The sequence below is a fragment of the Streptomyces sp. NPDC001351 genome, assembly GCF_042896045.1.
In the GTDB taxonomy this organism is placed as follows: Bacteria; Actinomycetota; Actinomycetes; order Streptomycetales; family Streptomycetaceae; genus Streptomyces.
The window spans coordinates 55,861-262,840 of sequence record NZ_JBIAWS010000001.1; the positions used below are offsets into that span (position 1 = coordinate 55,861).

Here is a 206,980-nt window from a genome sequence, read left to right on the forward strand (position 1 = left end):
GGCTCCACGACTCCGTGGAGGACGACGCACTCTCCGAGCAATGGCTGGAAGAGGCGCCCCTGAGCCCCCGCACAAAGAACATAGTCCTGGCGGTCACCAAGCGCCCGGGGGAGGCACCAGAGGAGTACGCGGCCCGGATCCTGGCCACGCCGGGCGCTCTCCTGGTGAAGGAAGCGGACCTGGCACACAACGGGGACCCGGCCCGCCTGGCCCGCCTCACCGACGAGGCAACCCGCACAAGACTGACCGAGAAGTACGCCCACATGCGTGCACTTCTCGGCCTGCCTCAGCAGTAGCGCCCCAAAGGGGCGCGGGGCTGCATCGATATGCGGCTCCGCCGCGTGGGCCCGATCAACCACGACGAACCCGCACACGCCAGACGACATACCGTGGCAAATCCTCAGGCGCCGGCCATCTCGCGCCCCCGCGCACCTTCCGCCGCATCCGGCCGGAAGGCCCACCTCATCTCGGGCTCCATCACCCCCTTGAACACCCGCCGCACCGGCGAGCTGCACAACAACGTGACCGCCCCGGCAAACACCACGGTCACCAAGATCTCCCCCAACGGCCGGTGCAACCACTTCGGCTCGAACCAGCCGTAGAACTCCCCGGCCTTCACCAGGAACCCGTGCAGCAGATAGCCGTAGAGCGTGCCCGCGCCGAGCGCCGTGAACCACATCTTCCGGCGCGGCACCCAGGCGAAGAAGCAGGCGGTCAGCAGCAGCGAACAGCCGAACATGGCGAGCACCATGACCGGCCCGGTCCACCACGGCGCGCCCAACTCCTGGGCGGAGTCCCGGTGGTAGAACCACGCGGTGTTCATCCGCGGCACCGCCCACCAGCCGACGGCCAGCGCGCTCGCGAAGACCGGCACCGCCAGGATCCGCATCGTCCGTGTGCGCACCCTCTGGAAGTGCTCGGGCTTCATGCACAGGCCCAGTACGAAGTACGGCAGGAACTGCAGGACACGCTGGAGGTCGAGGTCGTTGCCGATCTCCGGCGAGACCGACCCGAACATCGCGATGCCGAGCGCGACGGGCAGCGGCCACCGCAGGGTCTTCCACAGCGGGGTGGTGAGGCGCCAGATGAACAGCGCGACCAGGAACCAGGTGAGGTACCAGGGGTCGAGCAGACTGACCGTCATGCTCGGGTCGTGGTCGCCGTAGCGCTTGAAGAGGGTGTACGCGGTCTCGAAGACGACGTACGGCACGAGGACGCCGGTGATCAGTCGCCTGACGCGGTCGGGGCGCATGTCGAAACTGCGCGAGAAGTAGCCGGAGATGATGATGAACGCCGGCATGTGGAAGGCGTACACGACCGTGTACGCACCCTCCAGGATGCGGCTGTCACCCTTCAGCGGCTCCCAGGAGTGGCCCATCGCCACCAGCACGATCGCCAGGTACTTCGCGTTGTCGAAGAACGAGTCGCGCTGTTTGCCGGGTTTGGCGGGGTTGTTCTGCTGTTTGGGGTTGTTCTGCTGTTCCTGCGGGGAGCGTGGGCTCGGCACTGCCGACGCCGGCGACTGTGCCGGAGGGAGCGGCGCTCTGTTCTGGCCGTGCGGGTGCAACGAGTTCGTCACAGACCCTCCCCCCGGAAACGGGGGGAGACGATCCCGGACCTCGCTGCGCGTGCGGAAGACGATGCAGCGTGAAACATCTGAGGCACCCTAGCGTCGTCTGTGGGTTTTCGTAAAACTCCCCACGTGGTTCCTTCCAATTGGCTTCGAGTACCCGCGATTAAGGGGAGTTGACAACCTCATGGAGGTGCCGGTCAACACACCATTGCATGTCCAGGTTGTTACGACTCGTCCCGACTAAATGGGGCATATGACCCGGGGGCGACTCCAGTGGAATGTCTGCTTCATTGGCCTTTCACGGGGCCCGTGTTGGCGACTCCGCTGCACCCGTCACAACAATTCGAAATACCTGCGAACGTGTTGTGTGGGTATGGAAACGATCTCGCTGAATTCCCTGTGCGGATGCGCCGTCGAATCGCTGTGCGAGCAACGGGCGTTGAGCTCTCGCGTGTGCCGCGCCCCGCATGGCTGAGGCAAAGGTCCGGCACAGGTGTCACGGATGATGCCTCACCTGCCGCATACGGGGGCCCTGTTGGTGGCACGATGGTTCTGGCGGGGGTGCGCGGGGCTGGCACCCCCGGGCCGGGAGAGCGGACCGACCGAGGGTGTGATCAGTTGTGGCCATTTCACTGTCAGTGGTGCTGCTGTTGGCGATCATCCTGGTGGTGTTGATCAGGGGAGGCTCGATCAAGGCCGGCCCGGCGATCGTCGCGGTGCTCTTCGGCTTCTTCCTCGCATCGACCGGCATGGCCCCGTCGATCAACCGGTTCCTGAACTCGATAGCGGAGACCATCAACTCGATCAGCTTCTGATCCGGGCAGATGCCCCGCCCGCGCAGGACGCGGAGGCCGCCGAGCCGCGCCCATGGACGATCGCGCCTCACGCGCCGGACGTACCGGGACCCGAAACGATCAGGGCCGGGCCGGAGGAAGATCCTCCGGCCCGGCCCTGATACGTGGAGAGCGGGCGACGGGAATCGAACCCGCGTAGCTAGTTTGGAAGACTAGGGCTCTACCATTGAGCTACGCCCGCACAGCGCGCGCCGCAGGTCAGGTGACCGCGGCACAGAAGGCATCGTAGCGGGTCCGGCCCCCTCGGCGCACACTCCGTAAATGCGGCAGCCGCGCTGCCAGCGGGCATGTACCCTACGTGTCGCACCTGACGGGGTGTGGCGCAGCTTGGTAGCGCGTCCGCTTTGGGAGCGGAAGGCCGTGGGTTCAAATCCCGCCACCCCGACCACCGACCGGTCAACACCGGTCACCCCGGGCGATCACCTCGCATGATCGCCTTTGGGGCGTTCAGCCGCTGCGGTTACTATGCAAGCTGCGCGCCCGTGTGTCTCATCCACAGGAATCCACTGGACCACCACTGGAGATCCTTCGGACGTCCTCCGGGCGGCGAAATCCGCCGGACCAGTCTGGCTCCGGCAGAAACCAAGAAGTCAGCCACAAGGAGACCGAACCGTGAAGAGCGCCGTGGAGACCCTGAACCCGACCCGGGTTCGGCTCACTGTCGAGGTGCCCTTCGAGGAGCTCAAGGACAGCCTCGACGCGGCGTACAAGAAGATCAACCAGCAGGTCACGGTGAAGGGCTTCCGGAAGGGCAAGATCCCGGCGCGCGTCATCGACCAGCGGTTCGGCCGCGGTGCGGTCCTGGAGGAGGCGGTCAACGACGCGCTTCCGAAGTTCTACACCGAGGCGGTCAACGAGGCCGACCTGAACGTCCTCGGCCAGCCCGAGGTCGACATCACGGAGCTGAAGGACGGTGAGACGCTGAACTTCACCGCCGAGGTCGACGTCCGTCCCGCCCTCGAGATCCCGGACTACTCCGGCATCGAGGTCGAGGTCGACGCCGTCGAGGTCACCGACGAGGACGTCGACAAGTCGGTCGAGCAGCTCCGCGAGCGCTTCGCCTCGACCTCCCCGGTCGAGCGTGCCGCCGAGGACGGCGACGTCGTCACCATCGACCTGGAGGCCAAGGTCGAGGGCGAGGTCCTGGAGGACGGCGTCGCGAACGGCGTCTCCTACACCATCGGCTCCGGCGAGCTGCTCGACGGCATCGACGACGCCGTCAAGGGCCTGTCGGCGGGCGAGGAGGCCACCTTCACCTCCGAGCTCAAGGGCGGCTCCGCGGCCGGCAAGGAGGCCGAGGTCACCGTCAAGGTCACCCAGGTCGCCGCCCGCGAACTGCCTGAGCTGGACGACGAGTTCGCGCAGCTCGCCTCCGAGTTCGACACCCTGGAGGAGCTGAAGGCGGACAGCCGCAAGCGCCTCGAGAACATGAAGCAGTACGACCAGGCCACGCAGGCCCAGGAGCGCGTCCTGGAGAAGCTGCTCGAGCTGGTCGAGGTCCCCGTCCCCGAGAAGCTGCTCGAGGACGAGATCAACACCCGTAAGCACAACCTCGAGCACCACCAGCTCGGCCAGATGGGCCTCGACCTCGAGAAGTACCTCGAGATCCAGGGCAAGACGGCCGAGGAGTTCGAGGCCGAGACCAAGGAAGCCGCGGTCAAGGGCATCAAGACCCAGTTCGTCCTCGACGAGCTGGTCAAGCAGGAGAAGCTCAACGTCAACCAGGAGGAGCTCACCGAGCACCTCATGCGGCGCGCGGCCTCCTCCGGCATGTCCCCCGACCAGTTCGCCCAGGCCGTCGTCGAGGGCGGCCAGGTTCCGCTCCTGGTCGGCGAGGTCGCCCGCGGCAAGGCCCTCGCGGTCGTCGTCGAGGCCGCCACGGTCAAGGACACCAACGGCGAGGTCATCGACCTGGACGACGAGGACGAGGTCGAGACGGCCGCCGAGATCGCCGCCGAGGCCACCGAGGCCGACGCCACCGAGACGGCCGAGGAGAAGACCGAGGGCTGACGACCGCCCGCGGCGCTGCGAGACGTCGTATGAAGGGCCCTGGGGAGACGTTCCCCGGGGCCCTTCTGGCTTGGGGTGAGGGAGCGCCCTTAAGGGGCGCGGGGCTGTGCCGATGTGCGGCTCCGCCGCGGGGCGCGAACGGCCCCCACTACCCGCAGTGGCCGACGAACGGAAAGTACCCACGACGCTACGCCCCCGGCGAACACCCCCCTCCGCGGGATTCCCCGAAGGGACCCGCGCGTTAGGGTCCATGAATATGGGGGCAGGGAACTCGGCGATACCGCCGGAGGCCCCCGCAGGAAAACGTGAGACGGCCCGGCGCCGTCGTAAGACGAGCAGGTGGATACGTGACGAATCTGATGCCCTCCGCCGCCGGCGAGCCTTCCATCGGTGGTGGCCTCGGCGACCAGGTCTACAACCGGCTGCTCAACGAGCGGATCATCTTCCTCGGCCAGCCGGTCGACGACGACATCGCGAACAAGATCACCGCACAGCTGCTGCTCCTTGCCGCCGACCCGGACAAGGACATTTACCTGTACATCAACAGCCCGGGCGGCTCGATCACGGCCGGCATGGCGATCTACGACACCATGCAGTACATCAAGAACGACGTGGTGACCATCGCCATGGGCCTCGCGGCCTCCATGGGTCAGTTCCTGCTCAGCGCGGGCACCCCGGGCAAGCGCTTCGCGCTCCCGAACGCCGAGATCCTGATCCACCAGCCCTCCGCGGGCCTGGCCGGCTCCGCCTCGGACATCAAGATCCACGCGGAGCGGCTGCTGCACACCAAGAAGCGCATGGCCGAGCTCACGGCTCAGCACACCGGTCAGTCGTTCGAGGAGATCACCCGCGCCTCCGACCGCGACCGCTGGTTCGACGCCGACGAGGCCAAGGAGTACGGCCTCATCGACGACGTCATCACGACGGCCGCCAACATGCCGGGCGGCGGCGGTACCGGGGCCTGAGCCCCACAGCGGGGCCCTGTGGCCCCGCACAGCCCCCAGCCGACCGCCTCAGCTCCTAGGAGACAGACAGTGAACGACTTCCCCGGCAGCGGCCTGTACGACCGCTCACGCGCCGAGTACACGGGCCCCACGGCGGAGTCCCGTTACGTCATCCCGCGCTTCGTCGAGCGCACCTCGCAGGGCATCCGCGAGTACGACCCGTACGCGAAGCTCTTCGAGGAGCGCGTGATCTTCCTGGGCGTCCAGATCGACGACGCCTCGGCCAACGACGTCATGGCGCAGCTGCTGTGCCTGGAGTCGATGGACCCCGACCGGGACATCTCGGTCTACATCAACAGCCCCGGCGGCTCCTTCACCGCGCTGACCGCGATCTACGACACGATGCAGTTCGTGAAGCCGGACATCCAGACGGTCTGCATGGGCCAGGCGGCCTCCGCCGCGGCCATCCTGCTGGCCGCCGGTACGCCCGGCAAGCGCATGGCGCTGCCGAACGCCCGCGTGCTGATCCACCAGCCCTACAGCGAGACGGGCCGCGGCCAGGTGTCCGACCTGGAGATCGCCGCGAACGAGATCCTGCGGATGCGTTCGCAGCTGGAGGAGATGCTGGCCAAGCACTCCACCACGCCGATCGAGAAGATCCGCGAGGACATCGAGCGCGACAAGATCCTCACGGCCGAGGAGGCGCTCTCGTACGGCCTGATCGACCAGATCATCTCCACCCGGAAGATGAACAACGCGGCCGTCCGCTAGTCGGAGGCTGTATCGTCTGCCGCCCCTTGGCACGGTAAGTGTGCTTTGACACGCTGCACGTCAAAGTGAACCGCGCCAAGGGGGGCCCGAACGGGGGGCCCGGCAAGGTACCGTCGGATTAAGGCAGCACCAGGAGCCGCTGGATTCAGGCGTCTCCCAGGCGAAGGGGAAGCACACCGTGGCACGCATCGGTGACGGCGGCGATCTGCTCAAGTGCTCGTTCTGCGGCAAGAGCCAGAAGCAGGTCAAGAAGCTCATCGCAGGGCCTGGTGTGTACATCTGCGACGAGTGCATCGACCTCTGCAACGAGATCATCGAGGAAGAACTCGCGGAGACGAGCGAGGTGCGCTGGGAGGAACTTCCCAAGCCGCGCGAGATCTACGAGTTCCTCGAGGGCTACGTCGTCGGCCAGGAGCCGGCGAAGAAGGCCCTCTCGGTGGCGGTCTACAACCACTACAAGCGCGTCCAGGCCGGCGAGAACGGCGGCGCCAACGGTCGTGACGACGCGATCGAACTGGCGAAGTCCAACATCCTGCTGCTCGGCCCCACGGGCTCCGGCAAGACCCTCCTGGCCCAGACCCTGGCCCGCATGCTGAACGTGCCGTTCGCCATCGCCGACGCCACGGCGCTGACGGAGGCCGGCTATGTCGGCGAGGACGTCGAGAACATCCTGCTCAAGCTGATCCAGGCGGCCGACTACGACGTCAAGAAGGCCGAGACCGGGATCATCTACATCGACGAGATCGACAAGGTCGCGAGGAAGAGTGAAAACCCCTCCATCACGCGCGACGTGTCGGGCGAGGGCGTCCAGCAGGCCCTGCTGAAGATCCTGGAGGGCACGACCGCCTCCGTGCCTCCGCAGGGCGGCCGCAAGCACCCCCACCAGGAGTTCATCCAGATCGACACGACGAACGTCCTGTTCATCGTGGGTGGCGCCTTCGCGGGCCTGGAGAAGATCATCGAGTCGCGCGCGGGTGCCAAGGGCATCGGCTTCGGCGCGACGATCCGCTCCAAGCGCGAGCTGGAGGCCAAGGACCAGTTCGAGGACGTCATGCCCGAGGACCTGGTCAAGTTCGGCATGATCCCCGAGTTCATCGGCCGCCTCCCGGTCATCACCTCGGTCCACAACCTGGACAGGGAAGCCCTCCTCCAGATCCTGGTGGAACCCCGCAACGCGCTGGTGAAGCAGTACCAGCGCCTGTTCGAACTCGACGGTGTGGAACTGGACTTCGAGCGCGAGGCCCTGGAGGCCATCGCCGACCAGGCCATCCTCCGCCAGACCGGCGCGCGAGGCCTGCGCGCCATCATGGAGGAGGTCCTCATGTCGGTCATGTACGAGGTCCCGTCCCGCAAGGACGTGGCCCGCGTGGTCGTCACGGCGGACGTCGTCCACTCGAACGTGAACCCGACCCTGATCCCGCGGGACGCGCGCAACGGGCGGGGACCGGGGGAGCAGAAGACGGCGTAACCGCCACGAGCACCAAAGAGGTGCCCGGCGCTTTCCGCAGCGCCGGGCACCTCTTTCGTCATCCGGGACTCCCGCCCGCAGCAAGCGCCGTTGTCACGGCGGGAGTTGTCCGACTGAGACCGCGGTCAGGCCTTGACACGTACGTCGTTGCGGAGCTTTGCCGCGAGGGAGGCCGCGTCGTCGATCGAAGTCCCGCCGCCGGCGAGGTCGGCCAGGCTGAAGGACGAGACCACCGCGACGGTGCTGTGGTCACCCCAGATGCACATCGGCATCTTGATGGTCTTCGCGGAACCGGCGCCCGACGCGGCGCCGTCGAGCTCGATGATCTGACATTTCATGACGCCGTTCGAGAAACCGGAAGGCGTGACCGCCTGCGGGCTGCCGACCAGCTTCCCCTTGGTCCCGCTGCTGCCCTGGTCCTTCTGGGACTCCGACTTGACCTTGGCGAACATGGCGTCGACGACGGCCTCGGGATCGTCGATGGTGCCGTACACACCACTGAAGGACAGGTTCTTCGCGCTGAGGCCCGTGCCGCTCTTGTACCCGGCGCTGACGTCCTTGGCGTTCTGCACGCCCCACTTCTGGAAGTCGGCCTTGTCCTCGCTGGTCATCTGACCGGCGGAGTCGGCACTCTGGGACTTCGTGTACTCGCCGCCGATCACGGTCGCCGGCGCCGTCAGCTTGTGCGCACCGTCGTCCGAGACGCTGCCGCCGCCCCCGCCCGCATTGCCGAGCACGAGGTACGCCCCGACCCCGATGGCCGCCACGACCGCCACCGCGCCGATGATCAGGCCCGCCTTCTTGCCGCCGCCGCCGGGCTGGGGCGGCTGCGGGACGTTGTAGGGCTGCTGGCCGTACGGGTCCTGGCCGTAGGGGGGCTGCTGCGGATAGCCGTAGCCGGGCTGCGGCTGCGGCGGGGGAGCCTGCTGCGGGTAGCCGTAACCCGGCTGGGGCTGGGGCGGAGGGGCCTGCTGGGGGTAGCCGTAGCCGGGCTGGGCCGGAGGCGCCTGCGGCGGCTGCTGGCCGTAGGGGCCCGGCTGGCCGTACGGTCCGGGCTGCTGGGGCTGCCCGCCGTACGGGCCCGGCTGGTTGTAGCTCATTACTGGGTTCCCCTCCAGAATGTTTATGTGGTGCCGACATCCTGGCGCAGACACGGACAGCGCACCGCATCGGGGCCCCCACCGTTACAGAGCAAACACGTTTCGGGACACCCCCGAGACACCCCTAAACTGACCCCGTGACCGAGAACGCTCAGCAGCAGCCACCAGCGCCCAGCACCGAACTGCCGACCCAGTACGCGCCGGCCGATGTAGAGGGGCCGCTGTACGAGCGCTGGGTAGAGCGCGGTTACTTCGAGGCCGACGCGAAGAGCGACAAGCCGGCGTACACCATCGTCATCCCGCCGCCGAACGTCACGGGCTCGCTCCACCTGGGCCACGCCTTCCAGCACACACTCATGGACGCCCTCACCCGCCGCAAGCGCATGCAGGGTTACGAGTCGCTCTGGCTGCCCGGCATGGACCACGCCGGTATCGCCACCCAGAACAAGGTCGAGCAGCAGCTCGCCGAGGAGGGCAAGTCCCGTCACGACCTCGGCCGCGAGGAGTTCGTCGAACGTGTCTGGCAGTGGAAGGAGGAGTACGGCGGCAAGATCCTCGGCCAGATGCGTCGCCTCGGCGACGGTGTCGACTGGAGCCGCGAGCGCTTCACGATGGACGAGGGCCTCTCCAAGGCCGTCCTCACCATCTTCAAGCGGCTCTACGAGGACGAGCTGATCTACCGCGCCGAGCGCATCATCAACTGGTGCCCGCGCTGTCTGACGGCCATCTCGGACATCGAGGTGGAATACCAGGAGGACGCGGGCGAGTTGGTCTCCATCCGCTACGGCGAGGGCGAGGACAGCCTCGTCGTCGCGACCACGCGTGCGGAGACGATGCTCGGTGACACCGCGGTCGCCGTCCACCCCGACGACGAGCGCTACCGGCACCTGGTCGGCAAGCAGATCAAGCTGCCGCTCACCGACCGCACCATCCCGGTCGTCGCCGACACCCATGTCGACCCGGAGTTCGGCACCGGTGCGGTCAAGGTGACCCCGGCGCACGATCCGAACGACTTCGAGATCGGCCGGCGCCACGACCTGCCGTCCCTGACGATCATGGACGAGCACGGCGTCATCACCGTCCACGGCCCCTTCCTCGGCCTGGACCGCTTCGAGGCCCGCTCGGCCGTCGTCGGCGCCCTCAAGGAGCAGGGCCGCATCGTCGCCGAGAAGCGCCCGTACATGCACTCGGTCGGCCACTGCTCGCGCTGCAAGACCACGGTCGAGCCGCGGCTTTCCATGCAGTGGTGGGTCAAGGTCGGCCCGCTCGCCAAGGCCGCCGGTGACGCGGTCCGCGACGGCCGCGTCAAGATCCACCCCGAGGACATGTCGAAGCGCTACTTCGACTGGGTCGACAACATGCACGACTGGTGCATCTCGCGCCAGCTGTGGTGGGGCCACCGCATCCCGATCTGGTACGGCCCGGACGGCGAGGTCGTCTGCGTCGGCCCCGACGAGGAGCCGCCCACCGGCGAGGGCTGGACCCAGGACTCCGACGTCCTGGACACCTGGTTCTCCTCCGGCCTGTGGCCGTTCTCCACGCTCGGCTGGCCCGAACAGACCGAGGACCTGCGGAAGTTCTACCCGACCGACGTCCTGCTGACCGGCCACGACATCATCTTCTTCTGGGTCGCCCGGATGATGATGTTCGGCCTCTACGCCATGGACGGCGAGGTCCCCTTCCACACCATCGCCCTGACCGGCCTGGTCCGCGACGAGTTCGGCAAGAAGATGTCGAAGTCGAACCCGAACGCGGTCGACCCGCTGGTCTGGATGGACGCCTACGGCTCCGACGCCGTCCGCTTCACGCTCGCCAACGGCGCCAACCCGGGTGCGGACGTGCCGATCGGCGAGGACTGGGTCAAGGCCTCCCGGAACTTCACCAACAAGATCTGGAACGCCACCCGCTTCGCCCTCATGAACGGCGCCACGGTCGAGGGCCCGCTGCCGGACGCCTCCGAGATGTCGGCGACGGACCGCTGGATCCTCTCCCGACTGAACACGACCGTCGCCCAGGTCGACGCGTACTACGACGACTACCAGTTCGCCAAACTCGCCGACGCGCTCTACCACTTCGCGTGGGACGAGGTCTTCGACTGGTACGTCGAGCTGTCGAAGACGACGTTCTTCGCGGGCGGCGAGCAGGCCAGGGTCTCCGGACGGGTCCTCGGTGAGGTCCTCGACGTGACGCTGCGGCTGCTCCACCCGGTCATCCCGTTCGTCACCGACGCCCTGTGGACCACGCTCACGGGCGGCGAGTCGCTGGTCATCGGCGAATGGCCGCAGGACAGTGCTTTCCGCGACAAGGACGCCGAGCTGGAGATCGAGCTGGTCCAGCGGGTCGTCACCGAGGTGCGCCGGTTCCGCAAGGACCAGGGCCTCAAGGACGGGCAGAAGGTCCCGGCCCGTCTGACCCTCGACGGCACGGCGCTGGCTCCGCACGAGGCGGCCATCCGCCAGCTGCTGCGTCTGCAGCCGGAAGGCGAGGGCTTCACGGCCACGGCGACCCTGCCGGTCGGCGGCGCCGAGGTCGCCCTCGACCTCTCCGGCACGATCGACGTCGCGGCGGAGCGCAAGCGCCTCGCGAAGGACCTCGCGGCCGCCGAGAAGGAGAAGGCCCAGGCCACCGCCAAGCTCGGCAACGAGGCGTTCCTGGCGAAGGCCCCGGACAACGTGGTGGACAAGATCCGCGGGCGCCTTACGAAGGCGGACGAGGACATCGCACGGATCAAGGCCCAGCTGGACCGGCTGCCGGCCGCGTAGCACACGTATGGCGGGTACGGGCCCCGGGACTCTTTCGTTCCGGGGCCCGTTGCCGACCGAGGGGCTGCGCAACCCCGGCGGTGCGGGATGCCGCTTCCTTGGGACGGGCGCCCCCCGGGCGGCACGACTGCCCGCGGGCCGCGTACGTAGACTGGCCCCGTGAGTGAAAGCGACCCCTTCGACGACATCGTCGCCGCCGAGACCGACCGCGACCCCGACCTCGCGATCATCGAGGCCGGCAGCCGCACCCTGCGCACGCAGGGCGGCCCGCCGCAGGCCGATGTGCCCGCGCGGCCGGAAGACCCCGAGGTCGACAAGGCCCTGCGCGAGGTCGAGGCGGAGCTCGCCACCCGCTGGGGTGAGACCAAGCTCGAGCCCTCCGTCAGCCGTATCGCCGCGCTGATGGACGTCCTGGGCGAGCCGCAGCGCTCGTACCCCTCGATCCACATCACCGGCACCAACGGCAAGACCTCCACCGCCCGCATGATCGAGGCACTCCTCGGCGCCTTCGAACTGCGCACCGGCCGGTACACGTCCCCGCACGTCCAGTCGATCACCGAGCGCATCAGCCTGGACGGCGCCCCCATCTCCGCCGAGCGCTTCGTCGAGACGTACGAGGACATCAAGCCGTACATCGAGATGGTCGACGCGCAGCAGGAGTACCGGCTGTCCTTCTTCGAGGTGCTGACGGGCATGGCCTACGCGGCCTTCGCGGACGCGCCCGTCGATGTCGCCGTCGTGGAAGTGGGGATGGGAGGCTCCTGGGACGCCACCAACGTCATCGACGGGGACGTCGCCGTCGTCACCCCCATCGACCTCGACCACACCGACCGCCTCGGTGAGACGCCCGGCGCGATCGCCACCGAGAAGGCCGGCATCGTCAAGCAGGGCGCGACGGTCATCCTGGCCCAACAGCCGGTGGACGCGGCCCAGGTGCTGCTGAAGAAGTCCGTCGAGGTCGACGCCACCGTGGCCCGCGAAGGCCTGGAGTTCGGGGTCGTGGCGCGTCAGGTCGCGGTCGGCGGACAGCTGCTCACCCTGCGCGGCCTCGGCGGCGAGTACGACGAGGTCTACCTTCCGCTCCACGGCCCGTACCAGGCGCACAACGCCGCCGTCGCGCTCGCCGCCGTCGAGGCGTTCTTCGGGGTCGGCTCCCAGCGGCCCGAACCGCTCGACATCGACACCGTCCGCAAGGCCTTCGCTGCCGTCTCCTCGCCGGGGCGGCTCGAAGTCGTACGGCGCTCGCCCACCATCGTCCTGGACGCCGCCCACAATCCGGCCGGCGCCCGCGCCACCGCCGAGGCGATCGGTGAGGCCTTCGACTTCAGCCGGCTGATCGGCGTGGTCGGCGCGAGCGGCGACAAGAACGTACGAGGGCTGCTCGAGGCCTTCGAGCCGATCTTCGCCGAGGTCGTCGTCACGCAGAACTCCAGCCACCGCGCGATGGACGCCGACGAGCTCGCCGCGATCGCCGTGGAGGTGTTCGGCGACGAGCGCGTCCAGGTCGAACCAAGGCTGCCGGACGCCCTGGAGGCTGCGATCACGCTGGCCGAGGAGGAGGGCGAGTTCGCGGGCGGCGGCGTGCTCGTGACCGGCTCCGTCATCACCGTCGGCGAGGCCCGGCTGCTGCTGGGAAGGGGCTGACCACTCGTGCGTACGCTCTGTGCCTCGACCCTGATCGGCGAGTTCTTCGTGATCGGCTTCGCCGGACTCGTCGCCATGAAGGACCCCGGCCTCACCACGTCGACGGTGTGGACGGTCAGCGGCATCGCGATGTTCCTGTGCGTGGCGCTGTGCGGTGTCGTGACGCGTCCCGGCGGCATCGCGCTCGGCTGGGCCCTGCAGGCCGCCCTCGTCGCCTCCGGCTTCGTCGTCCCGACGATGTTCTTCCTCGGCGCGGTCTTCGCGGCCCTGTGGTGGGCCTCCGTGCACTACGGAAGGAAGATCGACGAGGCGAAGGCGCGGTTCGCCGCCGCGGAGACAGGCTCTACGGGTTCCTCCGCACCTGACGCTGTGTGACAGGGCCCCGGACACGCCCTGTAATCTTCGAACACCTCCCGCACCATCCTTGATCTTCCATAGGAGCCCGCAGTGACCCAGCGCACCCTCGTCCTGCTCAAGCCCGACGCGGTCCGCCGTGGCCTGACCGGCGAGATCATCAGCCGTATCGAGCGCAAGGCCGGCTGGCAGATCACCGCGCTGGAGCTGCGCACCCTGGACCAGGAGACCCTGGAGCAGCACTACGGCGAGCACAAGGGCAAGCCCTTCTACGAGCCGCTGGTGGAGTTCATGGCCTCCGGTCCGGTCGTCGCGCTGATCGTCGAGGGCGAGCGGGTCATCGAGGGGCTGCGCGCGCTCGCCGGCCCGACCGACCCGATCGCCGCCGCACCCGGCTCCATCCGCGGCGACTACGGCGTGATCGTCCGCGAGAACCTGATCCACGCCTCCGACTCCGAGGAGTCCGCCGAGCGTGAGGTGAAGATCTTTTTCCCCGGCCGCGGTTGAGCGACAAACCTATGAATTCTTGAGTGACCGTCAGGTCGCTCGCCCGTCTGACCTGGGGCGGCCGAGAGTTTCCGGCCGTCCTCCGGCATATGCGTGCCGATCGGGGGAACGAGTGCCCCCGATGGGCCGTCTCCACAAGCGAGGCGGCGCTTCATCTGCTGACAATGGCGAAGACCCTCGCGCAGTGTTCGTGCAGGCGCGTCTACGATGGAAGCCTTCACGTCACAGCACCCACTTCGCCGACCTGAAAAGCCCTCAAAAGCTCCCAGGAAGGCCAGACGAATCCTGATGGGGAACTCAATGTCGTTCATCGGCCGTGACATGGCTGTCGACCTCGGGACCGCCAACACGCTGGTGTACGTCAGGGGACGCGGGATCGTACTCAACGAACCGTCCGTCGTCGCGATCAACACCAATACCGGTGGCATCCTCGCGGTCGGCGCCGAGGCGAAGAAGATGATCGGTCGGACCCCTGGCAACATCGTTGCCGTACGACCGCTGAAGGACGGCGTCATCGCCGACTTCGAGATCACCGAGCGGATGCTCCGCTACTTCATCCTGAAGATCCACAAGCGGCGGTATCTCGCGCGGCCGCGCGTCGTCGTGTGTGTGCCCTCCGGCATCACGGGCGTCGAGCGCCGCGCCGTGATCGAGGCGTCCTCGCAGGCCGGTGCTCGTCAGGTGCACATCATCGAGGAGCCCATGGCGGCGGCCATCGGCTCCGGCCTGCCGGTCCACGAGGCCACGGGCAACATGGTGGTGGACATCGGCGGCGGCACCACCGAGGTCGCGGTCATCTCGCTCGGCGGCATCGTCACCGCCCAGTCCATCCGCGTCGCGGGCGACGAACTGGACAACGCGATCATCCAGCACATCAAGAAGGAGTACTCCCTCCTCCTCGGTGAGCGGACGGCCGAGCAGATCAAGATCACGATCGGTTCGGCCTACGACCTCGACGACGACCAGCACACCGAGATCCGCGGCCGGGACCTCGTCTCCGGACTGCCCAAGACCGTCGTCATCTCCGCAGCCGAAGTGCGCAAGGCGATCGAGGAGCCGGTCAACGCCATCGTCGACGCCGTCAAGACGACCCTCGACAAGTGCCCGCCGGAGCTGTCCGGCGACATCATGGACCGGGGGATCGTGCTGACGGGCGGCGGGGCGCTGCTGCGCGGCCTCGACGAGCGGCTGCGCCGGGAGACCGGGATGCCGATCCACATCGCCGAGGACCCGCTGGACAGCGTGGCGCTCGGATCGGGCAAGTGCGTCGAGGAGTTCGAGGCGCTCCAGCAGGTGCTGGACGCCCAGCCGCGCAGATGACGGCAACTCTTCGATTCCGCCGTACGGGACGATCTCCTCTCGTACGGCGGATCGTTGATATAGAGGCAGTTGATATAGAGGCATAAGCTCGCCCATAAGCCTCTGCCCGCTGGAACTGCCCAGCTGAACTGAACACCTGAACCTCTGCACATTCCTATGAGGAAGGCACGGCCGCCGCACGTGAGGGACACACGAGAGAGCCGGCTGCTCCTGGTGCTGCTGATCGCCATCGCGTTCGCGCTGATCACGGTGGACATCCGCGGCGGGCAGGACTCACCGGTCGACGGTGCCCGCCAGGTCGCGGCCACCGTGTTCGGCCCGATCGAGGACGGCGTGTCCTCGGCGGTCGACCCGGTCGGCAACGCCGTCTCAGCGGTCCGTGACTCGGGCACCCGGCACGACCGGCTCGCCCGTCTGGAGACGGAGAACGCGACCCTCAAGGCGAAACTCGGCAGCGACGACCGCAACCGCAGCCGCCTGGCGCAGCTCGACAAGATGCTGAAGGTCTCCGCGGAGGGCCAGTACGGCATCAAGGGCGCCCAGGTCATCGCCATAGGAGCGGCCCAGGGCTTCTCCTGGACGATCACCATCGACGTCGGCGCCAGCGACGGCATCAAACGGGACATGACGGTGCTGAACGGCGACGGCCTGGTCGGACGGGTCACCAACGTCGGCCCCGACGCCTCCACCGTCCTGCTCGCCAACGACCCGGACTTCACCGTCGGCACCCGCATGGAGGGCAGCGACGAGCTCGGCTTCGCCACCGGGCAGGGCGACCGCCCGCTGCGGGTGGAACTGCTCAACTCCAAGGCCGATGTGAAGAAGGGCGACCGCCTGGTCACCTTCGGCTCCGAGGCCGACAAGCCCTTCGTGCCGGGCGTCCCGGTCGGTGTGGTCTCCCGCGTCGACCCGTCCGGCGGCAACCTGACCCGCACCCTCTACGTCACTCCGTACGTCAGCTTCTCCAAGCTCGACATCGTCGGCGTCGTCGTGGAGGCCCCGAAGAAGGACCCGCGCGACACGGTGCTCCCCGCCAAGCCCCAGCCGACGCCCACGCCGACGGTCACCGTCACGGTCACCCCGTCCGCGGACGCGTCTGCGAACGCGACCGCATCGCCCGGCCAGACCCCGTAGCAGTAGGAGCTGAATCCCCATGCGCGTCAACCGGATCCTGCTCTCCTCGGCCCTGGTCGTCGTAGCCCTGGTGGTCCAGGTGAGCGTCCTCGCCCGGCTCCATCTGCCGGGCGCGGTCCCCGACTTGCTGCTGCTCACCGTGCTGGGCCTGGCCCTGGTCTACGGCCATGTCGGAGGCTCCCTCGTCGGCTTCGGCGCGGGCCTGCTCGCCGACCTGGCCCCGCCCGCCGACCACGCCGCCGGCCGCTACGCCCTGGTGCTGTGCGTCATCGGCTACCTCGCCGGGCTGGCCAGACCGGAGAACGGACGGCTGAAGTCGGCCACCGGCCCCATGCTCGTCGTGGTCGCCGCCGCCATCGGCTCGACCCTGCTGTACGCCGGTGTCGGCGCCCTCGTCGGCGACACCGCCGCCCGCCATGTCGGCCTCGTCGGCCTGATGTTCTCGGCGGCCCTGTACGACCTGCTGCTCGCCCCCTTCGTGGTGCCCGGGATCATGGCCCTGGCCCGGCGCGCGGACAACGACCCGCTCGCCGAGGCGAGCTCCCCGTCGAAGAAGGCCACCGACATCACCTCCGGCTGGATCTCCGCCGGCACGGGCCTCAAGCTCGGCGGCCAGCGCGGCGGCCTCGGCGCCCTGAAGACCAGGGCCCGCACCCGCACCGCCCGCGTGGGCCGCATCAAGGGGGTCAAGCGGCTGTGAGCAGGCGGAAGTTGGCGGCGGACGCCCTTCACAGCTCCGTCGTATATGACACGTACACACACTGAGAGGGGGAGGCAGCCGCAGTGACCAACATTCCCGAGACCGGACGGACCCCACGGGTCCAGATCCGGCTCGTCGTCATCCAGATCCTGGTCCTCTCCCTGCTCGGTACCCTCGGCGGCCGGCTGTGGTACCTGCAGATCCGCGAGGGCGCCCAGTACCAGAAGGAGGCGTCCGGCAACCACGTCCAGCAGGTCGTCGATCCCGCCGTACGCGGCTCGATCCTGGACGCCCGCGGTGTGGCGCTCGCCGACAACGAGACCCGCCTCGTGGTCTCCGCCTCCCGCACCGACCTGCTGAAGATGAAGGACGACGGCAAGGCGGTCCTCACCAAGCTGGCCGGAGTGCTGGGCATGAAGCCCAAGGAGGTCATGCAGCGGGTGAGGCTGTGCGACGCGAAGACGCCCCAGCCGTGCTGGAACGGCTCGCCCTTCCAGCCGATCCCCATCACCGACGAGGCCACGCCCCGCCAGGCCATGCAGATCCGCGAGCGCTCCGAGGACTTCCCCGGCATCACCGCCGAGCCCGAGGCGCTGCGCCGCTACCCCGGCCCCGCCAAGTCCAACACCGCGCAGGTCCTCGGCTATCTCTCGCCCGTCACCGACGAGGAGATCCAGAAGGCCAAGGACACCAACTCGCCGTATCTGCGCTCCGACCAGGTCGGCCGCTCCGGACTGGAACGCCAGTACGACAAGGAACTGCGCGGCAAGGCCGGCGTCACCCGCTACGAGGTCGACAACCTCGGCCGGGTCATCGGCAAGGCCAAGTCCGATCCCGCGCAGGCCGGTTCGAGCCTTGTCACCAGCATCGACTCCCGCGTCCAGCGGGTCGCCGAGTACGAGCTGGACAACGCCATGAAGATCGCCCGCACCCAGTACGACAAGGTCACGGGCGAGAAGTACAAGGCCGACTCGGGTGCCGTCGTCGTGATGGAGGCCAAGACCGGCCGTATCGTCGCCATGGCGTCCGCGCCGACGTACGACCCGAACGTCTGGGTCGGCGGCATCTCCGCCAAGGACTACAAGCAGCTCACCGGCAAGGACTCCGACTACCCGCTGCTCAATCGGGCCATACAGGGTCAGTCCGCGCCGGGTTCGACCTTCAAGGTGGTCTCCACGGCCGCCGCGGTCCAGGCCGGCTACGCCTGGGACGGCGGCTACCCCTGCACCAGCTCGTACTCGGTGGGCGGCCAGGTCTTCAAGAACTTCGAGGGCGAGAGCTTCGGCCCCATCTCGCTGGGCCGCGCCCTGGAGGTCTCCTGCGACACCGTCTTCTACGGCCTCGCCGACCGCGAGTGGAAGAAGGACGGCGGGATCAACCCGAAGAAGGGCCAGCCCAAGGACTACTTCTACAAGACGGCCCACCAGTTCGGCCTCGGCCAGCAGACGGGCATCGACCTCCCGAACGAGGTCACCGGCCGCGTCCCCGACCGCCAGTGGAAGCAGGACTACTGGAAGGCCAACAAGGACGCCTGGTGCAAGAGCGGCAAGAAGGGCGGCACCTACGTCCAGCGGATCGAGTACGAGGGCTGCCTCGAGGGCTACAAGATGCGCGAGGGCGACTCGATCAACTACTCCATCGGTCAGGGTGACACCCTCCTCACCCCGATCCAGGAGGCCATGATCTACGGGGCCATCGCCAACGGCGGCACCGAGCACGTCCCGACCATCGGCAAGGCGATCATCAGCGCCGACGGCAGGACGGTCAAGGAGATCAAGCCCAGGGTCCTGCGCAAGCTCCCGATCAGCGAGGCCACGCACAAGGGCATCGACAAGGCCCTCGCCGGCGTCATCACCGCCGGTACCGCCGCCTGGAAGTTCAAGGGCTGGCCGCAGGACAAGATCACACTGCACGCCAAGACCGGTACCGCGGAGGTCTACGGCAAGCAGACCACCTCGTGGCTCGCCACCTACTCCAAGGACTACTCGGTCGTCATGACGATCGCCCAGGCCGGTACGGGTTCCGGCGCCTCCGGTGAGGCCGTCCGCAGCATCTACAGCGCCCTCTACGGCGTCCAGCCCGACGGCTCGATCGACAACAAGAAGGCACTGCTGCCCAGCCCGCAGAAGGGCCTGCCCAAGGTCAAGACGGACGGCACCATCGCCGCGCCGAAGGTCCCCAAGGACCCGGCCAAGGAACTCCACGCCAACGACAACGCCAGCCCCTCCCCGGGCGCCAGTCAGCCCGCGGCGACCACGCCCTCGCCCACGTCCACCAGCCGGACCACCCGCAGGCGGCCGCGCAGGCGGGGAAGCCGGAGGATGCTCACATGACCGGTGCAGGCAGCTTCTCCGTCCCCGGGTACGGCCCCCGGCGCGCGGGCTGGACCCGGATCTTCGCCCGTGACTCGGTGTCCCGCCGGCTGGACTGGCCGATGCTGCTGGCGGCCCTCGCGCTCTCGGCGATCGGTTCGGTGCTCGTCTTCTCGGCGACCCGCAACCGCACCGAGATCAACCAGGGCGACCCGTACTACTTCCTCATCCGGCACATCATGAACACCGGCATCGGGTTCGCCCTGATGGCCGGCACGATCTGGCTCGGCCACCGCACCCTGCGCACCGCCGTCCCGATCCTGTACGGCGCCTCGGTGTTCCTGATCCTGCTGGTGCTCACCCCGCTCGGCGCCACGATCAACGGCAGCCGCAACTGGATCGTCTTCGGCGGCGGCTTCTCCCTGCAGCCCGCCGAGTTCGTGAAGATCACGATCATCCTCGGGATGGCGATGCTGCTGGCGGCGCGGGTCGACGCGGGCGACAAGAAGTACCCCGACCACCGCACGGTCCTGCAGGCGCTGGGCCTGGCCACCGTACCGATCCTGATCGTGCTGCTCATGCCCGACCTCGGTACGGTCCTGGTCCTGGTGACGATCATCCTGGGCGTGCTGCTCGCCTCGGGCGCCTCCAACCGCTGGGTCTTCGGCCTGATCACGGCCGGCGTCATCGGCTGCATCGCCATCTGGCAGCTGCACATCCTGGACGAGTACCAGATCAACCGCTTCGCGGCCTTCGCCAACCCCAGCCTCGACCCGGCGGGCGTCGGCTACAACACCAACCAGGCGCGCATCGCGATCGGTTCGGGCGGTCTGACCGGCGCGGGCCTCTTCCACGGCTCGCAGACCACCGGCCAGTTCGTGCCCGAGCAGCAGACGGACTTCGTCTTCACAGTCGCGGGGGAGGAGCTGGGCTTCGTCGGCGCGGGGCTGATCATCTTCCTCCTCGGCGTGGTGCTGTGGCGCGCCTGCCGGATCGCCCGCGACTCGACCGAGCTGTACGGCACGATCGTCGCCGCGGGGATCGTCGCCTGGTTCGCCTTCCAGACCTTCGAGAACATCGGCATGACCCTCGGCATCATGCCGGTCACCGGCCTGCCGCTGCCCTTTGTGTCGTACGGCGGCTCGTCGATGTTCGCGGTGTGGATGGCGGTGGGACTGCTGCAGTCGATCAGGGTGCAGCGGCCCATGTCGGCGTAGGCCTCGGGCTACTGAGAGGTGCGGACACTGTCGTCACGGCCCGGCAGCAACTAGATTCGGTTCATGGCGGACACAAAGCGGGAGATCGAGCGGAAGTACGAGTCCGACGACAGTGGCCTGCCCGACCTGACCGGCGTCGCCGGTGTCGACGCGGTCGTCGACAAGGGGGTCGCGCACCTGGACGCCACCTACTACGACACCTCCGACGAACGCCTCGCCGCGTCCGCGATCACCCTGCGCCGCCGCACCGGCGGCTCCGACGCGGGCTGGCACCTGAAGTTCCCGGTCGCCCCCGGTGTCCGCGACGAGATCCAGGCCCCGCTCTCCGACACCGTCCCGCGCAGCCTCGCCGGCCTGGTCCGCTCCCGGGTCCGTGACGCCGAACTGCTGCCCGTGGTCCGGCTGCGCTCCGACCGTGACCTGCGCGACCTCGTCGACGCAGGGGGCCGGGTGCTCGCCGAGGTCAGCGTCGATGCCGTACGCGCCGAACGGCTCACCGGCGACGGCGGCTCGGCCCAGTGGACCGAGATGGAGGTGGAGCTCGCCGACGGCGGCGACCCCGCCTTCCTGGACAAGGTCGACAAGCGGCTGCGCAAGGCGGGCGTACGACCCTCCGCATCCGCCTCCAAACTGGCCCGGGCCCTCGCGGAGACCGCTCCGAAGAAGAAGCGCGCGAAGAACGGGAAGAAGCGGCAGGCCAAGCAGCCGGTGACGGCCGGGGACCACGTCCTCGCCTACCTCCGCGAGCAGCGCGACGCCATCGTCGAACTCGACCCGGCCGTACGGCAGGACGTGTTCGACTCCGTGCACCGCATGCGCGTCGCGACCCGCCGGATGCGCAGCGCCTTCCGCTCGTACGGCAAGGTCCTGGACCGCGGCGTCACCGACCCCATCGGCGGGGAACTGAAGTGGCTGGCCGGCGAACTCGGCGTGGACCGGGACCGTGAGGTGCTGACCGAGCGCCTGACGGCGGCTCTGGACGAACTGCCCAGGACGCTGCTCTCCGGCCCCATCCGCACCCGGCTGCGCACCTGGATGAACGCCCGCCGCGGCGGATCGCGCCGCCGCCTGACCGGCGTCCTGGACTCCCAGCGCTATCTCGAGCTGCTCGACGGCCTGGACGCGCTGGTCGCCGACCCGCCGCTGCTGGAGGCGGCCGCCGGAAAGCCGGAGAAGGTGATCGCCAAGGCCGTACGGAAGGACTTCGGAAAGCTGTCCGAGCTGGTCGAGCAGGCCATCGCCCTGGAACCCGGCCACGAACGCGACCTCGCCCTGCACGAGGCCCGCAAGAAGGCCAAGCGGACGCGGTACGCGGCGGAGGCGGCCGCAACACCTCTCGGCAGCCCGGCCACCGCGCTGATCAAGTCGATGAAGTCCCTCCAGACCCTGCTGGGCGACCACCAGGACAGCTTCATGACCCGCCAGACCCTGCGCGAGCTGTCCGCCGTGGCCCATGCGGCGGGGGAGAGCTCGTTCACGTACGGAGTGCTCTACGGCCGCGAGGAGGCGCGCGCCACGGCAGTGGAGGTACAGCTGCCGGGGGCGTGGCAGGAGGTCAAGGACGGCATGCAGGTCTGAGCGGTGGGGCGGGCCGAGCGGTCGGGGCGGGTGCGCGGCCGCGTTAGGCTAGATGGTCACCCCTGTCAGTTCAGGTCGTCCCATCAGCCCATCCCACGAAGGTTCGCGAGATGTCTGCCGAAGTCGCTGCGGCCGCCGAGTCTGTGTTCCCGCAGCTCGAAGCTCTGCTCCCGCATGTGCAGAAGCCGATCCAGTACGTCGGCGGAGAGCTCAATTCCACGGTCAAGCCGTGGGAGTCCTGTGACGTCCGCTGGGCGCTCATGTACCCGGACGCCTACGAGGTCGGCCTGCCCAACCAGGGCGTCATGATCCTCTACGAGGTCCTGAACGAGCAGGAGGGCGTCCTCGCCGAGCGCACCTACAGCGTGTGGCCGGACCTGGAGGCGCTGATGCGGGAGCACGCCGTCCCGCAGTTCACGGTGGACAGCCACCGGCCGGTGAAGGCCTTCGACGTGTTCGGGCTCAGCTTCTCCACGGAGCTGGGCTACACCAACATGCTGACGGCCCTCGACCTGGCCGGGATCCCCCTGGAGTCCAAGGACCGGGGGCTGGACGACCCGATCGTGCTGGCCGGCGGCCACGCGGCCTTCAACCCCGAGCCGATCGCGGACTTCATCGACGCGGCGATCATCGGCGACGGCGAGCAGGCCGTGCTGGACATGACGAAGATCATCCGTGACTGGAAGGCGGAGGGCCGCCCCGGCGGCCGCGAGGAGGTCCTGTTCCGCCTCGCGAAGACGGGCTCGGTCTACATCCCCGCGTTCTACGACGTGGAGTACCTCCCCGACGGCCGTATCGCCCGTGTCGTACCGAACAAGTCGGGCGTCCCGTGGCGCGTCTCCAAGCACACGGTCATGGACCTCGACGAGTGGCCCTACCCCAAGCAGCCCCTGGTCCCGCTCGCCGAGACGGTCCACGAGCGCATGTCGGTGGAGATCTTCCGCGGCTGCACGCGCGGCTGCCGCTTCTGCCAGGCCGGCATGATCACGCGCCCGGTCCGCGAGCGTTCCATCACGGGCATCGGCGACATGGTGGAGAAGGGCCTGAAGGCGACCGGCTTCGAGGAGGTCGGCCTGCTCTCCCTGTCCTCCGCGGACCACAGCGAGATCGGCGACATCGCCAAGGGCCTCGCGGACCGGTACGAGGAGGACAAGATCGGCCTGTCGCTCCCGTCGACCCGGGTGGACGCCTTCAACGTCGACCTGGCGAACGAGCTGACGCGCAACGGCCGCCGTTCCGGCCTCACCTTCGCCCCCGAGGGCGGCTCGGAGCGCATGCGCAAGGTCATCAACAAGATGGTCTCGGAAGAGGACCTGATCAGGACGGTCGCCACCGCCTACGGCAACGGCTGGCGCCAGGTGAAGCTGTACTTCATGTGCGGCCTGCCGACCGAGACGGACGAGGACGTCCTGCAGATCGCCGACATGGCGACGAAGGTGATCGCGAAGGGCCGGGAGGTCTCCGGCTCCAACGACATCCGCTGCACGGTCTCGATCGGCGGCTTCGTCCCCAAGCCCCACACCCCCTTCCAGTGGGCCCCGCAGCTCTCGGCGGAGGAGACCGACGCCCGCCTCGAAAAGCTCCGGGACAAGATCCGCGGCGACAAGAAGTACGGCCGCTCGATCGGCTTCCGCTACCACGACGGCAAGCCCGGCATCGTGGAAGGCCTCCTCTCCCGCGGCGACCGCCGTATCGGCCCCGTCATCCGCGCCGTCTACGAGGACGGCGGCCGCTTCGACGGCTGGCGCGAACACTTCTCCTACGACCGCTGGATGAGCTGCGCCGACAAGGTGCTGCCCGCCTTCGGCGTGGACGTCGACTGGTACACGACCCGCGAGAAGACGTACGAGGAGGTCCTCCCCTGGGACCACCTGGACTCGGGCCTCGACAAGGACTGGCTCTGGGAGGACTGGCAGGACGCCCTCGACGAGACGGAGGTCGAGGACTGCCGGTGGACGCCGTGCTTCGACTGCGGGGTGTGCCCGCAGATGGACACCCACATCCAGATCGGCCCGACCGGTAAGAAGCTGCTGCCTCTGACGGTCAAGAACGCGGGTCCGGCACCGGCTTCGAGCGGTCACACCCACTGACGTGAGCGAGGCGCTCGATCGGGTGGTTGAGGCGCTGGCAGGGGTGAGTGAGAACGAGGTGGCGGCTGCACTGTCCGCGGTCGGCGTGGTCGGCGTCTCACTCCCTCGTCCGTCGGTGCCGGAGGCGCCCCTTCGGACGCCTCTGCCGGCCCCCGGGGCTTCGCTGGACATCGTCTCTGAGGTGGAGTGGGTCTGAGCTTCACAGGCGGGCCCACCCACGCGCAGGCCACTGGCGTCAACACGGTCATCTTCTGGCACAGGAAGGCTCGCTGATGAGCGCTGCCCTGCCCGTTTTCCGCTATCACCCTGATCCTGTTGCGAGCGGTTCCATCCGTGAGAGCGCCGAGACCTGCGCCTGTTGCGAGCGCAGTACCGGGTGGATCTACACCGCGACCTTCTTCACGGCCCAGGACGTCGACGGGGAGTTCTGTCCCTGGTGCATCGCCGACGGCAGCGCCGCTGAACGATTCGAGGGTGAATTCGCCGACTCGTACGGGCTTGCCGGGGTCAGCGAGGAGATCCTGGAGCACGTCACCCGCCGTACCCCCGGCTTCCACGCCTGGCAGGACCCGCACTGGCTCGTCCACTGCGACGACGCGGCCGCCTTCGTCGGCGAGGTCGGACACACCGAACTCGCCGCCCACCCGGAGGCACTCGACCAGCTTCGGACCGACCTGCGGATGGGCGGTTGGCACGACGCATCACAGCTGGAGAGCTTCCTGACCCACCTCGGGCAGGGCGCAAGCGCCATGCTCTTCCGCTGCACCGTCTGCGGCACCCACCTCGCTTATGCCGACGCCTCCTAGCCAGACCCAGCCCAGACGGGCCTTTCCCTCAACGCAACTGGATCCATTGTTGGCGGCTCCGTGCCCGCAGATGGATACATGGCCACAAGTAAGTACCAGCGGGAAGAAGCTGCTGCCGCTGACGGTGAAGAAGGACGCTCGGGCCGGTGGAGACAAGCACTGATGTGAGTGAGGCGTTGGGGCGGATCGCGGAGGTACTCGGGGACGGCGGCGAGAGAAGAGGCTGCCATCCTGCGGGTGCTCGGTGCACGGAGTGAGCGGCGGACGATTGGTCACTGCCGTCCAGCAGCGGCAGGTACATCCGGACGCCGCCGTGGGCCTGCGGCACCTCGACCACGTCGCCGCGCAGGAAGGCCCGGCCGGCGGGGGAGTCGATCACCGGCTCTGGCTGGGCCACGTGCAGCCCCCTGCCCGGCAGAGGCACCAGCAACTCCTGCGCGTAGTCCTGCAGCAGGAGGGAGACGTGACGACCGCCGATCCTGGCCACCCCCTCCGCGATCAGCGGGGCGACCATCTGGGGCGGCAGCTGCCGCGCCCTGTCCAGCAGCCGCTCGCCGAAACCCTCCGACCGGTCAATGCTCTCCTCGTCCATGGCCCGGTCTGCCACCTGCCTTCCCATATCCATGCTGGTCACCGCCTCCGCACAAGGTGACCCGGGAAGCCGCCGGAGCGCTTCATTGCGCCATGCGTGGCATGTCCGCCCCACGCAGCCCGCGCTCCAAGACTCCTTGTCTGAAGAGCGTCTGCCCCAGGGGATGAGCAAGCTGCTGAAACGTAAGAGGGCTGCGGCAGGCCACCGGTGTCGGATAGTGAATGAGTGGGTTGCAGGAGGGCGCGAGGTGGAGCTGAGAGGCGACGCGGGACGTTCTCGACCGACGGCAACGCCGTAGATGTGGTGCCGGAGCTCGCGATGTCGCGGAGATCTGAACCAAACGACTGGCAAGGACAGCGGAGGCGCCCTGTGGCGATGCCTTGTGGAGCCGGGGCGTCTGTGAGTGGAGGTCGGTTCGCAGATGGATACGTTCACACAAATCGGCCCGACCGGTAAGAAGCTGCTGCCTCCGGGGCGTCACCTCTGCTGCCCGGTTGTGTGACCGACGGCTTTCCTGCTGCTCTGCGCTGTTGCGGAGGGGAGTGGCCAGGCGTTGGAATCAAGTGTGAGGCACTTTGGCGGCACCGAGTCCGTCGGCCGCCCCGCCCCCGGGACGAGGGCCGGCCGGAAAGGGCTCAAGAACAACGCCTTGGGCATGTTTTCCTCGGTGGTCATGGGCCTGGCCTCCACCGGCCCGGCGTACAGCCTGGCCGCCACGCTGGGCATCATCGTGGCCGGGGCCGGACTGCAGGCCCCGATCATCACCATGCTTGCGTTCATCCCGATGCTGCTGGTCGCGTACGCCTTCCGCGAGCTCAACGCGAGCAACGCAGACTGCGGGACCACCTTCACCTGGGCCACCCGCGCCTTCGGACCGCGCACCGGCTGGATGGGCGGCTGGGGCCTCATCGTCGCCAACATCATCGTCATGGCGAACCTTGCCGAGATCGCCGCTGCCTACAGCTTCCGGCTGGTGGGCCTGAACGAACTGGGGGCGAACCGGCTGTGGATCACCGTGGCGGGCATCGTCTGGATCGCCCTGCTGACCGCCGTCTGCTATGTCGGCATCGAATTCTCGGCGGCAGTCCAGCGCTGTCTGCTGTGCCTGGAAGTGGTGATGCTGATCGTGTTCGCCGTCGCCGCGCTGGTCAGGGTCTACAACAGCCCTCCCCCGACGGCGATCCACGTGTCCGCCTCCTGGTTCAACCCCTTCCAGGTTCCCTCGGTAACGGCTCTGACCTCGGGCATCCTCGCGGGGGTCTTCATCTACTGGGGCTGGGACACCGCATTCTCGGTCAACGAGGAGACCAAGGACAGCACGCGGGTCCCAGGGCGCGCCGCGATCATGTCCACCGTGTTGCTCCTGATCATGTACGGGCTGGTGGCCACTTCGGCGCAGGCGTTCGCGGGAGTTGGCACCTCAGGCATCGGGCTCGGCAACGCGCACAACTCGGACGATGTGTTCTCCGGACTGGGCGAGGCCGTGTTCGGGAGCCAAGACACGGGTCTGCTCCTGTCGAGACTGCTGATCCTGATGGTGTTGACCTCCGCGTTGGCCTCCGCCCAGACCACCATCCTGCCCCTGGCCAGGACCGTCTTCTCCATGGCGGTCCACAAGGCCGTCCCCGCCCGGTTCGCCCGGGTTCACCGCAGGTTCCTCACCCCGACATGGGGGACCGTCGGCATGGGAGCGGCCTCGATCGCCCTGTTCGTCCTGCTGACGTTGCTCAGCCGAAACATCCTGGCCGACTCGATCGACTCGATCGGTCTCGCGATCGCATTCCAGTACGGACTGACCGGCTTCGCCTGCGTCTGGTACCACCGCAAGGTCCTAACCCGTAGCGTCAAAGACCTGGTCACGAAAGGCGTGCTGCCGGGGCTCGGCGCGCTGATCATGCTCTTGCTGTTCGTCTACGCCGCTTTCGTCGTCTACGCGAACCCCAGTTACGGCACGACCGCCGTCAACCTGCCACTGATCGGAAGGACGGGCGGGGTCACCGTCCTGGGCCTGGGCGCCCTGCTGATCGGTCTCCTGCTGATGCCGGTGGTCACCCGAGGCCACTCCGTGGCCCTCAAACTCCAGCGGGGCCTGCTTCCGCGCCGCCTGCCGTCTCACGCCGCCGTCGACTCGGCGAGCCGCTACCTGCCCGCCGACAACGGGTCCGGGGTGGGCGGCGACTGGTATGACGTCATCCCCCTGTCGGGCACCCGGGTGGGCCTGGTCGTCGGGGACGTGCTCGGACACGGCCTGCGCGCCGCGGCCACCATGGGACGCTTGAGCACGGGCGTGCGCGTCCTGGCCCGGCTGGACCTGAGCCCGGACGAGCTCCTGACCCGTCTGGACGACCTGGTCGAGCAGACCGCGCACGAGCGCGGGGCGGGCCACGATCGGGGTCGCTTGAGGCAGCGGCCCGACGAGGCCCTGGGCGTGACCTGCCTGTACGCGGTGTACGACCCCGTCTCGGGAAAGTGCAGCCTGGCGCGGGCCGGGGAGCCGGTGCTGGCGGTCGTCGAACCGCACACGGGCGTCGTCGGCTATCCGGAGCTGCCGACCGGACCGCCGCTGGGAATCGGTGGCCCGCCCTACCAGAGCTCGGAACTGGAGCTCACGCCGGGCAGTCTCGTCGCCCTCTTCACAGGCGGCCTCCTCCAGGCGGCCGACGGCCGTGACGCCGGGCTCGCGCAGTTGTCCCACGTCCTCGCCGGCGACCGAGAGTCGCTGGAAGAGCTGTGCGACCGGGCGGTGACCACCCTGCTGCCCGGGCCGGTGGACGTGGACGCGACGCTGCTCGTGGTCCGCACACGCCTGCTCGACCGGAACCAGTTCGCCCAATGGGAACTGCCCCCGGACCCGGCGGTGGTGGCCACCATCCGCACCGCCGTCGGCAAGCAGCTCCGCGACTGGGGACTGGACGACCTGACGTTCACCAGCGAGCTCATCGTCAGCGAACTGGTCACCAACGCCATCCGCTACGTCGGCGGCCCGATCCAGGTACGCCTGATCCGCGACCGGAACCTGATCTGCGAGGTGTCGGACACCGGCCACACCACGCCCAATCTGCGGCACGCGGCGAGCGACGACGAGGGAGGCCGCGGCCTGTTCATCATCGCCCAGATGACCCACCACTGGGGCACGCGCTACACACCGACCGGCAAGACCATCTGGACCGAGCAGGGCCTGCCGCCGGCGGACGGCCGGTAGTACCTCCCGAGGTCGCAGCGGCCGACACGGGCAGGATACTGACCTTCAAAGCGTGGGTCGGGGAACCTCGGCGATCAAGAGTCCATGGCGCCTCAGACCGCGGACTCCCGAAGAGGATCGACCGGGTCGATCGCGCATCCCTCGAAAGAAGGGTTCTTCAAGTGCATCCCACCTGTTCTCCCGCCGGAAGTCCTTCTCCGCCTCGTTGACCGTTCAGGCAGCTGGTCTCCACGCCCGCGACAGGGAAGCCGTAGGAGAAGGAGCGGCTCCAAGACGAGGGCAGGTGTGGCCAAAGGAACGCTCACAGTGTGCTGTGCACCCTGCCCGCAGATGGACACGCACATCCAGATCGGCCCGACGGGCAGGAAGCTGCTGCCTCTCACGGTCAAGAACGCAGGTCCGGCACCGGCTTCGAGCGGTCACACCCACTGACGAACCCCGTTGGGTCTGAGGCCGGCTCCAGGCCTACACGCGTTGGCGTGACGTGTTGAGCCCCTTCCCTGAACGGGAGGGGGCTCGCCTGTTTGGCATTCGTGATCGTCTTGCCGATGCTCCGGGGGGGCGACAAAGCTGACTGTAGGAAGAATTCGAACAACGTCACAACGGAGAGGGAGCCCGTAGGCCGGCCGATAGAAGATCAAAGGGAGAGGGAGTCATGGCGACGCAGAGTTCCAAGATGTCGGCGACTCCGAGGGATGCGGCGCCGACCGTGGCCAGGCAGCCAGACGGTCTCGGCAAGCGGGTCGGGGAGGTGGCGGAAATCACCGTTCTCCTCGATGCCAAGCCAGGCGGGGCGGAGAGGTTCCGCCGGAACGCCGCCAAGATCCAGGACGACGCCTTTCACTACGAGAAGCTCGTCGGCACTGTCCACGACTTCCGCGTCACGTTCATCAACAATGACACGCAGGTCGTAGGCGCGGTCACCTATGACGGTGACTTCAAGCCGTACATGGCCGACATCTTCGCCAACGCCGGGCCGTGGTTCGATGAAATGTTCGATGGTGTCATCGAGGGCTACCCCGGGGCCAGCGATCCTGGCATCGTCAACTGGTTGGCGCCGAAGATCGTCGAGGCGGACATGTGGTACGCCTCCAATCCGAGCATGACGGTCGAGGACACCGCCAAGGCACAGAAGGTCTCGGAGGCGTTCAACGCGTTGCTGGACGCAGTGGCCGACTAGGGGCAGCCCTCACAGTTGCAACATCAGCGAAGGCCGCACCGTCATGTCCGACCATCTTTCCGGCACCCGCGCCGAGGTCGATCCAGCCATCGACCTCGCCGACCTCTACGCCTTTCCCAGCCTCTCCCGGACGGGCTGGCTCGTCCTCATCATGGACGTCTTCCCCAATGCCCGCCCGGGGGCCTTGTTCTCCGACGCCGCCAGCTACCGGTTCCGTGTGCGTCCCGCAGCAATTGCGGCGGATCAACCCGGTGCGCTCTTCGAAGTAGGCGCCGATGAGTACGCGTTCACCTGCACGTTCGCAGGCCCTGCGGAGCCGGACGCCGACAGGGAGATGGTGCAGCGGGGAACGTGCGTGCTCCCGGACGGGGAGGCGGTCGCATTCCAGGTGAACGACGAACAAGGCGGTGAGGGCCAGGGCGCACGCGTCTACGCCGGGCTGCGGCTGGATCCCTTCTTCATGGATGTCGGCAAGGAGGTGGAGACGCGGGCGGAGCGGCGGCTCGCCTTCGTCCGGCAGGGCACCAACACGCTGGAAGACGTCGACGTTCTGACTATCGTCGTGGAGTTCGACGTCGCCGGGCTGCTCGGGCCGACCTCGGGCACCCTCTTCGCCGTCGCGGCGGAAACCGTCACAGCCGGCCCCTACCCCATCCGCCTCGAGCGGCTCGGTCGCCCGGAAGTGAAGAACGTTCTCATGTCGGAGAACGGGGTCGACACCGCGAACAAGGTCGTTGATCTGCGCGACCTCTACAACGAAGAAGACCCGTTCCGGCTGGGGCCGCACTACCTGGGCGCCTACCGCTCGCGGCTGAACGCCAACCTGGCCTTCTTCGACGGTCTGGACGGCAAGCTCGACTGGCGGACGGAACCGGACGGGACACATCCGCTGACCGACCTTCTGCTCGCCGACTTCCTGGTCGTGGACGTGGCAAAGCCATACGCCGAGGACAGCTACTTCGAGATCGAGCGCGCCCTGTTGGAGGGGCGGTCGCACGCAACATGCGGCGGCCGCTCGCTCAACGACGACGTCATCGACACGCTGTACACGCTGATCGTCAACGCCTTCCACGGCCCGCGGGTCGGCGACGGCGTCGACCGGGCGACCGTGCCGGCCTCTCGGGAGTTTCCGTATCTGGCGCCGCCCAATCTCAACCCGCCCACACCCGTTTCCGTCCCGACGGCCGCCACGAGCTGATGAGGAGCAACTCCGCAACGGCCGGCCGTGTGAGCGGCGGGGGCGACTCGGTCTCGCCGACGGCCCGGCGACGACGGCGGGCGTGATCGCGATGGGCAACCTCGACGCACGCATCGAGGGCCTTACAGGCCAGGCGGCACGGGGAAGCCTGACCGGTGACGGGTGGGGCGAGTTGGTGGAACTGACCGCCCTGCGCGGGCACGTACGGGGCCGTATCGACGAGGCTGAGCGCGCTGCGTCGCTGGCGGATGAGTTCATCGAACGGATGCCGGGCGATCCTCGGTCCCGTGTGGCCCGCGCCAGGCTGGCCGCGCACTTTCACCGCTTCTCGGCCGCGCTGGTCGATCTCGACGCGGCGGCAGTGATGGGACTCGATCGGCGAACCTTGGACGAGGAACGGGCTGCCGTCCATCAGGCGGTCGGGCGGTACGACGAGGCGCTCGCCCTGCATCGGCACACGCTGTCAGGACGGCATGACTTCCATGCCCTGGCTGCCCTGGCTCGCTGTCATGCCGAGCGTGCAGAGGTGGTCGAGGCCGAGAGGTGGTTCCTGGCGGCGAGGCGTGGCTACTGCGGAGTCAGTCCTTTCCCGCTCGCGGTCCTTGAATTCCAGTGCGGTCAGGCATGGCTGTCTCAGGGCGACCTGACACGTGCGCGCCTCTGGCTGGAGTCAGCGATACGCCGACTACCGTCCTACGTTCCGGCGCAGGGGCACCTCGCCGATATCGATGCCGCCCAGGGCGGTGCTGCCGTGGCGACCGCAAACCTGCGTCGACTTGCGCTCGACAGTGACGATCCGCAGTACGAGGCCCAGCTCGCCGGAATCCTGGGCGAGCGGCAAGCGTGGGGAGAAGCGCAGATCTGGCGGGCCCGGGCCGCCGCTCACTACGAGGCGTTGATGGCGCACCACCCTGAGGCCTACGCCGATCATGCGGCGGAGTTCTGGCTGACGGTCGGCGGCGATCCACAGCGGGCCCTCCAGCTGTCGCTGCAGAACCTCACGCTTCGGCCGACTCCACGTGCCCGCGCGCTCGTCGATCGCGCGAGATGCCGTGTCGGACAGCGTCGACAGAGTCTGTAATTGGTACAAATCGGCCGACGCTTCACCGAGAGGGCGAGATGACGACGGCTGAAGGCCCACTACTGCAACTCGACGACATCCAAGGCATCGTGCTGCGTACCCGGCCGTCACCGTACGTCGGCACCTACATCCTGCTGCGGGTGGACGACCCCGGCGCCGGCCGTGAGCTGATGGGGCGCCTCGCCGGACTGGTCGACTCCGCCGCCGACTGGTGGCAGCCGCCACTGCCGGCGCTTCTCAACGTCGCAGTGACGTACCGGGGCCTCGAAGCGCTCCAGGTGCCGCAGGCCTCCCTGAACAGTTTCCCGGAGGAGTTCCGGCAGGGCATGGCGGCACGGGCGGAGTTCCTGGGCGACACCGGCGAGAGCGCGCCCGCGCACTGGGAGCCGCCCTTCGGCACCGGTCAGGTGCACGTCGTGCTGTCCCTGATCGCCGCGGACCAGGAGTCGCTGGCTGTCGTCCTCGAACGGGCGAGGCAGGCACGCGCGGAGCTTCCCGGTGTTCAAGTGGTGTATCGGCAGGAGCTGTACCAACTGACCTCGGGGCGCACCAGCTTCGGCTACAAGGACGGCATCAGCAATCCTGCGGTGGAAGGCGGCGGCGCGGAGCATCCGCCGGGTGGCGGTCCCACTCTCAAGGCGGGCGAGTTCGTGCTGGGTTATCCCGACCAGACGGGAAACCTGCCGGCGTTGCCGGAGCCGGAGGTGTTGGGGCGCAACGGCACGTTCGTGGTCTGGCGGAAGCTGCACGCGCGCGTCGCCGCCTTCCGGCGGTATCTGCGCGACAACGCCGGCAGCCCGGAGGAGGAGTCCCTGCTCGCCGCAAAGATCGTGGGCCGCTGGCCGAGCGGTGCCCCGTTGATCCTGGCGCCCGAGCACGACGACCCGGACCTGGGGGCGGATGAGCAGCGCAACAACGACTTCGTCTACGCGTCCGATCCGCGCGGCACGGTCTGCCCGCACGGCGCCCACGCCAGGCGCGCCAATCCGCGTGACTCGGAGATCATCGGTGACGTCGACCTCCACCGGCTGATCCGGCGGAGCACCAGCTACGGGCCGCCGCTGCCGGCCGGCACCCTGGACGACGACGGCGCCGACCGCGGCATCGTGTTCATCGCCGTCAACACACACCTCGACCGTCAGTTCGAGTTCGTGAAGTCGCAGTGGTTCAACGACGGCAACTTCACCGGCCTCGACGTGGAGAAGGACCCGCTCACGGGGAACAACGATGGCTCGGGCGTCTTCACGATCCCGCAGCACCCGGTCCGGCGCCGCCTGCACGGCGTCGAGCGCTTCGTCACCACGCGCGGCGGCGAATACTGCTTCCTGCCGAGCCTCAGCGCCCTCCGCTGGCTGGCCGATCTCGGCTCCTGAACCGGGCCGGCTCGACGCGCGCCCCCGACTCGGGGTGCCTACGATTGAGTCGGCCCGCCGGATTCGCAGGGGGGAGGGACCCCGCGCTTGCCGGGTGGCGGTTCGGCTCCCCTCGGCACCGAAAGGCGATTCACCATGGCCACTGAGTCCCACACCCCCGTACTCGACACGATTGCCGCCATGACCCTCGACTCTGTCGAGCGCTGCCACATGGAGCCGCGATCGGTCATCCTCGCCCGCATTGCCGCACTCGTGGCCATGGACGCACCGGCGATCTCCTACCTTGCGCACATCGACCCCGCGGTCAAGGCCGAGTTCACGGTCGAACAGCTGCAGGACCTGCTCGTCGCCATCGCCCCCGTGGTGGGAACAGCGCGCGTCATGTCGGCCGCAGGCCACATCACCCAGGCGTTCGGCGTCGCGCTCGCGCTGGCCGACGCCGAAGCGGAGGCCATCGCCCAGCAGGAGGCGCGGAGCCGCCGTACCTCCTGACAACCGCTGATGGTCCAGTCCGTAGGGTGAGACTTCGTGAACGTCGTCTCCCTCGTCACCCCTGTACACAGCGGCGCCGTCGGTTTCCTCCCTGACGCCTACGCCTCCCTGCTCCACCAGGAACTTCCTGACGGATGGTCATGGGAGTGGTGCGTCCAGGAGGACGGCGGCGACGTCCGCGCACAGGAGTGTCTGCCGGCCGACGATCCGCGGATCCGGATCTCGGCGTCCCGCGCCGGTGGGCCTCACGTGGCGCGGACCATGGCGTTCGCACGCTCGACCGGTGCGTATGTGAAGACGCTGGACGCCGACGACCAGCTCACCGCCGGCACCCTTGCCAGGGACCTCGCCGTGCTGGAGACGGACGACTCGGTCGGCTGGACCACGTCGCGGGTCGTCGATCTCCTCGAGGACGGCAGCACCGTCTCGTTCGAATCGAGCGACCCGCGACCGGGCCGGCTCCCCAGGGGAAGCGCGTTCGGGTTCTGGAGCGAACACCACCGGCCGCAGGTCCACCCGGCCACCCTGTGCGTGAGGCGCTCCCTGCTGGCGCTGCTGGGCGGCTGGATGGCCCTGCCCGCCTCGGGCGACACCGGGCTGCTGCTCGGTCTGGACGCCCTGGCGGACGGATGGTTCATCGGCGAGACCGGACTTGCCTACCGCAAGCACGGCGGGCAGATCACCGCCCACCCCGACCATCGCAGCGGAGTGGAGTGGGAGGCCCGTATGTCCCTGATCCGTGAGCATGCGGAGGCGATCCGGGCGTGGGCCGGCGCCAGGGCTCAGCTGGCGCCGGAGCCCGGGCCGTAGAGCGCGGCGATGTCCTTGGACGTCGCCCACCGGCTGTAGGTGGGGGACTGGGGCCAGCCCTCGGGTGAGTCCTGCCATTCCTCCTGGCGGCCGTACGGGAGGAGGTCGATCAGCGCGAAGCTGTGACCGATCTGCTCGGTGCCGCGGCCGTTGGTGTGCCAGGTGCGATGGACGGTGTCGCCGTCGCGCAGGAAGACGTTGACCGCGAACCCGCCGCCGGGCGGTGCGCCGACGTCGGTCCCGAAGGAGCTGTTGGCGGTCGAGTACCAGGTCATGCGGTTGCCGACGCGGTGCTTGTAGGCGAGTGCCTCCTCGATCGGCCCCTGCGTGACGATGACGAATCGCGCGTCGTAGTTGTCCAGGAACTCCAGGCGCGTGTACTGCGAGGTGAAGCCCGTGCAGCCCGGGCACTGCCATTCCTGGCCGGGGGACCACATGTGGTTGTAGACGATCAGTTGCCTCCTGCCCTCGAAGACGTCCGCCAGCCGGACGGGGCCGTCCTCGCCCTCGAGGGTGTAGTCGGGCAGTTCGACCATCGGCAGCCGGCGACGCTCGGCGGCGATGGCGTCGAGTTCCCGCGTCGCGGCCTTCTCCCGGGCCCGCAGGGAGGCGAGCCTGCGCTCCCACGTTGCGGCGTCGACGACGGGTGGCAGGGCTTGGTTGGTCATGGTCCCCTCACAGAGCTCGCGCGTGACTTTCGCTGGTGCAGGGGTAGACCGCGCGGGGCTGCGGAACTAATCGGTGTTCCGGCGCGGGATCCGGACGGGCGGCCCCGGCGTCTGTGCGGGTATGGATCTGCAGAAGCCGCCCACCGGACACCCCGCACAGCAGCCCGCGCGGCAGTCGCCCGAAGGGTGCCTCGTCGTGGCGATCCGTCTTCCCGTGCGGATCGTCGTGCTCGTGCTGGTGGTGCCGGTGCGGATGGTGTGGGACGCGCTCGTCGTCGCCGGACGGTTTCTGAACGACACCCTCTTCCGGCCGGTGGGGCGGGCGCTGCTGTGGGTGGCGCGGGCGGTGTTCGTGTGGCCCCTCGTGGGACTGTGGCGGTATGTCGTCGTGCCGCTCGGCAGGGCGCTGGGGTGGCTCGGGCACGTGCTCCTCGTGGTGCCGCTGAAGTGGTTCCACCGGTATGTGCTGACCCCGCTCGGACAGGCGCTGGTGTGGGTGTACGCGCGCGTGCTGACGCCAGTCGGACAGGGCGTGATGTGGGCGCTCAGGGGGATCGGGGCGGTGCTGGCCCTGCTGGGGGCCGGTATGTACGCCGCTGTCGCGTGGCTGGTGCGGTATCTCGTCGTCGTCCCCGCGGTGTGGGGGTACGCGCGTGTGCTCGCGCCGGTCGGCCGGGCGGTCGCGTGGCTCGCGGGCATGGTCGCCACCGGGGTCGGGGTCGGGCTGTACTGGGTGGGCCGGGTGCTGTTCGTGCTGCCCGCGCTCGCCCTGTGGCGGTGGGTGCTGGTGCCCGTCGGGCGGTTCCTCGCCGTCGTCGGGCGCGAGGTGGGGCAGGCGATCGGGCATGCCTGGCGGGTGGCCGGGCGGATCTCGCTCGCCGTGGGGCGGGCTCTGGCAACCCTCTTCCGGTGGATCTTCGTGGAGCCGGTGAGCTGGGTCTACCGGACCGTGCTCACGCCGGTGGGACATGTCGTACGGGATGCCGTGCTGCGGCCCGTCGCCGAGGCGGCGCGCAGCGTGGGGAGGGCCACCCGGCTGGCGCTCGCCTCCGCCCGGGAGTCCGCGCGGCAGGCGCGCGCCGAGTTCCGGCGGATGCTCTTCGGGGAGCCCGAGCCGAGGGAGGCTGTGGACCGCCGGGAACCTCCGGCCCGCGAGACACGTACTCTTGGTAGCAGTACGACCGCTCTCACGAAGGACTGAACGACACTGGGCAAGCGACAGCCCGAAGGCCCGCCGCCCGCACCCGCGGTGCAGCGCATCCGACTGCGCTACACCAAGCGCGGCCGCCTCCGGTTCACCAGCCACCGTGACTTCCAGCGCGCCTTCGAGCGTGCGCTGCGCCGCGCCGAGGTGCCCATGGCTTACTCGGCGGGGTTCACACCGCATCCGAAGGTGTCGTACGCCAATGCCGCACCCACCGGCACGGGCAGTGAGGCGGAGTATCTGGAGATCGCCCTCAGCGAGGCGCGGGATCCGGAGAAGTTGAGGATCCTGCTCGACGAGTCGCTGCCCGCCGGGCTCGACGTCGTCGACGCGGTCGAGGCCCGGACCTCCGGCCTCGCCGACCGGCTCACGGCTTCCGTGTGGGAGCTGCGGCTGGACGGCGTGGACCCGGCCGAGGCGGAGCGGGCCGCCCAGGCCTTCAACACCGCCGAGGCCGTCGAGGTCCAGCGCATGACCAAGAACGGCGTGCGGACCTTCGACGCACGCCCCGCGGTCGTACATCTTGAAACGCATAGTGATCCGGCTGATAGGCCGACCGACCAGCCCTGTGCGATACTGCGGCTGGTTGTTCGGCACGTGACGCCTGCCGTACGACCCGACGACGTCCTGTCCGGTCTCCGCGCCGTGGCCGACCTGGCGCCGCCGGTCCCCGCAGCGGTGACCAGGCTGGCGCAGGGGCTGTTCGATGAAGAGACCGGCACGGTGACCGACCCGCTCGCGCCCGACCGCGAGGCAGCGACGGCCCTACCCACGGCCGATTCCGCTGCCGCCGCGAAGGCGTCGGCGTAAGGAAGGTCCCGCGAAGGACGGACGTCGAAGCGCCGCCCTCGTACTCGGGAGCCACCTGGGTCGGGCAGCGCACCGACACAGAAGACTTTCGCCAGGCCGTACGCATTCGGTGTACGGAACCGGCGAGACAGGACACAGAGAGCTTCCGTGCGGCGCCCGCGCCCCGGACGGCGGCACCGCGCATCGCGCGAGCCGCGGACGTCACCGGCGATCAACGCCGGACCAGGCGCGGCGCCCGGGAGCCTGACGGGAGAAAAGCCCGCATGCTCGAACCGACCGAACCCACCGAGGGTTCCGAACTGAACACACCGAGCGACACCCTGCCGCCGCGTCGTCGGCGCCGTGCCGCCTCACGCCCGGCGGGTCCCCCCGCCGGGGCCGCCTCCGAAACCCCGGAGGAGATCGTCGCGCCGGCCATACCGGCCGAGAGCGACAAGAAGCCCGACGAGGCCGAAGAGGCCGCCGAGGTCGAGGAGACCGAAGAGGCCGCCGAGGCGCCTGCGGTCGTCGAGGAGCCCGCGCCCGTCGCGCGTACGCGTCGTCGTGCGACCCGCCGGGTGTCCGCGCCTGCCGGGGCGCCCGCTGCCGCCGAGGCCGCCGAGACCGTGGTGCCCGCTGCCGCTCCGGTCGAGGAGCCGGCCGCCGCCGAGGTTCCTGCCGAAGCGGCCGCCGTGTCGGGCGAGGACGCCGCTCCGCCCCGGACCCGTCGTCGTGCCACGCGCCGTGTGTCGGCGCCCAGCGAGGCGCCCGAGAGCGTCGAGGCGACCGCCGCCGAGGACGCCGAGCCGGCCGCCGCCGAGGCCGTCGAGCCGGCCGAGGACGCCGCCCCGCGTCGTACGCGTCGTCGTGCCACGCGCCGCGTGTCCACGCCGGTCGAGGAGACCGCCGGTGCCGAAGAGGCGCCCGCCGTCGAGGAGCCCGTCGCCGCTCCGGCCGCCGAGCAGGCCGAGGAGGACGGCGCGCCGCGGCGTACGCGTCGCCGGACCGCCCGCAAGGCCGCCACCGGGTTCGCCGAGCCCGCGCAGGGCGCCGGTGCCGTCGAGGGCGCCGAGAGCGTCGAGGACGAGGGTCCGCGGCGGCCGGCCCGGCCCGCCGTCGCCGTGTTCCAGGCGCCCGTGTTCACCGAGCCGCAGTTCCAGACGCCGCAGCGGGCCGCCGCCGAAGCGGCCGCCGAGGCCGAGACCACCGAGCCGGAGGAGCTCGCCGAGGAGCAGGCCGGGGTGCGGCGCCGCCGTCGTCGCCGCGGTGCCGCGTTCGGTGAGGAGGCCGAGCCGCAGGCCGTCGAGACCGCCGTGGAGGACGAGGCGGAGGAGGCCGAGGATTCGGCCGAGGACGGCGCCGAGGGCGACGAGTCCGAGGACACCGGTTCGCGCCGTCGCCGTCGCCGTGGGGGCCGTCGCCGTCGTCGTGGCGAGTCCGCCGAGTCCGCAGGCGAGGACGAGTCGGAGGAGTCCGAGGACCTGGCCGCCGTACAGGCCGCGCAGGACGCCGAGGACACCGCCGAGCAGGTCGAGGACGACGAGGAGGAGGACGAGGCCGGCGAGAGCGGGGGCTCCAGCTCCAGCAGCCGCCGTCGCCGTCGCCGTCGTCGTCGTGCCGGTGACACCTCCGTGGACACCGAGCCCGGCGAGGGCGACCCCGAGCGCACCGTCGTCAAGGTCCGCGAGCCCCGTCCCGCGCGGGAAAAGGGTGCCGAGCCGTCCGACGAGGTGCAGTCCATCAAGGGCTCCACGCGTCTGGAGGCCAAGAAGCAGCGCCGCCGTGAAGGCCGTGAGCAGGGCCGCCGTCGCGTCCCGATCATCACCGAGGCCGAGTTCCTGGCGCGCCGCGAGGCCGTCGAGCGCGTGATGGTCGTCCGGCAGAGCGGTGAGCGCACGCAGATCGGCGTCCTGGAGGACGGCGTGCTCGTCGAGCACTACGTCAACAAGGAGCAGTCGACCTCGTACGTCGGCAACGTCTACCTGGGCAAGGTCCAGAACGTGCTGCCCTCGATGGAGGCCGCGTTCATCGACATCGGCAAGGGCCGCAACGCCGTCCTGTACGCCGGTGAGGTCAACTTCGAGGCGCTGGGCATGGCCAACGGGCCGCGCCGCATCGAGTCCGCCCTGAAGTCCGGCCAGTCGGTCCTCGTCCAGGTGACGAAGGACCCGATCGGGCACAAGGGCGCGCGTCTGACCAGCCAGGTCTCCCTCCCGGGCCGCTACCTCGTGTACGTCCCCGAGGGCTCGATGACCGGCATCAGCCGCAAGCTGCCCGACACCGAGCGGGCCCGGCTGAAGACCATCCTCAAGAAGATCGTCCCCGAGGACGCGGGCGTCATCGTCCGCACGGCCGCGGAGGGCGCTTCCGAGGACGAACTGCGCAGGGACGTCGAGCGGCTCCAGGCGCAGTGGGAGGACATCCAGAAGAAGTCGAAGAACGGCAACGCCCCGACGCTGCTGTACGGCGAGCCGGACATGACCGTCCGCGTCGTCCGCGACATCTTCAACGAGGACTTCACCAAGGTCGTCGTCAGCGGCGACGACGCGTGGCAGACCATCCACGGCTACGTCTCGCACGTCGCGCCTGACCTCGCCGACCGCCTGTCGAAGTGGACCAGTGAGGTCGACGTCTTCGCCACGTACCGGATCGACGAGCAGCTCGCCAAGGCCCTGGACCGCAAGGTCTGGCTGCCCAGCGGCGGTTCGCTGGTGATCGACCGGACCGAGGCGATGGTCGTCGTCGACGTCAACACCGGCAAGTTCACCGGCCAGGGCGGCAACCTCGAGGAGACCGTCACCAGGAACAACCTGGAGGCGGCCGAGGAGATCGTGCGCCAGCTCAGGCTGCGCGACCTCGGCGGCATCATCGTCATCGACTTCATCGACATGGTGCTGGAGTCCAACCGGGACCTGGTGCTGCGGCGCCTGCTGGAGTGCCTGGGCCGGGACCGTACGAAGCACCAGGTCGCCGAGGTCACCTCGCTGGGCCTGGTTCAGATGACCCGCAAGCGGGTCGGCCAGGGCCTCCTTGAGTCCTTCTCCGAGACCTGCGTCCACTGCAACGGCCGCGGCGTCATCGTGCACATGGAGCAGCCGACCTCCGCCGGTGGCGGCGGCAAGCGCAAGAAGCGCGGGCGCGGCGGCGACGGGCACGAGCACGTGCACGAGGCCGCGGTGGCCCTCGAGGCTCCGGAGGCCGAGGAGACCGAGGCCGAGGTCGCCGCCGAGGTCGCCGAGCCGGTCGCGCTCTCCGCGCCCGCCTTCGCGCCGGACGAGGAGCTGTACAGCAGCGTCGCCGAGGCGGAGGCCGCGGTCGGCCGTGGCCGTTCGCGGCGCCGCGCGAGCCGTCGCGCGTCCGCCCCGGCGGGTGCGCCCCGGCGTGAGGCGCCGAGGTACGAGGAGGCCGAGGCGCCGACCGCGCAGGACGTGACGGCCGAGGAAGAGGTGGAGCGTCCGGTGCAGCCGGAGCCCGCCGCCGAGGCGCTGGCCGAGCCCGCGGCCGTCGAGGACGCCGTGGTTCCGGCCGAGGCCCCGGCCACGGACGAGGCAGCGCCCAAGGGGCGTACGCGCCGTCGTGCGACCCGCAAGGTGTCCGCGCCGGCCGGGTCGCCCGCGGGGGCCGAGGCCACCGTGGTGACGGTCGCCGAGACGGCGCCGGTCGCGGAGGCCACGCCGGCTGAGGCCGTCGCGGAGCCCGAGGTTCCGGCCGAGAGCGCCGCTCCGGCCCGCCCGCGGCGCCGTGCCGTGCGCAAGGAGGCCGCGCCGACCGCGTCCGAGGAGACGGCCGTCGTGGTCGTCTCCTCGGGTGCGGAGGAGCCGGCTGCCGCGGAGGAGAGCGCCGAGGAGGCGGCTCCGGCCAAGAAGACGGCCGCTCGCAAGACGGCCAAGAAGGCCACCGCGAAGAAGGCCGCCACCAAGAAGACCGCGGCCGCCAAGAAGACCGCGGCGAAGAAGGTCACGGCCAAGAAGGCGGCGAAGACCGCCAAGACGGCCGCGGCCAAGTCGACGGCGAAGAAGACCTCGGTCTCGGCCGCCGCCGACGAGAGCTGAGCAGTGCCCTGTGCGGCCGGTCCCTGTGACCGGCCGCACGTGTGCGGGGCCCGGCCCGGTTTGACCCCTCCGGCCACGGCCCCGTAACCTTGACCGTCGGCGTGTCCTTGGATATGGGCGCGCCACATCCCCGTAAACCTCATTCCTCCAGGGCACTGGGTGCTCCGGAGAGGCTGCCCGTGCCGGGTGGCTGGACTGCGGGGGTGCCGTTCCCGAGCGAGAGAGTGAGATCCGCGTGTACGCCATCGTGCGCAGCGGTGGTCGCCAGCACAAGGTTGCTGTCGGCGACATCGTTGAGGTTGACAAGATTTCCACCGCCAAGGTTGGCGACACGGTCGAGCTCTCGACCCTGCTCGTTGTCGACGGCGACGCTGTGACCAGCGACCCGTGGGTGCTGGCCGGCATCAAGGTCCAGGCCGAGGTCGTGGACCACCACAAGGGCCAGAAGATCGACATTCTGCGCTACAAGAACAAGACCGGCTACCGCCGTCGTCAGGGCCACCGCCAGCAGTACACGGCGATCAAGGTCACTGAGATCCCCACGGCTGCGAAGTAAGGGACTGAGGAGAGATGGCACACAAGAAGGGCGCATCGTCCACCCGGAACGGTCGCGACTCGAACGCCCAGCGGCTCGGCGTGAAGCGCTTCGGCGGTCAGGTCGTCAACGCGGGTGAGATCATCGTCCGCCAGCGCGGCACCCACTTCCACCCCGGCGCGGGCGTCGGCCGTGGCGGCGACGACACGCTGTTCGCGCTGCAGCCCGGTGCGGTGGAGTTCGGTACCCACCGTGGCCGCAAGGTCGTGAACATCGTTCCGGTCGCCTGACCGGAATTCTTCGCGAGGCGGACCTCACTTCCCGTGCGGGAAGCGGGTCCGCCTTTCGCGTGTTACGTAAGAGACATTCCCGTATGTTCTGGAGGCACCCCACATGACCACCTTCGTGGACCGCGTCGAGCTGCATGTCGCCGCGGGTAACGGAGGCCACGGCTGTGCCTCCGTCCACCGTGAGAAGTTCAAGCCGCTCGGCGGACCCGACGGCGGCAACGGCGGGCGTGGCGGTGACGTCATCCTGACCGTCGACCAGTCGGTGACGACGCTTCTCGACTACCACCACTCCCCGCACCGCAAGGCCACCAACGGCAAGCCCGGTGAGGGCGGAAACCGCTCGGGCAAGGACGGCCAGGACCTGGTGCTGCCCGTGCCGGACGGCACCGTCGTCCTCGACAAGGCCGGCAATGTGCTCGCCGACCTCGTCGGACACGGCACCTCGTACGTCGCCGCACAGGGCGGCCGCGGCGGGCTCGGCAACGCGGCGCTCGCCTCCGCGCGCCGCAAGGCGCCCGGGTTCGCGCTGCTCGGTGTCCCCGGTGATCTCCAGGACATCGTCCTGGAGCTGAAGACGGTCGCGGACGTGGCGCTGGTGGGCTACCCGAGCGCCGGCAAGTCCTCGCTGATCTCGGTGCTGTCGGCGGCCAAGCCGAAGATCGCCGACTATCCGTTCACGACCCTCGTGCCCAACCTGGGTGTCGTGACGGCCGGTTCGACCGTGTACACCATCGCGGACGTACCGGGGCTGATCCCGGGCGCCAGCCAGGGCAAGGGGCTGGGCCTCGAGTTCCTGCGGCACGTCGAGCGGTGCAGTGTGCTGGTGCATGTGCTGGACACGGCGACGCTGGAGTCCGAGCGGGACCCCGTCTCCGACCTCGATGTCATCGAGGAGGAGCTGAAGCAGTACGGCGGGCTCGACCGGCGGCCGCGGATCGTCGTACTGAACAAGATCGACGTACCGGACGGCAAGGACCTCGCCGAGATGGCGCGCCCGGATCTGGAGGCGCGCGGATACCGGGTCTTCGAGGTGTCGGCCGTGGCCCATCTCGGGCTGAAGGAACTGTCGTTCGCGCTGGCCGACCTGGTGGCGAAGGCGCGTGCCGCGAAGCCGAAGGAGGAGGCGACGCGGATCGTCATCCGGCCCAAGGCGGTCGACGACGCGGGCTTCACGGTGACACGCGAGGACGACGGGCTGTTCCGGGTGCGGGGCGAGAAGCCCGAGCGCTGGGTGCGGCAGACCGACTTCAACAACGACGAGGCCGTCGGGTATCTCGCGGACCGCCTCAACCGCCTCGGTGTGGAAGAGGAGTTGATGAAGGCGGGGGCCCGGTCGGGCGACGGTGTCGCCATCGGACCCGAGGAGAACGCCGTCGTCTTCGACTGGGAGCCGTCGGTGATGGCCGGGGCGGAGATGCTGGGCCGTCGTGGCGAGGACCACCGGTTCGAGGCGCCCAGGCCTGCGGCGCAGCGGCGTCGCGATCGGCAGGCCGAGCGCGACGAAGCATTTCAGGAGTACGGCGGGTTCGAACCGTTCGGGGAGTAGGCACCCGGCGGTTGCGTCGCCGTCTGGGGGCTTACGCCCCCAGGCCCCCGCTTCGGCCTGAACGGCCTCGTCCTCAAACTCCCCCACTCTCGGCTTCGCTCGAGCGGGGGGGGACCCCCACGACGGGCTGGAGGGTTAACGGCGGGGAAAATCGCCACGCACTTCAGGGCAACCCCCTCGGCTCACCGGGAGTCGTACTGGGCAACGCGGATGGGGATCTTGGTCCCTCCGTGGTCAACTGCCCTTCAGATTCCCGGAGTCGACGTGTCCGAGTCCGTAGTCGTACCCAGAACGCGGCGTGCCGTCGCGGTCGCCATCGCTCTGCTTGCCGCGACCGGTGTGGTCTCGCCGCTCGCCCATGCACAGCCCGCCGCGGTGAAGAGTGTCCGGCAGGACTTCAACGGTGACGGGTACGAGGACCTCGCCACCGGGGCGCCGGGCGCCACGGTCGGCGGTAAGAAGGCCGCCGGTTACGTCGCCGTCGTGTACGGGTCGGCGCATGGGCTGAACCTGGCGAGCAAGCAGGTCTTCACGCAGGCGACGTCGGGTGTCCCCGGCACGCCCGAGGCGGGTGACCACTTCGGTGCCCATCTCACCGCCGGTGACCTGGACGGCGACGGCTACACCGATCTCGTGGTCCCGGCGGCGGGGGAGCAGTGGACGCAGGGCGGAGTGGCCCGGCACGGCAGTGTGACGGTGCTGTGGGGCGGGAAGCGCGGGCTTTCCGGCGGGACGATTCTGCCGGGCGCCCTCATCGACGGTTCCGCGCGCGTCGTCGCCGGTGACTTCGACGGGGACGGGCACGCCGACCTGGCGGGGCCCGCGTCGCTGGAGTCGGGGCCGTTCAGCCGTGCCGGAGTGCCGGCCCGCAGCCAGGGCATCTCGTTCACCGACGCCGATGTGCAGGTGCTGGACGTGGCGAGCGGGGACGTCGACGGGGACGGCATCAGCGACGTGGTCGTGCTGACCGGGCCGTTCGACTTCGACGACCCGGGCGACCAGAACGTCGGGCACACCCTCTTCTACCTGCACGGCACCCGGAGCGGTCTCGCCTCGCCGGTGCGTCTGAAGGACGGCGAGGGGCGGGAGATCGAGGGCGGTGAGAGCATCGCGCTCGGCGACGTCAACGGCGACGGGCGGGACGATCTCGTCTTCGGCCGGCCTCGGGCCGCGTACTCCGGTGAAGGCACGCCCGACCCGAGTGAGTACGGCGAGCGCATCGGCGTCGTGCTCGGTACGTCGCAGGGACCACAGGCCGCCGATCCGCGCACGATCGACCAGGACACGCCCGGCGTGCCGGGTGCGACGGAGTCCGGCGATCTCTTCGGTACGGATGTCGCGGTCGGGGATGTGAACGGGGACGGTTACGCCGACATCGCGGTCGGTGTTCCCGGTGAGGACTTCTCGGGCATACAGGACGCCGGGACGGTCGCCGTCGTTCCCGGCAGCGCGTCCGGGCCCACCGGCGCCGGTACGAAGGTGTTCAGCCAGAACACGGCAGGCGTCCCGGGCGCCGCCGAGCGCTCCGACCGCTTCGGCGAGGCGGTCACTCTCCTCGACGGCGACCTCCCCCACTCTCGACTTCGCTCGAGCGGGGGGACCCCCAACAGGCGCGCGGATCTTGTCGTCGGTGCGCCCGGTGAGAACTCGAATGCCGGTTCGGTATGGGGATTCCGTTCCACTGCCTCCGGGGTCACCACCACCGGCTCCGTCTCCTTCGGCGCCAACGCCCTCGGTACGGACCCCGAACTCGCCCGGCTCGGGAGCGAGTTCACCCGCTGAGTTCACGCGCCGGGCTCTCCGTGGGTTCACCGGGCGAAAACATCTTCGACGGTGCCGTCCCGATCGCCTCCGACGCCGAACTCGGCTTGAACTTCGCTCACTGAACGGCCCCTTGCCCGGTGTCAATTGACGGCATGTGAGGCCCGTTGCGGCAAAATCACTTCGTCGTGTTGTTCCCGTGTCGCAACGGGCCTTCTGTTGTCTGCCCATTTGTCATGCACGCGAAGGCCTTCGTTCAGCGGGTGGACCGCCCGGCTGCGTGAGCTTTCACGTGTCCGAGAGTCTTGCGAGACAGGGGAGTTCGCGATGACCGGAGCAATCTCGCCCGACCGACGCCGCTTTCTCACCGCCGGTGCCGCCGTCCTCGGCGCCGCCGCGTCCGCCCAGCTCTGGCTGCCGGGCACGGCCCGCGCGGCCGAAGCCACCCTGCCCGACGGCGTGTTCAGCCTCGGTATCGCCTCCGGCGACCCGCTGCACGACGGCATCGTGCTGTGGACCCGGCTCGCCCCCGACCCCCTGAACGGCGGAGGCATGCCCGACGCCGTGGTCCCGGTGGAGTGGGAGCTCGCGGAGGACGACCGGTTCAGAAAGCCCGTGCGCCGGGGCGTCGCCCAGGCTCGGCCCGAGTACGGGCACAGCGTTCACGTGGACGTACGGGGCCTGCGCCCGGACCGCTCGTACTGGTACCGCTTTCGCGCCGGCGGCCAGATCTCGCCCACCGGCCGCACCCGCACCGCTCCGCACCCGCACAGCAGGGGCGGCTCGTTGCGCGTGGCTCTCGCCTCCTGCCAGAACTGGCAGCACGGCTATTTCACGCCGTACGCCGACATGCTCGACCAGGACCCCGACTTCGTCCTCTTCGTCGGCGACTACATCTACGAGTCCACGCCGTCGGCCACGGCCGTGCGCAGGCACGAGGGCATCGGGGAGCCGTACACCCTGGAGCAGTACCGCAACCGGTACGCGCAGTACAAGACCGACCCCGACCTCGCCGCGGTGCACGCGCACACGCCCTGGGTGGTCACCTTCGACGACCACGAGGTCGACAACGACTGGGCCGGGGAGATCCCGCAGGACCCCGACAAGCAGTCGCACGACGCGTTCGTGGCCCGGCTGACGGCGGCCTTCCAGGCGTACTACGAGCACATGCCGGTCCGTGCCTCCGCGATCCCGAACGGCCCGCACATCCAGATGTACCGACGGCTGGAGTTCGGCCGCCTGGTCCGCCTGAACGTCCTGGACACCCGGCAGTTCCGCAGCGACCAGGTGACCAGCCAGGAGGCCGCCGAGAACCCGGCGCTCACGATGCTCGGCGCCGAGCAGAAGCAGTGGCTGCTGGACGGGCTGCACGACTCGCCGGCCCGCTGGAACCTGATCGCCTCGCAGATAATGATGGCCGAGACCGATCTGCAGATCGGCGAGGGCAAGCTCTGGTACTACGACGCCTGGGACGGCTACCAGGTCGAACGCAATGCCCTGCTGGAGGAGTTCGCCGACATCCGCAACCCGGTCGTGCTCAGCGGCGACCGCCACCTCACGATGATCAGCGACCTCAAGACCGACTACGACGACCCGGACTCCGAGGTCGTCGGCGCCGAGTTCGTGGGGACGTCCATCTCCAGCAACGGCGACCAGGACCAGGCCGCCTTCCACGCCGAGTGGGACCCGCGGATGCCGGACAACCCGCACTGGAAGCTGATCGACGCCCACCGCGGCTACCACCTCTTCGACATCGACCGCGACGGCATCGACGCGCAGGTGAGGGTGGTGGACACGGTCCGCCGGCCGACCGCCACGCCGAGCACGCTGGCGCGGCTGCGGGTGGAATCGGGCCGACCCGGCGTGCGGACGGTCTGAGCTCCCCACCCACGCCGGGACCGAAATGCTGCGGAATCCCCAAAGGGAATTCCGGGGCAATGGACTGCCCGCCGGGCTGTATTCCAGGCTCGTTCGCAACGGCGCGGTCACGCGTTATGAAGAACGCGTGCAGCCGGGCGCCGCAGGACGTGAAGACCTCGACCCCGCAGTGGGCCGTCGAGGCCGCCACCGGGATCGGTGCCGAGATGATTGACCGCATCGCCCATACGGGCGTACGGGTCCTCGACGATCCGGTCAGGGGCTGTGCAGTTACTCACAGCAATTCCGCGGCAGCCGAGCGAGGTGGTCCCACCGTCACCAGCAGTGCCAGGTGAATGACAGATGGCGCGCACATATGCAGCGAACGGCGCTCACCTTGCACAGCGGTAACCGCAAGTGGGACCATTTCCGGGTTCCCTGTCGCCCCAAGGTAGGTCCTCTGTGTCCCAGCACATAGCCAAGCCCCGTACCACCGCAGTGATCCTGGCCGGTGGTACCGGCCAGCGTGTGGGTCTTTCGATCCCCAAGCAGCTGCTGAAGATCGCCGGCAAGGCAGTCATCGAGCACACCCTGACCACCTTCGAGAAGGCCGACTCGATCGACGACGTCATCGTGCTGATGGCGCCGGGATACGTGCCCGACGTCGAGAAGATCGTCGCCAAGGCCGGGTTCAAGAAGGTCAAGAAGATCATCGAGGGCGGCTCGACCCGGAACGAGACCACCGAGCGCGCCATCGAGGCCCTCGGCGAGGGCCTGGCCGAGGGCGAGGACCTCAACGTCCTGTTCCACGATGCCGTACGCCCCCTGCTCGCGCAGCGCGTGATCGACGACTGCGTGGCCGCCCTCGAGCGCTACCAGGCCGTCGACGTCGCCATCCCGTCCGCGGACACCATCATCGTCACGCGCACGCACGGCGAGGACGGCGAGTTCATCACCGAGATCCCGGACCGCTCCCGGCTGCGCCGCGGGCAGACCCCGCAGGCCTTCAAGCTGTCCACCATCCGCAGGGCGTACGAGGTCGCGGCCGGCGACCCCAACTTCCAGGCCACGGACGACTGCTCCGTCGTGCTGAAGTACCTGCCGGACGTGCCGATCCACGTCGTCGCGGGCGACGAGTACAACATGAAGGTCACCCAGCCGGTCGACGTCTTCATCGCCGACAAGCTGTTCCAGCTCGCCTCCACGGCCGCGCCCGAGCAGGTGAGCGAGGAGGCCTACCGCGAGCTGCTCACCGGCAAGACCGTCGTGATCTTCGGCGGCTCCTACGGCATCGGCAAGGACATCGCCGAACTCGCCGAGTCCTACGGCTCCAAGGTGTACGCGCTGGGCCGTTCCACCACCGGTACGCACGTGGAGAACCCGGAGGAGGTCGACGACGCGCTGTCCAAGGCGTACGCGGAGACCGGCCGCATCGACTACGTCGTCAACACCGCGGGTGTGCTGCGCATCGGCAAGCTGGCCGAGACCGACAACGCGACCATCGAGGAAGCGCTGAAGGTCAACTACCTGGCCCCGGTGCAGATCGCCCGTTCCGCGTACAAGTACCTGGCGGAGACCAAGGGCCAGCTGCTGCTGTACACCTCCAGCAGCTACACCCGCGGCCGCGCCGAGTACAGCCTCTACTCCTCGACCAAGGCCGCCATGGTGAACCTCACCCAGGCCCTGTCCGACGAGTGGGCCGGCGACGGCATCCGCGTCAACTGCGTCAACCCGGAGCGCACCGCGACGCCCATGCGCACCAAGGCCTTCGGCCAGGAGCCCGAGGGTTCGCTGCTCTCCTCCGAGGCCGTGGCCCGCACCTCGCTGGACGTGCTGCTGTCGGAGTTGACCGGCCATGTCATCGACGTCCGCCAGCAGGACCCGACGGCGGGCGCGGCGAAGGCCTCCGGCTTCGAGCAGGCGCTGGCCTCGGTGCTCGACCGACAGGACGGCATGTAATAATCGACGGGAATTAGTCTTCCGTTATTCAGGCCTCTGCTTTCCGGTGTCAATGCAGTGTATTGACCGGGTGTTCGCAGGGGCCTGAATCCGTACACCCGACGAATTCCCATAGAATTGCCACAAATCCTGCGCACTTCAGAACAAAACCGGCACTCCCCCTCCCAGAGCAGGTTCTCCGTGATATCCACCGCTATTCGCGTCGCCCGGGTGGGCAGCGCGGCCGAACTGGCCGCGGCGGTCCTCATGATGCTGGGCTTCCCGGCGATCATGGTGGCCGCGCTCGTCCCGAGCGTCCCCGCCTTCGCGGCAGCGGCCGCCGTGACGTACCTGGCCGACCACTACCTGCACCGGAAGGGCAGTTACCTGGTCAACCGGCTGAGCAAGGTCAGAGCCGGTCTCTCGATCCGCTTCCTGATCCGAGAGCTCCTGCTGATCCTGCTGCTGGCCCGGCTGGACCTCGCGAACAACCTGATCTACTACGGCGCGATCGGCTGTTTCATCGCGTTCTACGGCCTCCAGGCCCCCCATGGCGCCGTGGTCACGCTGATCCGCAACCGACGCCGGTTGCCGGTCGCCACCCGCAACGTCGACCTGAAGTCGCGGATCGACATCCCGGACGCGCCGTGGCTGGGCCTGCTCGACCGGTCGGCGGAGAAGATGCTCCACCTCGACCTCGCGGCCGTCGTCGGCATCCTGATCTCCGCGGAGGCGGGCTCCTCCGTTGCCGGCTTCGTCGGCATCGGCATCACCCTCGGCCTGGGCAGCCTGTACGTCCTCGCGCTCGTGCCGTACGTCCGCGGCCGCAAGATCCCGCCCAACGCCGACAAGGTCCTCGCGGCCGTCGACGACTGGCTGCACGAGTACAAGCCGCAGACGGTGCTGTACTTCTCCGGCTCCAAGGACTCCGCCTACCAGGTCAACATGTGGCTGGAGACCATGGAGCAGCTGGACTCCCGGCCCCTGATCATCCTGCGCGAGCGGGTCATCCTGCAGAACCTGGCGCCCACCACGGTCCCCGTCATCTGCGTGCCCGGAGGGGTGCATCTGATGAACATGGACCTGTCCACGGTGCGCGTCGCGCTGTACGCCGCGAACGTCGGCAAGAACATCCACCTGCTGCGCGTGCCCACCATGAAGCACGTCTTCATCGGCCATGGTGACAGCGACAAGCTGGCCAGCGTCAACCCGTTCAGCAAGGCCTACGACGAGGTGTGGACCGCCGGCCGCGCGGGCCGCGACCGCTATGCCATAGCCGATGTCGGCGTCCGCGACGAGGACATCGTGGAGGTCGGCCGCCCGCAGCTGGCGCCGATCCAGGGGTGGGAGGGCGTGCCGGAGGGGCCCCGCGGCGCAGCCGCCGATGGGCGCTGTCCGACCGTGCTGTACGCGCCCACCTGGGAGGGCTGGGACGGCGACCCGGGCAACACCTCGATCATGCTCGCCGGCGAGAACATCGTGAAGAAGCTGGTCAAGGCCGACCCGCCGGTGCGTGTCCTGTACAAGCCGCACCCCTTCACGGGCACGGTGCTCCCCAAGGCCGCCGCGGCCCACCGGCGCATCGTCGCCCTGGTCGAGGCTGCCGCCGCCGAGCGCGCCGCCGACTCCCGCTTCACCTCCGACCCGGCCGAGCAGGAGAAGGCGAAGGCCGACCTCGTCCGCATCGAGGCCCGGATCGCCGAACTGGTCGGCACCGGAGGCGAGAGGGCCGACGAGGCCGAGGCCACCCGTGACGGTGTGGTCGACGTCGACAGGTACGAGGAGGTCGCCCGGCTGCGCGGCGAGTGGAACGAGGCCTACTGGCGCTCCTTCCCGGCGTGGGAGCACCGTGTCATCGAGGGCGCCGAGCCGCGCCTGTACGACTGCTTCAACGTCTCCGACGCGATGGTCTCCGACATCTCCAGCGTGGTCTCCGACTTCATCGCGAGTGGCAAGCCGTACGCGGTCACGGACTCCGCCGGGCTGGGCGCCGAGGAGTTCAAGCGGCAGAACACCGCCGTGCGCGCCGCGGTGATCCTCTCCAACAGCGCCAAGGAACTGGGCGCACTGCTGGACGCGGTCCGCGACCCGGCCTCCGACACACTGGCGGAGGACCGCAAGGAGCTGAAGCAGTACCTGCTCGGCCCGGACGACCCGACGTCCATCGAGCAGTTCAACACCGCCGTGGCAAACCTGGCGCTCAAGGCCGACAGCCGCAACCTCGGCCAGGAGTCCCGGGCCGCCGGGGCCGGCACCCCCGGCGCGGACGAACTGTCCGACGCGCTGTCGGCGCAGCCGCCCACCGCGTGAGAAGGCCGCCGCTCACGGTGTGAAACGAGTGAGAAGGGCCCGGTTTCCGAGGAGTGATCCTCGAAAACCGGGCCCTTCTTCGTATGTTCATGTGTCCGTAGCTGTCTGTTCTCCATGTGACCTGAGTCACGAAAGCCTGACCATAGGGCAACCGCTTGTCCAGGCCGGCCGTCTTTTCAGTTGGCGAATGACGCGATACGGGGGAAATATCACGTTGACGAGGGGAAAACAGTGACCGTGACGCAACCTGATGTGAGCGTCGTCATCGGGGCGTACGAAGCGATGCCGTATCTGGTCGAGTGTCTGGCGTCCGTCGAGGCACAGACCATCGACCCGGAGCGCATCGAGGTCATCGCGGTGGACGACGGCTCCACCGACGGGTCGGGGGAGTGCCTGGAGGAGTTCGCGGCCCGCGCGGCGATGTCGGTCACGGTGATCCGTCAGGACAACTCCGGCGGCCCCAGCGGCCCGCGCAACGTCGGACTGGGCAAGGCCGCCGGCCGCTATGTCTTCTTCCTCGACGCCGACGACCGGCTCGGTCCCGAGGCCCTGGAGCGCATGGTCGCCATGGCCGACCGCAACGGCACGGACGTGGTCCTCGGCCGCGTCGAGGGCATCAACCGCAAGCCGCCGGGGTCGATGTGGGGCAAGACCCTCGACCGCACCGACGTCTACTCGTCCAACATCAAGTTCACGCTGAGCGCGCAGAAGCTGTTCCGCCGTGAACTCCTGGAGCGGCACGGCATGCGCTTCGACGAGTCCCTGTGGACCGGCGAGGACGCCCTGTTCACGATGGAGGCGTATCTGCGGGCGAACGGCGTCTCCGTGCTCGCCGACTACACCTGCTACTACCTGGTGGGCCGCGACGACGGCAAGCACGTCACGAAGAGCGGGGGCTACACCCTGCGCTTCGACTCCGCGCGTGCCCTCATGAACCTGATCGCCGAACTCGTCCCCGCCGGGGACAAGCGCGACATGCTCCTGGTCCGTCCCTTCCTGATCACGCTGCTGCCGCAGTTCGGCCCGAAGTACCTCACGGACAGCGAGAAGGTGCGGCGGCACAAGTTCGAGCTGGCGAAGCCGCTGATGGAGGAGTTCTGGAGCGAGGGCGTGGCAGGCCGCCTCAAGGTCGAGGAGCGGCTGCGACTGCACCTCGTCGCCGAGCAGCGGCCCGAGCTCCTCGTGCCCGTCGTGCAGTTCGTGAAGGCGAAGAAGCAGGCGGAGGCACTCCTGGAGAAGAAGGGCCGGGAGGTGTACCTCGCCTACCCGCACTTCCGCGACGCGACGGCAGCCATACCCGACTCCGTCTACCTCGCCGCACCCCGGGAGGCCCGGGCCGTCGCGGGCTACCGCGAACACTCCGTCGTCTCGGTGGTGAAGCGGGCGGTGCGCAAGGCACGCAGGGTGATCAAGGCCCGGGCGGGCGCGAGCGGAACTGCCGCGGCGGCCTGACGGCCGGGCCGCGCCCTGAAGGGGTGCGGGGCACATCCCCCGGAGCGGGGAGCGGGCGCTGGTGGAGGGCCTCCTCGACCGCAAGGACGACGATCTTCTGTCCGGGGACCGGACCGGCGCGCGGGGCGCGGTCCCCTTCGCGTAGATTGCCGGGGGAGCCTGAGCGTGCGAGGGGACGGAAGAACAAGGTGGCAGGGGCAAGGCAGGCCGTGAGCGAGGCCCGCAGGATCGTCGTCAAGGTGGGTTCCTCGTCGCTGACCACCGCGTCCGGCGGCCTGGACGCCGACCGTGTCGACGCGCTCGTCGACGTCCTCGCCAAGAGCCGCAGCGGCGGGGAGAAGGAGATCGTCCTGGTCTCCTCCGGCGCCATCGCCGCGGGGCTCGCACCGCTGGGCCTGCGCCGCCGTCCCAAGGACCTCGCGCGTCAGCAGGCGGCTGCCAGCGTCGGCCAGGGCCTGCTGGTCGCCCGCTACACCGCCTCCTTCGCCCGCTACGGCGTCCGGGTCGGGCAGGTGCTGCTCACCTCCGACGACATGAGCCGCCGCGCCCACCACCGCAACGCCTCCCGCACCCTCGACAAGCTGCTCGCGATGGGTGCGTTCCCGATCGTCAACGAGAACGACACGGTTGCCACCGACGAGATCCGCTTCGGCGACAACGACCGGCTCGCCGCCCTCGTCGCCCACCTCGTCCACGCCGACCTGCTGGTGCTGCTGTCCGACGTCGACGGCGTGTACGACGGCGATCCGAGCAGGCCGGGCACCTCGCGGATAGCCGAGGTACGCGGGCCCGAGGATCTCGCGCACGTCGAGATCGGCAGCGCGGGCAAGGCCGGCGTCGGCACCGGCGGCATGGTCACCAAGGTCGAGGCGGCCCGGATCGCGGCAGCCGCGGGCATCCCCGTCGTCCTGACCAGCGCGATCCACGCCGCCGAGGCCCTGCACGGTGGTGACACCGGCACCTACTTCCACCCCGCCGGCAAGCGCTCCGCCGACCGGCTGCTGTGGCTGCAGCACGCCTCCACCCCGCAGGGCTCCCTCACGCTGGACGACGGAGCGGTACGGGCGGTCGTCGAGCGGCGCAAGTCCCTGCTGCCGGCCGGGATCGCCGCCGTGGAGGGCGAGTTCGTCGCCGGGGACCCGGTGGAGCTGCGGGACGCCGAAGGACGCGCGGTGGCCCGCGGCCTCGTGAACTTCGACGCCAAGGAGATCCCCCAGCTTCTCGGCCGCTCCACCCGAGAACTGGCCCGCGAACTGGGCCCGGCCTACGAACGCGAGGTCATCCACCGCGACGACCTGGTACTCCTGCACCCCTGACACCTGCCGGGCGCCATCGCATCACCTCGGGGCGGCCCGGGGCCCCTGACTGCTGCGCCTCTGGGGCTGCCCCAGGACTTCGACCGCCGTACCTCCAGGCGGCCCTGGGCCCAGCTGTTGTGTCCTGGGGGTGCCCCCGGCCCCGCGCGGCCGCTCTGGGGGGGGCGACGCCCGGCTCCGGGCTTCGGCATCTCGCAGGGGCGCCCCCTGCGCCCCCGATCCGGCATCTCCAGGGAGCCGCCCGCGTCCTACGGCCGAAAACGGGGGGAACGCCCCGCAAATCGACCCGTCCTGAGGTGGACGTTCCGCAAAACCGCCCCACGAGCCCTTGCGGCCTGCTCAACTTTGTCTCAGGGATACATTCCGCACGTCCGCCAGTCGATCATTGCGTGAAGGAGGCCGTCGTGAGACGAGTGCGCCCAGGGGCGGCGGCGTCCCGTGACGGCGCCCCCTCCCGCGCGGCCGGCGAGGAGCGCGCCCTGACCAGCGTCGCGGCCGGCGACCGGTACGAGGAGCCGGCCGACCTGCCGCGCCTGTGGCACGTCACCCTCAGCGTCTCCGGCGAGGAGGCCCCCCTGAACGAGGTGCGGCGCGGCCTCGAGCAGCTGGCCCACGACCACCCCTTTCTGCTGACCAGCCGGTACGCGGGCGACCACGCGGAGATCCGCTACTGGGAGGAGGCCCGCGACCTCCACGACGCGGCCGCCGTCGCCCTGCGCCTGTGGGGCGAACACCGCCAGACCGCCAAGCTGCCGCCCTGGGAGATCGTCGGCCTGGAGGTCATCGACCGCGAGACCTACCACCAGCGGATAGCGGCGGGCTACGGCCCGGCGCCCGCCACACCCGTCGGCGTACACCCCTTTTGATCCGACCACGGACCGCAACCATTGATTGAGGAACCCCCACGGAGAGCAACCACGTCCGCGAGAGCGGCGCCGGTTTAGGCGCAAAAAGGTGCGTCTCGGGGTTTGGAATGGCTGCTGAACGGGCCCGCTCGGCGCACTACCCTTCCCTCATGACCACGCTTTCGCCGTACGACTCCATGTCCCCGGTCAACCGGGCCGCCTACCGCGCCAAGGCCGCCGCCGCCGACCTCGCCCCGCTGCCGCGCGCGGTCAAGGACGACGCGCTGGCCGCCATCGCGGACGCCCTGGAGGTCCGTACGAGCGAGATCGTCGAGGCCAACGCCAAGGACATCGCCAAGGCCCGTGAGGCCGGCACCAGCGAGGCCATCATCGACCGGCTGACGCTCACCCCGGAGCGGGTGCGTGCCATCGCCTCCGACGTGCGTGACGTCGTCGCCCTGCCCGACCCGGTCGGCGAGGTCGTCCGCGGCTCGACCCTCCCGAACGGCATCGACCTGCGCCAGGTCCGCGTCCCGCTCGGCGTCGTGGGCATCATCTACGAGGCCCGCCCGAACGTCACCGTCGACGCCGCCGCCCTCTGCCTGAAGTCCGGCAACGCGGTCCTGCTGCGCGGCTCGGCCTCCGCCTACGAGTCCAACACCGCCCTCGTCCGGGTCATCCGGGACGCCGTGGGCGGTGCCGGACTGCCCGCCGACGCCGTACAGCTCGTACCCGGCGAGGGCCGTGAGAGCGTGCGCGAGCTGATGCGCGCCCGCGGCCTGGTCGACGTCCTCATCCCGCGCGGCGGCGCCTCCCTCATCCAGACCGTCGTGACGGAGTCGATCGTCCCCGTCATCGAGACCGGCATCGGCAACTGCCACGTCTACGTCGACGCGAACGCCGACCTCGACATGGCGATCGACATCCTGATCAACTCCAAGGCCCAGCGGGTCAGCGTGTGCAACGCCGCCGAGACCCTCCTGGTCCACCAGGACATCGCCCCGGAGTTCCTGCCGCGCGCCCTGGACGCCCTCGCCGAGGCCGGCGTGACCGTGCACGCCGACCCGCGGGTGCTGGCGTACGCGAAGGACTCCAAGGCGACCGTCGTCGAGGCCACCCCGGAGGACTGGGACACCGAGTACCTCTCCTACGACATCGCCGCCGCCGTCGTCGACTCCCTGGACAAGGCCGTCGAGCACATCCGGCTGTGGACCTCCGGTCACACCGAGGCGATCGTGACGACCTCGCAGCAGGCCGCCCGCCGCTTCACCCAGCTCGTCGACTCCACCACCGTCGCCGTGAACGCCTCCACCCGCTTCACCGACGGCGGCCAGTTCGGCTTCGGCGCGGAGATCGGCATCTCCACGCAGAAGCTGCACGCGCGCGGCCCGATGGGGCTGCCGGAGCTGACGAGCACGAAGTACATCGTCACCGGCGACGGACACATCCGGCGCTGAGACAGCGCCCTCCCGGGCGGCTGTGCCGCACGAGAGGTGTCTCACAAGGCGGATGAATTTCCATACCGTCTGCCCAAATTGACCCCCCAGGTCTACTCTGGATCCCGTGCCGGAGGACGTGGGGGGCACGCCGTTCCCTGACGGCTGGGAGCCCGACGACGACCACGACCGCGGGGTGTCGGACGAAGAGTTCGCCTCCGTGGTCTTCGACGAGGCCTTCGTACGGGCGGCCGTGGTGCACGAGCCGACCGCCGTCGAACGCCTCCTTGCCGCCGCCCAGGCGAGAGCGGAGGCCTCCGAGGCGGAAGCGCGCCGGGCCCACGGCAGGGGCGAGCGGTACGAGGAGGGATACGAACCCTCCGGTTTCGGCCATGATCCCGAGTTCGACGACCCGGACGACACCGACATCCTGGAAGGCCGCTACGGCGCCTCGGGGACGTACGGAAAACAGATCCGCTGGCACCGCCCGGTCGCCTGGATGCTCGCCCTCGTGATGGGCATAGGCATGGTCGCGCTGGCCTTCACCGCGGTCTACCGCGGCTCCACGGGCAGCAGGGACCAGGGGCCGCCGCCGCCCGCCTCGACCGGCCTGGAACAGGGCAGCGCGCCGCCGCCCTCCGCCTCCGCCGACAACTCTCAGCCAGCGCTCTCGGTCATCCCGCCGACCCCCTGACCGGCGGCCCGAGCGCCCCCTTCGCGCTCACTTTCGAACCTGGTGAGAACCTGTCAGAAGTTGTCGTGTACCAGGGCGTTTACCGGGGCTTCCGGAGACCTACCCTGAATATATGGGAGGGCCTGGAGACCCACCTGAGGGGACACCCGAGGGCGCCCCCGGCGGTGGAGGAGAGGACGAATACCGATCCGTCGTGTTCGACGAGTCGTTCGTCCGTGCTGCCCGCCTCCAGGAGTTCTCCGCGCAGGAGCGCATGGCCGACCACGCGCCCGCCGTGCGCCGCCGTCCGCCGCTGCACAGAGGCCTGTCCCGGCAGGCGCTGATCCTGGTCCTGCTGATAGCGGTGGCCTTCGGCACCGCCATCTACATGGGTGTACGGCACCCCTACCAGAGCGCCACGGCCCGGCAGCCCGTCGAGCCCCTGCGGATGACCGTCATACCCCTCTCCCCGCAGGGCAAGGTGCCGGGCGCGGCCGATCCCGAGTACCTGTACGCGCACAGCCCCGCCGCGCAGTTCCGCGTCGGCGCCGAGGGCATACCGCTGCCCGCCGAGCGGCGCACCGCGCACTTCTCGGAGAGCCAGGTGGTGGCCGCCCTGACCACCGCCAAGGACTACATAGTCCGCTCCTCGCTCTACCCCGAGGTGCTCAGCAGCCAGGACGTCCGCGCCGCGCGCGTCCTGCTCGACGGCAGCCAACTCGACCAGTTCGACCAGAGTTTCGAGCACCCGACGGCGGACGGTCGTCACCAGCCCACCGGATGGCTGGTTCGCTTCGACCAGACCCGCGCCCAGCTCGCCGACAGCAGGATCCGCGTCCAGGGCACGCTGCAGGCCGCGGAGACCGACTCGGCCACCCTGGAGGTCACCGCGGACCACACCTTCGTCTACGCGCTGAAGGCGACCGGCGCCGACGCCAAGGCCCCCGCATCCCTGTTCACCGTCCGCCGCGAGCTGCACTTCCGCTTCGACCGCGACGACCTGCGCCTGCACCAGGCCCAGCTCGTCGTCTCCTACGTCCAGGCCGGCCCGCTGTCCTGCGCCGAGGACTCGACGAACCACTTCCACCCGCTGCTGGCCGGACAGACGGCCAAGGCGGGCGGCCCCGCGGGCACCGACCCCTACGCCACGGGCGGCGCCACGGCTCTCTGCGGCTCCCTGGCCCCCGGCGCGCAGCCCAAGGTGTGAGCGACCGGCGGGGCGCCGCCGTCCCCGCCGGCCCCGAACCGTCGGTTCAGTCCTCGTCCCGCGGCGGGGTGTCCCTGGGCGGCTCGTCCTGCGGCGGCCGCTCCTGCGAGGGAGCCGAGCCGGTGAAGCCGTCGAAGCCGCGCCGTACCCGCCCGCCGATGCCCCCGGCCCCGCCGGCGATGTCGCTGACCAGCTTCATCAGCGGGTCCTTGGAGCTCTTCACATTGCTCGCGTAGCTCGCCGCGGACTCCCGGAACGAGTCCGAGACCGAGGTGTCCTTGTCCTCGGTGCGCCGCGGGTAGTGGCCGTCCATGATCCGCTGGTAGTCCCGGGACTCGGACCACTTCTTCAGCTCGGCCGCCCGGATGGTGGTGAACGGGTGCGAGCGCGGCAGCAGGTTCAGGATCTTCAGCACGGAGTCGCGCAGATCGCCGCTCTCCTCGTACTCCTCGGCCTGCTTCAGGAACGCGTCCACGTTCATCTCGTGCAGATGGTTGCCGCCCGCGATCTTCATCAGGCCGCGCATGGAGGCCTGCAGATCCTGCCCGGCGAGCAGTCCCGCCCGGTCCGCGGACAGCTCCGACTTGCGGAACCACTCGCGCAGTGCCGTCACGATCGCCATGATCGCGATGGTGCCCAGCGGGATCCAGGCGACCCGGACCGCCAGCTGGGTCAGGAACAGCAGGATCGTGCGGTACACCGCGTGCCCGGACAGGGCGTGGCCCACCTCGTGGCCGATGACCGCCCGCATCTCCTCCTCGTCGAGCAGCTCGACGAGCCCGGTGGTGACGACGATGATCGGCTGATCCAGGCCGATGCACATCGCGTTCGGCTGCGGGTCCTGGTTGACGTACATCGGCGGGACCTTCTCCAGGTCCAGGATGTAACAGGCGTCCCGCAGCATGTCGTTGAGGTGCGCGAACTGCTGGTCCGAGACGCGCACCGAGTCGGACAGGAACAGCAGCCTGAGGCTGCGCTCGGGCAGCAGCCCGCTGAGCGCCTTGAAGACCGTGTCGAAGCCACTCAGCTTGCGCAGCGCCACCAGCGCGCTGCGGTCGGCCGGGTGCTCGTACGCACGCGAGGAGATCCCGGGGAAACGCCTGCGCTGCCTGCTCGGTACGTTCTCGTGTCCGTTGTGCTCGTGGTGGCCGTCGTCGGACATGTCTTCCCCCATGTGCGTGTAGTGGCCCTTTGCGGACCCTTGTGCGGCCCTTTGCGCCCCCGAAGCGAGCCCCAGCCTAGGCGGAGTTACCGTGGACGGGCACTACACCGAAGGAGTCCGAAACCATGGAGCACACCCCTGCGGCCGCCTGGCTCGCCGAGGCCGCGAGCGCCGCCCCGCACCAAGGGCCGGGGAATCTGCTCCGGGTCGTACTGATCGTGATGATGGTGGGTTGCGCGCTGACCGGGTGGTTCCTGTTGCGGGGCTACAAGCAGAAGGACGACTGACGACCGCGCCGGGTTCCCCGACAGCGGAGTCGGGGTGATCGCCGGGCAGGCCCCCGCTTACCATGGGCCGACATCTTTATCCCGCCCACACCGGATAGGTCCTGCCGAGATGAGCTTCCACAGCGCCGCAGCCCAGTTGGTCACCCTTGCCGCCGAGGGCGAGGAGCACGGCGGCAACCACGAGAGCCTCAGCCCCTACGTCACCGGTGGCAGCGCGCTGTTCATCCTGCTGCTCCTGCTGTGGATCACCACCCGTTTCAACCGCGACCGCTGATGCGCCCGGTGCCCATACCAGGGCACTTCGGTCATCCTCGGGCCGGTGCCCTCAGGCCGGGCCGGTAGGGTCTGCACGCATGGGAGAGCAGGACATGCCTACCGGTCCGGCGAAGGACGCGACGATCGGCACGGAACCCCGCCCGACGAGCGGCCCCGGCAACGGGCCGTCGAACCCGGGCAAGCGCCGCCTGGGCGTCATGGGCGGAACGTTCGACCCGATCCACCACGGGCACCTCGTGGCGGCCAGTGAGGTCGCCGCGCAGTTCCACCTGGACGAGGTGGTGTTCGTCCCGACCGGACAGCCGTGGCAGAAGACCCACCGCCATGTCTCCCCGGCCGAGGACCGCTATCTGATGACGGTCATCGCGACCGCCGAGAACCCGCAGTTCTCGGTGAGCCGTATCGACATCGACCGCGGCGGCCCCACCTACACGGTCGACACCCTGCGCGACCTGCGCGCGCTCAACCCCGACACGGACCTGTTCTTCATCACCGGCGCCGACGCCCTCGCCCAGCTGCTGACCTGGCGGGACACCGATGAGCTGTTCTCCCTCGCGCACTTCATCGGGTGCACCCGCCCCGGCCACCACCTGACCGACCACGGCCTCCCGGAGGGTGGTGTCTCTCTCGTGGAGGTTCCCGCGCTGGCCATCTCCTCCACCGAATGCCGTGCGAGAGTCGCCAAGGGAGACCCCATCTGGTACATGGTGCCGGACGGAGTCGTGCGCTACATCGACAAGCGCGAGCTGTACCGCGGCGAGTGAGCCGAGAGGGGCACCGGTGAACGACCGATACGACGCGGGCTACGGCGGCGACCACGAGGACCAGTACGAACTCGTCGGCTACGACGAGTACGGCCGGCCCGTCTACCGGCAGGCCCCGCAGCAACAGGCTCCCCAGCAGCCGTACGACCCGTATGGGCAGCAGCAGGGCTACGGGTACGACCCGTACGCCACCGGCCGCCAGCAGCCGGTCCCGCAGCAGTACGACCCCTACGGCACCGGCCAGCAGCCGCCCGTGCCCTCCTACGACCCCTACGGCGCCGGTTCGCACAGCGGTGCGCCCGGGGCGCCGTACGACCCCTACGGGCAGGCCGCGGCGAGCGGTCAGCAGCCCCGTGTCGTCGCCGAGCAGACCGCCTACATCCCGCAGCAGGCCGGACCGGCGGAGCCCGCCCCGGGCGAGAAGGCCCCGCCCCGGTCCGAACGGGACTACCGCACCGAGCAGTTCGCCTTCGTCGAGGACCCGGACGCCGAGTCCGAGGACGTCATCGACTGGCTGAACTTCACCGAGAACCGCACCGAGCGCCGCGAGGAGGCCAAGCGCCGCGCCCGCAGCCGCATGATCGCCCTCGTCGTCGTCCTGGCCCTGGTCGCGGTCGGCGGCGTCGGCTACCTCTGGTACGCCGGGAAGCTGCCGGGCCTCACGTCGCCCGGCTCCAAGAAGGGCGGCACCACGACGGCCGCGGGCGCCCAGAACCGCGACGTGATCGTCGTCCACCTGCACAACACCAAGAAGGGCGGCACCTCCACGGCGCTGCTCGTCGACAACACCACCACCAAGCAGGGCACCACCGTCCTGCTGCCCAACTCCCTTGCCCTGACCGACGACGACGGCAACACCTCCACCCTCGCCAAGTCGGTCGAGGACGACGGCTCCTCCGGCACCCGCGACGCCCTCGACACGGTTCTCGGCACCAACATCGAGGGCACCTGGCGGCTGGACACCCCCTACCTGCAGAACCTCGTCGACCTCGTCGGCAACATCGACCTCGACACCAACGCCGACGTACCCGACCCGGACGCCACGAAGAAGGGCAGCGCGCCCCTCGTCCACCAGGGCAAGGACCAGACCCTCAGCGGCAAGATGGCCGTCGCCTACGCCACCTACCGCGCCTCCGGCGAGGCCCAGAACGCCCAGCTGGAGCGGTTCGGCCAGGTCATGCAGGCCACGCTGCGCAAGCTGTCCTCCGACCCGACGGCGGCGACCACCACCGTGCAGACGCTGGCGCAGATCCTGGACCCCTCCCTGACCGACAAGGACCTCGGCACCTTCCTCGCCAAGCTCGCCGACCTCGCCAAGGGCGGTGACTACAAGACCGCCCTGCTGCCCGTCCAGAACGACGGCACGCTGAGCGAGCAGGCGAGCGCCAGTGTGGTCAAGGACGTCCTCGGCGGCACCGCGAAGAGCCCCGACCAGGGCTCGGGGGTCCGGGTCTCCGTGCAGAACGCCAGCGGTGTGAAGGACAACACAGAGAAGGCCCGCGTGGTCCTCCTCAACGGCGGCTTCACCTTCCTGGAGGGCGGCACCGCCCCGGCCCCCGCGGCCACGTCCAAGGTCGTCTACACCGACGCCGCCGACAAGGAGAACGCCGCCGAGGTCGCCAAGACCCTGGGCCTGCCCGCAGCCTCGGTCACCAAGGGCCAGGCCACCGGCAACGCGAACGTCTCGGTGATCCTCGGCCGGGACTACAAGCCGTAGTCGTCCTGGCCGGCCCGGGCCGCCCCACGTGATCCCTTAATCACGTGGGGTGCTGTCGGTGGTCCGTGAGACCCTTGGTGTCAAGTGACCGCCGACCGGAAAGCCACGTAGTGACCGCCACTGACCGCTCTCTCGAGCTCATCACCACCGCCGCGCAGGCGGCCGCCGACAAGCTCGCGCACGACATCATCGCCTACGACGTCAGCGACGTCCTGTCGATCACGGACGCCTTCCTGCTGGCCTCCGCACCCAACGACCGCCAGGTCAAGTCGATCGTCGACGAGATCGAGGAGCGGCTCAACAAGGAGCTCGGCGCCAAGCCGGTGCGCCGCGAGGGCGACCGCGAGGCCCGCTGGGTCCTGCTCGACTACGTCGACATCGTCGTCCACGTCCAGCACAGCGAGGAGCGCGTCTTCTACGCCCTGGAGCGGCTGTGGAAGGACTGCCCCGAGCTGGAGCTGCCCGCCGACGCGAAGGCCACCCGAGGCAAGGCCGAGGAGCACGCCAAGCTGCGGGCTGCCGAGGAGGCGGCCGACCTGGGCGGTGAGTGGTGATGAGCGCCACCGGTGAAGTGTCCGCGGGCCGGGCGGGCCGCGGACGCCGCGTCATCCTGTGGCGCCACGGCCAGACGTCCTGGAACGTGGAGCGCCGCTTCCAGGGCACCACGGACGTCGCACTCACCGAGGCGGGCCTCGCCCAGGCCCGCCGCGCCGCCCGGCTGCTCGTCTCCCTCAAGCCCGACGCGATCGTCGCCTCCGACCTCCAGCGCGCCGCGCACACGGCGGCCGAGCTCGCCGTGCTCACCGGCCTGGACGTCACCCACGACGAGGGCCTGCGCGAGACCTACGCGGGCGTCTGGCAGGGCCTGACGCACGAGGAGATCATCGAGCGGTACGGCGAGGAGTACGCCGCGTGGAAGCGCGGTGAGCCGGTCCGCCGAGGCGGCGGCGAACTGGAGACCGAGGTGGCCGAGCGCGCCGCCCCCGTGGTGCTGCGGCACGCCGAGAAGCTCCCCGACGCCGGCACGCTCGTCGTGGTCAGCCACGGCGGGACGATCCGCACCACCATCGGCCGCCTCCTGGGCCTGGAGGCCCGCCACTGGGAGAGCCTGGGCGGTCTGTCGAACTGCTGCTGGTCCGTCCTGGGCGAGGGAGCCCGCGGCTGGCGCCTGCTGGAGCACAACGCCGGCACGCTCCCGGAGCCGGTGCTCGGCGACGACGACTGACGCCCGGCGGTCCGCACACCCGGATTTCACTTTCCGGCAGGTCGCAGGCTAGAGTTCTACTCGTTCGCCCCGCCAAGCGGGGGCCGGACGAGGGGCTATAGCTCAGTTGGTAGAGCGCCTGCATGGCATGCAGGAGGTCAGGAGTTCAATTCTCCTTAGCTCCACAGAACGGTCGACGAAGATCCCGTCCCCAGAGGGGGCGGGATTTTTCGTGTTCCGGCACCGGCTTGAGTCACTTCGGCCCGGGAGGCGTATACCTCTGGGAAGGCGCCGTGTCCGGACTGGTACTGAGGCGTCGCTGACCGTATTGGTCCGGCCGTGGCAGAATCAAACGGCCGGAAGGGGGCGCGGCCCGACGGGAGGGAGCAGTGATGCCTGCGAGCATCCTCGAGGAGGTCGGCCACCTCCTCGAAGCGGCGTCGACACGGGACACGGTCACCCGTCTGAGCTGCCCTTCCTGCGGTTCCGTCCATGTCGCCCAAGTTCTCGGCGACAACGGCGGAATCTCCTACGTGTGCACGGCCTGCGGCCACAGCTGGAGCTGATCGATGGGTGCACACAGGCGAAAGTGCGACTGGTGCGGCAGCGGTACGCCGATCGTCCGCGACATGGAGCCGGTCAACCCCGACTACCAGTACTGGTGCGAGGAATGCGCGCGGGCGCTGATCATAAAGGGCGACCCGATCGAGACGTACCGCGAGCTGGAGGGCGAGCCGATCTACGGCCGCCTCCTGGAGGAGCACTGCACGCTCAAGCGGTTCTACTCCTTCGTCACCGCTTGACGCCGTCGGCCCTGCCCGGGGCCGACGGAAACGATTTGGTGTTCCACCCGGTGGACCGTGTAATGTTGGCGTCGCCGCCGGGGGAAACCCCGGAGGACCAAGCAAGGGGCTATAGCTCAGTTGGTAGAGCGCCTGCATGGCATGCAGGAGGTCAGGAGTTCAATTCTCCTTAGCTCCACAATCAAGATCCCGCCGGATCGTTTCGATCCGGCGGGATCTTCGTGTTTTCGGGGGCAGTTGTGCGGAAGGGGGGCCGCCCGGCGCGGGCGGCCCCCCTTCTGACGTCGGCTCAGCGGCCCAGTGCGCGCCGCCCGCGGCCCTGTGAGAGGACCGGCAGGTTGCGGGAGGGCGCCCGGTCCCGGGGTGTCTCCTCCTCGATGCGCAGGGCCAGCGCCGGGCAACGGCGCACCGCGCGCAGGGCCTTGGCCTCCGCGTAGCGCGGCACCTGCGCCTGGGCGACGGTCGGGAAGCCGTCGGCGCCGAGCTCGAACACCTCCGGGAGGATGTCCGCGCACAGGCCGTGGCCGCGGCACAGCGTCCAGTCGACGTAGATCTTCTGACGGCTTGGGCCGTTCTCCACGGGCTCGCCGCCGCCCGGGATGCCCGTAGGCATCTGACCGCCCTCGAAGAGCGGCAGAACGCCCTCCACGGGCCGTCCGCAGCCGTTTCCGAGGACATGCGCGGCCAGGTCGTCGGTGAACGCCTTGATGGTCGACTCCAGGAACATCGCGGAGCCGTCCGGGTGCGAGCACGCGCCGCGCCGCTTGACGTTCTTGGCGACCTGCTTGAGCGCCTCCAGGGCGGCCGGGCCTCCGCCGTTGAGGATGTCCGCCATACCGCGTGCGGCAGCGGGCAGGCCGAGGTAGCAGGGACCGCACTGGCCCGCGCTCTCCTCGGCCAGCCACTGCGCCACGCGCAGCGACTCGCCCAGCGGGCAGGTCTCCTGACTGATCGGCAGGATCGCGCCGGCACCCAGCGCACCGCCCACCGCGTCCAGGGAGTTGCGGGAGACGATCGCCTCGTTGACCGTCGCCGCGTCAATCCACTTGCCGTGGTAGCCGCCGGTCAGCACGCCCTGCGGGACGGGCGGGGCGCCGGCGAGCTGGAGGACGTAGCGCAGCGGGACGCCCGTGGGGACCTCGATCACCATGGGGCGGGCGACCGCGCCGGAGACCGTCAGCATGACGGTGCCCGGCTCGTCGTACAGGCCGGTGTTGCCGTAGCGCTCCGGGCCGATGCGGGCGGCGATCGCCAGCTGGGCGAAGGTCTCGGCGTTCGACAGCAGGGTGGGTGCGCCGCCGACGCCGTTCTGGGAGGCGCTGACCTTGCGGCCGGGCGGGATCGCCGGGCCGCCGTCGATGGACCGGATCAGCGAGGCCGCCGCTCCGGTCACCATGCGGATGGGATTGCGCTGCACGCGCGCGCGTAGAACCGAGCGGCGGCCGTTGTTCAGGCCGCGTTCGGCGAGCGCGGCCTCCATGGAGCGCTGTGTCGACTCACGGGTGACCCCCACCACGAGCGTGCGGGCACCCAGCGCCTCCGCGACCAGCAGCGCGCCGTCCAGGATGAGGTGCGGGGCACGGTTGATCAGCACCGTGTCCTTGCGGCAGGCCGGCTCGTCCTCGCTTCCGTTGACGACGACGACCGGCCGTACGCCGCGCTTGATCGCCGCTTCGGCGACCGAGCGCAGCTTCTTGTGGAAGGGGAAGCCCGCGCCGCCGCGGCCCTTCAGGTTGATGTTCTCGGCGAGCTTCGCGAGCTGCTCGCCGCCGAGCGGTTCGAGCGGCCCGTGCACCTTGAGGTGCATGGGCAGATCGAGTCTTTCGACAAGGTCGAAGCCAGACGTGAGCTGCGGAAGTCCGACCACGCGGACTTCTGGGACGTCGGGCAGGGCCTCGTTCACCTATAGCCTCCGGAAGGCGTGTTCCAAGGTTCGCCCGAACCCGGTGCGTCGAAGGAGGCACCGGGCGCTGGTTCATTGGCGGGACCGCTGTTGTACGTGTCGTTCGGGTTGTACGTGCCGTAGAGGGTGTTTGTCTCACCGGTGTCGTACACGTCACTTCCGCCGTATCCCGCGGTGCCCGAATTGCCATAGGCCGGGATGTTGTATCCGGTGTCCTGCATCGGGTCGTACGCCGACGGGGGTGCCTCGCCGACCGGCGGGGGCATGGGGACCGGCCAGCTGCCCGAGGTGCTGCCGCCGCCGTCCATGCGCGGGATCGCCTCCGTGGGCTGCATGTCCATGGGCAGGTCCATGCGGGCGGTCTGGTCGGCCGCGTAGGGCTGCTGGCCGCGCTGCTGGGGCGTGACGGCGCGGTAGGCGGCCGCGAAGCCGTTGGCAGGCTCCGGGGTCATGGTGCGGGCGGCGGGAGCGTCGTAGTAAGCCGCTGCGGGCGTCGTCATCGTGTCGGCGGGGGACGGCTTCGGCGCCCGCGCGTTCTCGTAGCCCGGCAGTGCGGAGGAGGTCTCGCCGACCCGTGCGCGGCTCGCTTCGAGCTCCTCGGCGCGGGACGAGCCGGGCTCGTTGCCCAGGAGGGCGGCGAGCCGGTCGGCGACCCGGCGCTTGAACGGCCGGGGAGCCGCCCGCAGGGCGAGCGCGGCGGCCACCGCGACCAGGCACAGCTCGTAGGAGATCATGAAGAACGGCTTCGCCGCGCGGCCCGCGAACAGGCCGTGGACCAGCGCCGAGCACCAGGCGGGGTAGGCCAGTGCGTGCATGGCGCGCCAGCGCGCCGCGACCGGCGCCGGGGAGGCGAACTGGTTGCGCAGGGCACCGGTGATGCCCACGAAGATCATGAGGAGTCCGGCCAGCGAGCCGAGGCCGATGAGACCCGCGCTGCCCTTGACGCCGAGGCTGAAGGGGATCAGTGCGGCGATCAGCACCGTGTGGTCGAGTGCCAGCTTGACGGTGATGTGCACCAGCAGGAACGCGATCGAGCCGACGGCCGTCACCCGGTGGATGCCCTGGGCGATGATCCGCTGGCGCGTGTTCAGGATGAGCCGGTCCTGGGCCACCAGCCCCCAGATCACCGAGCAGGTCAGACAGACGAGCGAGAGGACGCCCGCACCGAAGTTCAGGAACTGTTGCAGCCACCCGCCTCCGAGCAGCACGACGACGGGTATGAGCAGCAGTACGACAGCCGACGCCACCCCATAGGCCGACCGGCCCGGCTTGGGGAGCGAGGTGTTACTACGACGAGGGTTCATGGGGGCAACTCCGAAGCAGTTTCGGGAAGGCGGTCCCGCTGCCGAACTCTAAGTGGCTCCATACCGATCGGTACGAGGTTTGAGTTATTGCGTTGTTATCCAAGGACAACGCGCTCGTTGCGATGTCCCGGTAGTGGGTGTTACGCGAAGTAACTTTTGACCTTGGTTCAGCTTTTGTCGGGTGATGACAGTGGTGCCAAGGAGGCATACGGAAGCGCGTCGCATCGTGCTCAAGCGCTGCGGTACCCTAACGCCATGCGTGCTGTACGCCTTCTGCTTAGCGGGCCGCGCTGATCAGTCCCGACCACCGGGCGAATCGGATGGTCGGAATCGGCGCGGCGTCCCCTCCTGTGCGAGGGGATTTTTCGTTTCTCGAACGACACCGCTGCTGGCAGAGACGATCGATGGAGCTTAAGGATCATGAGCGAGACGAACCCCGCTGCCGCCGCCGAGGCGGCAGCGCCGCACCGCTACACGGCCGCCATGGCGGCCGAGATCGAGGCACGCTGGCAGGACTTCTGGGACGCCGAGGGCACCTACGCCGCGCCCAACCCCAAGGGTGACCTGGCCGGTGACCCCGAGGTCGTCGCCCGGCCCAAGAAGTTCATCATGGACATGTTCCCGTACCCCTCGGGTGCGGGCCTGCACGTCGGCCACCCCCTGGGGTACATCGCCACCGACGTCTTCGCGCGCTTCCAGCGCATGACCGGCCACAACGTCCTGCACACCCTGGGCTTCGACGCCTTCGGCCTGCCCGCCGAGCAGTACGCCGTGCAGACCGGCACGCACCCGCGGGTCTCCACCGAGGCCAACATCGAGAACATGAAGGCCCAGCTGCGCCGGCTGGGTCTGGGCCACGACAAGCGCCGGTCGTTCGCCACGATCGACCCGGACTACTACAAGTGGACCCAGTGGATCTTCCTGCAGATCTTCAACTCCTGGTACGACGACGAGGCGGACAAGGCCCGCCCGATCTCGGAACTGATCGCCCAGTTCGAGACCGGTGAGCGCGCCGTACCGGGACACACGCGCGCGTGGCACGAGCTGAGCGCCACGGAGCGTGCCGACGTCCTGAGCGGGTTCCGCCTGGCGTACGCCTCCGACGCGCCGGTCAACTGGTGCCCCGGCCTGGGCACCGTGCTGGCCAACGAGGAGGTCACCTCCGACGGCCGCTCCGAGCGCGGAAACTTCCCCGTCTTCAAGGCCAAGCTGCGCCAGTGGAACATGCGCATCACCGCCTACGCCGACCGGCTGCTGGACGACCTGGAGGCGCTGGACTGGCCCGAGGCCATCAAGCTGCAGCAGCGCAACTGGATCGGCCGCTCCGAGGGCGCCCGCGTCGACTTCCCGATCGACGGCGAGAACATCACGGTCTTCACCACGCGCCCCGACACCCTGTTCGGCGCGACCTACATGGTGCTGGCCCCCGAGCACCCGCTGGTCGAGAAGTTCACCCCGGCCGCGTGGCCGGAGGGCACCCACGAGGTGTGGACCGGCGGTCACGCCACCCCGGCCGAGGCCGTCGCCGCGTACCGCGCGCAGGCCGCCTCCAAGTCCGACGTGGAGCGGCAGGCCGAGGCCAAGGACAAGACCGGCGTCTTCATCGGCGCGTACGCGACCAACCCGGTCAACGGCGAGCAGGTCCCGGTCTTCATCGCCGACTACGTCCTGATGGGCTACGGCACCGGCGCGATCATGGCCGTACCGGCGCACGACAGCCGTGACTTCGAGTTCGCGCGCGCCTTCGAGCTGCCGATCAACTGTGTCGTCGAGCCCACCGACGGCCGCGGTACGGACACGTCCACCTGGGACGAGGCCTTCGACTCCTACGACGCGAAGATCGTCAACTCCGTGGGCGAGGGCGTGTCCCTGGACGGCCTGGGCGTCGTCGAGGCCAAGGCGCGCGTCACCGAGTGGCTGGCGCGCAAGGGCATCGGCGAGGGCACCGTCAACTTCCGGCTGCGCGACTGGCTGTTCAGCCGTCAGCGCTACTGGGGCGAGCCCTTCCCGATCGTCTATGACGAGGACGGCATCGCCCACTCGCTGCCCGAGTCGATGCTGCCGCTGGAGCTGCCGGAGGTCGAGGACTACTCACCGCGCACCTTCGACCCGGACGACGCGAACACGTCCCCGGAGACCCCGCTGTCCCGCAACGAGGACTGGGTCAACGTCACGCTGGACCTGGGCGACGGCCCGAAGCGGTACCGCCGCGAGACCAACACCATGCCCAACTGGGCCGGTTCCTGCTGGTACGAGCTGCGCTACCTGGACCCGCACAACAGCGAGCAGCTGGTCGACCCGGAGATCGAGCAGTACTGGATGGGCCCGCGCGAGGGCCAGCCGCACGGCGGTGTCGACCTGTACGTGGGCGGCGCCGAGCACGCCGTGCTGCACCTGCTGTACGCGCGCTTCTGGTCCAAGGTTCTGTACGACCTGGGGCACGTCTCCTCCGCGGAGCCGTTCCACAAGCTGTTCAACCAGGGCATGATCCAGGCCTACGTCTACCGGGACAGCCGTGGCATCGCGGTGCCGGCCGCCGAGGTGGAGGAGCGCGACGGCGCCTACTACTACCAGGGCGAGAAGGTCTCCCGGCTGCTGGGCAAGATGGGCAAGTCCCTGAAGAACGCGGTCACTCCGGACGAGATCGCCGCCGAGTACGGCGCCGACACGCTGCGCCTGTACGAGATGGCGATGGGCCCGCTGGACGTGTCGCGGCCGTGGGACACGCGCGCGGTGGTGGGCCAGTTCCGGCTGCTGCAGCGGCTGTGGCGCAACGTCGTCGACGAGACGACCGGCGAGGTCACCGTCGTCGACGTCGAGGACGCCGACATCGACGAGGAGACGCTGCGCGCCCTGCACAAGGCGATCGACGGCGTCCGCCAGGACCTGGAGGGCCTGCGCTTCAACACCGCCATCGCCAAGATCACCGAGCTGAACAACCACCTGACCAAGGCGGGCGGAGCGGTGCCGCGCTCGGTCGCCGAGGCCCTGGTGCTGCTGGTGGCTCCGCTGGCCCCGCACATCGCCGAGGAGCTGTGGCGCAAGCTGGGCCACACCGACTCGGTGGTCCACCAGGACCTGCCGGTCGCCGACCCGGCGTATGTCGTCGACGAGTCCGTGACCTGCGTGGTGCAGATCAAGGGCAAGGTCAAGGCGCGGCTGGAGGTCTCGCCGGCCATCTCCGAGGAGGAGCTGGAGAAGGCCGCGCTGGCCGACGAGAAGGTCGTCGCGGCGCTGGACGGCGCGGGGATCCGCAAGGTGATCGTGCGGGCGCCGAAGCTGGTCAACATCGTTCCGGCCTAGGCATCGCAGGCGGCCCGGGGCGAGCGCCTCGGGGTAGTCCCCTACGGGCAGGTTCGGGGTTCTTCTGGAACTCCGGGCCTGCCCGCCTCGTTTACCGTGGAAGAGCGACGCGGGATGTGTCGCGACCGTCGGAGGAGGAGCGGTGGAAGCAGTGATCGCAGTGTTCGCCCTGCTCTTCGTGCTCTTCCTGGTACTCGGTGCCTACGCCACGGCGAAGGCCGTCGGCGCCGCCAAGCGCGGCGTGGACCGCACGATCACCCAGGCCCGCCGCACCGTCGAGGACCACACCCTGCGGGCCAAGTCCTTCGCCCAGCCCGGAGCGGCGGGCGAGCTGGCCCAACTGCGGCTGAAGCTGCGCACGTCGATGCGTGCCACGCAGGACGCGCTGCACGCGGGCGCGGCCGAGGACGAGTCCCTCAAGGAGTCCCTCGGCCTCTTCGAGCGCCTCAACGTGCACGGGCAGGAACTGGACGGCGATCTCAAGCGCCTGGAGGCCGAGCCGGACCGCACGACGCTCGCCGAGCGGCTGCCCGCCCTGCGGGAGCGCACCGAGCGCATCGTTCAGTCGGCGGACGCACTGCGCTGGGCGGTCCGCGACCGGGCCCGCCGCTTCGCCGACGACGACCTGGACTCGCTGAGCGCGCAAATAGACGTCGAGGCGGGAGCCCTGCGGCACTGGACGAAAGCGGAGCCCGCGTCCACCCCGCCGCCGTGGCCCGAGGCCCCGGCCGCCGACGCCGAAGCGTCCCGGCAGACCTGGCCCGACGGGCCCCGGTCCCGCACCGCCGAGGAGCCGGCGCGGCCCGCCATCACCCCGCCGGGGCGACGCCCCGCCTACCCCTGGCAGAAGAAGCCCCGCCCCGAGAGCACTACTTGATCCGGTCAAGGGCAGACCAGGCGAGAGGGGCCGGGCTGCCGTCACGGCGCTACGGCAGGTAACCTCCAGCTCATGTCCCGCCATGTCGCGATCGTCACCGATTCAACGGCCTACCTGCCGCCGCGGACGATGGAGCGCCACGGCATCACAGCGGTGCCCCTGACCGTGGTCCTCGGCGACCAGGCACTGGACGAGGGCACCGAGATCTCGACGCGCTCCCTGGCCCAGGCGCTCCAGAAGCGGCGCCCCGTCACCACCTCGCGCCCCAGCCCCCAGCTCTTCGCCGAGACCTACCGCAAGGTCGCCGAGTCCGGCGCCACCGGCATCGTCTCCCTCCACCTCTCCGCCGAGCTGTCGGGCACGTACGACGCGGCGGTACTCGCGGCGCGTGAGGCGCCGGTGCCGGTGCGGGTGGTGGACACCGGGGCCGTCGCGATGGCGCTCGGGTTCTGCACGCTCGCCGCGGCCGAGGCGGCGGAGGCGGGCGGCACGGTGGACGAGGTCGTCACAGCCGCGGAGAAGCGAGCCTCCGGCACATCCGCCTACTTCTACGTCGACACCCTCGACTATCTGCGCCGCGGCGGCCGGATCGGCGCCGCGCAGGCGCTGCTGGGCTCCGCGCTCGCCGTGAAGCCGCTGCTGCAGCTGGACGGCGGACGTATCGAGCTTCTGGAGAAGGTCCGTACGGCGTCGAGGGCGATCGCCCGCCTCGAGGAGATCGTGGCGGATCGCGCCGGCAGCGCCCAGGTGGACATCGCCGTCCACCATCTTGCCGCCCCCGAGCGGGCGTCGGCCCTCGCTGACCGGCTCAGGGCGCGGGTGCCGGGGCTGGCCGACCTTCATGTGAGTGAGGTGGGGGCGGTGATCGGGGCGCACACCGGGCCCGGCCTGCTGGGGGTCGTGGTCTCGCCGCGCTGACGGCTCCGCGCTCCTGTGCTCTCACCCGTGTGAGGGACGAAGTTATCCACAACTGGTGGGTTGTCCCCGGGAATTGAGCAAGATCATCGCGAGGGTGGCGGAGTGCACCATCGTCGTGCCATGGCACTTCGATCACGTTCACGCACAGCGACCGCGACCAGTGGTCCGGGGCGCGGCCCCGCGTCCGACGGCCGGATCCGTCATCGGCGCCCCATGGCCCGCAGCCGGGTCCGGCACGGTCACCGGCATGCGCCGGCGGAGGACCTCCGACGCCGTGCGGAGGTGCTGTTCCCCGAACGGGCGGGGGAATGGCGGGAGTCGGGAGCAGGACCGCCGCTCGCGACCGTCGAGGAGGGCGATGAGCGCGGTCTGTCACCCCGGGACGGAACGGCCGCCGAGAGCCCGGACGATCGCAGGTTCCCAGAGGCCTGGCGCATGCGGGCGGGGCTTGCGCTGCGGGAGCGGATGCCGCTGTGGCTGCAGGCCAGGTGCGGCCTTGAGCGGCGGAGCGTGGTCGCGCTCTCGGTACTGCTCGTCGTTGCCGCGGTGTTCGCCGTTCAGCACTTCTGGGCCGGGCGGACACAGTCCGTGCGGGCGCCCGAGGTGGTGCGGGCGGCGGCTCCCTTCGGTGAACGGAAGGGGAGCGAGCGGCCGGGGCCGGACGCTTCGCCCGGGGCGCCGAGCGCCGCAGGCACGGCCGGGGCCGAGATCGTCGTGGACGTCAGCGGCAAGGTCCGTGAGCCCGGGATCCATCGCCTGCCCGCCGGTTCACGCGTCGCCGACGCGTTGCGCGCGGCCGGTGGGGTGCGTCCCGGGACGAGCACCGACGGGCTGAACCGGGCCCGATTCCTCGTGGACGGGGAGCAGGTGATGGTCGGCGGCCTTGGCGCCCCGGTGCCCGCCGCGGCTCCTGGCGGCCCGGCCGGTTCGGCGGCGGGCGCCGCACTCACCGCTCCGGTCCCGCTCAACACCGCCACGGTGGACCAGCTCGAGACCCTGCCGGGCGTCGGACCCGTACTGGCCCAGCACATCGTCGACTACCGCACGCAGCACGGCGGTTTCCGCTCGGTGGACCAGCTGCGAGAAGTCAACGGCATCGGCGACCGCCGCTTCGCCGATCTCCGGAATCTCGTACGGCCATGAGGGGCGCTCCCGATCTCCAGGCCGGTCGTGCGGCCGTCCACGCCGCCTCCTCAGGACGGCTGGGAGCCGCTCACCCCCGCCAGGAAGGGCCGACGGACCTGCGCCTCGTACCGCCCGCACTCGCGGTCTGGGCGACGGCCGCGGTGATGCTGGACGCGACGGCGGCGTGGGTCATGAGCACGGCGGTGGTGTGCCTCGTCGCGGCCGGTGTGCTGCTGTTCGTTCGGAGACGAGGAGCGGACGGCGGAGGAAGCCGCGGTGGGCAGGGGCAGGGCGGTTACGGCGGCGGTGCCCGTCTCGGCGGCGGCTGGGGTGGAAGCTCCGGCGGCGGTCGGCAGGGCGGCGGTGCTCCTGCCGGCGCCCCGTTGGCGACCGGCGCTCCCGCCGGTGGCTGCCAGGGCGGCGGTCCGTTGCCCGAGCAGTCGGCACCGGTGCCTGCGCCCGCGGGCGGGGCTTCGCGGGCGGGCGGTCGACCGGAGCGGGGAGCGTGGCCGCGGGTCTCCGTCGCCGCCGTCCTGCTCTGCGTCGCCGCGGCCGCCGTGTCTGCGGGGCTGCACGGTGCCGACGTCCGGCGTGGCCCCGTGCCGGAGCTGGCCCGGCAGTACGCCACCGTGACCGCCGAGGTCGAGGTCGGCTCCGACCCACGGCTCAGCCGGCCCCGGATCAGCGGGGACCATGTCGCCCCGGCCTCCGTGCTGATCGAGGGGGAGGTGCGGCGTGTGGAGGAGGCGGGCGGGACGGCGGTGGCGACACGAACGCCCGTGTTGATGATCGCCGACGTGGGAGCACGTGGTGCCGGAGGGGAGCGGGCACCACGGTCGCCCTGGCTGGAGCTGTTGCCCTCCACGCGGGTACGGGTCGTTGCGCGGTTGGCGCCGGCGGCGGTCGAGGGCGACCGGGTCGCGGCCGTGCTGCGGGTGCGGGGGAAGACCGCGCCCGCGGTGGTGGCGGGCCCGTCCGGGGTGCAGCGGTTCGCCGGGCGGTTGCGGGCCGGGCTGCGGGAGGCGACCGACGGGCTGCCGGCGGACGCCAGGGCGTTGCTGCCCGGCCTGGTCGTCGGGGACACCTCGCGGATCACCCCGGAGCTGGACGAGGCGTTCAAGGAGACCGACCTCGCACACACGCTCGCCGTGTCCGGGAGCAATCTCACGATCATCCTCGCCCTGCTCATCGGGCCACCCGGCACGGCTCAACTGGTGGAACGCCGCGGACTCGCACCGCGGCTCGGCATTCCGCTCAGGACGACCGCGCTGCTCGGCGGAGCCCTCACGCTCGCCTTCGTGATCGTGTGCAGACCGGATCCGAGCGTGCTGCGCGCCGCGGCCTGCGGGGGCGTCGTCCTGCTGGCCCTGGCCACCGGACGCCGCAGATCGCTCATTCCGGCGCTGGCGACAGCGGTCCTGCTCCTCGTGCTGTACGACCCTTGGCTGGCCCGCAGTTACGGCTTCCTGCTCTCCGTGCTGGCCACCGGCGCCCTGCTCACGCTCGCGCCCCGCTTGAGCGAGGCACTGCGCCGGCGCCGGGTCCCACCGAGGCTCGCCGAAGGGCTGGCCGCGGCGGCCGCGGCACAGGCGTTGTGCGCGCCCGTCGTCGCCGTGCTGTCGGCGCGGGTGAGTCTGGTGGCAGTGCCGTGCAATCTGCTCGCCGAGATCGCGGTGGCGCCCGCCACCGTGCTGGGGTTCGCGGCGCTGGCGACGGCGCCCGTGCTGATGCCGGTGGCCAAGGCGCTGGCCTGGTGCGCGAGTTGGCCGACGGGCTGGATCGCGGGCATCGCCCGGACGGGCGCGGCCCTGCCCGGCGGGGGAGTGGACTGGCCGGGCACGTGGAGCGGCGCGGGACTGCTCGCCCTGGTCACGGTGACGGCGCTGCTGCTCGGCCGAAGGCTGCTGAGACATCCGTGGTGGTGTGCCGCGTGCGGGGTGCTGCTCGTGCTCGTCGTCGTGCAGCCGCCACCGCTGACCAGAGTGATCACGGGGTGGCCGCCGCCGGGGTGGAGATTCGCCATGTGCGACGTGGGGCAGGGCGACGCGACGGTGCTGGCGGCGGGGGACGGCAGCGGTGTGGTGGTGGACGCAGGGCCCGATCCCACGCTTGTCGACCACTGCCTGCGCACCCTCGGCATCACCAGGATCCCCTTGATCGTGCTCACCCACTTCCACGCCGACCACGTGGCCGGGCTGCCCGGCGTGCTGCGCGGACGTTCGGTGGGCGCGATCGAGACGACGGGCTTCGAAGAACCCGCGGACCAGGCGCGGTTCGTCAGGAAGGAGGCGGCGGCACGACACATCCCGCTCACCCACGCCGTGGCGGGGGAGCAGCGCCGGACCGGCTCGCTCTCCTGGCAGGTGCTGTGGCCCCCACCCCGCCCGGCACCGGATCCGGACGGCCCGAACGACGCCAGCGTCGCCCTGCTCGCCAGATCGGGCGGACTGCGGCTGCTGCTGCTCGGGGATCTCGAACCTCCGTCCCAGCAGGCGCTGTTGAGATCGCCGGAGGGCGCGCTTCTCGGCGGTGTGGACGTCCTCAAGGTGGCCCATCACGGTTCGGCGTACCAGGATCCGGAGCTGATGCGCAGGGCGGCGCCGCGGATCGCGTTGATCAGTTGCGGGGAGCACAACATGTACGGCCACCCCGCCCCCAGCACGGTCGCGTCGCTGCAGGCCGAGGGCGCGGTGGTGCTGCGGACGGACCGGGACGGCGCCCTCGCGGTCACGGGGGAAGGCAGGGAGCTGGGGGTGGCGCGAGACTGAGCACATGAATTCCGCACAGGTTGATGCCTACCTCCGCCGTCTGGGAGCCGAGCGCCCGCAGCGGGCCGCCGGCGCCACCGCCGACGTGCTGCGCGAGCTGCACCTGCGACACCTGCGGACAGTGCCCTTCGAGAACGTGTCGATCCACCTCGGCGAGGAGATCGTGCTGGAGGAGAAGCGGCTGCTGGACAAGGTGGTCGGGGCACGGCGGGGCGGCTTCTGTTACGAACTCAACGGGGCGTTCGGGGCCTTGCTCGGCGCGCTGGGGTTCGAGGTCACGCTGCTCGCGGCGCGGGTGCACGGGGATGCGGGGCGGCTCGGGATCCCGTACGACCATCTCGCGCTGCGGGTGCGGGCGTCGGACGGCAGCGAGTGGCTGGCGGACGTGGGCTTCGGGGCGCACAGCCACTACCCGCTGGCATTCGGGGACAGGGTGGAGCAGAAGGATCCCGGCGGCAGCTTCCGGATCGTCGAGGCGGGGCCGGACCTGGACGTCGTCGTGAACGGCAGGCCGCAGTACCGGCTGGAGGTGCGGCCCCGTGAGCTCGGCGACTTCGTGGCCGGGGCGTGGTGGCACAGCACCTCCCCGGCGTCGCACTTCGTGCAGTCGCTGGTGTGTTCAAGGGTGACGGAGGACGGAGGGAGGATCACCCTCAGCGGACGCACGTTCAAGGTCACGGGCGCAGACGGGGCGCGTCAGGAGCGGGAGTTGGGCACGGACGAGGAGGTGTTCGGGGCGTACCGGGAGCGGTTCGGGATCGAACTCGGCTGTGTGCCGACGGTGCGAAATCCCCTGGCGGTGACTGATTGAGGTCACATGGCGTCACATGGGGCCAGAGGGGACCAGTGGTTGCTACTCGTGCGTAGACACTCCGTGTTGCCTCGAAAGCCGCAACAGTGATCGAATGTCTCTTCGGCAACAGAAGATGTCGAGGCGCACAGGGGTGGCGTGGATGTTCGGCCGCTGGCTGGGAAACCGAACGAACAGGGTGCAACGGACGAGTCCCCTGGCGGCGGTGCAGACCCCGCCGAGTGCCGGGGTGCTGAGCTGCCGGGTGCTGGATCCGGTCAACGAACCCGTGAAACACGCGGAGTTCGCGGTCAGCGACGCCATGGGACGCAAGGTGGTCGGCGGGGAGACGGACCCCTACGGATCGTTCCTGACGACGGTGCCCGCCGGGGAGTACCGGCTCGCGGTGTCCGCCGAGGGATACACGCCGTTCCGGGCCAGTGCGACCGTCGGGGAGAACGCACTCGCCTCGCTGGGGGATGTGACGCTCCAGGTCGCGAGGCCGCCGGAGCTGCCGCCGGCGGGCGACTGGGAGATCGAACCCACGCATTCCTCGATCGGGTTCACCGCGCGGCACATCGGGCTGGCCCGGATCCACGGCCGGTTCAACTCCTTCGCCGGGGCCGTCCGGATCACCGACCCGGTGGAGCAGTCGGCGATGCATGTGGTGATCGACGCGGCGTCCATCGACACGAACGTCCGGATGCGGGACGACCATCTGCGGTCCGGTGACTTCCTGGACGTGGTGCGCTTTCCGACGCTGGAGTTCTACAGCGAGCGGTTCGTGCACAAGGGCGGGAACCGGTGGGCGGTCACCGGCGCGCTGTCGCTGCACGGTGTGACGCGGACGGTCACCCTCGACACCGAGTACCTCGGGCTCGGCAACGGCATGGAGGGCGAGGTGCGGGCGGCCTGCCGGGCCACCACGGAACTGCACCGGGACGACTTCACGGTGAGCTGGCAGACCATGCTGGCCCGCGGGATCGCGGTGGTGGGGCCGAGCATCCGGGTCGACCTCGACGTTCAGATCGTGCGCAAGGCCTGACCGTCCCTTGGCCGGGGTGCCTGAAAATGGCTCCGTGAGCGATGTGAGACATGTGCTGGTGCTGCCCGACCGCGATGCCGCGGAGGCGGTGGCCGAGGCGCTCGGGGAGCGGTTCGGAGTGAGCGAGGAGCCGCAGCTCGTACGGGACGCCCTGGCCGGTGAGGACGACGCGGAGGACGCGCAGTGGCTGGTCGTCCTGCGCGACGAGGACGGACGGCTGGACCCCGGGGAGCTGGACGAGTTCGCGGGGGAGTGGGACGGGTGGCGGGAGGAGCCGTAGCGCTCCGCTGGATCGCCGGGGACGCGGGTTGAGTGCCGGCTGCGCGCCGGACGTGGCTGGTCGCTCCCCCACTCCCGACTTCTCCCCCGCTCTCGACTTCGCTCGAGCGGGGGGACCCCCATGAGCGGGGGACCCCCATCGCGGCGGAGCCGCATGTCCATACAGCCCCGCGCCCCCGTCGGGCGCGGCCGTAGTCGCCGCGTTGTCAGTGCCCCGTGCCATGCTTGTCGCAATGGCCAGGAAGACTGCTGAAGACGACCCTCTCGCCCCGGTGACGCTTGCCGTGGGCCAGGAGGACCTCCTGCTCGACCGTGCCGTGCAGGAGGTGGTGGCCGCCGCCAGGGCCGCCGACGCCGACACGGACGTACGTGACCTGACACCGGAACAGGTGCTGCCCGGCACGCTCGCCGAGCTGACCAGCCCCTCGCTCTTCGCCGAGCGCAAGGTCGTGGTCGTACGCAATGCGCAGGACCTCTCCGCCGACACGGTCAAGGACGTGAAGGCCTACCTCGGGGCGCCCGCCGAGGAGATCACCCTCGTGCTGGTCCATGCGGGCGGAGCCAAGGGCAAGGCCCTTCTCGACGCCGCGCGCAAGGCCGGGGCGCGGGAGGTGGCCTGTCCGAAGATGACCAAGCCGGCGGATCGGCTGGCCTTCGTGCGCGGGGAGTTCAGGGCGGCCGGGAGATCGGCCACGCCCGAGGCCTGCCAGGCCCTCGTGGACGCCATCGGGAGCGATCTGCGGGAGCTGGCGTCCGCCGTCTCCCAGCTGGTCGCCGACGTCGAGGGGACCATCGACGAGGCCGTCGTCGGGCGGTACTACACGGGGCGGGCCGAGGCGTCGAGCTTCACGGTCGCCGACCGGGCCGTGGAGGGGCGGGCGGCCGAGGCACTGGAGGCGCTCAGGTGGTCCCTGGCCACCGGGGTGGCGCCGGTGATGATCACCAGCGCGCTGGCGCAGGGCGTGCGGGCGATCGGGAAGCTCTCGTCCGCGCGTGGGGGGCGGCCGGCCGATCTGGCGCGTGAGCTGGGGATGCCGCCGTGGAAGATCGACCGGGTACGGCAGCAGATGCGGGGGTGGACACCGGATGGAGTGGCGGTCGCCCTGCGTGCGGTCGCCGAGGCGGACGCGGGGGTGAAGGGTGGCGGTGACGATCCCGAGTACGCGCTGGAGAAGGCGGTCGTGGTGATCGCCCGTACCGCCCGGTCCCGGGGCCGGGCGTAAGGCACGCCGTCGAGAGGTACCGGCCAGGAATGCCCAAGGCCCCGGCATCCCGCCCTGGGGAAGGGCTGGGTGCCGGGGCCTTGGGCTCAAGCTGTCGGATCCGCGCCCGCGTGGCGAACGCAGGCCGCGCGCGGATCCTTCGGGTGCCGGTCGGGAGCGGATGAGAGAGGGCCCGCTCTGGGTCCTTCCGGCGGTTCGGTCCCGCGGGACCGGTCAGATCAGTAAGAGGTTCAGCCCTGGATGGAGGCGACCTTGGAAGCAAGCGCCGACTTCTTGTTGGCGGCCTGGTTCTTGTGGATGACGCCCTTCGAGACGGCCTTGTCGAGCTGACGCGCGGCAGCGCGCTGGTACTCGGTGGCCTTCTCGACGTCACCCGCGGCAGCGGCCTCGCGGGCCTTGCGGATCGCGGTCTTCAGGGAGGACTTGACGGCCTTGTTGCGCAGCCGGGCCTTCTCGTTGGTCTTGATCCGCTTGATCTGGGACTTGATGTTCGCCACTGATTGAGCCTTTTCAGGTTCAGGCACAGGGCCAGGAGCACTCCGCGCAGGAAATACGCAGGAGATACCGGGTCCCGTACCAGGTGATTTCTTGGGAGTTGTGCCTCGCGCCGAGAGGGCAATGAGACACAGCCACCCAGAGTACCAGCGGCCGTCCCGGCGGCCCAAAACGGTCCCCGGTCGCCACCCGTGGGACCATGGAACCTACGTATCGATCCGACCCGAGGCATAAGGCGCCTCAAGAGACAGGACCCTGCGTGCCCGCGACCCCTAACAATGTGCCCGAGCCGAGCCGTACCGACCCGGCTCTGATCCGCAATTTCTGCATCATCGCGCACATCGACCACGGCAAGTCCACGCTCGCCGACCGGATGCTCCAGCTGACCGGTGTGGTCGAGCAGCGGCAGATGCGTGCTCAGTACCTCGACCGGATGGACATCGAGCGCGAGCGCGGCATCACGATCAAGTCCCAGGCGGTGCGGCTGCCCTGGGCTCCGACCCATGAGCCCGGCAACACGCACATCCTCAACATGATCGACACCCCGGGGCACGTCGACTTCACCTACGAGGTCTCGCGGTCGCTCGCCGCCTGCGAGGGGACCGTCCTCCTCGTCGACGCCGCCCAGGGCATCGAGGCCCAGACCCTCGCCAACCTGTATCTGGCGATGGAGAACGACCTCACGATCATCCCCGTACTGAACAAGATCGACCTGCCGGCCGCGCAGCCCGAGAAGTTCGCCGAGGAGCTCGCGAACCTCGTCGGCTGCGACCCGGACGACGTGCTGCGGGTCTCCGCCAAGACCGGTCTCGGCGTCGACGCGCTGCTCGACAAGGTGGTCAAGGAGATCCCGGCGCCGGTCGGCGTCGCGGACGCCCCCGCCCGCGCGATGATCTTCGACTCCGTCTACGACTCCTACCGCGGTGTCGTGACGTATGTACGAGTCGTCGACGGCCAGCTCAACAAGCGCGAGCGGATCCGGATGATGTCCACCGGCGCCACGCACGAGCTGCTGGAGATCGGCACGAACTCGCCCGAGATGCTCGGCGCGGACGGCCTCGGCGTCGGTGAGGTCGGCTACCTCATCACCGGGGTGAAGGACGTCCGGCAGTCCAAGGTCGGTGACACCATCACCAGCCTGGCCAAGGGCGCGACCGAGGCCCTCGGGGGATACAAGGACCCGAAGCCGATGGTCTTCTCCGGGCTGTATCCGCTGGACGGCTCCGACTACCCCGAGCTGCGCGACGCCCTCGACAAGCTCCAGCTCAACGACGCGGCGCTCGTGTACGAGCCGGAGACCTCGGCCGCCCTCGGCTTCGGCTTCCGCGTCGGTTTCCTGGGGCTGCTGCATCTCGACGTCATCCGGGAGCGGCTGGAGCGCGAGTTCGGGCTCGACCTCATCGCTACCGCTCCGAACGTGGTCTACCGCGTCCTCATGGAGGACGGGACCGAGCACACGGTCACCAACCCGAGCGAGTTCCCCGAGGGCAAGATCAACGAGGTGTACGAGCCCGTCGTACGCGCCACGATCCTCGCCCCCAGCGAGTTCATCGGCTCGATCATGGAGCTGTGCCAGACCCGCCGCGGCACCCTCCTCGGCATGGACTACCTGTCCGAGGACCGCGTCGAGATCCGCTACACGCTGCCTCTCGCCGAGATCGTCTTCGACTTCTTCGACCAGCTGAAGTCGAAGACGCGCGGCTACGCCTCGCTGGACTACGAGCCCACCGGCGAGCAGACCTCCAGCCTGGTCAAGGTCGACATCCTGCTGCACGGCGACAAGGTCGACGCCTTCTCCGCCATCACTCACAAGGACGCGGCCTACGCGTACGGTGTGCGGCTCGTCGCCAAGCTGCGCGAGCTCATCCCGCGGCAGGCCTTCGAGGTGCCCATCCAGGCCGCCATCGGCTCCCGGGTGATCGCCCGCGAGACCATCCGCGCCATCCGCAAGGACGTCCTCGCCAAGTGTTACGGCGGCGACATCTCCCGTAAGCGCAAGCTGCTGGAGAAGCAGAAGGAGGGCAAGAAGCGGATGAAGATGGTGGGTTCCGTGGAGGTTCCGCAGGAGGCGTTCATCGCCGTACTCTCCAGCGATGACAGCGCGGGGTCGGGCAAGGGCAAGAAGTAACCGCGAGTAACAACGGGTTGCGGCACCAATCCGGACACAACAGGGGCTCGGCGTACGAAAGTGCGGCGAGCCCCTACGCGTGCGTAGGGTCGCTCTCTGTACGAAGTGACAGGCCGCCGCCCCTTACGAACCGGCCGGTCGGGCTCTACCCTGATCTCTGCTCGATAGTTACTCGCGAGTTAAACAACGTCTTGCGAGTGGATTACAGCCGCAGTCAATACCGCCGCACTTGAGCCAGCCGCGCTGCCGCGGGCCCCGGAGGATGTCGTGAGCGACACACAGACACTGATCGAGAACCGTCCGCCGAGCGTGGCGACCCTCTTCCTGGAACGCGTCGCAGCCACACCGGACGCGGAGGCCTACCGCTACCCGGTGGCGCCCGCCTCCGGTGAGGGACCCGACGAATGGAAGACGCTCAGCTGGGCGCAGGCCGCCGAGCGGGTCTACGCGATCGCGGCCGGTCTGATCGAACTGGGTGTGCAGCCCGAGCAGCGCGTCGCGCTCGCCGCCTCCACCCGGGTCGAGTGGATCCTCGCCGACCTCGGCATCCTGTGCGCCGGAGCGGCCACCACCACGGTCTACCCGCAGACCAACGCCGACGAGTCGGCGTTCATCCTCTCCGACTCCGACAGCCGGGTGCTGATCGCGGAGGACGCGGCCCAGCTCGCCAAGGCGGTCGAGAAGCGCGCCGAGCTGCCCGACCTCACCCATGTCGTCGTGATCGACCCGGCGGGCGTCGAGACCGGCGACTGGGTCCTCACGCTCTCCGAGCTGGAGGCCCGGGGCGCCGCCCGGCTTGAGAAGGACCCCGACCTGATCAAGGAGCGGGTCGGTGCGATCACGTCCGATCAGCTCGCGACCCTGATCTACACCTCGGGCACGACCGGCCGCCCCAAGGGTGTGCGTCTGCCGCACGACAACTGGTCGTACATGGCGAAGGCGATCGCCGCGACCGGGCTGATCAGCGGCGAGGACGTGCAGTACCTGTGGCTGCCGCTCGCGCACGTCTTCGGCAAGGTGCTCACCTCCGGCCAGATCGAGGTGGGGCACGTCACCGCCGTCGACGGCCGCGTGGACAAGATCATCGAGAATCTGCCGGTCGTGCAGCCGACGTACATGGCGGCCGTCCCGCGCATCTTCGAGAAGGTCTACAACGGGGTCGCGGCCAAGGCGAAGGCAGGCGGCGGCGCCAAGTACAAGATCTTCCAGTGGGCGGCCGGGGTCGCCCGCGAGTACGCCAAGGTCGCGCAGGACAACTTCCGGCGCACCGGCACGGCGTCCGTCCCGTTCTCGCTCGGCGCGAAGCACAAGGTCGCCGACGCGCTGGTGTTCGCCAAGATCCGCGAGGCGTTCGGCGGGAACCTGCGGGCGTGCGTCTCCGGCTCGGCCGCGCTCGCGCCCGAGATCGGCTACTTCTTCGCCGGCGCCGGCATCCACATCCTCGAGGGGTACGGCCTCACGGAGTCCTCGGCGGCCTCCTTCGTGAACCCCGGCGAGGCCTACCGCACCGGCACGGTCGGCAAGCCGCTGCCCGGCACGGAGGTGCGTATCGCGGACGACGGGGAGATCCTGCTGCGCAGCCCGGGCATCATGGAGGGCTACCACGGGCTGCCCGAGAAGACCGCCGAGGTGCTGGAGTCGGACGGCTGGTTCCACACCGGTGACATCGGTGAGCTGTCGCCCGACGGGTACCTGCGCATCACCGACCGCAAGAAGGACCTCATCAAGACGTCCGGCGGCAAGTACATCGCGCCCGCGGAGGTCGAGGGGCAGTTCAAGGCGGTGTGCCCGTATGTGTCCAACATCCTGGTGCACGGAGCCGACCGGAACTTCTGCACCGCGCTCATCGCGCTGGACGAGCCGTCGATTCTGCAGTGGGCGTCCGAGAACGGCTTGGCGGGCAAGTCGTACGCCGAGGTTGTCGCCGAGCCGGCGACCGTGGCCCTCATCGAGGGGTATGTCACGGAGCTCAACCAGGGGCTTCAGCGGTGGCAGACCGTCAAGAAGTTCCGTCTTCTGCCGCGGGACCTCGACGTGGAGCACGGTGAGATCACGCCCAGCCTGAAGCTGAAGCGGCCTGTTGTTGAGCGGGAGTACAAGCACCTCATTGATGAGATGTACGCGGGGACGCGCGAAGCGTAGGGGCTGGTGCGGGTTGCTTGGCGGCTGACGGTTCGTTGTGGTTGATCGCGCAGTTCCCCGCGCCCCTAAAAGCTAGAAGCCGCGGCCCCTGGCTACGAGTTCCCGGAGCTCCCGTACCTGCACCCGAAGTGCTGCCAGGTCCGGGGGCTCCTCCGCGTCCAACTGCCGTTCCAGTTCGGCCAGTCTGGTGCCCACCTCGCCGTAGTCCGACTGTTCCTGTGCCAATAGACGTTCCAGTTGTCGGTTCTTGCGGTGGAGGTCCAGGAAGACGGTGACCTTCGCCCGGAGGACCCAGGGGTCGAAGGGCTTGGTCAGGTAGTCCGCGGCGCCTGTGGCGTAGCCGCGGAAGGCGTAGCCGGAGTCGTCCTCCGCGCCGGTCAGGAAGATGATCGGGACGTCCTTGGTCTGGTCGAGCCGCTTGATGTTGGCGGCCGTCTCGAATCCGTCCATGCCGGGCATGCGGACATCGAGCAGGACGAGGGCGAAGTGCTGGCGCAGCAGCGCCTTCATCGCCTCCTCGCCCGAACGTGCGCGTACCAGCGGCTCGTTGAGGGACCCCAGGACGGCCTCCAGCGCGATCAGGTTGTCCTCCATGTCGTCCACGAGGAGGATGCTGGCGCGCTCGTTGGTCGTTGCCTCAGCGCTCATGATGAGTGTGCCTCATTCGGTGTTCGGCCCTGCCGCCGCCGCTTCCTCGGTCGTGCCCGGCTGCGGGGCAGTGGTGTCGGTGGTCTCGTCCGCGCCCTCCGGATCCAGCAGTGCGCAGACGACCGTCAGCAGCTGATCGACGTCCACCGGCTTCGGTACGTAGTCGTTCGCACCCCGGCCGATGGACTTCTCGCGGTCTCCGGGCATCGCCTTGGCGGTCAGGGCGACGATCGGCAGACCGGACCAGCGGGGGGTGCGGCGGATGGCGGAGATGGTCTCGTAGCCGTCCATCTCCGGCATCATGATGTCCATCAGGACCAGTTCGACGTCCGGGTTGCGCTCAAGCGTCTCGATGCCCTCGCGGCCGTTCTCCGCGTACAGGACCGGCATGCCGACGCGGCCGAGGACATGGGTGAGGGCGAAGACGTTGCGGATGTCGTCGTCGACGATCAACACCCGTCGCCCGGGCAGCACTTGACCCGCCCGGCCCGTCTTCCAGGCCTCCAGTTTGGTGGGGGCCGGCCAGGAGTCGTCCACGTCGTGCGTGGCGGTGAACGGCTCGGCGGACAGCTGTTCCGGCATCGGCAGGGCATGCTCCTCGGGGACCGGCCCGGTCGCCGGGTGGCCGGGGCTGACGACGGGGACGTACAGCGTGAAGGTGGACCCCTTGCCGGGCTCGCTGGTGGCGACGATACGGCCGCCGAGCAGGCCCGCGATCTCCCGGCTGATGGACAGGCCGAGGCCGGTGCCGCCGTACTTGCGGTTGGTGGTGCCGTCGGCCTGCTGGAACGCCTCGAAGATCACCGGGAGTTTCTCGGCGGCGATGCCGATGCCGGTGTCCGTGACGGCGAAGGCGATCACGTCGTCGCTGTCGCGGACATGGAGGCGCTCGGGGTCCTTGATCCGGCTCACGCGCAGCTCGACCCGGCCCGACGCGGTGAACTTGATCGCGTTGGAGAGCAGGTTGCGCAGGATCTGCTGGAGGCGCTGCTCGTCCGAGTACATCTCGCGCGGCACGTCCTCGCCGACCGCCACCTCGAAGGCGAGGCCCCGGTCGAGAGTGAGCGGACGGAAGGTGGCGTGGACGTAGTCGAGGAGCTTGATGAGCGGGAGCTTCTTCGGGCGTACGTCCATGCGGCCGGCCTCGATCTTCGACAGGTCCAGGATGTCGTTGATCAGCTGGAGGAGGTCCGAGCCGGAGCGGTGGATCGTCGTCGCGAACTGCACTTCCTGGTCGGAGAGATGGCCGTCCGGGTTGTCGGAGAGCAGCCTCGCCAGGATCAGCAGGGAGTTCAGCGGGGTGCGCAGCTCGTGCGACATGTTCGCCAGGAACTCCGACTTGTACTGGGAGCTCGTGGCCAACAGGGCTGCCTTCTCCTCCAGTTCGGCGTTCGAGCGCTGCAGCTCGGCCTGCTGCTTCTGGAGTTCGTCCGAGCGTTCCTGGAGCTGCATGGCCAGGCGCTGAGACTCGCCGAGCAGGGACTCCGTACGGGAGTTGGCGATGATCGTGTTGATCGCGACGGCGATGGTGTTCACGAACTGGTCGAAGAAGGCCAGGTGCACATCGGAGAAGCGGGAGAAGGAGGCCAGCTCGATCACACCGAGGAGCTTGTCCTCGAAGAGGATCGGGATGATGACGACGCTCGTGGGGGCCGCCTCGCCGAGCCCGCTGTTGATCTTGATGTAGTCCGGTGGGGCCTCCTCGACGAGGATCCGCTTCTTCTCCCGGGCCGCCTGCCGGACCAGGCCGTGCACCGGCAGGCCGCCGGTCTCGATCGTGGTGCCCTGGGCGGAGCCGTATCCGGCGATGAAGGCGAGTCCCTTCGTGGGTACGGCGGTGCGCAGCCCCGCGCTCTCCTCGTCCGGGTCGGCCAGGAAGAACGCGCCGTACTGGGCGTTCACCAGCGGCGTCAGCTCCCGCAGCAGCAGGTCGGCGACCTCCATCAGATCGCGGTGGCCCTGCATCAGGGCCGCCAGGCGGGCCAGGTTGGACTCCAGCCAGTCCTTCGCGCGGGTGGTCTCGCGGAGGTTGGCCACCATCAGGTTGATGTTGTCCTTCAGCTCGGCGACCTCGCCCTGGGTCTCCACGGTGATGGAGCGGGACATGTCGCCCTGGGCCACGGCGGAGGCGACCTCGGCGATCGCGCGGACCTGGGTGGTCAGGTTCGAGGCCAGCTCGTTCACGTTCGTCGTCAGGCGCTTCCAGGTGCCGTAGACGCCCTCGACCCTTGCCTGGCCGCCGAGCTGGCCCTCGGAGCCGACCTCGCGGGCCACGCGGGTGACCTCGGAGGAGAAGGAGGAGAGCGTGTCGACCATCGTGTTGATGGCGGTCTTCAGTTCCAGGATCTCGCCGCGCGCGTCGACGTCGATCTTCTTGGAGAGGTCGCCGTTGGCGACGGCGGTCGTCACCTGGGCGATGTTCCGTACCTGTGAAGTCAGGTTGTCCGCCATGTAGTTGACGTTGTCGGTCAGGTCCCGCCACACACCGGACACCCCGAGCACCTGGGCGCGGCCGCCGAGCCGGCCGTCGGTGCCGACCTCGCGGGCCACCCTCGTCACCTCGTCGGCGAAGGCGCGCAGCTGCTCCACCATCGTGTTGACGGTGTCCTTCAGTTCCAGGATCTCGCCGCGCGCGTCGACGGTGATCTTCTTGGAGAGGTCGCCGTTGGCGACGGCGGTCGTCACCTGGGCGATGTTGCGGACCTGCGACGTCAGGTTCAGCGCCATGAAGTTGACGTTGTCGGTCAGGTCCTTCCAGACGCCCGACACGCCCCGCACCTGCGCCTGGCCGCCGAGGTTGCCCTCGGTGCCGACCTCGCGGGCCACGCGGGTGACCTCGTCGGCGAAGGCGGACAGCTGGTCCACCATGGTGTTGATCGTGGACTTCAGCTCCAGGATCTCGCCCTTCGCCTCGACCGTGATCTTCTTGCCGAGATCGCCCTGGGCCACCGCGGTCGAGACCAGGGCGATGTTGCGGACCTGCGAGGTGAGGTTGTCCGCCATGAAGTTGACGTTGTCGGTCAGGTCCTTCCAGACGCCGGAGACCCCTCGCACCTGGGCGCGGCCGCCGAGGTTGCCCTCGGTGCCGACCTCGCGGGCCACGCGGGTGACCTCGTCGGCGAAGGCGGACAGCTGGTCCACCATGGTGTTGATGGTCGACTTGAGTTCCAGGATCTCGCCCTGCGCGTCGACCGTGATCTTCTGGCTCAGGTCGCCGTTGGCGACGGCGGTCGTCACCTGGGCGATGTTGCGGACCTGCGACGTCAGATTCGAGGCCATGAAGTTGACGTTGTCGGTCAGGTCCTTCCAGACCCCGCTGACGCCCCGAACCTGGGCGCGCCCGCCCAGCTGGCCCTCGGTGCCGACCTCGCGGGCCACGCGGGTGACCTCGTCGGCGAACGCGGACAGCTGGTCCACCATCGTGTTCACGGTCAGCTTCAGTTCGAGCAGCTCACCGGTCGCCTCGACCGTGACCGTACGGGTCAGGTCGCCGCGGGCCACCGCCGTCGTCACCAGGGCGATGTCGCGCACCTGGGCGGTCAGCCGGGAGGCCATCGTGTTGACGGCCTCGGTCACGTCCCGCCAACTGCCGGACAGACCCGTCACCTTGGCGCGCCCGCCGAGCCGCCCCTCGGTGCCCACCTCGCGCGCGACCCGGGTCACCTCGCCGGTGAACAGGGAGAGCTGGTCGACCATCTTGTTCACGGCCCGGCCCAGCCGCCGCAGATCACCGCGCAACTGCCGGTTGCCGTCGTGCAGGTCGACCCGCTGGGTCAGATCGCCGCCGGCCACCGCGTCGAGCACCCGCGTGGCGTTCGCCGCCGGGGCCACCAGGGCGTCGAGCAGCTGGTTCACATCGTTGACCCGGGAGGTCCAGGCGCCCTGTCCGGGGCTCGCCGTGACCCGTTCGTCGAGCCGCCCGTGCCGTACCAACTCCCGCTTGACGCGCTGCACTTCGCCGTTGAAGTGCGTGTTGCGGTCGATGATCTGGTTGAACACGGCCGTCAGCTCGGCCACGATTCCGTGGCCCGTCTCCGGAACCTTCGTGAAGTCGCCGTCCCGGGCGGCGGTCATCGCGGCGAGCAGCGGACGCAGCTCCGATGCTCGGAGTTGTTCCGGTTTTTGACCGTCTTCGAGCACACGCGTAGCACTGTTCTCACTCATGGCGGCCCACTTCGGTAACTCGGCGCTTATGGGCGAGGCCAGTCTGTCACTCTGTCGGCATCGACTGAGGCGTATTCGTCCGAACCGCTCGGGGAGCTGTCCATGGGGGCCATTCCGACGCAACGGGAGACCGCTTCCTGCGCTTGCGATGCGCCTGCACACCTGCACGCGACCGAGCACGGAAGGGTGGACCCGCGTGCGCAGACGTACACGACGATGCCCGGCAGCCCCCTCGCGCCGGGTTCCGCCCGCGCCCTCGTACGTGCCGCGCTCGCCGACTGGACGGAGGCCGGCCTGCCCGGCGCCGAGCACCTCACCGGCCGGCTCGCCGACGACGCCGTGCTCGTCGTCAGCGAACTCGTCACCAACGCCGTGGTGCACGCGGGCACCGAGGTCGAGGTGGAGTGCCGTATGGAGGAGGCGCCCTGCGCGCTCGTCGTGGAGGTCTCCGACCACCATCCCTCCAGGGCGCCCCGCGACTCGGACGCCGAAGCGCCCTACGAGACGGCCGAAGTGCCGTACGGGACACCGGAGTACGGCCGCGGACTGCGCCTGGTCGCCACGCTCGCCGAATCCTGGGGCGTCACCTTCCGCCGGGGCACCAAGACGGTGTGGGCGCGGCTGCCCGCCGAGCGCGGCCCGACCCCGGGCGAGCCGGAGGCGCATGCCGGCCGGCATGCGCTGGAGCGCGGGCTGCGCGCCGCCGAGATACTGGCGCCCGACCCGCAGCGCGCCGAGCGCGACCGGGACTGGCTGCACCGCGGTGCCCTGTCCTTCCTCGCCGAGGCCTCCGATCTGCTGGCCGGGCAGCTCGACGAGAACCTGGTCGCCGCACTCGCCGGACAGCTGATCGTGCCGCGGCTCGCCGACTGGTGCGCGGTGTGGCTGGAGGACGAGGCCATGGGCCGCGGGGGCTGGGCCGACGGCACCGGCGGCGCCGGGCCCCGCCTGGCCCGCGTCTGGCACTGCAGCGAGAACCGCATCGAGGAACTGCGCCGCGCCCTGGAGAAGGACCCGCCGCATCCGCCCGAGACGATCAGCGCCCCGCCGGCGGAGCGAAGCCGGGAGTGGGGGAAGTCCGGGCCGGTCGTGTACCCCTGGCCCGGCGAGGCGCTCGACGTGCGGGACGAGCACGGCGCGGCGCTCGCCTACCGTCTGATCGCGGGCGGCCGGCCGCTCGGCACGCTCGTCATCGGCCGCGCCGGCCTGCTGCGCTTCCCCGACGAGGTCACCGGGCTCGTCGAGGACCTCAGCCGCCGGGTGGCGCTCGCCATCGGCGCGGCCCGTCAGTACGCCCGCCAGGCCACCATCAGCCAGGTCCTGCAGCGCGGCCTCCTGCCCGCCGCCGTCGCCGAGATCCCCGGCGTACGCAGCGCCCTCGTCTACGAACCGTGCGACAAGGGCGGGCCCAGCGGCGATTTCTACGACCTCTTCCCGGCCGGCGACGGCCGCTGGTGCTTCGCCGTCGGCGACGTCCAGGGCAAGGGCCCCGAGGCCGCCGTCGTCATCGGCCTGGCCCGCCCCTGGCTGCGTCTGCTCGCGCGCGAGGGCTACCGCGTCACCGACGTCCTCGACCGCCTCAACCGTCTCCTCCTGGACGACGCGACGGAGGCCGCGGACGCCGCCGCCCGGGCCCTGGTACGGCCGCCCGCCCCCGGCGACGGCCCGCAGACCCGCTTCCTCTCCCTCCTCTACGGCGAGCTGACCCCCTTCGACGGCGGCATCCGCTGCACCCTCGCCTCCGCGGGCCACCCGCTCCCGCTGCTCCTCGGCCCCGACGGGAGCGTCCGCACGGTCGCCCGCCCGCAGACCCTCCTCGGCGTCGTGGAGGACGAGACGTACACCAGCGAGACCTTCGAGCTCCGCACCGGCGACAGCCTCCTGTGCGTCACGGACGGCGTGACCGAGCGCCGCTCCGGCTCCGACATGTTCGACGACGCCGACGGCCTCGCGACCGCCCTCTCCGGCTGCGCGGGCCTGAGCGCCGAGCTGATCGCGGAACGCATCCGCAGGCTCGTCCACGAGTTCGGCGGGCGCCCGCCGGAGGACGACCTCGCGCTGCTGGTGCTGCAGGCGGAGTGAGCATTTCGTACGGTGCTGGACAATGGAAGGCATGCCTTCCGCACTCCCCGACGGCGAGCCGGTCCCCGCCGACGGCGCCCTCCCCGCATCCGCGCTCGCCGGGGCCCCCGACCGCCCCCTCGGCTTCTATCTGCACGTCCCGTACTGCGCGACCCGCTGCGGCTACTGCGACTTCAACACCTACACCGCCACCGAGCTGCGCGGCACGGGCGGCGTCCTCGCCTCCCGCGACAACTACGCGGACACCCTGATCGACGAGATCCGCCTGGCGCGGAAGGTCCTGGGCGACGACCCGCGCGAGGTCCGCACGGTCTTCGTGGGCGGCGGTACGCCGACGCTGCTGGCCGCGGACGATCTCGTACGGATGCTGTCTGCGATCCGCGACGAGTTCGGCCTGGCGGCGGACGCGGAGGTGACGACGGAGGCGAACCCGGAGTCGGTGGACCCGGCGTATCTGTCCGTGCTCCGGCAGGGCGGCTTCAACCGCGTCTCCTTCGGCATGCAGAGCGCGAAGCAGCACGTGCTGAAGGTCCTGGACCGTACCCACACGCCCGGCCGCCCCGAAGCATGCGTCGCGGAGGCCCGCGCGGCCGGATTCGAGCACGTGAACCTGGACCTGATCTACGGCACCCCGGGCGAGTCGGACGACGACTGGCGGGCGTCGCTGGAGGCAGCGCTCGGGGCGGGCCCGGACCACATCAGCGCCTATGCGTTGATCGTCGAGGAGGGCACACAGCTGGCGCGTCGCATCCGCCGGGGCGAGGTCCCGATGACCGACGACGACGTCCACGCGGACCGCTATCTGATCGCGGACGAGGTGATGTCGGCGGCGGGCTTCGACTGGTACGAGGTCTCCAACTGGTCCACCTCCGAGGCGGCCCGCTGCCTGCACAACGAGCTGTACTGGCGGGGCGCCGACTGGTGGGGCGCGGGCCCCGGGGCCCACTCGCACGTGGGCGGGGTGCGGTGGTGGAACGTGAAGCACCCGGGCGCGTATGCGGCTGCGCTGGCGGCGGGGCGGTCGCCCGGCGCCGGGCGGGAGCTGCTGTCGGAGGAGGACCGGCGGGTGGAGCGGATCCTGCTGGAGCTGCGGCTGCGGGAGGGGGTGCCGCTGGGGCTGCTGCGGGAGGAGGGGCTTGCGGCTTCTCGGCGGGCGCTGGGGGAGGGCCTGCTGGAGGCGGGGCCGTATGAGGAGGGTCGGGGTGTGCTGACGTTGCGGGGGCGGTTGCTGGCGGATGCGGTGGTGCGGGATCTGGTGGACTGATCACTCGTGGGGGTGGTTGCCCCCTGGGAGCCCTGGCCTTGGCGTGTCCCGCTTTGAGGGTGCGTCCATGAAAGACCGGCAGGTGATCGATTTCTTCGGCACGCTTGACGTCCCCGAGGGGATCAGGGCCGAGCTTTTGCGAGGGGACATCGTGATGACGAGATCCCCGGATCTGGTGCACAACTGCACGGTGGCGGAAGTCCAGGATGGTGTTCCGCACAGCCGTTGGCACCGGTTGCAGCGCCAGTACGTCGAGATGCACCGGGAAACAAGCGAGCCCGTTCCGGACATCGTGGTGCTCGAACGGAGTGCCTGCCCGGATTCCGGCCGCCTCGTACCGGTCGAGGCAGTCACCATGCTGGTCGAGGTCGTGTCCAGGGCCAGCGCACACCGCGACTACGTGACCAAACGATCAATCTACGCCGGGTCCGGCGTACCGGTGTACCTGATCGTCGATCCGGAGGCGGCCGCATGCCTCGTGCTCACCGAGCCGTACGGCAGCGGCGAGTGTGCCGACTATCGATGTCAGCGCAGCTGGAGGAACGGGGAGACACTTCACCTGCCGGTGCTGAACATCGCTGTCGACACCCGCGGGTTCAGGACTGTGTTGGAGCCGTGACGAAGTCGATCAGCTCCTCCACCCGCCCCAGCAGCTCCGGCTCCAGGTCCTTGTAGGACCCGACCCGCTTCAGGATCGCCTGCCACACCGCCCCGGTGTTCTCCGAAGGCCACCCCAGCGCCCGGCACACCCCCGTCTTCCAGTCCTGCCCGTGCGGGACCCGGGGCCACGCCTCGATCCCGAGCGACGACGGCTTCACCGCCTCCCAGATGTCGATGTACGGGTGGCCGACGACCAGCGCGTGCTCGCTCGTCACCGCCTCCGCGATCCGCCACTCCTTGGTGCCCGGCACCAGGTGGTCGACCAGCACCCCCAGCCGCGCGTCCGGACCCGGTGCGAACTCCTCGACGATCGACGGCAGGTCGTCCACGCCCTCCAGGTACTCCACGACCACGCCCTCGATGCGCAGGTCGTCGCCCCAGACCTTCTCGACCAGCTCGGCGTCGTGCCTGCCCTCCACATAGATCCGCCCGGCCCGAGCGACACGCGCGCGTGCGCCGGGGACGGCCACCGAACCGGAAGCGGTACGGGTGGGCCGTACAGGAGCCGCGCCGGAAGGCCGTACGAGCGTCACCACCCGCCCCTCCAGCAGGAACCCCCGCGGCTCCAGCGGAAACACCCGGTGCTTGCCGAAGCGGTCCTCCAGGGTGACCGTGCCCGCCTCGCAGCGGATCACCGCGCCGCAGAAACCGGTGCCCGGCTCCTCGACCACCAGACCCGGTTCCGCCGGGACCTCCGGAACGGGCTTGGACTTCTTCCACGGCGGGGTCAGATCGGCAGAGTACTGGCGCATTCGAGTGACGATAGGAGAAGCCGTCGGACGGCGGCTACGACACGCCGAAACGTGCCGCCAGCTCCTCCCGCTGTCTCCGCACGAACCCCGCATCCACCACCGCTCCGTGACCGGGCACGTACAGCGCGTCCTCCCCGCCCAGGTCGAGGAGCCGGTCCAGAGCGGCCGGCCACTGTGACGGTACGGCGTCGGAGCCGGCCTGCGGTTCGCCGGACTCCTCCACCAGGTCGCCGCAGAAGACGACCTCCGGGGAGCCGGGCACCAGCACCACGAGATCGTGGGCCGAGTGGGCCGGTCCGACGTTCGCCAGCAGCACCTGCCGGCCGCCGCCCAGGTCGAGCGTCCACTCGCCGGAGACGTGATGCCGGGGCGGGACCAGCGCGTCGACCGCCTCGTCCGCCGCCCGCGTGTCCAGCCCGTTGCCCACCGCGTCCGCCCGCAGCTCCTCGCGCGCGTGCCGGCCGTCCAGCACCGTGTCGATGCCCACCGCGCCGTACACCTCCGCGCCCGCGAACGCCGCCACCCCGAGGACATGGTCGAAATGGGGATGCGTGAGCGCGAGATGAGTCACACGGTGACCGGCGAGCTCCTGCGCCTCGGCACGCAACCGCGCGCCCTCCGCGAGGCTCGACCCCGCGTCGATCAAGAGCGCCGTGCCCTCCCCGACGACCAGCCCCGTCGTGCAGTCCCAGCCCGGAAGACGGCACCGCCCGACGCCGGCCGCCAGCCGCTCCCACCCCAGCTCTTCCCAAGTCATCGTCATACGGCGACGCTAGCGGTACGCCCCGTTCAACAGGGGCCGACCTTGCCCCGGGTGTACCCCACCGCCGTACACTTGCCGGTAACGGCTGGCACTCGGACGGACAGAGTGCCAGGCGAGCGCCGAGGGGACGACTTCTGGAGGTGTGCGCTGGATGCTGAGTGAACGACGGCTTCAGGTATTGCGCGCCATCGTCCAGGACTATGTCGGCACCGAGGAGCCGGTGGGGTCGAAGGCCCTCACCGAGCGGCACAACCTCGGAGTGTCCCCGGCGACGGTACGCAACGACATGGCGGCGCTGGAGGACGAGGGGTTCATCGCCCAGCCGCACACCAGCGCGGGGCGCATCCCCACCGACAAGGGCTACCGGCTGTTCGTCGACAAGCTCGCGGGCGTCAAGCCGATGTCCGCGCCCGAGAAGCGGGCCATCCAGAACTTCCTCGACGGCGCGGTGGACCTCGACGACGTGGTGGCGCGGACGGTTCGGCTGCTCGCCCAGCTCACCCGGCAGGTCGCCGTCGTGCAGTACCCGTCCCTGACCCGCTCGACCGTGCGGCACGTGGAGCTGCTCTCGCTCGCCCCCGCGCGCGTGATGCTCGTGCTGATCACCGACACCGGCCGGGTCGAGCAGCGCATGGTCGACTGCCCGGCGCCGTTCGGGGAGGCCTCGCTCGCGGATCTGCGGGCGCGGCTCAACAGCAAGGTCGCGGGCCGCCGCTTCGCCGACGTCCCGCGGCTCGTGGAAGACCTGCCCGAAGGCTTCGACGTCGAGGACCGGGGTACGGTCTCGACAGTGCTCTCCACACTTCTGGAGACACTGGTCGAGGAGAACGAGGAACGGCTGATGATCGGCGGCACCGCCAATCTGACCCGTTTCGGGCATGACTTCCCCCTCACCATCCGCCCCGTCCTGGAGGCGCTGGAGGAGCAGGTCGTGCTCCTCAAGTTGCTTGGCGAGGCGGGGGATTCGGGCATGACGGTGCGCATCGGGCACGAGAACGCCTATGAGGGACTCAACTCCACTTCCGTGGTGTCGGTCGGCTACGGTTCGGGCGGCGAGGCAGTCGCCAAGCTCGGCGTGGTCGGACCGACCCGCATGGATTACCCGGGAACGATGGGAGCGGTACGCGCAGTGGCACGGTACGTCGGACAGATCCTGGCGGAGTCGTAAGTGGCCACGGACTACTACGCCGTTCTCGGCGTGCGCCGCGACGCGTCGCAGGAAGAGATCAAGAAGGCCTTCCGGCGGCTCGCGCGCGAGCTGCACCCGGACGTGAACCCGGACCCGAAGACCCAGGAGCGGTTCAAGGAGATCAACGCCGCTTACGAGGTGCTCTCCGACCCGCAGAAGAAGCAGGTCTACGACCTCGGCGGTGACCCGCTCTCGCAGGCCGGCGGCGGTGGCGCGGGCGGCTTCGGCGCGGGCGGCTTCGGGAACTTCTCGGACATCATGGACGCGTTCTTCGGTACGGCGTCGCAGCGCGGCCCGCGCTCGCGCACCCGCCGCGGCCAGGACGCCATGATCCGGCTGGAGATCGAGCTCGACGAGGCGGCCTTCGGCACCACGAAGGACATCCAGGTCGACACGGCGATCGTCTGCTCCACCTGTAACGGTGAGGGCGCGGCGCCGGGCACCTCCGCCCAGACGTGTGACATGTGCCGCGGCCGCGGTGAGGTGTCGCAGGTGACGCGGTCCTTCCTGGGCCAGGTCATGACCTCACGGCCGTGTCCGCAGTGCCAGGGCTTCGGGACCGTGGTCCCTACGCCGTGCCCGGAGTGCGCGGGCGACGGACGGGTCCGCTCCCGCCGTACCCTCACGGTCAAGATCCCGGCCGGTGTCGACAACGGCACCCGTATCCAGCTCGCGGGTGAGGGCGAGGTCGGCCCCGGCGGCGGTCCCGCCGGTGACCTGTACGTCGAGATCCACGAGCTGCCGCATCCGACCTTCCAGCGGCGCGGCGACGACCTGCACTGCACGGTCACCATCCCGATGACGGCCGCGTCCCTCGGCACCAAGGTGCCGCTGGAGACGCTGGACGGCATGGAGGAGGTCGACATCCGGCCCGGCACCCAGTCCGGGCAGTCGATCCCGCTGCACGGGCGGGGGGTCACGCACCTGCGCGGCGGGGGGCGCGGCGACCTGATCGTGCACGTCGAGGTGCAGACCCCGACCAAGCTGGACCCGGAGCAGGAGCGGCTGCTGCGGGAGCTTGCCAAGCTGCGGGGTGAGGAGCGGCCGCAGGGGCAGTTCCAGCCGGGGCAGCAAGGGTTGTTCTCGCGGCTGAAGGATGCGTTCAACGGGCGCTGACCGTGTGCTGGGGGCTCCGCCCCCAGGCCGGAATGGGCCGGATTCGGACTTGTTCGGAGGACGTGACAACATGCCGTCATGTCCTCCGCACTGACCGATCTCTTCCCTCATCCGATCGTGCAGGCCCCCATGGCGGGCGGTGTCTCCGTGCCGCATCTGGCCGCCGCCGTGTGCGAGGCCGGGGGGCTCGGGTTTCTCGCCGCCGGGTACAAGACGGCCGACGGCATGTACCAGGAGATCAAGCAGCTGCGGGGGATCACCAGCCGCCCCTTCGGTGTGAACCTCTTCATGCCGCAGCCCGAGTACGCCGACCCCGGCGCCGTGGAGATCTACGCCCACCAGCTGGCCGGGGAGGCCGTCTGGTACGAGACCGAGCTCGGCGATCCGGACAGCGGCCGGGACGACGCCTACGACTCCAAGCTCGCCGTGCTGCTCGACAACCCCGTGCCGGTGGTCTCCTTCCACTTCGGGGTCCCGAGCCGCGAGGTCCTCGACTCCCTCCGCCGGGCCGGCACCGTCACGCTGGTCACCGCCACCACCCCGGAGGAGGCCCTCGCCGTGCAGCTGGCGGGCGCCGACGCGGTGATCGTGCAGGGCGTGGAGGCCGGCGGTCACCAGGGCACCCACCGGGACAACCCGGAGGCGGACGGCACCGGCATCGGGCTGCTCCCGCTCGTCGCCCAGGTCCGCGAGACCGTGAGCATCCCGATCGTCGCGGCCGGCGGCATCATGCGCGGCGGGCAGATCGCCGCGGTGCTGGCCGCGGGCGCGAGCGCGGCCCAGCTCGGCACGGCGTTCCTCGCCACCCCGGAGTCCGGCGCGAACGCCGTCCACAAGCAGGCGCTCACCAACCCGCTGTTCGTGCGCACCGAGCTGACCCGGGCGTTCTCCGGCCGTCCGGCCCGCGGCCTGGTCAACCGCTTCCTGCGCGAGCACGGCCCGTACGCCCCCGCCGCCTACCCGGAGGTCCACCACCTCACCTCGCCCCTGCGCAAGAAGGCAGCCGCCTCCGGCGACGCGCAGGGCATGGCGCTGTGGGCGGGGCAGGGGCACCGCATGGCGCGCGAGCTCCCGGCCGGGCAGCTGGTGGAGGTCCTCGCCGCCGAGATCGACATGGCCAGGACAGCGTTGACGGGCAAGGGAGACCTGCGATGACCGCGCCGGTGTTCGTCGTCGGATCGCTGGCGGGCGTGGGGCCCGGCTCGATCGTCGAACTGGACGGTCCCGAGGGACGGCACGCGGTGTCCGTGCGGCGGCTGCAGCCCGGTGAGGACGTGGTGCTGACGGACGGTCTGGGCCGCGGTGCCGCCGGTGCGGTCGTGCGGACGGAGGGCAAGGACCGGCTGTTCGTCGAGCCCGTCGAGTTTCCCGTCGAGCCCGAGCCCAGCCCCCGTATCACCGTCGTCCAGGCCCTGCCCAAGGGGGACCGCGGCGAGCTGGCCGTCGAGACGATGACCGAGACCGGCGTCGACGCGATCGTGCCGTGGTCAGCGGCCCGCTGCATCACCCAGTGGAAGGGCGAGCGGGGGCTGAAGGCCCTCGCCAAGTGGCGGGCCACCGCCCGCGAGGCCGGCAAGCAGTCCCGCCGGCTGCGCTTCCCGGAGGTCACGGACGCGGCGACGACCAAGCAGGTTGCCGCACTTCTCGCCAAAGCCGACTTCGCCGCCGTCCTGCACGAGGACCGCGACTACGACAGCGAGCCGCTGGCGACCGCCGAGCTCCCCTCCTCGGGCGAGATCGTGCTGGTCGTGGGCCCCGAAGGGGGCGTGTCGGAACAGGAGTTGGCGCTGTTCTCGGAGGCGGGTGCGAAGGCGTACCGGCTCGGGCGTAGCGTGCTGCGTACATCGACCGCGGGCACCGCGGCGACCGCCCTGCTCCTGGGCCGCACCGGCCGCTGGTCCTGAACGATCACGGGGGAAACACCATGGAACTCGCCCAAGTCCGGCTCCTCGTCAGCGACTTCCCCGCCTGCTACCGCTTCTACGCCGAGGTCCTCGGCCTCAAGCCGCAGTCGGGGGCGACCGCGGGCCCGTACGAGAAGTTCAGCCCGGCCACCGGCTCGGCGGGCATCGCCCTCCAGGACCGTTCGATGATGGCCGAGGTGCTGGACGAACTGGGCGACACGGCAACCGGCCACCGCTCCCTGGTGGTGCTGCGCGTCGACGACCTCGACAGCTACTGCGAACAGATCGCCACCCGGGGCGCCGTCCTCCTGCACGGCCCGGCCCCCATGACGGACCGCATGCGGGTCGCCCATCTCAAGGACCCCGAGGGGAACCTGGTGGAGTTGCAGGAGTGGCTGCTGCTGCGCGGCTGACCGGTAGGCGCCCGCGGGCGCGTTCGTGACCGTATGCGCTCTACCGCCGGACGGCCCACGGTGGCAGGCTGCCGTCCATGGGGGCATTGAGGCGGATTTGGCGGCGGCCGCGAGGACGGCGGGCGGCGGCCGCGATGGGGCTTGCCGTGCTGGGCGTCGGCGGAGCCGTGGCCTGTGATCCGGGTGGGCTGAACTCGGCGGCCGTGGCGTACACGACCGACCAGACCGCGACCAAGGAGCTGAAGCGGCAGCACGTCGACGTGCAGTGGCTCAGCTGCACCGCCAACTACGGCAACAACAAGGTCTCCACGCGGACGGCGCCCTCGGCGAGCGAGACCACGGTCGCCAACGTCGACTGCCAGGGACAGACCAAGGACCGACGGGAGATCACCGTCACCGGCAAGGTCACCCGGGCCGTCAACGGCGCCTGTGTGCGCGGCGACCTCACCGCCAAGGTGGGCGGCAAACAGTGGTTCCATGTGACGGGGCTCGGCAACTGCAACGCGACACCGTCGCCCATCGTCAACAACCCCTCGGGCGGGAACGGCGGGCAGCCCGGCGCCACCGTCACCGTGACGGTCACCAGGACCATCTGGTGCAAGGGGGATCCGAAGTGCTGGCCCGTCGAGGGCAAGTGATCCAAACCGCTGACCCCGGGTGGGGCCGCTGCGTAGGGTGATCGGGTGACACAGCCTGCGACGCCTGCCTATCTCCGGTTTCCGCATCTGCGGGGCGAGTTGGTCGCCTTCACGGCAGAGGACGACGTGTGGCTCGCCCCCGTCGACGGCGGACGCGCCTGGCGGGTCAGTGCGGACAACACGCCGGTCACCCTGCCCCGCATCTCGCCCGACGGCACGACCGTCGCCTGGACCTCCACCCGCGACGGCGCCCCCGAGGTGCACATCGCCCCGGTCGCCGGCGGACCCTCCAAGCGGCTGACCCACTGGGGCAGTTGGCGCACCCAGGTGCGTGGCTGGACCCCGGACGGACAGGTCCTCGCGATCACCACGCACGGCCAGGCCAACCTCCGCCGCAGCTGGGCGCATGCCGTCCCGCTCGACGGCGGACCCTCCACCGTCCTGCCGTACGGCCTCGTCGGGCATGTCGCCCACGGGCCGAGCACCGTCCTGCTCTCCGCACCCATGGGGCGCGAGGCCGCCTGGTGGAAGCGGTATCGCGGGGGCACGGCGGGCAAGCTGTGGATCGACCGGGAGGGGCAGGGCGAGTTCGTACGGCTGCATGAAGAGCTCGGCGGGAACCTGGAGTCCCCGGTGTGGGCGGGGGAGCGCATCGCCTTCCTGTCCGACCACGAGGGTGTCGGGGCGCTGTACTCCTCCCTCGCCGACGGCTCCGACCTGCGCCGGCACACCCCGCTGGACGGCTTCTACGCCCGGCACGCCTCCGGCGACGGCACCCGGGTCGTCTACGCCTCCGCCGGTGAGCTGTGGATCCTCGACGACCTCGACGGCGCCGAGCCCCGCCGTCTCGACATCCGACTCGGCGGACAGCGTGCCGAACGCCGGCCGTTCGCCGTCAACGCCTCCCACTGGTTCGGCTCGGCGGCCCCCGACCACACCGCACGCGGCAGCGCGGTCGCCGTGCGCGGAGCCGTCCACTGGGTCACCCACCGCTCCGGTCCCACCCGTGCGCTCGCCGCCGAACCCGGCGTACGGGCCCGGCTGCCGCGCACCTTCCGCGCCGAGGGCGAGGAATGGGTGGTGTGGGTGACGGACGCGGAGGGCGAGGACGCCCTGGAGTTCGCGCCCGCCACCGGACTGGCACCCGGCGCCACCCCGCGCCGCCTCGCCGCCGGACAGCTCGGCCGCGTCCTCGGGCTCGCCATGGCACCCGACGGCAGCCGGGCCGCGGTCGCCGCGCACGACGGACGCGTCCTGCTCGTCGAGCGGGAGACCGGCGAGGTCCGCGAGATCGACCGCAGCGAGGACGGGGACGTCACCGGCCTCGTCTTCTCGCCCGACTCGGCCTGGCTCGCCTGGTCCCACCCCGGCCCGCGCCCGCTGCGCCAGCTCCGCATCGCCCACACCACCGACCTGACGGTCACCGAGGCGACCCCGCTGCGCTTCCGGGACTACTCACCCGCCTTCACCCTCGACGGCAAACACATCGCCTTCCTCTCCAACCGCTCCTTCGACCCGGTCTACGACGAGCACGTCTTCGACCTCGCCTTCGTGGTCGGCGACCGCCCGCACCTGATCACCCTCGCGGCGACCACGCCTTCGCCCTTCGGCCCGCAGCGGCACGGACGCCCCTTCGACACCCCCGACAAGGACGAGACGCCCGACAGCGAGGGCACCCCGGCCACCCGCATCGACCTCGAAGGCCTCGCCGACCGGATCGTGCCCTTCCCGGTCGAGGCCGCCCGCTACTCCGGTCTGCGGGCCGCGAAGGACGGCGTGCTGTGGCTGCGCCACCCGGTGCAGGGCGTCCTCGGGGTGTCCAGGGCCACCCCCGACGATCCCGACCCCAAGACCGAGCTGGAGCGCTACGACCTCGTCCAGCATCGCCTGGAGCACCTCGCCGCCGACGCCGACCACTTCCGGGTCAGCGGCGACGGCAAGCGCGTCCTGCTGTGGACCGACGGACGGCTGAAGGTCGTACCCAGCGACCGGCGCGCGTCCGGCGACGACGCGAGCGACACCAACATCACCGTCGACCTGACCCGGGTACGGCAGACCGTCGATCCCTCGGCCGAGTGGCGGCAGATGTACGAGGAGACCGGCCGCATCATGCGGGACCACTTCTGGCGGCCGGACATGAGCGGCGTCGACTGGACCGGGGTACTCGACCGCTACCGGCCGGTCCTGGACCGCGTGGCCACCCACGACGACCTCGTCGATCTCCTGTGGGAGGTGCACGGCGAGCTCGGCACCTCGCACGCCTATGTGATGCCGCACCGCGGATACGGCAGCGGGCCCCGGCAAGGGCTCCTCGGTGCCGACATCTCCCGTCACAAGGACGGCAGTTGGCGCATCGACCGCATCCTGCCGACCGAGACCTCCGACCCCGACGCCCGCTCCCCGCTGGCCGCGCCGGGCGTCGCGGTGCGGGCCGGGGACGCGATCGCCGCGGTGGGCGGGCAGCCCGTGGACCCGGTGACCGGCCCCGGACCGCTGCTCGTCGGCACGGCGGGCAAGCCCGTCGAGCTGACGATCTCGCCGGCCGGCGGGGGCGAGGTGCGGCATGCAGTCGTCGTGCCGGTCGCGGACGAGGAGCCGCTGCGGTACCACGCGTGGGTCGCGGACCGGCGGGCCTACGTCCATGAGAAGTCCGGCGGGCGGATCGGCTATCTGCACGTCCCCGACATGCAGGCGCCGGGCTGGGCCCAGATCCACCGGGACCTGCGGGTCGAGGTGGCCCGGGAGGGCCTCGTCGTGGACGTCCGGGAGAACCGGGGCGGCCACACCTCGCAACTGGTCATCGAGAAGCTGGCCCGGCGGATCGTCGGCTGGGACGTGCCGCGCGGAATGCGGCCGGAGAGCTATCCGCGGGACGCTCCGCGCGGTCCCGTCGTCGCCGTCGCCAACGAGTTCTCCGGCTCCGACGGCGACATCGTCAACGCGGCCATCAAGGCACTCGGCATCGGCCCGGTCGTCGGTACCCGCACCTGGGGCGGTGTCATCGGCATCGACAGCCGTTACCGGCTCGTCGACGGCACGCTGATCACTCAGCCCAAGTACGCCTTCTGGCTGGAGGGTTACGGCTGGGACGTGGAGAACCGCGGTGTCGACCCGGACATGGAGGTGGTCCAGCGGCCGCAGGACCACGCGGCGGGACGGGACGTCCAGCTGGACGAAGCGATCCGTATCGCACTGGCCGCCTTGGAGGAGACCCCCGCCAAGACACCCCCGAGCCTGGACTGACGGCCCTGGATACGATGCCTCCGTACTCGATCAGCGTGATCGGTCAACCGGCTTGAGGAGACCACATGGCAGGGGAGCCGCAGGACGACTGCCTGTTCTGCAAGATCGTCGCGGGGCATGTCCCGGCGACGGTCGTCCGCGAGACGGAGACCACCGTCGCCTTCCGGGACATCAACCCGCAGGCGCCCACCCATGTCCTGGTGATCCCCAAGGCGCACTACAAGAACGCGGCCGAGCTCGCCGCCGGTGCGCCGGAGCTCGCCGCCGACGTGCTCCGCGAGGCGCAGTCCGTTGCCGACGAGGACAAGCTGGAGAGCTACCGGATCGTCTTCAACACGGGCGCCGGCGCCGGCCAGACCGTCTGGCACGCCCATGCGCACGTCCTCGGCGGCCGCGGCCTGCAGTGGCCCCCCGGATAACCGACCGTGTCCGTACGTGAATTGGTGGTCCTCGGCACCGCCAGCCAGGTCCCCACCCGGCACCGCAACCACAACGGCTACCTGCTGCGCTGGGACGGCGAGGGCATCCTCTTCGACCCCGGCGAGGGCACCCAGCGCCAGATGCTGCGTGCCGGGGCCGCCGCGCACGACCTCAACCGGATCTGCGTCACCCACTTCCACGGCGACCACTGCCTGGGCCTCGCGGGCGTCATCCAGCGCATCAACCTCGACCAGGTGCCGCACGAGATCACCGCCCACTACCCGCGCTCCGGGCAGCGCTTCTTCGACCGTCTGCGCTATGCCACCGCCTACCGCGAGACGGTCGGCCTCACCGAGGCCCCGGTCGACACGGACGGCCCCCTGGCCGTCACGCCCTCGTACACCCTGGAAGCCCGAAAGCTCTCGCACCCCGTGGAGTCCTACGGCTACCGGCTGACCGAGCCCGACGGCCGCCGGATGCTCCCCGACCGCCTGGCCGCGCACGGCATCAAGGGCCCCGACGTCGGCCGTATCCAGCGGGAGGGCGCGCTCGGCGGGGTGGCCCTGGAGGAGGTCAGCGAGGTGCGCCGCGGTCAGCGGTTCGCGTTCGTCATGGACACCCGGCTGTGCGACGGGGTGCATGCGCTCGCCGAGGGCTGCGACATGCTCGTCATCGAGTCGACGTTCCTCGACGAGGACACCGGTCTCGCGGTCGAGCACGGCCATCTGACGGCGGGCCAGGCGGCGGCGGTGGCGCGGGACGCGGGCGTACGTCACCTCGTGCTCACGCACTTCAGCCAGCGCTATACCGAACAGGACGAGTTCGAGCGGCAGGCGCGCGCCGCCGGCTTCGAGGGCGAGTTGACGGTCGCGCACGATCTTCTCCGAGTGCCGGTTCCGAAACGCCGGTAAGGCACCCGTACGATGCTTTGATGCCCCTCCCCAAAGCTGAACTGCACCTGCACATCGAAGGCACGCTGGAGCCGGAGCTCGCGTTCGAGCTGGCCACCCGCAACGGCGTCGAGCTGCCGTACGCCGACACGGGCGAGCTGCGCAAGGCGTACGAGTTCGAGGACCTCCAGTCCTTCCTGGACCTGTACTACGAGCTCATGGCCGTCCTGCGCACCGAGCGGGACTTCGAGGACCTCGCGAACGCCTATCTGGCCCGCGCCGCCGCGCAGGGCGTGCGGCACGCGGAGATCTTCTTCGACCCGCAGGCGCACCTCGCGCGGGGCGTGGGCATGGGCACGGTCGTGGAGGGGCTGTGGCGGGCGCTGCAGCACAGCGAGTCGGCGCACGGCATCTCCACCCGGCTGATCCTGTGTTTCCTGCGGGACGAGTCCGCCGAGTCGGCGCTTGAGACCCTGGAGGCCGCGAAGCCGTACCTGGACCGGATCACCGGCGTCGGCCTCGACTCCGCCGAGGTCGGGCACCCGCCGGTGAAGTTCCGCGAGGTGTACGAGGCCGCCGCCGCGCTCGGTCTGCGCCGCGTGGCGCACGCCGGGGAGGAGGGCCCGCCGGAGTACATCACCCAGGCACTGGACGTGCTCGGCGTGGAGCGCGTCGACCACGGCCTGCGGTGCATGGAATCCCCCGAGCTGGTCGAGCGGCTGGTCCGGGAGGGCATCCCGCTGACTCTGTGCCCCTTGTCCAATGTCCGCCTCCGGACGGTCGACACCCTCGCCGACCACCCGCTGCCGGCCATGCTGGACGCGGGGTTGGTGTGCACGGTCAACTCCGACGACCCCGCGTACTTCGGCGGCTACGTCGGCGACAACTTCGACGCGGTGCGCCAGACCCTGGGGCTGGGTGAAGACCGCCTGCGCGAGCTGGCCCGCAACTCCTTCCTCGCCTCGTTCCTGGAGGACGACGAGGAGCGGAGGGCGCGGTACCTCTCCGAGGTGGAGGCGTACGAGTTCTAGGCGGCGGTGGTGAAGTCCGGTGCGGGGGTCGTCGTGGGCGCTGCCGGGGGCTGCGCCCCCGGACGGACTGAAACAGCGACCGCGGTCATCGGTACGGTGATCACCAGCAGCCCCACGGCCAGGACCGCACCCATCACCGGGAACCCGGCCTGCGCCGCCAGCACGCTGCCGGTCAGCGGGCCCGCCGCCGTTCCCAGCGAGGACGCCGAGCCGACGAGGACCGCCCAGCGGCCGCGTGGATCCAGGGAGGCCGCCAGGCCGATCACGTACGACAGGACGACCGGGTAGAGCACGTTCCAGGCGATCTCGCCGCTCGCGAAGGTCGTCAGGTCCGTCGCCGAGGCGCTGAGCACGATGCAGCCGGAGATGAGTGCCGTTCCCGCACCGATGGGCAGCGCCCGGCCGAACCGCGGCCCGACCGCTCCCGCGCCGACGACCCCCAGCAGCCCCGCGCCGAGCGCCACCGCGAAGACGGCGCCGACGGTGGCCTCCGCGAGGTGTGCCTGGGCCAGGCCGATACGGCCGCTGACGCCCCACAGCGCGTTCTGGGCGAGCGACCAGCAGAACATGACGAGGGAGAGGACCAGGCCGGAACGCCGATGGGGGAGGCGGGTGCCGCCGAGGGGGCTGTGCGCGACCGCCGTACGGACCGGGAGCCGGCCGGTGAGCGGCCAGACGGCGAGCGCGGTGAGCGCGATCGCGGCGAGCGGCTGCCCGTGGCCCGCGCCCAGGTGGGGGACCGCCAGATAGACGGCACCCGCGAGCGCGGAGACGCCGAGAAGGCCCAGCGTGGTCGTCCGGTGCGGGTCCGGCTGGGCGGCGATCCCGGTGGCGGCGACCGTCGTCGCCGCACCGGAGCCGAAACCGCCGACGAGCGCGCCCGCGACGACCGCGGGAACGACGTGGGTGAGTGCGGCGCCGCCGTAGCCGACGACCGCGAGCAGGAGACCGATGCGGGCCAGGGTGCGCGGGCCGATCCGGTCGACGCGGGAGGCGAGCAGGAAGCCGGCCGCGGCCGAACTCAGCAGCAGCGCACTGCCGATGGCACCCGCCTCGGTGGCGGAGAGCGGAAGCCCCGACTCGAGCCGTCCGACGGTCGTCGGCAGCAGATACGGAGCGAGGTACCCGGCCGTGAAAAGGGCGACGAGGGGCCAGGGGGTGGTGCGAGGGGCGAACACGGGCGTTCCCAGGGCATGCGAAAGAAGCGGCTCAAGAAGGGGTTGGGCGACGACCGTCGAGGGACAGGAACGCGCGGAGAATTTGTATCAAGCACGCGGTTCGCGAAAGAAGCGCGGGGGGTGTGATGTGGCGCACGTTGCGTTTGGGGCGGGAGGGGTCGGGTAGACGAGCCCGCCAAATGGCCTGGTGGGGCGCCTCAGCGCCAGTGGGCCGAGCCTCCCGCGCCCCGTGCCGTCGCCTCGATCTTCAGGCGGATCTCCCGCATCACCGCCACGATCCGCTCCTCGCGCTCCGGCGTCAGCCGGGCCACCGGCACGGAGCAGCTGATCGCGTCCTGCGCGGGGACGTCGTAGCGCAGCGCGAAACCGAAACCGACGATTCCGGCCACGCCCTCCTCGCGGTCGACCGAGTAGCCGCGGGTGCGGACGCGCGCGAGATCCGCCGACAGTGACTCCCGGCCGGTGTGCGTGTTCGGTGTGAGCGCCTGGTACGGCCCCTCGGGCAGCTCCTCGTCGTCCCGCTCGGCGAGCAGCGCCTTGCCGAGCGCGCCCGCGTGGGCGGGCAGCCGGCGGCCGACGCGGCTGATGGTCCGCAGATACTCGTGCGACTCCCGTGTGGCCAGATACGCCACGTCCCGCCCGTCGAGCCGCCCCATGTGGATCGTCTCGCCGAGCGCCTCGGACGCCTCGTCGAGATACGGCCGTACGACGCGCACCCGCGGGTCGGAGTCGAGGTAGCTCGTGCCGGTGAGCAGGGCGTGGATGCCGATGCCGTACAGCGAACCGGTGACGTCCGCACGCACCCAGCCCCTGCCGATCAGGGTCTGCAGCAGCGCGTACATCGAGCTGCGCGGCACGCCCAGCTCGTCCGCCAGCTCCTGCAGCCGTGCCGGTCGGTCGCCGCGCGCGGCGAGCAGTTCCAGCAGTTCGACCGTCCGCGCGGCGGACTTCACCTCGCGTACGCCACCACCTGTGTCCGACATGGGGTGATGTTAGTCGGCCCGTGCCGGACCGGGCCGTTGACTGCTGCTGTTCGCATACCTAGGCTCTGTCTGCATACGTGGATGACATCTGCATGGGGAGACGTGGGTGAGGCGGAGGCAGCTGCGCGGAGGCTGCGCGACGGGATGGAAAATGGTGTGCTCTCCTGCCCGCTGACGTCCTTCCACGACGACGGCTCGCTCGACCCGGAGGGCTTCCGCGCCCATGTCGCGGCGCGGATCGCCACCGGTCCCGCTCACCGACCCCTCGGCCGGCGACCTGGTCGGCCTCGAAGCCCTGCTCGCCACCGGACTCGACCTCGTAGGAGCCGCGCTGTGAACCTCACCATCACCGACGTACGGCTGACGCCGATCCTGGTCGCCGACCCGCCCCTCCTCAACACGCAGGGCGTCCACCAGCCGTACACCCCGCGGCTGATCGTGGAGGTGGTGACGGCCGACGGGATCACGGGTGTCGGCGAGACCTACGGCGACACCAAGTACCTGGAGCTCGCCCGGCCCTTCGCCGCGAAGCTGAAGGGGCGTCAGGTCAGTGATCTGAACGGCCTGTTCGTGATCGCCGACGAGGTCTCGGTGGTCTCCGCGCGCGTCGAGACCCAGGTCGACGTCGGCGGGCTGCGCGGTGTCCAGACCGCCGACAAGCTGCGGCTGTCCGTGGTCTCCGGCTTCGAGGTCGCCTGCCTCGACGCCCTCGGCAAGGCGCTCGGCCTGCCCGTGCACGCGCTGCTCGGCGGCAAGGTGCGCGACGCGGTCGAGTACAGCGCCTACCTGTTCTACAAGTGGGCCGACCACCCCGAGGGCGTGGCCTGCGAGAAGGACGACTGGGGTGCCGCCCTCGACCCGGCCGGGGTCGTGGAGCAGGCCCGGCTGTTCAAGGAGCGGTACGGGTTCACCTCGTTCAAGCTCAAGGGCGGTGTCTTCCCGCCGGACGAGGAGATCGCCGCCGTACGGGCTCTCGCGGAGGCGTTTCCCGGCCATCCGCTGCGGCTCGACCCCAACGGCGCCTGGTCCGTGGAGACCTCGCTGAAGGTGGCCGAGGAACTCGGGGACGTCCTCGAATACCTGGAGGACCCGGCGCTCGGCACCCCCGCCATGGCCGAGGTCTCCGCCGCCACCGGGGTGCCGCTCGCCACCAACATGTGCGTGACGACCTTCGCCGAGATCAAGGAGGCGTTCACACGGGACGCCGTCCAGGTGGTGCTGTCGGACCACCACTACTGGGGCGGACTGCGCAACACACAGCAACTGGCCGCCATCTGCCGTACGTTCGGTGTCGGGGTGTCCATGCACTCCAACACCCACCTGGGGATCAGCCTGGCCGCGATGACGCATGTCGCGTCCACCGTGCCGAACCTGCACCACGCCTGCGACTCGCACTATCCGTGGCAGTCGGAGGACGTGCTCGGCGCGCGGCTGACGTTCGACGGCGGGAAGGTCGCCGTCTCCGACGCTCCCGGGCTCGGTGTCGAGCTCGACCGTGCCAAGCTGCGCCTTCTGCACCAGCGCTGGCTGGACGACGACGGTTCGCTGCGCGAGCGGGACGACGCGGCGGCGATGCGGGTCGTCGAGCCCGGGTGGGTGACGCCGGCGGTGCCTCGCTGGTAGCGCCCCCGCCGCCCCTGCCGACAACGCCGGACGGGTTGAAAGACAACACCGGACGGGCTGAAAGACGATGACCGGTGGGGTGGTGCACACTGGCCTGATCCGCACCATGTCAGGGAGTGCACCGTGAGCGCGTTCAACGGGAAGGGACCAGCACCCATCACAGCGGGACCGGAGTGCCAGGCCCAGGTCGACCCGCTGGCCGTACTGCGCACGCCGGACGATCCCCCCTGGGACGTGTATCTCACCGGCCCCGTCTTCCTCGACATCATCTTCACCGGGCTCGACTCCGCCCCGGTGCGCGGCACCGAGTCCTGGGCCCGCGGGATGGGATCCAGCCCCGGCGGCGTCGCCAACATGGCCACCGCACTGGCCCGCCTGGGTCTGAGGACCTCCCTCGCGGCGGCCTTCGGCGACGACCACTACGGGGAGTACTGCTGGGACGCCCTGGAGCAGGGTGAGGGCATCGACCTGTCCACCTCGCGCAGGGTCCCCGGCTGGCACTCCTCGGTCACCGTGTCGATGGCGTACGAGGGCGAGCGGACGATGGTCTCCCACGGTCACGAGCCACCCCCCGGGACCGTGTTCAACCTGGGCGGCGCCCCCGACCGCGCGCCCCGCGCGCGTGCCGCCGTCGCCTCCCTCACCCCCGGCGGGCGCGCCCCCTGGATCGCCCAGGCCGCGCACCACGGCACCCGCATCTTCGCCGACGTCGGCTGGGACGACACCGGCGCCTGGGACCTGGCGGGCCTGACCGACCTCGAACACTGCGAGGCCTTCCTGCCGAACGCGGAGGAGGCCATGCGGTACACCGGCGCCTCCTCCCCGCGCGCCGCCGCCCACGCCCTCACCGAGCACGTTCCGCTCGCGGTGGTCACCCTCGGCGCGGAGGGCGCGTACGCCGTCGACCGGCGCACCGGGGAGACGGCCGAGGTGCCCGCGATCGCCGTGGAGGCCCTGGACCCGACCGGCGCGGGCGACGTGTTCGTCGCGGGCTTCGTCACCGGCACGCTCGCCGACTGGCCACTGGCGGACCGGCTGGCCTTCGCGGGGCTGACGGCCGCGCTGTCCGTCCAGGAGTTCGGCGGCTCGCTCTCGGCGCCGGGCTGGTCGGAGATCGCGGCCTGGTGGCGGAAGGTGCAGTCGGTGGAGGGGCAGGACCCGGCGGCGCTTCGGCGGTACGCCTTCCTGGAGCACCTGATCCCTCAGGGGGAGGCCGCGAGACCGTGGCCGCTGCGCCGGGCCGTGCCGACGATCGGGTTCAGGCCGGCCTGAGCACACGGCGTGGTGTGAAACCGCGCTTGCCGAAAAGGCCTACGGCGTTGTCAGTCCCCCGGCGTACCCTTGAAACCGCCAGAGCAGCCCAAGTGGCTGGCGTGCCGTTTCGAGGAGGACGAGCAAGGCCTACAGAGCCGGCCCATGACTCAGACACCCACAGCTCACACCCCCGCGCAGGGGCAGGCGAGAGCAGAGTTCACCGTCCCCGCCCAACACCCCATGGTGACCGTTCTGGGGTCCGGCGACTCCCTTCTGCGCGTGATCGAGAAGGCCTTCCCGGCGGCCGACATACATGTCCGGGGCAATGAGATCAGCGCGGTCGGCGACCCCGCGGAAGTCGCCCTCATCCAGCGCCTGTTCGACGAGATGATGCTGGTGCTCCGCACCGGGCAACCGATGACGGAGGACGCAGTGGAACGCTCGATCGCCATGCTCAGAGCGAGTGAGAACGGGGAGAGCGAAGGCCAGGAGACCCCGGCCGAGGTCCTCACCCAGAACATCCTCTCCTCGCGCGGCCGCACGATCCGCCCCAAGACCCTCAACCAGAAGCGGTACGTCGACGCGATCGACAAGCACACGATCGTCTTCGGCATCGGCCCCGCCGGCACCGGCAAGACGTACCTGGCCATGGCCAAGGCGGTGCAGGCCCTGCAGTCCAAGCAGGTCAACCGCATCATCCTGACCCGGCCCGCGGTCGAGGCGGGCGAGCGGCTGGGCTTCCTGCCCGGCACGCTCTACGAGAAGATCGACCCGTATCTGCGCCCGCTGTACGACGCGCTGCACGACATGCTCGACCCGGACTCGATCCCCCGGCTGATGGCCGCGGGCACGATCGAGGTCGCGCCGCTCGCCTACATGCGAGGCCGCACGCTGAACGACGCCTTCATCATCCTGGACGAGGCCCAGAACACCTCGCCCGAGCAGATGAAGATGTTCCTCACCCGCCTCGGCTTCGACTCGAAGATCGTGATCACCGGTGACGTGACGCAGGTCGACCTGCCGACCGGCACCAAGTCGGGCCTGCGCCAGGTGCAGGACATCCTCGAGGGCCTCGACGACGTCCACTTCTCGCGCCTCACGAGCCACGATGTCGTACGGCACAAGCTCGTCGGCCGTATCGTCGACGCGTACGAGAAGTACGACAGCACGCACGGCACCGAGAACGGCACCCACAAGGGCGGCCGGGGCAGGCAGTCCGGGCACAAGGGGCTGTGACATTTAAAAGCAGGAGAAGCAGCAGCACCATGTCGATCGACGTCAACAACGAGTCCGGAACCGAGGTCGACGAGCAGGCGATCCTCGACATCGCCCGCTACGCCCTCGCGCGGATGCGCATCCACCCGCTCTCCGAGCTCTCGGTGATCGTCGTGGACGCCGACGCCATGGAGCAGCTGCACATCCAGTGGATGGACCTGCCGGGGCCGACGGACGTCATGTCCTTCCCGATGGACGAGCTGCGTCCGCCGTCGAAGGACGACGACGAGCCCCCGCAGGGCCTCCTCGGCGACATCGTGCTGTGCCCGGAGGTCGCCAAGAAGCAGGGCGAGGAAGCGCACACCCAGCACTCCATGGACGAGGAGCTCCAGCTGCTCACCGTCCACGGGGTGCTGCATCTCCTCGGGTACGACCACGAGGAGCCCGACGAGAAGACCGAGATGTTCGGTCTGCAGGCGGCCATCGTGGACGGCTGGCGCGCGGAGAAGGGCCTGACCGGCCCGTCCCCGGCCCCGACCGTCTCATGAGTCCCCAGATCGTCGCGGGCGCGATCGCCCTGGTCGTCGTCGCCTGGCTCGCCGCCTGCGCCGAGGCGGGCCTCGCGCGCGTCTCCAGCTTCCGCGCCGAGGAGGCCGTACGCTCCGGCCGGCGCGGCAGCGCGAAGCTCGCCCAGGTCGCCGCCGACCCGACCCGCTATCTCAACGTGGCCCTGCTGGTCCGCGTGGCCTGCGAGATGGCGGCCGCGGCCCTGGTGACGTACGCCTGTCTGCAGCAGTTCTCCGGCACCACCCGCGCCCTGCTGGCCGCGATCGGCGTGATGGTCCTGGTGTCGTACGTCGCCGTCGGCGTCTCGCCGCGCACCATCGGCCGGCAGCATCCGCTGAACACGGCGACGGCGGCGGCGTATGTACTGCTGCCGCTGGCCCGGATCATGGGGCCGATCCCGTCCCTGCTCATCCTCATCGGCAACGCGCTGACCCCCGGCAAGGGTTTCCGCCGCGGCCCGTTCGCCTCCGAGGCCGAGCTGCGGGCGCTGGTCGACCTCGCCGAGGCGGAGTCGCTGATCGAGGACGAGGAGCGCCGCATGGTGCACTCGGTCTTCGAGCTCGGCGACACCCTCGTACGGGAGGTGATGGTCCCGCGCACCGACCTGGTCGTCATCGAGCGCTACAAGACGATCCGTCAGGCCCTGACCCTCGCCCTGCGCTCGGGTTTCTCGCGCATCCCGGTCACCGGGGAGAGCGAGGACGACATCGTCGGCATCGTGTATCTGAAGGACCTGGCCCGCAAGACGCACATCAGCCGGGACGCCGAGAGCGAGCTGGTGTCGACGGCCATGCGCCCCGCCGCGTTCGTGCCCGACACCAAGAACGCCGGCGACCTGCTGCGCGAGATGCAGCAGGACCGCAACCACGTCGCCGTCGTCATCGACGAGTACGGCGGCACGGCCGGCATCGTCACCATCGAGGACATCCTCGAGGAGATCGTCGGCGAGATCACCGACGAGTACGACCGTGAGCTGCCGCCGGTCGAGGACCTCGGCGAGGACCGCTACCGGGTCACCGCCCGCCTCGACATCACCGACCTCGGCGAGCTGTACGGGCTCGACGAGTACGACGACGAGGACGTGGAGACCGTCGGCGGACTGCTCGCGAAGGCGCTCGGCCGGGTGCCCATCGCCGGGGCGTCGGCGGTCGTGGAGGTGCCCGACGGCCGCGAACTGCGGCTGACCGCGGAGGCCGCCGCCGGCCGCCGGAACAAGATCGTGACCGTGCTCGTGGAGCCGGTGGGTCCGACGGATCCGCCGGGCGAGGAGGCGAAAGAGGAGTGAAGCCCGAGGAACTGCGCGGCTTCTGTCTGTCCTTCAACGCGGCGGTGGAGGACTTCCCCTTCGCCCCGGACGTCTCGGTCTTCAAGGTGCTGGGCAAGATGTTCGCCCTGAGCTGGCTGGACGCCCGCCCCCTCACGGTCAACCTCAAGTGCGACCCGGAGGACGCGATCCGGCTCCGCAGCGAGTACAAGGGCCTGATCATCCCCGGCTACCACATGAACAAGCGCCACTGGAACACCGTCACGGTCGACGGCGACCTCCCCGACCGGCTGGTCCGGGAGCTCATCGAGGACTCCTACGACCTGGTGGTGGCCGGGCTGCCGCGCGCCGAGCGCCTCCGCCTGGACCGCCCCTGAGCAGTTCCGCGTACGGCCGTCGCGCGGTACCGGATCCGGCCGGGAGCCGTGCACCCCGTGGCCGGATACGGCCGGTGCCGGTACGTATGCTCGGCTCATGACCGACAGCAACGCGCTTGACCCCGAGGACCGCAAGATCGTCACCCTGGCCCGTTCCGCACGGGCCCGCAACGGCGTGCCCGAGGGGGCTGCCGTACGGGACGAGACGGGCCGTACGTATGTCGCCGGGACCGTCGACCTGGCCTCGCTGAAGCTGAGTGCGCTGCAGACGGCGGTGGCCATGGCGGTGGCGTCCGGGGCGAAGTCCCTGGAGGCGGCGGCCGTGGTGACGGACGCCGAGTCGGCCTCGGCCGAGGACCTGGCCGCCGTACGGGATCTGGGCGGGGCGGACACGCCGGTGCTCGTCGCCGGGCCGGACGGCACGGTACGGACCACCGTCACCGCGGGCTGAAAACCGGCCGCTTCAGAGCCGTCCGGAATTCACCCTTGCCGTTTCTTCACCTCACGGGCATCAATGGAACCGGTAGTTCCGACGGACCGTCAGATTCGCCCCACCCCCCACCCGGCGCCCCGCACCGCGCCTGCCGGCTGTCCGTACGGACCTCTCCCATCCATCCCCACATGGCAGTTCCCAGCTTCGGGAAGGGAGCCGGATCCCCATGAGAGCCAAACGGATCAGTACAGGTGCGGCAGTGGCGGTGGGGGCCCTCGCGGCCGCCTCGCTCGCGTTCGCGCCCAGCGCCCTCGCCGTCACCCCGCAGTCGGCGACGATCACCGCCGACTGCGGAAGCTTCGGCGGCGGAGAGGCCACGCTCACGGCCACCCAGGACGGCACGGCGGCCACCATCACCGTCACGTCCGCCATCACCGCGCCGATCGCCCTGTCCCAGGACTCGATCTCCTCCACGCTCACCCTGGTCAACGCGAGCGGCGGCACCACCGCCTTCACCGGCACCAAGAACCCGGCGATGGCCGCCGGCGACCCCGTCACCGTCGGCCCGCTCTCCGGCACCGTCGCTTCCGGTGACAGCCTGGAGGCCTACGGCGGCTCGCTGCAGATGACCGTCTTCGGCGTCACCATCACCTGCACCGCGACCGGCCCGCAGTCGCCGGGACCGTTCGTGTTCGACTGAGCGCCGCTGTCGACGGACCGTCAGTTCCTGGTCGTCACAAAGGAACTGACGGTTCATCAGTTCATTTCAGCTTCTCCATTGACTTCTCACGCAATCCCCACATCAATGCCCCCAGTGAGCGCAGCAGAGAAGGGGGCACACCCATGGGTTCGACAACCCGAAGACGCCGTTGGGCGTCGCTGCTCGGCGGGACCGTGCTCGCGGTCACCGCGGGTGGTGCGCTGGCCTGTCCGGCCGGTGCCGCCACCAACGTGGACTTCGCCACGCACTGCATCCCGCCCGCGGTCGCGGGCATCCCGCCGATCGACGGTACGACGACCGCGGGCATCGCGGTGGACAACGCCAGTCCGAAGGTCGGCGACACCGTCACCGTCACCTACACCGTCGTCAAGCCCGCCGCCAGCAATCCCACCGCCATCGCCCTGCCGGCCGACATCATGACGCCCACCGGCAAGGTCACTCTCGGCGGTGCGCAGACGGGGGACGTGACGGTCGCCGGGCCCAAGAAGAACGACCCGGTGCCGGGCAACGGCGCCTTCCCGTCGTTCTCCATGACCGGCACCTTCAAGGTCACCGCGGCCGGTTCGATCACGCTCTCGCCCGGCGACTACAACATCCACACCAGCTACATCCTCGAACTGGACACCCCGTGCACGGTGACCAACCCGCCCGCCCCGGTCTCCCAGACCGTCACGGCGACGGATGCCACTCCGGTCAACGACCGTGCCATCACGCTGGGTTCGGCCTCCGGCAACCCCGGTGCCGCCGTGACCGTCAACGGCAGCCACTTCACGCCTGGCGCCACCGTCACCCTCGCCGGGCGCTCCGGGGACACCCAGACCGCGGACAAGGCGACGGTCACCGCCTCCGTCGACGGCTCCTTCAGCGGCTCCCTCGTCGTCAACGACAAGACGACGACGGGGATCGTGGCGTACGAGGGAAGCGCGTGGAGCGTCGGCAAAGGGGCGGGGCCCGCGGCCTACGTCGTGAACGACACCACGCCTGTTCCCGCGGGCAGTCAGAAGGTCACCACCACGGTGAAGGCGGGCACGCTGTCCATGTCCCAGGCCGGGGACTCCGTCGCCCTGTCGGCGGTCGACTTCGGCAAGGGCGGGGCCTCCACCGGCGCCCTGAACGCCGTCACCGTGAAGGACTTCCGCGGCGGACCCGCGGGCTGGTCCCTCACCGGCAAGGTCACCGACTTCACCGGTCCCGGCGCCAAGATCGATGCCGGGAAGCTGAGCTGGACCCCTGCCTGCGCCACCAAGGCGGGCAGCCCGAGCACCTGCCAGGCCGGTTCGGCGGGCACGGTGGGCACTTCGGGGGCGACCCTGGCGTCCACCCCCAACGGGACGCTGACGGGCGGCGAGTTCACCGTGAACGCGGGGCTCTCCCTGGACGTACCGGCGTTCACGCCTCCCGGGTCGTACGCGGGCGTGCTCACCCTGACGCTCAGCTGAGCGTACGGGCGTCCGCACCCGCCCGTTCCCCTCGTCCCGTCGAAGTCCGTGGGGGTCCGCACCCATGCGCAAGCCGTACGTCCTCCTCCTGGGCCTCTTCCTGCTGGCCCTCTTCGTCGCGCCCGCGCCCGCGCACGCCGCCGACAACGGCAGCTGGTCCGTCTACCCGGCCTCCTCGGAGGTCGCCGCCCGCCCGTACTTCTACCTCTCCGCCGACCCCGGGACGACCATCGAGGACAAGGTGGTCGTGGCGAACAGGACCGGACAGCCGCTGAGCTTCCGGCTGTATGCCGCCGACGCCTACAACACCGCCCGTGACGGCGGTTTCGCCGTCAGGACGGTGCAGGAGAAGCAGCGGGGCGTCGGCGCCTGGGCGAAGCCCGCGAAGTCACGCGTGACCGTCCCGGCGCACGGCAGGGTCACCGTCCCCTTCACGCTCCGCGTGCCCGAGGGCGCCGAACCGGGCGACCACCCGGGCGCGCTCGTGGCTCTCGACGAACGGATCGACAGGGGCGACGGCTCCCTCGCGCTCGGTGTGCAGCGGGCGGTCGCCGCCCGCGTCTATCTGCGCGTGGGCGGCCCGACCCTCCCCGCGATCGCCGTGGAGCACGTCCACGTCGTCCACCACCAGCCGCTCGTCCCCGGCCTCGGCGACAGCACGGCGACCATCTCGTACACCCTGCACAACACCGGCAACGTCACCCTCGACCCGAAGGTGGAACTGCGCGCGGAGGGCCTGTTCGGCCGTACGCTCCTGGACCGCAACCTGTCCCGCGTCCCCTCCGAACTGCTGCCCGGCCAGCGCGTCCACCTCGCCGAGCCATGGCGGGGCGCGCCTCAACTCGACTGGGGCGACGTCACGTTGACGGCGAGCGCGACGGACACGCGGAACTCGGAGAGCGCGTCCTTCTTCGCCCTGCCGTGGCCGGCGGCGGTGGTCCTGCTCGTGGTGGCGGTCGCGGGAGTGGTCCTCGTGGTCAGAGCGCGTCGGGGCCGCGCTCTCCCGTCCGTACCCGTACGACCGTCTCGACCGGCAGGGCCCACACCTTCCCGTCCCCGATCTTCCCCGTCTGCGCGGCCTTGACGATCGCGTCGATCACCGCTTCCGAGTCCGTGTCCTCGACGACGACCTCTATGCGGACCTTGGGGACGAGGTCGACCTGGTACTCGGCGCCGCGGTACACCTCGGTGTGGCCGCGCTGCCGGCCGTACCCGCTGGCCTCGGTCACGGTCAGACCGTGCACGCCGAGCTCCTGGAGGGCCGTCTTCACCTCGTCGAGGCGGTAGGGCTTGACGATCGCGGTGATGAGCTTCATGCCTGGGACTTGACCTTCTGGGTGGGGGAGAGGACGGAGGACGAGACCGGGGCGCCGTGGCCCAGGACGCCGTGATCGTATGCGGTCTCGGCGTGCACCGTAAGGTCCAGGCCGGTGTGCTCCTGCTCCTCGCTCGCCCGGAAGCCCATCGCCTTGTCGATCAGCTTGCCGGTGCCGTACGTCACGAGGAAGGCGTACGCGGCCACGACGACCACGGCCACCAGCTGTTTGCCGAGCTGGGCGAGCCCGCCGCCGTAGAGGAGGCCCTCGGTGGAGCCGGTCATCGCCTTCTCGGCGAAGACGCCGATGAGGAGGGTGCCGATGACGCCGCCGACCAGGTGGACGCCGACGACGTCGAGCGAGTCGTCGTAGTTGAGCCTGAACTTCCAGCTCACGGCGTACGAGCAGACGACACCGGCGGCGAGGCCGACGACCAGCGCGCCGAGGAGCGAGACGGAGCCGCAGGAGGGTGTGATGGCGACCAGGCCCGCGACGGCACCAGAGGCCGCGCCCAGGGTCGTCGGGTGACCGTCCCTCTTCTGTTCGACGAAGAGCCAGCCGAGCAGGCCGGTGCAGCCGGCGGCGAGGGTGTTGAGGAAGGCGGCAGCGGCGAGACCGCTGGCACCGAGGGCGGAGCCCGCGTTGAAGCCGAACCAGCCGAACCAGAGCAGGCCCGCGCCCAGCATCACCATGGGCAGGTTGTGCGGACGCATCGCGTCCTTCTTGAAGCCGAGCCGCGGGCCGAGGACCAGGCAGAGGGCCAGACCCGAGGCGCCGGAGGTGATTTCCACCGGGAGTCCGCCCGCGAAGTCGAGGGCGCCGAGGCGGTGCGCGATCCAGCCGCCGGGGCCCCAGACCCAGTGGGTGACGGGAACGTATACGAGCAGCGCCCAGACCGGGACGAACACCAGCCAGGCCGCGAATTTCACGCGGTCCGCGATCGCGCCGCTGATGAGCGCCGCCGTGATGATCGCGAAGGTGAGCTGGAAGGTGGCGAAGAGCAGGGTGGGCACCGTGCCCTGCACGCTGTCGGGCCCGAGCCCCGCCATCCCCGCGTGCCTCAGCCCGCCGATGAGCCCGCCGCCGATGTCGTCGCCGAAGGCCAGCGAGTACCCGGCGGCCAGCCACACCACCGTGACCAGGGCGATCGACACGAAGCTCATCATCAGCATGTTGAGGACGCTCTTCGTGCGGACCATGCCGCCGTAGAAGAGGGCGAGGCCCGGAGTCATCAGCAGGACGAGGGCGGTGGCGGCGAGCAGCCAGGCGGTGTCGCCGGTGTCCGCGTGCGCTGCGGCGAGTGTCGTCACGTCGTCTCCATCGAGGTGGGGGCTCGTCAGAGGGTCACGGGCGTGCGTTTCCGCTTCTGCACGGGCGTGTTTCCGTGATGTTTCGTTGCGTGGAGGTTTCCTGAATCTCACAGGGCGGACAGCGATCGCCCGGTGATCGCTCGGCTGTACGGCAGGGCTCTGTGGATCAGGGAGAATGGGCGCCATGAGCGTTCGTAGTCAGTCATCCGAGCCGTCGGCGTCGTCGGCACCCCACCGCGCCGGCTTCGCCTGCTTCGTGGGCCGTCCCAACGCGGGCAAGTCCACCCTCACGAACGCTCTGGTCGGCCAGAAGGTGGCGATCACCGCGAACCAGCCGCAGACGACGCGGCACACGGTACGGGGCATCGTGCACCGGGAGGACGCCCAGCTGATCCTGGTCGACACCCCTGGCCTGCACAAGCCGCGGACGCTGCTGGGGGAGCGGCTGAACGACGTCGTGCGCACGACGTGGGCCGAGGTCGACGTGATCGGCTTCTGTCTGCCGGCGAACGAGAAGCTCGGGCCCGGTGACCGTTTCATCGCGAAGGAGCTGGCGTCGATCAAGAAGACGCCGAAGATCGCGATCGTCACCAAGACCGACCTGGTGGACAGCAAGACGCTCGCCGAGCAGCTCATCGCGATCGACCAGCTCGGCAAGGAGCTGGGCTTCGAGTGGGCGGAGATCGTGCCGGTGTCGGCAGTCGGTGACAAGCAGGTGGACCTGCTGGCCGATCTGATCGTCCCGCTCCTGCCGGAGGGGCCCGCCCTGTATCCCGAGGGCGATCTCACCGACGAGCCCGAGCAGGTCATGATCGCGGAGCTGATCCGGGAGGCGGCGCTGGAGGGTGTGCGGGATGAGCTTCCGCACTCCATCGCGGTCGTGGTGGAGGAGATGCTGCCCCGCGAGGACCGCCCCGCGGACAAGCCTCTCCTGGACATCCATGCCTTCGTCTACATCGAGCGGCCGAGCCAGAAGGGGATCATCATCGGGCCGAAGGGCGCGCGTCTGAAGCAGGTCGGCATCAAGAGCCGTAAGCAGATCGAGGCGCTGCTCGGTACTCCGGTGTTCCTGGACCTCCATGTCAAGGTCGCGAAGGACTGGCAGCGGGATCCGCGGCAGCTGCGCAAGTTGGGCTTCTGAGTCTGTTCTTTTCAGCCCGTCCGGGGGCACCCCCTCTGGGGGAGTTTGAGGACGAGGCCGTTCAGGCCGATCCGGGGTCTGGGGGCGGAGCCCCCAGGGTCGGGACGGGTAGGGGCGGCGGGGGCGAATCCAAGGCCTGCAGGCCCACCACCCGCAGCAGCTGCAGGCGTTCGTACGACTCCGTGCCCGGGCGGGCCGTGTGGATGACGAGCATGTGGTGGTCGTCCTCGTTGAGCAGGACCTCGCAGTCCAGTTCCAGCAGACCGACCACGGGATGCCGGAAGCGCTTCGTCGACTGCCGGCGCACCGCCACCTCGTGGGCATCCCACAGCCGCCCGAACTCCTCGCTCGATGAACGCAGTTCGGCCACCAGTGCGGCCGGTTCCGGATCGTCGGGACGGGACGCCGCCACCGCCCGCAGGTTCGCCACATGGGCGCGCGCGTGCTCCGCCACGTCCTCGGGAGGGAACAACTCCCGTGCCGTCGGGTCCAGGAAGAAGAGGCGGAGCAGGTTGCGCTCGCGCGGCGGGCGGGCGAACGCGTCGCCGCTCAGCGCCCGCGACATCGCGTTCTGCGCCAGCACCTCGCCGCAGTCGCTCACCACCACCGCAGGTGTGTCGTGCAGCCGGTCCAGGACCAGGAGAAGGCCCGGTCGGACATGGGCGCCGGCCGCTCCATGCCGTGGGGGCTCCTCGCCGGCCAGGTGGAACAGGTGGTCCCGTTCGTCGTCCGTCAGACGCAGCGCACGCGCCAGCGCCGTCAGCATCTGGCGGGAGGGGCGCGGCCCCCGGGACTGTTCCAGCCGCGTGTAGTAGTCCACGGACATGCCGGCCAGCTGCGCCACCTCCTCGCGGCGCAGGCCCGGCGTGCGGCGGCGGGTGCCCGGCGTCAGCCCCACGTCGGACGGGTCGAGGCGGGCGCGGCCGCGGCGCAGGAAGTCGGCGAGTTCGGCTCGGTTCACCTCTCCAGCGTGCGGGAGGCCGCCCGGCTTATCCAGGGACTGCCGATCCCCCGATCGGGAGGTCTCTCCCGGCGGCGACAACCCCGTTGAAGGCTGGGTCGCGACGAGAGGAGCAGAACATGCTGACATTGGTGACCGGAACGACGGGACAGGTCGGACGGCGGTTCGTGCCCAGGCTGATCGCCCAGAGCCGGGCCGGCGAGAAGGTGCGGGTCCTGGTGCGGGACGAGGCACGCGGGGAGCCGTACGCCGAGCTGGGTGCCGAGGTCGTGGTCGGGGATCTGCGGGACGCCGAGGCGCTCGGCAAGGCGGTGGCCGGCGTGGACGCCGTCGTCAACGTCGCGGCCGCCTTCCGCGGGGTGCCCGACGAGGAGGCCCGGGCCGTCAACCGGGACGCGGCCGTGGAGCTGGGCCGCGCCGCGCTGGCCTCCGGGGTGCGGCGGTTCGTGCAGGTCAGCACGGGCTTGGTGTACGGCGTCGGACGGGGCCGCCCGGTGACCGAGGACGACGAGAGCCGGCCCGGCGGGGCGATGTGGGGCGCCTACCCCGAGTCCAAGGCCGAGGCCGAGCGCGAACTGCTCGCCCTGGACGGCATGGACGTACGCGTCGCCCGGCTCCCCTTCGTCTACGGCGAGGGCGATCCGCATCTCGCCCAGTCCCTGATGTGGGCCAAGAACTGGGCGGCCGCCCAGCGGCTGCACATGGGCCATCACGCGGACGTCGCCCAGGGCCTGCTGCGCATCCTGCACGCACCGGGCATCGCCGGCCGGATCTACAACATCGCCGACGACGCCCCCGCCACGGCGGTCGAACTGCACCAGCTCAACGGGGCCGAGGTCCCCGCCGCACTCCACGACCGCACCGACCCGGACCCGTGGCTCGTGATCATGTCCACCGAGCGCATCCGCCGCGAGCTGGGCTACCGACCGTTGTACCCGTCGGTGTACGCGGCCCGGGACGCCGGCGCACTCTAGCCAGGGCTCAGGCCCAGGGCCTGTCTAGTCGACCCCCCTGATCCGCCCCACCAGCACCGCCCCCGCCAGCCCGATCACCGCCGACACCAGGTACAGCACCCGGTAGCCGCCGAGATACGTCACGATCGGCGCGGCGAGGGCGGGTGCCGCGACCTGCGGCAGGGCATTGGCCACGTTGATCACGCCGAGGTCCTTGCCGCGGTCCAGGGCCTTCGGGAGTACGTCCGTCATCAGCGCGAAGTCGACCGAGGTGAAGACGCCGAAGCCGACCCCGAGCACCGCCGCCGCGACGACCGCGCCCGGCCAGGTCTGCCAGCCCGCCAGCGCCGCCGTGGCCACCGCCATCAGCACACCCGACCAGATCACGAACGGCTTGCGCCGACCCGCCCGGTCCGACCAGACCCCGCCCACGACGACCGTGGCAAGCAGCGTCACCCCGTTCACGGCGGTCAGGATCAGCACCCCTTGGTCGGGGTCGCCGTAGTGGAGGCGGTCCCGCAGGTAGTAGAGCAGGTACAGCAGTACCAGTGCGTTGCTGAGGTTGATCAGGAAGCGGGTCAGCCACGCCCAGCCCAGGTCCGGATACCGGCGCGGACTCAGCCAGAACCCTGCGGCGAAGGACCGCCACGACCACTCCGGCCGGTCCGCCGCCGCCAGCCGCAGGTCCTCGTAGCGCAGGACGTACGGCAGCACCCCCACCACCGTGAACACCGCACAGGCCGCATACCCGGCGCCGACGCCCCCGGCCACCGTCGCGAGCCCCGTCCCGCCGACCACGCCCAGGATCTGCGCGGCCCCCAGCCAGCCGCCCACCGAGCCCCGCTGGAGCCGCGGAACACGGTCCGGCACCGCAGCCGTCACCGCCGCGAACGCCGCGTTCAGCGTCAGCTGGACCAGGCACCAGCCGGCTGCCATGGTCCACACCCCGCCCGCGCCCGCGAGCAGCAGCAACGACAGCGCGCCGCCCGCCGCCCCCGCCACGATCCACGGCGTACGGCGGCCCCGGCGGGAGGTCGTCCGGTCCGAGAGGGCGCCGAAGAGCGGGTTGGCGACCAGGGACACCAACGCCCCTGCCCCCGTCACCCACGCCAGCATCGTCTCCTTGGACATGCCCGAGCCCGGCGCGAAGTCCTTCGCCTGGGAGGCCAGCAGGATCTGCAGGGGGCCGTACCAGCCCACCCAGATCGCCCCGTTGGCGAGTGAGAGGGCCGCCGTCCAGCCGCGGCCGACCCGTTCGACGGGCTCGGCGAGTGCCTCCGCGGGCCGGGTGGCGGTCATCTCTGCGCCCGCAGCACATCCCGGAACCAGCCGTACGACGACTTCGGAGTCCGCTGCTGCGTCTCGAAGTCGACGTGCACGAGACCGAACCGGCGCTCGTACCCCTCCGCCCACTCGAAGTTGTCCAGCAGCGACCACACGAAGTACCCGCGCACGTCCACACCCGCCTCGACGGCCTTGTGCAGGGCCCGGAGGTGGCCGTCGAGGTAGGCGATCCGGTCCTGGTCGTCGAGGCCCGGGTACGAGCAGCCGTTCTCGGTGATGACCACGGGCGGGAGGCGGTCGCCGTAGCGCTCGCGGAAGCCGGTGAGCAGCTCCGTCAGGCCCTCGGGGACCACGGGCCAGCCGAAGTCCGTCACCGGGACGCCCTCGATCTGCCGTACCGAGAAGGGGAGTTCGGCCGGGATGGTCAGCCCGCCGAACTCGATGTCCTCGCCCTGCGGGGCGCCCACCCGGGTCGGCGCGTAGTAGTTGACGCCGTACCAGTCGAGCGGTTCCGCGATGACCTTCAGGTCGGACTCGACATCGCCCGGCATCAACTCGGCGATGCCCTCCGGGTACTGGCCGAGCAGCAGCGGGTCGGCGAACAGGCGGTTCAGCAGCAGGTCGTAGAAGCCCGCCGCCTCCACGTCCGCGCTCTCCCCGGACGCCGGCCAGGTCGGCCCGTGCGAGTTCGCGATCCCGATGTCCCTGGCGCCCGACGCGCGCAGGGCCCGTACGGCCAGACCGTGGGCCAGCAGCTGGTGGTGGGCCACCGGCAGCGCGTCGAAGAGCAGCTGCCTGCCGGGCGCGTGCGCGCCCAGCGCATGGCCCAGCAGCGTGTGTTCGGCGGGCTCGTTGAGGGTGATCCACTTCTTCACCCGGTCGCCCAGCCGCTCGGCGACGACGGACACGTACTCCGCGAAACGGGAGGCTGTGTCCCGCTCGAGCCAGTCCAGCGCGACCGGCAGGTCCCAGTGGAAGAGCGTGGGGACCGGCCGTACGCCCGCGGTCAGCAGCTCGTCGACGAGACGGTCGTAGAAGTCGAGGCCGTTCGGCGCGTTCACCCTCGGCCAGGAGATGGAGAAGCGGTACGCGTCCACACCGAGGTCGGCCAGGAGGGCCACGTCCTCGCGGTAGCGGTGGTAGTGGTCGCAGGCCACCGCCGCGGTCGAGCCGTCCTTCACCCGTCCCGGCTCGGCCGTGAAGGCGTCCCACACGGACGGCTCACGCTCGTCGACGGCGCCCTCGATCTGGTGGGCCGAGGTCGATACGCCCCACACGAAGCCGGCCGGGAAGCGGGGGATCGGATTGCCTGCATCAGAAGCCATGGGCGGGATCATCCTTACCGGCGGTAACGGAAGTCAACGCCCAGGCATGAACTGCCGGTTACGCCCCTTCCTTCAGTACCCGGCGGATCAGTTCGCGCTGTTCGTCCGTGAGCCGGGGGTCGGCCGCGTACACCGTCTTCCCGTCCACCGTGATCTCGTAGTTGAAGCCGTCCGGCACCCCGACGGGAGGCGTGCCCCGGCCGGACGCGAGCGCGCGTTCGGCCAGGGCGTGCCACTCCTGGGCGTCGGGCCGGCCCGAGGTGTCCACCTCGGCATGGCGCTCGATGCCCGCGAACCCACCCGTGCGCCTCACCTGAATACGCATGGGTCCCTGTCTAGTACGGAGTTACAGGATCCGCACCCCGACCTGTTCCCACGCCTTCTGTACGGCCTGCAGCTCCTCGCCCTCGTTGAAGCGGGCTTTCGCCGCGGCGACCGTGAGCTTCGCGAAGTCGTTGAACAGCGCCTGCGAGGACAGCTCGCCGCCGGTCAGGACGTCGTACCAGATCTGCCCCGCCTTCTCCCAGGCATGGCCGCCGAGCGCGGAGGCGACCAGGTAGAACGCGTGGTTGGGGATGCCGGAGTTGATGTGGACGCCGCCGTTGTCGCGGCCGGTGCGGACGTAGTCGTCCATGGTCGCGGGCTGCGGGTCCTTGCCGAGCACGTCGTCGTCGTACGCCGTGCCCGGCTCCTTCATGGAGCGCAGCGCCTTGCCGGTGACGCTCGGGGCGAGCAGGCCCGCGCCGATCAGCCAGTCGGCCTCGGCCGCGGTCTGGCCGAGCGTGTACTGCTTGATGAGCGAGCCGAAGACGTCGGACATCGACTCGTTCAGGGCGCCCGGCTGGCCGTAGTAGGTGAGGTTCGCGGTGTGCTGGGTGACGCCGTGGGTCAGCTCGTGGCCGATGACGTCGATCGGGATGGTGAAGTCGAGGAAGATCTCGCCGTCGCCGTCGCCGAACACCATCTGCTCGCCGTTCCAGAAGGCGTTGTTGTACTTCTCGTCGTAGTGGACGCTGGCGTCCAGCGGCAGGCCGTCGCCGTCGATCGAGTGACGCTGGTAGGCCTTGAGGTAGAGGTCGAAGGTGGCGCCGAGGCCCGCGTAGGCGCGGTTGACCGTGGCGTCCTTGACCGGGGCGGCGCTCTCGGCGCGCACCTTCTTGCCGGGCAGGTCGGTCTTGTGCCCGGCGTCGTAGATGGTGCGCAGCGGCTGGTCCGCCGGTGCCTTCGTCGTGGGCGCGGCCGCGAGGCCGAACTCGGTCGTCACGCGGCGACGCCCGCGCAGCTCGCTGTCGCGCATCAGGGTGCGCCGGGCGGGACCGGAGATTGCGGGGTCGTCGTGCCGTGCCAGCTTGTCGAGGACGTGTGGCGGTACGACGGTGCAGAAGACGGGCTCGAAGCCCCCGTTGGTCGTCATGCCCGGCACCCTTGCACTGAGTTATGCCGGTGTCACTACCCGCAACCATGATTGGTGAAATATACGGACAGGGAAGGGCACGCTCCGTGACGAAGTGGTATGGCGCACTTTTTGTCCCTTTTATCTCGCGGGTCCCGCATACTGATACGGCGCCCCGCATCCGAAGGGGCTCGGCTAGCATGCTGTGCATCATGCGTTTCGGGCTGCTTCTTCTTAGCTGCCGCGGCGAGGGCCTGTAGTCCAGGTCGACTCCCTCCCCGCGGAGCTTGGCGTTGCGTCGTCGGCCGTCCTTCCGGACACCCTGAGGAGCCCGAGTCATCATGGCGAACCGCCAGCAGCCCAGCACCATGCCGATCCACAAGTACGGCCAGTACGAGCAGGTCGACATCCCCGACCGCACCTGGCCCGAGAAGCGGATCACCCAGGCCCCCCGTTGGCTGTCGACCGATCTGCGTGACGGCAACCAGGCCCTGATCGACCCGATGTCGCCCGAGCGCAAGCGCCGGATGTTCGACCAGCTGGTCAAGATGGGCTACAAGGAGATCGAGGTCGGCTTCCCCGCCTCCGGCCAGACGGACTTCGACTTCGTACGGTCGATCATCGAGGAGCCCGGCGCGATCCCCGACGACGTCACCATCTCCGTGCTGACCCAGGCCCGCGAGGACCTGATCGAGCGCACCGTCGAGTCGCTGAAGGGCGCCAAGCGCGCCAACGTGCACCTGTACAACGCCACCGCGCCCGTCTTCCGCCGGGTGGTGTTCCGCGGCTCCAAGGAGCAGATCAAGCAGATCGCCGTCGACGGCACCCGCCTGGTCATGGAGTACGCCGAGAAGCTGCTGGGCCCGGAGACCGAGTTCGGCTACCAGTACAGCCCGGAGATCTTCACCGACACCGAGCTGGACTTCGCGCTGGAGGTCTGCGAGGCGGTCATGGACGTCTGGCAGCCCGGTCCGGGCCGCGAGATCATCCTCAACCTGCCCGCCACCGTTGAGCGTTCGACCCCGTCGACCCACGCCGACCGCTTCGAGTGGATGGGCCGCAACCTGTCCCGCCGCGAGCACGTCTGTCTGTCGATCCACCCGCACAACGACCGCGGCACCGCCGTCGCCGCCGCCGAGCTGGCGCTGATGGCCGGCGCCGACCGCGTGGAGGGCTGCCTGTTCGGACAGGGCGAGCGCACCGGCAACGTCGACCTGGTCACCCTGGGCATGAACCTGTTCTCGCAGGGCGTCGACCCGCAGATCGACTTCTCCGACATCGACGAGATCCGTCGCGTGTGGGAGTACTGCAACCAGATGGAGGTCCACCCGCGCCACCCGTACGTGGGCGACCTGGTCTACACGTCCTTCTCCGGCTCCCACCAGGACGCCATCAAGAAGGGCTTCGACGCGATGGAGGCCGACGCGGCCGCCAAGGGCGTCACCGTCGACGACATCGAGTGGGCGGTCCCGTACCTGCCGATCGACCCGAAGGACGTCGGCCGCTCCTACGAGGCCGTCATCCGGGTCAACTCGCAGTCCGGCAAGGGCGGTATCGCCTACGTCCTGAAGAACGACCACAAGCTGGACCTGCCCCGCCGGATGCAGATCGAGTTCTCGAGGATCATCCAGGCGAAGACGGACGCCGAGGGCGGCGAGGTCACCGGCGGCGACATCTGGGCGGTGTTCCAGGACGAGTACCTGCCGAACCCCGAGAACCCGTGGGGCCGTATTCAGGTCAAGAACGGCCAGTCGACGACCGACACCGACGGCGTGGACACGCTGCGGGTCGAGGCGACGGTCGAAGGCGAGGACACGGTCCTGACCGGTAGCGGCAACGGTCCGATCTCCGCCTTCTTCGACGCGCTGCAGAAGGTGGGCGTGGACGCCCGCCTGCTGGACTACCAGGAGCACACGATGAGCGAGGGCGCCTCCGCGCAGGCCGCCTCCTACATCGAATGCGCGATCGACGACAAGGTCCTGTGGGGAATCGGCATCGACGCGAACACGACGCGTGCGTCGCTGAAGGCGGTTGTCTCAGCGGTCAACCGAGCCGCCCGCTGACCCGTCTGACCGGGCATTTCGGGGCCCTGATCGTCGTATACGGCGATCAGGGCCCCGTCGCTTATCGGCCATCTGTTCGTGGAGGTCACGGAAAGGTCTCTTCCAGGGTGCTGACTACGCCTCTCCGATGTGGCTAACATCACGGACACCGCTGCGATGTTGCCGCGGTGTTAAGGAGGTGCGACGTGCTGCCAGTACGGGGACGAAACGGCCGAGCCGCCAGGCCTGCGCGCCTCCTGGGCACCCGCACCGCGTGGACACCCGTCGGGGACGGCGAGTTCTTCTGCCCGGGCTGCGGGGGCGACCGCAACTACCAGCGGCTGACCGGCCACCGCCGTTTCATCCTGCTGGGGGTGCCCGTGCTGCCGCGCGGCGAGACCGCGCCGGTCGTCGAATGCGCCGCCTGCCGCCGCCACTTCGGCACGGACGTCCTCGACCACCCCACCACCACCCGCTTCTCGGCGATGCTCCGCGACGCCGTCCACACCGTCGCCCTCGCGGTGCTGGCCGCGGGCGGCACCTGTTCCCGCACGGCACTGGAGGCCGCCGCGAGCACGGTCCGCGCGGCCGGCTTCGACGACTGCACCGAGGACCAGCTGAACGCGCTCGTCGAGGCCCTGTCCGCGGACACCGGCCGGGTCTACGGCCAGTCCTGCGGCGCCGGACTCGCCATAGAGCTGCACGAGGCCCTGGACCCGCTGGCCCCGCACCTCGCCCCGGTCGGCCGCGAATCGATCCTGCTGCAGGGCGCCCGCATCGCCCTCGCCGACGGCCCCTACACCCCCGCCGAACGCGACGTCCTGTCCACGGTGGGCGCGGCACTGACCATCTGCTCGGACGACGTGACGAGACTGCTGGCGGCGGCGCGTACGCCGTCGTAGCAACCGGCGCGGACAGACCGGGGCGCGTGCGCCGGGATCGAGGGCGCACGACGACGCGGGGGGCACAGACGGGCGGCCTCGCACGGATCTGGTCCGGTGCCGTCCGCGTCCGGGACACTCGGGTCATGGACACGGCGACGGGGGAGTCTGTGGGCGTCGGCAGCCGGGCGGTGCTCGTGGCGGTCGAGGAGTACGGGGCGGGGAGTTCCTGGAATCTGGACGGACCGGTGCGGGACGTGCTGGCCTATCGTGCGTGGCTGCTCGAACAGGGCGTGGCAGCGGACTCGATCAAGGTGCTCGCGTCCCCGCTGCCGGCGAACCGGGCCCTGCTGGAGGCGGCGGGCGTGCACTGGCGGCCCGCCGACCGCGAGCGGGTGCACGAGGTGCTCTTCCGGGAAGTGGCCCCGGCGGCCGACGACTGGCTGTTTGTCGCCTGGGCGGGGCACGGCCTGGTCGATCTGGACGGAAAGCGGCGCCTGGTGTACGCCGACGCGGCCACCCCTGATCTGCGCTGCCTTGACCTGGACGCCGCCCTCGCTGCCTTCCGCTCCGACCTCGCCCCGCGGCACACGCGCCAGCTCTGGCTGATCGACGCCTGCCAGACCTTCACGGACGTGACCACCGTGGGCCACGCCCTGCGCCCCGACCCGGTACCCCGCGGGCGCCTGCGCCAAGCCCTCGGCCAGCACGTGCTGTTCGCCTCCGGGCCCGGCCAGGTCACCACCGGCGTCTTCAGCGCGGCGGCCCTGGAACTGCTGCGCGCCCACCCGGAATGGCGCTACGACAGCGCCCCGCTCGCCGCCGCCCTCCGGGAACGGTTCCGCGCGCAGGGCCCGGCAGCCGCCGTACCGACGACGCTGTGGTCGGAGGGCGGCGGCGCGGAGATCCGCACGGATGCGGGCCGGGCGGTGCCCCGCCGGCGACTGGAAGTGGCGGATTACGAGCGCCTGCTGGGAGCGTTACAAGCCGTCCCGGCCATGCTGGACCCCGGTCTGCGCGCCGTGGTCATCAGCCATCTGCCCCTCGACATCTCCAGCTCCGTGCCGCGCAACGCGGTGCCGCGAGTCGAGATCCTGAGGCTGATCAGCACATGTGCGGCCTTCCGGAACGGGCTGTGGCACCTGTGGAAGGCGGTGTCCCTGGTGGACGCCGGGACGGTGGCGCTCGATGATCTCGAAGCGGTGCTGCAGGACTATCCGGAGTGGTTCACAGCAGAGTGACCGGCCAACAGCCCTACGATCCTGGCTGGTTGACGATGTTTCCGGCGACCGGGGCTTGGGTCATGATGTAAAGGCGGATCGTTCAGGCTCTGGCTGTTCAGGGGGAGGTCTACCGCAGGATGCAGAATCCGGAACCTGCCATCAGGTCGGACCTGCCCGACTTGAACGGCACCTCCCTGGAGGAGCTGCGCACACACGGCGACCTCGACCGGGAGCGTGCCAAGGAACGTTTGTTGAAGACCATCGGCAGACCCGCCAGGAGTGCGTCTCCAGGAAGTGGCGGTGGCTGATGGGACGGACTCCGGCGGCCGGAGAGGCAGAGCCGTTGCACGGGCTCACTCCACGGCAGTTCGAGAGTCTGACCCACGGCGAGGGAGACGCGGACGCACTCGCCGAACTCGTCCGGGCCGAGCACAGCCACCGGCTGCTGCTCCTGGACGTGCTGATGGACGCCCTCACGCCGCTGGCCGGTGCGGCGACCGGCCCGCTGCCCGCGCCGCGCCGCGCCTGGGACCTCCTGGCCGCCGCGCAACGCCGGGCGCCCACGGCGGTACGGGAGCTGCTGGACCTGCCCGAGACGGGTCTGTGGGCCGCCCAGCTGCTCAACCGGCTGTGCCGCCCGCGCCCGCACGAGCTGCCCCTGTGGGCCGACGTCGGACATCTGCACTGCCTCGCGGCGGCGGCTGCCCTGCGCGCGGGCCTCGACTTCTCCTTCCCGCTGCCCTGCGTCGCGGGCCGCGTCGAGCTGCCCGCCCTCGGCCAGGTCAGGCTGCCCGCCCGCGCGGCCCAGGAAGTCGCCGTGCTCGCGGCCCGCGCCGGCACCGTCACGGTGACCGCCCCGCACGGCATCGTACGGCTGCCGGACGACCCGTCACGCCCCGCGCCGGGCTGGCTGCCGCTGCACCACGCGGAGTTACGGCTGCCGGGCACCGCCCCGGTCCGCCTCGCCTTCGACGACCTGGGGCCGCACCGCATCGCACCGCGGCCGACCGGAGCGGCCCGGCGACTGGGCCGACGGACGGCCACCCGGCTGACGCGGCTGGTGCAGGGCGGCGCCAGGCTGGTGGCGGAGGCCGATCCGGCCTCCGCCGCGACCCTCACCGCGCTGCTGCGCACCATCCAGCCCATGCCGGCGTACGAGCTGTTCCGGGTCCGCAGCGCGACCAGCGGCCACGGCGTGGGCGGCCTGGCGCTGTCGTTGCCCGAGTCCGAACTGGCCTGCGCGGCGGCCCTCGTCCATGAGCTCCAGCACAGCAAACTCGACGCGTTCGCCCATCTCTTCCCGCTGACCGAGGAGAAGCCGGGGCCGGGCCGGCTGTACTACGCGCCCTGGCGCGACGACCCGCGGCCCCTGGCGGGCATGCTCCAGGGCATCTACGCGTTCACCGGCGTCGCCCGCTTCTGGCGTGGCCGGACCCGGCTGCCGGGCGGGGCGCACGACCAGCTCGCCTGGCTCGAATTCTCCCTGTGGCGCGGCCAGTTGGCGCAAGTCGTGCCCCGGATCGCGACCGACCCCGAACTCACCGGGGCGGGCCGCAGCCTGCTGGACGGGGTGCACGCCACCGTGTCGGGCTGGTCGGCCGAGGCTCCCGGCGAGACCGCCGCCCGCGAGGCCGTACGGCTGGCGGCGCGGCTCGCCGCCGACCACCGTGCGCTGTGGCGGCTGCATCACGTACGGCCCTTTCCCGAGGACGTCGAGGCGCTTGCCGCGGCCTGGCCGACGGACGACGGGACCACGCTGCCCGACCGGCGTCAGGGGGTGCGCGCCTCGCGCCGCCAGTGGCACCTCGACACGCGGGCCGTGCTCGCCCGTATGGCCCTGGCGGACCCCGTGGCGCTGGACAAGCTCCGCGACACCGCGGACGAGGACGGCGTGCCCGGCGTCACCGGCGCGGTCCTGGCCGACCTCGTCTGGGCAACGGGCGACCCGGCCACCGCCGAGCACCACTACCGGCTCTCCCTCACCGAGGCCCCCACCGCACCGGCAGCCTGGGCCGGCCTGAGACTGACACTGGAGGAGACCGGCCGCGCCCCGTCGGCGCTACGCGCGCTGACCGCCGCACCGGAACTGGTCCGCGCACTCGCCCGGCACCTGCACGCGCGGGTCGAGAGGCAGGTGGACCCCGTTGAACTCGCGGCGTGGGTGGGCCGGGCGGTGGACGCCGGGACATGACGGCGGGCTTCCGTGAAGGGAGATCCGCGGAAGCCCGCCTTGGCAGCTGCGGATGCGGCTACAGGTACATCGGGTCGATGTCGCAGTTGGCCCGGCGCCACTTCAGCGCGTCGTGGTACGCCGGGTGTGCCTCGCCCAGCTTCTCCTTGATCCCCTCCACGGCTTCCGCGTGCAGCAGCTCGGCCTCCTCGCGGCGGCCCAGGGCACGCAGATCGATCGCCAGGTTCACCCGCAGGACGAGCGTGGTGGGGTGGGTCTCGCCCAACTGCTCCCGCACCTGCTCCAGGGTCTGTTCGTCCAGTGCGTGAGCGGCGGCCGCGTCACCCTGCGCGAAGAGGTCGTTGGCCAGGTTGACGGCGGTGGCCAGGGTGTTCGGGTGCTTCTCGCCCAGAGCCTGACGGAACCGGGTGAGCACCGACTCGTTCAGCTTGCGGGCGGCGTCCACCTGGTCCATCTGACGCAGGGTCACGGCGAGGTCGGCCTCGGCGGAGATGGTCTGCGGGTGGTCCTCGCCCAGGGTCTCCTTGTACAGGTCACGGGTGCGCCGGCAGCGGTCCCGCGCCTCCTGGAGTCTGCCAGTCTGCCGCAGGTCGATGGAGTAGTTCAGCGAGATCTGGAGCACGTCGGGCGCCCGCTCGCCGTACCGCTCGGTCAGCGCCGCCAGCGCGATGCTCGTGTTCTTGGCGGCCTCGGCATGCAGACCCGCCTTGCGCTGGGCGACTCCCAGCCGGGCCTTGGAACGGTAGGTCTCCAGATGAGGCTCGCCCAGCAGGGCCTCCGTCTGCTCGGCGTTCTCCGTGCACATGCGCAGGGCCAGCGTGTACTCGCCGAGCTCCTGCTGGTCCAGCGCCACAGAGGCCTGCGAGATCAGCGCCTGGGTGCTGTCGGCCCCGAACATCTCCGTCCTGAGGCGCCAGACGTTGTCGTCCAGCTCCAGGGCCCGCCGGTAGTCACCGTGCACCCGCAGGCACACGGCCAGGTTGAAGGCGTGCGTGATCGTGGTGGGATCGTCGTCCCCGAAGGCCCGCACGGCGTGCTGGTACACGTCCTCGTCGTATTCCAGCGCGCCCCGGAAGTCGCCGCGGACCCTGCGGTCGCTGGCGACAAGGCCCTTGACCACGAGGTAGGGCTCCTCGGTCCCCGGCCCGGCCGGGTCCAGCGTGGCGAGCATGCGCTCGTCGAGGTCGGCGGCCTCGGGGTAGCGGCCCACCCGCCACAGCACCCAGCGCAGGCGCTGGCCGAGGGCCAGGGTCGCCGGGTCGTCCTCACCGAACTTCTCGCACCACTCCTTGTAGACCTGGCTGGTGAATTCCAGGGCCGCCGCGTGGTCACCCCAGTGGTAGAGGTACTCGGCCACGTTGTGCACCATCTGCCGCACGTTGCGGTTCGAGGACTTCGAGGCCTGGGAGCTGATGACGTGCGGGTACAGCTGTCCGAAGCGGGGCCAGTTCTGCGGATCGCGGGGATTGCTCGGCGTGTTGGCCGCGAGCAGCAGATGCGCGCCGTGCTGGAAACGCTCGCGCTGTTCCACCGACATCCGGGCCACCAGCACAGCCTGGACCAGACGGTGCATCTGGATGGCGTTCGTACGGTAGTTGATCTTGGCGAGGGAGTAACGGCTGATCTCCCGGATGGCCCGGCTCAGCCGCATGGGGTCGGTGAAGATGAGATCGAGTTCCGGGGCGATGGATTCCGCCACCGCGATGGAGAAGAACTGTCGGGAGATCGGTTCGGGAGCGAAATAGGAGCACAGCTGGAGCAGCTGCAGTGCACCGGCGTACTTCTTCTCCACGTGGTCCAGGGACACGTTCCACGCGGTGGCGACCGTCTCCTCGTACTGGGGCGGCGCGGAGACCGCCATCAGCTCGGCTCGTTTTTCCTCAAACACCCTCAGATATTCGGCGGCCGGCATGCCGGTCTCCGCGAGCCACGCCGATGCCTGTTCCACGGCGAGCGGAAGGTCGCCGAGGACCTCGGCCAGCATGCCGGCCTCCTCCTCGGTGAGCTCGGAATTGCGCCTGTGCAGGAGCTGGATGCTCTCCGGCCGTGTGAACACGTCCACCTCCAGGGGGTGCGCCAGCGTGTTCCACTGCGGGTTGCGCGAGGTGACGATGACCGAACCGGCGGGGCCGCCCTCCGGCGCGCTGGGGAAGTATCCCTGGACCGCGCCCGGGCTTTCGGCGTTGTCGAACACCAGCAGCCACTTCCGGTAGGGGTTCCCGGTGCGCAGGGCCTCCAGCACGGCCGGTACGGCGGTGTTGGCCTCCGGGGTCACCCGCAGATTCATCTTGCGGGCGAGTTCCACCAGCGACCGCTGGATCTCCGTCGTCAGCTCCGCCGGAATCCACCACACCAGGTCGTACTCGGTCGCGTGCCGGTACACGTACTCAAGGGCCAGCTGCGACTTTCCGACACCACCCATACCGTGCAGGGCATGCGGAAGGACGGCGGTCGGCCCCGAGCGCAGGCCCCTCTCCAGAGCGACCAGGAGTTCTTCGCGGCCCGTGAACATGAGGTTCCGCGGCGGGATGTTTCCTGCCACCTTCAGCTCGGACGCGCGGGAACCGCCTGCGGTCAGACTTGGTTCTTGTCCTCGTTCGGACGCGGCGGGAACCGTGCTCACAGGTGTCTCTCCTTCTCCTGGATCTGCCAGACCTCCCGATGCCGGTGTGGCGCTGGGGGAGCTGTCGTCGTGCACCGACTGCGGGCTCTCCGTCAACGAGGGCGCCGCTGATGAAGGTGCGAAACCTGGGCGTTCAGGGGACCCGACCCGGCCCGGCTCCGGTTCCAGCGAGTCCAGGGCCCGGGCGCGGCGGGCGTGCGGCCCGCTCAGTGCATGCAGGACGGCCCGCTCGACCTCCCTGAACTCACGGTCCGTGCCGAGCGCGCGGGCGGCCTTCCCGCCGTCCCCGCGCAGATACGACAGCAGATCCCGGGCGGCGGCGCTGCGCGGGGCCAGCAGCTCCGCGGCCTGCTCGATCGCCGTCGCGGTGGCGTCCCGGGAGCCGTAGGCCAGCAGTTCCTCGCGTACGCCCGGCTCGAAGACGAAGGACAACCGGTCGTCGGCATAACAGAGAAGGGGGGAGACCAGGCCGCTGAGCAGGAACTCCGCCATGTGTTCGGGGCCGGTCCTCGGCATGGTGCGCCGCTGGACCTCGGTCATCGTGGGCAGGTCGAGCTGGATCGCCGCCATGTGCGTGGCCAGCCGGAACGCCTCGGGCGAGGCCCAGCCGTGGAAGGCGGCGACCCGCTGGGCGGGATCGGCGGAGGGGCCCGGGAGCGGGGGGCGGGGGCGCTCCTGGACGGTGGTGAGGACGGCCGCGAGTTCGATCTCGCGGGGTTCGGCGCCGCCCACGAACCGGGCCCACGGCTCCAGCCAGCCCGCGTCCATTTCGAGTACGGGCACGGGCACTGTCGCCTGCGGGAGGGCGCGGGGGCGCAGGACGTCGGAGAGCGCCTCGGCCGGCTCCCACTGGGGGGTGCGGTCGGCGGCCCAGGGGCCCGAGGCCCGCAGTCTGACGCCGGACGGGTGCAGGCCCGTGCGGTGCCACAGCCGCTGCGGCAGCACATGCAGGACGGCCACCGGCTGCCGTCTGCCCCACAGGGCGAGCAGCCGTTGGGCCGCGCCGGAGCGCCAGGCGGGCGCGGAGCCGTCGGTCAGCACGAAGACGACGGAGCGCCCGGTCGGATCCACCAGGCCGCGCGCCGACACGGGGCGCGTCCCGCGGACCGGGCCGGGCAGGGAGACGGCGGCGCGATCGGCGGACAAGGCGTTCAGCGACAGCTCCGTGATGTCGCGAAAGCCCCCGAAGCGGTGGGCGACCTTGGCGAACCGCGCGATGTGCTCGCGCCACACCGCCATGTGCGGCGCGGTGTCCACGAGCAGCACCGCACGCCAGCGGCGCTCGGGCGTGGGCCGCAGCACCGGGGGCAACGACGGGGCCAGCGCAATGCGTTCGGCGGTGGCCTCCTCGTCCAGTTCCCGTCCGTGCGCGGAGGCCACGGCGGTACGGAAGGCCCGCAGGGCACGCCCCAGCGCCCGGGCGCCGGTCGAGCGCCGGGCGGCCGGCGCGGCCGGTCCGTCCGCGGGCATGGATCCCGGGAGACGGGGCAGGCGATGGCTGGGACGCCCGGCGGTTTCTTCCGTGTGCACGGACCTCGCGTGGTCCGGCAGGGCCGACGGCACGGGTTCGGGCCCGGTGGACCACGCGGTCGTGTCGATGGCGGGGTCTGTGACGGGTGTGGCCCCATGGAGGTCGGGCGTGGGCAGGGGAGGGTCGAGCGCGTCGTCCGGGGCGAGAGGGTTGAGCTCCGGGCCGGTGTCCCCGGCCCCCTCGGGGAGCCGGTCGTGCGCGGACGGCACCGGCACGCCGGTCAGCCACGCGTGTTCGCTGGCCACCCACACCGCGTCGGCGACCTCGCTGGGATGCAGACGGGTGAGCGGCCTGGGTTCTTCGCCGGACGGCGGAGGCGGCCCGTCCCGGCCATGCACGGTCCGCCCGTCCCGCGCCGGGTAGGGTTCGTGAGTCACGCCGGTCCCGCCCCTTCACCGCCCAGCGGGTGCCAGATGGCCTCCAGCAGCTCGGCCCACGCCTCCCCGTCGCCGCTCGCGGGCATGTACTGACCCGACGTCACCAGATGTGCGGCGTTCAGGAGTTGGTCGGCGGCGAGGCCGCCGACCCGGTTGCTGCGATGGAGGAAGTCACGGATCAGCTCCTCCTGGCGGGGGCCGAGACTACTGCCGAAGTGCGCGGCGACCAGCTCGCCGAGGGCCGCCTCGTCGGGGTCGGGAATGTCCAGCCGCAGACAGCGGCGCATGAACGCCTCCGGGAACTCCCGTTCACCGTTGGACGTCAGGACGATCACCGGAAACGTGTGACAGCGCACCACGCCTTCGCTGATCTCCGCGCTCCCGCCCGGGTCGGCCGTGTGCACGGTCGCGACGGGCTCATGCGGCTTCACCCTGACCAGCGGGGGAACCTCGTAGTACCCGTCCTCGAACAGCGTGAGAAGGTCGTTGGGAAGATCGATGTCGCACTTGTCGATCTCGTCGATGAGCAGGACCCTCGGCAGTCGGTACGGCAGCAACGCCGTTCCCAGCGGGCCGAGTTGTACGAAGTCGCCGGTGCCGGCAGGCGAGGGGGCCGGGGCCTGTAACGCCTGGGCGCGCCCTATGGCGTCGTACTCGAAGAGTCCCGAGGCGAGGGTGGTCCTGCTGGTGACCGCCCAGTGCAGGACTCGGCCGAGGCGTAATTCCCGTGCGATGCGGTAGGCCAGGGCCGACTTTCCCACCCCGGGGCGGCCGGTGACCAGGAGCGGCCTGCGCAGCAGCAGCGCGGCGTTGACCAGGCGAACCTCCTCGCTCCGTGGACGGCGGGCCACGCCCGGCCGGCCCAGCCGGCGGTCGGCCTCCTCGTCGTCGGGCGGCTGCGGCATCGCGGGCGGCGTGGCGAAGCTGCGCCAAGGTGGTCCGGGGGGCCAGGTACGCTCGTCGTACGGGACATCGGGGACCGGGTCACCCGTACCCTTGTAGAGAGGTCCTCCGTTCTCCAGCGGCGCGTTCAATCGGTCCCCCCTACAAAGGTGGCGGGAGCGCTTGGTCCCCCGTCAAGAAGATGCTCAGGGTCGTCCCAGATCATGCCCATCGCGCGAATCGTCGCGGGGTCGTACGCAGAGTCCCTGCCGGCGGCGGCGTCGGTCTTCCACTGTTGCGTGCGCCGGGGAAGAGCGGCCAGCCCATCTTCGGCCAACGCTTCCCACATCGCCGCACGCCAGGTGGGCGTGGCGACGCTGTCACGGTGGTACATCAGTACGGGCACTCCCAGTTCTAGGGCCAGCCTCACCTCCTGCATGCCCAACTCGCCCTGCTCCCACGGCGGTTCGCACAACAGCATGCCGACCACATCATCGTCGCTTCCCACAGCGGCGTCCAGTCGTGACAGATGCTTGTCGACGGTGAGCGTCGGCTCCGGGGCACACTCGTGCACAACGCGCCGTGTGTGCTCCGGGTTGCCCCCGAACTCCCTCCAATGTGTCTCGTTCTTCCGCCACTGCGACCAGCGCGCCCGCCATGCGCGGTGGAATTCTCGCCGCTGTATGCGATCGAGGCTGTGAACGGACACCCGGTAGGTGCTGAGCAGCGGATTCTCGAAACCACGGGCGGGATCGCGGTTCCAGAACTCGACCGCCTCCGTGAGCAGTTCCAGGGGCAGGAAGAACTCCAGGGCCACGCTCTCCGACCGGTTGTGCCACATCACCGCCATCTTCGTCAGCAACTCCGCGACGGCCGCCGGAAGTCGATCGCGGGTCACCAGGTCCTGTGGTTCCGCCTCCGGCTGCCGCTGCAGGGCGGCGGAGTCGGCGTACTTCACACAGGCCGACAGGTGGTAGCGCGGAGGCCGAGGGGTGCGCCGGCGGTTGCTCGGCTGGGGCGTGCGGTCGCGGGCCACCCTGATGTACAGGCGGATGACCGGCGGCCCCTCCTCCTCGGGGCCCTCCGGCTGCTGACCTGCGCCGGCCGGGGGCTCCTCCGAGGTGCCGCCGTACGAGCCGCCGACGGCGACCGCCAGGGGGGCGCGTTCGGCGCGGTGCGCCGACTCCAGGTTCCGGCGCAGGCTGTGGAGCCCGTCGGGGCCCTCGGCCAGCTCCCACTTCTCGGCGAAGTGGTCGTTCCAGGCTCTTATCTCCCCTACCGCGGAGGCCAGTTCGGGGCAGTGCGCCAGCCACTCGAGCAGCACCATGGCCGGCGGCAGGCCGCTCGCCGGGGAGTTGAGGTCGGCCAGGTACACGAAGGTCTGCCAGGGCGTCGCGCAGTGCGGGGGAAGGACGTGCCGGCCGCTGGTCGACTCGGCGACGATCGCGGCCAGTTCGGGCAGTTGCAGCTGGAGCACCTGGCGCAGGGGCCGCCAGTCCCTGCCCTCGAAGACCTCATGGGCCCGCCACTCCTCCAGCAGCGGCCGCAGCGGGTCCGCGAGCGCGGGAGCCACCAGGGCGGTCACCCGGGCCAGCGACGCCAGGCCGCGCGGCCGCCCGGCGCAGGCGTGCACCAGGGTCAGGAACTCCAGGTGCGGGGTGGGGTAGCTGTCCTGCGGCAGCCCCTCCAGCGTCTCGTCGAGCATCTGCCGCCAGAACCTGCGGGCACCCTCGGATCCCAGACCGCCGCCGGGGTCCTTGAGCACCGTCACGACGGCCTCTACGAGCTCGAGCTGGACGTCGTCCAATCCGCGTCTCGCCACGCGCGTTCCCCCTCGCACCGTGGTGGGCAAGCCGGCCGGTACACCTGTCGGCACACCGGCTGGAACATGTCAGGATAGGGGCCCTACCCTCCGTACCGCGAACTGCCGTGCCCACGCGGCTCATCGACCCGCGGCCCGGTCCAGCACGCCGCACAGCACCGAGTAGAAGCGCTCGTTGCCCCAGTACGAACTGTGCGCCGCCGACACCGGCTGCCGGTTGTCGACCTCCACGTCCCGCACGTCCGTCGCCTCGGTGCCGAACACCGGCGCCGCCTGGTAGGACAGCAGGTCCCGGCGGTCGTAGACGTTGGTCCACGGCGGGAAGCCCGGGGGCAGGCCGCTGCCGAACGGGCGGGACGGCAGGGCGTCCAGTTCGTACAGCAGCGGCGCCTGCGAGCCCACCGTGACCAGGGCCGCGACCTTGCGGGGGCGGGCACCGGGGCCCGTCGCGGCACCGTCCAGCAGGGTTCCGGAGGCCAGCAGGTCGAAGGAGACGATGCCGCCCAGGCTGTGGCCGAGCAGCACCACGGGGCCGGACTGGGCCCGTACCGCCTCGGCGACGACCGCACGCACCGCCTCACCGCGCACCAGATAGCGCATGATGTCGCCGAAGAAACCCACCGACTTGCCGCTCCAGGCCGTACGGCGGGCCACGGCCAGCCGGTTGCCGAGCGCGCTCTCGAACAGGCGGGCCGAGAAGCGGACCGCCGCCGACACCGCCTCCGGGATACCGCGTACGTCACCGCCGAGCGCCTCGGTGAGACGGTCCACCAACTCGTCGCGCCGCCCGGCCGGCAGGCGTCCGGCATCACCGTCGCTCCGGTTGAGGGCATAGGCCACCAGCGCACGGGCGGCCAGCCGGGGCAGTACGACCGCGGTGGCGCCGGCCGCGGCGGCCCGGCGCAGCTCCGGCGCGCCGTGCAGTGCGTCGGCGGCCTGCTGCAGGGGTACCTCCAGACCCGCGTCCGTCCAGGCCGCGCGCAGCGAGTCGTGGTCGGCGAGGCGCGTCAGGTCGGCCAGCAGCGTGTCCCCGCGCGCGACCGCGCCCGGCACGAACGGCGCCGGCGTGGCGGCGGCCGACGTGAGCACCAGGAGCTCCAGCTCCGCCAGCGGGTCGGCGTACAGCAGCGCCCAGCGTGCCACCTCCTCGTCCTCCGGCGCGGGCGCGGCCGGGCCCTTGCCGGCCTGGTCGACGAAGCCCGGGATGGAGGCGCCGCCGGCCCGCAGATGCGACCCGAGGGCCGAGCCCCAGTCGCACGGCTCCACCCGGACGTCCGGGCGCCGGGCGCTGACCTCGGTACGGATGGTCCTGAGGGCCTTGCCGTAGTCGGGCTCGCGCACGCCGGTTCCGTGCACGAAGAGAAGGGTCACCATGAACGCGCTCCCCCGTCGGATGCGAATGGGACGACTTGCATTGCTACTTGCCCGTACCCGGAAGGGCAAGACCGCACCGGAAATCGGCGGGAGACCCGACCGCGTTACTCCCGCGGGAGTAACCCCGTCGCCCTGCCACCCACGGCAGTACCCCGCAACTCGCCCTCACGCCCGACGAACCGTCCCCCGCCCGCCGGGAGTCTGGAACCGACCCAGACAACCCGACCGGAGGGAGGCCCGTCCATGGGGGCCGTAAGGACAGGAACGCGGGGACGGCGTGCCGTGCCCTGGGTGGTGCTCGGGCTGTGGGTGGCGGCGCTCGTGCTCGCCGGACCGTTCGCCGGGAAGTTCTCCGGCATCCAGCAGAACCGGTCCGTGGACTACCTGCCCGACAGCGCCGACTCCACCCAAGTGGCCCGTATCCAGGACCGGTTGCCGGGCGGGCAGGCCACCGACCTGGTGCTCGTCTACCACCGCGACGGCGGCCTCACCGCCGCCGACCGGGAGAAGGCGGGCGCCCAGGTCGCCGAGATCGGGACCACGTACCAGATCACCGGCACTCCCAAGGCGGTCCCGTCCCGTGACGGCACCACCCTCATGTACCCGGTCTCCAGCACCGGGCCCGGCCAGGACGACAAGGCGCGGGACGCCTTCGTGGACGGGGTGCGCGCTCTCGCGAACGGCGGTGCGGGCCTCAGCGTGGAGGTCGGCGGGCCCGGCGGCCTGCAGACCGACATGAGCAAGGTGTTCGGCTCCATCGACGGCACCCTGCTCTACGCCACCCTCGGTGTCGTCACCGCCCTGCTGATCCTCATCTACCGCAGCCCGTTCCTGTGGCTGGTGCCGCTAGCCGTCGCCGGTGTCGCCGCGGGCATGGCGATGGCCGCCGCGTACGGCCTGCACGAGGCGTTCGGCGTCACCGTCACCGGCCAGAGCGGCGGTGTGATGACGGTCCTGGTGCTCGGCGCGGGCACCGACTACGCGTTGCTGCTCATCTCCCGCTACCGCGAGGAGCTACGACGCCACGAGCGCCCGTACGACGCCATGCGCGCCGCCCTGCGCGGCTGCGGCCCGGCGGTCCTCGCCTCCTCCGGCACCGTCGCCGCCGGACTGCTGTGCCTGCTCGCCGCCGACCTCAACAGCAGCCGCGGCATGGGCCCGGTCGGCATGGTGGGCGTGCTCGCCGCGCTCGTCGCGATGGTCACCCTGCTGCCCGCCCTGCTGGTCCTCCTCGGCCGCCGGGTCTTCTGGCCGCTGATCCCCGCCTTCGGCAGCGCGCCCAAGGCGCGGCGTTCGCTGTTCGCGGCCATGGGCAGCTCGGCCACGCGCCGCCCGGTCGTCGTACTCGCAGGAGGTGCCATACTCCTCGGTGCGCTCGCGCTGGGTGCCCTCAACCTCCCCGGCACCCTCAAGCAGGAGGACTCCTTCACCCGGCGGCCCGAGTCGATCTCCGCCGCCCAGACCCTGGCCCGCGCCTACCCAGGGCACAGCAGCCAGCCCATCACCGTCATCGCCCCCACCGCCAGGGCCGATGCCGTCCTGGCCAAGGCCCGCACGACGGACGGGGTCGCCCAGGCGACGACCGGTCGCACCGGCTCCGGCTGGACGGAGATCTCCGTCTACGCCACCGCGGCCCCCGAGTCGAAGGGGGAGACCCGCACCATCGAGGCCCTGCGCGCCGGGCTCGACGACACCTACGGCACCTATGTCGGCGGTCCCAGCGCCCAGCAGCTCGACCTGGCCGACAGTCAGGCCCGGGACCGCGAGGTCGTCGTGCCGCTGGTCCTCGCCGCCGTGTTCGTGATCCTCGTAGGACTGCTGCGCAGCCTCGTGGCGCCGCTGATGCTGCTGGTCGCGGTCGTCGCGGTGTGGGGCGCGGCGCTCGGGATCGGCGGGCTGGTGTTCGGGCCGCTGCTGGGCTTCGCGGGCACGGACTCGGGCCTTGGCCTGTTGTCCTTCGTCTTCCTGGTCGCTCTCGGCGTCGACTACGGCATCTTCCTGATGCACCGTATGCGCGAGGAGTCCCTCGCGGGTGCCGAGCCCGAGGCGGCGGCGCTCACGGCCCTGCGCACCACCGGCGGGGTCATCGCCTCCGCGGGTGTCGTACTCGCCGCCACCTTCGCCGTGCTCACCACGCTGCCGCTGGTGGGGCTGGCCGAGCTCGGGTTCGTGATCGCGGTGGGCGTGCTGCTGGACACGTTCCTCGTACGGACCTATCTGGTGACGACGGCGAGCGTGCTGCTCAGGCGCCGGGTGTGGTGGCCGGGGCGGCTGTCGCGGGCGCCGGAGCCGGTGCGGACCGAGCGGCAGCCGGAGCCCGTGTGAAGTGCGGAGAATGAACCCGTGCAGGCGACAACGACAGTGACGCGACCGCGTAGGGGTGAGCGGGTCATGGCGGTGGTCAACCGCGACCCGCGCACCGCCCCGCACGGCACGCGCAACGACGCGATCCTGGCCGCCGTCCTCGCGGTGGCGGCCGTATGCCTGGCGCTGTCCACCGATGCGGCCCGCCGTCCGGACGCGCTCGGCTGGGCGCTGCTGCTCGCGGCCCACGTCCCGATCGTGTGGCGGCGTCGCCGCCCGCTGCTCGTGCTGGCGCTGGTGGTGGCTCTCGTCGCGCCGTACCACGGCCTTGACAACAACCACATCGCGCCCCTCCCCGCCTCCTATGTGGCGCTGTACACGGTCGCCGTCACCGGTCGTCCGCTGCGCACGATCCTGACCGGCATCGCCGTCACGGGCGTCATCGTGACCATGGTGCTCGCCGCCAACCACCACCAGGGCATCGAGCTCCTGCGCATCTCCGGCTGGGCCCTCGCCGTCCTCTTCTGCGGCGTCGACGTCCGCTACTACCGCCAGTACGTCGCCGCGATCGTCGAACGCGCCGAGCGCGCCGAACGCACCCGGGAGGAGGAGGCCCGCCGCCGGGTCGCCGAGGAACGGCTGCGGATCGCCCGTGACCTCCACGACCTGCTCGCCCACACCATCACCCTCATCGGCGTGCAGACGTCGGTGGCCGCGCACGTCCTGGCCGCCGACCCCGAACGCCTGGACCGGGAGACGGTGGCGAAGGCCCTGGACGACATCGCCCAGACGTGCCGAACGGCGCGGGGAGAGGTGCGCACGACGCTGGAGGTGCTCCGCGAGAACGACTCGGCGGACGGCCGCGGCCCGCTCCCCGGCCTCGACGGCCTGCCCGACCTGGTGGAGACGGCCCGGCTCGCGGGCGCGCGCGTCGAGCAGACGGTACGGGTACGGCAGGCCCCGCCCGCCGTCGGCGCCGCCGCGTACCGCATCGTGCAGGAGGCGCTGACCAACGCGGTACGGCATGCGGGCCCCGAACCGGCCGTACGCGTCGACCTGTACGACGACGAGGGCGCCCTCCACCTGTCCGTCACCGACGACGGCACCGGACCCATTCCCGGCGGCACACCCGGCTTCGGGCTGGTCGGCATGCGGGAACGGGCCCGCAGCGTGGGTGGCACACTCGACGCCGGGCCGCGGGCTCAGGGCGGTTTCGAGGTGACGGCCGTACTGCCGCTCACGACGACGGGGGAGAGCAACGCATGACCATCCGTGTACTGCTGGCCGACGACCAGACCCTGGTACGGGCCGCGTTCGCCATGCTCGTCGAGTCGGCGCGGGACATGGAGGTCGTCGGACAGGCGGGCACCGGCCGGGAGGCCCTGGCGCTGGCCCGCAGCGAGCGCGCCGACCTGGTGGTGATGGACATCCGCATGCCGGACCTGGACGGCATCGAGGCGACCCGGCTGATCGCCGCCGACGAGGACCTGGCGGACGTACGGGTGCTGGTCCTCACCACCTACGACACCGACGAGAACATCGTGGAGGCGCTGCGGGCGGGGGCCTCCGGCTTCCTGGTGAAGGACACCCGCCCGGCCGAACTCCTGGATGCCATCCGTACGGTGGCCGCGGGCGAGGCACTGCTGTCACCGGGACCGACGGCACGGCTGATCGAGCGGTTCCTGCGCAGCCGGTCGGCGCCCGCGACGGGCGGGCCGGAATGCCTCTCCGAGAGGGAGCGGGAGGTGCTGACCCTGCTGGCGCGCGGGCTCAACAACACCGAGATCGGTGAGGCGTTGGGGCTGAGCCCCCTGACGGCGAAGACCCATGTCAGCCGGATCATGGGGAAGCTGGGGGCGCGGGACCGGGCGCAGCTGGTCATCGTGGCCTACGAGTCGGGACTCGTCACTCCGGGCACCATCTGACGGTGACTTCCCTGAGCCGCACCCTCCTCGCAGCCACCGTGCTCCTCACCCCGCTCACGGCCCTCGCACCGGCCCACGCGGCCGGCGGCTGCCCGTCCTCCGTCCCGTATGTCTCGGGTGAGGGCGGCTACGACACCTACCGTGTCCCGGCGACGGTCACGACCGGCCGCGGCACGGTGCTGGCCTTCGCCGAGGGCCGCCACCATGGTGCCGGGGACACCGGGAACATCGACGTCGTCCTCAGACGCTCCGACGACGGGGGCTGCACCTGGGGGCCGCTGCAGGTGGTGGCCGCCGGGAACGGGGACACCCGGGGCAACCCGGCCCCCGTCGTCGACCCGCGCACCGGCGCGGTCGTCCTGCTGACCTCCTACAACAGCGGTGCCGTCACCGAGGCGCGGATAATGCGGGGCGAGGTCACGGCGGAGCAGAGCCGCCGGGTGTTCGTGCAGCGCAGCCGGGACGACGGGCGGCACTTCACGCCGCCACGGGACATCACGGACGAGGTGAAGCCGGCGGGCTGGCGCTGGTACGCGACCGGGCCGGGCCACGCCGTCGCCCTCACCCGCGGCCCGCACGCCGGCCGCCTGGTCGTCCCCGCCAACCACTCCGCGGCCCCGCCCGCCGGTTCGCCCGACACGGGCCAGGAGGCCAGGTACTACGGCGCGCACGCCATCTACAGCGACGACGGTGGGCGGAGCTGGCGGCTGGGGTTCGTGGACTCCTCGTACGACGGCGTGGACAACGCGAACGAGTCCACGGCCGCCCAACTCCCCGACGGCAGGCTGTACTTCAGTGCGCGGGACCAGAACGGGGCGAGTGTCGGCAACCGGCTCGACGCGTACTCCGATGACGGTGGGGAGTCCTTGGACCGGCCGTACGCGGTGCAGCCCGCACTCAACGATGTCCCGGTCGTGCAGGGGAGCGTCCTCCAACTCGTCGGCCGCAAGGCGCCGTTGCTGTTCTCGGGTCCCTCCTCGCCGACCGCTCGGCTGGCGATGGCGATCTGGCGGAGTGAGGACGGCGGGGGGACGTTCACGAAGGTGCTGACGGTGTCGGCGTCGCCGGCCGCGTACTCCGACCTGGTGCAGGTCGATCGGGGCACGGTGGGGTTGCTGTACGAGACGGGGGCCTCGGGTCCGTACGAGAAGATCGAGTTCCGCAGGGTGCCGGTGTCGGACCTGGGGTAGAGATTTTTTCGCCCCCGCCGCCCCTTCCCGTCCCGACCCGGGGGCCAGCCCCCGGACCCCCGCTCCTCAAACGCCGGAGGGGCTGGATTTTGCCGGGCGGGGCTTGATCTTTTCAGCCCGTCCGGCGTTTGAGGACGAGGCCGTTCAGGCCGAAGCGGGGGTGTGGGGGCGGCAGCCCCCAGGGGCGGGACGGGAAGGGGCGGCGGGGGCGAAAAACTCCTACAGCAGGCCCGCCGTCGCCAGGAACTTGCCCACCCGTTCCACCTCGTCCGACGACAGCGGCACCTGCGGGTCCGCGGTCGCCGGGCAGTCGATCACGCTGCGTAGGTGCAGTGCCGCCTTGAAGGCGCCGAGGGCCGATGAACTGCCGCCCATACGGCCCGGGTCTCCGGCCCTCACCATGCCGAACAGGGCGCACAGCCGCTCCTGTTCGGCACGCGCCCGCTCCCAGTCCCCGGCCCGGCACAGCGCGTCGAGGCGGACGTAACCGTGCGGATCGACATTGGCGAGCCCCGGCACCGCCCCGTCCGCCCCCATCGCAAGTGCCGCATCGACGACCAGTTCCGAGCCGGTCAGGACACTGAAGCCCCGGATGTCGGATCGATCGCGCGCGCCGCTCACGACCTCCCGGAAGCCCCCCAGATCACCGCTCGAGTCCTTGAGCCCCGCGAGCACGCCCCCGGTGGCCAGGTCGAGGACGACATCCGCCGGCAGCTTCGTGTGCACGGCGGCCGGGATGTCGTACGCGACCACCGGCACCGGCGACGCCGCCGCGATCAGCCGGTAGTGGCGCGCGATCTCCGCCGGATGCGTGCCCGCATAGAACGGCGCCGTCACCACCACCGCGTCCGCCCCCGCCCCCGTCACCGCCGCCACATGATCCAGCACCCTCGGCGTCGTCATGTCGATCGCCCCGGCCAGGACGGGCAGCTGTCCGGCCACATGAGCCACCACCGACTCCACCACCAGCCTGCGCTGCCCGTCCCGCAGAAACGCCGCCTCCGACGACGACCCCAGCACGAACAGCCCGTGCACCCCGCCCCCCACCAGGTGGTCGACCAGCCTGAGCAGTGAGGGGACGTCCACCTCGCGGTCCGGTGTCAGGGGTGTGCAGACGGGCGGGACGACACCGGTCAGCGGGGCGGGGAGGGTCATGAGGGCTCCGTGGGGTGGTTCTGGCGTACAAGGTCCTGCGTCGACTGGTTCTCCTCCACAGGATGGTGGCAGCGGAAGCGATGTCCCGCGGAGGACGCGGCCGAGAAGTCCGGCATTTCCGCCGCGCACACCTCGTCCGCCTTCCAGCACCGCGTGCGGAACGGGCAGCCGCTGGGCGGGCGCGTCGCCGACGGGACCGGGCCGGTGAGGGGGATGGGGTCGATGGGGTTCAGGAGGCCCGGGGTGGCCGAGAACAGGGCACGGGTGTACGGGTGCCGGGCCCGGTCCGTGACCCCCGCGGCCGGGGACTCCTCGACGATCCGGCCCAGGTACATGGTGATCACGCGGTCGCTCATCCGCCGTACCGTCTGGATGTCGTGCGAGACGAAGACCAGGGCCAGGTTCAGGCGTTCCTTCAGGTCGAGGAGCAGGTTCAGGATCTGGGCGCGTACCGAGACGTCCAGCGCGCTCGTCGGTTCGTCCGCCACCACCAGGCGGGGGTTCAGTGCCAACGCCCGTGCGATCGCCACCCGTTGGCGCTGGCCGCCCGACAGCTGGCCGGGCAGCGCGTCGGCCAGGGCTCGGGGGAGGCCGACCAGGGACATCAACTCCCGTACCCGGTCCTCGCGTTGGGGTCTCGTCCCGCGCGCGTGCACGTCCAGCGGGTCCCGCAGGATCTGCCGCACCGGCAGTCGGCGGTTCAGAGCCGTCGCCGGGTCCTGGAAGATCATGCCGGTGCTGCCGCCGACGGCCGCCCTGCGTTCGGCCGGGCGCATCGACCACAGGTCGCGGCCCTGGAAGGACACCGTGCCGGAGGTCGGCCGCACCACCCCGACCAGCACCTTCGCCAGCGTCGACTTTCCGCACCCGGACTCGCCGACGACGCCGACCGTCTCGCCGGGCGCCACCGTGAGATCGGCGCCGGTCAGCGCGTACACCCTGTCCCTGGTGAACAGGCCGCCGCTGCGCGCCTTGTGGACGACATGGGCGTCGGACAGCTCGACGATCGCGTTCATCGCGCTCACTGAACGGCCTCCGGCTCCGACGTCACCAGTTCGACCGCCGGGTGGTGACAGGCCGCCGTGTGCGTCGGCGTGCCCCGCAGGTCGGGTGGGGTGGTGCGGCAGATGCCGGTGGCGAGCGGGCAGCGGTCGGCGAACCGGCAGCCCGCCGGGAAGTCCGCGGGGGAGGGGACCACGCCCCTGATCTGTGTCATGCGCTCGGCCGCCGACTCCAGCGACAGCACGCTCCCGAGCAGGCCGCGCGTGTAGTGGTGGGCCGGCGCCTCCACCAGATCGGCGGTCACGCCCGTCTCCACGATCTGTCCGCCGTACATCACCACCACCCGGTCGGTGACGTCCGCGACCAGCGCCAGATCGTGCGAGACGAGGATCAGCGCGAAGCCCAGCTCCTCGCGCAGCCGCAGCAGCAGCTCCATGACCTGCGCCTGGACCGTCACATCCAGCGCCGTCGTCGGCTCGTCGGCGACGATCAGCTTCGGGTCGCGGGACAGGGCCATGGCGATCAGCACGCGTTGGCGCTGGCCGCCGGAGAGTTCGTGCGGGTAGCTGCGCAGGGTGCGGTCGGGGTCGAGGCCGACCATCGTCAGCAGCTCGGCGGGACTGCGGCGGCCTCCGCGCCGTACGACCTGTTTGAGCTGGGCGCGGATCGTCATCGCCGGGTTGAGGGACGACAGCGCGTCCTGGTAGATCATCGCCATCTCGTGCCCGAGGAGGCGACGGCGTGCCTTCATGGGCTCTGCCAGCAACTCCCGCTGGTTGAAGCGCACTTGGCCGCGAACCCGGGCGCCTTTCGGTTCCAATCCCATGATCGCCAGCGCAGTCAGCGACTTGCCACAGCCCGACTCGCCCACCAGCCCGAGCACTTCACCGGCCCGCACCTCGAAGCTGATCCCGTCGACGATGTCGACCCCGGCGTGCCGCCCTTCGAAGCCGATGGCAAGGTTCTCAACCGCTAGAACCGCCGGTCCGGCAGCGTCTTTCAGGGGCGCGGGGCTGTCTTGAATCTGCGGCTTCCGCCGCGCGGGCGCGACCAGCCCCGACGGCGCCGCAGTCGCCCGACGACCTGTCGTGGCACCTCTCTCGGCGTGCCGACCCCGCAGCCGCGCAGCCGCATCCGCCAGCCCCGGCAACTGCAACACCTCCCCGCTCCCAGGCTCCGCGGCCTCCAGCCGGTCGTCGTCCGCGCGTACGTCGACCTCCCGCGCCGCCGGTGCCGCCCACGCATCCGACACCCCCTCCGACAGAACGTTCAGAGACAGCACGGTCACCAGCATCAGCAGCCCCGGGAAGACGGTCGCCCACCATCCCCCGGTCAGCACCATGTCCTTGCCGTCGGCGATGACACTGCCCCAGGACGGGTCCGGAGGACGCACCCCCGCCCCGATGAAGGACAGCGAAGCCTCGAAGACGATGGCTTCGGCAACCTGCACCGTGCAGAACACCAGCACCGGGGCGGCGCAGTTGATCGCCACGTGGCGCAGCACGATGTGCGGCGTCCGCGCGCCGATCACCCGTTCCGCCGTCACATAGTCCTCGCCGTACTGGTCGAGGACGTTCGCCCGGACGACCCTCGCCACCGGCGGCATGAACAGGAACGCGATCGCGCAGATCAGCACGGTGATCCCACCGCCGAACACGGCGACCAGGACGGCCGCGAGCGCGATGCCCGGGAACGCCATCACCACGTCCAGACAGCGCATCAGCGTCTCGTCGGCCCCCTTGCGGGAGGTGGCCGCGACCGCGCCGATCAGCGCGCCCACGACCAGCGCGAGGGCGGTCGCTCCGAGGCCGATCGCGAGCGACCAGCGGGCGCCGTACATCAGCCGGCTGAGGATGTCCCGGCCGAGGCTGTCCTGGCCCATCCAGTGCTCGGCCGACGGGTGTCCGGTGCCGTCCACGGGCGGCTGCTGGTCGAGCGGGTCGTCCGGCGCGAGCAGGGGCGCCAGCAGGGCCACCAGCACCACGACGGCCAGGAAGCAGACCGCGGCCTTCGACAGCGGCGGCAGCCGGCGCCATCCGCGCGGGCGGACGCCGGGCCGGGACAGCGTCTCGGTGAGGCTCTTGCGCGTGAACCGCGGGAACGGGGAGGTCATGCGGTCGTGTCCCTCAGTCGCGGGTTGACCAGCAGGTAGAGGATGTCGATGACGAGGTTGACGACCACGAAGCCGGTCGCCGTCGTCAGCACGACGCCCTGGACGACGGCCGGGTCGCCGTTCTTCACGGCGTCGATCATCAGCTTGCCCATGCCGGGCAGCGAGAAGATCGTCTCGATGACGACCGCACCGCCGAGCAGATACCCGACGCGCAGGCCCAGCACGGTGAGCGGGTTGATGAGGGCGTTGCGCAGCACGTTGCGGCCCACCACCACGCGGGGCGGCAGACCGCTGCCGATCGCCGTGCGGACGTAGTCCTTGTCCAGCTCCTCCACCACCGAGGTCCGGACGATGCGGGTGAGTTGGGCCGCCACCGGCAGGGACAGGGCGAGGGCGGGCAGGGTCATCGTCCTCAGCCAGCCGGTGAAGGAGTCGGCCGGGTTGACGTAGCCGCCGGTCGGGAACCAGCCCTGGTCGACCGCCAGGTACTGGATCATCAGCAGCGCCAGCCAGAAGCCGGGGGCCGCGACGCCCGTGAGGGAGACGACGCGGATGATCTGGTCGGGCAGCCGGTCCCGGTAGATGGCCGCCGTCACCCCGCCGACCAGGGACAGTACGACCGCGATGCCCAGGCCCAGGAAGGTGAGCTGGAGGGTGAGCGGCAGCGCGGTGGTGACCTGGTCGACGACGGGGGCGCGGGTCAGGGCGCTGGTGCCCAGGTCGCCGTGGAGCAGGTCGCCGACGAAGTGGACGTAGCGCACGGGCAGCGGGTCGAGCAGGCCGTTCTGCTCGCGGAAGTCGTGCAGCTGCCGTGGGGTGGGGTTCGCGCCCTGGAAGAACGCGGACGCCGGGTCGACGTCCGAGAAGCGCATCACCAGGAACACGAACAGCACGATGCCGAGCATCAGCGGCACGAGCAGGGCGATGCGGCGCAGCAGGATGCGGAGAACCGCGACCATGGGCTAGACCCACTTGGCCTGGAGCAGGTTGATGCCGGGATACGGCTGTGCCCTTATGCCGGTGAGCTTCTTCGGGTCCCAGGCGGTCATCAGCTCGTTGTGGACGACCGGGTAGAGGACGGCCTGTTCGGCGACGACGTCGATGTAGTCCTGGATCATCGCCTTCTTCTTCGCCGGGTCGGCCTCCTGGGTGGCTCGGTCCATGTCCTTGAAGAGCTCCTTGGCGACCGCGTTGTCCGCCCAGCGCGTGTACTGCATCCAGAGGTTGGTGGGGCCGTAGTTGTAGTGCATGATCAGATCGGCGTCGAGGCCGAACTGGTTGGGGTTCGAGGCCGCGGCGACGACCTGGTAGTCCTGCTTCTGGTCCATCTTGGTGAAGACGGCGGTCGTCTCCTGCGGCGAGAGGGTCGTACGGACCCCGATCGCGTCCCAGGACGCCTTGATGGTCGGCAGGCAGTCGACGATCCAACTCACGTTCACCGCGAGGACGTCGATGCTGAGGTTCTTGACCCCGGCCGCCTTGAGCAGGGCCTTCGCCTTCTCGGGGTCGTAGTCGTAGACGGTCTTCGCCCGTCGGTAGGCGGGGTTGCCCTCGTTCAGGAACGAGGACGACGGCTTCCCGTGCCCCCTCAGCGCGACCTGCACCATCTTCTCGGTGTCGATGGCGTAGTGCAGCGCCTGCCGCACGCGTACGTCGTCGAAGGGCTTGTGCCTGGTGTTGAACATCAGGAACAGGTTGTTCATGCCGGCCCCGCCCGCGACCGTCAGCCCGCCGCTCTTGAGCTGCTCGATGTTGGCGTAGGGGATGTTGTCGGAGATCTGCGCGCCCGCGCTGGAGCCCGAGATCCTGGCGACGCGCGGGGCGGCGTCCACGATCGTCAGCCAGTTCATCTTCTTGAAGGCCGCCGGGCGCGGGCCGTTGTAGTCGGCGAACGCCTCGAAGGTGGTGTTCGACTTCGGGTGGTGCGCGGACTGCCGGTACGGCCCCGAGCCGATCGCGAGACCCGTGATGGCCTTGTCCCAGGCGCCCGGCTGCGAGAAGACGTGCTTCGGCATGATCTTCGCGAGGGTGAGCCGGGAAAGCCCGTCGGGGAAGGGGAACTTGAGCACCAGCTCGACGTTCTGCGCGTCGATCTTCCGGACCTCCTTCAGCCAGCTCGCGAAGAACCCCTTGGCGAGGGTCTGCGTCTTCGGGTCGAGGATCCGGTCGAACACGAAGACGACGTCGTCGGCGGTGACCGGCTTCCCGTCGTGGAACTTCGCTCCTGGCCGCAGGGTGAACTTCCAGGAAGTGGAGTTCAGGTCCTTCGGCACCGCGGTCGCGAGCGCCGCGTACGGCTCGCGGGAGATCGGGTCGGTGTCGAGCAGGCCCTCGTAGATGTGGTTGTTGGCGGCCATGCAGAAGGCGGACGCGGTCTGGGTGGGATCCCAGGTGCCGTCGTTGCCGTAGCCGATGACCGCCGTCAGGGTGCGGTCCTTGCCGCTCCCGCCGCCGGTGTCGTTGGTGGACTGGGGCCCGGCCGAACAGGCCGACAGCGACGCGGAGACGGCGGTGGCCGCACCCAGCGCGCCGGTGTACTTCAGGAAGGTCCGGCGATGCACGGTGTCCTCCAGCGGAGAGTGCCATCGAAGAGCCAGGAGATACGACGTCCTACGTCCTGTCGTCAGCCGCGACCATAGGAGGGGCGCAAGGGGCGGTCAAGGGCCCTTACACGAATGGCGTAGCTGCCAGAGGTCGGCCCAATGGCGGTGGGAAATGGCGGGAGTTGGCGCATGTCCCTGCCGGTGACATGGGACGTCCCGGCACGACGACGACACCGGGGCGCTCGTGCATCGAGGCCCGTACGCTGATCCGATGACGGACACCTGGCATCCCGCGGACCCCGGTGTGCTGCGGCTGCCGTCGGGCCGGCTGGTCCGCGGCCGCGGACTACGGCACCCCCTCGCCCCGGACGCGCCCACCCCCTCGTACGCCCTCTATCTCCTCGGCAGCCGGCCCCCGCCCGTCTCCTGGGAGTTCACGTGGGTCCGCTGGCCCGACTTCCGCCTCCCCGTAGACCGCCCGGCCGCCCGCGCCGCGCTGACCGCCGCCTGGGAGCGGACGGCGGACGAGCGCGTCGAGATCGCCTGCGGAGGCGGCCGCGGCCGAACCGGCACGGCACTGGCCTGCCTGGCGGTCCTGGATGGCGTACCGCCCGAGGAGGCGGTGGCCTTCGTACGGCGCACCTACGACCGTCGCGCGGTGGAGACGCCGTGGCAGAAGCGGTACGTGCGGAGGTTCTGAGCGGGGTGCGCGTGGTCCGCTACGGCGCGACCAGCCACGACGAAGCCGCAGACGGAAGACGGTACGGCCCGCGAACCGCCTACCCGAGGGCACTCGCCAGGACCGCCGCGGTCTCCGCGATCAACGCGTGATCCCACGCGGCGTCCCGTTCGGGCTTCGTCACCTGCACGGCCAACACGATCGGCGTGCCGTCCGGCGTCCACGCGATACCCGCGTTGTTGTTCGCGCCGTAGGACCCCGCGCCGGTCTTGTCGGCGACCGTCCACGTGCTGGGCAGCCCCGCGCGCAGACGGTTGCCGCTGGTGGTGTTGCCCAGCAGCCAGTGGGTGAGGAGTCCGCGGTCCCGGCGGTCGAGCGCGTCGCCGAGGACGAGGCGGGCGTACGAGCGTCCGATCGCGCGCGGGGTGGTCGTGTCGGTGATCCGCCATGGTTCCGCCGAGTTGAGGTCGGTCTCCCAGCGGTCGAGGCGGGTGACCGGGTCGCCGATCGAGCGGGCGAACCGGGTGATCGCGGCGGGGCCGCCCAGCTCGCGCAGCAGCAGGTTGCCGGCGGTGTTGTCGCTGTAGCGGATGGCGACGTCGGCGAGTTCGGCGATCGTCATGCCCTCGGCCAGGTGTTCCCTGGTCCTGTCCGAGCCGTCGACGAGGTCGGCCTCCGTGTAGTGGACACGACGCGCGAGGACCTCGCCGTGCCGGTCCAGATCGCGCAGGACGGCCGCGGCGGCCAGGGTCTTGAAGAGCGAGCAGACGGGGAAGAGTTCGTCGGCGCGGTGGCCGACGGTCTGCTTCGTACGGACGTTGTGCGCGAAGACGCCCAGGCGGGCGCCGTGTTGCTGTTCCAGCTCACGCAGACGGTCGCCGGTGGCGGCGTGGGCGGGTGCGCCGGTGAGGAGCGCCGCGGCGGTGGCGGTGCCCGCGGTGAGCAGGGTGCGTCGGCCTAGGATCTCGGTCTCCTTCGGTCGGTGAGGGATGTCGATCCCCTCGTCGATCTCATCAGTGACCGACGCCTTACGTCATCCCTTGGTTGACCGGACGTAGACCATCGGCGGACGGCGGTGCGGGCCAGTCCTCGCCACAGTGAGGGGCATGGAGAAGACGAAGGGGATCAATCGGGGGCAGTTCCTGGCGGGGGCGGCGGCCCTCGGTCTGTCGGCGGCGGTGCTGCCGGCCGGGCCTGCGGCAGCGACCGGCCGGGGCCTGCGGCACCGCGGCGTCGTCTACACCGTCGGCGAGGGCGAGACGCCGGGGACCGCGTGGAGCTCGGCACGGATGCGCCGGGACATCCGCGCCATACGTGACGAACTGCACGCCGACACCGTGGACGTCACCGGCGACGGCGTCGAACGCCTCACCGCCACCGCCGCCGAGGCCGCCGAACGGGGGCTGCACGTATGGCTCCAGCCGACCCTCGCGGACGCCCCGCAGCGGGACACCCTCGAGCACCTGGCCGAGTGCGGCCGGTTCGCGGAGCGGCTGCGGCGGCAGGGCGCGAGCGTCGACTTCAGCGTGGGCTGCGAGTTCTGGCTGCTGGTGCCCGGGATCGTGCCGGGGGAGACGGTCCTGGACCGCGTGCAGAACATGCTGAAGGGCGACTTCGATCCCGTGACGATGCAGCGCCGCCTCGACCGCTTCACGGCGAAGGCGGCGGCGGTGGGCCGGTCCGTCTTCCGCGGCAAGCTGAGCTATGCCGCCGCCCAGGACGACAAGGTGGACTGGGGTCTCTTCGACATCGTGGGCATCGACTACTACTCGCACTTCCGCCAACGCTCGCAGTACGGAAGGGAGTTGAGGGGATACCTGCGCTGGGGCAAACCCCTCGCCATCACCGAGTTCGGGACCTGCACCTATGTCGGCGCGCCGGAGGCGGGTGGCATGGGCTGGAACGTCGTCGACTACGACAAGGACCCTCAGGAGATCAAGGGCCACCTGGTCCGCAGCGAACACACCCAAGCCGCCTACCTGACCGGCCTGCTGGACGTCTTCGAGTCGATGGGCCTGTACGCGGCGATGGCCTTCGAGTTCGTCACCCCGGACGCCCCGCACCGCACCGACAACCCGCGCTACGACCTGGACATGGCGAGCTACAGCATCACGAAGACCATCAAGGACCGCCCGGACGACGCCCGTTCGCCCTGGCGCTGGGAGCCGAAGGAGGCGTTCCACGCGCTGGCGCGCCGGTACGACGCGTGCGGTCACTCGCAGTAGACGTCGGCCTTGGGCCGTTTCCCCGTCGCCAGGAAGCGGGAGACCGTCTCGTCGCCGCAGCTGGTGCCGTGGGCGAGGTAGGCCTCGTGGCCGGTGGCGTCGTTGGTGACCATGACGGCGCGACGGCCGAGGGCCTCGCGGAGCTTCAGGGCGCCGCTGAGGGGGGTCGCGACGTCGCGTTCGTTCTGGACGAGCAGGACGTTGGACGGGCCCCGGTCGGTGACCCGCACCGGCGGCTCCTTCGGCTGCCACGGCCAGGCGGCGCACACCAGCGCGTTCCTCGGCATGCCGGCGGTCAGCGGGTATTTGGCGCGGCTTTCGGCGACGCCCTTCCGGTAGGCGGCGGCATCGCGCGGCCATGCGGCGTCGTTGCAGATGGTGGCGGCGCTCACCGCGACGACGTTCTGCATGGCCGCGTCCGGCGGGGTCGCCGGGGCGGGCAGGGCGGTGCCCTTCAGGGCGGCCGCGATCAGCCTGGCCAGGGTGGGGTACCTGCCGCGGTCGGCGAGGCTGTCCAGCATCGTCTGGCGCAGCACGTTGCCGTTCAGCTCCTCCGGGTTGGCGCCGGGCCAGGGGAGCGGCTCGCGGTCCAGGCGGGCGGCGAGGCGGAGGAAGAGCGGGCGGACCTCGGCGGCCGTGCCGGCCAGGCGGTACGGGTTGCCGGGCGCGGAGGCCCACGTGGCGAACTCGGGGAAGTTGTCCTCGGCGCCCACCTCGTACGCGGCGACCCAGGCCCGCTCCGCCCGGACCGGGTCGGGGTTGTCGTTGCTGTCCAGCACGATGCGGTCGGTGCGCCGCGGGAACATCTCGCTGTAGGCGGCGCCCACATACGTGCCGTACGAGACGCCCCACGCGGACAGCCTGCGCTCGCCGAGCGCGGCGCGGATGCGGTCGATGTCGCGGGCGTTGTCCTTGGTGGTGATGTGGCGCATGAGCTCGCCGCCGCCCGCCGCGCAGGCGGCGGCCATCCGATGGGCGGTGCGCATGTTCTCGGTGACGGACCCGTCCGGGGCGGGCCACGGGCGCAGCTTCGACAGGGCCAGATCGCCGTGGTCGAGGCCACAACCGACCGCCGTGGAGGGCGCGTTGCCGCGCGGCGCGAACCCGATCAGGTCGTAGGCGTCCCGGACGTCCTGCGGCAGCTTCTGCCCCTTCCCCGAAGGGTCGGCCAGACTGGTGCCGCCCGGCCCCCCGGAGATCAGCAGCAGGGCGCCCCGGCGGGCGGACGGTTTCTCGGCGGGGATGCGCGAGACGGCGATGTCGATCGTGCGGCCGCCGGGGTGGGCGTAGTCCATGGGGACTTCGAGGGTTGCGCACTGCTGACGGGGGTCGAGGCCGCTGCCCGCGCACCTGGTCCACTTGAGCGGCTCCTCGGCGGCGGACGCGGTGAGGGGCGTGACGAGACCGAAGACGATGCCGGAGGCGGCGGCGATCAGGACTGCGCTTTTCGTGATCTTCTTCATGACCACGAGACTCCCGGATGCCGTCCGCGCATCCCATCCGGTCAACTGCCTTGTCGGATGGGGGGATTACCCCCGCCCGGGCGCGGGGTTTCTCATACGTCCCGCCGGTCCGCGACCACCACCGTCACGACGACCGCCACCGTCCTTCGCACCGCACTGAGCAGGTCATGGCCGGCATCGAGGCGACGCGTCACATCACCAGGACGCGGATCGAGGTGCGGGTGATCCCCCGGTTCACAGCCCCAATGTCATGATCAACCGGTCCTCCCCGGGCCCGAAGTAGCCCTTGCGCACCCCGCCCTCCAACGAGAAGCCCAGCGACCGGTACAGCGTGATCGCGGCCGCGTTCGTCGGTTCCACCGTCAGGCGGACCTGGTGGACGCCCTCGGTGCGCAACCGGCGTATCACCTCGAGCATCAGCCGGCGGCCCAGCCCGCGTCCGCGCAGTTCGGGGGTGACGGCGAGGCTCTTGATCCAGTTCACATAGCCGTCCGAGGTGGTGACGAACAGGACGTAGCCGTGCAGGCTCTGTCCGTCGTCGAGGACGAGGATGCGGTCGCCGTGGATGTCGTAACTCTGGCGCAGCTCGAAGTAGTGGTACGGCTCCTCGGGGAAGGCCTCCCTGTCGACGCGATGCAGTTCGGGCAGGTCGGCCTCGACGACGCCCCTCATGGTCAGGGGGCGGTCCGTGCGGTCGGCCGTGGAAGGAAAACGTTTCTCTGGAAGAGCCGTCATACCGCCCCCTGCGGGTTGGGAGTCAAGGGCACGTTGACACCCGTACGGGTGGTACGGGTGAGACGCCTGTTGTCTGCCTTTCTGGTGTGTTCGGCAGAGTTCCGACCATCTTGAGCGGGACAATCCGGCCGTTCAAGGCCGGATCAGGCCGCGCGAATGCATTCGCCACGGTGCGCCCCCAGTGCGCCCCGTCCCCCTGCCGGGGACATGACGTAATTCTCGGGACATTGACCGCAGGGGGATCCGGAGGGCCTCCGGTGTTGGTACCGTAGGTAAATGACCTTGAGATCGTCGGGGGATGCCCAGGTGAAGAATGCGGACGCGCCCTGGGACTCATTCGACCCGATCGCCTACGTTCGGCACAACTACCGCTTCTTACAGGCGGAGGACGAGGAGATCCTGCATATCATTCGGGGTCATTTCGGCGGCCATTTCCGGAAGCAGGGCGTCGGGCCGGTTTACGGCATCGACGTGGGCGCCGGGGCAAATCTCTATCCTGCGCTCTCCATGCTGCCCTGGTGCGACGAGATCACCCTCTTCGAGCACTCGCTCGCGAACGTGGAGTATCTCTGGCGCCAGGCGGGCGGCTACGACGAGAACTGGGACCCGTTCTGGACCGCCCTGTGCGAGCACGAGGCGTACGGCTCCCTCCACTTGGACCCCCGCGAGCGGTTCCGCAAGGTCGTCAAGGTCGAGCACGGCAACATCTTCGGGCTGGAGCGCTTCGGCGGGCGCTGGTCCGTCGGGACCATGTTCTTCGTCGCCGAGTCGATGACCACCTCCCGCCAGGAGTTCGACCTGGGGGTCAAGCGCTTCATGTGCGCCCTCACCCCCGGAGCTCCCTTCGCCGCCGCCTTCATGGAACATTCGAAGGGCTATCACGCGGGGGATGAGTTCTTCCCGGCCTGTGACGTGGGAGAGTCCGAGGTCCGTGCGAGCCTCGCGCCATTCGCGGGCGACTTCGAGGTGCAGCGGCTCAAGTCTGCCGCAGGTGTGCGCGACGGGTATTCGGGAATGATCCTGGCCTACGGTTGGCGGCGGAATACGGACGCAGGCATTCCGGCCGTCTGAAAATCTTCACAACAGAAAAGGGTCATTCCTCAAATGACGGCAGTGCGGCCTGTGTGAGGGGCATGGGATGCAGATCAAGCCACGCCAGCATTTGCTGGACATCTGGCAGGCCATCGCCCGCCACTCCTTCGAGCGGGAGCAGTGGGCCTGGGGCGAGTGGGGCGGACAGAGCAGCGTCGCCGACGCCGAGCGGCTGCTCTGCCTGCTGTACCCGGCCACGGAGATCCCCGCGTTCCGTCTGGACGACCCGGACACCACGCAGGAGGACGTCCAGCAGGCCCTGAGGAAGGCCGGTGGACGGCTCGACCTCCCCGCCAACCTCGTCAAGGCCGCGTCCGAGTTCATGCGCACCCACACCGGCGACGACAAGACGCCCACCTTCGCCGGGGGTTACTACTTCGGATCCCAGGACAAGGCCCAGGGGGAGCCCACCGAGGAACAACGCCAGCTCGGCGTGGTCGACTCCTTCTCCATGTCGATCACGCTCTGCCTGGCGACGCTCGGCTTCCTCAAGGTCTACGAGACCAGGACCAGACGCAGCGACATCCAGGAGACGATCGCCGAGCTGCGTTCGGCCACCAGCAACCGGCTCACCGCCGCCATGGTGAGCCTGCTGCGCTCCTTCACGGTCAACGCCTTCGACGCCGACTCCGCCCAGGGCCGCAACCTGGTCGAACTCCTCGGCCAGGGACGGCTGTCGCAGCGGCAGGTACTGAACATGTACCAGAGCCGCTTCCGCGCACTGCGCGCCGCGATCGTGGAGAGCCTCACCCTCGGCATCGACGTCCAGGCGGGACTCAAGGACGAGAACCAGTTCTTCGAGTGCGGCTGGTCGTGGAGCCTGGTGAAGGACGCACCCGAGGTCGAGACCGACGAACCCATCGGCTTGCAGCCCAAGGGCGCCGCCGACCCGGTGCCGTACCTCTACTTCACGGTGGTCGCCCTCGACGGCATTCAGGACCTGTTCTCCGACCGCACCCTCACCCTGGGCCTGCTCAACACCGAACAGCAGAAGCTCGCCGAGGCGCTCCGGCTGCGCTGGGAGCTGACGCAGCAGTACTGGTCGGGCATCGCACGCTTCGACCCCGAGCGCTGGCCCCTGGAGGACATCCCCTGGCGTACGACGGGTCAGGAACTGGAGTCCGAGTACTTCTCCCTCTCCGTCGCCGCCATCCTCGTCCACGACCTGATGCGGCGCCGGGCCACCGACGACGACCTGGCCCGCACGGTCACCGTCATGGAACGCCTCGCCGAACGCGGCCGTATCACCAGCCGTATGACACGCGACGACCGCACGGTCTTCGAACTGCACAACGCGGGCGTCAAGCTGCCCCTGCAGGGCAGCGAGCGGCTGGGCCCGCCGATGACGTGGTCCCTGCACGACTTCTCGGCGCAGCTGCTGAAGCGCACCATCCAGCTGCGCGCGCTCTCCCGCAACCTCGACTCGCACGACCGGCTGCTCAGACTCGCCGAGGACGTCTTCGACCACATGTGGCGCCGCCGTATCCGCGAGGGCGAGGGCACCGGCCTGTGGGACTACGTCCACGCCGCCTATCCCGAGGCGGAGATCGTCACCCGCCGGGTGCCGGTGTCGTGGAACATCACCGAGCGCGTCGCCGAGGTGATGGTCCAGGTCCACCAGATGTACCGGCAGCCCCCGGTCCGCAGTCTCGAACTCACCGAGCTGGCAGGGGCGTTGCTCAGCGAGTCCGCCCATCTCCTGGGCAACGAGCAGATGGAAGCCGCGCCCAGCGACGACGGCCGGCACGGCATGCAACTCAGGAACATCGAGGTCAAGCTGCGCCGCGCCCGCAGTCTCCTCGACCAACAGCCAGGCACCGCCTACGCGCTGGCGCTCGACGTGCTGGGGCAGCTCGACGCGCTCACCCGGGCTCGCGAAGCCGCGGCCCAGGGACGGTGACCGCGTGCTGATCTTCGCCGCCTCCGACAAGGGGGGCACGGGCCGCTCCGTCACCAGCGCCAACCTCGCCTACCACCGTGCGCTGGCCGGGGACGACGTGTGCTACCTGGACTTCGACTTCGGCTCGCCCACCGCCTCGGCCGTCTTCGACGTGGCCGACGCCCGTGCGGCCGTCGAGGACCGCGGCCTGCACTCCTACCTGATAGGGGAGGTCGGCGAGCCGGAGCGCATCGACGTCTGGGCCAGGACCGAGCACCAGGTGCTGCGCGACCCGCCGCCCGGCTGCGGCCGGCTGGTGCTGATGCCCGGCGACGTCAGCGGCGGCGAGTTCGCCACCACCGGCGACCACGTGCGGCTCTGCGTCGACCTGCTGATGAAGCTGTACTACGAGTTCGACCTGGTCGTCGTGGACCTCAGCGCCGGCCGCTCCTACGCCGTCGACATGGTCCTGGAGGCCACCGCGCAGCCCGAGATGCGGGAGATCACCGCCCGCTGGCTGGTCTTCCACCGCTGGACCCGCCAGCATGTGGCGGCCGCCGCCGGCCTGGTCTTCGGCGAGCGCGGCATCGTCGCGGGCGGTGTCGACCGCGGTCACGAGGAGGAGGCGCTGCGCGGCGCCATCCGCTTCGTCCGGGCCGCCGTACCCGACCCCGAGTCGCCGCTGTGGTCGCAGGTCTCGCCCACCCAGTCGGCGTGGATGCGCAAGACCGACAGCGACCTCAAGCAGCTCGCCTCCACGCACGGCATCGGCTACAGCCAGGTCCTCGGCTCCATTCCCCTCGAACCGGTCCTGCAGTGGCGTGAGCAGCTCATCACCGACGAGGACGTGCTCGACAGCCAGATCGCCAACATGGAGACCTGGCGGGCGCTGAACCAGCTGGCCGCCCGGCTCACCGACGACAAGTACTGGGAGCAGGCGTGACCGAGGCCGTCTTCCGGGAGACCACGGCGGAGCTCCGCACCCAGTCCGTGCCGCTGTCCCACCTCTCCCTGGAGCTGGGCCACCTCTACATGGAGGACTTCGAGGCAGGCCCCGAGCGACTGCGCGAGCACTTCGCCGAGGTACGGCTGTGGGTGGACGCCGCCCGCGCCTCCGCCGCCCGCCGCACCGGCGGCAAGCGCCCCCGCATCAGCACCTGTTTCCTCATCGACGACTACTTCACGCGCTTCTCCACTCCCGCCGAACTCGTCCCCCTGGTTCTCAAGGAGGCCGAGAAGGCCGGCCTGGTCATCGACTACCTGGCCCGCGAGTCGGGCTGCGCGGTCGCCGACCGCATCGAACTCGCCGAGTCCGTCATGCACCGCCTGGTCGAGTCGCCGCCGCCGGGCAGCTACGGCTCCCGCCCGTCCGTCAGCCAGACCGGCTGGCTCGCCAACGGACAGCGCACCCCCACCACCAAGCGCGCCGCCCTCGGCGAGGTCAGGGGCTGGCAGCCGCCCCAGGAGACCGCGGCCCGCAACCACTCCGTCTTCATGGACGTCGAGCTGTGGTCGGAGAAGGACGGCCGGCGGCTGTGGTCCTGCCCGTTCCTGGCCGCCGTATGGCAGCTGGCCAGGCTCGGACTGTTACGACACCTCGGTGATCCGGTGCTCGTCCCGCGCCCTTGGAACGGCGAGGACTTCCCGCAGGACTGGGACCGGCTGCCGCCCCTGCTCCAGCTCAACCCGCAGGCCGCGGCCTTCAGCGCCTACCGCACCTGCACCCTGATGCCGAACCGTTTCCTGGCCGTCGAGGACGCCGTGCGGCTCATCCTCGACCAGACGGAAGTCGACTCCGGGGCGCTCCGGCAGGTCGCCGAGCGCTCGGCCCGGGAGGGCCTCGCGGTCCCGGCCGCGGTCGCCCAGCGCGCGACGTACGTCTTCTACGAGGAGCCCGTGGGCGCCCTTGCCACCGAGGGGCCCTGACATGACGACGGCCCTCGGACAGCCCGCGCGCCCGGTCCTCGCCTGTGGTGAGGTGCGCACCTGTCTGCTGCCGTCCTTCCAGGCGCTGGACGGCAGGGCCGCCGCCCAGCTGCTACGGCTGCGCGCCGACGAACACGTCCGGGTCTCCGAGCGGCCCAACCTGTACGCCCTGTCCCCGGAGGTGCTGACCGGGGTGGACTGCCGGCTGCCCACCTCCAACGGCGCCAAGGTCCGGGCCGTCGGCACGGTCGCCACCCGTGTGGCGCTCACCGAGGGCCGTCTCCTGCAGTCCACCGCGTACTTCAGCGCACCGGCCGCGGGCCCCGACACCCGCCGCCCCTGGGGGCACTACCTGGTACGGCCCGGTGTGGTCGAGCCCTTCGGCAAGCTGCCCGAACAGGCCACCGCTCAGGGTGTGCTGAGCGGTGCCGGGCGCGGTGAACTCGACCTGGGGATGATCGCCGAGTCCCTGCTGACGCGGCTGCTGCGCCACCCGCTCCTCGACCGCAAGGTCCCCTTCAAGTCCCGTCGGACACATCTGCGTTGGGCCGCCCGCCGGATCCCGGCGGGCGAGCGGGCGGAACTGACGCGGTTCACCCTGGCCGAGAACGGGCTGCGGACCGTGGAGCTGCGGCTGCCGGAGGACACACCGGTCTCCGCGGCCGCGGGTCTGTGCGAGGACCTCGCGCTGCACGACTGGCTTTTGACGACGGTGGTGCACATGCTGGACAGCAGTCGGCTCGCCGCGGCGGACGGGCGAGCGGCGGTCCAGGCGCTGCGTCCGGCCGTCGACCATCTGCTGCACCTGTGGATGCCGCACGCGCAGGTGGACCGCTCGCTGGTCCATCTGTGGGAAGTGCTGGAACGGGAACCGGGGTTCACACGCCAGTGGCAGAACCTGGTCCAGCGCATCCGGGACCAACTGGCCGTCCAGGCCATACAGCTGCCGCACCAGGCACTGAGCACGAGCTGAGGGGCGGCACCAACCACATACCCGACGGGGGAGAGACATGAGCGGAGCGTCGTTAGGGTCCGGGGACAACGGAGCGGGCATGCAGCGGCAGGGCATACCCAAGCTGTTCTGGAAGATCCTGATCACGGCGTCGGCGGCGGGCGGCGCCTTCCTGCTGACCATCCTGCTGAACGGCGACAACAACGACATCTGGCAGTGGGTGGCGTCCATCGTCCTCGGCAGCGCCACGCTGATCGTCCAGTACCTCGTGGACTTCGGGGAGCGCCTGGAGGTGGTCGAGGAGAGCCAGCGTCACCACATCGAGGACATGAAGCGGAGCCTGGCCAACCACCACGCGGAGATGCGGACCGCGGTCGACCAGAGCTTCGCCAAGATCAACGAGGCGACGGAGCTGTTCAGCAAGGTGGACGGCTCCGTCCTGCGCTCCGAGGAAGTGACCCGGCTGGTCAAGGCGTACACCCAGGTCGGTGACGAGGCACCGGGGATCGTCAAGAGCTTCGCCGAGGAGGAGCTGAAACGTCTCGCCGAGCTGATGGAGGACCTCATCAGCGGCAGAGCGGACTCCTCCTTCGAGAACCACGAGTGGCTGATCGACCTCGCCCTGTGCGTCAAGAAGACCCTCTACGCCACCAGCACCACCGTCGACCGGGACTTCTGGTCCAGCGAGCCCGCGAAGCGGTACCTCAGCGCGCAGGAGAAGGCCATCAAGACCCGCGGTGTGGAGGTCCGGCGGCTGTTCCTGGTGGACGAGCCGGAGGAGGTCACCGAGGCCCTGGAACAACTCTGCGCGCGGCAGCGCAGGTACGGCATCGACGCGCGTATAGGCGTGCAGTCGCAGCTGGATCCGGGCGGCACGGTGATGGACTTCATCATCTTCGACGGGGAGCTGAGCTACGAGACCCGGCCGGACAATCACGTCAGGCCGGACATGACGATGCTGAGGATGAAACACGAGCACGTCGAGGACCGCGTCAACCTGTTCAACGAGCTGTGGGCGGCGACGGAGCCGGACCACGAGCCCGAGCCGGAACAGGGGAACGTCCGCCGCCGGCTGCGCCGTGTGGCCGACTGACTGCTTTCTCCGTATAGGCGGCAGGTCGCGCCCCGTCGAACTCCGTCAACCGCTCGAAAATACCGTCGGTTTTGCAGGGCCTGGTCAATGCGCATCGCGATATCGGGCTGAGGCTTTTCGAAAGGCCTGCTCGAACTCCCGGATTGCGGACCGTGACGCGTGCGAAGCGTTGGCCATGGCCCAACCGCCTCTCCCTGGCCAGCACTTGTGGAGCACAGACTCCAGCTGAGTGTAGGCGCAGCGGCACACGCCGGAGACGAAAAGCGTGAAACTCAAATGGAAAGGGGAGCACGCTGTAGGCGCAACGAACACGGTGCCCGCAATTATGAGTCGTGTTCGTTACGGTCGTTAAGGAGAGGAAATGAAACCGCCCGTCGGGACTCATGTCGTGGACACGCGAACTGGAAAGGTGGGAATCGTCATGGGGCACGAAGGGCCGTACGTGCAACTGAGACCGTACGGGGGCGGCCGGGAGTGGGACGCCGATCCCGCCGCCGTGCGCGGGGCCACCCAGGCGGAGCGGCTGAGCGCGGCGACCGCGTACGCCAACGCCCGCAGCCGGGGTGAAGTGCCTTGAGTAAGGTGCGGGCGCATGAGTCTGTCGAGCATCTGGAGCTGGCGCAGGCCGCGGGCCGCGCGGCGCTACCCCGACCCGCTCACGGCGCACCAGCTGTGGATGGTGTCGCTGAGCGCGCCGGTCAGCCGGGACCGCAGCGCCTCGCGGACCACTCTGTACCCGTTCACGCGGATCGATGACGACGGTGCCCGCAGCTGGCTGGCCGGGCAGTGGGAGATCACCTCGCGCGCCGAGCTGACGGACCGGCTGGACGGGTTGTCGCGCGGCGGCTACCGCGCCCGGGCCCAGCAGCTCCTCGGCGTCTCGCCGCTCGCCTGGGACGCCGCCCTCTACGCCGACATAGCCCGGCTCGGCTTCGGATGCGGGATGATCACCGAGGCCGAGGCCTGGACCGCGCTGAAGAACATCGTGCCGGCGGTGGTGGGGACGTACGCCTCCTGGCAGGAGTACGCCGATCACTACCTGCTGGGGCGGACCGTGTGGCGGGACGGGCTGCGCGGCACCCGGGACGCGGCCTTCCCCGCCCCGCAGTCCGCCGCCGACGCCCATCTGCGCGCCCTCCTGAACCCGGCGAACCGGACCAGCCCCTGGAACCTGGCCCCCTGGGACACCATCAGCCACCCCGACCGTCCCCGCTGAGCCCCGCCGTACGCGAGAATGGACCTCATGAGTCTGTTCCGCGACGACGGCATCGTGCTGCGCACCCGGAAGCCGGGTGAGGCGGACCGGATCATGCTGCGTGACTGCGGGGGGCACGGCGTCCGACTGCCGCTGCGCGGCGGGCCGCACCCCCAGCCGAAGATCCGCGGCGGTGCGCGATGAGTCTGTTTCGGGATGACGGCATCGTGCTGCGCACCCAGAAGCTCGGTGAAGCGGACCGCATCATCACCTTGCTCACCCGGGGGCACGGCCGTGTGCGTGCCGTGGCCCGTGGTGTCCGGCGCACCAAGTCCAAGTTCGGCGCCCGCCTCGAACCCTTCTCCCATGTCGACGTGCAGTTCTTCGCGCGCGGGAGTGAGCTGGTGGGCCGCGGCCTCCCCCTCTGCACGCAGAGCGAGACCATCGCGCCGTACGGCGGCGGGATCGTCGCCGACTACGCCCGCTACACCGCGGGGACCGCCATGCTGGAGACCGCCGAGCGGTTCACCGACCACGAGGGCGAGCCGGCGGTGCAGCAGTACCTGCTGCTGGTGGGCGCCCTGCGCACCCTCGCCCGCGGCGAGCACGCCCCGCACCTGGTCCTCGACGCCTTCCTCCTGCGCTCCCTCGCCGTCAACGGCTACGCCCCCACCTTCAGCGACTGCGCGAAGTGCGGAATGCCCGGGCCGAACCGGTTCTTCTCCGTGGCCTCCGGCGGAGCCGTCTGCGTCGACTGCCGGGTGCCCGGCAGCGTCGTACCCTCGCCGCAGACCCTGGAACTGCTGGGCGCGCTGCTTACGGGAGACTGGGAGACTGCGGACGCATGCGAGCCGCGGTATGTCAGGGAGGGGAGCGGGCTGGTGTCCGCTTATCTGCACTGGCATCTGGAGCGCGGGCTGCGTTCACTGCGTTACGTGGAGAAATAAGCCCGCGCATCACAAGCAAGCCGAAGAGGAGACGAGAAGCACATGGTCGTACGCGGGATCCTGGGACGCCAGCGCCGCGAGTACAGGGCACCGGAGCCGCACCCGTCCGGCGCCCGCGCGCCGAAGCTGCCGGGCGAGCTGGTCCCGAACCATGTGGCGATCGTCATGGACGGGAACGGCCGGTGGGCGAAGGAGCGCGGGCTGCCGCGCACCGAGGGCCACAAGGTGGGCGCCGAGCGCGTCCTGGACGTGCTGCAGGGCGCCGTCGAGATGGGCGTCGGCAACATCTCGCTCTACGCCTTCTCCACCGAGAACTGGAAGCGCTCGCCCGAAGAGGTCCGCTTCCTCATGAACTTCAACCGGGACTTCATCCGCAAGACCCGCGACCAGCTCGACGAACTCGGCATCCGGGTGCGCTGGGTGGGCCGTATGCCCAAGCTGTGGAAGTCCGTCGCCAAGGAGCTCCAGGTCGCGCAGGAGCAGACCAAGGACAACGACAGGCTCACGCTGTACTTCTGCATGAACTACGGCGGGCGGGCCGAGATCGCGGACGCCGCGCAGGCGCTCGCCGAGGACGTGAAGGCGGGGCGGCTCGACCCCTCCAAGGTCAACGAGAAGACCCTCGCCAAGTACCTCTACTACCCGGACATGCCGGACGTGGACCTGTTCCTGCGGCCGAGCGGCGAGCAGCGCACCTCCAACTACCTGCTCTGGCAGAGCGCATACGCCGAGATGGTCTTCCAGGACGTGCTGTGGCCGGACTTCGACCGCCGCGACCTGTGGCGCGCCTGCGTCGAGTTCGCCTCCCGCGACCGCCGCTTCGGCGGTGCCGTCCCGAACGAGGAGCTGCTCGCCATGGAACGGGACATGCAGGGCGGCCCGGCCACCTGAGGAGACCGGCCGGAGCTGGTCATCTCCTGGCCGAAAAGCACCTGTACGATCCCGCCTCATGGTCATGGACATGGGGCGGGACGCCGAACAGGGAGTGGTGGAGCTTTCGTATCAGCCGGTCGCGGGGGATTTCGCGGAGGCACTGCGGGAGCGCAGGCGGTTCAACCGGGCGGGGAAGATCCAGCGGTGGGCGGTCCGCTTCATCGCCGTGGTCTTCGCCATCGAGATCGCGGGTGCGCTCGCCGGGGGACACGTCGACTGGTTTCCGGTGATCTACCTGCCGCTGTTCACAGGACTCCTGCTCCTCAAGCCGCAGTTGCAGGCCCGTACGGTCGTCAAGATCGCCGCTCGCAACGGCACGTACCGCGCGACGGTGACGGACGCCGGGCTGACGATGACGACCGACAACAGCACGACGTCGGTCAAGTGGGCCGCGCAGCCCCGCTACCGGGAGACCAAGGACGCGTTCTACACCTACAGCGACGACAAGAACGCCACCTGCTTCACGGTGCTGCCCAAGCGGGGCCTGCAGAGCCCCGCGGACGCGGACCGGCTGCGGGAGATCCTCGACCGCAACCTGACCCGCGTCTGAGGGCTCAGTTCTTCTGCGTGGCCGCGCACTCCGCGCACGTACCGAAGATCTCCACCGTGTGCGCCACGTTGACGTACCCGTGCTCCGCCGCGATCGCCTCCGCCCACTTCTCCACCGCGGGGCCCTCCACCTCGACCGCCTTGCCGCAGACGCGGCACACGAGGTGGTGGTGGTGTTCCCCGGTGGAGCAGCGGCGGTACACGGACTCGCCGTCGGAGGTGCGCAGGACGTCGACCTCGCCGGCGTCGGCGAGGTTCTGAAGGGTGCGGTAGACCGTGGTCAGGCCGACCGAGTCGCCCTTGTGCTTGAGCATGTCGTGGAGTTCCTGCGCGCTGCGGAACTCGTCGACCTCGTCGAGCGCCGCCGCCACAGCGGCACGCTGCCGGGTGGCGCGGCCCTTCACGGGCGGTCCAGCGGTCGTCACCGGTTGCCTCCTCCTACGTCTGCGCTTGCCGGGCCATTGTGCCAGCCCGGCCTGTGCGCAGTCAGACGCCGACCTTCCCCTCGGGGGCGCGCGCGGCCGGAATTGCACACTCCGCCGGGTCACCGGCGGGCTGTCCGGCCGCTGCGGCGCGGGCGCGGCGGCGGGCCAGCGGGGCCGCCAGCGCGGTCAGCGCCATGAAGGCCGCGATGGTCAGCAGCACGATGGTCGCGCCGGGCGGCACGTCCTGGTAGTACGACGTGATCGTGCCGCCGATGGTCACGGAAACCCCGATCGCCACGGCGATCGCGAAGGTCGCCGCAAAGCTGCGGCTCAACTGCTGCGCCGCCGCCACGGGCACCACCATCAGGGCGCTCACCAGCAGCAGGCCGACCACCCGCATCGCGACCGTCACCGTCACCGCCGCCGTGACGGCGGTGAGCAGGTTCAGGGCGCGCACCGGAAGGCCCGTCACCCGCGCGAACTCCTCGTCCTGGCTGACGGCGAAGAGCTGCCGGCGCAGACCGAGGGTGACCAGCACCACGAAGCCCGCGAGCAGGCAGATCGCCGTCACGTCCGACTGCGAGACGGTCGACAGCGAGCCGAAGAGGTACGAGGTCAGGTTGGCGTTGGAGCCGCCCGGCGCGAGGTTGATGAACATCACGCCGCCGGCCATACCGCCGTAGAAGAGCATCGCGAGGGCGATGTCGCCGCGGGTGCGGCCGTACCAGCGGATCAGCTCCATCAGGACCGCGCCGAGCACGGAGGTGAGGGTCGCCATCCAGACCGGGGACGCGGAGAGCAGGAAGCCGAGGCCGACGCCCGTCATGGCCACATGGCCGATGCCGTCGCCCATCAGGGCCTGGCGGCGCTGTACGAGGTAGATGCCGATCGCCGGGGCGGTGATGCCGACGAGGACGGCGGCGAGCAGAGCCCGCTGCATGAAGGCGAAGTCGAGAAAGTCCATTACCGATCCATCAGCTCAGCAGGCCGGTGCGCGCGGGCGTGTGCTCGTGGGGGTGTACGTGGTCGTGGCCGGGCAGCGCGTGCTGGCCGACGGCGTGCGGGGGCGGCCCGTCGTGCAGGACGCAGCCGTCGCGGAGTACCACCGCGCGGTCGATGAGGGGCTCCAGCGGCCCGAGTTCGTGCAGGACGAGCAGCACCGTCGTACCCGCCGAGACCTGCTCCCGCAGCGTCCGCGCGAGCACCTCCTGGCTGGCGAGGTCCACGCCCGCCATCGGCTCGTCCATGATCAGCAGTTCGGGTTCGGCGGCGAGTGCGCGGGCGATCAGCACGCGCTGGTGCTGGCCGCCGGAGAGGGCGTTCACCGAGTCCTTGGCCCTGTCGGCCATGCCGACCAGCTCCAGGGCCCGCCGTACGGCCGCGTGGTCCGCCTTGCGCAGCACACCGAAGCGGGCCCGGGACAGCCGCCCCGAGGACACGATCTCGGTGACGGTGGCCGGGACGCCGCCCGCGGCGGTCGTGCGCTGCGGCACGTACCCCACCCGCGCCCAGTCCCGGAACCGCCTGCGCTCCGTGCCGAACAGCTCGATCGCGCCGGCGCTCAGCGGCACCTGGCCGATGATCGTGCGGATCGCGGTCGACTTGCCGGAGCCGTTGGCGCCGAGCAGCGCGACGACCTCACCGCGCGCCACGGTGAGGTCGATCCCGCGCAGGACGGGGCGCGAGCCCAGGTCGGCGCGGACCCCGCGCATCGCTATGACGGGCTCGTCCGGTGCGCCCACGCCCATGTCGTCCTCCATAAACGTCATTTGGATCCCAGGGCCGTCTGCAGCGCCTTGAGGTTGGCCTCCTGGACCGAGAAGTAGTCCTTGCCGCGGGACTTCGACGTGATGCCCTCGATCGGGTCGAGGACGTCCGTCTTCAGTCCGGCGTCGGCGGCGATGGTCTTCGCGGTCTTGTCGCTGACGAGCGTCTCGTAGAACACGGTCGTGACGCCGTCGGCCTTCGCCATCTTCTCAAGGTCCTTCACACGGGCGGCGCTCGGCTCGGACTCGGGGTCGAGGCCGTTGATGGCCTCCTCGGTCAGGCCGTAGCGCTCGGCGAGATAGCCGAAGGCGGCATGCGTGGTGATGAAGACCTTGGACCTGGAGCCCGAGAGGCCGTTCTCGAACTGCGTGTTGAGCGCATCGAGCTTCTTGACCAGCGCCGCGGTGTTCTTCTTGTAGTCGGCCGCGTGCGCCGGGTCCGCCTTCGCGAAGGCGGCGCCGACCCCCTTGGCGATCTGGGCGTACCTCACCGGGTCGAGCCAGATGTGCGGGTCGAGGCCGGCCAGCTCCTCGTTCTTGGAGCTGTCGTGGGAGGCCGCGTGGCCGCCGACCTCGTTGCCGTGCTTCTCCAGGGAGGTGAGGGAGGCGGCGTCGATCTTCGTCTTGACCTCGGACTGGGCCACCGCGTCGTCGACGGCGGGCTGGAGGTTCTTCAGGTAGAGCACCGCGTCGGACTCCTGGAGCTGCGCGGTCTGCCGGGCGCTGATCTCCAGGTCGTGCGGCTCCTGCCCGGGCTGGGTCAGGTTGGTGACGTGCACATGGCTCCCGCCGATCTGCTCGGCGAGGAACTCCAGCGGGTAGAACGACGCGACGACGTCGAACTTTTCCGTGTTGCCCGCGGCGGCGCTCTCACCGGAGCAGGCGGAGAGGGTGGTGAGGCCGAGGGCGGCGACCGCGGCCGTGGCCGCGGTGGATATGAGGCGTCGTCGTACGTTCATGACAGTCATTTTCAACAAATATGGAAACCGTTGTCAACAAACATCTGATGGGAGACGGATTTGATTGAGGGGGAGCCCGCGCCGGTACCCTGAAGCATTCGCTCTGAAGCGTCTCGCTTCGTCGCCCGTCGTCGTAATGAAGAGAGCACCGTGGCCGCCGACAAGATCGACACCATCGTCAGCCTGAGCAAGCGCCGTGGCTTTGTATTCCCGTGCAGCGAGATCTACGGCGGCCAGCGCGCCGCCTGGGATTACGGACCGCTGGGTGTCGAGCTCAAGGAGAACCTGAAGCGTCAGTGGTGGCGCTACATGGTGACGTCGCGCGAGGACGTGGTCGGTATCGACTCGTCCGTGATCCTGGCCCCCGAGGTCTGGGTCGCCTCCGGCCATGTCGCCACCTTCACGGACCCGCTCACCGAGTGCACCTCCTGCCACAAGCGGTTCCGCGCGGACCACCTGGAGGAGGCCTACGAGGCGAAGAAGGGGCACCTCCCGGAGAACGGCCTGGCCGACGTCAACTGCCCGAACTGCGGCAACAAGGGCCAGTTCACCGAGCCCAAGCAGTTCTCGGGTCTGCTGTCGACGCACCTCGGCCCGACGCAGGACTCCGGTTCGATCGCCTACCTGCGTCCTGAGACCGCACAGGGCATCTTCACCAACTTCGCCCAGGTGCAGACCACCTCGCGCAAGAAGCCCCCGTTCGGCATCGCGCAGATGGGCAAGTCCTTCCGCAACGAGATCACGCCCGGCAACTTCATCTTCCGTACCCGCGAGTTCGAGCAGATGGAGATGGAGTTCTTCGTCAAGCCGGGCGAGGACGAGAAGTGGCAGGAGTACTGGATGGAGCAGCGCTGGAACTGGTACACGGGCCTCGGTCTCCGTGAGGAGAACATGCGCTGGTACGAGCACCCGGCGGAGAAGCTCTCCCACTACTCCAAGCGCACCGCCGACATCGAGTACCGCTTCCAGTTCGGCGGCAACGAGTGGGGCGAGCTGGAGGGCGTCGCCAACCGCACCGACTACGACCTCTCCTCGCACTCCAAGGCCTCCGGCCAGGACCTCTTCTACTTCGACCAGGAAGCCGGCGAGCGCTGGACCCCGTACGTCATCGAGCCGGCGGCCGGGGTCGGCCGGGCGATGCTCGCCTTCCTGCTCGACGCCTACGTCGAGGACGAGGCGCCCAACGCCAAGGGCAAGATGGAGAAGCGCACGGTGCTGCGCCTGGACCACCGCCTCGCGCCCGTGAAGGTCGCGGTGCTGCCGCTGTCCCGCAACCCCGAGCTGTCCCCGAAGGCCAAGGGCCTCGCCCAGGCGCTGCGCCAGCACTGGAACATCGAGTTCGACGACGCGGGCGCCATCGGCCGCCGCTACCGGCGCCAGGACGAGATCGGTACGCCGTACTGCGTGACGGTCGACTTCGACACGCTGGACGACAACGCGGTGACGGTGCGTGAGCGTGACTCCATGAAGCAGGAGCGCGTGTCGCTGGACCAGATCGAGGGGTACCTGGCCGGGCGCCTGCTGGGCTGCTGACGTCCGCTTCACTCCAGGCCCGTCCTCCGGCCGACCCTGTCGGCCGGAGGACGGGCGTTTTCGTCACACCGCCACGTCCACGTAGAGCGCGGCGTGGTCCGATGCCTCGTCGATCTTGGTCTTGACGGTATTGAAGTGGTTCGAGTGGGCGAAGATGCCCCGCGTCTCCAGGCCCACGTTCTGCACCTTCTCCCACAGCGCGGGCGACAGCATGATGTAGTCGAGCTTGTCGCTTCTCTGCTTGCAGCTGCCGTGGGTGCCGAGGTCGTCGCCCTGGTAGGAGGGGTGACTCATGACATCGCGCAGGCCGGCGTCCAGCAGCGTTTCGACCGGCTTGCTGTCCGGGGTGTCGTTGAGGTCTCCGGCGACCACGACGTTCGGGGTGCGCTCCAGCGCGGCCCGGTAGATCTCCGCGACCCGCTCGGCCTGGTGCAGGCGCAGCTCCGGGTCGTCGTTGAACTTGCTCTTGAGGTGGTTGCCGAGGAGCACCAGGCTCTCCTGGTCGAGCTGGATCTCGTACTCGGGACAGTCACGGCTGAACAGGTGCTTCGTCGGGTCTTCCGGGTCCGGGTCGAAGAGGTGCGGACGCACGGAGGTGACCGGGAAGCGGGTGAGGATCCCGATGTCGATGCCCCGCGGGTCGTTGCCGTCGATCAGCAGATCGACGGGGTACGGCTGCCAGCCCGGGCCCAGAACCTGCTCGTTGAAGCGGTCCAGGGTGAGCCGGTCCTCGACCTCGGGCGTCAGGAGGACTTCGGCGTTCACCTCTCTGACGACCCGCCCGGTGTTGCTGACCGCGGCCATGTCCAGGTCGTCCTGGCCGAGTTCGGCCCAGCCGGCCCACTTCGCCCGGCCGCCGGCGAGGATCGGCAGCTCCGTCGGCTCCGTCCCCGGCGGGGGCGTGTCGAAGAGCCCGCTCTTCTTGCCGGGGCGGTTCTGGTTGACGTAGATCAGCGGCGGGTTCACCGGGTCGCTGCTGTACGCCCGGTGCTTCAGGATGAGCTCCGAGATCTTCTGCTTGTCCTTGTCGGTGTACGTCTCCTTGTCCAGGAGAGCGACCAAGGTGTCGAAATCGTCGAGGACCTCCTTGCGCCTCGTCGCGTCCGGAAGGCGGAACACGGAGGGGCGGCGGAAGAGGTTCTCGGTGTTGAACGTGCCGATACGGACGGCCATCGCGGCCTCCCTGGGCGGCGCTGGATCACCGCACGGCCGACGGCAGGCGCCGCCGGGATGACTGCACGCCGGCAGCTTCCATTCTCTGGGCGGCCGGGAGACGTGTCGAACGGAGCGGCGGACCGCACATCAATACCCCGCATCAATCCTGTTGCCCGACGGGCGATTGGTCCTGTTGCCCGGTGGGCGATTGGTCCTGTATCCCGGTCCACGGCGACGACAGGGTGGCCCGCATGAGCCTCGCCTTCCTCCTCACCACCCTCGTCGTGGTCGCCACTCCCGGCACCGGTGTCGTCTACACCCTGGCCGCCGGTCTCTCCCGCGGCCGGCGTGCGAGTGTCGTCGCCGCCTTCGCCTGCACACTCGGGATCGTGCCGCACATGCTGGCCACCATCACCGGCGTGGCCGCGCTGCTGAACGCCGGCGCCGCCGCGTTCCAGATCCTCAAGTACGCCGGTGTCGCCTATCTGCTCTACATGGCGTGGGCGACGGTGCGGGACAAGGACGCGATCGCCGTCGAGCAGGAGACCGCGCCGCTGTCCGCGGGGCGCGTCATCGTGCGGGGCGTGCTGATCAATCTCCTCAACCCCAAGCTGACGATCTTCTTCTTCGCGTTCCTGCCGCAGTTCGTGAACCCCGGCGAGCCCCGCGCGCTGCCGCGGATGCTGGCGCTGAGCGGTGTGTTCATGCTGGCGACGTTCGTGGTGTTCGCCGCGTACGGCGTTCTCGCGGCCTCGGTCCGCAGCCACGTCACCTCCCGACCGAGGGTGATGACGTGGCTGCGGCGCAGTTTCGCGGGGTCGTTCGTGGCGCTGGGGGCGAAGCTCGCCCTCACCGCGAGGTGAGACTCAACGGCCTTGTAGGGCCTTGACGTTGTCGCCGAACGTCCAGTTCTTCGAGCCGTCCCAGTTGATCGACCAGGTCATCAGGCCCTTGAGCGAGGTGCCGTAGTGCTTCCAGGCCTGGGAGACCTGGGACGGTGACATGTAGCCGCCGCCCGCACCCGACTGGGCCGGGAGACCCGGGACCTGCTTGTCGTAGGGGACCTTCACCGTCGTGCCCTGCACGACCAGGCCCTTGTCGAGGCAGTCCGTCTGGGCGGTGAAGCCCTGGACGGTGCCGGCCGAGTAGGAGTCGCCGGAGCAGCCGTACATGCTGCCGTTGTAGTACTGCATGTTCAGCCACCACAGGCGGCCGTTGTCGGCGTACTTCTTGATGATCGGCAGGTATGCGCCCCAGATCGAGCCGTAGGTGACGCTGCCCCCGGTGACGTAGGCCGTCTCCGGGGCCATCGTCAGGCCGAAGTTCGCCGGCATCCGCGCCAGCACGCCGTCGATGATGCGGATCAAGTTGGCCTGGGAAGTGGAGAGTTGGGTGATCGAGCCGCTGCCCACGAGGCCCGTCTCGATGTCTATGTCGATGCCGTCGAAGTTGTACTTCTTCAGGATCGGGACGATCGTCGCCACGAAACGGTCGGCCACCGCCTGTGAGCTGAGGTCGATGCCGGCCGCGGCTCCGCCGATCGACAGCAGGATCGTCTGCCCGGCCGCCTTCGCCGCGCACATCTGCGCCGGGGCCGCCACCTTGACGCCGCTGTCCATGCCGTCCTCCCACAGCGCCGTGCCGTCGGAGCGGATGACCGGGAACGCCGCGTTGATCACGTTGTAGCCGTGCGTCGGGATGCGGGAGTCGGTGATGGGCGTCCAGCCGAAGGGCGGGTGGACGCCGTTGGCCGAGCCGTCCCAATTCTCCCAGTAGCCCTGGAGGACCTTGCCGGCGGGGCGGGACTTGACCGCGCAGGTGTCGGTGGCGGCGGAGGCGGTGGGGGCATTCGGGAGCTGGCTCAGACAGAGGGTGGCGAGCGCGGTGGCGAGCAGGCTCAGGGGGCGGCGGAGCATCAGGCCTCCCGGTGGGGGATCGGTGAGGTGTCGTAGGTGTCGCAGGCATGACAGTGCTCTGGTCCAGACCTTTCGTCAATAGGTCTGGACCAGGCGGAAGCGGCTGGCAGAGTTGGAATGACAGATATTGAAATCTGTCAGCTGTCATGCCAGGGTGGAGGCATGACGATGCGAACCCGAAACCTCGGAACCACCGGCCCCCAGGTCTCCGCCCTCGGCCTCGGCTGCATGGGCATGTCCGGCATGTACGGCGAGGCGGACCGCGCCGAGTCCATCGCCACCATCCACGCGGCCCTGGAAGCCGGCGTGACCCTGCTCGACACCGGCGACTTCTACGGCATGGGCCACAACGAACTGCTGATCAGCGAGGCCCTGCGCACCGCTCCGCCCGCCCTGCGGGAGAACGCGCTGCTCAGCGTGAAGTTCGGCGCCCAGCGCGGCCCGGGCGGCGAGTGGTACGGCTTCGACGGCAGCCCGGCCGCCGTGAAGACCTCCGCCGCGTACTCCCTCCAGCGCCTCGGCGTCGACCACATCGACGTCTACCGCCCCGCCCGCCTCGACCCGGACGTGCCGATCGAGGAGACCGTCGGCGCCATCGCGGAACTGGTCGAGAAGGGGTACGTCCGCCACATCGGCCTCAGCGAGGTCGGCGCGGACACCATTCGCCGGGCCGCCGCCACCGCCCCGATCGCGGACCTGCAGATCGAGTACGCGCTCATCTCCCGCGGCCCCGAGCGGGAGATCCTGCCCACCCTGCGCGAACTGGGCATCGCCGTCACCGCGTACGGCGTGCTCTCCCGCGGCCTGATCTCCGGCCATGTCACGCCCGGCCAGGAGTACGCGGCGAACGACTTCCGCGCCCACTCGCCCCGCTTCCAGGGCGACAACCTCCAGCACAACCTCAGCCTGGTCGAGTCCCTGCGCAAGATCGCCGAGCAGAAGGGCGTCTCCGTCGCCCAGATCGCCATCGCCTGGGTGCTCTCCCGGGGCGAGGACATCGTGCCGCTGGTCGGCGCCAAGACCCGCGAGCGGCTCGGCGAGGCACTCGTCGCCCTGGACGTGATCCTGGACACGGCCGACCTCGCCGCCATCGAGGCCGCCGTACCCGCGGACGCGGCGGCCGGGGAGCGGTATGCCCCCGCCCAGATGGCCATGCTCGACAGCGAGAGCTGATCACCGTGCCGGGTACCGTCTAGCCATGCCTGCCACCAGCGAGATCCTGACCGCCGAGCGCATCCTCGAGGCGACCGAGGAGGTGCTGCGCCGCCACGGCCCGGCCAAGGCCACCGTGGTCGACGTGGCCCGCGCGCTCGGCGTCAGCCACGGCAGCGTCTACCGCCACTTCCGTACGAAGGCGGCGCTGCGGGAGGCGGTGACCAAGCGGTGGCTGGACCGTACGACTCAGGAGCTGGCCGGCATCGCCGCGGACGCGGAGCGGGACCCGCAGACGCGGTTGCGGGAATGGCTCGCGGCGCTCTTCGCGGCCAAGCGCCGCAAGGCGGGCGGGGACCCCGAGCTGTTCGCCACCTACTCGGTCCTCGCCGGTGAGGCGGGGGAGTTGGTCAGCGGCCATGTCGCCGAGCTGACCGGTCAGCTGACCGGGATCGTGCGGGCGGGGGCCGAAGCGGGGGTCTTCGCTGTCGCGGACCCCGTGACGGCCGCGCGCGCCCTGTTCCAGGCCACCGGCCGCTTTCATGACCCGGGTTATGCCAAGGAGTGGGAACGGCCGGGGGTGGAGGGGGAGTTCGAGGCGGTGGTGGATCTGTTGGTGCGGGGCCTGCGGCGCTCTCCGCAGGATGGGCAGTGACGGGTCGTCGATCGTCTGCGGGCCCGTTGTGGCTGGTCGCGCAGTTCCCCGCGCCCCTATGGGGGCGCGTCAGCTGCCCGCCACGCAGCCCCAGAAGTCCCGCATCACCGGTGTCGGTGTCGGGTTTGTCATTGATGCCTGGGTGAGCAGGATCGCCACCGTCCCCGTGGCCGGGATGATGTGGGCCGTTGTGCCGGTGCCGCCTACCCAGCCGTAGCGGCCGGGGACGTTCCAGGGGTCTGCCGGGGTGACGTCGACCTGGCCGCCGTAGCCCCAGCCCTGGCCCTCCAGGAAGAGGGGGGCCGCGTCTCGCTGTTCGGCCGTGAGGTGGTTGGTGGTCATGCGGCTGACCGAGGTGGGGGAGAGGAGCCGGTGGCCGGCGGGGCTCGTGCCGGCGTTCAGGAGCAGCCGGGCGAAGGCGAGCCAGTCGTCGGCCGTGGAGACGAGGCCCCCGCCGCCGGAGTGGAAGCGCGGGACGCGGCTCCAGTCGCCGTCCGGGGCGTCCACCAGACGGAGGGTGCCGTCCTCGGCCGGGGCGTAGGACGAGGTGAAGCGGTGCCGTTTCGAGGACGGGGCCTCGAAGGCCGTGTCCCGCATGCCCAGCGGTTCGAAGATCCGTTCAGCGAGGAACTCGGGGAGCGTACGGCCCGACGCCCGGGCGATCAGGATGCCCTGCAGATCGGACGAGGTGCCGTAGAGCCAGGCCTCACCCGGCTGGTGGAGCATCGGCACCTGGGCGAGGAGGCGCAGCCAGGTGTCGTGGTCCGGCCAGCCCTGGAGGCTCCGGCCGTCCTTCTGCACCGTGAACAGGGACTGCACCGCCGGGAGCGAGAAGTCGGCGGGGAAGCCCCAGCCGGTGCGGGAGCTGAGCAGGTCCTCGACCGTGATCGGGCGGGCCGCTGGGACCACTTCGTCGACGGGGGCGCCGGGGGTGCGGACCACGAGCGGCTTGGCCAGTTCCGGCAGCCACTCCTCGACCGGTGAGTCAAGACCGAGCAGCCCGTCCTCCACCAGCATCAGCACCGCCGCCGCCGTGATCGGCTTGGTGATCGAGGCGATACGGAAGAGGCAGTCCCGGGCCATCGGGGCGGTGCCCTCGGTGTCCACCGAGCCGACGGTCACCACCTCGACGTCGTCGCCGCGGGCCACCAGGGCGACGGCCCCGGGCACGGAGCCGTCGTCGACGTGCCGTCGCAGGGTGTCGTACAGAGTGCTCATCGGTCGGCCTTCCGGTCTGGGCGGTCGTCCTGAGTACGACTCCCGGGACGGCGGAAAGTCATCGGGCCGCCCGCTGCCGGGAGCCCTACGCCTCCGACGCCCCCGCCGGATCCACCGTCGCCTGGTGCTCCTCCGCCAGATGCTCCTCCGCCTTCAGCCAGGGCAGGAACTGCGCACTCTTGCGCCAGCCGCACGTGTCACATCTGATCATGCGCTGCGCGCCCTTGCGCTGCACTCGGACGATGTGCTCGCGCCCGTGCTGGTCCCAGCGGCTCACCTTGCTCGTGTTGATCTCCAGCATGATGTCTCGCCTCCGGCACAGGAGTGTGCAGCAAGACCAACATCAACAGGGACTTCCGCGCGGCGAGTTGACCAAGCCGTGGCCGATTCCACACAGGATCGCGCGGGCGTCAGCCGATGGTGCGCGGCAGGCGCAGGCTGAGCAGGCAGGTCAGGGCCACACAGCCCAACTGGGTCAGGAGCGTGGTGACCAGGGCGTCCCGCATGCCCAGCCCCGGGACCAGGGACAGGAAGAGGGTGCCGAGGGCCGCCACCCCGAGCGCCAGGGACGACTGCTGGGTCGTCATCATCACGCCGCTGCCGACACCGGCCCTCGCGGGCTCCACCTCGGAGAGCACGACCCGGAAGATGATGGGGAGTTGGAGCGCCTGACCGGCGCCGGCGAGAGCCGCCCCGGGGAGCAGTTCGACGAAGCCGAGGTCCGGCCAGGCCCGCCAGGCGGCCAGCGCCATCAGGCCGATGCCCGCCCCCTGGATCAGCGCACCGGCGGTCACCACCCGGGTGCCGTACCGCGCGACCAGCCGCGGCCCGGCGAGCGAGACGAAGAAGAAGACGACGGCCATCGGCGCCAGCGCCAGCCCCGCCGGGACCGGCCCGAGCCCCGCGCCCCGCTGCAGCGCCACCGCGACGACGAACATGAAGCCGCTGAAGCCGACGCCGAACGGCACGATCATCACCAGACCGCGGCGGAGCGAGGTGAGCTCGAACAGGCTGGGCGGGACGAGCGGCGTACGGCCCTGGCGGTCCGCACGGCGCTCGACCGCGTAGAACGCCGCCGCGACGAACGGGAACGCCGCCAGCGACAGCCACGTCCACAGCGGCCAGCCCGCGGAACGGCCCTCGGTGAGCGGGGCCAGCAGCGTGAGGAGGGAGGCGGTGAGCAGGACGGTGCCGGGGACGTCGACCGGCTCCGGGTGCTGGGAGCGGGTCTCCGGGACGGCGCGGGCGGCGAGGACCAGACCCGCGATCACGACGGGCACGTTCACCAGGAAGACCGAGCGCCAGCCGGTTCCGGCTATGTCGGCCGCGACCAGGACCCCGCCGAGGATCTGCCCGGCCACCATGGACAGCCCGGCCGTGGCGCCGTACAGGCCCATGGCCTTCGCCCGCCGCTGTCCCGAGGTCGCCGCCTGGATGGTGGCGAGGACCTGCGGCAGCATCGCGGCGGACGCCGCGCCCTGCGCGACCCGCGCGGCGACCAGGGACCAGGCGTCGGGCGCGAGCCCGCAGGCCAGCGAGGTCAGCCCGAAGGCCGCCACACCGCCGAGGAAGAACCGCCGCCGCCCGAACAGATCGCCCAGCCGTCCCCCGAGGACGAGCAGGACGGCGTACGCGAGCCCGTACCCCGCGACGACGAGTTCGAGAACGGCCTCACTCGCGTGCAGATCCCTGCCGATGGTCGGCAGGGCGACATTGACGATGAAGAAGTCGATGAGAGGAAGTGCCGCTGCCAGCAGCACGGTGAAGAGTCCGAGCCCGCCGAGCGAGGGTGGCGCGGCCGGCGAGCGGACGGTGCGTGTAGCGATGGTTTCGGTCACGCCTTCGAGCGTGCGCCCGCTCTCAAGCTGGTACCAGAGTCTCCTTATCCTGGTAGAAGAACCACCTGGAAACAGTGTCCGCAGGGCGGCAGGCTGGAGGCATGGCGACGATGGCTCAGGTGACGACCCAGGAGACGGCGGCCCCGCGCTCGCGCGGCACGGGCGCCGAGGTGCGGCGCCATGAGCTGGCGGCCTTTCTGCGCAGTCGCCGCGAGCGCATCACCCCGGAGGAGGTGGGGCTCCCGCGCGGCCGCCGGCGCCGCACGCCCGGTCTGCGCCGTGAGGAGGTCGCCCAGCTCTCCGCGGTCGGTGTCACCTGGTACACCTGGCTCGAACAGGGCCGTGACATCCAGGTCTCCGTCCAGGTTCTGGACGCCCTCGCCCGCACCCTGATGCTCGACGCCACCGAGCGCGCCCACCTCTTCCAGCTGTCCGGCGCGGTGGACCCGACACCGGCCCTGCTGTGCCCGTCGGTGACACCCGCTTTGCGGGCCATGCTGGAGCAACTGGAGCCGTATCCCGCCAGCATCCAGAACAGCAGGTACGACATCCTCGCCCACAACCGCACCCTCGGCCTGCTGCTGTGTGACCTGGAGGCGGTGCCGCCCGAGGACCGCAACTGCATCCTGCTGTCCTACACGAACGACGACTGGCGCAACTCGATCGTGCACCTGGAGGACACCCGCCGCCTGATGGCGGCCCGCCTGCGCGCCGCCATGGCCGGCCATCTCACCGAACCCGCCTGGAAGATGCTCCTCAAACGGCTCCGCGAGTACCCGGAGTTCTGCGAGGCCTGGGAGCGCCACGAGGTGGTCGTCGCCCACAGCAAACGCAAGGAGTTCCTCAACCGCCTGGTGGGCCGAGTGGTCGTGGACCAGTCCGAACTGTGGCTGGGCCCGGAGCTGGGGTCGCGGATGGTGACGTACGTCCCGGCGGACGAGGAGTCGAGGGAGCGGCTGGAGAGGCTGCACGAGATAGCGCTGGGAAGGTGAGCGCCCCAAAGGGGCCACCCACCCGCACCCGACGGACTACGCACTGACCCCGGTGGGCTGGCGCACCTCCGCAGAGTGAAGCTGCGCAGCTGTCCGCTCAGCACTCCGCTGAGCCCACCGCCCGCTGCTCAGCGCTCCAAGACCAAGCACCGCAACCCCGCACCCCGTGAGAATCCACCACCCCGGCACAGAGGCCGAGACGAACACGTCCCTGTACGACGAGGAGCCGACCCCCGAGGCCAGCACCGCCCCCACCACAGCGACGCCGAGCGTCTGCCCGAGCTGCCGGCTGGTGGACGCAACGGCGGCGGCAACCCCCGCCTGGGCGCGCGGCATCCCGGAGACCGCCGTATTGGTGATCGGCGCGTTCACGAACCCGAACCCGATGCCGAACAACAGGTACGCGACGAACAACGTCCCGTTCGACGTCTCGGCCTCGAAGCCGGCGAACAGCACCGCACTCGCCGTGATCGCGGTGCCGGCGACGAGGAGCGACAGCCGCGGCCCCCGACTCCCCACCAGCCGCCCGGACAGCGGAGCGCACAGGAACGTCGGCACCGCCATCGGCAGCATCCACAGCCCCGCGTGCAGGGCGTCGTACCCGCGCACGTTCTGCAGATACAGCGTCGACAGGAACAGGAACCCGCCGAGTGCGGCGAACGCGCTGATCGCGATCACCGTCGCCCCGCTGAACGGCACCGACCGGAAGAACCGCAGGTCGATCAGCGGTTCGTCGCGACGGGGCTCGTACCAGAGCAGCCCGGCCAGGGCGGCCAGTGCGACCGCGACGAAGGGCAGCACGTAGGCCGCGCCCGAGTTCGGGGCCTCGATGATCGCGTACGTCAGGGAGCCGAACAGGGCGATCACCAGCAGCTGGCCGACGGGGTCGGGGCGGCGGGCCTTGGGTGCCCGGGACTCGGGGACGTAGCGGAGCGTGAGCAGCAGGGCCGCGAGGCCCACCGGCAGATTGACCCAGAAGATCGAGCGCCAGCCGACCGACTCCACCAGCAGCCCGCCGGCCAGCGGACCCGCCGCCATGGAGATGCCGACGACGCCTCCCCAGACGCCGATCGCACGGGCGCGCTCGGCCGGGTCCGTGAAGGTGTTGGTGATGATCGACATGGCGACCGGGTTGAGCATCGAACCGCCGACCGCCTGGATCATGCGGAAGGCGATGAGGGAGTCGAGGTTCGGGGCGAGGGAGCACAGCAGCGAGCCCGTCGTGAAGATGATCAGACCGGCCATGAAGACCCGCTTGCGGCCGACGCGGTCGGCCGTGGAGCCGGAGAGCATCAGCAGCGAGGCCAGGACCAGCGTGTACGCGTCGATGGTCCACTGCAGTCCGGCGGTGCTCGCGTGCAGCTCCCGCTGCATCGACGGCAGGGCGACATTCAGGGCGGTGACGTCGAGGCTCACGATCAGCAGGCTCATACAGCAGATCGCGAGGACCAGGAAGCGTCGGCGGTGGCTGAGCTCGGGCATGCGTTTCACTCTACGCTCGCATCGATAGTGTGTCTAACTAATAGTGCCGCTAACTAATGGCTGCTACATGATCACTGCCGATGCGCGACAATGGCCCAATGCCCACGCCCGTGTCCCCGCTGCAGATCGGCCCGCACACCGTCGAGCCGCCCGTCGTCCTGGCCCCGATGGCCGGGATCACCAACGCGCCCTTCCGCACCCTGTGCAGAGAGTTCAGCGGCGGCAAGGGTCTGTTCGTGAGCGAGATGATCACGACCCGGGCGCTGGTCGAGCGCAACGAGAAGACCATGCAGCTGATCCAGTTCGACGCGACGGAGAAGCCGCGCTCGATCCAGCTGTACGGCGTCGATCCGGCCACCGTCGGCAAGGCCGTCCGCATGATCGCGGAGGAGGACCTCGCCGACCACATCGACCTGAACTTCGGCTGCCCCGTCCCGAAGGTGACGCGCAAGGGCGGCGGCTCGGCCCTCCCCTACAAGCGCAACCTGCTGCGCGCCATCCTGCGCGAGGCGGTCTCGGGGGCGGGCGACCTCCCGGTCACCATGAAGATGCGCAAGGGCATCGACGACGACCACATCACCTACCTCGACGCGGGCCGTATCGCCGTCGAGGAGGGCGTGACGGCCATCGCCCTGCACGGCCGCACCGCCGCCCAGCACTACGGCGGCACGGCGGACTGGGACGCGATCGCTCGCCTCAAGGACCATGTGCCGGAGATCCCCGTCCTCGGCAACGGCGACATCTGGTCGGCCCAGGACGCACTGCGGATGGTGCGGGAGACGGGCTGCGACGGGGTGGTCGTGGGCCGCGGCTGCCTGGGCCGGCCGTGGCTGTTCGCGGATCTGGTGGCGGCCTTCGAGGGGCGTACGGAGACCCGTGCCGGAGGCACTGATGGATGCAGTGCGCGGCCTGCTCTCCGCGAGGTCGCCGACATCATGGTCCGCCACGCCACCCTCCTCGGCGAGTGGATCGGCGACGAGTCCAAGGGAGTCGTCGACTTCCGCAAGCACGTGGCCTGGTATCTGAAGGGCTTCGCGGTCGGCAGCGAGATGCGCAAGCGACTTGCCATTACGTCCTCACTGGCCGAACTCCGCGCCGGGCTCGACGAGTTGGACCTCGACCAGCCCTGGCCCACCGGCGCCGACGGCCCCCGCGGCCGCACGTCCGGCAACAACCGGGTGGTCCTGCCGGACGGCTGGCTGAAGGACCCGTACGACTGCGCGGGGATCGGCGAGGATGCGGAGCTGGACACCTCCGGCGGCTGAGCCCCCGCCTGCTCCCTCGGTTCAGTTCTTCTTCGGGTGCGGGGTGGAGCCGTATGCCGTCAGGAACTTGTCGCGGAACGCGCTCATCTTCCAGACCGGGGCGTCGTGCGCCGGGCGCAGGCCGTCCGTCCAGCCCCATCCGTCGATCTTGTCGAGGACCTTGGGGTCCTTGGCGACGATCGAGATCGGCACGTCACGGCTGGCGTGGTTGCCGCTGACGCGGGCGATGGGCTGGTGGTCGCCGAGGAAGACGAGAACGGTGTTGTCGTTGCCGTAGCGCTCCAGCCACTGGGTGAGGGCGGTCACCGAGTACTGGACCGACTTGCCGTACTCCGCCTGGGACCTGGGCGAGCTGGCGATGATGTCCGACGGCTTGTTGCCGGCCTTGTGGATGGCGTTGAAGACCGAGCCGTCACCGAGGTCGTCCCAGGGGACCATCTTGGGGATCGGCGCCCAGGGCTGGTGGCTGGAGGTCAGGATGACCAGCGACATCAGGGGCTTGCTGCGCTTCTTGCTGTGTTCCAGGTTCTGGAACTGCTGGAGCGCGTACTGGTCCGGCATCGTCGACCAGCTGAACTTCGGGCCCTTGTAGCCCATCTGGAAGGCGTTGCGGTAGGAGTCCAGGCCGTAGAACTTCGACTCCGGCCAGCTCTTCTGCACCCCCGGCATGATGCCGACCGTGTCCCAGTCGCCCGTCTTCTTGAAGGCCTCGGTGAGGCTCATGTGGTCGCTCGCCATGAGCGTGCGGTAGCGCTGCTGGTTGCTGATCCACAGGCCCGACATGGTGGTGGAGTGACCGAGCCAGCTGCTGCCGCCGTAGGTCGCCGACGTCAGCCAGCCGCTCCTGGCGTGGAAGCCCGCCTTCGCGAGGGCCTTGGTGCGGGCGTCGAGCGTCGCGTCGACGCCGGGTGCCTCGACCGGGTCCTCGATCGCGCTGCGGCCGTAGCTCTCGATGAACGTGAAGATCATGTCCTTGCCGCGCAGGTCCGGCACCAGCTGGCCCGGCGGGGTGTTGCCGAACTCGTCGACCTTGGCGACCTTCTGGAACTCCGCCTCGTCCTTTATTGTCTGCCGCACCCGCTTCGCCTGGACCACCACCGCCCCGGCCGTACGGTCGGACGCGAGCGGCACCCCGGCTATCTGCAGCCCCAGCGCCGAGCACAGCACCCAGACGACAGCGGCGGCCAGCGTCCCCCGGGTCGCCACCTGCTTGTTGCGGGCCAGCAGGTTGCTGAGCCGGACCATCGCCAGCGCCATGAGGGTGAGCAGGAGGAGTACGAGGACGACGGCACCGACCGTCGCGCCGATCGCCACTGCCTTGCCCATCGAGTCCTCGACGTACGACTGCGCGTCGGGGAGCAGCTCCCAGTCCAGCACCAGGTTGAAGTACCGCCCGAGGTATTCCCAGAACCCCATGTCCAGCAGGTTCAGGATCGTCATCGCACCGAGCGCGGCCCCCGACAACACCGCCACCACGATCCGCGGCCGACGCGGCAGGGCGAGCGCCGCGGCGGCCCCGAGGATCGCCTCCACCGGTATGCGCATGAACCGGCCGGCGTGCAGCGCGCTCTCCTTGTTCGGCAGCAGCAGCGCACCGAGGACGAGGACAGCGGCGAGGATCGTGATCGTCCACCGGGTGTTACGGACGGCCGTGGGGTGCCGGTCGCGCCACCCGGCGACGCGGGAGCGCAGACCGACCTTGGGTGCCGTGCCCTCCGTGATGGTGTCGGCCGTATCCGGCTGCTGACGAACGCGCGTGAAGACAGGCACCCGAAGGTCCTTCCGTGCGAGACCCGTGAAAAGGCGGCGGGCCACGCTGGGGAGGCTGCGCGGTCCACTTTCAGGACCCGCTTGGCCCGCCGCCCTTCCGTACGGGCTGCCTCGTCCGCCTGTTCAGGGGGACGAGGCAAACACCGGGCAAATGCCTGGTCAATGCTGCGGCTCGTCTTTTAAGGGGGCGCGGGCACCGCTGTTAGGGGCGCGGGGCTGTGTCGATGTGCGGCTCCGCCGCCTGGGCGCGACAAGCCACAACGAACCCGCACCCGCCACACAACCGACCCGACCGAGCTGTTATGCGCCCCCAACCGCCGTCAACAAGGCAAGCGGCGCCGCCGCAGACCGGGACTCCCGCACACACGCGTGCGGATAAGGCACCGGCTCCGCATGCGTATCCCGCCCATACCCAGCGATGACTTCCGGAAGCCGATGCCCCGCGGCGGTCGCCGCGTCCACCAGAGCATGCGCCACCTCCCGGGCTTCGTCATGCAGCCCGTACCGCGCCAGCCCCAGCGCGATCAGCGCGTTGTCGTGCGGCCACACCGAACCCCGGTGGTACGACAGCGGGTGATACGCCGCCTGGCCCGCGGCCAGCGTCCGCACACCCCACCCCGAGAAGAAGTCCGGCTCCAGCAGCCGCCGGCCCACCAGCTCCCCGTACTCCTTGTCCAGCAGCCCCGACCACAGCAGATGCCCGGCGTCCGAGGCGAGCGCGTCCACCTGGTTGCCCTCGCCGTCCAGAGCCAGCGCCGGGAAGGACCGGTCCGGCATCCAGAAGTCCCGCTGGAAACGGTCCCGCAGATCACCGGCCGCCTGCTCCAGGAGCGCCGCGTACACCTCGTCCTGCCAGACCGTGCGCGCGACCCAGGCCGTACGGCGCAGCGCGTCGTAGGCGTACCCCTGGGCCCCGGCCGCCATCACGGCCCCGCTCGCCCGGGTCCCGTCGGCGGAGCAGATCGCGCCGGGGGAGTCCTTCCAGTTCTGGTTGGCGAGGCCGCCCTGGTCGGCGCGGTAGACGAGATAGCCGCGGGAGGTGAGCCCGCCGTGGTCCAGCATCCAGCCGATCGCGGCACGGGCGTGGGGCTCGAGGCGGCGGGCGAGCGCCAGATCCCCGGTCTGCTCGACGTACGCACCGAGCAGCACGAGGAACAGCGGCGTGGCGTCCACGGAGCCGTAGTAACGCCCGTACGGCACCTGTCCGAAGTGCGCCAGCTCCCCGTGCCGTACCTCGTGCACGATCTTGCCTGGCTGGGACACCGAGCCCGCGCTGGTCTCGGTCGCCTGGGTGGCGGCGAGGGCGGGCAGCGTGGCGGCGGCCAGCTGCGGGCGGTAGGGGAGGGCGAAGAGAGAGGTGAGCAGGGCGTCGCGGCCCAGCAGGGTCAGGAACCAGGGGGCGCCGGCCGCCGGTACGCGCAGCTCCTCGCCGTCCGGGCCGGTCGCGGTGACCTGCAGCGAGGCCAGGTCCGCGAGACCGCGTGCGCAGGCCGCCGCCAGCTCGGGCCAGCCGGTCGGGAAGGGCACGCCCTCCGCGAACTCGCCCTCCAGTGCGAGGAGTCGGTCGTTGGCGGCGGCGGGCGAGTCGGGGATACGGGGGCCCGGCACCGCTCCGTGCGGACGGGCGGCCACGCGCAGCGCCAGTTCCGCGGTGCCGTGCGGCTGGAGTTCCAGTGTCCAGACCAGGCGCCGGGCGCCCGTGCCCGTCTCCTCGACGCCGTCCGGGGCGGGCTCGGCCGTCACCGTCGTACAGGAACGCCATTCCCCGCGCTGGTAGCTGAACTCCACGCCGTCTTCGAGGACCTGGCGGGAGCGGGTGGCGCCGATCTTGGTGTAGGTGCGGTGGTCGGAGCGCAGCTCGAACTGGTCGGTGAAGTCGGCGTCCGCGGTGACCGCGAGGCGGATCGTCGTCGGCACCGGGCGGTTGCTGGTCACCCGCAGGGACTCGACGAACGCGCTGTCGCCGACGGCCTGTTCGCGGAAGATCGTGTATGCGGGCGGCTCCTGGCGTCCGCCGCGCGGGACCAGGACACAGCGCGCCGTGTCCCCGTCCGCGACCGGTGTCAGCGCCTCCGGCACCGCGCCGTCGACCGTCAGCTGCCAGCGGCTCAGATGCCGGGCGTCGCGTACGAATAACCCGTCCGGGGAGCCCGAACCCCGAACGCCGCTGATGTCCCCGCTGTCGCCGACGGCCGCGAACGTCCCGCCGTGCACGAGCAGATGATGCCGGTCCGTCATGCCCGGTCGCCTCCCCTGACTTCCTGGTCGCTCCTGGCGGAGTCACTTCCGTCGCAGCCGCTTCTGCCGAAGTCGCCGCTGCCGAGGTTGTTCCTGTCGACGTCGCTCGCGCCGACGTCACTTGTGTCGAACGGGCCGATGCCCGTGCCGGACACGCCGTGTCCGGGGCGCTCGTGGAGCAGATCCAGCGCGAGCGCGGCGGTCCAGCCGAACCCCCTCGCGCCGCACGCCTCGCCGGTGAACGGGTCCACGTACTCGGCGAACCCGGAGGTGCCGGCGATGTCCAGGACGGCCTCCCGCAGCGCGTCGGCCCGCGCCTGCTCACCGTGGGTGCGCAGCCCGCGCTCCAGCAGCCAGCTCGTGTTGAACCAGGCCGGACCCCGCCAGTAGCGGTGCGGGTCGAAGGCCTCGCCGAGGAGGTCATAGGAGGGGACCAGGCGGGTCGCGCCGCCGAGGCCGAAGTGCGGGCCGCAGGCCGTGCGGACGAGGGCGGCGGCCGTCTCGCGCGGGAGAGTGGGCAGCAGGAGCGGGACGAGGCCCGAGACGCTTCGCTCCCGGATCAGCTGCGCGCCGCGCACGTCCCGGCAGAAGAACATGCCCTCCGCCGGGTCCCAGAGCCTCTCGAGCAGCGCGCCCGTCAGCCGCTGCGCGCGCGCGTGGCGGGCCGTGCCCGGCGCGCCCAGCTCGTGCGCGATCCGGGCCAGGGCGTGCTCGGAGGCGATGAGCAGGGCGTTGAAGGACGGGTCCTCGACCGCGAACTCGGTGCCCCCGTCGGCGTAACCGCGATCCCGGTAGTCCGTCGCCAGCCGTACGTACCGCCCGTAGTCCAGATCCGTCGGCCGGTCCTCGGCGGCCCCGTGGTCGAGGTCGGCGCGGCGGAAGGAGCGGGCCGGGGCGGGCGTGATGCGGGCGAGGGGGGCGTCCCAGCAGGGGCTGTTGTCCATGCCCTGTTCCCAGGGGTGCACGACGGACGCCAGGCCGCCGCCGCCCAGGTCGCGACGGTGCAACAGATAGCGGTGCCAGGCGGCCAGCCGGGGATACACCCGGGTGAGGAAGCCGCGCGCACGGGACAGCCCCGGGTCGGCGCAGTGCACCAGCCAGGCCGCCAGCGCGTGCACCGGTGGCTGCACGATGCCGGAGGTCTGTACGGTGCGCGGGGCGCCCGCAGCGCGCCCCGCGGTCGAGGAGCGCCAGAAGTCGGGGCTCGGGAAGTACGCGTCGAGGGGTACGGAGGGGTTGAAGACGATGTGCGGGATGCGCCCGTCCGCCCACTGGGCGGCCAGCAGCGTCTCCAGCTCCGTCTGTGCCCGTAACGGCGACAGGTGCCTGAGACCGATGGCGATGAAGGCCGAGTCCCAGGACCACTGGTGGGGATACAGGCTGCGCGAGGGGACCGTGGACGCTCCCGTCCAGTTGTCCGCCAGCACCCGGGCGGCCCTGACGTGCAGCGAACCCGGCGCGGCGGGCGGATCGTATGCAATGAGGTGCTGTGCGGCACGGGTGGTGAGTTGGGCAGTGCGATCCACTCGGGGCTCCCCGAAAGACGTGCGGTCGACCGGTTAGGTCGTGGCTACCGTAGAGTTACGTCTATTTAACACGCAAAACCCAGGATGTAATGCAAGCTTGAGAAACACAAGGGGGTGCGCATGACCGGACGGACCCAGGCCAGCGCCGGAGATCTGCTCGAACTTGTGCGAAGCGGGCGTGCGACCACACGCGGCGCGCTCCAGCAGGCCACCGGACTGTCCCGCGCCACCGTCGGCCAGCGCCTCGACCGGCTCTTCCGTGCGGGCTGGCTGCGCGAGGGCGCCGGCGGCCCGGTCGACTCGCCGCTCGGCGGCCGCCCCTCCATCACCCTGGAGTTCGACGACGAGCACGCCGTGGTCCTCGCCGCCGACCTCGACACCCGCCACGCCCGCGCCGCCGTCCTCACCCTGACCGGCGAGATCCTCGCCGAGCACTCCGGCACCCTCGTCGTCGAGGACGGCCCGGACGCCGTACTCGGTGAACTCGGCCGCTGGTTCGCCGAGTTGCTGGCGAGGGGCGGGCAGCGGGCGCAGTCCGTCTGCGGCATCGGACTCGCGGTGCCGGGGCCCGTCGACAGCGAGTCCGGGCGGGTCGTGCAGCCGCCGATGATGCCGGGCTGGGACGGCTACGACATAAGGGGCCGCCTCGCCAGATCCTTCACCGAGCACACGGGCGCAGGGCCGGTACCGGTGCTGGTGGACAACGACGCGAACCTCATGGCGTACGGCGAACAGCGCACAGGACACCCCCACTGCTCGGCGTTCGTGCTGGTCAAGGTGTCGACCGGCATCGGCGCCGGGGTCGTGGTCGGCGGCTCGATCTACCGAGGCATCGACGGTGGTGCCGGCGACATCGGACACATCCGGGTGGGCGCGGAGGCGCTGTGCCGGTGCGGGTCGTACGGCTGTCTGGCCGCCGTCGCGAGTGGTGGCGCCGTGGCGCGGCGGCTCGCGGAGACCGGGGTGCCGGCGGCGTCCGGCTCGGATGTGCGGGATCTGCTGGCGGCCGGGCACCCGGAGGCGATCGGGCTCGCGCGGGAGGCGGGGCGGCAGGTCGGAGACGTGCTGGCGACCGTCGTCACGCTGCTCAACCCCGGGGTTTTGATGATCGCGGGAGATCTGGCCGGAACTGCGTTCCTCACCGGCGTACGGGAGCTGCTGTACCAGCGGGCGCTGCCGCGCTCCACGGCCCATCTGGACGTGGTCACCTCGCGGCTCGGCGAGCGGGCCGGGCTGGTGGGGGCCGGTGCGCTGGTCGTGGAGTACCTGTACGCGCCGGAGCGGGCGGAGGAACGGCTGCTGGCGATGGGTGTGTGACGTTGGTGTTCTGTCCCGGTTTCCGTCCCGGAACGCGTCCGCATGGTGAAATCCGACGCTCTGTGGGAGCGTGATTCTTGCCACCCTTGATAAGGGTTGCGCTCAGATGAGCGGATCTTGGGCGACTGCACTTCTCCAAGGGGTGGCACTCGGTGCCACCCCTTGATCGTTCATCGATCGAAATCAGGCGTGCAGGATGCCCGCTCATCTGAGCGGATTCCCGTGCTCATGGGCGGTCTTGCGTTCAAGAAGTGAAAACATCTGCCCGTCACCGCTTGCCAAGCTTTGACTTTCGATCCGCTGGCGGACGACTGGTTACGGGCGCATGACACGCGAGTAGACGTACCCAGACGCCTTTGATCTGGGTATGTTCCTCGCCGTCAGGGCAGCCACCGCGTCCTCGAGGGAGTCGAGACCGTGTCGGAAAACAAAGAACCCCACGTAGCGAAGTTCGTTTACGACTTCACCGAGGGAAACAAGGACCTCAAGGACCTCCTGGGTGGCAAGGGCGCGAACCTCGCCGAGATGACCAACCTGGGACTCCCCGTTCCTCCCGGCTTCACCATCACGACCGAAGCCTGCAAGGTCTACCTCGACAGCGGCGAGGAGCCGGCGGCACTGCGTGACGAGGTGAGTGCGCACCTCGTGGCCCTGGAAGAGAAGATGGGCAAGAAGCTCGGCCAGGCCGACAACCCCCTGCTCGTCTCGGTCCGTTCCGGCGCCAAGTTCTCGATGCCCGGAATGATGGACACGGTCCTCAACATCGGGCTCTCCGACCAGTCCGTGAAGGGCCTCGCCGAGCAGGCCGGCGACGAGCGGTTCGCCTGGGACTCCTACCGGCGCCTCATCCAGATGTTCGGCAAGACGGTCCTCGGCGTCGACGGCGACCTCTTCGAGGACGCGCTGGAGGCGGCGAAGGCGGCCAAGAAGGTCGCCGTCGACACCGAGCTGGAGGCGGCCGACCTCAAGAAGCTGGTCACCAAGTTCAAGAAGATCGTCAAGACCGAGGCGGGCCGCGACTTCCCGCAGGACCCGCGCGAGCAGATGGACCTCGCCATCAAGGCGGTCTTCGACTCCTGGAACGGCGACCGCGCCAAGCTCTACCGCCGTCAGGAGCGCATCCCGCACGACCTGGGCACGGCCGTCAACGTCTGTTCGATGGTCTTCGGCAACCTCGGCCCGGACTCCGGCACGGGCGTCGCCTTCACCCGCGACCCCGCCTCCGGCCACCAGGGCGTCTACGGCGACTACCTGCAGAACGCGCAGGGCGAGGACGTGGTCGCGGGCATCCGCAACACCGTGCCGCTCGCGGAGCTGGAGCAGATCGACAAGAAGTCGTACGACCAGCTGATGCAGATCATGGAGACCCTGGAGAACCACTACAAGGATCTCTGCGACATCGAGTTCACCATCGAGCGCGGCCAGCTGTGGATGCTGCAGACCCGCGTCGGCAAGCGCACGGCGGGTGCGGCCTTCCGTATCGCCACGCAGCTCGTGGACCAGGGGCTGATCGACGAGACCGAGGCGCTGCAGCGCGTCAACGGTGCCCAGCTCGCGCAGCTGATGTTCCCGAAGTTCGACGAGGACGCGAAGGTCGAGCAGGTCGGCCGGGGCATCGCGGCCTCCCCGGGCGCGGCGGTCGGCAAGGCCGTCTTCGACTCGTACACCGCGGTGAAGTGGTCGCGTTCCGGCGAGAAGGTCATCCTGGTCCGCCGGGAGACCAACCCCGACGACCTCGACGGCATGATCGCGGCCGAGGGCATCCTGACCTCGCGCGGCGGCAAGACCTCGCACGCGGCGGTCGTCGCGCGCGGCATGGGCAAGACCTGTGTCTGCGGTGCCGAGGAGCTGGAGGTCGACACCAAGCGGCGCCGGATGACCGTGCCCGGCGGGCATGTCGTGGAGGAGGGCGACCTCATCTCCATCGACGGCTCCAGCGGCAAGGTCTACCTGGGCGAGGTCCCGGTGGTGCCCTCCCCGGTCGTCGAGTACTTCGAGGGCCGGATGCACGCCGGCGCCAACGACGCCGACGAACTCGTCGAGGCCGTGCACCGGATCATGGCGTTCGCCGACCGCAAGCGCCGGCTGCGGGTGCGCGCCAACGCGGACAACGCCGAGGACGCGAACCGCGCCCGTCGCTTCGGCGCCCAGGGCATCGGCCTGTGCCGCACGGAGCACATGTTCCTCGGCGACCGGCGTGAGCTGGTGGAGAAGCTGATCCTGGCCGACACGGACGCCGAGCGCGAGGAGTCCCTGAAGGAGCTGCTCCCGCTGCAGAAGCAGGACTTCGTCGAGCTGTTCTCCGCGATGGACGGACTGCCCGTCACGGTCCGCCTCCTGGACCCGCCGCTGCACGAGTTCCTGCCGGACATCACCGAGCTGTCGGTCCGGGTCGCCCTCGCCGAGTCCCGCAAGGACCCGCACGAGAACGAGCTGCGGCTGCTGCAGGCGGTCCACCGCCTGCACGAGCAGAACCCCATGCTGGGCCTGCGCGGCGTACGCCTCGGCCTGGTCATCCCCGGTCTGTTCACCATGCAGGTACGGGCGATCGCCGAGGCCGCGGCCGAGCGCAAGAACGCCAAGGGCGACCCGCGCGCCGAGATCATGATCCCGCTCGTCGGCACGGTCCAGGAGCTGGAGATCGTCCGCGAGGAGGCCGACCAGGTCATCGCGGAGGTCGAGGCGGCGACGGGCACCAAGCTCAAGCTGGCCATCGGCACGATGATCGAGCTCCCGCGCGCGGCCCTCACGGCCGGTCAGATCGCGGAGGCGGCGGAGTTCTTCTCCTTCGGCACCAACGACCTCACCCAGACGGTGTGGGGCTTCTCCCGGGACGACGTGGAGGCCTCTTTCTTCACGGCCTACCTGGAGAAGGGCATCTTCGGGGTGTCGCCCTTCGAGACGATCGACAAGGACGGCGTGGGCTCGCTGGTCAGCGCCGCCGTGAAGGCCGGCCGCGAGACCCGTCCCGACCTGAAGCTCGGCGTCTGCGGCGAGCACGGGGGTGACCCGGAGTCGGTCCACTTCTTCCACGAGGTGGGTCTCGACTACGTCTCCTGCTCGCCGTTCCGGATCCCGGTGGCCCGCCTGGAGGCGGGGCGCGCCGCCACCCAGTCGGCGGGCAGCGACCACCGGTAGGCCCTACGGCCTCTGAAGCCCCGGAGCCGCCGCCCGTCCCCGACCCTCACTACCGATGGGCGGCGGCTCCGGATCACGAGAGAGGGCGGCATCCTGTGCGGGGGTGCCGCCCTCTCATGCTCATGTTCGAGCTCATCACCCGCCTCAGAAGGTGCCCTGGGTGTTGACCGGGCCGACCTGGAAGATGCCGGAGCAGATCGTCCAGGAAGCCGGGACGAGGACGGATGCGCTCGAGGCCGGAGGGAAGATCCGCAGATAGGTGCTGGTACGCAGGCAGTGCCCGCCGATCGGACCGTTGGTGGTGCGGATGACCGCGGAGACGGTGTGGGCGGGGGTGAGCCTGACGGTGGCGAAGTGCTGATGGACGCGGGATGCGGCCGGGCCGATCTGCCGGTGCGCAATGTCCAGGGCGCTGACGCCCGGGAAACCGCGCAGCGAGCAGCTGGTCGTACTGGTGTTGGTGAACCGGATCGGCAAGAACACCGAGCCCGCCGCAAACCCCTTGCCTCCCACGGAGACGTAGAGGTCGCTCAGGGAGCAGGTGCGCACACTGGGCGTCGTCGGTGCCGTCGCACTCCATGCCGCTCCCGCGCCCGCGAGACCGAGGAGGCCTGCGGACAGAAGGGCGGCTATGCCGCGCCGGGTACGTCGTCGAGAGTGAACAAACATGGCGTATCCGCCTCCATCAGTCGAATGGGCGAATATGTGCATTCTATTGGATGAGTTCCCAGTTGAAAAAAGTTGTACCGGGTGACCGGCGAACCCCTCGGACGACATGCCCGGACCCCTCTCCTACGCTGGGAAGCACCCGCACCCGGAGGGAGCCCGCCCATGCCCGGCTGGAACGAGAAGGCCGTCCCCGACCAGAGCGGGCGCATCGCCGTCGTCACCGGGGCCAACAGCGGGCTCGGCTACGTCGTCGCGCGGGAACTGGCGCGCAAGGGGGCGCGGGTGATCCTCGCGTGCCGGAGCGAGGTACGGGGAAACGCGGCGGCGGACCGGATCGTGGGTGAAGTGCCGGGAGCGATCGCGGAGTTCGCGCGGCTGGATCTCGGGGACCTGGGCTCCGTACGGGAGTTCGCGGCCTCGTATCGCTACGACTATCTCGACCTGCTGGTCAACAACGCCGGGGTGATGGCCCTGCCGTACGGGACCACGGCGGACGGGTTCGAGACGCAGTTCGGGGTCAACCACCTCGGGCACTTCGCGCTCACCGGCCTGCTGCTGCCCACGCTGCTCGCCACGCCCGGCGCCCGTGTCGTGAGCGTCTCCAGTGAGATGCACGCGGTGGCCAACATCGACATCGCCGACCTCAACAGCGAGCGCCTCTACCGGCGTTGGATCGCCTACGCCCGCTCCAAGACCGCCAATCTGCTCTTCGTCCACGAGCTCGCGCGCAGGCTCGCGGCACACGACGCGGACGTGGTGGCGGCCGCCGCGCATCCCGGGTACGCGGCCACCAACCTGCAGGGCGCCGCGCCCCGCATGGAAGGGCGCAGGCTCGTCGGGCGGGTGATGGAACTCGGTAACCGGGTCTTCGCGCAGTCCGCGGAGGCCGGCGCGCTGCCCGTCCTGTACGCGGCCACGGCGCCGGATGTGCGGCCGGACTCCTTCACCGGACCCTCGTTCCTGATGTGGCGCGGGGCGCCCGCCCCGTCCTGGCGGGCGCCGTGGACGCTCAACGACGCTGCGGGCGAGCGGCTTTGGGCCGCCTCCGAGCAGCTCACCGGGGTGGCGTACGACGCGTTGAAGGGGTGAGCGGGCAGGTCCTGCGAGCCGTCGTGTTGCGGGCCCGAGTGCTCGGTGCGACGGTGTACCGGGGGGCGATGCCGACGGCCTGGCGAAGGGAATCCTTGCAGGTCACGGCAGTACGCGTCGATCCACGCGACCGATCCGCGCCCCCTTTGTGCCGGCGCTGACCCTCCGCGTCCCGACGTGTGTCCACGAACGGGGGGAGCAGCGCACAGAAAGCGGGAAATTCAATGGCGAACGGACCCATGGACAGGCGCGCCTTCGGCGGGCACCCCGATCGGCCCCACCCCCGATTCGAAGGACAGGGAGCGGAGTACACCGGCCGGTACGTGGTGTTGCTCGACCAGAGCAACCAGGAGAGCGGGTTGAACGCTCTGCGTTCCTCCGCAGACATCGCGTCCGTCGAACGTGTCCGCGGAACCGACGTCGAGAACGTCGCTGAACTCCTCGAGCGCCCCGACGTCTCGGTGCACTTCGAGGAACTCGGCGCGGCCGTGGTCGAGGTACGGCCCGAGCAGCGTCATGCGCTGGTGACCACGGCGGAGAGGGAGTCGTCGATCATCGCGGCGGAGCCGGAGCGCAAGGTGTACGCCTTCCCGGTCACCGCACCGACGCAGGCGCCGACCGAGTTCTACCCGGCCTACCGCAGTGACGAGGACGTCGTCGGCCGCCACTCCAGGGCCGAGATGGCCGCAGCCCAGGGCCCGGCCTGGGACGAGCAGAACTGCACCTGGGGCCTGCAGGCGATCCGGGCCCACCTCTCCCAGCTGACCGGACGCGACGTGAAGATCGCCGTGCTGGACACCGGCGTGGACACCGACCATCCGGACTTCGCCGGCCGCATCGAGGCCACGGCCTCGTTCGTCCCCGGCGAGCCCGTCAAGGACGGCCACGGCCACGGCACGCACTGCATCGGCACCGCCGCCGGCCCGGCGCATCCCCAGCAGGGGCCCCGCTACGGCGTGGCCTGCGAGGCCCGGATCCTCGCGGGGAAGGTGCTCAACAACCAAGGCAGCGGCAGCGACGGCCAGATCCTGGCCGGCATGGCCTGGGCCGTGGCCCACGGCGCGAAGGTGATCTCCATGTCGCTGGGTGCGCCGGTCCAGCCGGGTGAGCTCTTCCCGCAGACGTACGAGAGGCTGGCCCAGCGCGCGCTGGAACGCGGGACGGTGATCGTCGCCGCCGCGGGCAACGAAAGCCAGCGGCCCACGGAGATCCAGCCCGTGGGCCGGCCGGCCAACTGTCCCTCCATCCTCGCGGTGGGCGCGCTGGACAAGGCGATCAGGACGCCGTTCTTCTCCAACGGCGCCATCAACGGGCAGGGCGGCGAGGTCAACATCGCCGCACCCGGCTGGCAGGTGTTCTCGGCCAAGCCCGGCGGCGGGCAGCAGGAGATGAGCGGGACCAGCATGGCCACCCCGCATGTGGCCGGTGTCCTGGCGCTGCTCGCCCAGGCGAACCCCAACGCCTCCGCGAAGGAGCTGTGGAACGCCCTGCAGGCCGGTGCCTTCCCGCTGATGCAGCCGAGCAAGGACGTCGGCGCGGGCCTCCTCCAGGCCCCGTGACCGAGTCGTCCCGCTCCGCTCCGGTCGGGGTCGTCCTCGCGGTCGACCCCGACCGGTTCGCGGAGGTCGTCGCGGCCCTGCGGCGGGCCGGTCTCACGGTCACGGGCGAGCAGCCGATCCTCGGCACGCTCTCCGGCACAGTCGCGGAGGGCCGGATCCCCGCCCTGGAAGCGGTCGACGGCGTGGACAGCGTCGACCGGGAACTCACCATCCAGCTCCCGCCCCCGGACGAGCCGATCCAGTGATCCCACCGGTCAGGCTGTCGCTCCGCTGTCCACCACCAGATCCGTGCCCACCCCGGAGGTCACCTCTTCAGTCGTCGGGAGGCGGCCGAGGGGGGAGGGCGGCCCGCACTCGTTCGTCGTGGGCGGTCTCCGTCCGTCGGGTGAGCCGTTTCCCGGTCAGGCCGTCGCTCCGCTGTCGACCACGAGGTCGGTGCCCACCACCGAGGCCGCGTCGTCCGAGGCCAGGTACAGGACGGCGGCGGCCACCTCCGCCGTCGCCGAGAGGCGGCCCAGGGGGAGAGTGGCCCGCACCCGTTCGGCGCGGTCCGCCTCCGTCTCGCCGGGACGCAGGGACATCGGGGTGTCGGTGGCGCCGGGGCTGACCACGTTGATGCGGACGCCGTCCCGGATGTGGTCGAGGGCGGCGCCCCTGCTGAGCGCGGCGACGGCGGCCTTGGACGCGGCGTACGCGGCGGCCCCGGGGATGCGGGTGTGCGCACCGAAGGTGGAGGCGACGTTCACGATCGTGCCGCCGGACGGCTGGGTGCGCATCCGGCGGATCTGGGCCGTCAGGGCCAGGAACGTGCCGGTGACGTTGATGTCGAGCTGGCTGTGCCAGTCGGCCTCCGGCAGGTCGGCGAGCGGGCCGCCGGCCCGGAACACGCCCGCGTTGTTGACCGCCACGTCGAGCGAGCCGAAGGCTTCGACCGCTGCCTCCACCAGCGCCTGGTGGTCGGCGGCGGCGGACACGTCGGCGGTGACCGCCAGCGCCTTGCCGCCCCGGTCCTCGATCAGACGGACCGTCTCGTCGAGCGGTTCCCTCCGGCGTCCCGCCACGACGACCCGGGCGCCCTCCGCCGCGAACGCGAGCGCGATCGCCCGTCCGATGCCGGAGCCCGCGCCGGTGACAAGCGCGGTCCGGTCCACGAAGCGTCCGCCGGTGGTGTGAGCGGTGGTGGTCATGAGCTCCCCTTTTTTTCTTGACCGATCGGTTCAGTATGCGGGCGTGGAAAACACCCCTCGGGTGGAGGGGCGTTCCTGGAGTCTCAGTCGAGCAGGGCCAGCGCCTGCTCCGCCGCGTCCCGGACCCTGGCCGGATCGGCGGACGCCTTGCCGACCACCCGCAGGCCCTGCAGCAGCACCAGCAGCATGCGGGCGAGGGCGAGCGGATCACGGCCGGCGGGCAGCTCGCCCTGGGCCTGCGCGCGGACCAGGGCCGAGTGCAGCACGGTCTCCAGATGGTCCCAGTTGCGCTCGACGCGCCGGGCGGCCGCCGGGTCGTGCGGGGCGAGTTCGCTCGCCGTGTTGGTGACCAGGCAGCCGTTCAGGCGCAGTTGCTCGTCGGCCGCCTCGGTGGCGTAGCGCCGCACGAGTGCCCGTACGGCGGGCAGGGCGGGACCCGGCTGGGACAGCTCCCGCACGATCGGCGGGAGCCCGGCCCGGTCGTAGCGCTCCAGCGCCTTCAGGTACAGCTCGTGTTTGCTGCCGAAGGTCGCGTAGAGGCTGGCGCGGCCGATGCCGAGCCGGTCCACCAGGTCGGACATCGACGTCGCCTCGTAGCCGCGCTGCCAGAACAGCTCCAGGGCCGACTGCAGTGCGGCGTCGGGATCGAACTCCTTGGTCCTGGCCACGTGACGCAGCCTAGAACCAACCAGAACGAACGGTCAAGAAATCCCCGGACGGGACCTTACGCGGCCCGCACCGCGTACGTCGCGACCCGCACCGACTCGTCGTCCAGGCACTGCCCCGACAGCAGGTCGAACCGCTGCTTCAGCAGGGGCGAGGCGACGAACGGGCGGCCCTGGTGGGTGCCCGTCAGACCCCGGGAGAGGACCGCCGCGCCGCCGAAGGGGTCGCGGTTGTCGATGGCGTACAGCTCGCCGTTGCGGTCGCGGAACAGGGCCGCCTGGCGGCCGTCGGGCAGCAGTGCGGCCACTCCGCGGCCGGGGACCAGCTGGTTGAGTTCGCAGACCGCGAACCAGTCGTCCTCCAGCTGCAGTTCGACCTTCAGGTCGGTGGTCTCGGGTGCCAGGGTCATCGTTGGGCGCTTCCTTCCAGGAGGTCTTCAGAGGGGCGCATGCCGATGGACAGCAGCGGCAGGTCGGGCTTGATCTGGCCGCGCTCCGGGACGAAGCCCACGACCGGGTCGGGGGTGTCGGGCGCGTTCACGAAGGACACGAACCGGGCGAGCTTGTCGGGGTTGTTGATGGTGGTCGCCCACTCGTCGGCGTAGTTCGCCACGTGGTCCGCCATCAGGGACTCCAGCTCCTCGCAGATGCCGAGGGAGTCCTCCACCACCACGTCGCGGACGTGGTCCAGTCCGCCGGGAAGGCGCTCCAGCCAGGTCGAGGTGCGCTCCAGGCGGTCGGCGGTGCGGATGTAGAACATCAGGAACCGGTCGATCAGACGGACCAGTTCGGCGTCGGAGAGGTCCTGCGCGAGCAGGTCCGCGTGGCGCGGGGTGGCGCCGCCGTTGCCGCCGACGTACAGGTTCCAGCCGCTCGCGGTGGCGATCACGCCGAAGTCCTTCGACTGGGCCTCGGCGCACTCGCGGGCGCACCCGGAGACCGCCGACTTGAGCTTGTGCGGCGAGCGCAGGCCCCGGTAGCGCAGCTCCAGGTCGATCGCCATGCGGACGGAGTCCTGGACGCCGTAGCGGCACCACGTCTGGCCCACGCAGGACTTGACGGTGCGCAGGGCCTTTCCGTACGCGTGACCGGACTCGAAGCCGGCGTCCACCAACCGGGCCCAGATCAGCGGGAGCTGCTCGACCCGCGCCCCGAACATGTCGATCCGCTGACCGCCGGTGATCTTCGTGTAGAGGCCGAAGTCGCGGGCGATCTCACCGATCACGATGAGGCCCTCGGGGGTGATCTCACCGCCGGGGATGCGCGGGACGACCGAGTACGAGCCGTTCTTCTGCAGGTTGGCGAGAAAGTGGTCGTTGCTGTCCTGCAGCGAGGCCTGCTCGCCGTCCAGGACATAGCCGCTCGCGCCGATCGTCGGGGCGAGGGAGGCGATGATCGAGGCGACGGCCGGCTTGCAGATCTCGCAGCCGTCCCCGCCCCTGGCCTCGTCGCGGCCGTAGCGGTCCAGCAGGTCCTGGTAGGTGGTGATGCGCAGGGCGAGGACGATCTCGTAGAGCTCCTCGCGGGTCTGCGAGAAGCAGCCGCACAGGCCCTTGTCGACCTCGACGCCGGACGCCTCCAGCTCGGCCGTGACCAGCTGGCCCAGCACCTTGACGCAGCTGCCGCAGGTCGTGCCGGCCTTGGTGCACTTCTTCACCTCGGGCACGGTGGTGCACTGGTGGTCGGTGACCGCGGCGCGGATGGTGCCCTTGCGGACGTTGTTGCAGGAGCAGATGATCGCGTCGTCCGGCAGCGCGGTCGGGCCGAGCTGGGCGGACTCGCCCGCGCCGGCGGGCAGCACCAGCGACTCGGGCGAGACCGGCGGCACCGAACCGGTGAAGGCCTTCAGCGTGCCGTAGGCCTCCGCGTCGCCGACCAGGATGCCGCCGAGCAGGGTGCCGTCCCGGCCGATGACCAGCTTCTTGTACAGGCCGGCGCGGGAGTCGGAGTAGACGACGTCCAGGCAGTCCTCGGTCGCGCCGTGCGCGTCGCCGAAGGAGGCCACGTCCACGCCGAGCAGCTTCAGCTTGGTGGACAGGTCGGCGCCGGTGAACGTCAGCTGCTCGGTCTCGTCCTCGGCGATCGTCGCGGCGGCCGTCTCGGCCTGCTCGTAGCCGGGGGCGACCAGGCCGTACACCCGGCCGTCGGAGGCCAGGGCGCACTCGCCGATCGCGAAGACATGCGGGTCGGAGACCGTACGGCACTGCTCGTCGACGGTGATGCCGCCGCGCTCGCCGACCGTGAGGCCCGAGGCGCGGGCCAGCTCGTCGCGGGGGCGGACACCGGCGGAGAACACCACCAGGTCGGTGGCGAGTTCGGAGCCGTCGGAGAGCTTCATGCCGGTGACGGCACCGTCCTCGCCGACGACGATCTCCTGGGTGCCGACGCCCGTGTGGACGGTCAGGCCCATGTCCTCGATGGTGCGCAGCAGGGCCGCGCCGCCGCCCTCGTCGACCTGGACGGGCATCAGCCGCGGCGCGAACTCCACGATGTGGGAGGTGAGTCCGAGCCCCTTCAGGGCGCCGGCCGCCTCAAGTCCGAGCAGACCGCCGCCGACCACCGCACCGGTCGTCGCCTTCGTCCTCGCGTACTCCTCGATCGCGAGCAGGTCCTCGATCGTGCGGTAGACGAAACAGCCCTCGGCGTCCTTGCCCGGGACCGGCGGCACGAAGGGGTACGAGCCGGTGGCCAGGACGAGGGTGTCGTACTCGAAGACCTGACCGGACTTCGCGGTCACCTTCTTCGCCTCGCGGTCGACCGTCTCCGCCGGGTCGCCGACGTACAGCTCGATGCCGTGGTCGTTGATGAACTCCATGTCGGTCATGGAGAGCTCCTCGGGCGTCTTGCCCGAGAAGTACGAGGTGAGCGCTACGCGGTCGTATGCGGGACGCGGCTCCTCGCACAGCACGACCACGCGGTGCGTGGCGGTCAGGCCGCGCTCGGCGAGCGCTTCGAGGAAGCGCTGGCCGACCATGCCGTGGCCGACGAGCACGATCGTGGGGGTGCCGGTGGACATCAGGAGCCTCCATCAGTGGTGAGCAGGTGGAGCAGGGGGGCGCCGTCGGAGGGGAGCGGCTCTGCTTCCTCCCAGGCGCGGGCGAGTGCGCCGACGGTGCCGAGTTCGCCGACGAGGACCCCGCCGACCAGGCGGTCGTCGCGGACGACGACCTTGCGGTAGGTGCCACGGGTGGCGTCGGCCAGCTGGACGACGTCGTCGCCGGGCCGGGCCTCCGTCTCGCCGAACGCGGCGAGGTCGAAACTTCCCGGGGGAGCGTCGTGCCCGGCGAGCGTGAGCCGGGTCAGCGCACGGGTGCCGGTGTAGCGGGCGTTCGTACGGCGTCCCGACAGCAACTCGGCGAGGACTTCCGCCTGTTCGAGGGCCGGGGTGGCGAGCCCGTACACCTCGCCGTCGTGCTGGACGCAGTCGCCGATGGCCCGGATGTGCGGGTCGGAGGTGCGCAGTTCGTCGTCGACGACAATGCCCTTGCGCACTTCGAGACCGGCGATCTGGGCGAGGCCCACACGGGGGTGCACCCCGCAGGCCAGCACCACCAGGTCCGCGTCGAGGGCGTACCCGTCGTGCATCTCGACGGAGCGGACCGCACCGCCCACGCAGCGCACGTCACGCACCCGGCACTCGGTGTGGATCTCGACGCCGAGGTCCTTGAGGTGCCGCTGCACGAGCTTCGAGGCGCTCGGGTCCAGCTGGCGCTCCATGAGCCGCTCGCCCTGCTGGGCGAGGACGACCTGGGCACCGCGCCGGGCGAGCGCGCGGGCGGCGGAGACCCCGAGGAGCCCGCCGCCGATGACCACCGCCTTCGCTCCCGGCCGTACGGCCTTCGACAGGCCCAGGCAGTCGTCCATGGTCCGGAACGCGTGCACGCCCTCGGGCAGTACGTGATCCGGGCTGAACAGACCGCGCAGGGGCGGGAGCACCGGGTTGGAGCCGGTGGCCAGGACCAGCGTGTCGTATGCGATCTTCGAGCCGTCCGCGCACTCGACGGTCCGCTCGGCGCGGTCGATGCCGGTGACCCGGGCGCGGGTCAGCTCCGCGGGCGCCGGCAGCGTGATCACCTCGGGGCTGTACCGTCCGGCCAGCACCTCGGCGAGAAGCACCCTGTTGTACGGGCGGTGCTCCTCCTCGCCGATCAGCGTCACGGGCGTGCCGAGCTCACCGAGCCGCCGGGCGAGACGGACGCCCGCGAGGCCGGCGCCGATCACCACCACACGCGTATTCGAGGTCATGTCCAGGAGCGTGCGATGCCGGTGTTACCCGGCAGCATCGCATCTGTTTCCCGCGAGGAACGCTGCCCTCAGCAGAGGCCCGCCGAGGGTGTGAGGGTTCGGAGTGCACGTGGGGGGCGTGATGTGAGGTGGGGGCGGCGACGGCCTCGGCACTGCCGACCGCCCCCGGGGGTCCGTGCAGGCACCATCGTCTACGACGCCCTGGTCACGGGCGGCCCGAAAACGGGTGGGGAGCCTTCGGCCCGTTCCTCTACGGTGACCCGATGGCGACCCAGGTGATCGTGCTCAACGGCGGCTCCAGCTCCGGCAAGTCGGGGATCGTGCGGTGTCTGCAGGCGGTGCTGCCGGACCCGTGGCTGGTCTTTGCGATCGACGCACTGGTCGAGTCGATGCCCGCGTCCCTGCAGGCCGCGCTCGTCGCGCCGGACGGCGGGGTGAACGTCGGGCCGGAGTTCCGGAGGCTCGAGACGGCGTGGAGGGAGGGCGTCGCGGCGACCGCCCGCGCGGGCGCCCCGGTCATCGTCGACGATGTGTTCCTGGGCGGCGGACGGTCCCAGGAGGGCTGGCGGAAGGTCCTGGCCGGCCTGGACGTCCTGTGGGTCGGGGTGCGCTGCGAGGCCGCCGTGGCCGCGGGCCGGGAGATCGCCCGGGGCGACCGGGTGCGGGGGATGGCGGAGCAGCAGGCGGAGCTGGTCCACCGGGACATGGAGTACGACGTCGAGGTGGACACCACGCACACGGAGTCGCTGGAGTGCGCGAGGACCATCGCGAAGGCGGTGCTCAGCGGTTCGCGCTAGCCGTCCTCAGCGGCTCGCGGTGAGGTGCGCGAAGACGACGACGTTCCTCTCGTGGCCGGTCGACCGCGAGTAGCACGACACCGAGGCACGACATCGAGGTGGGCACCACGCACGTGGAGTCGCTGGGCTGCGCGCGGAGGATCGCGGTGGCGGTGCTCGGCGGCTCGCCGTGAGGTGCATGAGCGCGATTCGTTGCCCGG

At 70.4% G+C, this 206,980-nt stretch carries 171 protein-coding genes, 4 tRNA genes and 2 pseudogenes (1 of these 177 cut by a window edge); 124 read left to right on the forward strand and 53 right to left on the reverse strand.

All coding sequences use genetic code 11. From position 1 onward, the window contains the following. A protein-coding gene (locus tag ACFY1U_RS00250; protein ID WP_390691900.1) for an HD domain-containing protein crosses the window boundary here: on the forward strand, positions 1-296 show its 3' portion. Its footprint begins 172 nt before the window's first position; only the last 296 of its 468 coding nucleotides appear in the window; the start codon falls outside the window, past its left edge; it ends in the stop codon at positions 294-296. A gap of 104 nt (positions 297-400) precedes the next feature. Here ACFY1U_RS00250 and ACFY1U_RS00255 read toward each other — a convergent pair whose 3' ends face one another. Next, on the reverse strand, positions 401-1,579 hold the full coding sequence (locus ACFY1U_RS00255; RefSeq protein ID WP_390691901.1) for an acyltransferase family protein: 1,179 nt from the start codon (positions 1,577-1,579) through the stop codon (positions 401-403). Between the two features lie 614 nt (positions 1,580-2,193). Between ACFY1U_RS00255 and ACFY1U_RS00260 the strand changes: the two genes are divergently transcribed. Beyond that, complete coding sequence (locus tag ACFY1U_RS00260) at positions 2,194-2,388, forward strand: hypothetical protein (RefSeq protein ID WP_016435177.1); 195 nt, start codon at positions 2,194-2,196, stop codon at positions 2,386-2,388. Between the two features lie 149 nt (positions 2,389-2,537). Here ACFY1U_RS00260 and ACFY1U_RS00265 read toward each other — a convergent pair. Continuing rightward, positions 2,538-2,608: transfer RNA gene (locus tag ACFY1U_RS00265), tRNA-Gly, on the reverse strand. 130 nt (positions 2,609-2,738) lie between these two features. On the opposite strand from ACFY1U_RS00265, the gene ACFY1U_RS00270 reads away from it, so the two are divergent. The 5 genes from ACFY1U_RS00270 to clpX all read left to right on the forward strand — a co-directional run bounded on the left by ACFY1U_RS00270 (position 2,739) and on the right by clpX (position 7,620). Continuing rightward, a tRNA-Pro gene (locus ACFY1U_RS00270) sits at positions 2,739-2,815 on the forward strand. 224 nt (positions 2,816-3,039) lie between these two features. Continuing rightward, on the forward strand, positions 3,040-4,437 hold the full coding sequence (gene tig / locus ACFY1U_RS00275; protein ID WP_390691902.1) for a trigger factor: 1,398 nt from the start codon (positions 3,040-3,042) through the stop codon (positions 4,435-4,437). Between the two features lie 359 nt (positions 4,438-4,796). Continuing rightward, entirely contained in the window at positions 4,797-5,402 is a 606-nt protein-coding gene (locus ACFY1U_RS00280; protein WP_181922768.1) for an ATP-dependent Clp protease proteolytic subunit, read from the forward strand. Between the two features lie 69 nt (positions 5,403-5,471). Then, positions 5,472-6,152 (forward strand): ATP-dependent Clp protease proteolytic subunit, encoded by a 681-nt coding sequence (locus ACFY1U_RS00285; RefSeq protein ID WP_099928871.1) that lies wholly within the window; start codon positions 5,472-5,474, stop codon positions 6,150-6,152. Positions 6,153-6,330: 178 nt separating this feature from the next. Further along, on the forward strand, positions 6,331-7,620 hold the full coding sequence (gene clpX, locus ACFY1U_RS00290) for an ATP-dependent Clp protease ATP-binding subunit ClpX (protein ID WP_030934339.1): 1,290 nt from the start codon (positions 6,331-6,333) through the stop codon (positions 7,618-7,620). Between the two features lie 125 nt (positions 7,621-7,745). Here clpX and ACFY1U_RS00295 read toward each other — a convergent pair whose 3' ends face one another. After that, positions 7,746-8,720, reverse strand: coding sequence for a hypothetical protein (locus tag ACFY1U_RS00295; RefSeq protein ID WP_390691903.1), 975 nt, complete (start codon positions 8,718-8,720; stop codon positions 7,746-7,748). 137 nt (positions 8,721-8,857) lie between these two features. Here ACFY1U_RS00295 and ACFY1U_RS00300 point away from each other — a divergent pair, with 137 nt between their 5' ends. From ACFY1U_RS00300 to ACFY1U_RS00355, 12 genes are all read left to right on the forward strand, one after another. Further along, positions 8,858-11,482, forward strand: coding sequence for a valine--tRNA ligase (locus tag ACFY1U_RS00300; protein ID WP_390691904.1), 2,625 nt, complete (start codon positions 8,858-8,860; stop codon positions 11,480-11,482). 159 nt (positions 11,483-11,641) lie between these two features. Continuing rightward, the gene (locus ACFY1U_RS00305; RefSeq protein ID WP_390691906.1) at positions 11,642-13,126 is read left to right on the forward strand and encodes a bifunctional folylpolyglutamate synthase/dihydrofolate synthase; all 1,485 of its coding nucleotides are present in this window, start codon (positions 11,642-11,644) and stop codon (positions 13,124-13,126) included. A 6-nt stretch (positions 13,127-13,132) separates the two neighbouring features. Next, positions 13,133-13,501: a DUF4233 domain-containing protein gene (locus ACFY1U_RS00310; protein WP_390691907.1), complete on the forward strand. Its 369-nt coding sequence runs from the start codon at positions 13,133-13,135 to the stop codon at positions 13,499-13,501. A 72-nt stretch (positions 13,502-13,573) separates the two neighbouring features. After that, positions 13,574-13,987, forward strand: a complete 414-nt coding sequence (gene ndk / locus ACFY1U_RS00315) for a nucleoside-diphosphate kinase (RefSeq protein ID WP_030934323.1) — start codon at positions 13,574-13,576, stop codon at positions 13,985-13,987. Positions 13,988-14,287: 300 nt separating this feature from the next. Then, entirely contained in the window at positions 14,288-15,307 is a 1,020-nt protein-coding gene (locus ACFY1U_RS00320) for a rod shape-determining protein (protein WP_099928866.1), read from the forward strand. Between the two features lie 180 nt (positions 15,308-15,487). Beyond that, entirely contained in the window at positions 15,488-16,441 is a 954-nt protein-coding gene (mreC, locus tag ACFY1U_RS00325) for a rod shape-determining protein MreC (protein ID WP_390691908.1), read from the forward strand. A gap of 19 nt (positions 16,442-16,460) precedes the next feature. After that, positions 16,461-17,141: a rod shape-determining protein MreD gene (gene mreD / locus ACFY1U_RS00330; protein WP_390691909.1), complete on the forward strand. Its 681-nt coding sequence runs from the start codon at positions 16,461-16,463 to the stop codon at positions 17,139-17,141. 83 nt (positions 17,142-17,224) lie between these two features. Further along, positions 17,225-19,474 carry a penicillin-binding protein 2 gene (gene mrdA, locus ACFY1U_RS00335; protein ID WP_390691910.1) on the forward strand — a complete coding sequence of 750 codons (2,250 nt, stop codon included), beginning with the start codon at positions 17,225-17,227 and terminating at the stop codon, positions 19,472-19,474. Next, complete coding sequence (gene rodA / locus ACFY1U_RS00340; RefSeq protein ID WP_390691911.1) at positions 19,471-20,670, forward strand: rod shape-determining protein RodA; 1,200 nt, start codon at positions 19,471-19,473, stop codon at positions 20,668-20,670. Before mrdA ends, rodA begins: the two co-directional genes overlap by 4 nt. Before the next feature lie 63 nt (positions 20,671-20,733). After that, positions 20,734-22,248 (forward strand): CHAD domain-containing protein, encoded by a 1,515-nt coding sequence (locus tag ACFY1U_RS00345; RefSeq protein ID WP_390691912.1) that lies wholly within the window; start codon positions 20,734-20,736, stop codon positions 22,246-22,248. A 110-nt stretch (positions 22,249-22,358) separates the two neighbouring features. Beyond that, positions 22,359-24,338 carry a TIGR03960 family B12-binding radical SAM protein gene (locus tag ACFY1U_RS00350; RefSeq protein ID WP_390691913.1) on the forward strand — a complete coding sequence of 660 codons (1,980 nt, stop codon included), beginning with the start codon at positions 22,359-22,361 and terminating at the stop codon, positions 24,336-24,338. Between the two features lie 272 nt (positions 24,339-24,610). Further along, positions 24,611-25,144, forward strand: coding sequence for a CbrC family protein (locus tag ACFY1U_RS00355; protein ID WP_390691914.1), 534 nt, complete (start codon positions 24,611-24,613; stop codon positions 25,142-25,144). A 268-nt stretch (positions 25,145-25,412) separates the two neighbouring features. Here ACFY1U_RS00355 and ACFY1U_RS00360 read toward each other — a convergent pair. Next, positions 25,413-25,736, reverse strand: a pseudogene (locus tag ACFY1U_RS00360) (serine/threonine-protein phosphatase); the annotation flags it as partial. Between the two features lie 649 nt (positions 25,737-26,385). Here ACFY1U_RS00360 and ACFY1U_RS00365 point away from each other — a divergent pair. The 7 genes from ACFY1U_RS00365 to ACFY1U_RS00395 all read left to right on the forward strand — a co-directional run bounded on the left by ACFY1U_RS00365 (position 26,386) and on the right by ACFY1U_RS00395 (position 35,072). Then, the gene (locus ACFY1U_RS00365; RefSeq protein ID WP_390691915.1) at positions 26,386-28,938 is read left to right on the forward strand and encodes an amino acid permease; all 2,553 of its coding nucleotides are present in this window, start codon (positions 26,386-26,388) and stop codon (positions 28,936-28,938) included. Between the two features lie 655 nt (positions 28,939-29,593). Next, a complete protein-coding gene (locus tag ACFY1U_RS00370) occupies positions 29,594-30,118 on the forward strand; it encodes a hypothetical protein (RefSeq protein ID WP_390691916.1) in 525 nt (174 codons plus the stop codon). A gap of 43 nt (positions 30,119-30,161) precedes the next feature. Next, complete coding sequence (locus ACFY1U_RS00375) at positions 30,162-31,316, forward strand: DUF4331 family protein (protein ID WP_390691917.1); 1,155 nt, start codon at positions 30,162-30,164, stop codon at positions 31,314-31,316. Positions 31,317-31,398: 82 nt separating this feature from the next. After that, entirely contained in the window at positions 31,399-32,397 is a 999-nt protein-coding gene (locus ACFY1U_RS00380) for a hypothetical protein (RefSeq protein ID WP_390691918.1), read from the forward strand. Positions 32,398-32,435: 38 nt separating this feature from the next. Continuing rightward, the gene (locus ACFY1U_RS00385) at positions 32,436-33,770 is read left to right on the forward strand and encodes a Dyp-type peroxidase (protein ID WP_390691919.1); all 1,335 of its coding nucleotides are present in this window, start codon (positions 32,436-32,438) and stop codon (positions 33,768-33,770) included. Between the two features lie 135 nt (positions 33,771-33,905). Then, complete coding sequence (locus ACFY1U_RS00390; protein WP_390691920.1) at positions 33,906-34,262, forward strand: carboxymuconolactone decarboxylase; 357 nt, start codon at positions 33,906-33,908, stop codon at positions 34,260-34,262. A 36-nt stretch (positions 34,263-34,298) separates the two neighbouring features. Next, a complete protein-coding gene (locus ACFY1U_RS00395; RefSeq protein ID WP_390691921.1) occupies positions 34,299-35,072 on the forward strand; it encodes a glycosyltransferase family 2 protein in 774 nt (257 codons plus the stop codon). Here ACFY1U_RS00395 and ACFY1U_RS00400 read toward each other — a convergent pair. Then, entirely contained in the window at positions 35,045-35,740 is a 696-nt protein-coding gene (locus tag ACFY1U_RS00400; protein WP_390691922.1) for a DUF899 domain-containing protein, read from the reverse strand. The two genes, ACFY1U_RS00395 and ACFY1U_RS00400, sit on opposite strands and share 28 nt — an antisense overlap. A gap of 121 nt (positions 35,741-35,861) precedes the next feature. Here ACFY1U_RS00400 and ACFY1U_RS00405 point away from each other — a divergent pair, with 121 nt between their 5' ends. The 17 genes from ACFY1U_RS00405 (at position 35,862) to ACFY1U_RS00485 (ending at position 58,951) form a co-directional block, all read left to right on the forward strand. Then, the gene (locus ACFY1U_RS00405) at positions 35,862-36,941 is read left to right on the forward strand and encodes a hypothetical protein (RefSeq protein WP_390691923.1); all 1,080 of its coding nucleotides are present in this window, start codon (positions 35,862-35,864) and stop codon (positions 36,939-36,941) included. A 48-nt stretch (positions 36,942-36,989) separates the two neighbouring features. Further along, a complete protein-coding gene (locus ACFY1U_RS00410) occupies positions 36,990-37,754 on the forward strand; it encodes a TIGR03936 family radical SAM-associated protein (protein ID WP_390691924.1) in 765 nt (254 codons plus the stop codon). A gap of 263 nt (positions 37,755-38,017) precedes the next feature. Then, positions 38,018-41,785: an Rne/Rng family ribonuclease gene (locus ACFY1U_RS00415; RefSeq protein ID WP_390691925.1), complete on the forward strand. Its 3,768-nt coding sequence runs from the start codon at positions 38,018-38,020 to the stop codon at positions 41,783-41,785. Positions 41,786-42,020: 235 nt separating this feature from the next. Continuing rightward, positions 42,021-42,341 (forward strand): 50S ribosomal protein L21, encoded by a 321-nt coding sequence (gene rplU / locus ACFY1U_RS00420; RefSeq protein WP_003990208.1) that lies wholly within the window; start codon positions 42,021-42,023, stop codon positions 42,339-42,341. Between the two features lie 14 nt (positions 42,342-42,355). Then, positions 42,356-42,610, forward strand: a complete 255-nt coding sequence (gene rpmA / locus ACFY1U_RS00425; RefSeq protein WP_037854440.1) for a 50S ribosomal protein L27 — start codon at positions 42,356-42,358, stop codon at positions 42,608-42,610. A gap of 103 nt (positions 42,611-42,713) precedes the next feature. Then, positions 42,714-44,156, forward strand: a complete 1,443-nt coding sequence (gene obgE / locus ACFY1U_RS00430; RefSeq protein ID WP_390691926.1) for a GTPase ObgE — start codon at positions 42,714-42,716, stop codon at positions 44,154-44,156. 264 nt (positions 44,157-44,420) lie between these two features. After that, entirely contained in the window at positions 44,421-45,938 is a 1,518-nt protein-coding gene (locus tag ACFY1U_RS00435) for a VCBS repeat-containing protein (protein ID WP_390691927.1), read from the forward strand. Between the two features lie 306 nt (positions 45,939-46,244). Then, positions 46,245-47,795: an alkaline phosphatase D family protein gene (locus tag ACFY1U_RS00440; RefSeq protein ID WP_390691928.1), complete on the forward strand. Its 1,551-nt coding sequence runs from the start codon at positions 46,245-46,247 to the stop codon at positions 47,793-47,795. 116 nt (positions 47,796-47,911) lie between these two features. Then, a complete protein-coding gene (locus ACFY1U_RS00445) occupies positions 47,912-48,130 on the forward strand; it encodes a hypothetical protein (RefSeq protein ID WP_390691929.1) in 219 nt (72 codons plus the stop codon). A gap of 106 nt (positions 48,131-48,236) precedes the next feature. Then, positions 48,237-49,733 (forward strand): D-ribitol-5-phosphate cytidylyltransferase, encoded by a 1,497-nt coding sequence (locus ACFY1U_RS00450; RefSeq protein ID WP_390691930.1) that lies wholly within the window; start codon positions 48,237-48,239, stop codon positions 49,731-49,733. 180 nt (positions 49,734-49,913) lie between these two features. Then, the gene (locus tag ACFY1U_RS00455; protein ID WP_390691931.1) at positions 49,914-52,022 is read left to right on the forward strand and encodes a hypothetical protein; all 2,109 of its coding nucleotides are present in this window, start codon (positions 49,914-49,916) and stop codon (positions 52,020-52,022) included. Between the two features lie 231 nt (positions 52,023-52,253). Next, positions 52,254-53,474, forward strand: coding sequence for a glycosyltransferase family 2 protein (locus tag ACFY1U_RS00460; protein ID WP_390691932.1), 1,221 nt, complete (start codon positions 52,254-52,256; stop codon positions 53,472-53,474). 209 nt (positions 53,475-53,683) lie between these two features. Beyond that, the gene (gene proB, locus ACFY1U_RS00465) at positions 53,684-54,790 is read left to right on the forward strand and encodes a glutamate 5-kinase (RefSeq protein ID WP_390691933.1); all 1,107 of its coding nucleotides are present in this window, start codon (positions 53,684-53,686) and stop codon (positions 54,788-54,790) included. 413 nt (positions 54,791-55,203) lie between these two features. Beyond that, on the forward strand, positions 55,204-55,656 hold the full coding sequence (locus ACFY1U_RS00470; protein ID WP_390692812.1) for a hypothetical protein: 453 nt from the start codon (positions 55,204-55,206) through the stop codon (positions 55,654-55,656). A 149-nt stretch (positions 55,657-55,805) separates the two neighbouring features. Beyond that, a complete protein-coding gene (locus ACFY1U_RS00475; RefSeq protein ID WP_390691934.1) occupies positions 55,806-57,092 on the forward strand; it encodes a glutamate-5-semialdehyde dehydrogenase in 1,287 nt (428 codons plus the stop codon). A gap of 106 nt (positions 57,093-57,198) precedes the next feature. Continuing rightward, positions 57,199-57,765: a hypothetical protein gene (locus ACFY1U_RS00480; RefSeq protein ID WP_390691935.1), complete on the forward strand. Its 567-nt coding sequence runs from the start codon at positions 57,199-57,201 to the stop codon at positions 57,763-57,765. A gap of 112 nt (positions 57,766-57,877) precedes the next feature. After that, entirely contained in the window at positions 57,878-58,951 is a 1,074-nt protein-coding gene (locus ACFY1U_RS00485) for a hypothetical protein (protein ID WP_390691936.1), read from the forward strand. A 46-nt stretch (positions 58,952-58,997) separates the two neighbouring features. On the opposite strand, the gene ACFY1U_RS00490 is transcribed toward ACFY1U_RS00485, so the two are convergent. Further along, positions 58,998-60,113, reverse strand: coding sequence for a M48 family metallopeptidase (locus tag ACFY1U_RS00490; RefSeq protein WP_390691937.1), 1,116 nt, complete (start codon positions 60,111-60,113; stop codon positions 58,998-59,000). Positions 60,114-60,238: 125 nt separating this feature from the next. Between ACFY1U_RS00490 and ACFY1U_RS00495 the strand changes: the two genes are divergently transcribed. The 10 genes from ACFY1U_RS00495 to ACFY1U_RS00540 all read left to right on the forward strand — a co-directional run bounded on the left by ACFY1U_RS00495 (position 60,239) and on the right by ACFY1U_RS00540 (position 65,342). Next, entirely contained in the window at positions 60,239-60,400 is a 162-nt protein-coding gene (locus ACFY1U_RS00495; protein WP_344402465.1) for a hypothetical protein, read from the forward strand. Between the two features lie 109 nt (positions 60,401-60,509). Then, positions 60,510-60,674, forward strand: a complete 165-nt coding sequence (locus ACFY1U_RS00500) for a hypothetical protein (RefSeq protein ID WP_099928839.1) — start codon at positions 60,510-60,512, stop codon at positions 60,672-60,674. 79 nt (positions 60,675-60,753) lie between these two features. Then, positions 60,754-61,440 carry a nicotinate-nucleotide adenylyltransferase gene (gene nadD, locus ACFY1U_RS00505; protein ID WP_390691938.1) on the forward strand — a complete coding sequence of 229 codons (687 nt, stop codon included), beginning with the start codon at positions 60,754-60,756 and terminating at the stop codon, positions 61,438-61,440. Between the two features lie 16 nt (positions 61,441-61,456). Continuing rightward, positions 61,457-63,157, forward strand: coding sequence for a LytR C-terminal domain-containing protein (locus ACFY1U_RS00510; RefSeq protein WP_390691939.1), 1,701 nt, complete (start codon positions 61,457-61,459; stop codon positions 63,155-63,157). Between the two features lie 110 nt (positions 63,158-63,267). Continuing rightward, complete coding sequence (gene rsfS, locus ACFY1U_RS00515) at positions 63,268-63,711, forward strand: ribosome silencing factor (protein WP_115908209.1); 444 nt, start codon at positions 63,268-63,270, stop codon at positions 63,709-63,711. Continuing rightward, complete coding sequence (locus ACFY1U_RS00520) at positions 63,711-64,382, forward strand: histidine phosphatase family protein (protein WP_390691940.1); 672 nt, start codon at positions 63,711-63,713, stop codon at positions 64,380-64,382. The genes rsfS and ACFY1U_RS00520 overlap by 1 nt, the downstream gene beginning before the upstream one ends. A gap of 91 nt (positions 64,383-64,473) precedes the next feature. Continuing rightward, positions 64,474-64,546 (forward strand) — tRNA-Ala (locus ACFY1U_RS00525). Positions 64,547-64,753: 207 nt separating this feature from the next. Beyond that, positions 64,754-64,927, forward strand: a complete 174-nt coding sequence (locus ACFY1U_RS00530; RefSeq protein ID WP_107057459.1) for a hypothetical protein — start codon at positions 64,754-64,756, stop codon at positions 64,925-64,927. A 3-nt stretch (positions 64,928-64,930) separates the two neighbouring features. Next, positions 64,931-65,164 (forward strand): hypothetical protein, encoded by a 234-nt coding sequence (locus ACFY1U_RS00535; RefSeq protein WP_003976229.1) that lies wholly within the window; start codon positions 64,931-64,933, stop codon positions 65,162-65,164. Positions 65,165-65,269: 105 nt separating this feature from the next. Further along, positions 65,270-65,342: transfer RNA gene (locus tag ACFY1U_RS00540), tRNA-Ala, on the forward strand. Between the two features lie 111 nt (positions 65,343-65,453). Here ACFY1U_RS00540 and ACFY1U_RS00545 read toward each other — a convergent pair. Both ACFY1U_RS00545 and ACFY1U_RS00550 read right to left on the reverse strand, forming a co-directional pair. Further along, a complete protein-coding gene (locus tag ACFY1U_RS00545; protein ID WP_344402458.1) occupies positions 65,454-67,067 on the reverse strand; it encodes an NADH-ubiquinone oxidoreductase-F iron-sulfur binding region domain-containing protein in 1,614 nt (537 codons plus the stop codon). After that, the gene (locus tag ACFY1U_RS00550) at positions 67,064-68,371 is read right to left on the reverse strand and encodes a cytochrome b/b6 domain-containing protein (protein ID WP_390691941.1); all 1,308 of its coding nucleotides are present in this window, start codon (positions 68,369-68,371) and stop codon (positions 67,064-67,066) included. Before ACFY1U_RS00550 ends, ACFY1U_RS00545 begins: the two co-directional genes overlap by 4 nt. 420 nt (positions 68,372-68,791) lie before the next feature. On the opposite strand from ACFY1U_RS00550, the gene leuS reads away from it, so the two are divergent. The 9 genes from leuS to holA all read left to right on the forward strand — a co-directional run bounded on the left by leuS (position 68,792) and on the right by holA (position 80,699). Then, positions 68,792-71,674, forward strand: a complete 2,883-nt coding sequence (gene leuS / locus ACFY1U_RS00555) for a leucine--tRNA ligase (RefSeq protein ID WP_390691942.1) — start codon at positions 68,792-68,794, stop codon at positions 71,672-71,674. A 142-nt stretch (positions 71,675-71,816) separates the two neighbouring features. After that, positions 71,817-72,551 carry a hypothetical protein gene (locus ACFY1U_RS00560; protein ID WP_390691943.1) on the forward strand — a complete coding sequence of 245 codons (735 nt, stop codon included), beginning with the start codon at positions 71,817-71,819 and terminating at the stop codon, positions 72,549-72,551. Between the two features lie 72 nt (positions 72,552-72,623). Continuing rightward, positions 72,624-73,469: a DegV family protein gene (locus ACFY1U_RS00565; protein ID WP_390691944.1), complete on the forward strand. Its 846-nt coding sequence runs from the start codon at positions 72,624-72,626 to the stop codon at positions 73,467-73,469. A 120-nt stretch (positions 73,470-73,589) separates the two neighbouring features. Continuing rightward, entirely contained in the window at positions 73,590-74,612 is a 1,023-nt protein-coding gene (locus tag ACFY1U_RS00570; RefSeq protein ID WP_390691945.1) for a helix-hairpin-helix domain-containing protein, read from the forward strand. Further along, entirely contained in the window at positions 74,609-77,362 is a 2,754-nt protein-coding gene (locus ACFY1U_RS00575) for a ComEC/Rec2 family competence protein (protein ID WP_390691946.1), read from the forward strand. The genes ACFY1U_RS00570 and ACFY1U_RS00575 overlap by 4 nt, the downstream gene beginning before the upstream one ends. Positions 77,363-77,366: 4 nt before the next feature. Beyond that, positions 77,367-78,173, forward strand: coding sequence for an arylamine N-acetyltransferase (locus tag ACFY1U_RS00580; RefSeq protein ID WP_390691947.1), 807 nt, complete (start codon positions 77,367-77,369; stop codon positions 78,171-78,173). Positions 78,174-78,315: 142 nt separating this feature from the next. Beyond that, positions 78,316-79,197: a YceI family protein gene (locus ACFY1U_RS00585; RefSeq protein WP_390692813.1), complete on the forward strand. Its 882-nt coding sequence runs from the start codon at positions 78,316-78,318 to the stop codon at positions 79,195-79,197. 34 nt (positions 79,198-79,231) lie between these two features. Beyond that, positions 79,232-79,477: a hypothetical protein gene (locus ACFY1U_RS00590; RefSeq protein ID WP_390691948.1), complete on the forward strand. Its 246-nt coding sequence runs from the start codon at positions 79,232-79,234 to the stop codon at positions 79,475-79,477. Between the two features lie 232 nt (positions 79,478-79,709). Beyond that, positions 79,710-80,699, forward strand: coding sequence for a DNA polymerase III subunit delta (holA, locus tag ACFY1U_RS00595; protein ID WP_390691949.1), 990 nt, complete (start codon positions 79,710-79,712; stop codon positions 80,697-80,699). 230 nt (positions 80,700-80,929) lie between these two features. On the opposite strand, the gene rpsT is transcribed toward holA, so the two are convergent. Beyond that, positions 80,930-81,196, reverse strand: coding sequence for a 30S ribosomal protein S20 (rpsT, locus tag ACFY1U_RS00600; RefSeq protein ID WP_390691950.1), 267 nt, complete (start codon positions 81,194-81,196; stop codon positions 80,930-80,932). Between the two features lie 257 nt (positions 81,197-81,453). Between rpsT and lepA the strand changes: the two genes are divergently transcribed. Both lepA and ACFY1U_RS00610 read left to right on the forward strand, forming a co-directional pair. After that, complete coding sequence (gene lepA, locus ACFY1U_RS00605; RefSeq protein WP_344402446.1) at positions 81,454-83,322, forward strand: translation elongation factor 4; 1,869 nt, start codon at positions 81,454-81,456, stop codon at positions 83,320-83,322. Positions 83,323-83,589: 267 nt separating this feature from the next. Then, the gene (locus ACFY1U_RS00610; protein WP_390691951.1) at positions 83,590-85,464 is read left to right on the forward strand and encodes an AMP-dependent synthetase/ligase; all 1,875 of its coding nucleotides are present in this window, start codon (positions 83,590-83,592) and stop codon (positions 85,462-85,464) included. Between the two features lie 72 nt (positions 85,465-85,536). Here the strand turns inward: ACFY1U_RS00610 and ACFY1U_RS00615 are convergent, their stop codons facing one another. Then, the gene (locus tag ACFY1U_RS00615; protein WP_390691952.1) at positions 85,537-86,112 is read right to left on the reverse strand and encodes a two-component system response regulator; all 576 of its coding nucleotides are present in this window, start codon (positions 86,110-86,112) and stop codon (positions 85,537-85,539) included. A gap of 12 nt (positions 86,113-86,124) precedes the next feature. Further along, positions 86,125-90,276 (reverse strand): HAMP domain-containing protein, encoded by a 4,152-nt coding sequence (locus ACFY1U_RS00620; protein ID WP_390691953.1) that lies wholly within the window; start codon positions 90,274-90,276, stop codon positions 86,125-86,127. A 102-nt stretch (positions 90,277-90,378) separates the two neighbouring features. Between ACFY1U_RS00620 and ACFY1U_RS00625 the strand changes: the two genes are divergently transcribed. From ACFY1U_RS00625 to ACFY1U_RS00635, 3 genes are all read left to right on the forward strand, one after another. Continuing rightward, positions 90,379-92,358, forward strand: coding sequence for a SpoIIE family protein phosphatase (locus ACFY1U_RS00625; RefSeq protein WP_390691954.1), 1,980 nt, complete (start codon positions 90,379-90,381; stop codon positions 92,356-92,358). Between the two features lie 31 nt (positions 92,359-92,389). Then, positions 92,390-93,622: a radical SAM family heme chaperone HemW gene (gene hemW / locus ACFY1U_RS00630; protein ID WP_390691955.1), complete on the forward strand. Its 1,233-nt coding sequence runs from the start codon at positions 92,390-92,392 to the stop codon at positions 93,620-93,622. A gap of 67 nt (positions 93,623-93,689) precedes the next feature. Beyond that, complete coding sequence (locus ACFY1U_RS00635) at positions 93,690-94,241, forward strand: Uma2 family endonuclease (RefSeq protein ID WP_390691956.1); 552 nt, start codon at positions 93,690-93,692, stop codon at positions 94,239-94,241. Here the strand turns inward: ACFY1U_RS00635 and ACFY1U_RS00640 are convergent. Continuing rightward, positions 94,219-95,034, reverse strand: a complete 816-nt coding sequence (locus ACFY1U_RS00640) for a DUF3097 domain-containing protein (protein WP_390691957.1) — start codon at positions 95,032-95,034, stop codon at positions 94,219-94,221. The genes ACFY1U_RS00635 and ACFY1U_RS00640 overlap by 23 nt on opposite strands. A 34-nt stretch (positions 95,035-95,068) precedes the next feature. Then, positions 95,069-95,797, reverse strand: a complete 729-nt coding sequence (locus tag ACFY1U_RS00645) for an MBL fold metallo-hydrolase (RefSeq protein WP_390691958.1) — start codon at positions 95,795-95,797, stop codon at positions 95,069-95,071. 151 nt (positions 95,798-95,948) lie between these two features. Here ACFY1U_RS00645 and hrcA point away from each other — a divergent pair, with 151 nt between their 5' ends. The 10 genes from hrcA to ACFY1U_RS00695 all read left to right on the forward strand — a co-directional run bounded on the left by hrcA (position 95,949) and on the right by ACFY1U_RS00695 (position 106,641). Next, on the forward strand, positions 95,949-96,965 hold the full coding sequence (hrcA, locus tag ACFY1U_RS00650) for a heat-inducible transcriptional repressor HrcA (RefSeq protein ID WP_344402435.1): 1,017 nt from the start codon (positions 95,949-95,951) through the stop codon (positions 96,963-96,965). Beyond that, positions 96,966-98,102, forward strand: coding sequence for a molecular chaperone DnaJ (dnaJ, locus tag ACFY1U_RS00655; protein ID WP_344402434.1), 1,137 nt, complete (start codon positions 96,966-96,968; stop codon positions 98,100-98,102). A 78-nt stretch (positions 98,103-98,180) separates the two neighbouring features. Next, a complete protein-coding gene (locus tag ACFY1U_RS00660; protein WP_390691959.1) occupies positions 98,181-99,257 on the forward strand; it encodes a nitronate monooxygenase in 1,077 nt (358 codons plus the stop codon). Next, a complete protein-coding gene (locus ACFY1U_RS00665) occupies positions 99,254-100,006 on the forward strand; it encodes a 16S rRNA (uracil(1498)-N(3))-methyltransferase (RefSeq protein ID WP_390691960.1) in 753 nt (250 codons plus the stop codon). The genes ACFY1U_RS00660 and ACFY1U_RS00665 overlap by 4 nt, the downstream gene beginning before the upstream one ends. Positions 100,007-100,026: 20 nt before the next feature. Beyond that, positions 100,027-100,419 carry a VOC family protein gene (locus ACFY1U_RS00670; protein ID WP_390691961.1) on the forward strand — a complete coding sequence of 131 codons (393 nt, stop codon included), beginning with the start codon at positions 100,027-100,029 and terminating at the stop codon, positions 100,417-100,419. A gap of 77 nt (positions 100,420-100,496) precedes the next feature. Next, entirely contained in the window at positions 100,497-101,057 is a 561-nt protein-coding gene (locus ACFY1U_RS00675; protein ID WP_390691962.1) for a hypothetical protein, read from the forward strand. Positions 101,058-101,102: 45 nt separating this feature from the next. Next, positions 101,103-104,300 (forward strand): S41 family peptidase, encoded by a 3,198-nt coding sequence (locus tag ACFY1U_RS00680; protein ID WP_390691963.1) that lies wholly within the window; start codon positions 101,103-101,105, stop codon positions 104,298-104,300. A 65-nt stretch (positions 104,301-104,365) separates the two neighbouring features. After that, a complete protein-coding gene (locus ACFY1U_RS00685; RefSeq protein WP_390691964.1) occupies positions 104,366-104,719 on the forward strand; it encodes a histidine triad nucleotide-binding protein in 354 nt (117 codons plus the stop codon). Positions 104,720-104,725: 6 nt separating this feature from the next. Then, complete coding sequence (locus ACFY1U_RS00690) at positions 104,726-105,631, forward strand: ribonuclease Z (RefSeq protein ID WP_390691965.1); 906 nt, start codon at positions 104,726-104,728, stop codon at positions 105,629-105,631. Positions 105,632-105,651: 20 nt separating this feature from the next. Then, the gene (locus tag ACFY1U_RS00695) at positions 105,652-106,641 is read left to right on the forward strand and encodes an adenosine deaminase (protein ID WP_390691967.1); all 990 of its coding nucleotides are present in this window, start codon (positions 105,652-105,654) and stop codon (positions 106,639-106,641) included. Here ACFY1U_RS00695 and ACFY1U_RS00700 read toward each other — a convergent pair. Further along, positions 106,638-107,819: an MFS transporter gene (locus ACFY1U_RS00700; RefSeq protein WP_390691968.1), complete on the reverse strand. Its 1,182-nt coding sequence runs from the start codon at positions 107,817-107,819 to the stop codon at positions 106,638-106,640. The two genes, ACFY1U_RS00695 and ACFY1U_RS00700, sit on opposite strands and share 4 nt — an antisense overlap. A 197-nt stretch (positions 107,820-108,016) precedes the next feature. After that, on the reverse strand, positions 108,017-108,802 hold the full coding sequence (locus tag ACFY1U_RS00705; RefSeq protein ID WP_390691969.1) for an IclR family transcriptional regulator: 786 nt from the start codon (positions 108,800-108,802) through the stop codon (positions 108,017-108,019). A gap of 81 nt (positions 108,803-108,883) precedes the next feature. Here ACFY1U_RS00705 and ACFY1U_RS00710 point away from each other — a divergent pair. The 11 genes and pseudogenes from ACFY1U_RS00710 to ACFY1U_RS00760 all read left to right on the forward strand — a co-directional run. Beyond that, positions 108,884-109,054, forward strand: a pseudogene (locus ACFY1U_RS00710) (5-dehydro-4-deoxyglucarate dehydratase); the annotation flags it as partial. 81 nt (positions 109,055-109,135) lie between these two features. Further along, positions 109,136-110,425: a glucarate dehydratase family protein gene (locus ACFY1U_RS00715; RefSeq protein WP_390692814.1), complete on the forward strand. Its 1,290-nt coding sequence runs from the start codon at positions 109,136-109,138 to the stop codon at positions 110,423-110,425. Between the two features lie 123 nt (positions 110,426-110,548). After that, positions 110,549-111,697 carry a carbohydrate kinase family protein gene (locus ACFY1U_RS00720; RefSeq protein WP_390691970.1) on the forward strand — a complete coding sequence of 383 codons (1,149 nt, stop codon included), beginning with the start codon at positions 110,549-110,551 and terminating at the stop codon, positions 111,695-111,697. 144 nt (positions 111,698-111,841) lie between these two features. After that, the gene (locus ACFY1U_RS00725; protein ID WP_390691971.1) at positions 111,842-112,915 is read left to right on the forward strand and encodes a PhoH family protein; all 1,074 of its coding nucleotides are present in this window, start codon (positions 111,842-111,844) and stop codon (positions 112,913-112,915) included. A 29-nt stretch (positions 112,916-112,944) separates the two neighbouring features. Further along, the gene (ybeY, locus tag ACFY1U_RS00730; RefSeq protein WP_390691972.1) at positions 112,945-113,442 is read left to right on the forward strand and encodes an rRNA maturation RNase YbeY; all 498 of its coding nucleotides are present in this window, start codon (positions 112,945-112,947) and stop codon (positions 113,440-113,442) included. Beyond that, entirely contained in the window at positions 113,439-114,746 is a 1,308-nt protein-coding gene (locus ACFY1U_RS00735; protein ID WP_390691973.1) for a hemolysin family protein, read from the forward strand. The genes ybeY and ACFY1U_RS00735 overlap by 4 nt, the downstream gene beginning before the upstream one ends. Further along, positions 114,743-115,102: an MmcQ/YjbR family DNA-binding protein gene (locus tag ACFY1U_RS00740; protein WP_390691974.1), complete on the forward strand. Its 360-nt coding sequence runs from the start codon at positions 114,743-114,745 to the stop codon at positions 115,100-115,102. The genes ACFY1U_RS00735 and ACFY1U_RS00740 overlap by 4 nt, the downstream gene beginning before the upstream one ends. Before the next feature lie 97 nt (positions 115,103-115,199). After that, the gene (locus tag ACFY1U_RS00745; RefSeq protein ID WP_390691975.1) at positions 115,200-115,553 is read left to right on the forward strand and encodes a cytidine deaminase; all 354 of its coding nucleotides are present in this window, start codon (positions 115,200-115,202) and stop codon (positions 115,551-115,553) included. Between the two features lie 208 nt (positions 115,554-115,761). Next, on the forward strand, positions 115,762-116,235 hold the full coding sequence (locus tag ACFY1U_RS00750; protein WP_390691976.1) for a hypothetical protein: 474 nt from the start codon (positions 115,762-115,764) through the stop codon (positions 116,233-116,235). 143 nt (positions 116,236-116,378) lie between these two features. After that, complete coding sequence (locus ACFY1U_RS00755; protein ID WP_390691977.1) at positions 116,379-117,695, forward strand: beta-xylosidase; 1,317 nt, start codon at positions 116,379-116,381, stop codon at positions 117,693-117,695. Positions 117,696-117,759: 64 nt separating this feature from the next. Beyond that, on the forward strand, positions 117,760-118,779 hold the full coding sequence (locus tag ACFY1U_RS00760) for a WxL protein peptidoglycan domain-containing protein (protein WP_390691978.1): 1,020 nt from the start codon (positions 117,760-117,762) through the stop codon (positions 118,777-118,779). Here the strand turns inward: ACFY1U_RS00760 and ACFY1U_RS00765 are convergent. After that, on the reverse strand, positions 118,673-119,011 hold the full coding sequence (locus ACFY1U_RS00765) for a P-II family nitrogen regulator (RefSeq protein WP_390691979.1): 339 nt from the start codon (positions 119,009-119,011) through the stop codon (positions 118,673-118,675). The two genes, ACFY1U_RS00760 and ACFY1U_RS00765, sit on opposite strands and share 107 nt — an antisense overlap. After that, complete coding sequence (locus ACFY1U_RS00770; protein ID WP_390691980.1) at positions 119,008-120,321, reverse strand: ammonium transporter; 1,314 nt, start codon at positions 120,319-120,321, stop codon at positions 119,008-119,010. Before ACFY1U_RS00770 ends, ACFY1U_RS00765 begins: the two co-directional genes overlap by 4 nt. A 175-nt stretch (positions 120,322-120,496) precedes the next feature. Here ACFY1U_RS00770 and era point away from each other — a divergent pair, with 175 nt between their 5' ends. Next, on the forward strand, positions 120,497-121,462 hold the full coding sequence (era, locus tag ACFY1U_RS00775; protein ID WP_390691981.1) for a GTPase Era: 966 nt from the start codon (positions 120,497-120,499) through the stop codon (positions 121,460-121,462). A 61-nt stretch (positions 121,463-121,523) separates the two neighbouring features. Here era and ACFY1U_RS00780 read toward each other — a convergent pair whose 3' ends face one another. Then, complete coding sequence (locus ACFY1U_RS00780) at positions 121,524-122,423, reverse strand: helix-turn-helix transcriptional regulator (protein ID WP_390691982.1); 900 nt, start codon at positions 122,421-122,423, stop codon at positions 121,524-121,526. 119 nt (positions 122,424-122,542) lie between these two features. On the opposite strand from ACFY1U_RS00780, the gene ACFY1U_RS00785 reads away from it, so the two are divergent. Beyond that, positions 122,543-123,397 carry an NAD-dependent epimerase/dehydratase family protein gene (locus ACFY1U_RS00785; RefSeq protein ID WP_390691983.1) on the forward strand — a complete coding sequence of 285 codons (855 nt, stop codon included), beginning with the start codon at positions 122,543-122,545 and terminating at the stop codon, positions 123,395-123,397. Positions 123,398-123,421: 24 nt separating this feature from the next. Here the strand turns inward: ACFY1U_RS00785 and ACFY1U_RS00790 are convergent, their stop codons facing one another. The 4 genes from ACFY1U_RS00790 to ACFY1U_RS00805 are packed head-to-tail and all read right to left on the reverse strand — an operon-like array spanning position 123,422 to position 127,399. Then, the gene (locus tag ACFY1U_RS00790) at positions 123,422-124,675 is read right to left on the reverse strand and encodes an MFS transporter (protein ID WP_390691984.1); all 1,254 of its coding nucleotides are present in this window, start codon (positions 124,673-124,675) and stop codon (positions 123,422-123,424) included. Then, entirely contained in the window at positions 124,672-125,985 is a 1,314-nt protein-coding gene (locus ACFY1U_RS00795) for a GH1 family beta-glucosidase (protein WP_390691985.1), read from the reverse strand. Before ACFY1U_RS00795 ends, ACFY1U_RS00790 begins: the two co-directional genes overlap by 4 nt. Before the next feature lie 58 nt (positions 125,986-126,043). Beyond that, the gene (locus tag ACFY1U_RS00800) at positions 126,044-126,310 is read right to left on the reverse strand and encodes a protealysin inhibitor emfourin (RefSeq protein WP_390691986.1); all 267 of its coding nucleotides are present in this window, start codon (positions 126,308-126,310) and stop codon (positions 126,044-126,046) included. A 21-nt stretch (positions 126,311-126,331) separates the two neighbouring features. Further along, positions 126,332-127,399, reverse strand: coding sequence for a M4 family metallopeptidase (locus ACFY1U_RS00805; protein ID WP_390691987.1), 1,068 nt, complete (start codon positions 127,397-127,399; stop codon positions 126,332-126,334). Between the two features lie 320 nt (positions 127,400-127,719). Between ACFY1U_RS00805 and leuA the strand changes: the two genes are divergently transcribed. The 4 genes from leuA to ACFY1U_RS00825 all read left to right on the forward strand — a co-directional run bounded on the left by leuA (position 127,720) and on the right by ACFY1U_RS00825 (position 133,715). Then, positions 127,720-129,441 (forward strand): 2-isopropylmalate synthase, encoded by a 1,722-nt coding sequence (leuA, locus tag ACFY1U_RS00810; protein ID WP_390691988.1) that lies wholly within the window; start codon positions 127,720-127,722, stop codon positions 129,439-129,441. 185 nt (positions 129,442-129,626) lie between these two features. Next, entirely contained in the window at positions 129,627-130,322 is a 696-nt protein-coding gene (locus tag ACFY1U_RS00815; RefSeq protein WP_390691989.1) for a TerB family tellurite resistance protein, read from the forward strand. A gap of 125 nt (positions 130,323-130,447) precedes the next feature. Next, complete coding sequence (locus ACFY1U_RS00820) at positions 130,448-131,542, forward strand: hypothetical protein (protein ID WP_390691990.1); 1,095 nt, start codon at positions 130,448-130,450, stop codon at positions 131,540-131,542. Between the two features lie 289 nt (positions 131,543-131,831). Continuing rightward, positions 131,832-133,715: an aKG-HExxH-type peptide beta-hydroxylase gene (locus ACFY1U_RS00825; RefSeq protein WP_390691991.1), complete on the forward strand. Its 1,884-nt coding sequence runs from the start codon at positions 131,832-131,834 to the stop codon at positions 133,713-133,715. A 58-nt stretch (positions 133,716-133,773) separates the two neighbouring features. On the opposite strand, the gene fxsT is transcribed toward ACFY1U_RS00825, so the two are convergent. The 4 genes from fxsT to ACFY1U_RS00845 form a co-directional block, all read right to left on the reverse strand. Next, the gene (fxsT, locus tag ACFY1U_RS00830) at positions 133,774-138,246 is read right to left on the reverse strand and encodes an FxSxx-COOH system tetratricopeptide repeat protein (RefSeq protein ID WP_390691992.1); all 4,473 of its coding nucleotides are present in this window, start codon (positions 138,244-138,246) and stop codon (positions 133,774-133,776) included. After that, on the reverse strand, positions 138,243-139,151 hold the full coding sequence (locus tag ACFY1U_RS00835) for an AAA family ATPase (RefSeq protein ID WP_390691993.1): 909 nt from the start codon (positions 139,149-139,151) through the stop codon (positions 138,243-138,245). The genes fxsT and ACFY1U_RS00835 overlap by 4 nt, the downstream gene beginning before the upstream one ends. Before the next feature lie 125 nt (positions 139,152-139,276). Next, a complete protein-coding gene (locus ACFY1U_RS00840; protein WP_390691994.1) occupies positions 139,277-140,950 on the reverse strand; it encodes a hypothetical protein in 1,674 nt (557 codons plus the stop codon). A 120-nt stretch (positions 140,951-141,070) separates the two neighbouring features. Beyond that, on the reverse strand, positions 141,071-142,324 hold the full coding sequence (locus tag ACFY1U_RS00845; protein ID WP_390691995.1) for an alpha/beta fold hydrolase: 1,254 nt from the start codon (positions 142,322-142,324) through the stop codon (positions 141,071-141,073). Positions 142,325-142,567: 243 nt separating this feature from the next. Here ACFY1U_RS00845 and ACFY1U_RS00850 point away from each other — a divergent pair, with 243 nt between their 5' ends. The 4 genes from ACFY1U_RS00850 to ACFY1U_RS00865 all read left to right on the forward strand — a co-directional run bounded on the left by ACFY1U_RS00850 (position 142,568) and on the right by ACFY1U_RS00865 (position 147,743). Continuing rightward, a complete protein-coding gene (locus ACFY1U_RS00850) occupies positions 142,568-144,649 on the forward strand; it encodes an MMPL family transporter (protein ID WP_390691996.1) in 2,082 nt (693 codons plus the stop codon). Between the two features lie 66 nt (positions 144,650-144,715). Next, positions 144,716-145,894, forward strand: a complete 1,179-nt coding sequence (locus ACFY1U_RS00855; RefSeq protein ID WP_390691997.1) for a sensor histidine kinase — start codon at positions 144,716-144,718, stop codon at positions 145,892-145,894. Then, positions 145,891-146,553 carry a response regulator gene (locus ACFY1U_RS00860; protein WP_390691998.1) on the forward strand — a complete coding sequence of 221 codons (663 nt, stop codon included), beginning with the start codon at positions 145,891-145,893 and terminating at the stop codon, positions 146,551-146,553. The genes ACFY1U_RS00855 and ACFY1U_RS00860 overlap by 4 nt, the downstream gene beginning before the upstream one ends. Positions 146,554-146,555: 2 nt before the next feature. Beyond that, positions 146,556-147,743: an exo-alpha-sialidase gene (locus tag ACFY1U_RS00865; protein WP_390691999.1), complete on the forward strand. Its 1,188-nt coding sequence runs from the start codon at positions 146,556-146,558 to the stop codon at positions 147,741-147,743. A 219-nt stretch (positions 147,744-147,962) separates the two neighbouring features. Here the strand turns inward: ACFY1U_RS00865 and ACFY1U_RS00870 are convergent, their stop codons facing one another. From ACFY1U_RS00870 to ACFY1U_RS00890, 5 genes are read right to left on the reverse strand one after another with little or no spacing between them, the layout of a single operon-like run. Next, complete coding sequence (locus tag ACFY1U_RS00870; RefSeq protein ID WP_390692000.1) at positions 147,963-148,898, reverse strand: dihydrodipicolinate synthase family protein; 936 nt, start codon at positions 148,896-148,898, stop codon at positions 147,963-147,965. After that, positions 148,895-149,914 carry an oligopeptide/dipeptide ABC transporter ATP-binding protein gene (locus ACFY1U_RS00875; protein WP_390692001.1) on the reverse strand — a complete coding sequence of 340 codons (1,020 nt, stop codon included), beginning with the start codon at positions 149,912-149,914 and terminating at the stop codon, positions 148,895-148,897. Before ACFY1U_RS00875 ends, ACFY1U_RS00870 begins: the two co-directional genes overlap by 4 nt. 5 nt (positions 149,915-149,919) lie before the next feature. Next, the gene (locus ACFY1U_RS00880) at positions 149,920-152,013 is read right to left on the reverse strand and encodes a dipeptide/oligopeptide/nickel ABC transporter permease/ATP-binding protein (protein ID WP_390692002.1); all 2,094 of its coding nucleotides are present in this window, start codon (positions 152,011-152,013) and stop codon (positions 149,920-149,922) included. Next, on the reverse strand, positions 152,010-152,972 hold the full coding sequence (locus ACFY1U_RS00885) for an ABC transporter permease (RefSeq protein WP_390692003.1): 963 nt from the start codon (positions 152,970-152,972) through the stop codon (positions 152,010-152,012). The genes ACFY1U_RS00880 and ACFY1U_RS00885 overlap by 4 nt, the downstream gene beginning before the upstream one ends. Before the next feature lie 3 nt (positions 152,973-152,975). Beyond that, the gene (locus ACFY1U_RS00890; protein WP_390692004.1) at positions 152,976-154,574 is read right to left on the reverse strand and encodes an ABC transporter substrate-binding protein; all 1,599 of its coding nucleotides are present in this window, start codon (positions 154,572-154,574) and stop codon (positions 152,976-152,978) included. A gap of 253 nt (positions 154,575-154,827) precedes the next feature. Between ACFY1U_RS00890 and ACFY1U_RS00895 the strand changes: the two genes are divergently transcribed. Continuing rightward, positions 154,828-155,256: a protein phosphatase gene (locus ACFY1U_RS00895; RefSeq protein WP_390692005.1), complete on the forward strand. Its 429-nt coding sequence runs from the start codon at positions 154,828-154,830 to the stop codon at positions 155,254-155,256. A 79-nt stretch (positions 155,257-155,335) separates the two neighbouring features. Here ACFY1U_RS00895 and bla read toward each other — a convergent pair whose 3' ends face one another. Continuing rightward, the gene (gene bla / locus ACFY1U_RS00900) at positions 155,336-156,226 is read right to left on the reverse strand and encodes a class A beta-lactamase (protein WP_390692815.1); all 891 of its coding nucleotides are present in this window, start codon (positions 156,224-156,226) and stop codon (positions 155,336-155,338) included. 115 nt (positions 156,227-156,341) lie between these two features. Between bla and ACFY1U_RS00905 the strand changes: the two genes are divergently transcribed. Next, positions 156,342-157,460 (forward strand): abortive phage infection protein, encoded by a 1,119-nt coding sequence (locus ACFY1U_RS00905; RefSeq protein ID WP_390692006.1) that lies wholly within the window; start codon positions 156,342-156,344, stop codon positions 157,458-157,460. On the opposite strand, the gene ACFY1U_RS00910 is transcribed toward ACFY1U_RS00905, so the two are convergent. Together ACFY1U_RS00910 and ACFY1U_RS00915 are read right to left on the reverse strand one after the other, a co-directional pair. Further along, positions 157,448-158,923 (reverse strand): alpha/beta hydrolase, encoded by a 1,476-nt coding sequence (locus ACFY1U_RS00910; RefSeq protein ID WP_390692007.1) that lies wholly within the window; start codon positions 158,921-158,923, stop codon positions 157,448-157,450. The genes ACFY1U_RS00905 and ACFY1U_RS00910 overlap by 13 nt on opposite strands. A 234-nt stretch (positions 158,924-159,157) precedes the next feature. Continuing rightward, positions 159,158-159,658, reverse strand: coding sequence for a GNAT family N-acetyltransferase (locus ACFY1U_RS00915; RefSeq protein ID WP_390692008.1), 501 nt, complete (start codon positions 159,656-159,658; stop codon positions 159,158-159,160). A gap of 276 nt (positions 159,659-159,934) precedes the next feature. Between ACFY1U_RS00915 and ACFY1U_RS00920 the strand changes: the two genes are divergently transcribed. The 12 genes from ACFY1U_RS00920 (at position 159,935) to ACFY1U_RS00975 (ending at position 170,225) form a co-directional block, all read left to right on the forward strand. After that, positions 159,935-160,729 carry an SCO2525 family SAM-dependent methyltransferase gene (locus tag ACFY1U_RS00920; RefSeq protein ID WP_390692009.1) on the forward strand — a complete coding sequence of 265 codons (795 nt, stop codon included), beginning with the start codon at positions 159,935-159,937 and terminating at the stop codon, positions 160,727-160,729. Positions 160,730-160,796: 67 nt separating this feature from the next. Beyond that, positions 160,797-162,650 (forward strand): SCO2524 family protein, encoded by a 1,854-nt coding sequence (locus ACFY1U_RS00925; RefSeq protein WP_390692010.1) that lies wholly within the window; start codon positions 160,797-160,799, stop codon positions 162,648-162,650. 4 nt (positions 162,651-162,654) lie between these two features. Beyond that, a complete protein-coding gene (locus ACFY1U_RS00930) occupies positions 162,655-163,572 on the forward strand; it encodes an SCO2523 family variant P-loop protein (RefSeq protein ID WP_123965000.1) in 918 nt (305 codons plus the stop codon). Continuing rightward, entirely contained in the window at positions 163,569-164,555 is a 987-nt protein-coding gene (locus ACFY1U_RS00935; RefSeq protein ID WP_390692011.1) for an SCO2522 family protein, read from the forward strand. The genes ACFY1U_RS00930 and ACFY1U_RS00935 overlap by 4 nt, the downstream gene beginning before the upstream one ends. A gap of 1 nt (position 164,556) precedes the next feature. Then, positions 164,557-165,528, forward strand: a complete 972-nt coding sequence (locus ACFY1U_RS00940) for an SCO2521 family protein (protein WP_390692012.1) — start codon at positions 164,557-164,559, stop codon at positions 165,526-165,528. Between the two features lie 79 nt (positions 165,529-165,607). Further along, positions 165,608-166,600 (forward strand): DUF6879 family protein, encoded by a 993-nt coding sequence (locus ACFY1U_RS00945; protein ID WP_390692013.1) that lies wholly within the window; start codon positions 165,608-165,610, stop codon positions 166,598-166,600. Between the two features lie 361 nt (positions 166,601-166,961). Next, on the forward strand, positions 166,962-167,177 hold the full coding sequence (locus tag ACFY1U_RS00950; RefSeq protein WP_030933991.1) for a hypothetical protein: 216 nt from the start codon (positions 166,962-166,964) through the stop codon (positions 167,175-167,177). 15 nt (positions 167,178-167,192) lie between these two features. Further along, entirely contained in the window at positions 167,193-167,816 is a 624-nt protein-coding gene (locus ACFY1U_RS00955; RefSeq protein WP_390692014.1) for a DUF1266 domain-containing protein, read from the forward strand. 27 nt (positions 167,817-167,843) lie between these two features. Further along, complete coding sequence (locus ACFY1U_RS00960) at positions 167,844-167,999, forward strand: hypothetical protein (RefSeq protein WP_390692015.1); 156 nt, start codon at positions 167,844-167,846, stop codon at positions 167,997-167,999. Then, the gene (recO, locus tag ACFY1U_RS00965; protein ID WP_344402374.1) at positions 167,996-168,742 is read left to right on the forward strand and encodes a DNA repair protein RecO; all 747 of its coding nucleotides are present in this window, start codon (positions 167,996-167,998) and stop codon (positions 168,740-168,742) included. The genes ACFY1U_RS00960 and recO overlap by 4 nt, the downstream gene beginning before the upstream one ends. 42 nt (positions 168,743-168,784) lie before the next feature. Next, the gene (locus ACFY1U_RS00970) at positions 168,785-169,633 is read left to right on the forward strand and encodes an isoprenyl transferase (RefSeq protein WP_390692016.1); all 849 of its coding nucleotides are present in this window, start codon (positions 168,785-168,787) and stop codon (positions 169,631-169,633) included. A 58-nt stretch (positions 169,634-169,691) separates the two neighbouring features. Then, complete coding sequence (locus tag ACFY1U_RS00975) at positions 169,692-170,225, forward strand: YcxB family protein (RefSeq protein WP_390692017.1); 534 nt, start codon at positions 169,692-169,694, stop codon at positions 170,223-170,225. Positions 170,226-170,229: 4 nt separating this feature from the next. Here ACFY1U_RS00975 and ACFY1U_RS00980 read toward each other — a convergent pair whose 3' ends face one another. From ACFY1U_RS00980 to ACFY1U_RS00995, 4 genes are all read right to left on the reverse strand, one after another. After that, positions 170,230-170,649 carry a Fur family transcriptional regulator gene (locus tag ACFY1U_RS00980; RefSeq protein WP_390692018.1) on the reverse strand — a complete coding sequence of 140 codons (420 nt, stop codon included), beginning with the start codon at positions 170,647-170,649 and terminating at the stop codon, positions 170,230-170,232. 61 nt (positions 170,650-170,710) lie between these two features. Next, entirely contained in the window at positions 170,711-171,613 is a 903-nt protein-coding gene (locus ACFY1U_RS00985; protein ID WP_390692019.1) for a metal ABC transporter permease, read from the reverse strand. Positions 171,614-171,623: 10 nt separating this feature from the next. After that, a complete protein-coding gene (locus ACFY1U_RS00990; protein WP_390692020.1) occupies positions 171,624-172,397 on the reverse strand; it encodes a metal ABC transporter ATP-binding protein in 774 nt (257 codons plus the stop codon). A gap of 17 nt (positions 172,398-172,414) precedes the next feature. Beyond that, complete coding sequence (locus ACFY1U_RS00995) at positions 172,415-173,374, reverse strand: metal ABC transporter substrate-binding protein (protein WP_390692021.1); 960 nt, start codon at positions 173,372-173,374, stop codon at positions 172,415-172,417. A gap of 150 nt (positions 173,375-173,524) precedes the next feature. Between ACFY1U_RS00995 and ACFY1U_RS01000 the strand changes: the two genes are divergently transcribed. Then, positions 173,525-174,907, forward strand: coding sequence for a glycine--tRNA ligase (locus ACFY1U_RS01000; protein WP_390692022.1), 1,383 nt, complete (start codon positions 173,525-173,527; stop codon positions 174,905-174,907). Between the two features lie 63 nt (positions 174,908-174,970). Here the strand turns inward: ACFY1U_RS01000 and ACFY1U_RS01005 are convergent, their stop codons facing one another. Continuing rightward, positions 174,971-176,080, reverse strand: coding sequence for an endonuclease/exonuclease/phosphatase family protein (locus ACFY1U_RS01005; protein ID WP_390692023.1), 1,110 nt, complete (start codon positions 176,078-176,080; stop codon positions 174,971-174,973). A gap of 233 nt (positions 176,081-176,313) precedes the next feature. Here ACFY1U_RS01005 and ACFY1U_RS01010 point away from each other — a divergent pair, with 233 nt between their 5' ends. Next, positions 176,314-176,925, forward strand: coding sequence for a LysE family translocator (locus tag ACFY1U_RS01010; RefSeq protein ID WP_390692024.1), 612 nt, complete (start codon positions 176,314-176,316; stop codon positions 176,923-176,925). A gap of 3 nt (positions 176,926-176,928) precedes the next feature. Here the strand turns inward: ACFY1U_RS01010 and ACFY1U_RS01015 are convergent, their stop codons facing one another. Continuing rightward, positions 176,929-177,978, reverse strand: a complete 1,050-nt coding sequence (locus tag ACFY1U_RS01015) for a chitinase (protein ID WP_390692025.1) — start codon at positions 177,976-177,978, stop codon at positions 176,929-176,931. 162 nt (positions 177,979-178,140) lie between these two features. Between ACFY1U_RS01015 and ACFY1U_RS01020 the strand changes: the two genes are divergently transcribed. Both ACFY1U_RS01020 and ACFY1U_RS01025 read left to right on the forward strand, forming a co-directional pair. Beyond that, positions 178,141-179,151: an aldo/keto reductase gene (locus tag ACFY1U_RS01020; protein WP_390692026.1), complete on the forward strand. Its 1,011-nt coding sequence runs from the start codon at positions 178,141-178,143 to the stop codon at positions 179,149-179,151. A 25-nt stretch (positions 179,152-179,176) separates the two neighbouring features. Beyond that, positions 179,177-179,785, forward strand: a complete 609-nt coding sequence (locus ACFY1U_RS01025) for a TetR family transcriptional regulator (protein WP_390692027.1) — start codon at positions 179,177-179,179, stop codon at positions 179,783-179,785. A gap of 69 nt (positions 179,786-179,854) precedes the next feature. Here ACFY1U_RS01025 and ACFY1U_RS01030 read toward each other — a convergent pair whose 3' ends face one another. The 3 genes from ACFY1U_RS01030 to ACFY1U_RS01040 form a co-directional block, all read right to left on the reverse strand. After that, positions 179,855-181,003 carry a serine hydrolase domain-containing protein gene (locus ACFY1U_RS01030; RefSeq protein WP_390692028.1) on the reverse strand — a complete coding sequence of 383 codons (1,149 nt, stop codon included), beginning with the start codon at positions 181,001-181,003 and terminating at the stop codon, positions 179,855-179,857. Positions 181,004-181,088: 85 nt separating this feature from the next. Further along, the gene (locus tag ACFY1U_RS01035; RefSeq protein ID WP_390692029.1) at positions 181,089-181,304 is read right to left on the reverse strand and encodes a hypothetical protein; all 216 of its coding nucleotides are present in this window, start codon (positions 181,302-181,304) and stop codon (positions 181,089-181,091) included. 109 nt (positions 181,305-181,413) lie between these two features. Further along, a complete protein-coding gene (locus tag ACFY1U_RS01040; protein WP_390692030.1) occupies positions 181,414-182,841 on the reverse strand; it encodes an MFS transporter in 1,428 nt (475 codons plus the stop codon). Positions 182,842-182,942: 101 nt separating this feature from the next. Here ACFY1U_RS01040 and ACFY1U_RS01045 point away from each other — a divergent pair, with 101 nt between their 5' ends. Then, complete coding sequence (locus tag ACFY1U_RS01045; protein ID WP_390692031.1) at positions 182,943-183,833, forward strand: helix-turn-helix transcriptional regulator; 891 nt, start codon at positions 182,943-182,945, stop codon at positions 183,831-183,833. Positions 183,834-183,869: 36 nt separating this feature from the next. Here the strand turns inward: ACFY1U_RS01045 and ACFY1U_RS01050 are convergent, their stop codons facing one another. After that, the gene (locus ACFY1U_RS01050) at positions 183,870-185,315 is read right to left on the reverse strand and encodes an MFS transporter (protein ID WP_390692032.1); all 1,446 of its coding nucleotides are present in this window, start codon (positions 185,313-185,315) and stop codon (positions 183,870-183,872) included. A 98-nt stretch (positions 185,316-185,413) separates the two neighbouring features. Between ACFY1U_RS01050 and dusB the strand changes: the two genes are divergently transcribed. Continuing rightward, complete coding sequence (dusB, locus tag ACFY1U_RS01055; RefSeq protein ID WP_390692033.1) at positions 185,414-186,580, forward strand: tRNA dihydrouridine synthase DusB; 1,167 nt, start codon at positions 185,414-185,416, stop codon at positions 186,578-186,580. 21 nt (positions 186,581-186,601) lie between these two features. Here the strand turns inward: dusB and ACFY1U_RS01060 are convergent, their stop codons facing one another. The 3 genes from ACFY1U_RS01060 to ACFY1U_RS01070 form a co-directional block, all read right to left on the reverse strand. Next, positions 186,602-188,350 (reverse strand): CDP-alcohol phosphatidyltransferase, encoded by a 1,749-nt coding sequence (locus ACFY1U_RS01060; protein WP_390692034.1) that lies wholly within the window; start codon positions 188,348-188,350, stop codon positions 186,602-186,604. A gap of 300 nt (positions 188,351-188,650) precedes the next feature. Further along, positions 188,651-190,588: a glycogen debranching N-terminal domain-containing protein gene (locus tag ACFY1U_RS01065; RefSeq protein WP_390692035.1), complete on the reverse strand. Its 1,938-nt coding sequence runs from the start codon at positions 190,586-190,588 to the stop codon at positions 188,651-188,653. Beyond that, a complete protein-coding gene (locus tag ACFY1U_RS01070) occupies positions 190,585-192,114 on the reverse strand; it encodes a trehalase family glycosidase (RefSeq protein WP_390692036.1) in 1,530 nt (509 codons plus the stop codon). The genes ACFY1U_RS01065 and ACFY1U_RS01070 overlap by 4 nt, the downstream gene beginning before the upstream one ends. A 120-nt stretch (positions 192,115-192,234) precedes the next feature. Here ACFY1U_RS01070 and ACFY1U_RS01075 point away from each other — a divergent pair, with 120 nt between their 5' ends. Both ACFY1U_RS01075 and ppdK read left to right on the forward strand, forming a co-directional pair. After that, positions 192,235-193,431, forward strand: a complete 1,197-nt coding sequence (locus ACFY1U_RS01075) for an ROK family protein (protein ID WP_390692037.1) — start codon at positions 192,235-192,237, stop codon at positions 193,429-193,431. Between the two features lie 417 nt (positions 193,432-193,848). Next, a complete protein-coding gene (gene ppdK, locus ACFY1U_RS01080; protein WP_390692038.1) occupies positions 193,849-196,569 on the forward strand; it encodes a pyruvate, phosphate dikinase in 2,721 nt (906 codons plus the stop codon). 144 nt (positions 196,570-196,713) lie between these two features. Here the strand turns inward: ppdK and ACFY1U_RS01085 are convergent, their stop codons facing one another. Further along, positions 196,714-197,238, reverse strand: a complete 525-nt coding sequence (locus ACFY1U_RS01085) for a DUF4232 domain-containing protein (RefSeq protein ID WP_390692039.1) — start codon at positions 197,236-197,238, stop codon at positions 196,714-196,716. Between the two features lie 162 nt (positions 197,239-197,400). On the opposite strand from ACFY1U_RS01085, the gene ACFY1U_RS01090 reads away from it, so the two are divergent. The 3 genes from ACFY1U_RS01090 to ACFY1U_RS01100 all read left to right on the forward strand — a co-directional run bounded on the left by ACFY1U_RS01090 (position 197,401) and on the right by ACFY1U_RS01100 (position 200,131). Further along, on the forward strand, positions 197,401-198,327 hold the full coding sequence (locus ACFY1U_RS01090; protein WP_390692040.1) for an oxidoreductase: 927 nt from the start codon (positions 197,401-197,403) through the stop codon (positions 198,325-198,327). Between the two features lie 224 nt (positions 198,328-198,551). Beyond that, complete coding sequence (locus ACFY1U_RS01095; protein WP_390692041.1) at positions 198,552-199,886, forward strand: S8 family serine peptidase; 1,335 nt, start codon at positions 198,552-198,554, stop codon at positions 199,884-199,886. Continuing rightward, positions 199,883-200,131, forward strand: coding sequence for a hypothetical protein (locus ACFY1U_RS01100; protein WP_390692042.1), 249 nt, complete (start codon positions 199,883-199,885; stop codon positions 200,129-200,131). The genes ACFY1U_RS01095 and ACFY1U_RS01100 overlap by 4 nt, the downstream gene beginning before the upstream one ends. Before the next feature lie 156 nt (positions 200,132-200,287). Here the strand turns inward: ACFY1U_RS01100 and ACFY1U_RS01105 are convergent, their stop codons facing one another. The 5 genes from ACFY1U_RS01105 to ACFY1U_RS01125 form a co-directional block, all read right to left on the reverse strand. After that, positions 200,288-201,073, reverse strand: coding sequence for an SDR family NAD(P)-dependent oxidoreductase (locus ACFY1U_RS01105; protein WP_390692043.1), 786 nt, complete (start codon positions 201,071-201,073; stop codon positions 200,288-200,290). 83 nt (positions 201,074-201,156) lie between these two features. Further along, positions 201,157-201,741 carry a TetR/AcrR family transcriptional regulator gene (locus ACFY1U_RS01110; protein WP_390692044.1) on the reverse strand — a complete coding sequence of 195 codons (585 nt, stop codon included), beginning with the start codon at positions 201,739-201,741 and terminating at the stop codon, positions 201,157-201,159. Between the two features lie 56 nt (positions 201,742-201,797). Next, complete coding sequence (gene nirD, locus ACFY1U_RS01115; RefSeq protein WP_390692045.1) at positions 201,798-202,148, reverse strand: nitrite reductase small subunit NirD; 351 nt, start codon at positions 202,146-202,148, stop codon at positions 201,798-201,800. Next, positions 202,145-204,754 (reverse strand): nitrite reductase large subunit NirB, encoded by a 2,610-nt coding sequence (gene nirB, locus ACFY1U_RS01120; RefSeq protein WP_390692046.1) that lies wholly within the window; start codon positions 204,752-204,754, stop codon positions 202,145-202,147. Before nirB ends, nirD begins: the two co-directional genes overlap by 4 nt. Further along, the gene (locus ACFY1U_RS01125) at positions 204,754-205,983 is read right to left on the reverse strand and encodes an NAD(P)/FAD-dependent oxidoreductase (protein ID WP_390692047.1); all 1,230 of its coding nucleotides are present in this window, start codon (positions 205,981-205,983) and stop codon (positions 204,754-204,756) included. Before ACFY1U_RS01125 ends, nirB begins: the two co-directional genes overlap by 1 nt. 263 nt (positions 205,984-206,246) lie before the next feature. On the opposite strand from ACFY1U_RS01125, the gene cpt reads away from it, so the two are divergent. Further along, positions 206,247-206,780 (forward strand): chloramphenicol phosphotransferase CPT, encoded by a 534-nt coding sequence (gene cpt, locus ACFY1U_RS01130; protein ID WP_390692048.1) that lies wholly within the window; start codon positions 206,247-206,249, stop codon positions 206,778-206,780. Positions 206,781-206,980 lie beyond the last annotated feature (200 nt).

What these genes read in the sequence shown, in the direction of transcription:
- ACFY1U_RS00280 (WP_181922768.1), top strand. Translation starts at nt 4,797, where the DNA reads ATGCCCTCCGCCGCCGGCGAGCCTTCCATCGGTGGTGGCCTCGGCGAC.
- ACFY1U_RS00295 (WP_390691903.1), bottom strand. Translation starts at nt 8,720, where the DNA reads ATGAGCTACAACCAGCCGGGCCCGTACGGCGGGCAGCCCCAGCAGCCC.
- ACFY1U_RS00320 (WP_099928866.1), top strand. Translation starts at nt 14,288, where the DNA reads ATGTCGTTCATCGGCCGTGACATGGCTGTCGACCTCGGGACCGCCAAC.
- mreD (WP_390691909.1), top strand. Translation starts at nt 16,461, where the DNA reads ATGCGCGTCAACCGGATCCTGCTCTCCTCGGCCCTGGTCGTCGTAGCC.
- rodA (WP_390691911.1), top strand. Translation starts at nt 19,471, where the DNA reads ATGACCGGTGCAGGCAGCTTCTCCGTCCCCGGGTACGGCCCCCGGCGC.
- ACFY1U_RS00345 (WP_390691912.1), top strand. Translation starts at nt 20,734, where the DNA reads ATGGCGGACACAAAGCGGGAGATCGAGCGGAAGTACGAGTCCGACGAC.
- ACFY1U_RS00350 (WP_390691913.1), top strand. Translation starts at nt 22,359, where the DNA reads ATGTCTGCCGAAGTCGCTGCGGCCGCCGAGTCTGTGTTCCCGCAGCTC.
- ACFY1U_RS00355 (WP_390691914.1), top strand. Translation starts at nt 24,611, where the DNA reads ATGAGCGCTGCCCTGCCCGTTTTCCGCTATCACCCTGATCCTGTTGCG.
- ACFY1U_RS00370 (WP_390691916.1), top strand. Translation starts at nt 29,594, where the DNA reads ATGGCGACGCAGAGTTCCAAGATGTCGGCGACTCCGAGGGATGCGGCG.
- ACFY1U_RS00375 (WP_390691917.1), top strand. Translation starts at nt 30,162, where the DNA reads ATGTCCGACCATCTTTCCGGCACCCGCGCCGAGGTCGATCCAGCCATC.
- ACFY1U_RS00385 (WP_390691919.1), top strand. Translation starts at nt 32,436, where the DNA reads ATGACGACGGCTGAAGGCCCACTACTGCAACTCGACGACATCCAAGGC.
- ACFY1U_RS00390 (WP_390691920.1), top strand. Translation starts at nt 33,906, where the DNA reads ATGGCCACTGAGTCCCACACCCCCGTACTCGACACGATTGCCGCCATG.
- ACFY1U_RS00400 (WP_390691922.1), bottom strand. Translation starts at nt 35,740, where the DNA reads ATGACCAACCAAGCCCTGCCACCCGTCGTCGACGCCGCAACGTGGGAG.
- ACFY1U_RS00405 (WP_390691923.1), top strand. Translation starts at nt 35,862, where the DNA reads ATGGATCTGCAGAAGCCGCCCACCGGACACCCCGCACAGCAGCCCGCG.
- ACFY1U_RS00415 (WP_390691925.1), top strand. Translation starts at nt 38,018, where the DNA reads ATGCTCGAACCGACCGAACCCACCGAGGGTTCCGAACTGAACACACCG.
- rpmA (WP_037854440.1), top strand. Translation starts at nt 42,356, where the DNA reads ATGGCACACAAGAAGGGCGCATCGTCCACCCGGAACGGTCGCGACTCG.
- obgE (WP_390691926.1), top strand. Translation starts at nt 42,714, where the DNA reads ATGACCACCTTCGTGGACCGCGTCGAGCTGCATGTCGCCGCGGGTAAC.
- ACFY1U_RS00440 (WP_390691928.1), top strand. Translation starts at nt 46,245, where the DNA reads ATGACCGGAGCAATCTCGCCCGACCGACGCCGCTTTCTCACCGCCGGT.
- ACFY1U_RS00445 (WP_390691929.1), top strand. Translation starts at nt 47,912, where the DNA reads ATGAAGAACGCGTGCAGCCGGGCGCCGCAGGACGTGAAGACCTCGACC.
- ACFY1U_RS00475 (WP_390691934.1), top strand. Translation starts at nt 55,806, where the DNA reads ATGACCACGCTTTCGCCGTACGACTCCATGTCCCCGGTCAACCGGGCC.
- ACFY1U_RS00485 (WP_390691936.1), top strand. Translation starts at nt 57,878, where the DNA reads ATGGGAGGGCCTGGAGACCCACCTGAGGGGACACCCGAGGGCGCCCCC.
- ACFY1U_RS00490 (WP_390691937.1), bottom strand. Translation starts at nt 60,113, where the DNA reads ATGTCCGACGACGGCCACCACGAGCACAACGGACACGAGAACGTACCG.
- ACFY1U_RS00495 (WP_344402465.1), top strand. Translation starts at nt 60,239, where the DNA reads ATGGAGCACACCCCTGCGGCCGCCTGGCTCGCCGAGGCCGCGAGCGCC.
- ACFY1U_RS00500 (WP_099928839.1), top strand. Translation starts at nt 60,510, where the DNA reads ATGAGCTTCCACAGCGCCGCAGCCCAGTTGGTCACCCTTGCCGCCGAG.
- nadD (WP_390691938.1), top strand. Translation starts at nt 60,754, where the DNA reads ATGGGAGAGCAGGACATGCCTACCGGTCCGGCGAAGGACGCGACGATC.
- ACFY1U_RS00520 (WP_390691940.1), top strand. Translation starts at nt 63,711, where the DNA reads ATGAGCGCCACCGGTGAAGTGTCCGCGGGCCGGGCGGGCCGCGGACGC.
- ACFY1U_RS00530 (WP_107057459.1), top strand. Translation starts at nt 64,754, where the DNA reads ATGCCTGCGAGCATCCTCGAGGAGGTCGGCCACCTCCTCGAAGCGGCG.
- ACFY1U_RS00535 (WP_003976229.1), top strand. Translation starts at nt 64,931, where the DNA reads ATGGGTGCACACAGGCGAAAGTGCGACTGGTGCGGCAGCGGTACGCCG.
- ACFY1U_RS00550 (WP_390691941.1), bottom strand. Translation starts at nt 68,371, where the DNA reads ATGAACCCTCGTCGTAGTAACACCTCGCTCCCCAAGCCGGGCCGGTCG.
- leuS (WP_390691942.1), top strand. Translation starts at nt 68,792, where the DNA reads ATGAGCGAGACGAACCCCGCTGCCGCCGCCGAGGCGGCAGCGCCGCAC.
- ACFY1U_RS00565 (WP_390691944.1), top strand. Translation starts at nt 72,624, where the DNA reads ATGTCCCGCCATGTCGCGATCGTCACCGATTCAACGGCCTACCTGCCG.
- ACFY1U_RS00570 (WP_390691945.1), top strand. Translation starts at nt 73,590, where the DNA reads ATGGCACTTCGATCACGTTCACGCACAGCGACCGCGACCAGTGGTCCG.
- ACFY1U_RS00575 (WP_390691946.1), top strand. Translation starts at nt 74,609, where the DNA reads ATGAGGGGCGCTCCCGATCTCCAGGCCGGTCGTGCGGCCGTCCACGCC.
- ACFY1U_RS00580 (WP_390691947.1), top strand. Translation starts at nt 77,367, where the DNA reads ATGAATTCCGCACAGGTTGATGCCTACCTCCGCCGTCTGGGAGCCGAG.
- ACFY1U_RS00585 (WP_390692813.1), top strand. Translation starts at nt 78,316, where the DNA reads ATGTTCGGCCGCTGGCTGGGAAACCGAACGAACAGGGTGCAACGGACG.
- holA (WP_390691949.1), top strand. Translation starts at nt 79,710, where the DNA reads ATGGCCAGGAAGACTGCTGAAGACGACCCTCTCGCCCCGGTGACGCTT.
- ACFY1U_RS00615 (WP_390691952.1), bottom strand. Translation starts at nt 86,112, where the DNA reads ATGAGCGCTGAGGCAACGACCAACGAGCGCGCCAGCATCCTCCTCGTG.
- ACFY1U_RS00620 (WP_390691953.1), bottom strand. Translation starts at nt 90,276, where the DNA reads ATGAGTGAGAACAGTGCTACGCGTGTGCTCGAAGACGGTCAAAAACCG.
- ACFY1U_RS00625 (WP_390691954.1), top strand. Translation starts at nt 90,379, where the DNA reads ATGGGGGCCATTCCGACGCAACGGGAGACCGCTTCCTGCGCTTGCGAT.
- hemW (WP_390691955.1), top strand. Translation starts at nt 92,390, where the DNA reads ATGCCTTCCGCACTCCCCGACGGCGAGCCGGTCCCCGCCGACGGCGCC.
- ACFY1U_RS00635 (WP_390691956.1), top strand. Translation starts at nt 93,690, where the DNA reads ATGAAAGACCGGCAGGTGATCGATTTCTTCGGCACGCTTGACGTCCCC.
- ACFY1U_RS00640 (WP_390691957.1), bottom strand. Translation starts at nt 95,034, where the DNA reads ATGCGCCAGTACTCTGCCGATCTGACCCCGCCGTGGAAGAAGTCCAAG.
- ACFY1U_RS00645 (WP_390691958.1), bottom strand. Translation starts at nt 95,797, where the DNA reads ATGACGATGACTTGGGAAGAGCTGGGGTGGGAGCGGCTGGCGGCCGGC.
- hrcA (WP_344402435.1), top strand. Translation starts at nt 95,949, where the DNA reads ATGCTGAGTGAACGACGGCTTCAGGTATTGCGCGCCATCGTCCAGGAC.
- ACFY1U_RS00660 (WP_390691959.1), top strand. Translation starts at nt 98,181, where the DNA reads ATGTCCTCCGCACTGACCGATCTCTTCCCTCATCCGATCGTGCAGGCC.
- ACFY1U_RS00665 (WP_390691960.1), top strand. Translation starts at nt 99,254, where the DNA reads ATGACCGCGCCGGTGTTCGTCGTCGGATCGCTGGCGGGCGTGGGGCCC.
- ACFY1U_RS00670 (WP_390691961.1), top strand. Translation starts at nt 100,027, where the DNA reads ATGGAACTCGCCCAAGTCCGGCTCCTCGTCAGCGACTTCCCCGCCTGC.
- ACFY1U_RS00675 (WP_390691962.1), top strand. Translation starts at nt 100,497, where the DNA reads ATGGGGGCATTGAGGCGGATTTGGCGGCGGCCGCGAGGACGGCGGGCG.
- ACFY1U_RS00685 (WP_390691964.1), top strand. Translation starts at nt 104,366, where the DNA reads ATGGCAGGGGAGCCGCAGGACGACTGCCTGTTCTGCAAGATCGTCGCG.
- ACFY1U_RS00695 (WP_390691967.1), top strand. Translation starts at nt 105,652, where the DNA reads ATGCCCCTCCCCAAAGCTGAACTGCACCTGCACATCGAAGGCACGCTG.
- ACFY1U_RS00705 (WP_390691969.1), bottom strand. Translation starts at nt 108,802, where the DNA reads ATGTCGGACACAGGTGGTGGCGTACGCGAGGTGAAGTCCGCCGCGCGG.
- ACFY1U_RS00725 (WP_390691971.1), top strand. Translation starts at nt 111,842, where the DNA reads ATGACTCAGACACCCACAGCTCACACCCCCGCGCAGGGGCAGGCGAGA.
- ybeY (WP_390691972.1), top strand. Translation starts at nt 112,945, where the DNA reads ATGTCGATCGACGTCAACAACGAGTCCGGAACCGAGGTCGACGAGCAG.
- ACFY1U_RS00735 (WP_390691973.1), top strand. Translation starts at nt 113,439, where the DNA reads ATGAGTCCCCAGATCGTCGCGGGCGCGATCGCCCTGGTCGTCGTCGCC.
- ACFY1U_RS00745 (WP_390691975.1), top strand. Translation starts at nt 115,200, where the DNA reads ATGACCGACAGCAACGCGCTTGACCCCGAGGACCGCAAGATCGTCACC.
- ACFY1U_RS00750 (WP_390691976.1), top strand. Translation starts at nt 115,762, where the DNA reads ATGAGAGCCAAACGGATCAGTACAGGTGCGGCAGTGGCGGTGGGGGCC.
- ACFY1U_RS00755 (WP_390691977.1), top strand. Translation starts at nt 116,379, where the DNA reads ATGGGTTCGACAACCCGAAGACGCCGTTGGGCGTCGCTGCTCGGCGGG.
- ACFY1U_RS00760 (WP_390691978.1), top strand. Translation starts at nt 117,760, where the DNA reads ATGCGCAAGCCGTACGTCCTCCTCCTGGGCCTCTTCCTGCTGGCCCTC.
- ACFY1U_RS00765 (WP_390691979.1), bottom strand. Translation starts at nt 119,011, where the DNA reads ATGAAGCTCATCACCGCGATCGTCAAGCCCTACCGCCTCGACGAGGTG.
- era (WP_390691981.1), top strand. Translation starts at nt 120,497, where the DNA reads ATGGGCGCCATGAGCGTTCGTAGTCAGTCATCCGAGCCGTCGGCGTCG.
- ACFY1U_RS00785 (WP_390691983.1), top strand. Translation starts at nt 122,543, where the DNA reads ATGCTGACATTGGTGACCGGAACGACGGGACAGGTCGGACGGCGGTTC.
- ACFY1U_RS00790 (WP_390691984.1), bottom strand. Translation starts at nt 124,675, where the DNA reads ATGACCGCCACCCGGCCCGCGGAGGCACTCGCCGAGCCCGTCGAACGG.
- ACFY1U_RS00795 (WP_390691985.1), bottom strand. Translation starts at nt 125,985, where the DNA reads ATGGCTTCTGATGCAGGCAATCCGATCCCCCGCTTCCCGGCCGGCTTC.
- ACFY1U_RS00800 (WP_390691986.1), bottom strand. Translation starts at nt 126,310, where the DNA reads ATGCGTATTCAGGTGAGGCGCACGGGTGGGTTCGCGGGCATCGAGCGC.
- ACFY1U_RS00805 (WP_390691987.1), bottom strand. Translation starts at nt 127,399, where the DNA reads ATGACGACCAACGGGGGCTTCGAGCCCGTCTTCTGCACCGTCGTACCG.
- leuA (WP_390691988.1), top strand. Translation starts at nt 127,720, where the DNA reads ATGGCGAACCGCCAGCAGCCCAGCACCATGCCGATCCACAAGTACGGC.
- ACFY1U_RS00820 (WP_390691990.1), top strand. Translation starts at nt 130,448, where the DNA reads ATGGACACGGCGACGGGGGAGTCTGTGGGCGTCGGCAGCCGGGCGGTG.
- ACFY1U_RS00825 (WP_390691991.1), top strand. Translation starts at nt 131,832, where the DNA reads ATGGGACGGACTCCGGCGGCCGGAGAGGCAGAGCCGTTGCACGGGCTC.
- ACFY1U_RS00835 (WP_390691993.1), bottom strand. Translation starts at nt 139,151, where the DNA reads ATGCCGCAGCCGCCCGACGACGAGGAGGCCGACCGCCGGCTGGGCCGG.
- ACFY1U_RS00845 (WP_390691995.1), bottom strand. Translation starts at nt 142,324, where the DNA reads ATGGTGACCCTTCTCTTCGTGCACGGAACCGGCGTGCGCGAGCCCGAC.
- ACFY1U_RS00850 (WP_390691996.1), top strand. Translation starts at nt 142,568, where the DNA reads ATGGGGGCCGTAAGGACAGGAACGCGGGGACGGCGTGCCGTGCCCTGG.
- ACFY1U_RS00855 (WP_390691997.1), top strand. Translation starts at nt 144,716, where the DNA reads ATGGCGGTGGTCAACCGCGACCCGCGCACCGCCCCGCACGGCACGCGC.
- ACFY1U_RS00860 (WP_390691998.1), top strand. Translation starts at nt 145,891, where the DNA reads ATGACCATCCGTGTACTGCTGGCCGACGACCAGACCCTGGTACGGGCC.
- ACFY1U_RS00870 (WP_390692000.1), bottom strand. Translation starts at nt 148,898, where the DNA reads ATGACCCTCCCCGCCCCGCTGACCGGTGTCGTCCCGCCCGTCTGCACA.
- ACFY1U_RS00875 (WP_390692001.1), bottom strand. Translation starts at nt 149,914, where the DNA reads ATGAACGCGATCGTCGAGCTGTCCGACGCCCATGTCGTCCACAAGGCG.
- ACFY1U_RS00880 (WP_390692002.1), bottom strand. Translation starts at nt 152,013, where the DNA reads ATGACCTCCCCGTTCCCGCGGTTCACGCGCAAGAGCCTCACCGAGACG.
- ACFY1U_RS00885 (WP_390692003.1), bottom strand. Translation starts at nt 152,972, where the DNA reads ATGGTCGCGGTTCTCCGCATCCTGCTGCGCCGCATCGCCCTGCTCGTG.
- ACFY1U_RS00895 (WP_390692005.1), top strand. Translation starts at nt 154,828, where the DNA reads ATGACGGACACCTGGCATCCCGCGGACCCCGGTGTGCTGCGGCTGCCG.
- ACFY1U_RS00905 (WP_390692006.1), top strand. Translation starts at nt 156,342, where the DNA reads ATGGAGAAGACGAAGGGGATCAATCGGGGGCAGTTCCTGGCGGGGGCG.
- ACFY1U_RS00910 (WP_390692007.1), bottom strand. Translation starts at nt 158,923, where the DNA reads ATGAAGAAGATCACGAAAAGCGCAGTCCTGATCGCCGCCGCCTCCGGC.
- ACFY1U_RS00915 (WP_390692008.1), bottom strand. Translation starts at nt 159,658, where the DNA reads ATGACGGCTCTTCCAGAGAAACGTTTTCCTTCCACGGCCGACCGCACG.
- ACFY1U_RS00920 (WP_390692009.1), top strand. Translation starts at nt 159,935, where the DNA reads ATGACCTTGAGATCGTCGGGGGATGCCCAGGTGAAGAATGCGGACGCG.
- ACFY1U_RS00925 (WP_390692010.1), top strand. Translation starts at nt 160,797, where the DNA reads ATGCAGATCAAGCCACGCCAGCATTTGCTGGACATCTGGCAGGCCATC.
- ACFY1U_RS00940 (WP_390692012.1), top strand. Translation starts at nt 164,557, where the DNA reads ATGACGACGGCCCTCGGACAGCCCGCGCGCCCGGTCCTCGCCTGTGGT.
- ACFY1U_RS00945 (WP_390692013.1), top strand. Translation starts at nt 165,608, where the DNA reads ATGCAGCGGCAGGGCATACCCAAGCTGTTCTGGAAGATCCTGATCACG.
- ACFY1U_RS00950 (WP_030933991.1), top strand. Translation starts at nt 166,962, where the DNA reads ATGAAACCGCCCGTCGGGACTCATGTCGTGGACACGCGAACTGGAAAG.
- ACFY1U_RS00955 (WP_390692014.1), top strand. Translation starts at nt 167,193, where the DNA reads ATGAGTCTGTCGAGCATCTGGAGCTGGCGCAGGCCGCGGGCCGCGCGG.
- ACFY1U_RS00960 (WP_390692015.1), top strand. Translation starts at nt 167,844, where the DNA reads ATGAGTCTGTTCCGCGACGACGGCATCGTGCTGCGCACCCGGAAGCCG.
- recO (WP_344402374.1), top strand. Translation starts at nt 167,996, where the DNA reads ATGAGTCTGTTTCGGGATGACGGCATCGTGCTGCGCACCCAGAAGCTC.
- ACFY1U_RS00970 (WP_390692016.1), top strand. Translation starts at nt 168,785, where the DNA reads ATGGTCGTACGCGGGATCCTGGGACGCCAGCGCCGCGAGTACAGGGCA.
- ACFY1U_RS00975 (WP_390692017.1), top strand. Translation starts at nt 169,692, where the DNA reads ATGGTCATGGACATGGGGCGGGACGCCGAACAGGGAGTGGTGGAGCTT.
- ACFY1U_RS00985 (WP_390692019.1), bottom strand. Translation starts at nt 171,613, where the DNA reads ATGGACTTTCTCGACTTCGCCTTCATGCAGCGGGCTCTGCTCGCCGCC.
- ACFY1U_RS00990 (WP_390692020.1), bottom strand. Translation starts at nt 172,397, where the DNA reads ATGGGCGTGGGCGCACCGGACGAGCCCGTCATAGCGATGCGCGGGGTC.
- ACFY1U_RS00995 (WP_390692021.1), bottom strand. Translation starts at nt 173,374, where the DNA reads ATGAACGTACGACGACGCCTCATATCCACCGCGGCCACGGCCGCGGTC.
- ACFY1U_RS01005 (WP_390692023.1), bottom strand. Translation starts at nt 176,080, where the DNA reads ATGGCCGTCCGTATCGGCACGTTCAACACCGAGAACCTCTTCCGCCGC.
- ACFY1U_RS01010 (WP_390692024.1), top strand. Translation starts at nt 176,314, where the DNA reads ATGAGCCTCGCCTTCCTCCTCACCACCCTCGTCGTGGTCGCCACTCCC.
- ACFY1U_RS01015 (WP_390692025.1), bottom strand. Translation starts at nt 177,978, where the DNA reads ATGCTCCGCCGCCCCCTGAGCCTGCTCGCCACCGCGCTCGCCACCCTC.
- ACFY1U_RS01020 (WP_390692026.1), top strand. Translation starts at nt 178,141, where the DNA reads ATGACGATGCGAACCCGAAACCTCGGAACCACCGGCCCCCAGGTCTCC.
- ACFY1U_RS01025 (WP_390692027.1), top strand. Translation starts at nt 179,177, where the DNA reads ATGCCTGCCACCAGCGAGATCCTGACCGCCGAGCGCATCCTCGAGGCG.
- ACFY1U_RS01030 (WP_390692028.1), bottom strand. Translation starts at nt 181,003, where the DNA reads ATGAGCACTCTGTACGACACCCTGCGACGGCACGTCGACGACGGCTCC.
- ACFY1U_RS01035 (WP_390692029.1), bottom strand. Translation starts at nt 181,304, where the DNA reads ATGCTGGAGATCAACACGAGCAAGGTGAGCCGCTGGGACCAGCACGGG.
- ACFY1U_RS01045 (WP_390692031.1), top strand. Translation starts at nt 182,943, where the DNA reads ATGGCGACGATGGCTCAGGTGACGACCCAGGAGACGGCGGCCCCGCGC.
- ACFY1U_RS01050 (WP_390692032.1), bottom strand. Translation starts at nt 185,315, where the DNA reads ATGCCCGAGCTCAGCCACCGCCGACGCTTCCTGGTCCTCGCGATCTGC.
- dusB (WP_390692033.1), top strand. Translation starts at nt 185,414, where the DNA reads ATGCCCACGCCCGTGTCCCCGCTGCAGATCGGCCCGCACACCGTCGAG.
- ACFY1U_RS01065 (WP_390692035.1), bottom strand. Translation starts at nt 190,588, where the DNA reads ATGACGGACCGGCATCATCTGCTCGTGCACGGCGGGACGTTCGCGGCC.
- ACFY1U_RS01075 (WP_390692037.1), top strand. Translation starts at nt 192,235, where the DNA reads ATGACCGGACGGACCCAGGCCAGCGCCGGAGATCTGCTCGAACTTGTG.
- ACFY1U_RS01085 (WP_390692039.1), bottom strand. Translation starts at nt 197,238, where the DNA reads ATGTTTGTTCACTCTCGACGACGTACCCGGCGCGGCATAGCCGCCCTT.
- ACFY1U_RS01090 (WP_390692040.1), top strand. Translation starts at nt 197,401, where the DNA reads ATGCCCGGCTGGAACGAGAAGGCCGTCCCCGACCAGAGCGGGCGCATC.
- ACFY1U_RS01095 (WP_390692041.1), top strand. Translation starts at nt 198,552, where the DNA reads ATGGCGAACGGACCCATGGACAGGCGCGCCTTCGGCGGGCACCCCGAT.
- ACFY1U_RS01105 (WP_390692043.1), bottom strand. Translation starts at nt 201,073, where the DNA reads ATGACCACCACCGCTCACACCACCGGCGGACGCTTCGTGGACCGGACC.
- nirD (WP_390692045.1), bottom strand. Translation starts at nt 202,148, where the DNA reads ATGACCCTGGCACCCGAGACCACCGACCTGAAGGTCGAACTGCAGCTG.
- nirB (WP_390692046.1), bottom strand. Translation starts at nt 204,754, where the DNA reads ATGTCCACCGGCACCCCCACGATCGTGCTCGTCGGCCACGGCATGGTC.
- ACFY1U_RS01125 (WP_390692047.1), bottom strand. Translation starts at nt 205,983, where the DNA reads ATGACCTCGAATACGCGTGTGGTGGTGATCGGCGCCGGCCTCGCGGGC.
- cpt (WP_390692048.1), top strand. Translation starts at nt 206,247, where the DNA reads ATGGCGACCCAGGTGATCGTGCTCAACGGCGGCTCCAGCTCCGGCAAG.